The organism is Micromonospora echinofusca (assembly GCF_900091445.1).
GTDB lineage: Bacteria > Actinomycetota > Actinomycetes > Mycobacteriales > Micromonosporaceae > Micromonospora > Micromonospora echinofusca.
On the sequence record NZ_LT607733.1, the window covers coordinates 4,735,350 to 4,965,275 of the forward strand.

The window sequence follows — 229,926 nt, forward strand, 5'->3', positions numbered from 1 at the left end:
CGGCGGGGCTGCGCCGGTCGGGCTGGTCGAGCTGCGGTACGCCGGCCGTCTCGACGGCTGACCCGGCCGGCTCCGCCCAGCGACGGATGGGCAGGAACGCCAGCAGCGCCAGGCTGATCCAGACGTAGGTGTTGCTGCCGAGGAAGCCGTCGAGGCCGGTGAAGTCCTTCTCCCAGGCCCAGACGATCCGGCTGATCAGGAGGCCGTACCCGACGATCGCGGCGCCCAGCAGGACGCGGCGCCGGCGGCTGCCCGTGGGCGCGGCCGTCCCGTTGTCCACCAGCAGGATCAGCGCGGGCAGCAGCCAGACCAGGTGGTGCACCCAGGTGACCGGGCTGACCAGGCACATCACCGCGCCGGTGAGCGCCAGGCCGGTCGCCTCGTCGCCGGCGGCCACGGCGGCGCGGGAGCGCCAGGCCCACAGCGCCAGGGTGGCGAGCACCAGGGCCAACCAGGCCAGGGTGCTCGGGTGTTCCGGGTTCAGCCGGGCGACCACGCCGCGCAGCGACTGGTTGGAGACGAAGGCCAGCTCACCGACCCGGCCGGTGTTCCACAGCGCCTCCGTCCAGAACTCCCGCGAGGCGTCCGGGAAGAGCGCGGCGGCCAGCAGCGTCGTGCCGGCCGCGGCGGCCATCGAGGTGACCGCGGCCCGCCAGCGGCGGGTGACCAGCAGGTAGACGATGAAGATGCCCGGGGTCAGCTTGATCGCGGTGGCCAGGCCGATGCCCACGCCCGCCCACCGGCTGCCGGCCGGCAGCAGCCGGAGCAGGTCGATCGCGACCAGGAAGAGCAGCAGCATGTTGACCTGGCCGAAGTTGACCGTCTCGCGCATCGGCTCGTACGCGGCGGCCAGGCAGAGCGCCACGGCGAGGGCGAACCAGCGGGTCCAGCCGCAGCGGCGGGAGATCGGGTCGACCAGCCACCAGAACAGCACGGCGGTCACCACCACGCTGGCCGCCACGCTGACCGCGATCGCCGCCGTCCACGGCAGGTACGCCATGGGCAGCATCACCAGGGCGGCGAAGGGCGGGTACGTGAAGCCGTACTGGGTGCCGGGCTTGAGGAAGTCGTAGATCTCCCCGCCGTCGTGCACCCACCAGGTCAGCGCGCCGTAGTAGACCTTGAGGTCGAAGAAGCCGTGCCGGACGGCCGCCACGGACAGGAAGGCGGTCACCGCGACGGCGAGCGCGACGACGCCGGTGACCTGCCCGATCGTCCTTCTGGCACCCTGCGCCACCATCGCCTCCCTGGCCCTGCGTAGGCTTCCGTCCCATGGCTCTCGGGTACGTCCGCCCGGCGCGTCCGGAAGACGCCGGCGAGATCGCACGCATCCAACTCGCGACCTGGCGGGTCGCCTATCGCCGGATCCTGCCCCGGCACGTGCTCGACAACCTGGACGAGGCGTGGCTCGCCCGTCGGTGGAGCGCGGCCGTGCAGGAGCCGCCCTCCGGCGCCCATCGGGTGCTGGTCGCCGTCGAACAGGCCGAGCAATCGTATCTGGTGGGCTTCGCCGCCTCCGGTCCGGCCGACGCCGAGGCGCTCGCGCCGGGCGAGCCGGCGGAGGTCCTCGGGCCGGACGTCGCGGCGGTGACGGACCTGCTGGTGGAGCCGCGCTGGGGCCGGCGGGGGCACGGCAGCCGGCTGCTCGCCGCGACCGTCGACCTGTGGCGTGCCGACGGGTTCACCCGCGCGCTGGCGTGGGCCTTCGACGGCGACGCGGCGACCCGGAAGTTCCTCACCAGCACCGGCTGGGAGCTCGACGGGGCGGCCCGCGCGCTGGACGTGGAGGACATGCTCGTCGGGCAGGTACGCCTGCACGTGGCGGTGCCCGGTGACGCGGACCCGGCGGACGCGACGCCCGCCGAGGCGACGCTGCCGGACCTGCGGCCCGACGAGTCGTCGCCCGTGACGCCCGGGGACTGACCGACCGGCGTTCCCGGAGCACGCCACGCGGTGCCCACGTTCCGCCGGAAACCGTCGGGGGCGTCGCCTACGGTGACCCCATGGTCGCGGTGACGGCGTCCACGACAGGGAGGCAACGGGCATGTTCACGGACACGAGGGCGTGGAGCAGTTTCTCGGTGGACGACACCGGGCAGGCCGAGCGGTTCTACACCGACACGCTCGGTCTGCGGGTGTCGCGCGACGACGACATGGGCGGCCTGCTGACGCTGCACCTGGCCGGCGGCCGGGACGTCATGGTCTATCCGAAGGCGGACCACACCCCGGCGGCCTACACGGTCCTCAACTTCCCCGTCGAGGACGTCGGCCGGGCCGTCGACGAGCTGACCGCGCGCGGGGTCCGTTTCGCGCGCTATCCCGCGATGCCCCAGGACGAGCGGGGCATCATGCGCGACAACGGGCCGACCATCGCGTGGTTCACCGACCCGGCCGGCAACATCCTGTCGGTGATCGAGGAGGGCTGACCCGCCGGGGCGAGGAGGGTCGGGTCAGGTGCGCGGTCAGCCCCGCGCGGACGGCAGGAGCTCGACGACCAGCTCGTCGTCCTCCATCGCCCCCGTGGGCACGAAGCCGAGGCTCGTGTAGAGGCGGGCGGCCTGGGCGTTCTCGGGGTGGTAGGAGAGCCGGACGGGGTGTCCGCCGTCCTGGTCGCCCAGCCACGCGGCCAGGGTGCGCACGGCCGCCCGGCCGACGCCCCGGTCCTGCTCGGCCGCGTCGATCACCATGCCGCCGATCCAGCGCGACCCGTCGTCGTCGACGCCCCACATGACGTGCCCGACGACGGTGTCGTCCGCGTACACCGCCAGCGAGTTCCACACGTCGGAACGCATGGTCAGCAGCAGGTAGCGGGCGGCCAGCGCCGCGACCCACGCGCGCTGGTCGTCGCGCGGGGCGACATCGGCCACCGCCCGCCAGTTGTCGTCGTCCACGGGGCGCAGGGTGACCCGGCGCCCGGCCCGGTCGGAGAGTCCAGATTCGATCATCCGGGCAGCCTAGGGACCGCCCGGGTGCTCCGCGAAGGGTTTACCGTCAGTCGAGCAGGGCGTCCAGGCCGACCGTCAGCCCGGGCCGGGTGCGGACCGCGCGGACGGCCAGCAGGACGCCCGGCATGAACGAGACCCGGTCGTACGAGTCGTGCCGGATCGTCAACGTCTCCCCCACGGTGCCGAAGAGCACCTCCTGGTGGGCGACGAGCCCGGTTGCGCGCACGGCGTGCACGCGTACCCCGTCGATGTCGGCGCCCCGGGCGCCCGCGACCTCGTCCTTCGTGGCGTCCGGGACGGGGCCGAGCCCGGCCTCGGCGCGGGCGGCAGCGACCAGCCGCGCGGTGTGCGTGGCGGTGCCGCTGGGGGCGTCCAGCTTGCGGGGATGGTGCTGCTCGACGATCTCGACCGACTCGAAGTGCCGGGCGGCGCGGGCGGCGAACTGCATCATCAGCACCGCGCCGATGCCGAAGTTGGGGGCGATCACCACGCCCACCCCGGGCTTGTGGGCCAGCCAGCCGCGCACCCGCTCCAGCCGCTGCTCGGTGAAGCCGGTGGTGCCGACGACGGCGTTGATGCCCTGGTCGATGCACCAGTGCAGGTGGTCCATCACGACGTCGGGGGTGGTGAAGTCGACGACCACCTCGGCCCCGGCGTCGGACGCGGCGAAGAGGCCGTCGCCCTGGTCGACCATGGCCACCAGTTCCATGTCGGCGGCGGCGTCCACGGCCCGGCACACCTCGACGCCCATGCGCCCCCGGGCGCCCAGCACGCCGACCCGGATCAGCTCGTCCGGGCTCTTCTCCTGCTCGTCACTCACGGGGCACAACCTATCCCAATCGGGACGCGCGCATCCGAGCGGACCGTCAGCGGCCGGGACGCACCCGTCCCGGGCCGACCGTCCCCCGCCGGGCAGCACCCAGCCAGACGGGCCGTCAGCCGCCGGGACGCGCCATCCGGGCGGGCCGGTGCCGGGCAGGAGTGCGGGACGGGTCAGCGGGTGGCGAAGTCGTTCGCGCCGAACGGGCCGACCACGGCCAGCGACATCGGCCGGCTCAGCAGCTCGGCGGCCAGGGTGTTGACGTCGGCCACGGTGACCGCGTCGACCCGGCCGAGCAGCTCGTCGACCGGCATCAGGTGGCCGTAGAGCAGCTCGCCCTTGGCGAGCCGGCTCATCCGCGAGCCCGTGTCCTCCAGGCCCAGCACGAACGAGCCCTTGCTCATCCCCTTGCCCCGGGCCACCTCGGCCTCGGTCAGGCCGTCGGCCGCCACCCGCGCGAGTTCCGCCCGGGTCAGCTCCAGCACCTCGTCGACCTTGCCGGGCGCGCAGCCGGCGTAGACGGCGAAGAGGCCGGTGTCGGCGTACTGGCTGGCGTAGGAGTAGACCGAGTAGGCGAGGCCGCGCCGCTCGCGGATCTCCTGGAACAGCCGGCTCGACATGCCGCCGCCGAGGATGTTGTTGAGCACGCCGAGGGCGAAGCGCCGCTCGTCGAGCCGGTCGATGCCGGGGCAGCCGAGGATGACGTGCGCCTGCTCGGTCTCCTTCGGCTCCACCAGCGTGGTGGCGGGCTTCGTGCGTACGGCCGGGGTGGCCGACCGGTGCGACGCGGGCGCCGCCGGGTCGGTGTCCAGCGGGGTGCCGCGCAGCGCCTGGCGGACCAGCTTGACCACCGTGGCGTGGTCGAGGTTGCCGGCGGCGGCGACGACGATCCGCGACGGCGTGTAGTGGCGGCGGTAGAAGCCCTGGATCTGCCGCCGGGTCATCGGGGTGACGGTCTCCTCGGTGCCGGAGATCAGCCGGCCCAGCGGGTGGTCGCCGTAGGCGGCGCGGGCGAAGAGGTCGTGCACCTCGTCGCCGGGCTCGTCGTCGTGCATGGCGATCTCCTCGAGGATCACGCCCCGCTCGGTCTCCACGTCGGCCGGCTCCAGCAGCGAGTCGGCGACCGCGTCGCACATGACGTCGATGGCCAGCGGCAGGTCCTCGTCCAGCACGCGGGCGTAGTAGCAGGTGTATTCCTTGGTGGTGAAGGCGTTGGTCTCGCCGCCCACCGCCTCGATCTCGGCGGAGATGTCGAGCGCGCTGCGCTTGTTGGTGCCCTTGAACAGCAGGTGCTCCAGGAAGTGCGCCGCGCCGGCCTGCGGGCCGGTCTCGTCGCGCGAGCCGACCGCGACCCAGACGCCGAACGAGACGCTGCGCATCGCCGGGATCGCCTCGGTGAGCACGCGCAGCCCGCTGGGCAGCACGGTACGCCGTACCGTGCCGCCCAGCGGGTCGTCGCTGATCGTGCGGGTCACCGCCCGTGCGGCGCCGCCGGAGCGGGCCGCTCCGGTGCTGCGGCGCAAGGCCCCCGCGGGGCCCGGGACGGACGCCACCCCCCGTCGATCCGGCGGAAACGGCGCGCTGACGGCCCGACTCACGTGTTGCTCCCAGATCGACGAGGGGTGGGTGATGCGATGGTGCGGTGGGTCAGCTGCGTCGGGTGCGGCGGCGCGGACGCTCGCCGCCCTCGCCACCCTCGCCGCCGCCCTCGCCGCGCTCGCCGCCGCCCGGGCCACGACCGCCCCGGTCGCCGCCGCGCTCCCGGTCGCCCCGGTCACGCGGAGCCCGGTCGTCACGGTCCCGGCCGGCCGGACGCTCGCCGCCGGCGGCCTCGCCTGCGGCCGGCGCCTCGGCGCCCTCCGGGCGGACCTTGTCCAGGTAGATCTTGCCGCGGGCGTCGATGTCCGCGATCTCGACCTCGACCCGGTCGCCGACGTTGAGGAAGTCCTCGACCTTCTCGACCCGCTTGCCGTCGCCCACCTTGGAGATGTGCAGCAGGCCGTCGCGGCCCGGCAGCAGCGAGATGAACGCGCCGAACGCGGCGGTCTTGACCACGGTGCCGAGGAACCGCTCCCCGGCCTTCGGCAGGGTCGGGTTGGCGATCCCGTTGATCCGGTCCACCGCCGCCTGGGCCGACGGGCCGTTGGTGGCGCCGACGTAGATGGTGCCGTCGTCCTCGATGGAGATCTCGGCGCCGGTCTCGTCCTGGATCGCGTTGATGGTCTGCCCCTTCGGGCCGATCACCATGCCGATCTTGTCGACCGGGATCTTGACGGTGGTGACCCGCGGGGCGTACTCCGACATCTCGGCCGGGCCCTCGATCGCCGCCTGCATCACACCCAGGATGGTCTGCCGGGCCTCGTACGCCTGCTGAAGCGCGGCGGCCAGCACGTCCGACGGGATGCCGTTGAGCTTGGTGTCGAGCTGGAGCGCGGTGACGAACTCCGGCGTGCCGGCGACCTTGAAGTCCATGTCACCGAACGCGTCCTCGGCGCCGAGAATGTCGGTCAGCGTCACGTACTGGGTCTTGCCGTCCACCTCGTCGGAGATGAGGCCCATGGCGATGCCGGCCACCGGCGCCTTCAGCGGCACACCGGCGGAGAGCAGGCCCAGCGTCGAGGCGCAGACCGAGCCCATCGAGGTGGAGCCGTTGGAGCCGAGCGCCTCGGAGACCTGCCGGATGGCGTACGGGAACTCCTCGCGCGACGGCAGCACCGGGATCAGCGCCCGCTCGGCGAGCGCACCGTGGCCGATCTCGCGCCGCTTCGGCGAGCCGACCCGGCCGGTCTCACCGGTCGAGTACGGCGGGAAGTTGTAGTTGTGCATGTAGCGCTTGCGGTTCTCCGGGGACAGCGTGTCCACCATCTGCTCCATGCGCAGCATGTTGAGGGTGGTGACGCCCAGGATCTGGGTCTCGCCACGCTCGAACAGCGCCGAACCGTGCACCCGGGGCAGCACGCCGACCTCGGCGGTCAGCGGGCGGATGTCGCGCGGGCCGCGGCCGTCGATGCGGACCTGCTCGCGCAGCACCCGGTTGCGCACCTCGGACTTGGTGAGCGACCGGAAGGCGGCGCTGAGCTCCTTCTCCCGGCCCTCGAAGCGACCGCCGAGCTCCTCGGCGACCTTGGCCTTGATCCGGTCCAGGGCCTCCTCGCGGTCGGCCTTGCCGGCGATCTGGAGGGCCTCGGCGACCTCGGCGCGGGCCACGTCGGCCACCGCCTCGTAGACGTCGTCCTGGTAGTCCAGGAAGACCGGGAACTCGGCGACGGGCTTGGCGGCCACCTCGGCCAGCTCGGCCTGCGCGCGGCACAGCTCGCGGATCGCCGGCTTCGCGGCCTCCAGGCCGCTGGCCACGATCTCCTCGGTCGGGGCGGTCGCGCCGCCCGCGATCAGGGTCACGGCGTTCGGCGTCGCCTCGGCCTCGACCATCATGATCGCGACGTCGCCGTCCGGCAGCGAGCGGCCGGCCACGACCATGTCGAAGGTGGCCCGGGCCAGTTCCTCCAGGGTCGGGAAGGCGACCCACTGGCCGTCGATGTGCGCGACCCGGGTCGCCCCGATCGGGCCGGAGAACGGCAGGCCGGAGAGCTTGGTCGACATCGAGGCGGCGTTGATCGCCACGACGTCGTAGGGGTGCTGCGGGTCGAGCGCGAGGATGGTCTCGACGACCTGGACCTCGTTGCGCAGGCCCTTGACGAAGGACGGGCGCAGCGGCCGGTCGATCAGCCGGCAGGTGAGGATCGCGTCCTCGCTGGGGCGGCCCTCGCGGCGGAAGAACGAGCCGGGGATGCGGCCCGCGGCGTACATCCGCTCCTCGACGTCGACGGTCAGCGGGAAGAAGTCGAACTGCTCCTTCGGCTGCTTACCGGCGGTGGTGGCGGAGAGGACGACCGTCTCGCCGAGCTGGGCGACGACGGAGCCGGCGGCCTGACGGGCCAGCCGGCCGGTGGAGAAGGTGATCTCACGGGTGCCGAAGGACCCGTTGTCGATCACGGCGGTGCGGGATTCGGTGCCGAGGTTGGTCTCGGTCATGGTGCTGTCGTGCTCCTTCGCATCGGGGGCCCACGACGCGGGAAGCTGCTCAGACGGCCGGTCTTCGATCGAAGCGCCCGGGTGGCCGGCGCGAGGCCGGGGTGCCCGGGGGCCACTACCGGAGACCGGTACGCTGACCGGCTCCCTTTTCAGGTGGTCGCGCGGCCCGGTTTTCGTGTGGCGGCGAAGCGGGGGAGCGGCCCGGTCGGGCCACTCCCCCGTCACGTCACCGGCGCAGACCGAGCCGCTCGATGAGCGACCGGTAGCGGTTGATGTCCTTCTTCTGGACGTAGTTGAGCAGCCGACGGCGACGGCCGACCAGCAGCAGCAGCCCACGGCGGCTGTGGTGGTCGTGCTTGTGCACCTTCAGGTGCTCGGTGAGCTCGGCGATCCGCTTGGTGAGGACCGCGACCTGCACCTCCGGCGAACCGGTGTCGCCCTCGGCGGTCGCGTACTCCGCGCGGATCTTGGCCTTGGCTTCCTGGTCGAGCGCCATGTTCTCCCTGTTTCGTGGGTGGTTCGATGATGTCCGTCGGCTCGGTCAGTGGACCGGAAACGGACCGGTACCTCGCACCCGCGGCGTCGTGCAGGCACGCGAGGCCCCACGTCGGTCAGCCGACGTCGCAGCCAGACTACCAGCCCGGCCGGGTGGCGGCCTGTCAAGGGCCGCGACGCGGTCAGCCGAGCACGCGCCGGGTCCGCTCGACGTCCTGGTTCATCTGGGCGATCAGGGGCTCGATCGCGTCGTAGCGGATCTGCCCGCGCAGGTGCGCCACGAAGTCCAGCGCCAGCCGCTCGCCGTACAGGTCGCCGGTGAAGTCGAGCACGTACGCCTCCACCCGCCGCTCCCGCCCGGAGAACGTCGGGTTGGTGCCCACCGACACCGCCGCCGCCAGGGGCTCGGGGTGGCCCCGGCGCACCAGCCGGGCGGCGTAGACGCCGTCGGCGGGGATCGCCGCGTACCGGTGGCAGAGCAGGTTGGCGGTGGGGAAGCCCAGCTCGCGGCCCCGCTGGTCGCCGCGGACCACCACGCCCTCCACCCGGTGCGGGCGGCCGAGCGCGGCGGCGGCGGCCGTCACGTCCCCGGCGTCGACGCAGGAGCGGATGTACGTGGAGGAGAAGACGGTGCCCGCCTCGGCGACGAGCGGCGCCCCCTCCACGCCGAAGCCGAAGGTGCGCCCTAGCCGCTCCAGCAGCGCCACGTCGCCGGCGGCCTTGTGCCCGAAGCGGAAGTTGTCGCCCACCACGACCAGGGCGGCGTGCAGGTGCTCGACGAGGATGTCGTGTACGAACGCCTCGGCGGGCAGCCGGGAGAACTCCGGGGTGAACGGCACCACGCAGAGCACGTCCACGCCGAGCGCCTCGATCAGCTCCGCCTTGCGGGCGGTCTCGGTGAGCACCGCCGGGTGCGAGCCGGGGCGCACCACCTCGGCCGGGTGCGGGTCGAAGGTGACCACCACCGACTGCACGCCCAGCTCGCGCGCCCGGGACACGGTGTGCCCGATGGTCGCCTGGTGCCCCTTGTGCACGCCGTCGAAGACGCCGATGGTGACGACGGACCGCCCCCAGCCACCGGGCGCCGCGTCGTACCCCCGCCACCGCTGCATGCCGCTCCTCCCCTGCCTCCGCGGCGGCCCGCGCCGGCCGCCGGTCCTACGCCCCGTGCCCGTCAGGCGGGGGCGAGCACGATCTCCGCGCGGGCCCGGCCGTCCCGCTCGCTGACGATAGCGATCAGCCCGCCGTCGGGGCCGAAGACCGCGTAGGGGCCGGCGATCCCCGCCGGGTCGAGCGGCCCGCCGTGGGAGAGCACCTTCGCCTCGTCGGCGCCGGCGTCGCGGCGCGGGAAGAACCGGTCGGCCGCCGCGGCCAGCGGCAGGTTCACCACCTCGGGGGCGCGCTGCTCCAGCTCGTCGAGGGTGGCGGCCTCCGCGAGGGCGAAGTTCCCCACGGCGGTACGGCGCAGCGCCGTCAGGTGGCCGCCCACCCCGAGCGCCAGGCCCGCGTCGCGGGCGATCGCCCGGATGTACGTCCCCGAGGAGCAGGTCACGTCGATGTCCACGTCCACGACGTCCGGCGCGTCGCGGCGTACCGCCAGCAGCTCCAGCCGGGACACGGTGACCCGGCGGGCGGGCAGCTCGACACTCTCCCCCTCGCGCACCCGCTTGTACGCCCGCTGCCCGTCGATCTTGATGGCGCTGACCGCGCTCGGCACCTGGTCGATCTCCCCCGTCGACGCGGCCAGCGCCGCCCGGATCGCCTCGTCGGTGACCGCGACGGCGGGCGTGGTGGCGATCACGTCGCCCTCGGCGTCGTCGGTGACGGTGGCCTGGCCGAGCCGGACAGTGGCGGTGTAGCTCTTGTGCGCGCCGATCACATAGGTGAGCAGGCGGGTGGCCCGCCCGACCCCGATCACCAGGACGCCGGTCGCCATCGGGTCGAGGGTGCCGCCGTGCCCCACCCGGCGGGTCCGCGCCAACCGGCGGATGCGCGCCACCACGTCGTGCGACGTCATGCCGCCGGGCTTGTCGACCACGATCAGACCGTCTGTGCTCACGACACCCCAGCCTGCCAGACCGGGCCGGACGCCCCGCCGCCGCCGTACGGGGTCGGGCGGACGGCCGTCGCGGCGTCCACGTCCTGGAGCGCCAACGGCGCGGCTCAGCGCACCGCGCCGACCACGACCCAGCCCCCGGAGCGCAGCCGCAGCAGCAGGGCCACCAGCCGGATCACCACGAACAGCGTGAGTCCCGCCCAGATGCCGCCGAGGCCGAGGCCGAGCCCGTACGCCAGCCAGATGGCGGGCAGGAAGCCGCCGAGCGCGGCCACGATGGTGAGGTTGCGCAGGTAGCGGACGTCCCCGGCGCCGATCAGCACGCCGTCGAGGGCGAACACGACACCCGCCAGCGGCTGCATCGCCACGAACCACGGCCAGGCGAGCATGGCCTGCTCGCGTACCTGCGGATCGGAGCTGAACCAGCCGGGGACCACGCCGGCGCCGGCGGCGATGAGCACGGCGAACGCCACGCCGCAGACGCCCCCGAGCAGCCCGATCCGGCGGGCGACGTCCCGGGCCGCGGCGGCGTCGCCCGCCCCGAGGGCCGCGCCGACCAGCGACTGGGCGGCGATGGCGAGCGCGTCGAGCACCAGGGCGGTGAAGAACCACAGTTGCAGGGCGATCTGGTGCGCACCCACGGCGGCGGCCCCGAACCGGGCGGCGACGGCGGTGGCGGAGAGGAAGCTGGCCTGGAACGCGACGCCCCGGATCAGCAGGTCCCGGCTGAGCGCCAGTTGCTGCCCGATGAGCCGGGGCCGGGGCCGCAGCGACACCCGTTCGGCGACCAACGCCCCGGCGAAGAGCACCCCGCAGACGGTCTGCGCGATGACGTTGGCCACGGCGGAGCCGACCAGGCCCAGCCCGACCGGATAGACCAGCAGCGGGCAGAGCACGGCGGAGAGCAGGTTCGGGCCGAGCACGAACACCAGCGGTCGGCGCATGTCCTGCACGCCGCGCAGCCAGCCGTTGCCGGCGGCGGCGAGCAGCAGGCCGGGCGCGCCGAGCGCCGCGACCCGCAGCCACTGCGCGGCGGCGTCGGCCACCTCGCCGGGGCCTCCGGCGAGGGTACGTGCCAACGCCCCACCGCCGATCTGCATGCCGAGGGCGACCAGCACCCCCACCGCCAGGGCGAGCCACGACGCCTGGACGCCCTCGGCGACGGCGGACGCCCGGTCACCCGCCCCGAAGCGTCGGGCCGAGCGCCCCGTGGTGCCGTACGCGACGACGGTGCCGAGCCAGGCGATGAGCGTCAGCACCGTCCCGCCGACGGCGAGGGCGGCCAGCGGCACCCGACCGAGATGCCCGACCACCGCCGTGTCCACGAGCACGTAGATCGGTTCGGCGGCCAGCACCACCAGCGCCGGCAGGGCCAGCGCGGCGATCCGGCGGGGCGCGGCGGCCCGGTCGAGGGCGACGGAGTGGCTCATCGCCGCCGATCCTGACACGGCGCCGGTAAGGATCGCAAGCTAGCCGATCACTTACCGGGAGCCGGTCCGTCCGGAGCTGGCTGGACGCCCCTCGACGGCCCCGAACAGGAACACTCCCCCAACGAGCACCGGCACGGGCGGCGGCTCCCCGACGAGCCGGCCCGCGAGCAGCACGGCGGCGCGCGCCTCCGCCCGGGTGCCCGCTTCTCCGACTCCCCGTCTCGCCGGGCAGCTGCGCCGGGGAGACGGGGAGACGACGCGGCGGCACCGCCGCGACCGGCGACGACCGGCGACGACCGGCGACGAGCAGCGGCGACCAGGGCGGGGCGGGGCCGCCCTGCTCGCCGACGCCGGGGCGTACGCCCTCGCCGTGGCACGGGGCGGACCAGGGCCGACAGGCACGGCCGGGCCGCCGGCACCGTCGGGGTGTCGCGTGACACGAACGGCAACCCGATCAGCGCGACCAGGGCCGCCCTGAGACCCCTCACCCTCACCCTCACCCGACGCGAGCCACCGCCCCGCCTGACACCGCACGAGCGCCCCGGTGATCAGGACGCCATGGACGCTACCCGGCCTCCTTCAGGTCCATGGCGTCCTGATCACCGGGCGTCCCGGCGTTCTTGACTGCGCCGGCGCTCAGCGGGCGGACATTCCACCCGGTCCGCGGCAGGCGGGCGGCATACGGGCAGCGGCGGGCAGGCGGCCAGCGAACGACAGACAGACATGGGACGGGCGGCGGGCGGCGGGCGGCAGGCGGCAGGCGGCGGGCTGCGGGCGGCGGGCGGCAGGCGCAGGCGGCCAGTCGCAGGCGGCGGGCTGCGGGTGGCGGGCGGCGGGCGGCGGGCGCAGGCGGCCAGTCGCAGGCGGCGGGCTGCGGGTGGCGGGCTGCGGGTGGCGGGCTGCGGGCTGCGGGTGGCGGGCTGCGGGTGGCGGGTGGCGGGTGGCGGGTGGGGGGTGGGGGGTGGGGGGTGGCAGAGCGTCAAGCAGGTGGTGACCGTGTTCTACGCCGAGTCCGTCCGACGTCGCAGGCGTGGCTCAGCCTCAGACGTGGCGTGTGGCATAGCGGCAGGGCACCGAGCAGGCGGCAGGCCCTCGGCGCAGCCCCGGTGCCGGGCTACCAGAAGGCGCGGGCTTTCGTGGCGGGCACTCGGGAACAGGGCTACCGGGAAAGGCGCGGCCACCAACGCGGGGCGCGCAGGCGCCAGACCACTCGAAGGCGCGGGCCTCCGTCGCGGGCACGCGGGGAGCGGGGCCACCGGAATGCGCGAGCCTCCTGCGGGCCTGCGGGCGCCGGGCCAATGGGAGAGCGCGGGACGTCCCTGCGGGCACGCGGGCGGCCACCGGATGCGCGCGGGCTGCCGTGGCGGGCACGCGGGCCGGGGCACCAGGAGGCGCGGGCTGCCGTGCTGGGCATTCGGGCGCCGGGACGGGCAGGAAGGGTGAGGGACGAGGTGGGCCCGGAGTGGGGCGGGACGGTGCTCAGGGCCGGTGCGGGGTGACGCTGTCGGCGCGGGAGGCCGGCAGCGTCACCGCCGGTCGGCGTCTGTCACTGACGGGTGTCCATGGACGTCTGCAGTGCGCGGCGCATCTGCTCGCGGGCCTCGTCGGTGGTCTGCGGCTTGGGCTTGCTGGGCATGGTGGTCCCCTTCCAGGGCTTGGGCAGCCGCTGAGCGGCAGCCCTCACGGGCGGTCGTGCTGAGCGCCTGGCAGCGGCCCGGGGTCACCGGAGCGGCTGGTGGGCAGCGTTAGCCCGGGTCGGTTCGACCCTGGAGGGAGGCGCCGCCGGGTGTGGCGACACCGCCCACGGCCAGCGCCGCCACACGACGCCGACCGATTCCCAAGCTATCGTTCAGTTCCACATACTGCCTGTTGTTCCCGCGATCTGGACTCATGTTCGCCCGGAGCGGCCGCGGTACGGCACTCCGAGGGAACGCGGAGGGGGTCAGCAAGCACGGAGGGGGTCAGCAAGCACGGAGCCGAGCCAGCAAGCACGGAGCCGGGTCAGCGGGCCAGGAAGTGCCAGCCCAGCCACCACCAGAAGCCGAACAGGCCGATCCGACCGACCGGCACCGGGCCCACCTCGTAGCGCATCACGTAGGCGCAGACCTCGCCGAGCGTGGGGATCCGGGAACCCTCGCGGCGGGCCGCCCACTCGACGGCGGCGAAGAGTACCAGGGAGACCAGGAAGCCACCGATGGCCAACGTCCGCATCATCGCCGCACCAGTCCCCAGAACGCCGACAGCCAGCCCAGCCAGGCCGCCGAGCGGACCAGGCGGTCCTCCAGCAGGGGATCGGCCAGCCGCGAGAAGGTGGGAAAGTCGTCCCCCGCCGCCAGGACGAACGTGGTCCCCTCGAAGACCCCGAAGACCACCACCGGCAGGGCCCACCAGGCGGCCGGGGCGCCCAACCGGCGCGGCGCGGGCCGCCGGGGCACCCGGTTGCTCAGACCCAACCAGATCAGCACCCCGCCGGTGCCGAGGGTCCATAGATTGGCCTCGGTCGAGAACGACGGGAACCGGCCGCCGACCAACGAGAGGCAGACGAGCACCGGCACGGCGACGGCGGGACGGTCCCAGGCGCGGGGCGCCTCGACGGTGAGGTCGTGGGGCTGTTCCATCCCGCGATTCTCCCCGTACTCGCCGCAACCGGGAAGACGGACACTCCCCGGGCTCGCCCTGATCTTCCCGCCCCGCCTGTCCGGGTCAGTGCCGGCCGGCGCCGGTCAGCGCGCCGTCGAGCTCCGCGCGGATCCGGCCGACGACCTCGTCGAGCGTGCCGGAACCGGTGAAGCCGGCGGCGAAGCGGTGCCCGCCGCCACCCAGCGCGACCGCCACCCGGCTGACGTCCACAGCGCCCTTGCTGCGCATCGACACCGCCCAGTCTCCGGTCGTGGTCTCCTTGACTACACAGCTCACGTCGGCCTCGGCGGTGCACCGGACCGAGTCGATCAACGGCTCCAGCACGTACGGGCGCTGGTCGTGCCGGGCCAGGTCGTCCTGGGTCGCGTACGTCCACACCAGACCGTGCCCCGCGGCCACGGCGGGCTCCAGGCGGGCCCGGCCGAGCACCTCGCCGAAGAGACGGACGGCGCCGAACGGCCGGGTGTCGAAGACCCGGCGGGAGATGTCGCCGGGCCGGATGCCGGTGGCCAGCAGGCGTGCCGCCAGCTCGTGCACCGCCGGGGTGGTCGCCTCGAACCGGAACGAGCCGGTGTCGGTGCTCAGCGCGACGTAGAGGCACTCCGCGATCCCGGCGTCCAGCTCGATGCCGAGGCGGCCGAGCAGCCCCTCGGCCACCACCGAGGTGGCCGCCGCGTGCGGGTCCACGAGGTTGATCCGGCCGAAGTGGGTGTTCGACGCGTGATGGTCGAGCACCAGCGCGGCGCGGGCGGTCTCCAGCCGGTCGACCAGCTCGCCGAGGCGCGACCCGCTGGCCGCGTCGAAACAGATGACCAGGTCCGGGTCCGGGTACGCCTCGGTCGCCGGCACCAGCAGGTCGAGCCCGGGCAGCTCCTGGAACGGCTCCGGCACCTCCGGCGGGCCGGGGAACGTCGCCTGCATCCGCCGCACCCCGAGCCGGCGCAACCCGAGCCCGAAGCCCAGCATGCTGCCCAGCGCGTCCCCGTCCGGGTTGACGTGGCAGATCAGCAGCACCCGCCCGTCCGCCGGCAGGTCCCGCACGGCCGCGACGGCGGCGGTCCAGTCCGCCTCGGTCGGGCCGGCGTCGAGCGGTGGCGCGGCCTCGGCGAAGGCGCCACCAGCCGGTCCGCCGGAGGGCTCGGTCACCGCGCTTCCCCGCTCCGCGAGGGGGCCTCGTCGGCGTCCTCGGCGGGTGCCTCGTCGGCGTCCTCGTCCTCGTCCAGCCGGTACGGCTGGGGCTCGCCCGCGTACTCGGCCCGGGCGGCGATGCGCTGCACCTCGGCGTCGGCGCTGCGGGCCTGGGCGAGCAGGTCGTCGATGTGCTTGACCTGATCCTGCACGTCGTCCAGGACGAAGGTCAGCGTCGGCGAGTGACGCAGACCGAGCGCCTTGCCGACGGTGCTGCGCAGCATCCCCTTGGCGCTCTCCAGCGCCGCCGCCGTGCCCGCCTGGGCCGCCGCGTCGCCGAGCACCGTGTAGAAGACGGTGGCGTCGCGCAGATCGGCGGTGATCCGCGCGTCGGTGATCGTGATCATGCCGAGCCGGGGGTCCTTGATCTGGCTGCGCACCACCGACGCGACCAGCTCACGCACCCGCTCCGCGTGCCGGCGTACCTTGGCCGGATCCGACATCTCGCCACCTCCACGGCGTCCCGCTCCCGGCCGCCGTCCGGCGACGCGGAGCGCCCCGGAGCCGACGGCCCAACAACTCGAACACTACCCGCGCGGCCACCCGCGTCGCGCGGCGCCGGCTCCGTCCCGGCTTCGGCGGACAGCGCCGCTGGTCAGTCCTCTTCGCCGTACAGCCGGTGACGCACCGAGAGCAGCTCGGTCTCCGGCCGGCCGGCCACCAGTCGCTCGCAGGAGTCCAGCACCTCGCGGACGTGCGACGCCTCGGCGGCCACCACGGCCACGGCTATCTCGGCCCGACCGTGCAGGTCGAGCGCTCCCACTTCGGCGGCCGACACCTCGAAGCGGCGCAACGCCGCGACGATCGGCCGTACGTATGATCTCTTGGCCTTGAGCGACCGGGAGTCGCCCGGCAGCAGCAGGTCGAAGACCGCGGTTCCGGTGAACATCGCCCCGGACGATACCCGTACGGACCCCCACATGATCAAGGGGTTTACGCCCTGCGGCGTAAACCCCCCGATCAGTGGTTCACCGGATCAGGCGCGAACCTTCTCCCGCATCTCGAAGGTCTCGATGATGTCGCCGACCTGGACGTTGTTGTAACCACCCAGGGTCAGACCACACTCGAAGCCCTCGCGCACCTCCGTGGCGTCGTCCTTGAACCGCTTGAGCGAGCTGACGGTGAGGTTGTCCGCCACCACCGAGCCGTCGCGCAGCAGGCGCGCCTTGGCGTTGCGCCGGATGATGCCCGACCGGACGATGCAACCGGAGATGTTGCCGATCTTGGACGAGCGGAAGACGTCGCGGATCTCCGCGGTGCCCAGCTCGACCTCCTCGTACTCCGGCTTGAGCAGGCCCTTGAGCGCCGCCTCGATCTCCTCGATGGCCTGGTAGATCACGGTGTAGTACCGGATCTCCACAGCCTCGCGGTCGGCAATCTCGCGGACCTTGTTGGCGGCCCGCACGTTGAAACCGATGATCGTGACCGGCTCGGACGACGCGCTCGCGAGCATGACGTCGCTCTCGGTGATCGCGCCCACGCCCCGGTGGATGATCCTGAGCTGGACCTCCTCCGGGATGTCGAGGTTGAACAGCGCGTCCTCGAGGGCCTCCACGGAACCGGAGACGTCGCCCTTGAGCACCAGGTTGAGCGAGGTCTTCTCGCCCTCCTTGAGCTGCTCCATGAGCGTCTCGAGGGTGGCCCGGCCGCGGGAGTTGGCGAAGGACGCCGCCCGCCGCCGTGCCTGCCGCTGCTCGGCGATCTGGCGCACCGTGCGGTCGTCCTCGGCCGCCAGGAACGTGTCGCCGGCACCGGGCACCGCGGTCAGACCGAGCACCAGGACCGGACGCGCCGGACCGGCCTCGGCGACCTGGTTGCCGTTCTCGTCGAGCATCGCCCGGACCCGGCCGTGCGCCCCACCGGCGACGATGGAGTCGCCCGCCCGCAGGGTGCCCTTCTGCACCAGCACCGTCGCCACCGCACCGCGACCCTTGTCCAGGTGCGCCTCGATGGCCACACCCTGCGCCGGCCCGTCGATCGGAGCGGTCAGCTCCAGCGACGCGTCGGCGGTCAGCAGGACCGCCTCGAGCAGCTCGTCGATGCCGATGCCCGGCTTGGCCGCCACGTTGACGAACATGGTGTCGCCGCCGTACTCCTCGGCGACCAGGCCGTACTCGGTCAGCTGCTGGCGGACCTTGTCCGGGTTCGCCTCCGGCTTGTCGACCTTGTTGACCGCCACCACGATCGGCACGTCGGCCGCCTTGGCGTGGTTCAGCGCCTCGATCGTCTGCGGCATGACGCCGTCGTCGGCCGCGACGACCAGCACCACGATGTCGGTGACCTGGGCACCACGGGCACGCATGGCGGTGAACGCCTCGTGACCCGGGGTGTCGATGAAGGTCACCGCGCGGTCCTCGCCCTCGTGCGGCACGTGGACCTGGTAGGCACCGATGTGCTGGGTGATGCCACCCGCCTCGCCGGCCACGACGTTCGCCTTGCGGATCGCGTCGAGCAGCTTGGTCTTACCGTGGTCGACGTGACCCATGACGGTCACGACCGGCGCACGGCTGACCAGGCGGTCCTCCGCGACCTCGGCGTCGAGGTCGATGTTGAACTGCGCGAGCAGCTCGCGGTCCTCGTCCTCCGGGCTGACGATCTGCACGTTGAAGCCGAGGTGCTCACCCAGCAGCAGCAGGGTGTCGTCGGAGCACGACTGGGTCGCCGTGACCATCTCGCCCAGGTTGAACATCTCCTGGACCAGCGAACCCGGGTTGGCGTTGATCTTGTCGGCGAAGTCCGACAGCGAGGCGCCACGGGAGAGCCGGACGACCTGACCCTGACCCCGGGGAGCACCCGAGCTCATGGTCGGGGCCGACAGGTTGTCGAACTCCTGTCTGCGCTGCTTCTTGGACTTGCGACCGCGCGTCGGCCGGCCACCCGGACGCCCGAAGGCACCCGCGGCGCCGCCGCCACGGCCACGGCCGCCACCGCCGGGGCGACCGCCGCCACCGGCCGGAGCGCCCGGACGGAAACCGCCGCCCGGAGCACCGCCGCCGCCACCGGGACCGCCACGGTAGCCACCGCCACCGCCGCCGCCACCGGGACCGCCGCGGAAGCCACCGCCACCGCCGCCGCCACCGGGACCGCCGCGGAAGCCACCGCCACCGCCGCCACCGGGACGACCCGCGCCGCCGCCGGGACCGCGACCGGCACCACCGGGGCCGGGGCGACCGGTGGCGGGGCGCTGGCTCGGCATGGAGGCCGGGCTCGGACGGGGCGGCATGGAGGCCGGGCTCGGACGCGGCGGCATGCCGGCCGGGCTGGGCCGGGGACCACCCGCACCGGCGGCCGGGGGCCGCTGCTGCTGCTGGCTGCCCTGGATGCCGAACGGGTTGTTACCGGCGCCGCGCGCCGGCGGACGCCCGCCCGGACGGCCACCCGGGCCCGGCGTCGGCGCGCCGGGACGACCGGCGGCCGGGGAACCCGGGCGGGGCGGCATGGCACCCGGACCCGGTCGGGGACCGGGACGGTTGCCACCGTCGGCCGGGGGCTCCCGGCGGACGTTCTCACGCTGCTGCTGCCGAGCGGCCTGGGCGGCCTTGACCGCCGCCTCCTGCTCGGCCTTCAGCGCGGCGGCACGCGCCTCGGCGGCCGCCACCTCGATGTCGTGGGCACTCGCCGGCTTGGCGACCGGGGCCGCGGGCTGCGGCGGACCGGGCACCGGGCCCTTGGGCTTCGGGCCGGGCGTCGGCGCGGCCGGCCGCCGGGGCGGCATCGGCTTGGCCGAGACCCGGGGCCCACCGGGGGCCGGGGAGGGCGTCGGGGTCGGGGTCGGCGCCGGGGCGGCCGCCGGTGGGGCGGCCGGCGCCGGAGAACCGGCGGAGGCGACGAACGCGCTACGCAGCCGTCGGGCGACGGGCGCCTCGACGGTGCTGGACGCGGACTTCACGAACTCGCCCATCTCCTTGAGCTTGGCGAGAACGGTCTTGCTTTCGACCCCGAGCTCTTTTGCAAGCTCGTGTACGCGGGCCTTACCTGCCACTGCACTCCTCACTCCGAGGTCGTGCGGGCAGCACCCGCAGCGACCTCACTCGTGCACTTGAAGCCTGGTCATTTCAGGGACTTCATCGTGTGCTCATGTCGGTCGTCCTACCTTGCTAGCGACCCTCGTCCGATCGGGCTGACCGGACGTAGTGGTTGGCGCATCGACGTGCTCCGCGAGCTCACCGTGGTCGGGGACCCCGGTGATGCGCAGCGCACGCCCGAAGGCGCGTCGCCGCACCGCTTGCGCGAAGCAGGCCGGATCCGGGTGCATGTTCGCTCCCCGACCCGGCAGCCTGCGGGCCGGATCGGGCCGAAGGCTGTGACCAGCCTCGTCGCCGACCGCGACGATCCGCAGCAATTCGCTGGCCGGCGCACGTCGCCGGCAACCCACACAGGTGCGTTCCGGCAGCGCGCGTCGTACCACTGGAGAAAGTCTACCCCTAGGCGCCCGAGATCGCGCCGCCCGGCTCCGGGACGTGATCAGCCCCGGCCCGGCCGGAGCCGCCAGCCTGCTCGGCGTCGGACCGGATGTCGATCCGCCAACCGGTCAACCGGGCCGCAAGTCGGGCGTTCTGCCCCTCCCGGCCGATGGCGAGGGAGAGCTGGAAGTCCGGGACGGTGACCCGGGCGGTACGGCTGGCCAGGTCGACCACCTCGACCCGCAGGGCCTTGGCCGGCGACAGGGCGTTGCCGACAAACGTCGCCGGGTCGTCCGACCAGTCGATGATGTCGATCTTCTCGCCGTGCAGCTCGCTCATCACCGCGCGGACCCGCTGCCCCATCGGCCCGATGCAGGCGCCCTTGGCGTTGACGCCCTGGGTCATGGAGCGGACCGCGATCTTCGTGCGGTGACCTGCCTCACGTGCGATCGCGCCGATCTCGACCGTGCCGTCGGCGATCTCCGGCACCTCGAGCGCGAAGAGCTTCTTCACCAGCGCCGGGTGCGACCGGGAGAGGGTGATCTGCGGGCCGCGCATCCCCTTCGCCACGTGCACCACCACGCAGCGGATCCGCTCGCCGTGCGCGTAGCGCTCGCCGGGGACCTGCTCGGACTGGGGCAGCACGCCCTCCAGCTTGCCGAGGTCGACGCTGACGATGCCCTTCTCGCTGCGCGCCTCGTGCGCCTGCACCACGCCGGTGACCAGGTCACCGTCGCGGCCGACGTACTCGCCGAAGTGCACCTCGTCGGTGGCCTCCCGCAGCCGCTGGAGGATCACCTGCTTGGCGGTCATGGCGGCGATCCGCCCGAAGTCGTGCGGGGTGTCGTCCCACTCCCGCACCACGGTGCCGTCGTCGTCCAGCTCCTGGGCGTAGACCAGGGCCGCGCCGGACTTGCGGTCGATCTCCACCCGGGCGTGCGACTCCGCCCCCTCGGTGTGCCGGTAGGCAGTCAGCAGCGCGGTCTCGATCGCCGCGAGGATCGTGTCGAACGGGATCTCCCGCTCGCGCTCGAGTGCGCGCAGCGCCGCGAGGTCGATGTTCACCTCTCCTCGTCCTCCACATCATCATCTTCGTCGTCGAAGTCGTCGGTGTCGTCCATGTCGTCGGGTTCGTCCGTCTCCTCGATCTCGTCGAGGCGGTGGAACTCGACCTGCACCCGGCCGGGGCCGAGCTCTGCGTACGTCCAGGTGGCGCGGCCGGCGTCGGTCTCCAGCACCACGCGCTCGTCGTCGGCCTCGACCACCCGGCCGGTGACCTGCCGGTCGCCGGTGGCCTGCTCGGCCTGGGCGCCCGCACCGCGCGCGGTCACCTTCACCAGCCGGCCGACGTTGCGCCGCCAGTGCCGGGGCAGGGTGAGCGGCCGGTCCACGCCGGGGGAGCTGACCTCCAGCTGGTACTCCCCGGCGACGATGTCGCCCCCGGCCTCCTCGGCGGCGTCGAGGGCCGCCGAGACGGCCCGGGACACCTCGGCGACGGCGTCCAGCCTGATCCCGCCGTCGGCGTCCACGATCACCCGCACCACGTGCCGTCGGCCGGCCCGGGAGACGGAGAGCTCCTCCAGGTCGTAGCCGGCGGCGGTGACCACCGGCTCGATCACGTCACGCAGCCGGGCCCGCCGGGCGGCGAGGTCGCCGCGCGGGCCGCCGGCACGCTCCCCGCCCCGTGGGGCGTCGGCGCGTCGGGGCCTCCCCGCCGGACCCGTCGACCTCGTGGCACGGCCACGCTGCGTCATCTCCGCACCCTCCTGCTGATCGACGGCACCCGGTCGGCCGCCATGCCGGCACGCCACCGGAGCTGACGCGCCGGTGGCTGCGCAGAGCGTAACGCGCCTACCGGGCGCCGGGCCGGGCGGCGCACCGACGCCGGTGGCCCACGTACGGCCGGTGATGGTGTTGACTTGTCCGGTGGCGACGGGCAGAACGACACGACGCGGCGAGACAACCGGGCATTCCCGGCGCAACGTGCTGCGCGCCGGGGCGCTCCTGGCGCTCGGCGGGGCCGCGGCGCCGCTGACCGGATGCGGTCTGCTCGACCGCGGCGACGAACCCGCCCCCGAGCCCGACCCGCTCACCCCGCTGCTCGACGAGTCGCTCCGGCTCGCCGCCGGGCACCGGGACGCCGCCGCCGCGCACCCCACCCTCGCCGCCCTGCTCACCCCGATCGCCGAGGCGCACCGAGCGCACGCGGCCGAGCTGGCCCGGCTCGTCGGCGTACCGCTGCCCTCGGGATCCGCCCCCGCCACGACCGCCACGCCGGGCGATCCGGCGGCGGCGCGGGCCGCCCTGCGCGAGAGCGAACGGGCCGGCCGGGAGGCGGCGACCAGTGCCTGCGCGGCGGCCCCGGCGGAGCGGGCCGCGCTGCTCGCCTCGATCGTCGCCGCCCGGGCCACGCACGTGGAGGCGTTGAAGTGACCACACCGACACCGACCGGGCCCGCCGGGGCGCTCGCCGCCGCCCTCACCGCCGAGTACGCCGCGATCTGGGCGTACGGGCCCATCGGGGTACGCCTCACCGGCGCCGCCCGGACCGCCGCGAGGGAGGCGGAGGCCGCCCACCGACGCCGCCGCGACGAGCTGATCGTGCAGTTGAGCACCGGCGGCGCGAGCGTCCCGGCGGACCGGGCCGGCTACACGCTGCCGTTCCCGGTCACCGACCGGGCGAGCGCGCTGCGGCTGGCCGTCGAGGTGGAGGAGCGCACGGCCGCGTTCTGGCGGGCCGCGGTGCCGGCCACCATCGGCGCCGACCGGGACCGGGCCCTGGCCGCTCTGGTCGAGTACGCCCTGCGGGCCACCCGGTGGCGACGGATGGCCGGGATCACCCCGCTGACGGTGCCGTTCCCGGGTCGCCCGGCCTGACCGGCCCGACCCCGTCGACCCCGCTCCGGTTGCGGGTCGCATACCAGGTATGCATACTCCGTTGCCATGTCCATCCGTCACGGGCTGCTCGCCCTGCTCGAACGCGGCCAGATGTACGGCTACCAGCTGCGCGCCGCGTTCGAGGAGTCGACCGGCTCGACCTGGCCGCTGAACATCGGGCAGGTCTACACCACCCTGTCCCGCCTGGAGCGGGACGGGCTGGTCCGGTCGCTGCCCGAGAGCGACGCCGGGCAGCGCCCGTACGAGATCACCGACGCCGGGCGGGCGGACCTGGCCCTGTGGTTCGCCACCCCGATCAGCCGCACCGACCGGCCCCGGGACGAGCTGGCGATCAAGCTGGCCCTCGCGCTGACCACCCCCGGCGTCGACGTCCGGTCGGTGGTGCAGACCCAGCGCAGCGCGACCATGCGGGCGTTGCAGGAGTTGACCCGGTTGAAGTACGCCAGCGACCGTCCCGAGGACCTGCCGTGGCGGCTCGTGCTGGACGCCATGGTCTTCCAGGCCGAGGCCGAGGTGCGCTGGCTGGACCACTGCGAGACCAGCCTCGTGCGCTACCGTCCGGCACAGCCCGGGCGCGTCCCGACGACGCCTGCCGAGGCGGTGGACCGGGCCGACGAGGAGGCGCGACGGTGACCACGGGGAACGGGCCAGCGGCCGGAAGCCCGACCACGCCCGTGCTCGACGTGCGTGACGTGCACCGCACGCACGGCGCCGGCGCGGCGGCCGTGCACGCCCTGCGCGGGGTGAGCCTCACCGTGCGCGCGGGGGAACTCGTCGCCGTGATGGGCCCGTCCGGCTCCGGGAAGTCGACCCTGCTCGCCCTGGCCGGCGGGCTGGACGGCCCGACCGCGGGCGAGGTGTACGTCGAGGGCGAGCCGCTCGGCGCCCTGGACCGGCGGCGGCTGGCCCAGGTGCGGCGACGGCGGATCGGCTACGTCTTCCAGGATCTCAACCTGCTCGGCAGCCTGAGCGCCGTGGAGAACGTCGCCCTCCCCCTCGAACTCGACGGCACGGGCGTACGGCGGGCCCGCCGCCTGGCGCTGGACTCGCTGGCCGAGGTGGGCCTGCCCGAGCTGGGCGACCGGTTCCCCGACCAGCTCTCCGGCGGGCAGCAGCAGCGCGTGGCGATCGCCCGCGCGCTCGTCGGCGAACGGCGGCTGGTGCTCGCCGACGAGCCGACCGGCGCGCTGGACTCGCAGACCGGTGAGGCGGTGCTGCACCTGCTGCGCCGACGGGTCGACGCCGGGGCCGCCGCCGTGCTGGTCACCCACGAGGCGCGGCACGCCGCCTGGGCCGACCGGGTGGTCTTCCTGCGCGATGGGGTGCTGGTCGACACGACGGCCCCGCTGGGCAGCGTGGAGCAGCTGCTGAGCGGCAGCGGTCGGTGAGCGCGGGCCGGGGCGGCCGGCTCGCCCGGGCGGCCGGCTCCTGGTGGGTGGCGCTGCGGATCGCCCGGCGGGAGGCCCGGCGGACCCGGGGGCGTACGGCGCTGGTGCTGGCGATGATCACGCTGCCGGTGCTGGTGCTGACCTTCACCGCGGTGAGCTGGCGGATGTCCGAGCTGACGCCGGTCGAGCGGGCCGACCGCCAGCTCGGCGCGGCCGACGCGGAGCTGAGCTGGGTGGTGCGGGTCCCGATCGTGCAGAGCGCCTGGGCCGAAACCTGGCGCTCCGACCCGGAGGACGTTCCCTCGGCCGGGCCCGTCACCGCCGGCCAGGTGACCGCCCTCCTGCCGCCCGGGAGCCGGGTGGTCCCGCTGCGCCGCTGGGTGGCGTTCGACGCCCGGGTCGGCGGGCGGGTCGACGACGGCCTCACGGGGCGCGCCGTGGACCTCGGCGATCCGCTCGGCCGTGGGCTGGTCCGGTTCCACTCGGGGCGGGCGCCGGCCGGGCCGGACGAGATCGCGGTCAGCCCGGCGGCCCTGCACCGCCTCGACGCCCGCCTCGGCGGCACCGTCACCTCCGGCGACGGCGCCCGCTCCTGGCGGGTGGTCGGCGTGGTCGAGTACCCCGACGACCTGGGCCCAATGGTGACGCTGCACCCGTCGGAGGGGCGGATGGAGACCGAGCCGGGCACGAGTTGGCTGGTCGACCTGCCCGGGACCGCCGACGAGGCGCTGTTCCGCCGGCTCAACGCGCACGGCGTCCTGGTGCACGCCCGCGTCCCCGCCCCGGCGTCGGCCACCGTCACGTTCGCGCCGTACGGCCGCTCCGCCATGGACGTGGAGGGGATGAGCGTCTCGGTGCTCGTCGGCGGGCTGGGGCTGCTGGAGGTGGTGCTGCTCGTCGGACCGGCCTTCGCGGTCGGCGTACGGCGGCGGCGCCGGGACCTCGCGCTGGTCGCCGTGGCGGGCGGGGACGACGCCCACCTGCGCCGGATCGTGCTGGCCGACGGCGTGGTGCTGGGTGCCGTCGGCGCCGCCGTCGGGGTCGCGCTGGGCGTCGCCGCCGCGTTCGCCGGCCGCCCCCTGGTGGAGCAGCACCTCTTCGGCGCGCGCTTCGGCGCGTACCGCTGCTGGCCGGAGGCGCTCGCGGCGATCGCCGCCGTCGCGGTGCTGGCCGGGGTGCTGGCCGCGCTGGCCCCGGCCTGGACGGCCGCCCGGCAGGACGTGGTGGCGGGGCTGGCCGGCCGGCGCACCCCGCCGGCCCACCGGCGGCGCTGGCTGACCGTCGGGGCGGCCCTGGCCGTCGGCGGCGCCGCGGTGGCCGCGTTCGGGGCGGCCCGGACGGCCCCGGCGGTCATCCTGGCCGGCCTCGTCCTCGGCGAGCTGGGCCTGGTCTTCGCCACCCCGACGCTGGTCGGCGTGCTCGCCCGCCTCGGGTGGTCGCTGCCGCTGGCGCCCCGGATCGCGCTGCGCGACGCCAGCCGCAACCGGTCGTCGACCGCGCCCGCGATCTCCGCCGTGATGGCGGCGGTCGCCGGCAGCGTCGCCGTCGGGGTGTACCTGGCCAGCGACGACGCCCGGTCGGCGACGATGTACCTGCCGACCCTGCCGTCCGCCACGGTGCTGGTCACCGGGTCGGACCCCGACCGCCCGCCGCCCGACCTGTCCCGGGTCAGCGAGGCCGCACGCGACCACCTGGGGGCCCGCACGGTGGCGCCGCTGGTGGAGCCCCGGTGCGGGTCGGACACCGGGCTGTGCATCGTCTCGCCGGTGCTGCCCGCCGAGCGTGTCTGCCCGTGGACGCCGGGCGACCGGCTCACCCCGGCGCAGCAGCGTCGGGCCCGCGCGGACGCCCGCTGCGCGGAACCCGAGGACCAGTTCGGCGGGACCTTCCACGTGCTGGTGGACGACGGGACGGCCCTGCCGGTGCTCACCGGCGCCGCCCCCGCCGACGTCGCTGCCGCCACCGCCGTGCTGCGGGCCGGCGGCGCGGTGGTGACCGATCCGCGCTACGTGCGCGACGGGCGGGTCGACGTGCGGGTGACCCGCACCGGGCAGGCCCGGCCCGACCCCCCGGCCGTCACCGCCGTCGCCGGGTATCCGCTGCCCACCGGGCTGGGGGCGGACCGGATGTTGCTCTCCCCGGCGGCCGCCCAGCGGCTCGGCCTGAGCGTCCAGCCGTTCGGCTGGGCGATCGCCGCCGACGGCGTGCCCGGCGAGGACCGGCAGGGCCGGTTCGTCGCCGCCGTACGTCCGCTCCGCGCACATGTCGAGATCGACCCGGGTACCCAGGGCGACGCGGGACGGCCGCTGCTGCTCCTGCTGGCCGCCGCCGCCGGGGTCGTCACGGTGGGCGCCGCCGGCATCGCCACCGGGCTGGCCGCAGCCGAGGGTCGGGCGGACCTGTCGACCCTCGCGGCGGTCGGCGCCGGGCCGGGGCTGCGCCGGCTGCTGTCGCTCTGCCAGTCCGGGGTGATCGCCGTGCTGGGCTCCGTGCTCGGCATCGCCGCCGGCCTCGGCTCCGCGTTGATCATCCTGACCGCCCTCAACCGCCGCTACGCCAGCCTGTGGCCCGTCCCGGAGCCGTACCCGGTGGTGGTCCCGTGGGTCACGCTCGGCGTCCTGGTGGTGGTGCCGCTGGTCGCGATGCTCGGCGCGGGACTGTTCACCCGCTCCCGGCTGCCGGTCGAGCGACGTCTCGACTGACGGGCGGACAGGGGGCAAACTGGGGCCGTGCCCGTACTGGGAGCCCTCACCCGCCGGGTCGGCCACCACCGCTGGTTCGGCGCCGCCGTCCGCCTGCTCGTCCCCGCCGACCGGCTGGTCGGGCGGCTCACCCGGGGCCGGGTGGTCGCGCTCGGGCTCATCCCGTCGCTGGTCGTCACGACCACCGGCCGCCGCTCCGGCAGGCCGCGCAGCAACCCGCTGCTCTACGTGCCCGACGGCGACGCGTACGTGGTGGTCGGCTCCAACTTCGGCCAGGCCCACCAGCCGGGCTGGGCGATGAACCTGCGCGCCGATCCCGCCGCCGAGGTGGCCGTCAAGGGCCGCCGCGTGCCGGTGCGCGCGGAGGTCGCCACCGGCGCCGAACGGGACCGCCTCTGGCGTCTGCTGGTCACCGAGTGGCCCGCCTACCGGGCGTACGCGCGGCGGGCCGGCGGTCGGGAGATCCTCGTCTTCCGGCTGGTGCCCACCGGGCGCGGCGTGCCGGGCGGGCCGGGCGCCCCCGCATAGGCTGGCGCGGTGACCGGCGCCGACGGCGAACCCCACCCCGACGATCCACGGTGGGCGGTGGCCGGACGGGTAGCCGACGCCGTGCGCCAGCGGTTCCCGGCCGACGTGCTGGCGGTCGCGGTGCACGGCCCGCTGGCGCACGGCGACGACGACGGCGGCGGAGACGGCGAGGTCGGGCTGCTGGTGGTGACCTACCGGCCCGGCGGCGGCCCCTCGCCCGCGACCCGGCGCGTCGACGGCGTCCTGGTCGACCTGACCGTGGCGGGCGCCGACGACTACCTGTGCCAGGCCCGAGTGATCTCCTCGCTCTGGCCGCTGACCGCCGACCGGTACGTCAGCACCCGCGCCCTGCACGATCCGACCGGCTGGCTGCGCACGCTACGCGACGAGCATCTCGGCCGGCTGGCCCGGGCCCGGCCGGGCGAGTTCAGCACGGCGGCCCGCCGGGCCTGGTACCGGGGCAGCGCGGCGCACGCCCGGGCCGCCCGGCTGGCCGAGTGGTACGAGACCGACCAGGCACTGCTGATGCTCGGTGAGGCACGACTGGCGGCGGCCACGGTCAACGGCCTGCTCAGCCGCACCTACTTCCGTGACCCGGGCGACGCCGTACGCCGCACCGGCCTGGCAGGCGCGGACATGACGGAGGTGGGTGCCGTCCTGGCCCGCCAGGCGGCCGAGCTGACGGCCCGGGGCCGCCCGGTCGACGGCACGGTCGACGACCTGCTCGCCGGCTGACCGGGCGCCACACTCAGCCGAGGCCGCCCTGGACGCCGATGAGGGCGCCGATCAGGTACGTCGCGCCGGCCGCCGCCGCGCCGAGCAGGAGCTGGCGCAGGCCGCCGGACCACCAGGAGCGGGCGGTGAAGCGGGCGACCACCGCACCGGCCAGGAAGAGCCCGAGCCCGCCGACCGCGAGCGCCAGCCACAGGCTGGTCGCGCCGAACAGGTAGGTCAGCAGCGGCACCAGCGCCCCGACCGAGAAGAACAGGAACGACGAGATGGCCGCCGCCCAGGGGCTCGGCTGGTCGTCCGGGTCGACGCCGAGTTCCTCCCGGACGTGCACCCGCAGGGCCTCGTCCGGGTTGCGGCGGACGGCCTCGGCGACCTGCATGGCGAGATCGGGGGCCAGCCCCCGGGCGACCCACGCCGCAGCCAGTTCGCGTGCCTCGGCCTCGGGGTGCCGCTCCAGCTCGCGGCGTTCCTTGGCGACCTCGGCGGCGACCTGTTCGTTGGCCGAGCGGACGCTCGTGTACTCCCCCAGCCCCATCGAGATGGCGCCGGCGACCAGGCCGGCCACGCCGGTGAGCACGACGCTGCGGGGCGACACCCCGCCACCCGCCACGCCGGCGATCAGGGCGATGTTGGTGACCAGACCGTCCATCGCCCCGAAGACGGCCGGGCGCAGCCAGCCGCCGGAGACGTCCGCGTGGTGCGCCTCACGCAGTGCCGCCGGAGTGTCCGTCACGGCAGGGTGAGGATCTCGTGACCGTCCTCGGTCACCACGATGGTGTGCTCGAACTGGGCCGTCCAGCGGCGGTCCTTCGTCACCACGGTCCAGCCGTCGTCCCACATGTCGTACTGGTGGGTGCCGAGGGTGATCATCGGCTCGATGGTGAAGGTCATCCCCGACTCCATCACGTCCGTGGGACGCGGGCTGTCGTAGTGCGGCACGTAGAGCCCGCTGTGGAAGGCCTCGCCGATGCCGTGGCCGGTGAAGTCGCGTACGACGCCGTAGCCGAAGCGCTTCGCGTACGACTCGATGACCCGGCCGATCACGTTGATCTGGCGGCCGGGGGCGACCGCGCGGATGCCGCGCATCATCGCCTCGTGGGTCCGCTCGACCAGCAGCCGGGCCTCCTCGTCGACCTCGCCCACGCAGAAGGTGGCGTCCGTGTCGCCGTGCACGCCGTCGAGGTACGCGGTGACGTCGACGTTGATGATGTCGCCGTCGGCCAGCACGGTGGAGTCGGGGATGCCGTGGCAGATCACCTCGTTGAGGCTGGTGCAGCACGACTTGGGGAAGCCCTTGTAGCCCAGCGTCGACGGGTAGGCGCCGTGGTCGCAGAGGAACTCGTGCACGACCCGGTCGATCTCGTCGGTGGTCACGCCGGGCTTGCAGTGCTCGCCGGCGAGCTGGGTGGCCTGCGCGGCGAGCCGGCCGGCGAGCCGCATCTTCTCGATCGTCTCCGGTGTCTGCACGTGCGAGCCGCGCCATTCCTGGGGACGCTTCTTGCCCACGTACTCCGGGCGGACGATGTGGGCGGGCACGGGCCGCAGCGGGGAGAGCGTGCCTGGGGTCAGCGGCGCACGGACGGTCATGGCCCGAGTTTATCGCCGCGACGATGGTGACCCCCGCCACCGCCCGCCGGAAACGGTTGTTGCCGTGCAAGGTCCGCTGTGCCATTGTGGCTCCGTGGATCAAGGGGGCGGCACGTCTCCCGTCTTCTCCGCCAGCGCGGAGATCGACGGCGCCCACCTTCGTGTCCTGGTGACCGGCGAGGTCGACATGGCCACCGCCGACGTCATGTACCAGGCCGCGCTGCGGGAGCCGGCCGAGCGGGTGACGCTCGACCTGCGGGCGGTCACCTTCTTCGACTCGGCGGCGATCCACGCGGTGGTCCGGTTGGCCCAGCAGTTCCCCGGCACGCTCGCCGTGCTGCCGTCGCGGCAGGTCCACCGGGTGCTGGAGATCTCCGGCCTGGCCGACCAGGCCTGGCTCCGCCCGGCCTGAGCCCTCGTGCCGGGCGGCGCCGTCGGTCGCGCGCTCAGTCCGACAGCCGCCGGCGCAGCGTCACTTCGGTCCCCCCGGCGGTACGGGTCACCGACAGCTCCCCCAGCGCCTCGATGAGGGACAGCCCCCGCCCCCGGAAGCCCGAGCCGGTCGACTCCCGCCACCGGCCGCTGTCGCGTACCGAGGCCACCACGGTGCGGTCGTGGATGGTCACCTCGACGCTGATCGTCGGCTCGGCCGGCTCGACGGGGTGCTCGATGGCGTTGGCCGCCGCCTCGGAGATGGCGACGGTCAGGTCGAACAGGTCCGTCTCGGTGACCTGGTGCGCGACGAGGAAGTCCTCCAACCGCTTGCGCAGCACGCTGAGCCGGGTGGGATCGGCCGGCAGCCGCAGCGCGAACCGGTTGAGTTCCGCCGCCTCCAGGGCGAGCACCGCGACGTCGTCGCGCAGGGGCCGGCCGGCGACCCGCTCCACCACGGCGTCGATCAGGTCGGTCACGTGCTCGCCGGGGGTGGCCGCGTCCTGCCGCAGCAGGTCCAGCGAGGCGTCGATGCCGAGCTGCCGGTCCTCGATGAGCCCGTCGGTGTAGAGCAGCAGCCGACTTCCGGCGGTCAGCTCCCCCTCGACCGTCCGGTAGGTCGTGTCGGGGATCGCCCCGACCGGCGGCCCGAGCGCCCGGCCGTGCAGGAACGCCACGTCGTCTCCTCGGATCAGCAGGGGGGACGGGTGACCGGCGCTGGCGTACCGCATCCGGCCGGTGCGCGGACTGAACCACAGGCAGAAGACGGTCGCGAAGGACCGACCCTCGGTCGTGCCGACGAGCCGGTTGAGCCGGGTCAGCGACTCACCGGGGTCGAAGCCCTCCAGCAGGTACGCCCGCAGCCCGTTGCGTAGCTGGCCCATCGCCGCGGCGGCCGGTACGCCCTTGCCCACCACGTCGCCGATCGCCAGCACCAGCTCGTCGTCGCCGAGCGCGACGACGTCGTACCAGTCTCCGCCGACCTCCACGTCGGCGCTGCCCGGCAGGTAGCGGCTGGCCACCAGGGCGCCCGGCAGCTGCGGCAGCGACCGGGGCAGCAGGCTGTGCTGGAGCGTGGTGGCGATGCGGTGCTCGGCCTCGTAGAGCTGGGCGTTCTCCAGCCGCACCCCGACCAGCCGGGCGAGCTGGGTGAGCGCGGCCTCGTCGGTGTGGGCCCCGTCGCCGTCCGGGCGCCAGACCCGCAGCTCGCCGAGCCGTTCGCCGGTGGTGCCGGTCAGCGGCAGCACGAAGGACGGCTCGATCGAGGCCAGCCCGCCGCCGTCGGCCTCGAAACGCATCCCGGTGGCCGAGACCACCACCCGGGCGGCCTCGGCGAGGCTCAGGGCGTGCCGCGCGGCGACCTGGAGCACGTCGGCGGTGGAGCGGGCGGTGTTGACCGCCACCGCCGCGTCGGCCAGGGCCCGCAACCCCCGGATGATCTGGCCACGGAGCTGGCCCAGCTCGACGTTGGCCCGCACCCGGGCGGTCAGCTCCTGGCCGGAGAAGGGCTTCGTCAGGTAGTCGTCGGCACCCACCGCCAGCCCGGCGACCTCCTCGGCGGAGCCGGCGCGGGCGGAGAGCAGCACGATCGGCACGTGGCGGGTACGCGGATCCGCGCGCAGCGCGGCGACCAGGCCGAACCCGTCCAGCCGGGGCATCATCACGTCGGTCAGCACCAGGTCGAACGAGCCGTCGGCGGCGTGCCGCAGCGCCTCCACTCCGTCGGTGACCGCGACCACCTCCCAGGACGGCGAGAGCAGCCGGGTGACGTGCTCGCGGAGGTCGGCGTTGTCGTCGGCGACCAGGATCCGGCCGGCGGCGCCGGTCCCCCGCGTCCCCCCGGCCCCGTCGGCGGGGCCCGCGGCGCTTGTCCAGAGCGCCGTCTCCGCGACGTAGAGGTCGGCGTGCGCCAGGTCGAGCTGCGCGGTCGGCTCGGCGTGGGCGATCCGCTCGGCCGGCAGGTGCCCGGCGCCGAACGGAACGGTCACCGTGAACGTGCTGCCCTCGTCGACGCGGCTGCGCACGGCCACCTCGCCGCCGTGCATCTCGACCAGCTCGCGGACCAGCGCCAGGCCGATGCCGGTGCCCTCGTGGCTGCGCGAGCGCATCCCGGGCACCCGGTGGAAGCGCTCGAAGATCTGCGGCAGCTCCTCCGGCACGATGCCGACGCCGGTGTCGGCGACCTCCAGCCGCGCGGCCCCGTCGACCGCGCGGATCCGTACCCGGATCTCGCCGTCGAAGGTGAACTTCACCGCGTTCGAGACGAGGTTGAGGACGACCTTTTCCCACATGTCCCGGTCCACGAAGACCGGCGCCGGCAGCGGTGGGCAGTCCACGACCAGGCGCAGCCCGGTGCGCTCGGTGGCCGACCGGAACGTGCTGGCCAGTCGGGCGGTGTAGTCGGCGAGGTCGGTGGGCTGGTAGCGGGCGGTCAGCCGCCCGGACTCCAGCCGGGAGAAGTCGAGCACCGTGTTGACCAGCTTGAGCAGTCGCAGCGCGTTGCGGTGCATGATGGTGAGCCGGTCGGTGTACGCCTCGGGCAGCGCCGGATCGGCCAGCAGGTCCTCCAGCGGGCCGAGCACCAGGGTCAGCGGGGTACGGAACTCGTGGCTGACGTTGGCGAAGAAGTTCGTCTTGGCCCGGTCGAGGGCGGCCAGCTCGGCGGCGCGGGCGCGTTCCTGCTCGTACGCCCGCTGCCGCCCGACGGCCCGGGAGATCTGCGCGGCGACCAGGTCGAAGAAGTCCCGGTACTCGTCGGTGAGCGGCTGCCGGCGGGCCACGCCGACCGCCAGAGTGCCGACGGCCTCGTTCCCGGCGGTGACCGGCAGCACCAGTGCCTCACCGGTCGCGTCGTCCGGGGCCTCGGCGAGCAGGTCGGTCACCGCGACGGTGGCGGCGGTGCCGGAAGCCACGACCTCGGCGACCCGCGCCGGCGCGGACGTGACGACCGTCCCGGGATCGACGCCGCTGCACCCGGCCAGCACCACGTCGCCGGTCCCGCCGGGCAGGTGCACCACCGCGAACGGCACGTCCGACCGGTGCCGGTCCAGCACCGCCGCGGCCGCCCGGCCCAGCGCGGGGCTGCTGTCGACCTCGGCCAGCTCGGTGCCCAGCTCGGCCAGCAGCCGCAGCCGGCGTTCCCCGACCACCCGGCCAGTGGTCTCGTTGACGATGCAGAAGACGCCGTCGACCGTGCCGTCGGTGCCCAGGATCGGGTCGTAGGAGACGTCGAAGTACGTCTCCTCCACGAAGCCGCGGCGGTCGAGCGGGAAGGGGTGGTCCTGCGCACGGTACGACCGGCCGTCGCGCCGGACGCCCTCCAGCAGGGGTCCGAGCACGCTCCAGGTCTCCACCCAGTGCTCACGGGCCGGCCGGCCCAGCACGTCGGGGTGCTTGTCGCCGATCGTGGGGCGGTAGGCGTCGTTGTAGAAGGCGAGTTCGTCCTCGCCCCAGAAGATGACGATCTGCGCGCTCGAGGCGAGCATCAGGCCGATCGCCGAGCAGAGCGTCGCCGGCCAGCGGTCGGGCGTGCCGAGCGGATGGGCCGACCAGTCGACGCGGCGCATCAGCTCGCCCATCTCGCCACCGCCGGCGAAGGCGGCGGCCAGCATCGGGGGGAACTCGGCGTCCTGCCCTCCCGCGGCCGGGCAACCCTCGTCCACGCCCCCCTGGGCCGAGCTCATAGTTCCTCCCGCTCCGGCCATCACCGCCTCGGCCCGGTGATCCAACCGGCCCTGCCCCGCTTGGTACCCCGACGGACGAGCAACGTAACGCATACCGCCCGTCGTGCGCTGGTTACGTCCGCCGCATCGGGCCGTCGACTCCTCGCAGCGGCGTCGCGCGGCCCGATCCACACGCGACGGCGCTCGCCCGAATCCCCACCAGCGCGGCATTTCAGTCCCGTCGACGGGACCACACCGGGCCTACCCCGCACCCCTCGACACGCGGCTGTGATCTGCGACACCTACCTGCTGGTGGCGTCCCGCGCCCGGCCGGGCAGGGACGTCACCGGGAGGGCCGGACCGGCCCGGTGCTCCCGGGCCGACCGGTGCTCCCCGGCCGCCCGGACCAGGGCGGCGATCGGCCGGGGGTCGGGCTCGTTCTCCGGGTGCCACTGCACACCGAGCAGGAAGGGGCGGTGCGGATCCTCGACCGCCTCGACCACCCCGTCGTCGGACCATCCCGTCGCCGTCAGCCGGCCCGGGTCGGCCACCGCCTGGTGGTGGTACGAGTTGACCCGGACCACGCCGGCCAGCACCGTCGCGGCCAGGCTGCCCGGGGCGAACCGCACGCCGTGCCCGCCGTAGACGCCGGGGGCGGGACGGTGCAGGTCGTGCCCCACGACGTCCGGCAGGTGCTGGTACAGCGACCCGCCGGCGGCGACGGCGAGCAGCTGCATCCCCCGGCAGACGCCGAGCACCGGCAGGTCCGTGTCGAGGGCGGCGGTGAGCAGGGCCAACTCGCCCGCGTCGCGCCCGGGGCGGCTCTCGGTGCGGGGCGCCGGCAGCTGGCCGTACCGGGCCGGGTCGACGTCCGCGCCGCCGGCCAGGAGCAGCCCGTCGAGCACCCGCAGCACGTCGGCGTCGCGGTCGTCCGGCGGCAACACCACCGCCCGGCCGCCGGCCGCGGTGACCGCCCGCACGTACGCCTCGGGCAGCAGCACCGCCGGCACGTCCCGCCACACGCCCCAGCCGACCGGCTCGACGTACGCGGTGATCCCGATCAGTGGCCGGCTCACAGCGGCGTGACGTACGCGCCGGTGATGCCGCCGTCCACGACGAACTGCGCGGCGGTCATGAAGGACGAGTCGTCGCTGGCCAGGAACGCCACCGCAGCGGCGATCTCCTCCGGTTTCCCGAACCGCCCCATCGGCACGTGCACCAGCCGGCGGGCGGCGCGCTCCGGGTCGGCGGCGAAGAGTTCCAGCAGCAGCGGGGTGGCGACCGGGCCGGGACAGAGCGCGTTGACGCGGACGCCCTCCCGGGCGAACTGCACGCCCAGCTCCCTGGTCATCGCCAGCACCCCGCCCTTGCTCGCCGTGTACGCGATCTGCGAGGTGGCCGCCCCCATCAGCGCCACGAACGACGCAGTGTTGATGATCGAGCCCCGGCCCTGCCGGCGCATGTGCGGGATGACGTACTTGCAGCAGAGGTAGACGCTCGTGGTGTTAACCCGCAGCACGCGCTCCCAGGCGTCCAGGCCGGTGGTCAGGATCGAGTCGTCCTCGGGCGGGGAGATGCCGGCGTTGTTGAACGCCACGTCGATGCGCCCGTGCCGCTCGGCCACCCCGTCGAACAGGTCCCGCACGGCCGACTCGTCGGCGACGTCCGTGGCGACGAACTCCCCGCCGACCTCCTCGGCGGCCCGGCCGCCCGCCTCCGGGTCGACGTCCACGCAGACCACCCGGGCCCCCTCGGCGGCGAAGCGCCGCACGGTGGCCAGTCCGATCCCGCTGCCCGCTCCGGTGACCACCGCCACCCGGTCCTCAAGTCGACCCCGCACCTGATCACTCCTCCGTCGCGATGAACACGTTCTTGACGTCCGTGAAGGCGTGCAGCGCGTCCGGACCCAGCTCGCGGCCCAGCCCGGAGCGCTTCATCCCGCCGAACGGCGTCCAGTACCGCACCGAGGAGTGCGAGTTGACGCTGAGGTTGCCCGCCTCCACGGCCCGCGCCACCCGCACCGCCCGGCCCACGTCCCGGGTCCAGACGGAGCCCGACAGGCCGTACTCGGTGTCGTTGGCCAGCCGGATCGCGTCGGCCTCGTCGTCGAACGGCAGCACCGAGACGACCGGGCCGAAGATCTCCTCGCGCCAGTGCCGGTCCGCGGGCGAGTCGGCGAGCAGCACCGTCGGGGCGTACCAGAAGCCGGGGCCGTCGGGGCGGGAGCCGGCGAAGGCCACGTTCGCCCCGTCGACGTACCCGGCCACCCGGTCCCGCTGGGCGGCGGAGATCAGCGGCCCCATCTCGGCGGTCTCCCGGGCCGGGTCCTCCACCCGCAGCGCGCGCACCGCCGGTTCGAGCAGCTCCAGGAACCGGTCGTACGCCGGCCGCTGCACCAGGATCCGCGAGCGGGCGCAGCAGTCCTGCCCGGCGTTGTCGAAGACGGCGTACGGGGCGGTGGCCGCCGCCCGCTCCAGGTCGGCGTCGGCGAAGACGAGGTTGGCGCTCTTGCCGCCCAGCTCCAGCGTCAGCCGCTTCACCTGCGCGGCGCAGCCGGCCATGATCCGGGTGCCCACCTCCGTGGAGCCCGTGAAGCAGACCTTGCGTACGGCGGGATGGGTGACGAAGCGCTCCCCCACCACCGACCCGGCGCCCGGCAGCACGGTGAACACGTCGTCGGGCACCCCCGCCTCGCGTGCCAGCTCGGCCAGGCGCAGCGCGGTCAGCGGGGTCAGCTCGGCGGGCTTGAGCACCACGGTGTTGCCGGCCGCGAGCGCCGGCGCGAAGCCCCACGCGGCGATGGGCATCGGAAAGTTCCAGGGCACGATCACGCCGACCACGCCGAGCGGCTCGTGGAAGGTCACGTCCAGCCCGCCGGGCACCGGGATCTGCCGCCCGGTCAGCCGCTCCGGCGCGCCCGCGTAGTAGTCGAGGACGTCGCGGACGTTGCCCGCCTCCCACCGCGCGTTGCCGATGGTGTGCCCGCTGTTGCGTACCTCCAGCCGCGCCAGTTCCTCCAGGTGCGCGTCGACGACCGCCGCGAAGCGCCGCAACACCCGCGCCCGCTCCCCCGGCGCCACCGCGCGCCACCGTACGAAGGCCGCGTCCGCGCGCGCGATGGCCGCGTCGACCTCCTCGGCCGACGTGGCAGCCACGCGCCCCACGGCCTCCCCGGTGGCCGGATCCACCACCTCGCTCACGTACCCACCCCTTCGCGGCGTCGATCATGCAGTTGTGGTGCCTCCACCGCAGGGGCGGGGTCAGAGGCGTTCGAAGCCACGGTGGAGTTCCCAGTCCGTCACGGCGGCGTCGAAGGCCGTCAGTTCGACCCGCGCCTGGTTGGCGTAGTGGGCCGCCACCTCGTCCCCGAACGCCTCGGCGGCCAGCGTCGAGCCCTCCCAGAGGGCCAGGGCGTCGCGCAGCGTGCCGGGGACCCGCTCGGCGGTCGGGTCGTCGTACGCGTTGCCGGTGCACTCCTCTCCCAGCTCCAGCTCCCGCTCGATGCCGTGCACCGCGCCCGCGACCAGCGCGGCGATGGCGAGGTACGGGTTCACGTCCGCGCCCGGCACCCGGTTCTCCACCCGCATGCCCTGCCCGTGCCCGACCAGCCGCAGCGCGCAGGTGCGGTTGTCCGTGCCCCAGCGCAGCGCGGTGGGCGCGAAGGACCCGGGCTGGTAGCGCTTGTACGAGTTGATGTTCGGCGCGAACAGGAGGCTGAACTCGCGCATGGTCGCCAGCAGCCCGGCCAGCACCCGCTGCCCGGTCGTCGACAGGTGTGCCGGACCGTCGCCGAGCATCGCCGAGCGGCCGTCGGCGTCACGCAGCGAGAAGTGGATGTGGCAGGAGTTGCCCTCGCGCTCGTTCGGCTTGGCCATGAAGGTGATCGACATGCCCTCCTGGGCGGCGATCTCCTTCGCCCCGTTCTTGTAGATCACGTGGTGGTCGGCGCAGGCCACCGCCTCGTCGTAGCGGAAGGCGATCTCGTGCTGGCCGAGGTTACACTCCCCCTTGGCGCTCTCCGGGGTGAGCCCCGCCCCGGCCATCTCCCGCCGGATGCGGCGCAGCAGCGGCTCGACCCGGGCGGTGCCGAGCAGGGAGTAGTCCACGTTGTACTGGTTGGCCGGGGTCAGGTCGCGGTAGCCGCACCGCCAGGCCTCCTCGTACGAGTCGCGGAACAGCACGAACTCCAGCTCGGTGCCGGCGTACGCGGTCAGCCCGTGCGCGGCCAGCCGGTCGAGCTGCCGGCGCAGGATCTGCCGGGGTGAGGCGACGACCGGGGAGCCGTCCAGCCAGGCCAGGTCGGCCAGAAGCAGCGCGCTGCCCGGCTGCCAGGGCACCCGGCGCAGCGTGTCGAGGTCCGGCACCATGGCGAAGTCGCCGTAGCCGCGTTCCCAGCTCGACATCGCGTACCCGTCCACGGTGTTCATGTCGACGTCGACAGCCAGCAGGTAGTTGCAGCCCTCACTGCCATGCGCGGCCACCTCGTCGAGGAAGTAGGGCGCGTGGAACCGCTTGCCCTGCAACCGGCCCTGCATGTCGACCAGGGCCAGCACCACGGTGTCGATCTCACCCTCTGCGACGGCGACCCGCAGCTGTTCCAACGTGAGCGGAGCTCTTCTCATCGGCGGGCCTCCATCACCAAGGTCTACTGGCTAACCGGATGCCCGTCAATGCCCCGCCCGGCGTCCCGGCAACCGCCCCCAGGCCGCCGGGTGTGGCCGCCGGACGCCTGTGCCGACGCGGTGCCCGCCGTGCGCCGTCGTCTTGCCCGGCGGCCGCCGCTGCTCCCGGGCGGCGGCCCTGTCGAGCTGCCCCGTTTATGAGACCGACGCCCGTCTGCGACCGAGCCAGGCAAGCCGTGCCGCGCGGCGAGGCGCCTCGCGGGGATGGCAGGTCGGCGATCGGAGCGGGGTGCGAAGCCGCGGTCGGCCCGCTCGGCGCTACCGGCCGGCCCGGCGACCGGCCCGGCGACCGGCCCACCGACCGGCTCGGCAGCGGCCCACCGGCCGGCCCACCGACCGGCCTGGCGACCGGGCAAAATGCGTTGCCGTGGCGGCGCGTGCGCCGCATGCTTGAGCCCGTGACCAGGCCCGATCGCGACGGGCCACCGCCGGGCGCTCGGACCGCCCGGCACGCGGCGGCGCGGGGCACGTCACCTCTCTCTCACCCGTACGGCGCTGCGCCGTACCCGACGCCCGCCCCGCGCCGTCGCCCGCACCGCCCACCGCCCCGCACCGCGCTGCCCCGCACCGCACCGCCCGCACCCGCCTGCCCCGCACCGCGCTGCACCGCCCCACACCGCTGCACCGCCCCACACCGCGCTGCACCGCCCCACACCGCTGCACCGGCTCGCACCGCGCCGCACCCGCACCGCGCAGGCTCAGGTGAGTAGCAGGCCCGCCACCCAGAGCCCGGCGACGAGCAGGCCGGCGAGGAACTCGACCAGCATGGACAGGCCGGCCGCCGTCACCGCCTGCTTCGTGGCGGGCCAGGCCAGCCGGGAGTCGCCCAGGCGCAGCCGCTCCGCCGCCCACACCCCGCCGACGAAGCCGAGCACCAGCCCGACCACCGGGATCACGAAGAAGCCGACCAGCCCCAGCAGCCCCCCGGCGAGCAGCGAGGAGGTGGGCACGCCGGTACGTTTCAGGTTCCGCCCCGGCCAGGCGTACTTGACGACGGTGCCACCGGCCACGACAACGGTCGCGGCGGCGAGCACCGCCCACCGGCCGGGCCCGGCGCCGCCGAAGACCGCCCAGATCAGCACCCCGCCCCAGCACAGCGGCAGCGCAGGCAGGCCGGGCACCACCACGCCGGCGAGCCCGGCGAGGATCGCGATCCCGGCGAGTACGGCGACCGCCGCCTCGCTGTCCGTAAGGCTCATGCCGTCGCTCCCCGGTCCTCGGCGCGCAGCCGCTCGGTGATCTCGCTCGCCGGGGCGGGTGGGCCGAAGAACCGTCCCTGCCCGGTGTCGCAGCGCAGCGCGCGCAGCCGCTCCGCCTGCACCCCGGTCTCCACCGCCTCGGCGGTCACCCACAGCTCCAGCGCGTGCGCCAGCCGGACCAGCGCGTCCACGATCCGCTCGTCGCGGTGGTCGGCCGTCGCGTCGGCGTCCTCGCCCCGGATGCCCTCGACGAACGGCCCCGCCAGCTTCAGGCAGTGGATCGGCAACCGGCGCAGGTACGCCAGGTTGGAGTAGCCGGTGCCGAAGTCGTCGATGGCCATCCGTACGCCCAGGGTGGCCAGCCGGTGCAGCGACCGCAGCGGCTCCCCGGCGGTGCCCATCACCGCGCTCTCGGTCAGCTCCAGTTGCAGCAGGTCCGCCGGCAGACCGGTGGACGTCAGCGCGTCGGCGACGGTGTCGACGATCCCCGGGTCGTCGGCCTGCCGGGCGGCCAGGTTGACGCTGACGACCAGCTGGGCCCGGGGGAACTCGCGCCGCCACGCCTCGGCGTCCCGGCAGGCCTGCCGCAGCACCCACTCGCCGAGCCGGACGATGAGGCCGGTCTCCTCGGCCAGCCCGATGAAGCGGTCCGGCCCGATCAGCCCCAGCTCAGGGTGCTGCCAGCGCACCAGCGCCTCCACGGCCAGCATCGAGCCCTCCAGCAGGGACACGATCGGCTGGTAGTGCACCACGAACTCGCCCCGGTCCAGCGCCGCCGGCAGCCCGGCGGCGAGGGCGGAGCGGGCGATGTCGCGGGCGCCGCGCTCCGGGTCGTAGACCGCCCACCGGCCGCGCCCCTCCGCCTTGGCCCAGTAGAGCGTGGTGTCGGCGGCCTTCATCAGCTCCGAGGCGCTCGTCCCGCCGACCGGGCACTCGACGATGCCGATGCTCGCCGACACCGCGAGCTGGTGCTCGCCGATGCGGACCGGGGCGGACACCGCCGCCAGGGCCACCTCGGCGACCCGCACCGCGTCGTCGATCCCGGCGCCGTCGTCGACCAGGATGACGAACTCGTCCCCGCCCATCCGGGCGACGAGGTGGCCCCGGCCGGCGACGCAGTCGGCCAGCCGCCGGGCGATCACCACGAGCAGCCGGTCGCCCAGGTCGTGGCCGAGGCTGTCGTTGACCGCCTTGAAGCCGTCCAGGTCGAGGAAGCAGACCCCGACACGCCGGCTCGCGTCGGCGACGGCGAAGACCCGGCCCAGGGTCTCGAAGAACAGGGTCCGGTTGGGCAGCCCGGTGAGCGGGTCGTGCAGCGCCTGGAAGCGCAGCCGCTGCTGGAGCTCGTACCGCTCGGTGATGTCCTCGATCATCGCGACGGTGAACCGGGGCCGGCCGTCGTCGTGGCGGATCAACGAGACGGACAGGTCCGTCCAGACCACGCTGCCGTCCTTGCGGTAGTAGCGCTTCTCCACCCGGGCCCTGTCCTGCTTGCCCTCGATCAACTCCTGGTAGAGCTCCCACATCCCGGCCGCGTCGTCGGGGTGGAACAGCGCCGCCACGTCGGTCTGCCTCAGCTCCTCGATGGAGTAGCCGAGCATGTCCGCGAACGCCTGGTTGACGTCGATGATCAGACCGTCGACACCGGCGATGCCGATCCCCGTGGCCGCACCCACGAAGACCGCCCGGAACCGGGCCTCGCTGTCACGCAGGGCCTGCTCCACGTCGTCGCGGGCCTGCCAGGCGGAGCGGGCGATCCGCTCCTGCTGGGCGAAGGTACGGTCGCGCAGGGCCCGGGCGAAGCCGGCGGCGAGCCCGCCCTGCAACGCCGCGACCCGTTCCGCCGTCTCGTCCCGGTGGGCCCGACCCGACAGCACCCGGGCGGCGAACCGGTCGCCGAGGGCCCGCACCGACCAGTCGAGCACCCGGGGCTCGGTCAGGTGCTCCTCGACCAGCGCGCGCCCCACCTCCTCGGCCGGCAGGGCCGAGAACGGCTCGGCCAGCAGGGCCTGGGCGAGCCGGACGGTGTGCAGGTGCAGCAGCCGTTCGGTCTCGGCCGCGCTGAGCGGCACGAAACCGAGCCGGCGCACCGCCCGGGCCCACTCGGCCGCGTACCGCTGGGCGCCCGACCGGCTGAGGTCGTCGCCGCCGGGCTCCGGGACGGCGGCCATCGGATCAGGCGGTGGGCTGATCGTACCGGGCGACGCCGCCGAAGGCGCCGAACCGCTCCGGGTGCTCGTCCACGTCGGAGGGCGAGTCGGGGCGCCACAGCGGCATGTGCACCACGCCCGGCTCCAGCAGCGTCCAGTCGCCGAAGAAGCTCGTCACCTCGGCACGGGAGCGCAGCGTGATCTCGGTGTCGGTACGCGCGGAGAGGCGCTGCGCGTCGAGCATCTCCTGCGGCTGGTCCTCGAACGTGGAGTGCGAGATGACCAGGTGGCTGCCCGGCGCCGCGGCGGCCCGGAGGGTGGCCAGGACGTCGCCGGGGCGGTCGGCGTCCGGGATGAAGTGCACCACCCCGGCGAGCAGGATGCCCAGCGGCCGGTTGAAGTCGAGCAGCCCGAGGTCACGGGCCCCGGCCAGGATCCGCTCCGGCTCGCGCAGGTCGGCGTGGATGACCCCGGTCAGTTCGTCGCCGGCGAGCAGCTCACGGCTGTGCGCCACCGCGACCGGGTCGATGTCGACGTAGACCACGCGCGCCTTGGGGTTGGCCGCCTGCGCGACCTCGTGCACGTTGCCGACGGTGGGGATGCCGGAGCCGACGTCGAGGAACTGGTCGATGCCGGCGTCGAGCAGCGTCCGTACGGCGCGACGCAGGAACTCCCGACCGGCGCGCATGGTCGCCGCCAGGTTCGGGGTCATGCTCGCGATCTGCTCGGCGAGCTGCCGGTCGATCTCGAAGTTGTGCGCCCCGCCGAGGAAGTAGTCGTAGACCCGGGCCGCGCTCGGCCGGGACAGGTCGATCTCGGCGGGAAGTCCGTCCGGCATCTGCACTGCTGCACCTCATGGTCGTCGCCGCGGTGCGGGAGGGGACCGGTGCCGGGGTGCGTGAGCACGCGGGCACCGGCCGACCCGCGGGTCGTGTGGTGCTCACCACTCTAGGCCGCGAACTCCCGGCTCCGGGAGGTCCCACGACCCACTTCGTCGGCCCTTGCGGCCCTCGTCACGGTCCGTACGACCCACCGGACCGACCCGTCACGGTCGGGGCACCCGACGCGCACGCGCGGGCCGGACCCCCGCGGGTGCCCGGGAGCCCGGCCCACGTGGCTCAGGCGGCCTCGAGCAGCAGCGAGATGCCCTGCCCGACGCCGACGCACATGGTGGCCAGCGCCCGCCGGCCGCCCCGGCGGCGCAGCTCCAGCGCGGCCGTCAGCGCCAGCCGGGCGCCGCTCGCACCGAGCGGGTGCCCGAGCGCGATCGCCCCGCCGTTCGGGTTGACGTGCTCGGCGTCGGTCGGCAGGCCCAGCTCGCGCAGCACCGCGACGGACTGCGCGGCGAACGCCTCGTTCAGCTCGATCACGTCGACCGCGTCGAGGCCGAGGCCGTGGCGGTCGAGCAGCTTGCGGGTGGCCGGCACCGGCCCGACGCCCATCACGCGCGGCGGTACGCCGGCCGCGGCGACCCCGGCGACCCGGGCCAGCGGGGTCAGGTGGTAGCGGGCCACGGCCGCCTCCGAGGCGACCAGCAGCGCCACCGCGCCGTCGTTGACGCCCGAGGAGTTGCCGGCGGTCACCGTGCCGCCCTCGCGGAACGGGGTGGGCAGCGCGGCGAGCTTCTCCAGCGAGGTCTCCCGGGGGTGCTCGTCGACCTCGACGAGCTTCGTCTCGCGCCGACCCGCCGGCACGGTCACACCGACGATCTCCTCGGCGAACCGGCCGTCGGCCTGTGCCTTCGCGGCCCGCTGCTGCGAGCGGTACGCGAACTCGTCCTGCTCGGCGCGGCTGACGCCGTACTCGGCGGCGACGTTCTCCGCCGTCTCCGGCATGGAGTCGATGCCCCAGTGCTTCTTCATCAGCGGGTTGACCAGCCGCCAGCCGATGGTGGTGTCGTAGACCTCGGCGGTGCGGGAGAACGGGGTGGTCGCCTTCGGCATCACGAACGGGGCGCGGCTCATGCTCTCCACCCCGCCGGCCACCACGAGGTCGGCCTCGCCGGCGACGACGGAGCGGGCCGCCGTGGCGAGGGCGTCCAGGCCGGAGCCGCAGAGCCGGTTGACGGTGCTGCCGGGCACCTCCTCGGGCAGCCCGCCGAGCAGCGCCGCCATCCGGGCCACGTTGCGGTTGTCCTCGCCGGCCTGGTTGGCGCAGCCCAGGACCACGTCGTCCACCCGCGCCCAGTCCACCGACGGGTGCCGGCCGACCAGCTCGCGGATCACGTGCGCGGCCAGGTCGTCGGGGCGGACGCCGGCGAGGGCGCCGGCGTACCGGCCGATCGGGGTGCGGACACCGGCCACCAGGTATGCCACGGTCATCAGCGCGATCCTTCGGGGGGTGGGAAGGGCGGGGGCGGGGCGGTTCCGGGTCGCGGGGACGCCCGGCAGCCAGGATATCCGCGCGGGCAGCGGATAGGTTGGCGGCATGGCCCGGGCCCAGTTCAGCGCAGAGACCAGCGGCGGCGGCGAGTTCGTCCGCCAGCCCAACCGGTTCACCGGTCGGGTCACCCCGGACTCCGACTCCCCGCCCGGAGGCGGGCCCGACGCGCAGGGCCGCTGGCCGCTGGAGGCGGGACGCTACCGGCTGATCTGGTGCCGGGCCTGCCCGTGGGCGCACCGGGCCCGGATCGTACGCGACCTGCTCGGCCTTCAGGACGCGATCTCCCTCGGCACCGTGGACCCGATCCGCGACGAGCGGGGCTGGCGGTTCGCCCTCGACCCGGACGGGTTCGACCCGGTGCTCGGCATCGGCTTCCTCTCCGAGGCCTACCTCGCCACCGACCCCGACTACACCGGTCGCGTCACCGTGCCGGCGCTGGTCGACACGCGCACCGGCCGGGTGGTCACCAACGACTATCCGCAGCTCACCCTGGACCTGTCCACGCAGTGGCGCGGCCTGCACGGGCCGGGGGCGCCGGACCTCTACCCGCAGGCGCTGCGGCCGGAGCTGGACGCCCTGATGGCGGAGATCCACCGCGACGTCAACAACGGCGTCTACCGGTGCGGCTTCGCCACCTCCCAGGCGGCGTACGAGGAGGCGTTCACGGCCCTCTTCGCACGGCTCGACGCGCTGTCGCAGCGGCTCGCGGGGCGCCGCTACCTGATGGGCGACGCCATCACCGAGGCCGACGTGCGGCTTTTCACCACCCTGGTCCGCTTCGACGTGGCGTACCACGGTCACTTCAAGTGCAACCGGCACAAGCTGACCGAGATGCCGGTGCTCTGGGCGTACGCGCGGGACCTGTTCCAGACGCCGGGCTTCGGCGAGACGGTCGACTTCGACCACGTCAAGCGGCACTACTACGGCACCCACGCGGCGATCAACCCGACGGGGATCGTCCCGCTCGGCCCCGACACCTCCGGCTGGACCACGCCGCACGGGCGTGGCTGAGCCGCGCCGGGCCGGCCCACGCACCGCACCGCCCCGGGCCGCCGCCGCGTCGGCCTCCGCCGCCTGCGTGGTCGGGGGCGCGGTCGCGGTGACCGTCGCCGTGGTCGCCGGTCCGGGGCCGGGCCTGACCGGGTACGTCAGCGAGGCGGGCGTCACCGACAGCACGTACGCCCCGGCGTACCGGATCGGGGTCTTCGCCCTGACGGCCGGGTTGTTGCTGCTCGCGACGGCGCTGCCCCCGGTGCTGCGGGCGGCGGCCGGGCTGCTCGCGGCCGGGAGCGTCTTCGCGCTGGTCTCCGGGGCGGTGACGTGCAGCGCCGGCTGCCCGCTGCCACCGTTCGAACGGGCGACCACGGCGGACCTGGTGCACGGCGCGGCGAGCATCCTCGCGGTGGCCGCGGTGGTCCTCGCGATGCTGGCGGTCACGCTCACCCGGGCCGCGCCGTCGGCGCTGCGCCGGCTGGCCGCGGTGGCCCTGGCGGCGGCCCTGCCGCTGGCGGGCGCGACCGCCGTGGCCCTGGTCTTCGTGGGGCGTGGCGGCCTGATCGCCGTCCTGGAGCGGCTGCTGCTGCTGGTGGCCGTCCTCTGGGGCGCGGCCACCGCGACCGCCGTCGCGCTCCGCCGGTAGGCGGGGGCCACCCCGGTCGACACCCCGCGTCGGGGAGGAGCCCCGCCCCGGGCCGCTGTAAGGAGCGTCACCGCATGGGCTCCTTCCGCTGCATCGACGGCCGGCGTTATCCTCGGCGACGATGACCAACGTCTGGCACCTGACCGTGCGCCTGTATGTCGACCTCCGACTGCAGGCCAGCGGCGTCTGTCCGGCGCAGCCGCTCTCCTGACGCTGCCCGTACCGACCCTCCAGACCTGGGACACACCCTCATGGCTTCCGCCCTGCGCAAGATCCCCTTCTCCGTGCAGATCCTGCTCGGTCTCGTCCTCGGCGTCGCGCTCGGCTTCCTCGCCCGCGCCAACGACCTGAGCTGGCTCACCAGCACCCTCGACACCGTCGGCGGCCTCTTCGTCCAGCTGCTCAAGCTGGCCGTGCCGCCGCTGGTCTTCACCGCCATCGTGGTCAGCGTGGTCAGCCTGCGCGGCGTGACCAACGCCGCCCGGCTGGCGCTCAAGACCCTGCTCTGGTTCGGCGTCACCGCGCTGATCGCGGTGGGCGTCGGCATCGGGCTCGGCGTGCTCACCGACCCGGGCCGGGGCGTCACCCTCGACGCCGCCGGCGCCACCGCCCCCACGAAGACCGGCTCGTGGACCGACTTCCTCACCGGCATCGTGCCGACCAACCCGGTCGGCGCGTTCGTGGACGGCAACGTGCTCCAGATCGTCTTCCTGGCCCTCGTCGTCGGCGCGGCGGCGCTGCTGGTGGGCGAGCCCGCGGAGCCGTTCGTGGCGATCAACCGCGCGCTGCTGGAGATCGTCCAGAAGGCGCTGTGGTGGGTCATCCGGCTCGCCCCGATCGGCACGCTCGGCCTCATCGGCAACGCCGTCGCCTCGTACGGCTGGGACCTGGTGGCCCCGCTCGCCAAGTTCACCACCGCCGTCTACGTCGGCTGCGCGATCGTGCTCTTCGTGGTCTACCCGCTGCTGCTGGTGGGCGCCGGCCGGCTCAACCCCCTGCGCTTCTTCGCGGGCGCCTGGCCCGCGATCGAGCTGGCCTTCGTCTCCCGCTCCTCGGTGGGCACGATGCCGGTGACCCAGCGCTCGGTCGAGCGCCTCGGCGTCCCCCGCGAGTACGCCTCGTTCGCGGTGCCGTTCGGCGCCACCACGAAGATGGACGGCTGCGCGGCGGTCTACCCGGCGCTGGCGGCGATCTTCGTCGCCCAGGTCTTCGGGGTGCAGCTCGGGATCACCGACTACCTGCTGATCGCCTTCGTATCGGTGGTCGGCTCGGCCGCCACCGCCGGCCTGACCGGCGCGATCGTGATGCTCACCCTGACCCTGAGCACGCTGGGCCTGCCGCTGGCCGGCGCCGGCCTGCTGCTGGCGATCGACCCGATCCTGGACATGATCCGCACCGCCACCAACGTCGCCGGTCAGGCGCTGGTCCCGACGATCGTCGCCGCCCGCGAGGGCACCCTGGACCGGGCCGCGTACGACTCCGCCGGCCGGCGCCCGCTGCTCGCCCCGACCGACGCCGACACCGACACCGGGCCGCGCCGGGCCGAGCAACCGGCCCCCGTACCGGCCTGAGCCACCCGCCGCGTCCGAGCGACCCCACGACGCGGGGAGGGCCCCACGGCGGGCCCTCCCCGCCTTCGGAGAGGATGACCACATGAGTGTCCTGTTCACCCCGTTGACCCTGCGCACGGTGACCCTGCCCAACCGGATCGCCATGGCGCCGATGTGCCAGTACACGGCCGGCCCGGACGGCCTGCCCACCGACTGGCACCTGGTGCACCTGGGCGCCCGCGCGGTCGGCGGCGCCGGCCTGGTGATGACCGAGGCCACCGCCGTGCTGCCCGAGGGGCGGATCAGCCCGCAGGACACCGGGCTCTGGTCCGGGGCGCACGTCGACGCCTGGCGGCCGGTGACCGCGTTCGTCGCCGCGCACGGCGCGGTGCCGGTCGTACAGCTCGCGCACGCCGGGTTCAAGGCGTCGACGTACCGGCCGTGGGCGCCCCGGCGGGGCGGGGTGCCCGACGCCGAGGGCGGTTGGACGCCGGTCGGCCCGGGGGCCGCGCCCTTCGTCCCGGACTACCGGGTGCCGACGGCGCTGGACGAGGCCGGGATCGCCGGCGTGGTCGAGGCGTTCGCGGCGGCGGCCGGTCGGGCGGTCGACGCGGGGTTCGCGGCCGTGGAGATCCACGCCGCGCACGGCTACCTGCTGCACGAGTTCCTCTCCCCGCTGACGAACCACCGCGACGACGGCTGGGGCGGGGACCGGGCCGGCCGGATGCGGCTGACCCTGGACGTGGCGCGGGCGGTCCGCGCGGCCGTCGGCGAGGACGTGCCCGTGCTGACCCGTGTCTCGGCCACCGACTGGGAGCCGGCGGGTTGGACGCCCGAGGACAGCGTGGTGCTCGCCGGTGAGCTGGCCGCCGCCGGGGTGGACCTGGTCGACTGCTCCTCGGGCGGCGCCTCGGCCACCGCGAGCATTCCGGTCGGCCCGGGCTACCAGGTGCCGCTGGCCGCCCGGGTACGCCGGGAGGCGGGAATCGCCACCGGCGCGGTCGGCCTCATCGTCGAGCCGGAGCAGGCCGAGCAGATCGTCGCGTCCGGCGACGCCGACCTGGTCCTGCTCGGGCGGGAGCTGCTGCGCGACCCGTACTGGCCGCACCGGGCGGCAGCCAAGCTCGGCGCCACCCCCGCCTGGCCCGCCCAGTACGCCCGCGCCTGACCCCAACCCCGCCCGCCGGGGCGGGCGGGGTTCGGGTGGGTCAGCCGGCCAGGTGGAACCACTGGGGTTCCAGGTCGTGCCACGGCCCCTGGGCGGCGACCGTGCCGGAGCACAGGACCACGACGTGGTCGGCCCGCACCAGGGCGGCCCGCTTCGACGTCGAACCCACCACGGTCACCCCGTGCTCGCGCAGCGCCTGCCACAGCGCCAGCTCCGTGGTGACGTCCAGCGCCGAGGAGACGTCGTCGGCCACCAGCAGCTCCGTACGCGGGGCGAGCGCCCGGGCCAGCGCGAGGCGCTGCAACTGACCGCCCGAGAGCCGGGTGCCCTTGTGCCCGATCAGCAGCCCGAGCCCGCCGCCGGCCGCCGCCAGGTCGTGGTCGAGCTGGGCGGTCGACACCGCCGCCGCGGCGTCCACCTGGTGGCCGAGGGTGATGTTGTCGGCCACCGTACCGGAGAGCACCCGGGGCAGCTGGCCGACGTAGCCCACCTGCTGGGGGCGCAGGAACAGCTCCGGCTCGGTGACAGGGTCGCCGTTCCAGGTCAACCGCCCGGTGTGCGGGGCGATGCCGGCCAGCGCCCGCAGCAGCGACGACTTGCCCGAGCCGACCGGGCCCACGACCAGCACCAGCTGTCCGCGTTCCACCGTCAGGTCGACGTCGCGTACGGCCACCGTCCCGTCGGTGTGCCGGACACCGAAGTCGGTCAACTCCAGCCGGCGCAGCGGGTGCCGGGGCGGCACGACGGGCGCCGGGGCCGTCCCCGCGCCGAGGTCGACCCCCGGCACCGACGCCGAGTACGCCTCCACACCGGTCATCGCCACCGTCCGCCGGGTCCACACCCGCGCCGACGGGATCTGCGAGATCAGCGAGGCCGTCGTCCAGGCGAACCAGCGGGCGGCGGCCAGGGTGGCGACCGCGACCAGGGTGGCGCCGGCCGAGAGGTGCCCCGCCAGGAAGAGCGCCCACGCGCCGATCGGCAGCAGGCCGCTGACCAGCGACGGGGTCGACCGGGACCAGACCTGCACGGAGATCTCCCGGCGCTGCCGGTCGCTGCGCACCACGTCCAGGTCGGCCAGGTGGGCCAGCACCGGACGGGTGGCGCCGGCGAGTTTGACCGTACGGGCGGCCGACAGCGAGGAGACCAGCGCGGTGGCGAACGCGGCCCGCGCCGCGACGGTGGCCCGCGCGGAACGTTCCAGGTGGGGGCCGAACAGCGTCGCGGCCAGCCCGGAGACCAGCATCGTGCCCGCGAAGAAGAGCCCCGGCACCACGCTGCCGGTGACGGCGGTCATCGTGACCAGGAGCAGCAGCGAGAGCCCCTGGTCCATCAGGTTGTCGGCGAGCTGCACCACCCGCTCGGTGTCGCCGCCCTGAGCCACCACCTCCGCCGGCGTGTGCCGGCTGACCCGGCGGGGGCCGGTCTGGCCGTGCACCAGGCGCAGGCTGATCCGCAGCATCTGCCGGACCCACCACTGCGGGAAGCGTAGGCCGTTGAAGTACGGCACCGGCAGGGTCACCAGCAGGCCGACGACGATCCCCAGCGCGGGCTTCCACGGGTCACCGGTGCCGTCGACCACGTCCGCCCAGAGCCACGGCAGCACCGGCCCCTCCAGCCCGAGGAGCACGAGCAGCAGGAACAACGCCAGCGAGGCCAGCCCGTACCGCGCGTCGTTGAGGCACAGCCGCAGGATCTCCCGCAGCTCGCGCAGCCCGCGCGGGGACGTCGGCGCCGGGTCCCCGCAGGCGGCGGACCCGCCCCCGTCCGCCCGGCCGTCGACCGACCCGACCGACGCCGTCGGGGTCGCGGGGGCCGACCCGACCGGCGGGACGGCCGACGCCTCGATCGGCGGCACGGCCGAGGACGTGGCCGACGAGACGGCCGGCGGGCCGGGAAGGGGCGCCTCCGGTGGGAGGGACTCGTCCCGGCCGGTGGTCGGCCACGGGTCCGACGGGCCGGTCAGCAGGTCGACCCCGCCGGAGCGGCCGCCCGGCGCCGCGTGGGCGTACGCGGTGGCGTGGCTGGTGGCGAGCAGCTCGGCGAAGCGTTCCGAGGAGTCCAGCGGCCCGGCCTCGACGACCGCTCCGTCGGCCATCACCACCACCTCGTCGCAGCGGCGTACGGAGGAGAGGCGGTGGGCGATGACGATGCCGATCCGGTCACGCAACAACCGCTCGGTGGCCTGCTGCACCCGCGCCTCGGTGACCGGGTCGAGGCGGGCGGTGGCCTCGTCGAGGATCACCACGTGCGGATCGCGCACCAGGATCCGGGCGAAGGCGACCAGCTGCTCCTGCCCGGCCGAGAGCACGTGCCCGCCGTCGCCCAGCCGGGTCTGCAACCCGGCGGGCAGCTCGGCGATCCAGCCGTCGAGCCCCAGCTCGCGCAGCGCCCGGGCCGCGGCGTCGAGCAACTCCGGATCGAACAGCGCGACGTTCTCGGCCAGGGTGCCGGCGAGGATCTCGGTGCGCTGGGGCACCACGGCGATCCACCGGCGCAGCGCCTCGACGTCGAGGCCGCACACGTCGTCGCCGGCCAGGAAGACCGTGCCCGGCGGCACGTCGACGGCCCGGGTGAGCACCTTCGCCAGGGTGGACTTGCCGGAGCCGGTCCGGCCGACCAGCGCGTACGAGCGGCCCCGGGTGAAGGTCAGGTCGACGTCGCGCAGCGCGGGGCCGCGCCCGTCGTCGGCGCCCCCGTAGCGGAAGGTGAGGCCCCGCACCACCAGGTCGCCCTCGGCCGGGGCGCCCCCGCCCACGGGCTCCTGCCGGGAGCCCGCCAGCAGCTGCACCCGCCCCCAGGCGCCGAGGGCGTACTGGAGTTCGGGGACCATCCGGCTGACGTGCTCGACGGTCATGCCGAAGCCGATGGCCAGCAGCCAGATCGCGGTGAGCCGGGCGCCGTCGACCCGGCCGGTGACCAGCGCCCACGCGCCGCCGAGCACCACGGCCGCGATCCCGGCCCGGATCACGCCGGCGGCCACGGTGGTGACCTGGGCCGACATCCGCCACACGCGCACCCCGCGACTGAGCACCTCGGCGGCCCGCCGGGCGTAGAGGCGCAGCACGTACGGCCGGGCCAGGCTGGTGCGTACGTCGTCCTGGCCGTGGATCGCCTCCTCCATCACCGCGGCGAGGTCGGACCAGGCCTCCTCCTCGGCCATCCGGGCCGGACCGATCCGCGCCGTGGGCTTGCGCAGGCCGAGGGCCAGCAGCACGGTCAGCACCAGCATCCCGACGCCGGCCGGCCACCACACCGCGAGGGCGACGACGGTCGACAGCACACCCGCGGCGAGGCCCTGCGCGATCCGTACGCCCTGGTTGCGCACCGCGGCGGCGACCTGGTAGACGTCGCCGTCGATGCGGTCGAGCAGTTCGCCGACCGGGGTGGTCTCCAGGGTCGGCAGGTCCTGCCCGAGCGCGACCCGGCACAGCCGGCGGCGCACGTCGGCGGACCAGTCGGCGGTCAGCCCGGCCATCAGCAGGCTCACCGCGAGGTCGGTAAGGACGGCGGCGACCAGCGCGACGGCGAGCAGCGCGAAGAACCCGGCGGCGCGGTGCACGAGGACGGGGCCCGCCAGCGCGGCGGCGGCGGCCTGACCGCCGGCGCCGAGCACGATCAGACAGGTCACGATCGCCATTCGGCGGGGCGAGGTGGCCCACATGTCCCGGAGCAGACGCATGACGGAGTCCCTTCGGGCAGATCGGGCGGAGCATCCAGCCTGCTCGGTGGAGCCGGCCGGCTCAACGCATTTACCGGCCGTTCACCTGCCCGGACACCGGTGGCGAGGGCCTGCGCCGGACGGAGGGTCGGGGCCGCGCCGGTCGCGACAGCGGGGCCCGACCTGCGGGCGGACGCCGTGCGCGCCCGCGTCCGCAGCGCGTCCAGGTCGCCGCCGTGGCCGGTGGCTCAGAAGAGCACGGTGGCGAGCGTGCCGACCGGGCGGAAACCGCAGCGCTCGTAGACCCGGCGCGCCGGGAGGTTGAAGTCGTTGACGTAGAGGCTGACGGTCGGGGCGACCCGCAGCAGCGCGTCGCGCACCACCGCCGCCATGGCCGCCGACGCGATGCCCCGGCCCCGCCACTCGGGGGCCACCCAGACGCCCTGCACCTGGGCGGTCCGGCGGGTCACCACCGCCAGCTCGGCCTTGAACACCACCTGGCCGTCGACGAACCGGGCGTACGCCCGGCCCGTCCGGACCAGGTCGGTGACCCGCCGCCGGTAGCCGCGCCCGCCGTCGTCGGCGAGCGGCGACACGCCGACCTCCTCGGTGTACATCGCCACCGCCGCCGGGAAGAGCCGGTCGATCTCGCCGGCGCGCACCAGCCGCACCTGCGGGTCCGCCCGCAGCGCGGGCAGCGACTCGGTCGCCAGCAACGGCTGGTTGGGGCGTACGTCCCGGGCCGGCCCCCAGACGGCGGAGAGCCGGTCCCAGAGGCCGAGCACCGCGTCGGCCCGGCCCACGATCGACGAGCAGAGCCGCTCCTCGCCGGCCAGCAGATCGGCGTAGGCGGCGACGGCCGGCTCGGTGGCGAGCACGGGGGTGAGGTTGCCACCCAGCCAGCAGATCGACTCCAGGTTACGGCGGCTGCCGTAGCCCAGCACCCGTCCCTCGGCACGCCACCAGGCCAGGCCACGCGCGGTGATCCGCTCGGCGACCTGCGCGCCCGCGAACGGGTCGAGGTCGAGCAGCCGCTCGACCGCGCGGCGCTCCGACTCCCCCAGTTGCCGTACCGGCACCGTCAGCACGGCTACCAGCCTGCCAGATCCGCCCGGTGCCGCGCGGGCCGTGTGACGAGTGGGACCACGGCACCGGCACCGGACGGGCCGGCTGCGGGACGGGTCAGTGCACGCTGACGGTGGCGCCGGGGAGCAGGCCGCGCAGCTCCTCGGGCAGCTCGGCGCCCATCTCGTCGGCGATGCGCAGCGCCTCCTCGATGAGGGTCTCGACGATCTGCGCCTCCGGCACGGTCTTGACGACCTTGCCCTTGACGAAGATCTGGCCCTTGCCGTTGCCGGAGGCGACCCCGAGGTCGGCCTCGCGGGCCTCGCCCGGGCCGTTCACGACGCAGCCCATCACGGCGACCCGAAGCGGCACCGGCAGCCCCTCCAGGCCGGCCGTGACCTCCTCGGCGAGCTTGTAGACGTCGACCTGGGCCCGGCCGCAGGACGGGCAGGAGACGATCTCCAGGCCCCGCTCGCGCAGGCCGAGCGACTCCAGGATCTGGTTGCCGACCTTGATCTCCTCCACCGGCGGCGCCGACAGCGAGACCCGGATCGTGTCGCCGATCCCCTCGGCCAGCAGCGCGCCGAAGGCGACCGCCGACTTGATGGTGCCCTGGAAGGCCGGGCCGGCCTCGGTGACGCCCAGGTGCAGCGGGTAGTCGCACTTCTCGGCCAGCTGGCGGTACGCCCGGATCATGACCACCGGGTCGTTGTGCTTGACCGAGATCTTGATGTCGCGGAAGCCGTGCTCCTCGAACAGCGAGCACTCCCACAGCGCCGACTCGACCAGCGCCTCGGCAGTGGCCTTGCCGTACTTGGCGAGCAGCCGCTTGTCCAGCGAGCCGGCGTTGACGCCGATCCGGATCGGCACGCCCGCGTCGCCGGCCGCCTTGGCGATCTCCTTGACCTTGTCGTCGAACTGGCGGATGTTGCCCGGGTTGACCCGGACCGCCGCGCAGCCGGCGTCGATCGCGGCGAAGACGTACTTCGGCTGGAAGTGGATGTCGGCGATCACCGGGATCTGCGACTTCCTCGCGATCGCCGGCAGCGCCTCCACGTCGTCCTGGCTGGGCACGGCGACCCGGACGATCTGGCAGCCGGACGCGGTCAGCTCGGCGATCTGCTGGAGCGTGGCGTTGACGTCGGAGGTGAGGGTGGTGGTCATCGACTGCACCGACACCGGCGCGCCCCCACCGACCGGCACCGGGCCGACCATGATCTGGCGGCTGACCCGACGCGGGGCGAGCGGCGGGGGCGGTACGGCGGGGATACCGAGACTGACAGCGGTCACTTCAGGCACTCACCTTGAGAAGAGCGTGATCGGGTTGACGACGTCCGCGGTGATGGTCAGCAGCGTGAACACGCCACCGATCAGGATCACCACGTACGTCAGGGGCATGAGCTTGAGGTAGTCGACGCGCCCCGGGTCGGCGCGGCCGATGCGGGCGTAGAGCCAGGAGCGGGCCCGCTCGAACCAGGCGATGGCGATGTGCCCGCCGTCGAGCGGCAGCAGCGGCAGCAGGTTGAACACGCCGATGAAGAAGTTCAGCGAGACGAAGAGCATGAAGAACAGCAGCCAGGCGTCGTTCTCGACGGCCTCGCCACCGAGCCGGCTGGCGCCGACCACGCTGATCGGGGTGTCGATGTCCCGCTCCTCGCCGGTGATCGCCGCCCACAGGGCGGGGACCTTCTGCGGGATGCGCTTCATCGCCTCGTACGTGTTGACCGCCATGTCGCCCGTGAAGTCGGCGGTCGCGCCGACCGCGCCGACCGGTCCGTACGTGATCCGGGTCGGCGTGCTGGGCACGAGGCCGACGCCGAGCGCGGCGACCGGGGCGACCTGGCCCTTCGGGTCGTCGAGCGGGGGCCGCTGGGTCTGCGCGAGCACCGTGCTGGTCGTGGCCGGCTGCCCGTCGCGCACGTACGCGATCTGCGCCGTGTCGCCCGGCTTGAGGGCGCGCAGCGTGGTGAGCAGCTGCCCGTAGTCGTCGATCGGCGTGCCGTTGATGGCGGTGATCCGGTCGCCGTCGCGCAGTTGCGCCTGGGCGGCGGGGCTGGCCGGGTCGGCGGTGGTGCACTCGCGCAGGGTGTTCTCCGGGACCACGCACTTCGACAGCGCGATGACCGCCGGCTCCTTGCGGATCTCCGCCTCGGTGCTCGGGAACTGCGGGTTGGGCAGGCCGGCGCTGATCGCGATGATCCAGAGGGCGATCACGGCCAGGGCGAAGTGGGTGATCGAGCCCGCGGACATCACGATCGTCCGCTTCCAGACCGGGAACCGCCACATCGCGCGCGGCTCGTCGGCCGGGTCGACGTCGTCGTCCTGGGGGGTCATCCCGACGATCTTGCAGAAGCCGCCGAGGGGGATGCCCTTGACGCCGTACTCGGTCTCGCCCCGCTTGAACGACCAGAGCGTGGGGCCGAAGCCGACGAAGTAGCGGGTGACCTTCATGCCGAAGGCCTTTGCCGTGAGCATGTGCCCCGCCTCGTGCAGGCTCACCGAGACGAGGATCGCGAGGGCGAAGAGCACCACCCCGAGCAGGTACGCCATCAAGCTCCTTCCACCGAACCCGCGATGATGATCTCCTGCGCGTGCGCGCGCGCCCACGACTCCGCCGCGAGCACGTCCTCGACGGTACCCGGTTCGTCGAAATCGGGAGCGTCCTCCACCACCCGCCGGAGGGTGTCGACGATGCCGAGGAAGGGCAGCCGGCCGGCCACGAACGCGGCCACGCACTCCTCGTTCGCCGCGTTGTAGATCGCCGGCCGGCAGCGCCCGGCCTCGCCGGCGGCCTTGGCCAGCGCCACCGCCGGGAACGCCTCGTCGTCCAGCGGCGCGAACTCCCAGGTGTGGGCCGTCGTCCAGTCGACGGCGGCGGCGGCGTCGGGCACCCGGTCGGGCCAGCCGAGGCCGAGCGCGATCGGCAGCCGCATGTCCGGCGGGCTCGCCTGGGCGAGGGTGGACCCGTCCACGAACTCGACCATCGAGTGGATCACCGACTGCGGGTGCACCATCACGGCGATGTCGGCGTACGGCACGTCGAACAGCTCGTGCGCCTCGATCACCTCCAACGCCTTGTTGACCATCGTGGCGGAGTTGATCGTGACGACCGGCCCCATGTTCCAGGTCGGGTGGGCGAGCGCCTGTTCGGGCGTGACCCGCGTCAACTCGTCGCGCCGTTTGCCCCGGAACGGCCCGCCGCTGGCGGTGACGACCAGCCGCCGCACCTCGCCCCGGGCACCGCCGCGCAGGCACTGGGCCAGCGCCGAGTGCTCCGAGTCGACCGGCACGATCTGCTCCGGCCGGGTCACCGCGGCCTTCACGAGCGAGCCGCCGGCGACGAGGGACTCCTTGTTGGCGAGCGCGAGCGTACGCCCGGCGCGCAGCGCGGCCAGGGTCGGCGCGAGCCCGAGCGAGCCGACCACGCCATTGAGCACCACGTCGCAGGGCCACTGCGCCAGCTCGGCCATCGCGTCCGGGCCGGCCACGATCTTGGGCAGCTTGAAGTCGCCGGTGGCCCAGCCGCGCCGGCTCGCCTCGGCGTAGAAGGCGAGCTGGAGGTCCTGCGCGGCGGACGCCTTGGCCACGCCGACCGCGTCGACGCGCAGTTCGAGGGCCTGGGCGGCGAGCAGCTCGACGTTGCCGCCACCGGCGCCGAGCGCCACCACCCGGAACCGGTCCGGGTTGCGCCGGACGATGTCGACGGCCTGTGTGCCGACCGAGCCGGTGGAGCCGAGCAGGACGAGTTCCCGGGGCGAAGTCACCGGGCCATTCTTCCCCAGCGTCGCCGGCCGCCCGCCGGGAGCCTCAGTCCTCGGCCCCGGCCTGCCCCGCCGACACTTCCACACCGTCCTCGGCTGCTTCCTCGTCGAGGAGGTCGGCCGGGTCGACGGCGAACGCGAACGGCTCACTCATGGTGAAGGTGCTGCCGGCCGCCGCCGCGCTGAGCGGTGCGTACTCGCCCTCGGTCAGCTTGAACAGGGCCATGGTCGGCACCCGGTTGCGCAGGTCGACCCGGAGGAAGAAGGGGACACCGGCGGCGGCGTACTCGCGCGGGCGGTCGATCACGTCCTTACGCCGATTACCTGGTGACACGATTTCGCCCAGCAGGACGGCCTGGCCGATCTCGACGGCTGACCGACCACCACCGGAGGACCGGAGCACGGCGACGTCGGGGATGAAGAGGTCCTCACCCGAGACCACGTTGATCTCGGGGTAGGCCCACAGGCCCGCCCGGCGGGCGGCACGGTGCAGGAGATAGGGGAGTTCACGTTCCACCGACTGGTGGTCGACTCCAGCGTGTGGGGTCACGATCACGCTTCCGCTCAGGACCTCAACCTTGGGGCCGTTGGTCTCCGGCAACAGGTCGAGGGCGAGCTGCGCGGTCCACGGCTCGTCGCGCCACCGCAGCACGTCGAACGACGGCTCGGTGGGCTGCGGCGCCGGCTCGGGCGCAAAAGCGGCCTGGGCCATCCGGGCTCACCCCCTCAGCGGGACATTCTGCACAGGTCAGCCTAGCCGCCGCAGCCCTCGCCGCACGCCATCGCACACCTGGTCCGACTTTCTAGCAAGAGCAGGCGCTGGACACGTAGATGTGGCGGGTCTCGTCCTGCGCGTCCCACTGCTGTGCGGGGGCGGCGCCGTCGCACGCCGGTTCGCGGCGGACGGGATGATGCGGATCTACCACCCCTCGAAGACCGACACCGGAGGGCCGGTGAAGGTCGTCCTGGGCGACGACTGGCGGGGCGTGAGGCCCTTCGGCTGAGGTCAGGGCACCGCTGACAGCACGCGACGGGCCCGGAGAGACCACTCTTCAGGCCCGTCGTCGTCTGCGACGCCCGGTTCGCATGCTTCTTTCACCACATAGATGACTGTGGTTGAATCGGGCATGCGAAGAGGTCTCGTCTGGCTGGCGGCCCTGCTGGTCGCCGCTCCCCTGCTCGTCAGCCCGGGCGTGGCCCAGGCCGCCACCACCACACCCTCACTGGTCATCGCCAGCGACTTCCCCGATCCCGACGTCGTCAAGTTCGGCGGCACCTACTACGCGTACTCGACGAACAACGGGCACGGCAACGTCCCCGTCGCCACGGCCAGCTCGCTGACCGGGGCGTGGACCAGGCGAGGAGACGCGATGCCGACCCTCGGCGCCTGGGCCAACGGGGGCCTCACCTGGGCACCCGACGTGTCGCAGCGGGCCGACGGGCGCTACCTGCTCTACTACACCGCCCGCAGCCGGGCCACCGGCCGGCAGTGCATCGGCGCCGCGCTGGCCACGTCACCGCTCGGGCCGTTCGCCTCCGTCGGCACCCAGCCGCTGGTCTGCAACGCCGGCGAGGGCGGCGACATCGACGCGGCGAGCTTCACCGACAGCACCGGGCTGCGTCACCTGCTCTACAAGGACGACGGCAACGCCATCGGCCAGCCGACGAGCCTCTGGCTGCAACGGGTCGCCGCCGACGGCGTGACCCTCCAGGGCGCCCGCGTCGAGCTGCTGCGCAGCGGTCGCGCCGAGGAGGGCGGCATCATCGAGGCGCCGGTGCTGACCAAGGTCGGCGCGCAGTACGTGCTCTTCTACTCGCTCGGCGGTTACGGCGGCGACGGCTACCAGACCAGCTACGCCACGTCGACCTCGCTGACCGGCCCGTACACCAAGGCGTACCGCTCGCTGATGACCACGGCGTCGCTGGACTCGGCCGTGCGGGGGCCGGGCGGCGCGGACGTGGTCCGCGAGGCCGGCGGCGACCACATCGTGTTCCACGGCTGGATCAACAACTACTCCGCCCGCGGCATGTACGTGGCGGCGCTGGGCTGGGCCGGCGGCAACCCCGTGGTGCGGGGGAGCCGGGTGCGGTACGAGGCCGAACGCGGCACGCTCAGCAACTGCGCGGTACGCGCCGCGCCCAACACCTCGCAGGGGCAGGTGGTGGCCTACATCGACCACGCGGACAGCTGGGTCGACGTCACCGTCTTCGCGCCCCGGGCCGGCGGGTACCGCGTCCACGTCGCCTACGCCGCCGGCTACGGCGACGCCCAGCACACGCTGACGGTCAACGGCGCGAACCCGAAGGTCGTCACCTATCCCGACACGGGTTGGGACGTCTGGCGGCAGGTGGGGGTGGACGTCACGCTGAACGCGGGCTTCAACACGCTCCGGTTCACCCACCTGAGCCGCTGGGCGGAACTCGACTTCGTCGAGGTGGCCTAGCGCGCCCCGCCGCGCTCCGCCGGAGGCGCGTGGAGATCTTGGCGGGAAAGTGCCCCTGCGGGGGCCGATTCCTACCAAGATCTCGACGCGGAGCGGGACCGGGGCCGGGCCGCCCCGTCGTACGGACAGCCGCCGCGGGGCCGGGCGTCGAACGGCTCAGTCCCCGGCAGCGGTCAGCACGAAGGTCTCCAGGGACTCGCCGCCGTACCAGTCCGTGCGGCGGCCCACGTGGGTCATGCCGAGCCGGCGGGCCACCGCCATCGACGCGGTGTTGCCCGGCGCCACCACCGCGTAGACCTCGCGGGTGCCGGCGGCCAGTTCCCGCGCCGCCGCCGCCCGGGCGGCCTCGGTGGCGTACCCGTGGCCCCACGAGTCGGGGTGCAGGTGCCAGCCCACCTCGATGTCCCCGGTCGGCACGTTCTCGTCCCGTCCGGGCAGCGGCTTGAGCAGCACCGTGCCGACCACCACGCCGGTGTCGCGCACCTCGATCGCCCACGTGCCGTACCGGTCGCCGTGGTCGGCGTGCCGCGCGCCACGTCGCCAGCCGGTCGGCGGCCTGCGCCGGCGCGGTCAGCGGCAGGCCGGGCGCGCCCAGCCAGCGGGTGACCTCGGGGCGGGAGTAGATGTCGAAGATCCGGTTCAGGTCGGCCGGGTCGGCGGTCCAGTTCCGGACGACCAGGCGTTGCGTGGCGAAGATCCCCATTCCGGCGATCCTAGTGAGCGGTGTCGCCCCGGGAGCGACGAGCGCTCCCACTCAGACGCGACGGGGACCGGTCGGCCGTCCGGGGGCGACGTGCCGTACGGCACCCACGCGGGCGGCGATCTCGTGCGTGACGCGGGGCGGTACGGGGAAAGAAGCCGCGATGGGCGACGGATGGCGATGGGCGAAGCGGATCACCAGTGCGGCGTTCCGCCCGCTGCGGGGGCGGGACCTGTCCCTGCACGCCGCCGCCATCACCTTCTACGGGGCGATCGCCGTGGTGCCGGTGGCCCTGCTGGCGATCTGGCTGACGTCGCTGCTGGCGGGAGCCGAGCGGGTGCGCCGGCTCACCTCGTACGCCGTGGACACGCTGCCGGACGCGATCGGCGCGCCCCACGCGGTGCAGGCGCTGGTCGGGGCCGGGGTGGGGTTGACCCCGTTGCTGGCCCTGGCGTCGTTGCTGCCGGCGTCGCTCTACGGCGAGGGGCTGCGCCGCGCCTTCGTCTCGGTCGCCGTGCCGCGCAGCGAGGAGTCGCTGGTCGGCTGGCGGGGCCGGCTGCTGCTGCTGCCCCTGCTGGCGCCGGCCCCGGCCCTGCTGCTGTCGATCCTGCTCGCGCTGCCCACCACCACCGGGCTGGTACGGCAGGGCGGCTGGACCGGCGCGCTGGGGGTGGTGCTGTCCTTCCTGGCGGTCTGGCTGGTGCTCACCCCGGTGCTGCTCTGGGTGTTCCGGGTGGTCGGCCCCGCGTCGCCGGACTGGCTCTCCGCGCTGGGCGTCGGGTCGTTCACCGCGGCCAACCTGTCGGGCTTCCTGCACGGCTTCGTGCTCTTCGCCTCGCTCCCGATCGACCTGGGGGTGCCGTTCGGGGGCTTCGACGAGATCGGCGCGGGGGTGGCGGTCCTGCTCTGGCTCTACCTCTTCCACGTGATCGTGCTGGCGGGCTACTCCGCCACCCTCGCCCTCTCCCGCTGGCGCGACCGCCGCGCCGGTTGAGCGTGTCGACGGTCAGGGCCGGAACGGGCCGGTGACCTCGTAGGTGATCCCGTCGCTGCCGATGGAACTGCCGGAGGCGCCGCGCTGCGACGAGAAGTAGAGGCGTGACCCGTCCGGGGAGAACGCCGGGCCGGTGATCTCCGAGCCGGACTGGCCGAGGACGCGCAGGAACGGGGCGACCACGCCGGCCCGGGTGATGACGTTGATCTCCATGTCGCCGCCGTCCTCGGCGACGTAGAGATCGCCGCCGGCGGTGCCGGTGATGTTGTCGACGCCGGTCAGCGGCGCCGCCCCGGCCGGCACCAGCGAGTCGTCGTACGCCAGGTCGAGACGCTGGTTGACCGCGTCGTACGCCCACACCCGGTTGTCGCCCTTGGTGGTGAACCAGCAGGTGCCCCGGTCGTACCAGCACCCCTCGCCGCCGTCGAAGTGTCGGGCCGCGCCGACCTGCCGGCGGGTCGGCACCGGGAAGCCGTCCCGGTCCGGCAGGTCGCGCCAGGTCACCGGCCCGGCCACCTGGTCGGCCGGGGCGCAGAGCACCTGCACCTTCCCCGTGCGCAGGTCGCCCCAGGTGTCGGGGACGAAACGGTAGAAGCAGCCGTCGTCCTCGTCCTCGGTCAGGTAGACGACCCGTCGATCCGGGTCGCAGGCGGCCGCCTCGTGGGTGAACCGGCCCATCCGGGTCCGCTCCTCGGCCGCCCGGCTGCCGTCCGGCCAGGTCTCGAACACCCGACCCAACGGGACCTCCTCGCAGGACAGCCAGGTGCCCCAGGGGGTTGCCCCGCCGGCGCAGTTGACGTTGGTCCCGCCGAGGATCCGGTACGCCGCCGCGATCGAGCCGTCGGCCCGGAAGCGCACCGCGGAGGCGCCGCCGACCAGCGGCACCTCGGAGTTGGAGACGTAGATCCAGCCGTCCCCGGCCGGGAAGCAGGCGCCGCCGTCCGGAGCCAGGTGCCACAGGTACGAGGTGCCGGGCACCCGCTGCCCGGATCGGGCGACGACCCGGCTGGTGAAGCCGGCCGGCAACTGGAGGCCGTTGCCGTCGGCGCCGAGCAGGTCGCCGTACGGGCCGGGTCCGGGTTGGGCGGGGGCGGCGAGCGCGGCGCCGGCCCACAGGCTGCCGGCGAAGGCAGCGCCGCCGGCGACGGTGACGCGCAGCAGGGTACGACGGTCCATCGGAGGCTCCCGGAGGGTGCGGGGACGATGCCCCGTCGACGCTAGGGCCGACGGGGCATCGATGGAAGCCTCTATTTGGTGAACGCGGGGCGACGGGCCTCCGGAGCCGCCGGCCCGGGCTCGTCGTCGGACTCCTTGATGCCGAAGCGGCGGTAGACGCGGGCCAGCGGGCCGGGGGCCCACCAGTTCCAGCGGCCCAGCAGCCGCATCGTGGCCGGGACCAGCAGCGCCCGCACCAGCGTCGCGTCCACCACGATCGCCACGATCATGCCGATGCCGATGAGCTTGATGTACGCCATCTCGCCCGTGGCGAAGCCGGCCACCACGATGATCAGCAGCAGCGCCGCTGCCGTGATGATCCGCCCGGTGCGCTGGAGCGCGGTGGCCACCGACGCGGTGTTGTCGCCGGTGCGGTCCCACTCCTCGCGTACCCGGGAGAGCAGGAACACCTCGTAGTCGGTCGCCAGCCCGAAGAGCACGGCGAGCATGAGGATCGGGTTGCTCGGTTCGATGAACCCGGTCGGGGTGAAGCCGAGCAGGTCGGCGAAGTGCCCGTCCTGGAAGATCCAGACGACCACGCCGAACGACGCGCCGATCGACACCAGGTTCATCAGCACCGCCTTGATCGGCAGCACCACCGAGCCGAAGGCGAGGAAGAGCAGGACCAGGATCGCGGCGGCCATCAGCAGGGCCATCCAGGGCAGCCGGTCGGCGAGGCTGTCGATCAGGTCGAGGTCGACGCCGGGCCGGCCGCCGACCAGCACCTCGGCGCCGCCCGGCGCGGGCAGGGCGCGCAGCGCCCGGACCACGTCGTGCGCGGCGTCACCCGTCGGCTCGCCCGGGTAGGTCACCGTCAGCAGCGTCGACGTGCCCCGGTTGGCCGCCACCTGCACCCCGGTCACGCCCGGCACCGCGGCCACCCGGTCGGCGAAGGGCTGCACCTGCTCCGGGGACACCCCGGAGACCAGCACGTCGATCGGCGCGATCGTGCCGCCGGGGAACTCCGCGGCGATCCGCTCGGAGACCACCCGCGGCTCGGCGCTCGCGGGCAGCACCCGGTCGTCGAACCCGCCGAACTCCATCCGCAGGATCGGCGTGGCCAGCAGCAGGAGCAGCACGGACACCCCGACCAGGTAGCGCACCGGGCGGCGCATCACGCTGTGCGCGATCCGGGCCCAGGCGCCGCCCGTCTCCCCCGCCGCCGGCCGCCCACCGCGCGCCCCACGCCGCCACGGCAGCGGTACGCGCAGCGCGTCGATCCGGTGGCCGAGCACCGCGAGCAGGGCCGGCAGCACGGTCAGCGCGGCCAGCATGGCGACCAGCACGGCGGCCATCCCGCCGAGCGCCATCGAGCGCAGGAACGCCTGCGGGAAGATCAACAGGCTGGCCATGGCGGTCGCGATGGTCAGCCCGGAGACCAGCACCGTCCGCCCGGCCGTGGCCATCGTCCGCCGGATCGCGGCCGGGGTGTCCCGGCCGGCGGCCAACTCCTCGCGGAACCGGCTCACCACGAACAGGGCGTAGTCGACCGCCATGCCCAGGCCGATCAGGGTGATGACGTTGATCGCGAACACCGACACGTCGGTGACCATGTTGACCAGCCGGACGGCGACGAACGCGCCGAGGATGGCGAGCCCGCCGATCAGCAGGGGCGTGGAGGCCGCCACCAGCCCGCCGAAGATCAGCACGAGCAGCACCAGCAGCACCGGCATGGAGAGCAGTTCCGCGCGGGTGATGTCCTCGGTGGTCTGCGCGTTCGACTCCTGAAGGGCCGCCGTGGCGCCGCCGACCTCGGTCCGTACGCCGGGCGCCGTCAGGGCGGGCCGCAGTTCCTCGTACGCGGCGGCCTTGTCGTCCTTGTCGGCGGCCCGGAGCTGGATCAGCGCGTAGGTGGCCCGGCGGTCGGTGGAGAGCAGCGCGGGAGCCTGGGTGTCGTACCAGGTGGTGACGCTGGTGATCTCCGATCGCTGGCGCAGCCCGGCGACGGTGGCCGCGACCGGGTCCCGGAAGGCGGGCTCATCGACGGTCGGCCCGTCGCTGGACCAGAGCACGACGAGGTCGGCGCCCTGCGGCCCGAGCTCGCGGGTGATCCGCTCGGCGGCCCGGCTGGACTCGCTCGCCGGGTCGTCGAAGCCGCCACCGGTGAGCTGCCCGAAGACCCCGACCCCCCAGGTGGAGCCGACCGCGACGAGCACCAGGGCGGCGGCCAGCACCGACCAGCGCAGCCGTACGACCATCTGTCCCCACCAGGCGAACATTCGCCTCCCCCTCCGACGACGGCTAGGCTGTGACCATCGCTCATTTGAGTGAACGCCGTTAACTATGGCAACGGCGGTCGATTCGGTCAAGGGAGTCAGCCGGATGGACGCACCGAGCCGACGGGAACGCCTACGCTCGGCGACGGTCGCCGAGATCAAGGACGGGGCTCGGCGGCTGTTGGTGACGGGCGGGGTCGACGCCGTCTCGCTGCGGGCCATCGCCCGCGACATGGGCATGACCGCGCCGGCCATCTACCGCTACTTCCCCAGCCTGGAGGCCCTCGTCGCGGCGCTGGCCGGCGACCTCTACGACGAGCTGCGGCTGCTGCTGGAGGCGGCCCGGGACGACGCCGGCCCCGACCCGGTCGGCCAGCTGCTCACCATGTCCCGGACGTTCCGCGCCTGGTCGGTGGCGCACCCGGCCGAGTTCGGGCTGATCTTCGGTGCCCCCACCCCCGGCCGCAACGCGCTCGACGGCGGCGACGACCAGGGCCACCCCGGTTCCCGCTTCGGCGCGGTCTTCATCCAGCCGATCCTCGACCTGTGGCACCGCTCCCCGTTCCGCACCCCGCCGCCCGAGCTGCTCCGGCAGCGCCTGGGTGGGCGGCGACTGGAGCCGCTGCGGATCAGCCACGGCGAGGTGCCGGTCGAGGTCGCGTACGCCTTCCTCTCCGGCTGGACCCGGCTCTACGGCCTGGTCGCCATGGAGGTCTTCCACCAGTTCGACTGGGCGGTCACCGACGCCGAGGCGCTCTTCGAGCTGGAGCTGGAGACGTTCACCGCCCAGCTGCTGGCCGCCCCACCGACGGACGACCACCCTTCGACGGCCGCCCCGGCGGTGAAGGGCTGACCGGCGGTGGAGGGCCGACCGGGTGGTGAAGGGCTGACCGGCGGCGCCTGCGGGCAGTAGGCTCCCCCGGCATGGGTGACGAGCTACCGACCCGGGCCGACGTGGTGATCGTCGGCGCCGGGCACAACGGTCTGGTGTCCGCGATCCTGCTCGCCCGCGCCGGGCTCGACGTGCTGGTGCTGGAGGCGGCCGACGTCATCGGCGGGGCCACCCGCACCGAGGCGCCGTTCCCCCGGGTGCCGGGGCTACGCCACTCCACCGGGTCGTATCTGCTCGGGCTGATGCCGCCGGAGCTGCTCGCCACGCTGGACGTGCGCATCCCCGTGCTGCGCCGCGACCCGCACTACTTCCTGCCCACCCCCGGTGGCCCCGGCTCGCCCTACCTGCTCTTCGGCAGCGACACGGCGGCCACCCGGGCGCAGCTCGCCGAGTTCTTCTCCCCCGCCGACGTGGCCGCCGACGACGCCCTCCAGGCCGAGCTGGCCGCGCTGCGCGACGACCTCGCCCCCGCCTGGCTGGCCGAGCCGCTGCCCGTCGAGGAGACCGCCGAGCGGTACGTCCGGCCGGCGCTGCGGCAGGTCTTCGTCGACCTCGTCCGCGGCTCGGTCGCCGCGCACCTGGCCCGCTTCGACTTCCGCTCCGAGCTGCTCGTCAGCATGTACGCGGTCACCGACGGCCTCTCCGGGCTCAACGCCGGCCCCGACGACCCGGGCACGGGGCACAACTTCCTCGTCCACAACATGTGCCGGCTGCCCGGCTCCGACGGCACGTGGATGATCGCCGAGGGCGGGATGGGCACCGTGTCGCGTACCTTCGCCGACGCCGCCCGCGCCGCCGGCGCGACGATCCGCACCGGCACGCCGGTCAGCGCGATCGCCCTGGACGGCGGCGCGGCCAGTGGGGTCGTCCTCGCCGACGGGCGGGAGGTCGCCGCGCGGGTGGTGCTCGGCGCCTGCGACCCGTACCGGCTGATGGACCTGCTGCCCGACGGCGCGCTCCCGGCGCCGCTGGCCGAGCGGATGACGGCGGTCCGCCGCCCCGGCACCACCCTCAAGCTCAACCTGGCGCTGACCGGCCTGCCCCGGTTCTCCTGCCTGCCCGAGGGCGCGCCCAGCCCGTTCGGCTCGACGATCCACCTGCTGCCCGGCTCGGACTCGCTGACCGGCGGGGGCGGGGAGTCGCCGATGACGGCGCTGCGCGCCATGTGGGCGGACGTGCAGGCGGGGCGGCTGCCCGACGAGCCGACCATCGAGTGGTACCTGCACACCACCGTCGACGAGTCGCTGTCCGACGGCCGGGGGCACCACTCGTCGGCGCTCTTCGTGCAGTCGGTGCCGTACGCGCTGGCCGACACCACCTGGGACGAGGCGCTGCCCGGCTACGTCGACCGGCTGGTCGGCATCTGCGAGCGGTACGCCCCCGGCACGGGTGACCTGATCGCCGACGCGGTGCCGCTGCCGCCGCCCGGCATCGAGGCGCACTTCGGCATCACCGGCGGGCACATCCACCACGTCGACAACACCGTCTCGTTCACCGACCGGATGCCGTACGCCACCGGCGTCGACGGCGTCTACGCGGGCAGCGCCGGCTGCCACCCGGCCGGCAGCGTCATCGGCGCCGCCGGCCACAACGCCGCCCGCCGCATCCTCACCGACCTGGCCCGCTGACCCGCTTCGGAGCTAGCTGAGGACCTCGCCGGCGGGGGCGGGGGTTTCGGCGTCGACGCGGTGGGCGCGGACCTTGTGCCCGACGCTGGTCAGGCAGCGGCCGCTGGGCAGGTCGAACCGCCAGCCGTGCAGCTGGCAGGTGAGCTGGTCGCCGTCGACGATGCCGAACCGGGTCAGGTCGGCCTTCAGGTGCGGGCAGCGCCGCTGCACCACCCAGTCGCCGAGGGTGATGTCCTCGGCGTCGCTGGAGCGCTCGTGCTCGTCGTACCAGCCCTCGGCGTACTGGAGGCGCTCGGTGGAGAGGCACTTGAAGAACGCGTAGACGAACTCGTTGTACTGGCCGATCCGGGCCGCCGAGAAGCGGCAGGAGAGGAAGAGCGAGTTGACCCAGTCCACCTCGCCGATGTGCAGCAGGTGCTCGATCAGCGCCCGCTCCGTACGGAACCGGTAGCGGACCTTCTCGTCGGCGTACGGGCGGACCTGCTTGCCGGGGAAGTCCACCACGATGGATTCGACGGTCTCCCCGCCCGAGCTGTCGGTGCCCACCAGGTCGAAGCGGACCGGGCCGCCGACCCCCTTGGCCAGGTAGATCGACTCGTCCAGCAGCGGCTCGATCCGGCGCTGCATCTCCTTGAGCACGTCCACCTCGGGGTGGCGCCAGGACGCCTTCTCCGCCTCGATGACCGGCCGCTTGCGCTCGCGCATCTCCTCCAGGTGGGCGACCTTGTTCGCGAAGAACTCCTCCACCGGCACCGGGTGACTGGTCTCGCAGCTCTCGGTGGTGATCTCCGCGACGCTGCCCGGGAGCAGCACGACGCCGTTGGTGCCGCCGACCTTGGCGTACTCGCTCAGGAAGACCGACTGGTCGGGGAAGATGTTGCCCTCGTCGCCGTGGATGTCGTTGAACTGCCACAGCTCGTCGTCGAGGAAGCACGGCGGGCCGGCGATCGGGAAGACGTGGTCGGCCTTCAGGTCGTCGATGTAGCGCCAGGTGCGGTCGAACTGCCGGTCCCGCTTCTGCTTGCCGAACGCCGTCTTCGCCGCCTGCGGCAGCTCGTAGACCATCGGGTACCAGATCGCGCCGGAGAACTGGAGCATGTGCGCGTGCACGTGCCCCAGCTCGGCGAAGACACCCAGGTCGGTGGGGCGGGCGTCGTTCTGGTTGAGCAGCCGGACGCCGTCGTACTCCACCCAGAGCGAGGAGTCGCCGATCGGGCCGTCGGTCGGGCTGGTCAGCGCCTGAATCATGATCTTCAGGCCGCCGTCCAGCTCCACGACCTGCTCGTTCGGCGCCTTGAGGAACTTGGTGAAGCCCAACTCCCGCAGCTCGTCCTCCATCTCGGAGGTGGGGAACGCGGGCAGCAGCACGGTGGCGTCCTTCGACACGAAGCGCTTCAGGTGCGCCGCGTCGAAGTGGTCCCGGTGCAGGTGGGAGACGTAGAGGTAGTCGACGTCGCCGAGGGCCTCCCAGTCGAGCAGCGAGTTGTCCGGAAACGGAAACCAGGAGGCGAAGTAGGCCGGATTGACCCACGGGTCGCACAGGATGCTGCCCGCGGCCGTGTCGATCCGCATGCTGGCGTGTCCCGTACCGGTCACTCGCACCGCAGTTCCCCCTCAAAACGACAAACAAGGTGTACGCCAGAAACGCTACCGGAGGGAGTCTGGCCACCCACCCGCGACGCCGGTAGTGCCGATGCGCCCGGGTGACGTCGGGACCTTGGTCCCCCGCCCGCCACCCTCGTACGCCCTCCGGCTGACGCCCGTCTCGACCGGGCGGATCGTGCGGTCCGCCCCATCGGTCGGACCCAGCGCCGGGCCCGGCACGGGGCGTGCCAGACTAACCGGAGATCCGATCGCGAGGGAAGGACCGACAGTGGCAGGAAGCGAGCCGGTAACGTCGCCAGACCAGCACAAGCCCGGGCACCGCAAGTCCGGGCGGATCGGTGCGGTGGTCTCCGCGCTGGCCCTGTTGGCGATGCTCTGCGGCAACCACGAGGGCATGGTCGAGAACATCTGGCTGATCGGCCTGGCCGTGCTGCTGCTGGTCATCGTCATCGGCGACGCCGTGCTGCGGCGCAACGGCCTGCGGTCCTGACGCACCCGCGCCAGCCGGCGTCGCACCGGTCCGCGCGCCGGAGACCACACGCACGAGGGCCCGCCCCCGATCGGGGAGCGGGCCCTCGCCGTACGCGGATCAGCGCCCGAACAGGATGTCCTGCACGTCCTTGAGCGCGGCGTCGACCTCGGCCTCGAAGTAGCCGCCCGGCACCAGCGGGAAGCGCAGCGTGTCCAGCTCCTTCGGGTTCACGGGCATCGCGTTGCGGCCCTGCATGCCCCCCAGCAACGTGTCGAAGAACCGGTCGACCTGGTCCGGGTCGTAGCCGCTGCCGAACCGGCGCACCTGGAAGCTGCGACGGATCTGGTCGACGCGGTAGAGGTCGCTGCCGGGCGGGCCAGCCATCGGCGGACCGACCATCGGCGGCGGGCCACCGACCGGGGGGCCGCCGACCGGAGGGCCACCCACGGGCGGGCCGGCGTTCGGCGGGCCACCGAAGCCCGGCTGCGGGGGCGGGCCGGCCGGGCCGCGGTCCCGCAGGTCGCGCAGGTCGCGTTCCGGCATACGGATCTCGGCGGTCATGTCGGCGCGAGCGCGCCGGCCGGCCTCGAACCCGTCGAAACGCGGCTCGTCGCCGTAGCCACCGGGACCATCGCCGTAGTTGCCGGGACGGTCGCCGTAGCCGCCACCCGGACCGTCGCCGTAACCACCACCCGGACGGTCGCCGTAGCCGCCGCCGGGGCCGTCGCCGTAGCCGCCACCCGGACGGTCGCCGTAGCCGCCACCCGGGCCGTCGCCGTAGCCGGTGGGGCCGGCGGGAAGGCCGCGCGGCGGCGGGCCGCCCTGGCCCATCGGGCCGCCCGGTCCCATCGGGCCGGGGCCGCCCGGGCCGCGCGGCGGCTCGTAGCCGCCGCGGGGCCCGTCGTATCCGCCGGCGAAGGCGCCGGTGGGCTCGTCGTAGCGGCCGTAGCGGTCGGCGGGCGGCCCGGCCTGCGCGGGCATCGCCCGGGGCGGCATCGGCTGCGGGACCGGCGACATGCCGCGATCGTCACGCGCCGGCGGCCCCATCCGGTCCGGCGGGCCCAGGCGGTCGGGCGGGCCCAGGCGGTCTGCGTCCCGGGGGTCGCCGCCGCGTCCGCCGACGCCGCCGCGCTCCTCCAGCTCGGCCAACTGCCGCTCGACCCGGTCGAGGTGCAGGTCGACCTGCCACTCGTCGTAGCCGTTGAAGCGGACCCGGAAGACGACGTCGTGGACCTCTTGGGAGGCGACGGGCGCACCCACGGGCCGGCCGTCGAGCGTCGCCTCGACCCGGTCCAGGAAGGCATCGACCTCGTCGACCTTGTATCCCCGGCGGAGCGCCTTACGCCGGAAACGCTGACCCTGACTCGCCACTATGTCTCCTGGTCTCGTTCGCTACGCCCGGTCACGCCTTCTCCCCGGCCCGGTCGGTGTCCATGTCCTCGGCGGCGGCGAGCTGCCCACACGCTCCGTCGATCTCGCGACCCCGGGTGTCCCGTACCGTCGTCGACACCCCGGCCTCCCGCAACCGCCGGACGAACTCGCGCTCGACCGGCTTCGGGCTGGCGTCCCAACGGCTGCCCGGAGTCGGGTTCAGGGGGATGAGGTTCACGTGGGTCAGCTTCCCGGCCAGCAGCCGCCCGAGCAGATCGGCTCTCCACGGCTGGTCGTTCACGTCTCTGATCATCGCGTACTCGATCGACACGCGACGCCCCGTGCGGTCCGCGTAGTCCCAGGCCGCATCCAGCACCTCGGACACCTTCCAGCGCTGGTTGACCGGCACGAGTTCGTCGCGCAGCTCATCATCGGGGGCGTGCAGCGACAGCGCAAGGGTCACCGAGAGGTCTTCGCTGGCCAGTCGGCGGATGGCCGGGACCAGCCCGACCGTGGAGACCGTGATGTGGCGCTGCGACAGCCCGAGCCCCTCGGGCGCCGGGGCGACCAGCCGACGGATCGCCGCGACCACCCGGGAGTAGTTGGCCAGCGGCTCGCCCATGCCCATGAAGACCACGTGCGACAGGCGCGGCGGCGAACCTGCCACCGCTCCGGAGGCGGCCACCCCAGCCAGGTAGACCGCCTGGTCGACGATCTCGGCGGTGGAGAGGTTGCGGGTGAGCCCCGCCTGGCCCGTCGCGCAGAACGGACAAGCCATGCCGCAGCCGGCCTGGCTGGAGATGCAGACGGTGACGCGGTCCGGGTAGCCCATCAGCACGCTCTCCACCAGCGAGCCGTCGTGCAGCCGCCAGAGCGCCTTGCGGGTCGCGCCGTCGTCGCACGCCAGCTCCCGGACCGGGGTGAGCAGCCGGGGCAGCAGCTGGTCGGCGAGCTTCTCGCGGGTGGCGGCCGGCAGGTCGGTCATCTGCCCCGGATCGCGCACCAGGCGACCGAAGTAGTGGGTGGAGACCTGCTTGGCGCGGAACGCCGGCTCCCCCAGCTCGGCGACCAGGGCCCGGCGGCCGGCGAGGTCGAGATCGGCGAGGTGACGGGGAGGCATCGCGGGCCGCCGCCCGGGGGCGTCGGGGTCTGCGGGGATCAGGGGCAGGCTCGTCATGGCCCGTCCAGTCTGTCACGCCGGACTGTCGACACACCTGTCCGGAGGTGGCGAATCGCCCTCCGCCGCCCGGGCGGGACCGCTGACGACGGGTGATTCACGCCTCACTCCAGCACCGGGACGAAGACTGCCAGGAGCAGGTACGCGGTCGGCAACGCGAAGAGGATCGAGTCCAACCGGTCCATCAGGCCGCCGTGGCCCGGGAGCAGGTTGCTCATGTCCTTGACCCCGAGATCACGCTTGATCATGGATTCGGCGAGGTCGCCGAGGACGGCGGCGCCGGAGACCGCCAGCCCGAAGAGCGCGCCCCACCACGGGGCCACGTCGAGCAGCAGCCAGAGCAGCAGGGCGCTGCCCAGCGCCGCGGCGGTGACCGAGCCGGCGAAGCCCTCCCAGGACTTCTTCGGGCTCACCGAGGGGGCCATCGGATGCTTGCCGAAGTTGACGCCGGCCGCGTACCCGCCGGTGTCGGAGAGGACCACCGCGGCCAGCGTCACCAGCACCCGCAGATGCCCGTCCTCGGGCGCCGCCGCCAGCAGCGCGGCGAACCCGCCGAGGAACGGCACGTACACGGCGATGAGGGTGGCGGCGGTCAGGTCCCGCTGGAAGCCGCCCGGCCCGTCGCCGAGTCGCCAGACCATGGTGCCCAGCACGGTCACCAGCAGGCCGAGGCTCAGCGCGTCGGGACCGGAGAACCAGGCCAGCCCGACGGTGAGCACCCCGCCGGCGATCAGCGGCACCAGCGGCGGGTGCGCGCCGCTGCGGCGTACCGCCCGGGCCATCTCCCAGATGCCGACGCCGACCGCCGCGGCCACCACCACCAGGAAGACGGGCGGATAGAAGAAGAGCGGCACCACGACCAGGGCAGCGAGGGCCACGCCGACGGCGATGGCCGCCGGCAGGTTGCGTCCGGCCCGGCTCGGGGCGGACTGCTGGGTCGGTGGCCGGTCGAGACCGGCCCGGCGCCGGCCGCGCTGCCGGCGGCCCGGGGGCGGCGCGGGGATCGGCTCCGGCTCGACGTCGCGGACCGGCTCTAGCTGGGTGGTCGGGTAGTCGGAGTCGTCGGGGTCGCGATGGCCGTTCGACGTGGCCGCGTCACCGCCCGCCGGCATCCCGGCCTGCGGGCGGGGGCGGGCCGGCGCCTCGGCGTACGCGTCGGGGAGGACGGCGGGACCGCGGTGCCACTGGCCCGGCTCGATCTCGGGCTCCGGCCAGGGAAGGGCGGGCGCCGGTGCGGGGGTGTCGGGACGGTCCCAGCCGCGGGGCTCGGCGCTACCGTGGGGCTCGAGGTGGGACATCACGCACCGAGCGGGACCGGTACGAGATCCACCGACTGACGCACAACCACAACCATTCCCCTACCCGCGCGACTGTTCCGTCCGGTTGACCCGCCCGACGGCCGGCCGATCCCCACCGTTCACCGCAGGGTGGCCGGGAATCCTGCCGAGCCTACTGCACCCACCGATTCCTCACGTCGGACCGGGCCCGTGACGGCCCTCGGACGTCGGTGGCACCGGGCCCCGCCGCCCGAGCGGACGGCGGAGCGCCGGTGCCACGATGCCGTCGTCGGCGGCGGAGGCCGGCGTACGACTCACACCTCGAGGAGTTCGTTCTCCTTGTGCTTGACCAGGTCGTCGACGGCGGCGACGAAGCGCTGGGTCAGGTCGTCGAGTTCCTTCTCGGCGCGGCGGCCGTCGTCCTCGCCGACCTCGCCGTCCTTGACGAGCCGGTCCAGCTCCTCCTTGCCCTTGCGGCGGATGTTGCGGATGGCCACCTTGGCCTCCTCACCCTTGTGCCGGGCGACCTTGATCATTTCTCGGCGGCGCTCCTCGGTCATCTGCGGGAGCAGGATGCGGAGCTGGTTGCCCTCGTTGTTCGGGTTGGCGCCGAGGTCGGAGTCGCGGATCGCCTTCTCCATGGCGTTGATCTGCGAGTTGTCGTACGGCTTGATGATCACCATGCGCGGCTCGGGGACCCCGATGGACGCCATCTGGGGCAGCGGCGTAGGGCTGCCGTAGTAGTCGATGATGATCTTGGAGAACATGGCGGCGTTGGCGCGACCGGTACGGATCGCGCCGAACTCCTCCTTGGCGTGCTCGATGGCACGCTCCATCTTCTCCTCGGCCTCGAGGAGGGTGTCGTCGATCACCGGTCTCCTCGCCTCCTTCTGTGCTCGTCGTGGGCTTGTCGTGTCGGAGGGACCGCTGAGGTCGGGGTCACGCGACCGCTCAGGCGGTGATCAGGGTGCCGATCTTGTCGCCACCCACGGCCCGGATGATGGTGTCGTCGCCCTGCGCGCCGAAGACCAGCATCGGCAGGCCGTTCTCCATGCACAGGCTGAACGCGGCGGCGTCGGCCACCCGCAGGTTACGCCGCAGCACCTCGGAGAAGGTGATCGAGTCGAACTTGCTGGCGGTCGGGTCGATCCGCGGGTCGGCGGTGTAGACGCCGTCCACGCCGTTCTTGCTCATCAGCACCACGTCGGCGCGGATCTCCAGCGCCCGCTGGGCGGCCACCGTGTCGGTGGAGAAGTACGGCATGCCGGCGCCCGCGCCGAAGATCACCACGCGGCCCTTCTCCAGGTGCCGGATGGCGCGCAGCGGGATGTACGGCTCGGCGACCTGGGCCATCGTGATCGCGCTCTGCACGCGCGTCTCGATGCCCTCCTTCTCGAGGAAGTCCTGCAGGGCGAGGCAGTTCATCACGGTGCCGAGCATGCCCATGTAGTCGGCCCGGGCCCGGTCCATGCCGCGCTTCTGCAGCTCGGCACCCCGGAAGAAGTTGCCGCCGCCGACCACCACCGACACCTGCACGCCGCGGCGGACCACGGTGGCGATCTGCCGGGCGATGGCCTGCACGACGTCCGGGTCCACCCCGATCGCGCCCCCGCCGAACACCTCACCGGAGAGCTTCAGCACCACCCGGCGGGCCCGGCCGGGAGGTGGCGCCGTCGGATCGTCCGCCGCCAGACTCCGGTCACTCACAACCTGCGTCATCCGCCCGCCCTTCCCCATGCGCACGTCCCGTACGCCCCGTAACCGCGAAACTGCCGTAGCCGACCCTATGTGACGAGGAGGCCGCGGTGCCTGTCACGTACACCGGCGGCCTCCTCGTCGACGTTCCCCTGCCCGCGGCGCGCGAAGCGCCCGGGGCGGCTCAGGCCTGGCCGACCTCGAACCGCACGAAGCGGGTGACGTCGATGCCGGCCTCGGCCAGCAGCTGCTTCACCGTCTTCTTGTTGTCGGCGACGGACGCCTGCTCGAGCAGGACGTAGTCCTTGAAGAACGCGTTCACCCGACCCTCGACGATCTTCGGCAGGGCCGCCTCGGGCTTGTTCTCCTCGCGGGCGGTCTGCTCGGCGATGCGCCGCTCGGACTCGACGACGTCGGCCGGCACCTCGTCGCGGGTGAGGTACTTCGGGCGCATGGCCGCGATCTGCATCGCGACGCCACGGGCGTCCGAGTCGGAGGCCTCGTCGCCGGCGGTGCTGGTGTACTGCACCAGCACGCCGACCGCCGGGGGCAGGTCCTGGCTCTTGCGGTGCAGGTAGACGGCGGTGGTGCCGTCGAGCTTGGCGAACCGGTTGAGAACGAGCTTCTCGCCGATCTTGGCGGACTGCTCCTGCACCAGGTCGGCGACGGTCTTGCCGTCCAGCTCGGTCGCGAGCAGCTCCTCGGCGGTGCCGACGCCGCTGCGCTCGCCGTGCTCCACCAGCTGCTGGGCCAGCTCGATGAAGGCGTCGGTCTTGGCGACGAAGTCGGTCTCGCAGTTGAGCTCGAGCAGCGCCTTGCCGGAGTGGGCGATCAGACCGTTGGCGGCCGTACGGCCGGCCCGCTTGCCGACGTCCTTGGCGCCCTTGACGCGCAGGATCTCGACGGCCTTGTCGAAGTCGCCCTCGGCCTCGGTCAGCGCCTTCTTGCAGTCCATCATGCCGGCGCCGGTGAGGTCGCGGAGCTTCTTGACGTCCGCGGCGGTGAAGTTGGACATGGCTCTCTCTTCGGTGTTGAGACTGCGGGTGGGTTGGTCCTGGTGCCGGTTACCCGGATCCGGGCGCGACGTGCCCGGCGTACCTGCCGCTTCCCCGCCGCCCGGGAGAACGGGCGGCGGGGAAGCGGCGGTGCGGTCACTCCGCGGCGGCGGTCGCCGGCTGCTCGGCCTGTGCCTGCGGGGCCTGCTCGGCCTGTGCCTGCGGGGCCTGCTCGGCCTGCGCCTGCGGTGCCTGCTCGTCGGCCTTCTTCGGCTCCTCGAGCAGCTCGCGCTCCCACTCGGCCAGCGGCTCGTCGGTGGCGACGCCCGGCTCCGGCTTCTCGTCACTGCCGCGACGACGGCCGGAACGGGCGATCAGGCCGTCGGCGACGGCGGCGGCCACGACCTTGGTCAGCAGCTCGGCCGAGCGGATCGCGTCGTCGTTGCCCGGGATCGGGAAGTCGACCTCGTCCGGGTCGCAGTTGGTGTCGAGGACCGCGATCACCGGGATGCCCAGCTTGCGGGCCTCGTCGACGGCGATGTGCTCCTTCTTGGTGTCGACCACCCAGATCGCGGCCGGAAGCTTCTGCATGTCCCGCAGACCGCCGAGGGTGCGGGTCAGCTTGATCTTCTCGCGGGAGAGCTGCAGGGTCTCCTTCTTGGTGTACCCGGCGGCGGTGCCGCTCAGGTCACCGAGGGCCTCCAGCTCCTTCATCCGCTGGAGCCGCTTGTAGACCGTCTGGAAGTTGGTCAGCATGCCGCCGAGCCAGCGGTGGTTGACGTAGGGCTGACCGACCCGGGTCGCCTGCTCGGCGATGGCCTCCTGGGCCTGCTTCTTGGTGCCGACGAAGAGGATGCTGCCACCCTCGGCGACGGTCCCGCGCACGAACTCGTAGGCCTTCTCGATGTAGTCGAGGGTCTGGCGCAGGTCGATGATGTAGATACCGTTGCGCTCGGTGAAGATGAAGCGCTTCATCTTCGGGTTCCAGCGCCGGGTCTGGTGCCCGAAGTGGACACCGCTCTCCAGCAGCTGACGCATGGTCACGACGGCCATGGTGGGGTACTCCTCGTGGTCCCTGGTTGTTCCGCCCGGCCAGGCGGCCGGGCGTCCTGGCGCCCGGTCGGCGGCCATGGCGGGCCCGACCAAGATCGGGACCAGGGAGGCCGTCGCCCCACGACGGCTCGTGGAGAGGGCGCGCGAGGTCGACCGCGCGAGGCGGTCGCCAGTCGACCAGTGTACGCCCCTTCCCCGCCCCCGATGCCTCGGGTGCGGGGAAGGGGTCGGATCGCCCATTTCCGGCACTCGGCGCGCCCGCCCCGACCGGTGCTCGCCGTCGGCGGAGCGGTCCCGCGGGCGTCGCGCCAGCCGCGTTGCCGGGCGGCCGGTCCGCGCTCGGCGGCCTGCTGATCGCCGTCGGCGGCGAGGCGGATGAAGCGGTCCGCGGGCACCGCGCGGTGCCGCCCCGCGGGCCCGGGTAGCCGCCCCGGCGGTCGAGGGTCAGCCGACCGCGAGGGCGGCGGCGACGAAGAGCACCAGGCCGACGGTCAGGTACGCCGTCGGCGGGCGCAGCCAGCCCCGGCTCCCCTCCGCCAGCGACAGCCCGCCGGTGCGCAGCCCGTACAGGCCGATCGCGAAGATCGGCAGGCCGCAGACCAGGAAGATCCCCACCACGACGTCGGCGGCCGAGACCGGGTCGCCGGTCACGCCGCTGAGCAGCACCCGCAACGCGGGCACCTCGAACACCAGGACCAGCAGCGTGAAGAGCGCGGCCAGCGCCGGCCGTCGGGTCCGGTAGACGCCGTCGCCCGCCGGGGCTCCCGGGTGCGGGGCGACCACCGGGGGGTACGCCGCCAACTCTCCCGGCGCGAGCTCGGTGCGGGGCGCGATCGGCGTCATCGGCCCGGTCGGCATCTCCAGCGGGTTCGGGGGCTCGACCGGCCGGGCGGGCTCGTCGACCGGCGTCTCCACCGGGCTCGGGGCTTCGGCCGCCCGGGCGGGCGCGACGATCGGATAGCCGCCCAGCGGCGCCGGGCGGGTCGGGTCCACGGCCCGCTCGACGGGCCCCGCCCCGGCCAGTGCGTCGACGCCGGAGGTCGACAGCGCGTCGCGGGCGTCCCTCGACTCCCGGGCGGCGCGTCGCCCCGGGCGGTCGGCGGGCAGTTCCCCCGAGACGTCCGGGTCGGCCCCGGCCCGACGCGAGCGGCTCGCCCGGTATCCCTCGGTCTCCGACCGGGCGTCCCCGAGCGGCGGCACCGCCGCGAAGCGTCCCGAATCGCCGTCGCCGAACCTCCCGGACTCCGTCCCCGTGACGGCGAACCGACCGGAGTCCTCGGGGCCGGTCACCGCGAACCGGCCGGAGTCCTCCGCTCCGCCGACGGCGAACCGACCCGAGTCCTCCGGCCCCGTGACCGCGAACCGACCCGAGTCCTCCGGCCCGCCGAAGCGGCCCCGGTCGGCGTCGACGGCGCCGAAACGGCCGGAGTCGGGCTCGACGGCGCCGAAGCGGCCCGAGTCGGGCTCTGTCGACGCGCCGAAACGTCCTGCTTCGCCACGCCGGGTGCCCACGGCCTCGCCGAAGCGGGCGTCCTCGGCGGCCCGGCGCGGTTCGGGGGCGCTCAGGTCGTCGTCCCGGTACCGCGTCTCGGCCGGGCCACGCCAGTCCGCCTCCCCGAAGCCGCTCTCACGGTCACGGTCGCGATCGGCCGGATACCAGCGCGACTCCTGATCTTCGACAAAGTTCCGTCGTCCGTCCACGTCCGGCACCGTATGCGACCGGCTCCACGGGCGCCATTCGCCCCCTGGGCACCCGCGTCCCCCCGCGCACCGGGTCACCGCCCGGCGACGCTCAGGGACGGCGGTCCGGCCGCATAGCACGGCGAGGGCATGATCGTCCGTTCGTCCACAGCTCGTCCACCGTCCACAGATCACGGGACGCGGGGCGGCGCCGCCGCGCCCGCCGGGGGCACCGTGCCGGACATGACGAAGCGGAACCAGGCGGTCGGCGCGTACGGGGAGCGGTGTGCCGTCCGGCACCTGATCGGGGCGGGACTGCGCCCGGTGGCCCGGAACTGGCGATGCGCCGCCGGGGAGATCGACATCATCGCCTGGGACGGGCCGGTGCTCGCCTTCTGCGAGGTCAAGACCCGCCGGACCGACCAGTTCGGGCCGCCGGCCGAGGCGGTCGTACCGGCCAAGGCGCGGCGGCTGCGCGGGCTCGCCGCCCGGTGGCTCGCCGACACCGGCACCACCGCCGACGAGGTGCGCTTCGACGTCGTCTCGGTACGCCTCACCGGCGCCGGCGCGGCCAGGATCGAGCACCTCAAGGGGGCGTTCTGATGGGCGGGCGCGACCGGACGGGATCGTGCGGCGGGCGCCGGCGGGCGGCGTCGTGAGCTACGCGAAGGTGCTCTGCGTGGGCCTGGTCGGCGTCACCGGGCATCTGGTGGAGGTCGAGGCCGACCTGGCGGCCGGGCTGCCGGCCGTGGTGATCTCGGGGCTGCCGGACACCGCCCTGCACGAGGCCCGGGACCGGGTCCGCGCGGCCGTGGTCAACTCGGGTCAGCGGTGGCCCAACCGGCGGATCACGCTCAACCTGCTCCCCGCCGACCTGCCGAAGTTCGGTTCCGCGTTCGATCTGGCGATAGCGGCGGCCCTGCTCGGTGGCTCCGGCGAGCTGCCGCTGCTGCCGCTGGAACACGTGGTGGTCCTCGGCGAGCTGGGGCTCGACGGCGCGGTCCGCCCGGTGCGCGGCGTGCTGCCGATGGTCGCCGCCGCCGCCCGGGCCGGCGTCGGGAAGGTGATCGTCCCGGCCGGCAACGCCGCCGAGGCGGCGGTCGTCCCCGGGGTCCGGGTCCGGGCGGTCGACACGCTGCACCGGCTGGTCAGCTTCATCCGCGACGGCTCGCCCCTGATCGAACCGGGGTCGGACGGCCCGCCACCGACCCGCGGTGGGCCAGACCTGGCCGAGGTCGCGGGGCAGGGTCTGGGCCGCAGGGCCCTGGAGGTGGCCGCAGCGGGCGGGCACCACCTGGCACTGGTCGGGCCGCCGGGAGCGGGCAAGACCATGCTCGCCGAGCGCCTCCCGTCGATCCTGCCGGAACTGGACGACGAGGCCGCGCTGGAGGTCACCGCGCTGCACTCGATCGCCGGGCTGCTGCCGCCGGGCGGCCGGTTGCTGCGCCGCCCGCCGTTCCAGGCGCCACACCACACGGCGACGGTGCCGTCGCTGGTCGGCGGCGGGTCCGGGCTGGCGCGCCCCGGCGCGATCTCACTCGCCCACCGGGGCGTGCTCTTCCTCGACGAGGCGCCCGAGTTCAGCAGGGGCGCGCTGGAGGCACTGCGCCAACCGCTGGAGCACGGCCGGGTCCGGCTGGCCCGCAGCCGGGGCGGCGCCGAGTACCCGGCCCGTACCCAGCTGGTGCTGGCGGCCAACCCGTGCCCGTGCGCCAGGCCGGCCGGGGACGCGTACTGCGAGTGCCCGCCGCAGGCCCGGCGGCGCTACCTCAGCCGGCTCTCCGGGCCCCTGCTGGACCGGATCGACGTGCAGGTGCGGCTGCCGCCCGTCCGGGCGGCCGAGCTGATGGAGGCCACCGTCGAGAGCGAGGCCTCCGCCACCGTCGCCGAACGGGTGGCGGTGGCCCGGCAGGCGGCGGCCGCGCGCTGGGCGGTGCTCGGCCACCGCGTCAACGCCGAGATACCCGGCCCGTACCTGCGCCGCCCGCCCTGGCGGTTGCCCGCGCCGGACACCGCCGAGCTGCGGGCCCGGCTCGACTCCGGGTCGCTGTCGGCCCGGGGCTTCGACCGGATCATCCGCCTGGCCTGGACCATCGCGGACCTGGACGGTCGGGACCGTCCCGACCGGGAGGACGTACGGGAGGCCATTCAACTGAGGACGGGGGACGCGACGTGAGCATCGACGAGGAGACGCTGGCCCGGGTGGCGCTCACCTGGCTCGCCGAACCGGGCACCCGGTCGGTGCACCGGCTGGTGGACCGGCTGGGTCCGGTGGCGGCGCTCGACCTGCTGCTCGACGGGGGCGCGCCGGACGAGACGTTGCGCAACAGCGTGGCGGCCCGTTGCGCGGCCGGCGACGCCAGGGCCGTCGCGGCCGAGGCGCTGGCCCGTACGGACCGGCTCGGCGCCCGGCTCGTCGTCCCCGGCGACGAGGAGTGGCCCGTCCGGGTCGACGAGCTGCGCCGGCTCCGGCTGCCCGAGGCCTACCGGCGGGTGGACGTCGAGACCGCTCCCCCGCTCTGCTTCTGGGTACGCGGCTCGTGGCCGCTCGGGGAGGCCTTCGACCGCTCCGTTGCGGTGGTCGGTGCCCGCGCCGCCAGCGGCTACGGCACGCACGTCGCCACGGAACTCGGCTACGGGCTGGCCGAGCGGGACTGGACCGTGGTCTCGGGCGGCGCCTTCGGCATCGACGCCGCAGCCCACCGGGGCGCCCTCAACGCCGGTGGGCGCACGGTGGCGGTGCTCGCCTGCGGCGTGGACCGCCCGTACCCGATGGGCAACGCGGCGCTGTTCGACCGGATCGCCGACACCGGGCTGCTGGTCAGCGAGTGGATGCCGGGAGCCGACCCGCTCCGGCCCCGGTTCCTCATCCGCAACCGGGTCATCGCGGCGGGCACCCTCGGCACGGTGCTGGTGGAGGCGGCCGCCCGCAGCGGCGCCACGCAGACCACGCACCGGGCGCTCGCCCTGGGCAAGCCCAGCATGGTGGTGCCCGGCCCGGTCACGTCGGCGATGTCCGTCGGCGCCCACGAGACGCTGCGGGAGCATCCGAAGGCCCGGCTGGTGACCGGCGTCGCGCAGGTGCTGGAGGAGGTCGGGCGGATCGGTGACCTGGCACCCGTACCGCGTGGCCCTCAGCGGCCGGCCGACCTGCTCGACGACGACGCGCGGGCCGTCGTGGAGGCGTTGCCCCGCCGGGGCGCGGTGGGCGTGGACGTCCTCGCCGCGCGGGCGGGAGTGCCCGTCCGTACCGCGCTGCGGAAGCTGTCGATGCTCGAGGAGCTGGCGTTGGTGCTCCGCCGCGACGACGGGTACGCCCTCGCGCCACCGCCCAGGGAGCAGACCGCGAGGCGAGCGGCGACGCCGGACGGAGCGTGAGGTGCCGGACGGAGCACGAACCGCCGTCAGTCGCCCTCGAAGCGGATCTCCGTCGCGCGCTCCTGCCGGCAGCGCCGCACCAACCGGTCGAGTAGGCGCACGTGCGTCATCTCCGGCGTCGACCGGGCCACCTCGGCGAGGCAGCGCACCTCGGCGAGGAGCTGCGGCACCTGTCCGGCCGCGCAACCCGGCCGAGATCGTCAACCCGACGGCGCGCCCCGGGGCGAGGTCGGCACCGACCTGGTCCTCCCCGGTACGCCGGCCCGGTGTCCTGCCGGTTCCGCCGGCCGTCCGTAGGCTGGGCCCGTGCCGCCCGAGGATCCGCCGTCCACCGCCGTCACGGCCTCGACCCGCACCGCCGCGCCCGCTCGACCGGGCGGGACGCCGCCGCGAGGTGCGCCGGCCGGCCGGCGGGTGCCCGGCAGGGAGCCGCGGTGAGCCGGGAGACGAAGGGCACCCGGGCGACCCACGAGGCTCTCCCGCCGGGCATGCGGGAGGCGGTGGACGACTTCGCCGCGCACCTGGCCGGGGTGCGCAACCGTTCCGCCCACACCGTGCGGGCGTACGTCGGTGACGTGGTGTCGATGCTGGACCACGCCCACCGGATGGGGTGCGCCGACTTGCCGGAGCTGGACCTCTCCGTGCTGCGCAGTTGGCTGGCGAAGCAGCGGACGACGGGGGCGGCCCGGACGTCGCTCGCCCGCCGGGCGGCCTCGGCGCGGACGTTCAGCGCGTGGGCGCACCGCTGCGGGCTGCTCCCCGCCGACGTGGCCGGCGCCCTGGCCAGCCCACGGGCCCACCGGGACCTGCCGACCGTGCTGCGCGCCGACCAGGCTGCCGCCCTGGTCGAGGCGCCGGGCCGGCTCGCCGCTCCCGGGCCGACGCCGCCCACCCGGGACGAACCCCGGTCGGCGTCACCCGCCGAGGACGACTCCGGGTCCGCGTCGCCGGCATCGCCGGAGCCGTCCCGTACGCCGGACGGGGCGGCCGAGGCGGTGCTGCTGCGCGATCGGGCGCTGCTGGAGCTGCTCTACGGCACGGGGGTGCGGATCAGCGAGGCGTGCGGCCTCGACGTCGCCGACGTCGACCACGCGCGCCGGGTCGTGCGGGTGTTCGGCAAGGGCGGCCGGGAGCGCGCGGTCCCGTACGGGGTGCCGGCGCAGCGGGCGCTCGACGAGTGGCTGCGCCACGGCCGGCCGGCACTGACCGCACCGCGCTCCCGCGACGCGCTGCTGCTCGGCGCCCGCGGCGGACGGCTCAACCCGACTACGGCACGGCGGATCGTCGGCGGGTACGCGCAGGCCGCCGGCCTGCCTCCGGTCAGCCCGCACGGGCTGCGGCACTCGGCGGCCACCCACCTGCTCGAGGGCGGCGCCGACCTGCGGGCGGTGCAGGAGCTGCTGGGGCACTCCTCCCTGGCGAGCACCCAGATCTACACGCACGTGTCGGTGGAGCGGCTCCGCGCCGCCTACCGCCAGGCCCACCCCCGCGCGTAGCTGTTTCAGAAGGGTCAACACCCCGACCAGCCGGCCGGGCAGCATCCGCTCCGCTGATACCTGTGGGGCATAAAAATACCTGTGTGGTATCGGGCGAGCGGGCTGCACCGCCGTCGTCGCGATCCGGCGCAGCCAGTCACGGTTGAAACGGACCGTAGCGGCGATGGTGCCGTCGTGGCGCGGGAACGGGCGGCCTGCCCGTGTTCGAGGAGGCTGGGCCCGGATCAGCCGCGGAACGGCGGCGGGACATCGACGGGTCGCTACGATCATCGGGTGAGCCTGCCGCAGCCGCCCGAGCCGATCGTGGCAGCCCGCCTGCTCTTCTCGCTCGACCCGGCGGTCAGCCACCTGAACCACGGCTCCTTCGGCGCGGTGCCGCTCGTCGTGCAGCGGGCCCAGCAGCGGCTGCGCGACGAGATGGAGGCCAACCCGCTGCGCTTCTTCACCCAGGGCCTGGTCGACCGGATCGCCCACGCCCGCCGGCACCTGGCCGGTTTCCTGGGCGCCGACCCCGACGGCACCGCCCTGGTCCCGAACGCGACCACCGGCGTGGCGGTGGTGCTCCAGTCGCTCGGCCTGCGCCCCGGCGACGAGGTGCTCGCCACGGACCACGGCTACGGCGCGGTCGGCCTCTCCGTCGCGCGGGAGTGCCGGCGTACAGGGGCCGTCGCCCGGGTGCTGCCCGTGCCGTTGACCGCCTCGGACGAGGAGATCGTCCAGCTCGTCCGCGCCGGGCTGCGCCCCGGCCGGACCCGACTGCTCGTCGTGGACCAGCTCGCCTCGGCGACCGCCCGGTTCTTCCCCGTCGCCGCGCTCGTCGGCGTGGCCCGGGAGCACGGGATTCCGGTCCTCGTCGACGCCGCCCACGCCCCGGGCATGCTGCCGACGCCGGTCAGCGACGTCGGCGCCGACTTCTGGGTGGGCAACCTGCACAAGTGGGCGTACGCGCCGCGCGGCACCGCCGTGCTGGTGGTCGCCCCGTCGTGGCGGGAACGGATCGAGCCGCTGGCCGTCTCGTGGGAGCAGGAGTCAGGGTTTCCCCGCCGGGTCGAGTGGGCGGCGACGCAGGACTACACGGGCTGGCTGGCCGCGCCGGTGGGCCTGTTCACGCTGCGCAGCCTCGGCCCCGACCGGGTACGCGGGCACAACGCCGCGCTGGCGGCGTACGGCCAGCGGGTGCTGGGGGACGCGCTCGGGGTGGCCCCCGCCGACCTGCCGGACCCCGGCGGGCCGGGGGTCGCCATGCGCATCGTGCCGCTGCCGGCGGGCCTCGGCACCACGTTCGAGGCGGCGCGGGCGCTGCGGGAACGGATCGCCGACCGGCTCGCCACCGAGGTCGCCGTCATGGCCTGGAACGGACGGGGCTGGCTGCGGCTCTGCGCGCAGGTCTACAACACCCCGGACGAGTACGAACGGCTCTCGGTGCGGCTGCCCCCGCTGCTCGCCCAGCGCTGAGGGCCGGGTCTGCGCCGTCGAGCGGCAGCAGCCGCACGGGTCCCAGGCCGAGCAGGGCCAGCGGATCGAGGTATTCGGCGCCGCGCCGCAGCCCCCAGTGCAGGCAGGCGGGGGCGGGGCAGCCCGGGTGGCCGGCGAGGAGGACGCCCAGCGGCGCCCCGACCGCCAGTGTCTCGCCGGCGCGGACCGCCGGCGACACCGGCTCGTGGGTGGTCCGCAGGCCGTCGGTGTGCCCGACGGTGACGACGGGACGGCCGGCGACCAGGCCGGCGAAGAGCACCGTGCCGGCGCCGGCGGCCCGCACGGTCGCGCCGGGCGCGGCGGCCAGGTCGACTCCCCGGTGCCCGGGCAGCCACGGTCGCGGCGGCGGGTCGAACCGGCGCACCGGGCGCGGAACGCCGTCGAGCGGCCACCGGAACCGCGCCACCCCGGGCGACACCGCACCGGCCGGCACGACCGCACCGAACGGCCGTGCCGCCGGGACCGGCCGGACCACCGGCGTGGACGGCCAGGAACCGGGCGCGGACGGCCGGACGCCAGACGCGGCCGGCCGGGGGACGGGTGCGGCGGGCCCGAGGGACAGCAGGGCGGCGCAGAGCGCGACGGCGGTACGGGCGGCAGGTCGCATGGGCGCAGCCTGCCCGGCGCCTGCCCGCACCCGCCACCGGCGACACCGTCACCTGTGGACGACTGTCGTCCTGTGGACGGCCCCCCACGGGGCCGGGCAGTCTGCTAGGCACGCCGTCTGGTCCAGCGTTTCCTCGGCGTACCCCGCGCCCTGCCGCCCGGCGCGACGATGTTCACGTTCGTCGGCTGACGGCCGGCACGCGTCCCCGGCGATCTCGCCGCGGGTGGCCGCCTGCGGCGACGCGTCGGGGCGGTGCGGGTTAGCCCCTCGTCCGGCGGGTATGCCGCCGCCTGCACCTGGCCAGAGGGGGCTGGAGGTCGAATTCCGGTGACCGAAGCGTTCTTCGAGCAGTTGGCGAGCACGGAGTTTGAGCCGCGGCTGTGCCGGCTGTCCGGCAGCGTCCGGTTCGACATCCGCGACGGTGATCGGGTGCGGAGGTGGCTGCTGACCATCGACCAGGGCAGGCTGCGGCTGTCCCAGGACGATGGTCCCGCCGACGCCGTGTTCACCATGTCCTCCGAGGTCGCGGACACCATGGCGCGGGGTGAGCTGAACGGGCTGGCCGCGATCCTGCGCGGCGAGATCATGGTCGACGGCGACTTCGGCCTGGCGCTGCGGATGGGTCTGCTGTTCCCCGCGCCGGCCGTGCCGCGCGAGGCCGGTGCGCCCTGGACGCGGGGGGCGGCCAGGTGAGGGACATCGCGGGCACCGTGTCGTGCATCGACGGCAACTCGTTCATCGTGTCCGACTCCAGCGGTGACGTGGACGCCGCGCCCGACACGCCGACCGGGTTGTTCGCCGCCGACACCCGCTTCCTCTCCCGCTGGATCCTCACGATCGGCGGCGAGCGGCTGACCGCGCTGTCGGTGGACGACAGCCAGTACTTCGAGGCGGCGTTCTTCCTGGTTCCGGGCGGGCAGACCGACTACGTGCAGGCCGACGTGTCGGCGATCCGGCGGCGGCGGATCGGGCCGGACCTGACCGAGTCGGTGACGGTGTTCAACTACGGCGAGCACGACGTCGACCTCGACGTGCGGCTGGAGGTGGCCGCCGACTTCGCCGACATCTTCGACATCAAGTTCGACGTCCGCGAGAAGGCCGGCACCTACTACTCCGAGGTCGGTGACAGCGAACTGGTGCTGGGCTACCGACGCGGCACGTTCCGGCGGGAGGTGCGCGTCTCGGCGAGTGAGCCGGCCAGCGTCGATGCGCGCGGCGTCCGGTTCCGGCCCCGGCTGCGGCCCGGGCAGCAGTGGTCCACGCAGCTACGGGTGACGATGCGGGTGCTGCGTCCCGACGGCCACGACTGGCGCGCGGCGGTGCGCGCGCTGCGCCCGGACGACTCGACCCTGCCGGACGCCGTACGCGCGTGGGTCACGCAGGCACCCCGGCTGGACACCGACAACAGCGCTCTGCGGCAGGTGTACCAGCGCAGCATCGTGGACCTGGCGGCGCTGCGCTTCGCACCGCTGTCCCTCGGCGGCGCCACCGTGCCAGCGGCGGGGCTGCCCTGGTTCATGACCCTGTTCGGCCGCGACAGCCTGCTGACCTGTCTGCAGACCCTGCACGTCACACCGTCGCTGGCCCCGCCGACGCTGCGCATCCTCGCGTTCCTCCAAGGCGGTCGCCGGGACGACATCCTCGACGAGGACCCCGGGCGGATCCTGCACGAGCTGCGCTACGGCGAATCGGCCGCCTTCGAGGAGCAGCCCCACTCGCCGTACTACGGCACCGTGGACGCCTCGCCGCTGTTCGTGGTGCTGCTCGACGAGTACGAGCGGTGGACCGGTGACGGGGCGCTGGTCAAGGAGTTGGAGAAGGAGGCCCGGGCGGCCCTGGAGTGGATCGACCGGTACGCGGACCTGACCTCCACCGGCTACGTCTGGTACGAGCGGCGCAACCGCGCCACCGGCCTGGAGAACCAGTGCTGGAAGGACTCCTGGGACGGCGTCTCCTACGCCGACGGCAGGCTGCCGGGCTTTCCCCGGGCCACCTGCGAGGTGCAGGGCTACGCCTACGACGCCAAGGTCCGCGCGGCCCGCCTCGCGCGCGCGTTCTGGGACGACCCCGCGTACGCCGACCGGCTGGAGCGGGAGGCGGCGGCGCTGAAGGACCGGTTCAACCGGGACTTCTGGATCGACGAGCGCGGCTACTACGCGCTCGCCCTCGACCACGACGGCACCCCCGTGGACGCCCTGTCCTCCAACATCGGGCACCTGCTGTGGAGCGGCATCGTGCCCCCGGACCGGGCCCCGCGCATCGTCGAGCACCTGATGGGCCCCGCGCTCTTCTCCGGCTGGGGGGTACGCACCCTCGCCGAGGGTCAGGGCCGCTACAACCCGCTCGGCTACCACAACGGGACCGTCTGGCCCTTCGACAACTCGTTCATCGCCTGGGGCCTGCGCCGCTACGGGTTCGCCGCCGAGGCCGGTCGCATCGCCGAAGGCATCATCGCCGCCGCGACCTACTTCCACGGCCGCCTGCCGGAGGCCTTCGGCGGCTTCGACCGCCAGACGACCCGGTACCCCGTCCGCTACCCCACCGCCGGCAGCCCCCAGGCGTGGTCCAGCGGCGCGTCCCTGCTCCTCATCCGGGCCATGCTCGGCATCGACCCGCACGAGGGGCACCTCGCCGTCGACGCGGCGCTCCCACCGAGCTTCCAGCGGATCGCGCTGCTGGACATTCCCGGCCGCTGGGGCAGGGTCGACGCCTTCGCCCGTCACCGCCCCGACCAGCCGCCGACCGACGCCACCGGCGGCTACCCCTCCCCCCTGCTCGGCTAGCGACCGGCGGCGCCCACCGGGGACGACGGTCGGAGCCGCACAGCACGACGGTCGGAGCCGATGGGCGCAGCGGTCGGAGCCCGTGGAGCGTGACGCCCGGAGCCGGAGGGCGCGGTGGGTGACGGCGTGGGGAATCACCCGGCGTCCCCGGCGCGGCGGCGTCGGCCCTAGGCTGGGACGGGCGCACGGCGGAGCCGCCGCCGTCGGCCGGGGGAGGCCTCGATGACCACAGTGGACGACGCCAGCGGGGCGTCACGCGTGGCGGAGCCCGGCGAGGGGATCACCGCCGAGGAGTTGCAGCTCGCCGCCCGCAACCACGGCATCCCGCTGGAGGCGCTGCGCTACGACGTGACCCCGGCCGGCCTGCACTACCTGCTCATCCACTACGACATCCCGGACCTCGACCCGGCCACGCACGCGCTGACCGTGGCCGGCGCGGTGGACCGGCCGCTGACGCTCGACCTGGCCGCGCTGCGCGAGCGACCCCGGGTCACCCGACGGGTGACGCTGGAGTGCGCGGGCAACGGGCGCGCCCTGCTGCACCCGCGGCCGGTCAGTCAGCCGTGGCTGGTCGAGGCGGTCGGCAACGCCGAGTGGACGGGCACGCCGCTGGCGCCGCTGCTGCGCGAGGCCGGCATCGCCGCCGACGCCGTGGACGTGGTCTTCACCGGCGCCGACCACGGGGTGGAACGCGGTGTCGAGCAGGACTACCAGCGGGCGCTGCCGGCGGCCGACGCGCTGCGCGAGGAGGTGCTGCTGGCGTACGAGATGAACGGGGCCCCGCTGCTGCCGCAGCACGGCGCCCCGCTGCGGCTGATCGTGCCCGGCTGGTACGGCATGGCGCACGTCAAGTGGCTGCGCGCGATCGACGTACGCACCGAGGCGTTCGACGGCTACCAGAACGCGGTCGCGTACCGGCTGCGTGAGGACGCCGACGACCCCGGGGTGCCGGTGACCCGCATCGAGCCGCGGGCGCTGGTCCGTCCGCCCGGCTTCCCCGACTTCATGTCCCGCACCCGCGTGCTGCGTGCCGGTCCGTGCACCCTGGACGGTCGCGCCTGGTCGGGCCACGCACCCGTCGCCTCGGTGGAGGTCACCACCGACGGCGGGGTCAGCTGGCGACCGGCCACTCTGGACGAGCAGGTCGGCGGGGAGTTCGCCTGGCGCCGGTGGCGGTACGAGTGGACGGCCACGCCGGGCAGGCACGTCCTCGGGGCCCGTGCCACCGACGCCTCCGGCCGCAGTCAGCCGGTCGGGCAGCGGTGGAACCGGGGCGGCTTCGCCAACAACCTCGTCCAGCGCGTCGAGGTCGTGGTGCCGTCGGACTGAGGCCGGCCGCCGGGGCGGAAGGCAACGACGGCCGCGCGGCGGTGGGGACGCCGACGGGGCCGTACGCCCGGCGGCGGGACCGTCGGGCGGGACCGGCGGTGGGTCAGCCGCCGAAACCGGAGTCGGCGGGCAGCGAGATGTCGGGCTTCTCCAGCTCCTCGACGTTGACGTCCTTGAAGGTCATCACCCGGACGTTCTTCACGAACCGGGCGGGACGGTACATGTCCCACACCCAGGCGTCGTGCATCTCGACCTCGAAGTAGACCTCGCCGTCGGAGTTGCGCACGTGCAGGTCGACCTGGTTGGCCAGGTAGAACCGGCGCTCGGTCTCCACCACGTAGGAGAACTGGCGGACAATGTCGCGGTACTCCCGGTAGAGCTGGAGCTCCATCTCGGTCTCGTACTTCTCGAGGTCTTCCGCGCTCATCGCACTCCGCCTTCCATGACCACATCTTCCCCCACCGACGCCGGAGGCCGAGGCTGCTCGCCCAACGCCACGCCGACGGTACCCCCTGGCGGGCAGGAGCGCTCCATCGGCTCGTCCCGCCTCGCATCCGCCGGCCGACGCGCGCGGGGCGGGGCGCCGTCGCGACCGGACACCGCCGCCACGTTGACGTACGAGAACCGGTGCTCCCGGCACGGCCCCCGCTCCCGCAGCGCCGCGGTGTGCTCCGCGGTGATGTAACCCTTGTGCTCGGCGAACCCGTAGCCCGGGAACGCCCCGTCCAACTCGACCATCATCCGGTCCCGGGTCACCTTGGCCAGCACGCTCGCCGCCGCCACGCAGGCCGCCACCCGGTCGCCCTTCCACACGGCCAGCCCCGGCACGTCGAGGCCGTCCACCCCGAAGCCGTCGGTCAGCACGTAGTCGGGCCGGGTCGTCAGCGACGCCAGCGCGCGGCGCATCGCGGCCAGGTTGCACACGTGCAGGCCCCGCTCGTCGACCTCCTCGGCGGGAACGACCACCACGGCGTACGCGAGCGCGCGGGACACGACCTCGTCGTGGATGCGCTCCCGGCTCGCGGGGGTGAGCAGCTTGGAGTCGGCCAGCCCGTCGATCTCGCCGCGCCGCCCTTCGGGCAGGATCGCGGCGGCGGCGACCAGCGGCCCGGCGCAGGCGCCGCGACCCGCCTCGTCGGCCCCGGCGACGTGCCGGAAACCGCGCCGCTGCAGCGCGCGCTCCAGCGCGTAGAGCCCGCCCTCGCGGCGCACCACGGTGCGCGGGGGCGTCAGCACGGCGCGTCCTCGTGGCCGTCGACGCCTTCCTGGCGCCCGCCCACCCCGACCGTCGGCGCCGCCGGAGCGGCCAGCGCCCGGGCCAGCACCGCCGGCAGGTCCGGCGGGTAGTACCGCTCCCCGCTGGCGACCAACTCGTCCGGGAGCCACCACCGGTGCGCGGCGACGCTGGCCCGCTCGACGTCGCTGAAGCCCGCGGTGTCGACCTCGTGACCCGTCACCCGCACCAGGAAGAACTCCTGTTCCTGCCGGTACCACACGCCGTCGAAGGGGAACTCCGTCACGTCGCGGTGCACGGGCGCCCCGAACGCCGTCGCCGGCAGCCGCAGCCCGGTCTCCTCGGCCAGCTCCCGCGCCGCGCACTCGGGGTAGGTCTCCCCCTCGTCCAGGCCGCCGCCGGGGGTGAACCACCAGCGCCCGTGCTCGGGGCGGGCCGGGTCGGAGCCGCAGAAGAGCAGCACCCGACCCGTCGCGTCGACGAGCAGGACGCGCGCCGCGCGCCGAGGGGTGTAGACGGTCACCGCACCAGCCTGCCAGACGCCGCCGACAACGCCCACGCCCGGCGGCCCCTATGGTTCGGGGATGGCCTCGTACGACTCGGGCACGCTCAGCCAGGTGGCCCGGCCGACGGGCCAGAAGACGGTGAAGGCCCGCCCCACGACCTCGCCCTCGGGAATCGTGGCGACGGTGATGTCCTGACCGGACTGCTGCCAGTGCTCCAGCGAGTCGCCCGACGCCTCGCGGTGGTCGCCCATCACCCAGAGCCGGCCCTTCGGGACGGTGATGTCGAACTCCTCGGCGGTCTTGTCGCCAGGGTAGATGTAGGGCTCGTCCAGCGGCTTGCCGTTGATCACCAGCCGGTCCTGCGCGTCGCAGCAGACCACGTGGTCGCCGCCGACGCCGATGACGCGCTTGATGAAGTCCTCGCCGTCGGGGTTGGCGCTCCACTCCATGGGGGCCTTGAAGACGATCACCTCACCCCGGCGCGGGGACCGGAAGTCGTAGACCAGCTTGTTGACCAGCACCCGATCGTCGATCTGGAGGGTGTTCTCCATCGACGGGGAGGGGATGAAGAAGGTCTGCAGCACGAAGGCACGCACCAGCACCGCGACCAGGATCGCCACACCCAGGAGGATGGGCAGCTCCTTCCAGAAGGAACTGCGCGGCTTGTCGGTCTGCTCGTCAATCACGGCACGAGCCTACGTTGCCCGGCCGGACGCCACCGTCCGGAACGCGCGAGAACGGCGAGCGCGGCAGCGGTCGGGGCCAACAGCACCAGATTGCCGTCCGGCGTGGGGCGGACCGGGGGCGGCGCGCCGGTGGAGGCGGCCGGTGGGTCGGCGACGTCGTCGAAGGTCGCGGGCACCGACAGCCCGCTCCACCGCGACGACGGCCAGACCACCGTGAACGCCCGGCCCACCACGTTCTCGATCGGCACCGGCCCCTGGCAGCGGGCGTCCTGGGAGACCATCCGGTGGTCGCCCATCACGAAGATCTGCCCGGGCGGGACCACGACCTCCTCGAAGCGCCGGGAGCGGCACTCGCGGGGGTTGGGCGGGATGTCGAGCGGCGAGTCCCGCAGGACGTACGACGACTCGTCGAGCGGGGTGCCGTTGACCAGCACCCGCCCCTCGGCGTCGCAGCACTTCACCCGGTCGCCGGGCAGGCCGATGACCCGCTTGATGAAGTCCTTCTCGCCAGGGCGGCTGACGCCGACCAGGTCGCCGACGGTCCGGCTGAGCTTGGCCGCGAACCCGGGCTCGGGCTCCTCGTCGACCTGCGGGGCCCAGCGCTCGGTGCCCCGGAAGACGACGACCTCGCCCCGCACCGGGTCGCGTACGTCGTAGACGACCTTGTTGACCAGGACCCGGTCGCCGACGAGGAGGGTGTCCTCCATCGAGCCGGAGGGGATGAAGAACGCCTGGAGCAGGAAGGTGCGGATCAGCACCGCCAGGCAGAACGCGACGACGAGCAGCAGCGGCAGCTCCTGCCAGAGGGGCATCTGTCGGCGGGGCCGGCGGGCCCGACGTCGCCACGGGTCGACGGCGCCGTCCTCGTCAAGCGTCTGCACCACGCCACTCTCCGGTCAGCAGAAATGACACTACCGCCCGGGAACCCCGTCGGGGCTCCCCGTGCGGTAGTGGCCGTCGCTCCGCCGTGGTGGCGGGACGTCGCCCGGCTGCGCCCGTAGCGACCAGGGTAGTGCGGTCCGGTCGGTACGACATACGCGCAGCTCGGGCGGCGTGGCGAGCGCGAGGGTCAGCTGGGCTGCTTCTCGCGCTTCTCCTTGATCTTGGCCTTCTTGCCGCGCAGCTCGCGCAGGTAGTAGAGCTTGGCCCGGCGCACGTCACCGCGGGTCACGACCTCGATCCGGTCGATCGCCGGGCTGTTGATCGGGTAGGTGCGCTCGACACCGACACCGAAGCTGATCTTGCGAACCGAGAAGGTCTCGCGCAGACCGTCACCCTGGCGGCGGATGACGACGCCCTGGAAGATCTGGACACGGGACCGGTTGCCCTCGACGACCCGGGCGTGCACCTTCACGGTGTCACCGGCACGGAAGTCGGGGAGGTCGGTGCGCTTCGACTGGGCGTCAAGGGCGTCCAGGATGTTCATCGCTGCGTCCTCGTGAGGCTCACGGCGCACCGTCAATCGGTGCGCGGGTGGGTGATTCTGATCCCCGGATGGTGGTCGGTGACCCGACCCCGGTCGAGGATCCTCGCAGCCGGCCGCGGCGCGGCCGGTTGCGGCAACCCCCCTACTTTGCCACATCCCCCGACGGCACCTGAAATCCGGCCCGGTCCAGCGCGGCGACGTCCCGCTTGTCGAGCCGGCCCGGGTCCAGCGCCGCGAGCATGTCGGGCCGGCGGTCCGCGGTGCGGGTCAGCGCCTCGTCGCGCCGCCAGCGGGCGATCCTGCCGTGGTCACCGGAGCGGAGCACCTCCGGCACCTCCAGCCCGCGCCAGGCCGCCGGCTTCGTGTACATGGGGGCCTCCAGCAGCCCGTGCGCGTGCGACTCCTCGGCCAGCGAGCCCGCGTTGCCGAGCACGCCGGGCAGCAGCCGGGTGACCGCCTCCAGGATCACCAGCACGGCCACCTCCCCGCCGAAGAGGACGTAGTCGCCGAGGGAGACCTCGGTCACCGGCATCCGGGTGGCGGCGTGGTCGAGCACCCGCTGGTCGATGCCCTCGTACCGGCCGCAGGCGAAGAGCAGGTGCGGCTCGGCGGCCAGCTCGTGCGCCATCGCCTGGGTGAAGGGGGCGCCGGTCGGCGCCGGCACCACCAGCCGGGGCGCGGTCACCTCCGCCGGGGCGAGGGCGTCGAGCGCCTCGCCCCACGGCTCCGGCCGCATCACCATGCCGGGCCCGCCGCCGTAGGGCGTGTCGTCGACCGTGCGGTGCACGTCGTGGGTCCAGATCCGCAGATCGTGTACGGCCAGCCGCAGCGTGCCGTTCGCCCGTGCCCTCCCGATCAGCGACAGGTCGAGCGGGGCGAAGTACTCCGGGAAGATCGACACGATGTCGACGCGCATGCGGGGGTGCTCCAGCGGTTCTACAGATCGAGCAGACCGGCCGGCGGGTCGACGACGACGCGACCGCCGGCGAGGTCAACCTCGGGGACGATCGCCTTGACGAACGGGATGAGCGCCGTGCCGCCCTCGGGTCGGCGCAGCACCAGCAGGTCGGACGAGGGGGCGTGCTCGATCCGGGCCACCTCGCCCAGCCGGTCGCCGTCGGGGTTGACCACGGCCAGCCCGACGAGCTGGTGGTCGTGGAACTCCTCCGGGTCCTCCGGCGCGCCGACCTCGCCGCTGTCGACCCCGATCAGCGTGCCGCGCAGCGCCTCGGCGACGTCCCGGTCGAGAATGCCCTCGAACGCGACCAGCATCCGCCCCTGGTGCCAGCGGGCGGACTCCACGACAAGTTCGGCGGGCACCCGGAAGGCCTCCCCGCGCTCGGACGCGGCCGGCGGCGGGGCCGCCCCGGGCTCGGTGCGCAGCACCTTCCCCGGGGCGAACCGCGCTTCGGGCTCGTCGGTCCGCACCTCCACGGTGACCTCACCGCGGATGCCGTGCGGCTTGCCGATCCTGCCGACGATGAGCAGCATCAGTACGAGTCGACGATGTCGACGCGCACACCGCGCCCGCCGATGGAGCCGATCACCTGGCGCAGCGCCTTGGCGGTCCGCCCGGACCGCCCGATCACCGTGCCGAGGTCCTCCGGGTGCACGCGGACTTCCAGCCGCTTGCCCCGACGGGAGTCGACCATCCGGACGCGTACGTCATCGGGGTGGTCGACGATGCCCTTGACCAGGTGCTCCAAGGCCGGACGCAGAGGCATGTCAGGCCTGCTCACCGGCGTCGGCAGCGGCAGCCGGGGCCTCGGCCGCAGCCTCGGTCTTCGGCGCCTCGGCCAGAGCCTCCGCCTTGGCGGCCTTCTTGGCCGGCTTGGCCGGCGTCTCGGCCAGCCCGGCGGCGGCCTTCGCCTCGGCCTCGTACGCCGCGGTGCGGTCGACCCGCTCCGGGGCGACCTTCAGCGGCGGCGGGGCCGGCAGGCCCTTGAACTTCTGCCAGTCACCGGTCAGCTCCAGCAGCCGCTGCACCGCCTCGCTCGGCTGGGCGCCGACGGACAGCCAGTACTGGACCCGCTCCGACTTGACCTCGATCACCGAAGGGTCTTCCTTCGGCTGGTAGACCCCGACGAACTCGATCGCCCGGCCGTCGCGCTTGGTGCGCGAGTCGGCGATGACGATGCGGTACTGCGGGTTGCGGATCTTGCCCATCCGCAGGAGCCGGATCTTTACGGCCACAGTTGTTTCGCTCCTGTTGCGATCTCACCTGCCCGAACGGGCGGTGCACGGGTGAGTGTCGACCGGCACAGTGGGGTTGGGCCGGAGACTGCTCGGTGGACTGGCGACGTGCCCGGGTTAGAGGGCGCCGGACGCGCGCCGGATACCAGCCAGCCATTCTGCCAGATCCGGCCCGGATCTCTCACACCGGACCGCCCCCGGTCACCCGCGCGGCGGCGGAAGTGACCGAAAGCACAGTCGCCGGCCGACTGCGGCGGGCGCGGGATCAGCGCACCGGGGGGCGGTCCCAGCCCGGCGGCAGCTCGTCGGGGACCAGCCAGTCGGACGGCGGGGTGAAGTCGCACCAGGTGCCGTCGAACGGGAACTCCCCCGCCTCGGCCAGCGCGATCACCCGCTTCCCCTCGGCCCGCACCGCGTCCGGGTCGGGCACCCAGTAGTGGTCGGGGAAGGCCAGCCGCTCGGCGAACTCCTCCTCGTCCTTCCACTCCCAGCTGCGGTCGGGGCGCACCAGCACGTCGAGGTCCTGGTCCACCATGTCGACGCCGGCGAGCGTGCCGTCGTCCCAGCGCACCCCGGGCTCCTCCAGGTTGACGTACCAGGTGGCGAAGCGGTCGTGCGCGTCGCGGAACCACCACACCGAGTGGGCGGCCCCGGCGGGCAGGAACTTCAGCACGGACGGGCCGTCCCACCGGCCGGTGGCCAGCCCGTACGACGAGGAGATCCACTCGGTGAACGGCACCGCCCGCATGCCCAGCCCGGCCTCGGTGACCTCGCTCGCGACCGGCGCGTCGCGGGGCACCCAGAGCAGCAGGCCCCGGTCGTCGTCGCTGACCACGCGCGCGGTGCGGGCCCAGCCGATCCGCCCCCGCCGCACGTTGCGGTGCACGATCAGCCGCCCAGGTTCGAATCTCACGCCCCGACCCTACCGGCGCCCGGCGGGCTCCCGCCCCGTCGACCCGCGGGCGCCGGGACGCGCACGGCCGGCCCCGCGAGGCGGGACCGGCCGTGCGGCGTACGGGTCGGTCAGTAGGCGCGGGCCAGGATGGCGACCAGGTCGGGCTCGTCCTCGGAGTCGGGCACCGAGCCGTCGGCGCGCAGCAGGCAGCGCACGGTGACGCCCTGGCCGTTCGCCTCCGCCTCGCCCTGCACGCCGACCGCCGACCACGGCACCCGGGCCCAGCCGGTGGCCGCCGCCTCGATGGCCTCGGCCAGCGTCGAGACCTCGACGGTGCGGGACTGCCGGTGGGCCAGCGCCTGGTCGTGCAGGGCCCGCTGGTCGGCGTCGAGGGCGGCCAGCACGGCGGTGACCACGTCGGCCACCGGCGTCGGGGACTTCGAGCCGTCGGTGCGCCGGACCACGACCGCGTTGCCGGCGGCCAGGTCGCGGGGGCCGACCTCGACGCGTACGGGATAGCCGCGCAGCTCGGCGTCGACGGCCCGGCGGCCGAACGGGGTGTCGGTGCGGTCGTCGAGCGCGACCCGGACCCCGGCGTCGCGCAGGGCGTCGCGCAGCTTGGCCGCCGCTTCTCCGACGCCCTCGCCGTCCTTGACCACCATGACGTACGCCTGCACGGGCGCCAGCTTCGGCGGCACCCGCAGGCCGTTGTCGTCGCCGTGGCACATGATCAGGCCGCCGAGCATGCGGGTGGAGGTGCCCCAGGAGGTCGTCCAGGCGTGCTCCCGGCCGCCCTCGGCGGAGGAGTAGCTGATGTCGAACGCCTTGGCGAAGTTCTGCCCCAACTCGTGGCTCGTGCCGAGCTGGAGGGCCTTGCCGTCACCCATCATGCCTTCGCAGGTGTAGGTGGCGGTGGCCCCGGCGAAGCGCTCCCGGGCCGTCTTCAGGCCGACGACCACCGGGATGCCGAGCACGCTGACCATCAGGTCCTCGTACGCCTCGTGCAGGATCCGGCGCGCGTAGGCGCGGGCGTCGGACCGGGTGGCGTGCGCGGTGTGCCCCTCCTGCCAGAGGAACTCGCTGGTGCGCAGGAAGATCCGGGGGCGCAGCTCCCAGCGGACCACGTTGGCCCACTGGTTGAGCAGCAGCGGCAGGTCCCGGTAGGAGTCGATCCACTTGGCCATGAACTCGCCGATGACGGTCTCGCTGGTGGGGCGCACCACCACCGGCTCGGCGAGCTGCTTGCCGCCGCCGTGGGTGACGACCGCGAGTTCCGGCGAGAAGCCCTCGACGTGCTCCGCCTCACGCTTGAGGTAGCTCTCGGGGATGAAGAGCGGGAAGTACGCGTTCTCCGCGCCCGCCGCCTTGATCCGGGCGTCCATCTCGGCCTGCATCCGCTCCCAGATGGCGTAGCCGGCCGGTCGGATGACCATGGTCCCCCGGACCGGGCCGTTGTCGGCCAGCTTCGCCTTGGCGATCAGGTCCTGGTACCAGCGGGGAAAGTCCTCCGCACGGGGAGTGAGCACGCGTGCCATGACCGCACATCCTATGCGTCGGCCGAAGGGACGACGCCATCGGGCGCGACGTCGCCGGTGTCCGCCGTGCCGGCCGGTGTGGCGGGTCGTAGGATTCGACCACCATGGGTGACGTGAGGGAGGGCATCCGTTCGCGGGAGGCGATCGTCGAGGCCGCCCGGGCGTTGACCATCGCGACTGGCTGGGACGGCGTCCGGATGGGTGCCGTCGCGCGCGCGGCGGGAGTGAGCCGGCAGACGGTCTACAACGAGTTCGGCACCAAGGCGGGGCTGGCCGAGGCGCTCGCCCGGTGGGAGGTCGACCGGTTCGTGGGCGCGGTTCGCGCCCTGCTGAACGCCCATGGCGACGACGTCCGGGCCGCCGCGCACGCCACCATCTCGCACACCCTCGTGGAGGCGGCCAACGACCCGCTGATCAAGGCCGTCCTGACCAGCACCCGGGGCGGCTCGGACGAGCTGCTGCCCTACCTCACCACCCGGTCGGAGCTGGTCCTGACCGAGGCCACCGAGGTGCTGCTGGAGTGGGCCGACCGCGTGTTGCCGGGCGCCGACCGGGACGCGGTCGCCTTCGCCACGGACTCGGTCGTCCGGTTGGTGATCAGCCACATCGTCCTCCCGGGCGCCCCCGTCGCGCAGACCGCCGCCGCCCTCGCAGACCTGGCGGTGTTCCTGCTCGCGCACGCGGTCACCCGGGGCGACGGGACCGGCTGACCGGCCGCCGGGGTCAGCGCACGACGCGGCCGCGCAGCACGATGCGGGCGGGGTCGCGTACGGCGCGCAGGTCGGCGCGCGGATCCTCGGCGTAGACCACGAGGTCCGCCAGGCCGCCCTCGACCAGCCCGGGGAAGCCGAGCCACTCGCGGGCCCGCCAGGACGCGGCGGCGAGCACCTCCGTGGTGGACATGCCGGCCTGCTCGTGCAGCAGCAGCATCTCCTCTGCGGCGAGGCCGTGGTCGATGCCGCCGCCGGCGTCGGTGCCCACGAAGATCGGCACGCCGGCCTCGTGCGCCGAACGGACCACCTCGGGGAAGCGGTCGCGCAGGGCGAGCATGTGCTCGGCGTAGCCGGGGAACTTCTCCCGGGCCTGCTCGGCGATCCCGCCGAAGGTCCGGATGTTGATCATCGTGGGGACGAGGGCGGTGCCCCGGCGGGCCATCTCGTCGATCAGGTCCAGGCTCAGGCCGGTGCCGTGCTCCACCGAGTCCACCCCGGCGCGCACCATGATCTCCACGGCCGACTCGGAGAAGGTGTGCACGGCGGCGCGTACGCCGGCGGCGTGCGCGGCTTGGACGGCGGCCGTCATGGTGTCGGCGTCCCACGCGGGGGCCAGGTCGCCGACCCCCCGGTCGATCCAGTCGCCGACCAGCTTCACCCAGCCGTTGCCGGCGCGCGCCTGCGCTGCCACCGTCGCCGCCACCTCCGCCGCCCCCACCTCGACGCCGATGTCGCGCAGGTAGCGCTTCGGCGGCGCGACGTGCCGGCCGGCGCGGGCCAGCCGCGGCAGGTCGGGCTCGTCGTCGAGTTCGGGGTACGGGTACGGCGACCCGGCGTCGCGGATGGCGAGGACCCCGGCGTCCCGATCGACGCGGGCCAGCTCGCGGGCCTGGTCGAGCGAGGTGACCGGGGCGCCGCCGCGGGCGATGCCGATGTGGCAGTGCGCGTCGATCAGACCGGGCAGCACGAACCCGCCGTCGGCGATAGTCTCCGCGCCGGGCACCGGGGTGAAGGTGACCCGGTCGCCGACCAGCCACAGGTCACGGACCTCGTCGTCGGGCAGCACCACGCCGCGTACGTGCCAGGCCATGCGTCCTCCGTCTGCGCGCAAATGGGCGGTCCGTCCGCCATTCTTCCCGGTCGGCACGGGCCGGGGACGCCCGGGTGCAGCGGGTCCGCCGGTCCGCCGGCCGCGCCCGGCCCCACTCGGCGCGGCCGGCCTCGACTGCACTGCGTAGCCCTACCGCCACCGGGCGACACGAACGGTCGATTGACAGATTTCTTTATTTACGCATGTCTTGATGAAGAGATCCTTCGTCACCAGGATGCTCCCAGGCGTCCGGACACGGGCGTCCACAGTGTCGCCTCACCCCAAAGGAGCGTCGGGACAGTGTCACCACGACGATGGCGAATGGCCGCGGTCGGCCTGGCGGTCGGCCTCACCCTGCCGATCGGCACCGCGGCGCCGGCCGCCGCCGCACCGGACTCCGCCGACACGAAGGGCAGGGCGGTGGCCGCGAAGGTCGACGGGAAGGTCACCACCCGGCTCGCCCGCGAGGGCAGGGCCAGCTACTGGGTCTTCCTGGACAGCAAGGCCGACCTGTCCGGCGCGGCCAGCCTGCGCGGTAAGACGGAGAAGGCCGCCCACGTCCACCGCACCAAGACCGCCCACGCCGAGCGCAGCCAGGCCGGCCTGCGCGCCATGCTGGCCCGCAAGGGCGCGGAGTTCACCCCGTTCTGGCTGGTCAACGCGATCAGGGTGACCGGCGACGCCGGGTTGCTCGGTGACCTCGCCGTGCGCACCGACGTCGCCGAGATCCTCGCCGACGACCCGGTCGAGATCCCGAAGCCGCTGCCCGGCGAGACCGTCCCCACCACCAACGCCACCGAGTGGAACATCGACCGGATCAACGCGCCGCGGGTCTGGAACGAGCTGAACGTACGCGGCGAGGGCATCGTGGTCGCCAACATCGACAGCGGCGTCGACGTCACCCACCCCGCCGTGGCGGCCAGCTACCGGGGGCGCAACGGTGACGGCACCCTCGACCACAACTACAACTGGTTCGACCCGGCCGACGTCTGCCCCACCGACGCCCCGTGCGACAACAACAACCACGGCACGCACACCATGGGCACGATGGTCGGCTCGGACGGCGCCAACGTGATCGGCGTGGCCCCGGGCGCCCGTTGGATCGCCGCCAAGGGCTGCGAGACCAGCGGCTGCTCGCGAGCGTCGCTGCTCGCCTCCGGCCAGTGGATCGTCGCCCCCACCGACCTCAACGGCGCCAACCCGCGCCCGGACCTCGCCCCGGACGTCGTGAACAACTCCTGGGGCTCCAGCGCGTACGACCCGTGGTACACCGAGATCGTCTCGTCGTGGGTGGCCGCGGGCATCTTCCCGGCCTTCTCCAACGGCAACAGCGGCCCGAGCTGCAACACCTCGGGCAGCCCCGGGTCGTACACGATCAGCTACAGCTCCGGCGCGTTCGACGTGAACAACGCGATCGCCAGCTTCTCCAGCCGGGGCACCGGCGAGAACGGCGACATCAAGCCGAACATCGCCGCGCCGGGCGCCAACGTCCGCTCCTCGGTGCCGGGCGGCTACTCGGCGCTCAGCGGCACGTCGATGGCCTCCCCGCACACCGCGGCGACCGTGGCCCTGATGTGGTCGGCCTCGCCGGCCCTGCAGGGTGACGTCGCCGAGACCAAGCGCATCCTCGACGACACCGCGATCGACGTCGACGCGCTCACCTGCGGCGGCACCGTCGACGACAACAACGTCTTCGGCGAGGGCCGGCTCGACGCGTACGCGGCGGTCGACGCCACCCCCCGGGGCGCCCTCGGCGCGCTGGGCGGTCGGGTCACCTCCGGCGGCAACCCGCTGGCCGGGGCGGACGTGACGGTCACCGGCCCGATGACCCGCGTCACCAGCACCGGCGCCGACGGCTCGTACGCGCTCGACCGGCTGATGGTGGGCAGCTACACGGTCTCGGTGAGCAAGTTCGGCTACACCACGGCAACGACCTCGGTGGCGATCACCGAGAACCAGACGGTCGACGCGGACGTCGCCCTCGAGGCGGCCCCCTCGGCCACGCTCAGCGGCACGGTGCGCACCTCGAACGGCACGGCCGGCGGCGCCACCGTCGCCGTCCTCGGCACCCCGCTCACCGCCACCGCCGACGCCGACGGCCGCTACTCCGTGACCGTGCCGCACGGCACGTACGACGTCCGCTTCGCGCACACGTACCGCTGCTCGGACGAGGTGACCAGGTCGGCGCAGGTCGGCGCGGACACCGTCCTGGACGTCACCCTGCCCGACCGGGTCGACTCCTTCGGGTACGCCTGCGGCCCGGCCGGTGGCTCGTTCGTCGCCGGCACCCAGCTGCTGGAGACGCTGACCGGTGACAACAGGTCCGTCCCCGTCACGCTGCCCTTCCGGGTCCCGCTCTACGGCAACTCCTACCGGCAGGCATGGGTGAGCACCAACGGCGTGCTCGGCTTCGGCACCTCGTCGACCAGCCGCCTCAACACCGCCCTGCCGAACACCACCAACCCCGACCTCGCGCTCTTCCCGTTCTGGGACGACCTCTACGTGGAGGAGGACTCGGGGGTCTACACGGCCGTCACGGGTGCCGCGCCGCGCCGCACCTTCGTGGTGGAGTGGCGCAACGTGTCGATCTTCGCCGACCGGTCGATGCGGCTGACCTTCAGCGCCGCCATCGGTGAGGACGGCTCGATCACCTACCGGTACGCCGACATCGACGGCGACGGCGCGGAGACCGGCACCGGCGCGACGATCGGCCTGGAGAACGTCGACGGCACCGTCGGCTTCGAGTACTCGTACAACGCCCAGGCGGTCGCCGACGGCACGGCGATCACGTTCCGCGCCACCCGCAGCGGAGTGCTCTCCGGTGTGGTCACCGACGCCAACGACGGGCGCCCGGTCGCCGGGGCCACCGTGACCGCCCGGGTGGGCGACGCGACGGCCACCCAGACCACGGAGGCCGACGGCACGTACCTGATCCAGGCCCCCGCCGGCACGGTCGAGTTCGCCATCGACAAGCAGCACTACGAGGCGGCGTCGGGCTCGGTGGCGGTGCAGGCCGGCGCGGCCGAGGTCCGTTCGGCGGCGCTGCGTACCGCACGCGTCGGCACCCCGACGAGCGAGCTGACCGTCGTCTCGGGGGCCGAGCAGACCCGGAGCCGACAGATCACCCTCAGCAACACGGGGGTGCTCGACACCGACGTCACGGTCTCCGAACTGAACTCCGACGGCACGCCGCAGGACGTCAGCTGGCTCGGCCTGTCGGGTGCCACCGTCACCCTGGGCAGCGGCGGCCGGCACACCGTCGGCGTGGCGACCAGCACCGCCGGCCTGGCCCCCGGCAGCTTCCACCAGGCCAAGCTGCGGATCTCCTCGGCCAGCGGACGCCAGCCCGTCCTGGACGTCCCGGTCACCCTGGTGGTGCCGCGCACCACCCTGGCGATCGACGCCGGTGCGACGTCGGCCCGCGCCGACGTCGAGGGCCAGACCTGGTCGCCGGACCGGGCCTGGGCCGCCGGCGGCGCCGGCTACCTCGGCACTTCCAGCCGCCGGACGACCAGCACCCCGATCACCGGCACCAACGACCCGGCCCGCTTCGCCAGCCAGCGGGAGGGGATGTACGAGTACCGCGTCGACGGTCTCGCGGACGGCCACTACACGGTGGAGCTGGACTTCGCCGAGGTGAAGCGGCAGTACCCGGACCGGCGGGTCTTCGACGTGCTGATCGAGGGCCAGGAGGTGCTGCCGTCGCTGGACGTGGCCGGTGAGGTGGGCAGCTACGCCGCGCTGAGCCGGACGTACACGGTGCGGGTGATCGACGGCCAGCTCAACGTGCGGTTCGTGACGCACAAGGGCTACAGCGTGCCGATCGTGAACGCGCTGCGCGTCACCGACCGGCCGGACCTGCTGTCCTGACGGTCGTACGAGAAACGGGGCCCGGCCGGTGACGGCCGGGCCCCGTCCGTGTGGACCGCAGGGCGCTCAGCCCTCGTCACGCGCCAGTAGCCCGGCCCGCCGCGTCGTCAGTGCGGGCAGGTCGACGGAGACCTTCCAGGGCCGCTCGGTGACGAAGAGGTCCTCGGTGTGGGTCAGCACCTCGTACTCGCCGGTGGGGCCGAGCGTGTACTCCGTCAGGGTCATCCGCTCGTGCAGCGGGTCGACCACCCAGTACGTCCGCACCCCGGCGTGCGCGTAGACCTTCGCCTTGTCGTAGAGGTCGCGGAACGTGGAGGTCGGCGAGAGGACCTCGACGGCCAGCAGCGCGTCCTCGACGGGGACGGGCGAGCGGTCGGCGTGCTCGCGGCGGATGGCGACCACGTCGGGGCGCGGCTCGTTGCGGCGGTCGATGCGCATCGACAGGTCGATGCTGACCAGGTATTCGGCGGGGCAGTTGACCCGGAGCGCGAGCAGCAGCTCGACGCACAGGTCCTGGTGCACGGCGGTGGGGTACGGCACGATCAACCTTCCGTTGACCAACTCGTACGGAAGGTCCTTCGGCAGGTCACCGAGGTCGTCGACCGTCCACTCCGACCGCTCGGGCAGGATGGGTGCCACGGTCATGACTCCTCCTTCCAGGGGCGACATCACCCTAGGCAAGGATCATGTCACCCGCGGTCAGCGACACGCCTCAGCGGGGCCGGCCGTCGCCGCCCTTGCCGAGCTTGTTGAAATCGATCTTCGGCAGCTTGAAGCCCGGCGGGAGGCCCTGGCCGGCGGCCAGGTCGTTCGGGTCCATGCCCGGCGGGAGCTGCGGCATGCCGCCCGGGAAACCGCCCGGCATCCCGGCGCCCGCCCCGGCGCGCGGCCGGTTGCCGCCCTTGGTGCCCTTGCGCTTGTTCTTCGGCGACTTGGTCGCCTTGCGCCGGCCGCCGCCCGGCAGGCCCATCATGCCGCCCATCTGCTTCATCATCTTCTGCGCGTCGGCGAAGCGGTTGAGCAGCTGGTTGACGTCCATCACCGTGACGCCGGAGCCGTTGGCGATGCGGGCCCGGCGCGAGCCGTTGATGATCTTCGGGTTGGTGCGCTCGGCGGGGGTCATCGACCGGATGATCGCGGTGACCCGGTCGAAGTGCTTGTCGTCGACCTCGGCGAGCTGGTCCTTCATCTGCCCCATGCCGGGCATCATGGCCAGCACGTTGGCGATGGGGCCCATCCGCCGGACCGCGATGAGCTGGTCGAGGAAGTCCTCCAGGGTGAACTGCTCGCCGCCCATCAGCTTGGCGGTCATCTTCTCCTTCTGATCGGTGTCGAAGGCCTGCTCGGCCTGCTCGATCAGAGTGAGGACGTCGCCCATGCCGAGGATCCGGCTGGCCATCCGGTCGGGGTGGAAGACGTCGAAGTCCTCCAGCTTCTCGCCGGTGGAGGCGAAGAGGATCGGCTGCCCGGTGACCTCCCGGACCGACAGCGCGGCGCCACCGCGGGCGTCGCCGTCGAGCTTGGAGAGGACCACGCCGGTGATGCCCACGCCGTCGCGGAACGCCTCGGCGGTGCGCACCGCGTCCTGGCCGACCATCGCGTCGATGACGAAGATGACCTCGTCCGGGTCGACCGCGTCGCGGATGTCGGCGGCCTGCTGCATCATCTCGGCGTCGATGCCGAGCCGGCCGGCGGTGTCGACGATGACGATGTCCCGGGCGGCCCGCTTCGCGTGCTCGATCGAGGCGCGGGCCACCTGCACCGGGTCGCCGGTGCCGTTGCCGGGCTCGGGGGCGTACACCTCGACGCCGGCGCGGCCACCGAGCACCTGGAGCTGCCCGACGGCGTTGGGGCGCTGGAGGTCGGCGGCGACCAGCAGCGGCTGGTGGCCCTGGGCCTTGAGCCAGCGGGCCAGCTTGCCGGCGAGGGTGGTCTTGCCGGAACCCTGGAGGCCGGCGAGCATGATCACCGTCGGCGGCTGCTTGGCGAACTGGAGCCGCCGCCCCTCGCCGCCGAGGACGTTGACGAGCTCCTCGTTGACGATCTTGATGATCTGCTGCGCCGGGTTGAGCGCCTGGGAGACCTCGGAGCCGCGCGCCCGCTCCTTGACGTTGGCGATGAAGCCCTTGACCACCGGCAGCGCGACGTCCGCCTCCAGCAGCGCGAGGCGGATCTCGCGCGCGGTGGCGTCGATGTCGGCGTCGGTGAGCCGACCCTTGCCGCGGAGCTTGGTGAAGATCCCGGACAGGCGGTCACTCAAGGTGTCAAACACGCGAACATCCCGTTTGTCAGTGTTCCGGCAGGCACATCGGCGACCGGGCGAGGTGTCCGGCCACCGCTAGGGTAGCCGGCCGGCCGCACGGCCGCTCCGGGCCGGGCACAGCCGGGGCGACCGACGCGGGCCACGGCGCGCCCGGGCCAAGGCGCTGGGCGGACTCCCCCGGGGCCGGCCGTGGCCCCCTTCTCACACCGCCGCCAGCACCGCGGCCTCCAGCCGGGCCCGGTCCGCCTCGGCCGGCCAGCCGCCGACGAGGTAGAAGGCGTCGACGACGTCCCCGCCGAGGGTGGAGATGCGGGCCGCCCGCACCTGGGCGCCGGCCTCGTCGAGGGCGCAGGTCACCCGGTAGAGCAGGCCGGCCGCGTCGGCGGCCCGCAGCTCCAGCAGTACGGCGTCGGTGGCCGCCTCCCGGTGCCACACCACCCGTGGCGCGGCCCCGCCGGCCCGCGCCGCCAGGGCCCGGCCGCGCAGCCGCTGGGTGACCGAGACGTCGCCGTTCACCGCGCGGCGCAGGTCGGCGCCGAGGGCGATCGGGTCGGGCGCGAGCCCGTAGCGGGGCTGCACCCGGCACTCGACCAGGGCCCGGCCGTCGACGGTCGAGGCGTCGGCGGAGAGCACCTCCAGCCGGTGCAGCGCCAGGCAGCCGGCCACCGTCGCGAGCAGGCCGCGCCGGTCCGCCGCGGCCACCGCCACCCGGTCGGCCGACAGGTGTACGACCGGCAGGGGCCCCGCCAGCAGCGCCGGGTCGGGGGCGGGCGGGGCGGGCGGCACGCCGGTGTCCAGCGCGGTCCGCACCCGGGCGACCAGCTCGGCCACCAGCCGGCCCTTCCACTGCGACCAGGCGGCCGGCCCCGTGGCGGCGGCGTCGGCACGCACCAGACCGTGCAGCAGGTCCAGCGTGGCCGGGTCGCCGACCCGTTCGGCCACGCCCGCGATGGTGACCGGGTCGGCGAGGTCCCGCCGGGTGGCCACGTCGGGCAGGAGCAGGTGCAGCCGGACCAGCGTGCCGATCAGCGCCACCTCCGGGGCGGGCAGGCCGATCCGGGCGGCCACCGCCTCGGCCAGCGGCGCCCCGACGGTGCTGTGGTCGCCCGGGAGCCCCTTGCCGACGTCGTGCAGGAGGGCGCCGAGCAGCAGCAGGTCGGGGCGGTCCACCTCGCGGGTGTGCCGGCTGGCCTCGTACGCGGTCTGCACGAGGTGCCGGTCGAGGGTGAACCGGTGCACGGGGTTGTGCTGCGGGAGGCTGCGCAGCCGCGTCCACTCGGGCAGCCAGCCCTCGATCAGCCCGTACCGGTCGCAGGTCTCCCAGGCCGGCACCAGGCCGGGGCCGGCGCCGAGCAGGGTGATCAGCGCGGCCCGGGCCTCGGCCAGCCACGGCGCCGGCAGCGGCGGGCAGTACGCGGCCAGCCACTCGCAGGTGGCCCGCGCGATCGGCAGCCGGGTGACGGCCGCAGCGGCGGCGACCCGCAGCGACAGGCTCGGGTCGGGGCGTGCCCCGATCGCCGTGCGGGCCAGCACCAGCTCGCCGTCGTGCTCGACGACGTCCCGGGCGACCGGTCGGCGCAGCGGCCGCCCGTCGGCGCCCCGGCGGCGACCCGAGCGCAGCCGGTCGGCGGCGCGGAAGGCGTCGTCGAGGGCGTGGCCGACGGTCCGGGCGTCCCCGGCGACCCGGCGCAGCAGCGCGTCGCCGTCGCCGACGACCCGGGCCCCCCACGGGGCGTCGGGCGGGTCCGGCCGCGCGGGTTCGGACGGCGGAAGGTGCCGCAGGCCGAGCAGCGCGGCCACCCCGTCGCGCTCCTGGGCGACCAGGCGGTCGACCCGGCGGCCGACCTGCCGGTGCAGCGCGTCGCGGGTGTCCAGCAGCCGCAGGTGCGCGGCGCGGACGGCGGGGCGCAGCGCGTCGGTGATCCCGGCGGTGGCGACCGCCCGCAGGATGCCCACGTCACGCAGCCCGCCGGCCGCCTCCTTCAGGTCGCCCTCCAGCAGGAACGCCAGCTCGCCGTGGGCCGCCCAGCGGGCGGCGGTGATCTCGCGCAGCGCCGGGAGCTGCCGCACGGCGGTCCGCCGCCAGTGGTCGACGGCGGTACGCACGAGCGTGTCCGCCAGCGCGGCGTCCCCGGCGACCAGCCGCGCGTCGAGCAGCCCGAGGGCCACCTTCACGTCGTCCTGGGCGACGGAGAGCGCCTCGGCGACGGTCCGGACGGAGTGGTCCAGCCGCAGTCCGGCGTCCCACACCGGATACCAGACGGAGGCGGCCAGCTCGTCCACGCCGGGCACCCCGGCGTGCAGCAGGACCAGGTCGAGGTCGCCGTGCGGCGCGCACTGCCGGCGGCCCAGCCCGCCGACGGCGATCAGCGCCACCCCGGGCCGCCGGGGCAGCAGCCCGCGCAACCACCGGTCGTACGCGTCGGCCCGCGCCGCCCGCGCCGCCTCCCCGACGCCGACGACCTCGTCGACCAGGAGTCCGGCGCCGCCGGTGTGTTCCGACGCGTCCTTCCTGGTCGACGAGGTCATGTCGGTCGGCGCCCGGTCAGAGCGCGTCGAGGCCGCGCTCGCCGGTACGGACCCGGACGACCTCCTCGACGGCGGTCACCCAGACCTTCCCGTCGCCGATCTTGCCGGTCCGTGCGGCGCCGACGACGGCGTCCACGATCTTGTCGACGTCCATCTCGTCGGTGAGCACCTCCACCCGGATCTTGGGCAGGAACTCGACCGTGTACTCGGCACCCCGGTAGACCTCGGTGTGCCCCTTCTGCCGCCCGTACCCCTGGACCTCGCTGACGGTCAGGCCGGCCACGCCGAGGGCGTGCAGGGCCTCCTTCACCGCGTCCAGCTGGTACGGCTTGATGACCGCGGTCACCAGCTTCATGTCCAACCCCTCCATCCCAGGAACGTTAACCGGCGACCTTCTCGTCGACCGGCGCGGCGGGTGCGGCCGGCTCGGTCGACTCCGCGGGCGCGGGTGCCGTCGGCGGCTTGGCGCCGGTCAGCCCGGCCATGGCGAACGCGCTGCCCCCGCCGCTGCCGGCGGCCGGCGACAGGTCGTAGCCGCTCTCGGCGTGCTCGGCGATGTCGATCCCGTCGACCTCGTCCTCGGCGCGCAGGCGGAAGCCGATCGTCTTCTCGATCGCGAAGGCCAGCACCCAGGCCACCGCGAAGGACCAGGCGGTGACGATCAGGCCGGCCAGTGCCTGCCGGCCGAGCTGGGTGACCCCGCCGCCGTAGAAGAGCCCGTCGGAGGCGCCGATCACGTCGCCGATCGCGCCGTTGACGGAGTTGGTGGCGAAGAGGCCGAGCCAGAGCGAGCCGATCCAGCCGCCGACGAAGTGCACGCCGACCACGTCGAGCGAGTCGTCGTAGCCGAGCTTGTACTTGAGGCTGATCGCCAGCGCGCAGACCGCGCCGGCCACCAGGCCGAGCAGCACCGCCGCCCACGGCGCGATGAAGCCGCAGGCCGGGGTGATGGCGACCAGACCGGCGACGGCGCCGGACGAGGCGCCTACCAGGGTCGGCTTCCTGTCCTTGATCCATTCGACGACGATCCAGCCGAGCACCGCGGCGGCCGTGGCGAGCTGCGTGTTGACGAAGGCCAGGCCGGCGACCGAGTCGACGGTGAGCTCGGAACCGGCGTTGAAGCCGAACCAGCCGAACCAGAGCAGCCCGGCGCCGAGCGCGACGAGCGGGATGTTGTGCGGCTTCATGCCCTCCCGGGGCCAACCGAGCCGCTTGCCCAGCACCAGCGCCAGGGCCAGGGCCGCCGCGCCGGCGTTGATGTGCACCGCGGTGCCGCCGGCGAAGTCGAGCGCGTGCAGGTCGCCGCCGATGATGCCGCCGCCCCACACCCAGTGCGCGACCGGGAAGTAGACCAGCGTCGCCCAGCCGAACGCGAACAGCAGCCAGCCGGCGAACTTCGCCCGGTCGGAGACCGCGCCGCTGATCAGCGCGACGGTGATCACGGCGAACATCATCTGGAAGGCCATGAACACGTAGAGCGGGACGCCGATGCCGCTCGGGTTGTCGGCCGTGGCGCCCCAGAGGTCGGTCTCGGCGAGGAAGGTCTTGGTGCCGAGGTAGGCACCCGGGTCGCCCCAGAGCCCGTTGACATCGCTGCCGAAGGCGATGCTGAAGCCGTAGAACCACCACAGAACGGAGATGAGCCCGATAGCGGAGAAGCTCATCATCATCATGTTCAGTACACCCTTGGCCCGGTTCAGGCCGCCGTAGAACAGCGCCAGTCCGGGCGTCATGAGCAGCACGAGCGCCGTCGACACCAGCAACCAGACGGTGTTGCCGGAATCGATCGTGGGTGCCTCAGGCACGCTGGCCTCCTAAAAGGTGAAGTTCCCTCCTTCACGGCTTCCGGGGCAGCGTCGCCCGTACGCCGGATGCGCGGAAGCCTGCTCGCCTCCTGTTTCCCCCAGCGTCACCCGTCGATTTCCGAACTGTGACGGGTTGTTTCGGACGTGTGAAGAGGACCTCACCGCCGGCCGGCGCGGCCGACGGCACGACCGCTCAGCGCAGCGCGTACTCCAGGGCGTTGCGCTCGTAGTCGAGCAGCCGCAGGTCGCGCATCGGCCGGCGCAGGTGCCCCTTGTGCACGATCCGGACGAAGGCCGGCTCGCCGGCGGCGGCCATCCGGCGGATGCCCTCCACGTGGTCCACGATGCGCTTGCGGATGGTCCGGATCAGCCGGTGCCGGTCCCGGGGGATCAGCCCGTACGCGTCGGCGAAGAGGCGCAGCCGGCGGGGCCGGTCGGGGTGCTTCCAGCCGAGCGTGATCGAGTCCCGGTCGGAGAAGATCGGCACCCAGGTCCAGGCCGCGTACGCCACGTCGTAGATCCGGGCGCCGGGCGAGGCGAGGTCGAAGTCGATCAGCCCGAGGGTGCCGTCCGGCCGCCAGATCACGTTGTGCGGGGCGGCGTCGTGATGGCAGATCACCTCGGTGTCCGGCGGCGGCGGGCCGAACGAGCGCCACACCGCCCCGGGCGGCGGGACGAAGCCGTACTGGGCGTCGTGGAACATGCGGAGCATGGTGGCGACGGTCACCAGCGCCTCGTCGGTGACCCAGTGCGGGGCCAGCGGATATTCCCCGCACTCCCCCTCCAGGTATGACAGGACCTCCCGGTTGCGCTCGTCCATGCCCAGCGCGCGGGGAGCGCCGGTGAACCCGACGTACTCAAGGTGGCGCAGCAGGGCGTGCACGGACGGCGTCCACGGCCCGGCGTTGCGCCGGACCGTGTCGCCCACCCGGACCACGGTGCTGACGTTCCCGCCGTGCAGCGGGATCTCCTGCGAAGTCACGTACGGTCTCCCGAGGCGCGGCGACGGGTGGCTGGGGTCGCGCCACCCGGCGTAGGCGCGATCGTCGGTCGTCACTGCGAGGTTACGCGTCCCGGGCGAGCGGCTCGGTACCGAGCAGCGCGTCGACGAACTGGGCGGGGTCGAACGGGGCCAGGTCGTCCTTGCCCTCGCCGAGCCCCACCAGCTTGACCGGGATGCCCAGCTTGCGCTGCACGGCGATGACGATGCCGCCCTTGGCGGTGCCGTCGAGCTTGCTGAGCACGACGCCGGTCACGTTGACCACCTCGGTGAAGACCCGGGCCTGCTCCAGCCCGTTCTGCCCGGTGGTGGCGTCGAGGATCAGCAGCGTCTCGTCGATCGGGCCGTGCTTCTCGACCACCCGCTTGACCTTGCCCAGCTCGTCCATCAGGCCGATCTTGTTCTGAAGGCGGCCGGCGGTGTCGATCAGCACGGTGTCGACGCCGGTGTCGATGCCCCGCTTGACGGCGTCGAAGGCCACGCTGGCCGGGTCGGCCGCCTCGGGCCCACGGACGGTCTCCGCGCCGACGCGCCCGCCCCAGGTCTCCAGCTGGTCCGCGGCGGCGGCCCGGAAGGTGTCGGCGGCGCCGAGCAGCACGGTGCGCCCGTCGGCGACGAGCACCCGGGCGATCTTGCCGCAGGTGGTGGTCTTGCCCGCGCCGTTGACGCCGACGACCAGCACCACCGCCGGCACGCCGTCCTTGGGCGCGGTCCGCAGCGACCGGTCCAGGGTCGGGTCGAGCGCGTTGACCAGCTCGGCGGCGAGCAGGGCGCGCAGCTCGCCCGCGGAGCGGGTGCCGAGGACCCGGGTCCGCTCGCGCAACCGGTCGACGATCTCCCGGGTGGCGTCGATGCCGACGTCGGCGGTGATCAGGCTGTCCTCGATCTCCTCCCAGGCGTCCTCGTCGAGGTGGTCGCGGCTGAGCAGGCCGAGCAGGCCCTTGCCGAAGGCGTTCTGCGAACGGGACAGCCGCGAGCGCAGCCGGACCAGCCGCCCGGCGGTCGGCTCGGGGACCTCCAGCACCGGGGCCGGGGCCTCCACGACCGGCGGCTCCACCAGGATCCCGGTGGACAACTCGGCCTCCGGCGCCTCCACCGGCGGGCCGGCGAGATCCTCCTCGGCCCGGGTCTCGACCTCCGTCTCGGGCAGCGGCGGCTCCGGTCGCCGGCGCAGCCGCGGCACGACCAGCCCGATGCCGCCAAGGATCAGCACGCCGAGCAGGGCGAGCGCGATGAGGAGGTATTCGGTCATGCCGGAATCCTGTCAGATGCCGGCGAAGCTGTCCCAGCCACCGCTCCCGGCCGCCTGCGGGAAGCCGGCGGTAGGCTCGGTCACAGCCAGCAGTGGTGCGACCGCCGGCCGGGTAGTAAAGATGAAGTCCGCTCATCTGGAGGTCGACCATGCCCGCGGCACACCTGCTCATCGGCCCGCTGCTCCGCAGGGTGGTGGGCACGCGGGCCACCGTCTGGGTCGAGACCAGCGCGCCCGCGGTGGTCACCGTCCGCACCGCCGACGGCGCCGGCGGCACCGCGCCCACCTTCTCGGCGTACGAGCACCACTACGCGCTCGTCGTGGTGGAGGGGCTCACCCCCGACAGCGCCACCACCTACGAGGTGCTGATCGACGACGAGGTCGCCTGGCCGGTGCCGAAGAGCAAGTTCCCGCCCAGCGTGATCCGTACCCGGGCGGCCGACGACCTCGACCAGCCGGTCCGGTTGGTCTTCGGCTCCTGCCGGGAGACCACCCAGCACGCCACCACCCGGCGGCTGCCCCCGGACGCGCTCGACGCGTACGCCCGGCGGCTGATGGCCGACCCGGACGCGACCGACCTGCCCGACCTGCTCGTGCTCCTCGGCGACCAGGTCTACGCGGACGTGACGTCGCCCACTGTCCGGCGGCTGCTGAAGCGGCGCCGCCGGCGGCCCAAGGGCGCGCCGGGCGACCAGGTGGTCAGCTTCGACGAGTACACGAAGCTCTACCTGGAATCCTGGCGGGACCCGGAGATCCGCTGGCTGTTCTCCACCGTGCCGAGCGTCATGATCTTCGACGACCACGAGGTCATCGACGACTGGAACACCTCGGCCTCCTGGCGCTCCGACATGCGCGAGCAGCCGTGGTGGGCGGAGCGGATCACCAGCGGCCTCGCCTCGTACTGGGTCTACCAGCACCTGGGCAACCTCTCCCCCGACGAGATCGCCGCCGACCCGGTCTACGCCAAGGTCGTCGCGGCGGAGGACGCCACCGGCGTGCTGCGCGAGTTCGGGCAGCGGGTCGACACCGAGGCCGACCTCGCCCACGACACCGAGCGGTGGCGCGCCGTGCAGTACCAGTGGAGCTACGCGCTGGACCTGGGCCGGACCCGGCTGGTCATGCTCGACAACCGGTGCAGCCGGGTGCTGGAGCCGGGCCAGCGGGCGATGCTGCCCCCGGGCGAGTGGTCGTGGTTCCTCGACCGGGCCCACGGCGTCTACGACCACCTGGTGGTCGGCGCGTCCCTGCCCTGGCTGCTGCCGCCGGGCATCCACCACGTGGAGGCGTGGAACGAGAAGCTGGCCGACTCGCGGCGGCCCTGGGTGGCCCGGCTGGCCGAGAACCTGCGCCGGGGGCTGGACCTGGAGCACTGGGCCGCGTTCCGCCGCTCGTTCGACGCGCTCGGCGCCCTCTTCGCCCGCCTCGGCAGCGGCACCCCCGGCGAGCCCGGCGAGCGCGTCGGGGCCGGCCCCGCGTACGCGCCACCGGCGTCGATCAGCGTGCTCTCCGGCGACGTGCACCACTCGTACGTGGCGCGGGCCCGGTTCGACGACCGGAGCGTGGTCACCCCGGTGCACCAGCTCACCTGCTCGCCCATCCACAACCAGGTCCCGGCCGGGATGCGCCCGCTGATGAAGCTCGGCTGGTCGTCCGGGCCGTCCGGGGCCACCCGGGCCCTCGCCCGCACCGCCGGGGTACGCCGCCCACCGTTGCGATGGAAGCGGCTCGCCGGGCCGTACTTCGGCAACGCCGTCGCCACGCTGGTGCACGCCGGCCGGACGGCCGAGGTGACCATCGAGGGCACCACCAGCGAGGGCCACCTGCGCGAGGTGATGCGCCAGCGCCTCACCCCCGGCGGGTGAGCGGGCGGTCTGGCGCCTGGATAAGCGGTCGCGGACTGTCGGGGGTGCCCGCCAGGATGATCGGCATGACCTGGAGAGCACCGGAGATCACCCGGACCCCCGAGCCCTACGTCGGCGACGAGCGCACCATGCTGGAGGGCTGGCTGGATTACCACCGGCAGACCCTGCTGCTCAAGTGCGCCGGGCTGACCGCCGAGCAACTGCGCACGCCGAGCGTCGAGCCCTCCGGGCTCACCCTGCTCGGCCTGGTCCGGCACCTGGCCGAGGTGGAGGCCTGGTGGTTCCGGGAGAACTTCGCCGGCCAGCAGGTCGACTACCCCTACTTCACGCCCGACAACCCGGACGCCGACCACGACGTCAGCACCGCCGACGCCGAGGCCGACCTCGCCACCTTCCACCGGGAGGTCGCGCTGGCCCGCGCCGCCACCGCCGGCCGGTCGCTGGACGAGACCTTCACCGAGGTCGGCCCGAAGCGCCGCACGTTCAACCTGCGCTGGGCCTACGTGCACATGATCGAGGAGTACGCCCGGCACAACGGCCACGCCGACCTGATCCGCGAACGCATCGACGGCGTCACAGGCGAGTAGCCCGCGCCGGGGTGGACGGCTCAGCCGGTCAGTACGCCAGTGCCGCCCGCGCGTACCGCAGGTCGGCCGGGCCGCTCCAGCGCAGCGCCGACAGGCCGGCGACGCGCGCGCCCCGAATCGCCCAGTCCTCGTCGTCGAGGAAGAGGACCCGGCCCGCCTGGGTCTCCAGGGCCGCGCAGGCCGCCTGGAAGTACTCCTTCGCCGGCTTGTTGACCCCGATCCTGGACGAGTTGACCACCGCGTCGAACTCGTCGGTCAGGTCGAGCGCGGCGAGGTCGGCGTCGAGCAGGTCGGTGGCGTTCGTGCCGAGCCCGATCCGGATGCCGCCGGACCGCGCCTCGCGGACGAAGGCGAGCACCTCCGGGTCGACCTCGCCCCGGTAGCGCTGCCACTGCTCCACGCCGGCCCGGGCGCGCTCGGGGCCGCCCACGGAGTCGGCCAGCGCGTCGGCCACGCTGCTCATCCAGTCGGCGTGGCTGACCCGCCCGGTCAGCACCGGCTGGAGCCGCCCCCACTGCATGGCGATCTCGGTGAGCACGCCCTCGGAGAGGCCGTACTCCCGCTCCACCCCGGCGGCCACCGCCGGGTCCCACCGGCGCAGTACGCCGTCGAAGTCCACCAGGAGCGCCGTCGCCCGTTCCCGACCCACTACTCGTTCTCCTCGCCGCGGTCACGCCGCTCGTCTCCGTCGGCCCGGTTGAGCCGCTGGCTGATCACCTGGGTCACCCCGTTGCGCATGGTCACGCCGTACAGGGCGTCGGCGACCTCCATCGTCCGCTTCTGGTGCGTGATGACGATGAGCTGGCTCTTCTCCCGCAACTGTGCCAGCAGCGTGATCAACCGGCCCAGGTTGACGTCGTCGAGCGCCGCCTCCACCTCGTCCATGATGTAGAACGGGCTGGGCCGGGCCCGGAAGATGGCCACCAGCATCGCCACCGCGGTCAGCGAACGCTCGCCGCCGGAGAGCAGCGACAGCCGCTTGATCTTCTTGCCCGGCGGGCGGGCCTCGACCTCGACGCCGGTGGTGAGCAGGTCGTCGGGGTCGGTGAGCACGAGCCGCCCCTCGCCGCCGGGGAAGAGCACCGTGAAGACCTGCTGGAACTCCCGGGCGGTGTCCTCGAACGCGCTGGCGAAGACCTCCAGGATCCGGTCGTCGACGTCCTTGACCACGGTGAGCAGGTCGCGGCGGGTGGCCTTGAGGTCCTCCAGCTGCTCGGAGAGGAACTTGTAGCGCTCCTCCAGCGCGGCGAACTCCTCCAGGGCCAGCGGGTTCACCTTGCCGAGCAGGGCCAGTTCCCGTTCCGCCTTGGCCGCCCGCTTCTCCTGCACCGGCCGCTCGTAGCGGACCGGCTCGGGCACCGGCAGGCCGTCGCGTTCGGCCGCCGCCACGTCGGCCTGGGTGGGCGGGACGGGCTGGGTCGGGCCGTACTCGGCGACGAGGGTCTCCACGTCCAGCCCGAAGTCCTCGGCGGCCTTCGCCTCCAGCTGCTCGATGCGCAGCCGCTGCTCGGCGCGGGCCACCTCGTCGCGGTGCACCTGGCTGGTCAGCCGCTCCAGCTCCGCGCCGAGCCGCTTGGCCGCGCCGCGTACCTCCTGGAGCTCGGCCTCGCGGGCGGCGCGTTCGCGCGCCACGGCGTCGCGGTGCTCCTCGGCCGTCGCGATGGAGGTGGCCAGCCGGGTGAGGGCCTCCCGGGCCCCGCCCGCCACGGCCCGGGCGATCCCCGCGCCCCGGGTGCGGGCCGCGCGCCGGGCCGCCGCGCGTTCCCGCGCGGCCCGCTCGGCCGTGGCCTGCCGGCGCAGCGAGTCCGCGCGGCCGGCGATCGAGGAGACCCGCTCCTCGGCGGTACGCACCGCGAGCCGGACCTCCATCTCGTTCTGCCGTGCCTGCGGCACCATCGCGGCGAGCTGGTCGCGTTCCTCGGTCGACGGTTCCGCGTCGACCGGCGTCTCCTCGGCCAGCCGCAGCCGCTCCTCCAGCTCCGCCAGGGTGAGCAGGTCCCGCTCCCGGGCGGCCTCGGCGCGGGCCCGGGACTCGCCGAGCCGGTCGGTCTCCGCCTTCGCGGAGCGGGCCGCCGCGCCCAGCTCGGCCAGCCGGCGGGCGGCAGCGTTGCGGTGGCTCTCCGCCTCCCGCTTGGCGGCGGCGGCGTGCTGCACGGTCTCCTTGGCGGCGGCCACCTCGGCGCGGGCGTCGACGAGCTGTTCGCGCAGCTCCGCGCCGGTCTGCTCGGCGGCGAGCCGGTTCGATCGGGCCTCCTCGACGGCGGCCTGCACCTCGATGAAGCTGGGTGCCTTGGCCGATCCGCCGGCCGCCGCGTACGCCCCCACCACGTCGCCGTCCGGGGTGACCGCGCGCAGCTCCGGGTTGCCGGCGACCACCTCGGCCGCCGCCGCGAGGTCGTCGACCAGCACCACGTCGCGCAGCGCCCGGTGTACCGCCGGGCGGATCTGCGGGGAGCACTCCACCAGGTCGGGCGCCCAGCGGGCGCCGTCGGGCAGCTTCGGCCGCAGCGCGTCGACCGGGGCGTCCATGCCCGGCCCGGCGGGGCTGCCGACCAGCAGGCCGGCGCGGCCGGCGTCGGAGATCTTCAGCAGCCGCATGGCCTCGACCGCCTCGTCGACGCCGCTGACCGCGACCGCGTCGGCGAGCCCGCCAAGGGCGGCGGCGAGCGCGGCCTCCTGCCCGGGGGCGACGGTGAGCAGCCCGGCCAGGCTGCCCAGCAGGCCGGGGACCTCGTCGGCGCGGGCCAGTAGCGCCCCGGCGCCGTCCTTGCGGCGCAGGCCGAGGGCGAGCGCCTCCTCCCGGGCCTTCCAGGTGGCGGCGTCCTTCTCCGCCGCGCGCTCCGCGTCGGTCAGCGACCGTACGGTGGCCTGCGCCCGCTCCTGGGCGGCGACCGCCTCGGCGTGCCGGGCGTCGAGGTCGGCGTTGTCCCGGTCCGCCTCGGTGGACTGCTCGGCGACCGCGTCGAGTTCGGCCTGGGCCTGGTCGGCCCGGGCGAGCGCGTCGGCGTGCGCGGTGGCGAGCCGCTCGATCTCCTCGCCGGCGCTGGTGGTGCGGGCGCGGGCGGAGTTGACCTGGCCGGTCAGCCGGGCCAGGCCCTCCCTGCGGTCGGCGATCGCCTTGGCCGCGGCGACCAGCTCGCGCTCGGCGGCGGCGAGCTGCCGTTCCAGCTCCTGGCGGTGCTCGACGGCCTCGGCCAGCCGGATCTGGTCGTCGGTGAGCGCGCCGCGCAGCTCCTCCTCCTGCTCGCGGATCCGCTCGGCCTCGGCCTCCAGCTGGTCGGGGTCGCGCCCGGGGCGCTCGTCGTCGGGCGTGGCGCTGAGGTGCCGCAGCCGCTCCCGGGCGAGCTGCTCGACGGAGCGGAACCGCTCGGAGAGGGCGGAGAGCTTGTACCAGGTGTCCTGGGCGGCGGCCAGCAGCGGCGCGTCCTCGGCGAGGGCCGCCTCCAGCTCGGCCAGCCGCGCCTGCACCTCGGTGTGCTCGGCCTCGACCTGCTCGCGCCGCTCACGCACCGCGGTCTCGTCGGCGATCTCCCGGTCCAGGGTGGCCCGCAGGGTGGCCAGGTCGTCGGCGAGCAGCCGCAGCCGGGCGTCGCGCAGGTTGGCCTGGATGGCGGCGGCGCGGCGGGCCACCTCCGCCTGCCGGCCCAGCGGCTTGAGCTGACGGCGCAGCTCGGCGGTGAGGTCGGTGAGCCGGTTCAGGTTCGTCTGCATCGCGTCGAGCTTCCGCAGCGCCTTCTCCTTGCGCTTGCGGTGCTTGAGGACGCCGGCCGCCTCCTCGATGAACGAGCGCCGGTCCTCCGGCTTGGCGTGCAGCATCCCGTCGAGGCGGCCCTGGCCGACGATGATGTGCATCTCCCGGCCGATGCCGGAGTCCGACAACAGCTCCTGGATGTCGAGCAGCCGGCAGGTGTCGCCGTTGATCTCGTACTCGCTCTCGCCGGAGCGGAACATCCGACGGGTGATCGACACCTCGGTGTACTCGATCGGCAGCGCGCCGTCGGTGTTGTCGATCGTGAGGGTCACCTCGGCGCGGCCCAGCGGTGCCCGGCCGGCGGTGCCGGCGAAGATGACGTCCTCCATCTTGCCGCCGCGCAGCGCCTTGGCGCCCTGCTCGCCGAGCACCCAGGCAATGGCGTCGACGACGTTGGACTTGCCGGAGCCGTTGGGGCCGACCACGCAGGTGATCCCCGGCTCCAGCTTCAGCGTCGTCGCGGAGGCGAAGGACTTGAAGCCCTTCACCGTCAGGCTCTTGAGATGCACCTTCTCGATCCTCGTCCGGTGGCCGCCGTACCGTCGCCGGCTGCGCGGACCTGGGTGAACCCGCAGACTAACCCGGGACGGGGAACCGCCGGGCACGCGACCCGCCTGGCGACCACGGGGCGCTCATCCGGCTGACGCGGGCCGGGGTGGCGGAAGAGAGGCGCGGACAGAGCTGCGCGCCGGCACGGAAGTGTCGGCGCGCTCTTTTTGCGTGGTGCGATTCAGTTGTGCGATCCGGAGATCAGGTCAGTGCGGGCTCGGCCAGACGGAGCAGGTCGTCCGTCTCCGCCGCAGCCGCCGCGAGCCGATCGTTCTCGGCACGCAGCCGCGTGATCTCGAACTCCAGAGACCGAACCGTGGCACGCAGTCGGGTGACCTCGTCGAGCAGGCGCCGATCGGACGCCGCACCTACGTGGCCGTACAGGGCCTTAGCCATGTTGACTCCTTGATATGCGCTGCCGGAAGGGCCGGCCAACGCGCGCCCAAATGTGTACGCGGCTGTCATCCCAGACGATTCTGGGCATGACCGGGCGCGACTGGCGACACCTACATATTGAGCCGACACCCCCTCTTTCGTCAAGTTCTCGCAGGCCGTAGATCATTTCCACGTCGACCTGACCACTTGCCGGGGGGCTGCCACAAGGCGCGGACACACTCTGTCCGGACACCCTGACTCTACGCCCCGGATCCCGGGAAGTCCCCACCCTGGCGTCCGGCTTCCCCTTAACTCTTCCTTAGCCACATTGCCGCTGTTCGCGCCCGCCACGTAGCGTCACCCCGGCCCGCAAGCGACCCCTTGGAGGCACAGGCGTGTACGGCTGGACCGATCCGAACGACCCGGCCGGCGCCCCCCGGCGCCACGAGCAGCCGCTGGGCGACGAGCCGCCGGCCTGGCTCACCGACCGTCCGGAGCCGAGGTCGGCCTACCTGTTCGGGGACGACCCGCAGCAGCCCGCCGACGAGTGGCACCGCGACCAGCCGGCCGCACGCTGGCAGCCGGAGCACACCGACGCCCGCCCCGGGCACTGGCAGGCCGGACCCGCCGACGCCCCCACCGCGCGCTGGCAGGCCGCGCCCGCCGGCGCCCCGACCGCTCCCGTCGACCTCGCCGCGCTGCGGGCCGCCCCGGCTGAGGCGACGCCGGCCGCCGCCGAGGGCCGCCACCGCCCGCGTCGGCGGATCTCCCGCCCGCTGCTGATCGGTGGCGCCGCCGCGGCCGCCACGCTGGTGGTGAGCCTCGGTGTGGGCGCGGTCGCGCTGACCGGCGACGGCCCGGCGACCGATCCGGCCGCCGCCGACGACCCGATCGCCGCCGCCCCGGTGCTGCCCGACACGGAGCCGACCCCCGGCGACGCGCTGGCCCCGCCCAAGCCGAGCACCGCGCCGACCACCGCCAGGCCCACCCCGTCGGCCACGAAGACCGCCAGGCCGACGCCGGCGCCGTCGCGTACCACCGCGCCCTCGCGGCGCACCGCCGAGCGGAGCACGGCGCCGGCCGGCGGCGGTACGAGGACCCCCACCGGCAGCACCGCGGCCGGCAGCCAGGCCAGCCAGGTGGTCGCCCTGGTCAACGCCGAGCGCGCCAAGGCCGGCTGCGGCGCGGTAGGCGTCGACGACAAGCTGATGACCGCGGCCCAGCGGCACAGCCAGGACCAGGCCGACCACCGGAACATGTCGCACACGGGCAGCGACGGCAGCAACGTCGGGACCCGGCTGGACCGGGTCGGCTACTCCTGGCGCACCTACGGCGAGAACGTCGCCTGGAACCAGAAGACGCCCGCCGCCGTCATGGACGCCTGGATGAACAGCCCCGGGCACCGGGCCAACATCCTGAACTGCGCCTTCACCGAGATCGGCGTCGGCGTCGCCAGCAGCAACGGGCCGTACTGGACGCAGGTCTTCGCCGCACCGCGTTGAACGCGAGTCGTGGCCGGGTCCGCGCTCGTTTGACCGGGTGAGGTACGCCGACACGGCGTACCCGCCCGGGGCGGTGTGCCGCCGCCCGCGACCTGCGGAGCTGCCGATGCGGATCCGGCCACGTACGCGCGCCGTGGGGCGGGCCCTGCCAGCCTGTGTCGCGCTCGCGCTGCTGAGCGTGGTCGCCGCCTGCCGGGTGGGCCTCACCGCGCCGGGCGCCCCGACCACCTGGCCGGCCTCGTCGGCGGGCCGGTGGCAGTGGCAGTGGCAGCTCAGCGGCGTGCTGGACCCGACCGTCGACGCCGACGTCTTCCTGCTCGACCCCGTCGCCACCACCGCCGCGCAGACCGCCGAGCTGCGCTCCCGCGACCGCCGGCTGGTCTGCCAGGTGCACGTCGGCTCGTTCCTGCCGAGCGACCCGGACGCGGACCGCTTCCCGGCAGCCGTACGGGGTGCCGCGTCCCGCCGGCCACAGAGCCGCTGGCTCGACGTACGGCAGTGGGACGCGCTACGCCCGGTGCTGGCCGACCGGTTCCGGCTCTGCCGGGGCAAGGGCTTCGGGGCGGTCGCGCTGGCCGACGCCGACGGGTACGCGAACCGGTCCGGCTTCCCGCTCGGCTTCGACGACCAACTGCTGTTCAACCGCCGGTTGGCCGGACTGGCCCGCTCGCTGAGCCTCTCCCCCGGCCTGATCAACGACCTGGGGCAGGTGGCCGCGCTGGCCCCGGACTTCGACTTCGCCGTCAACGAGGAGTGCGTACGGCGCGACCAGTGCGCCCGGCTGCTGCCGTTCGTCGAGGCGGGCAAACCGGTGTTCCACGTGGAGTACGCCGGCTCGACGACGGACTTCTGCGTCACCACGGTCGGCTACGGTCTCTCCTCGATCCGCAAGGAACGCGAGCTCGACGCGTGGCGGATCCCCTGCCCGGCGCCCTGAGCGGCGGCGGGGTCAACCCCGAAGCGCCGCCCGGGGGCGGGGCTGACAGCGCGGGCAGCTGTACGACGAGCGGTTCATGAACGCCTCGCGCCGCACGGGCGCGCCGCAGCGGGGGCACGGTAGCCCCTCCCGCCCGTAGACGTTCAGCGCCCGGTCGAAGTAGCCGCTCTCCCCGTTGACGTTGACGTAGAGGGCGTCGAAGCTCGTGCCGCCGGACTTGATCGCCTCGGCGAGGACGTCCCGGACGTGGCCCAGCAGCCGCAGCGCGGCCGGGCCGGTCAGCGCGTCGGTGGGGCGGGCGCCGTGCAGCCTCGCCCGCCACAGCGCCTCGTCGGCGTAGATGTTGCCGACGCCGGAGATCAGCGTCTGGTCCAGCAGCGCCCGCTTGACCTCGGTACGCCGCCGGCGCAGCGCGGCGGCGAACGCCGCGTCGGAGAACTGCGGGTCCATCGGGTCCCGGGCGATGTGCGCGATCTCCGCCGGCAGCTCCGCGCCCCCGGCCGAGACCGACAGGCCGCCGAAGGTGCGCTGGTCGACGAAGCGCAGCTCGGGACCGTCGTCGGTGAACCGGAACCGGACCCGCAGGTGCGTCTCGTCGGGCGCCTCGGCCGGCTGCACCAGCAGCTGGCCGGACATGCCCAGGTGCCCGATCACGGCGTCGCCGCTGTCCAGCGGCAGCCACAGGTACTTGCCGCGGCGGCGCACGTCCAGCACCGTCCGGCCGGCCAGCACGTCGGCGAAGTGCCCACCGCCGGGGGTGTGCCGGCGTACCGCGCGGGGGTGGCGCACCTCGACGGAGGAGATCCGCCGGCCGGTGACCCAGCGGGCCAGCCCCTGCCGGACGGTCTCGACCTCCGGCAGCTCAGGCACGGCCCAGGCCCGCCTCGGCGGCCTGCGCCGTCCCGTCCCCGGCCACCGGGTCGACCGCCCCCGCCGGCTCCCGCTCCGCCTGCTCGTTCAGCGTCCGCCAGGCCGCCTCGGCGGCCCGCTGCTCGGCCTCCTTCTTGCTGCGCCCGTCGGCCCCGCCATAGCGGTTGCCGGCGACCACCACCCAGGCGGTGAACGTCTTGAGGTGGTCCGGGCCGGCGCCCTCGATGCGGTACTCGGGCACGCCGAGCCCGAGCGCGGCCGTCAGCTCCTGGAGGCTGGTCTTCCAGTCCAGGGCCGCGCCCCGGCCGGCCGACTCGGCCATCAGCGGGTCGAACAGCCGGTGGATCACGATGGCCGCGGTGTCCAGCCCGTACTGGAGGTAGATCGCGCCGAGCAGCGCCTCCAGGGTGTCGGCGAGGATGCTCGCCTTGTCCCGGCCGCCGGTGGTCTCCTCGCCCTTGCCGAGCAGCAGGTAGGCGCCGAGCCCGTCCGGGCCGAGGCCCCGGGCCACGTCGGCGAGGGCGCGCATGTTGACCACGCTGGCCCGCAGCTTGGCCAGCTGCCCCTCGGGCAGGTCGGGGTGGTTGTGGAACAGCGCGGTGGTGATCACCACGCCGAGCACCGAGTCGCCCAGGAACTCCAGCCGCTCGTTGGTGGGCAGGCCGCCGTTCTCGTACGCGTACGAACGGTGGGTCAGGGCGCGCTGGAGCAGCTCCGGATCCAGGCTGACGCCGAACGCGGCTTCCAGGTGACCGACGGACGCCCGCCGCCGCTTGTCGTTGCTCATGATGTGGGTACCTCGGTGTCGGTGGTGCGGTCGGTGCGTTCCTCGCGGTCGCCCGCCTCGGTGCCGTCGAGCAGGGCGCGTACCTGGTCGGTGGCGCGACGCCGCCAGAGATGGGCGGCCAGCCCGATGCCGGCGGCGACGTCCTCGGGCCGGGCGGCGCCGTGACAGACGACCACCGTCCCGGCGACCCCGAGCAGGGCCGCCGCGCGGGGGGCGCCGCCGCCCGTCGGGGGCCCGCCGGCCATCGCGTACGCGCCCTCGATCGCCTTGAGCAGCACGTTACCGGTGAACCCGTCGGTGACCACCACATCGGCGCGCGCGCCGAGGGAGACGTCGTACCCCTCGACGAGGCCGACGTAGCGCCCGTCGCAGGGCAGCGACGTGGCGGCGAGGATGGGATCGGCGAGGCGGCGGGCGCGGTCGCCCTTGCCCGCCTCGGTGCCCACCGACAGCAGCCCCACCCGGGGCGCGGCGACGGCGTGCGCGACCGCCGCGTAGGCGGTGCCGAGCGCGGCGTGGCGGGCCAGGGTGGCCGGGCGCGGCTCCAGCGAACCGCCCACGTCCAGCAGGACCACCGGGCCGGCGACAGCCGGCAGGGTGGCGATCAGCGCCGGACGGCGCACGTCCGGCCAGCGGCCGAGGCCGAGCGCCACGGCGGTGACGGTGGCGCCGGTGGAACCGGCGGAGACGAGCGCGTCGGCGGCGCCGTCGCGGACGGCGTGCACCGCGCCGCGGACCGTGCTGTCGGCACGGGCGGCCACGGGATGGTCGGCCATGCCGACCACGGTGCGGACCGGCCGTACCGTGACCCGGGCGCGCTGCGCCGGGTCGAGGGCACGGATCACCTCGCCGGCGGCCTCGGCCGGGCCGACGAGCAGCAGGTGCAGGTCCGGGTCGGCGCGCACGGCCCGCAGAGCGCCGTCAACCACGACGGCGGGAGCGTCGTCCCCGCCGAGGAGGTCAACGGCGATCCGCGCGGTGCCCGACTCCATCGGAACGCCGGCCGGAACGGGCCGGCCGGCGTCGGAGGGAGCCGGGACACCGGGCGAGTGCCAGGGTGCGCGTGCCGCCCGACCAGGGGTCGGGGGCGTCACTCGGCGTCCAGGTCAGACCTCGAGGACCTGGCGGCCGTTGTAGGTGCCGCAGACGGAGCAGGCGGCGTGCGGCAGCTTCGCCGACTTGCACTGGGGGCAGGCCACGGTCGCGACCACGGTCGCCTTCCAGTTCGCCCGGCGGGCGCGGGTGTTGCTGCGCGACATCTTGCGCTTGGGGACGGCCACGGTTCCTACTCCTCTTTACGGTTCAGTTGCGACAGGCCCGCCCAACGCGGGTCGATCTGCTCGTGACTGTGGTCGGCCGGCAGATCGTCCCAGTGCACCCCGCATTCGGGGCACAGTCCTGGGCAGTCCTCCCGGCAGAGCGGGTTGGTCGGCAGCGTGAGCACCACCGCGTCCCGCAGCGCCGGCTCCAGGTCGATCAGATCGCCCTGCATCCGGCCCACCTCGTCCTCGTCGGTCGTGGAGTCCGTGGTGCTGTTCTCGTACGCGTACAGCTCCTGGACCCGCACAGCCAGCGAGTCGTCGATCTCGCGTAGGCAGCGACCGCACTCGCCCCGGACGCGACCGCTGACGGTCCCGGAGACGAGCACGCCCTCGGACACCGACTCCAACCTCAGGTCGAGGTCGAGGTCCGCGCCCTGCGGCACGGCGATCATCTCGCCGCCGAGGTCCGCCGGTGCCGGCACCACCCGCTTGACCGTACGCAAGGCTCCAGGCCGGCGCGGCAGCTCCCTCGTGTCGAGGACCAGCGGCGACCTGGGGTCGAGTGTCGAAGGCGTGTGTTTGGGCATAGTCAGACTCCGGCCGGTGAGAGGCCGACAAAAGAGGTTACCTGGGCGACCGCCGGACCGTCGAACCGGGGGCGACGCCCGCCCCGTCTGCCGGCTGGTGAGGTGCCGCTCAGAAGGGTAGCGGGCGTTCCGACTCCTCCCCACCGAAGGTGCCGATCTCGCGCAGCGCGTGCATCTTGTCCCGGCCGCGCTCGATCGAGGCCAGCGCCCGGGTGAGGAACTGCTCGAAGTTGGCCAGCGCGGTGTCGACGTAGTCGTCGACCTCCTCCCGCAGGCGCTGCGCCTCGGCGCGGGCCTCGGCGATGATCCGCGCACCCTCGTGCTCGGCGGAGACAGTGATCTCGTTCACCGAGACCAGCCGGGCGTGTTCCGCCTCACCCTCGCTGATGATCCGGTCGGCCTCGCGCTTGCCGGCCTCCATGATCTTGTCCCGCTCCTCCAGCAGCGCGGCGGCCCGGCGCAGGTCGGCGGGGAGTTCGGCGCGCAGCTCGTCGAGGACCGCGATGAACTCGCCCCGGTCGACCATGCAGTTGTTGCGCGACATCGGGACGGAGCGGGCCTGCTCCACCATGGCGATCAGTTCGTCGATGCGATCGAGCGGGTCCACCGGTACCTCACTCCTGTCGTTCGTCGGGCCGACCTACATGATGCGGGCTACGGCCGGTTTCCCGCTCCACACATCATGTCGCGCCCCGACCACAGCGCGCCGCTCACCCCGGCCCGGCGCGTCGCGGTGCGCCACGGCGCCATCCCCGCCGGGCACGGCGCCGGCGGGGTGGTGGCGGGGCGGTCGCCCCGGACGCTCAGTCGCGCGGCGGCCGGACGAGCCGGGCGCTCAGCTCCTCGCGGACCCGGTCGGGCACGTGGGCGGAGATGTCGCCGCCCCACTTCGCCACGTCCTTGACCAGGCTGGAGGAGAGGAACGAGTAGAGCGGATTGGTCGGCATGAACAGGGTCTCGACGCCGGCCAGGCCGATGTTCATCTGCGCCATCTGCAACTCGTAGTCGAAGTCGCTGACCGCCCGCAGGCCCTTGATCAGCACGCTCGCCTGCTGCGCCCGACAGAAGTCGACCAGCAGGCCGCGGAACGACTCGACCCGGACGTTGTCGTAGGAGGCGGTCACCTCGCGGAGCATGTCGATCCGCTCCTCGACGGTGAACAGGCCGCTCTTCGACTGGTTGACCAGCACGCCCACGATCACCTCGTCGAACAGCCGGCTCGCCCGGCCGACGATGTCGAGGTGCCCGTTGGTGACCGGATCGAACGAGCCGGGACACACCGCACGTCTCATGATCGGCGACCGTACCAAAGGGTCGTCTCGCCGTAGCGCCGGCTGCGCTCGCCGGTGATTCCCTGCACCCACCCGACCGGGCCCGTACGGCTCGACCGTTCCACCACCACCAGGGCGTCCGGGGCCAGCCAGCCGCCGTCGACCAGCGCGACGAGCATCGCCGTGATCTCCGCGTCCGGCACCGCGTAGGGCGGGTCGGCGAAGACCACGTCGTACGGGTCGACGTCCGGGCCGGCCGCCAGCACCGTGGCGACCCTGCCGGTGACCAGCCGGGCGGCCGGGGCGGCGCGCAACGTCGCCACGTTCTCCCGGACCACCCGGGCCGCCCGGGGGTCGGACTCCACCAGCAGCACGTGCGCGGCCCCCCGGGAGAGGGCCTCCAGGCCGACCGCGCCGGAGCCGGCGTACAGGTCGGCGAAGCGGGCGCCGGCCAGGTCGACCTCCGCCTGCACGGCGCTGAACAGCGCCTCGCGCACCCGGTCCGACGTGGGCCGGGTGCCCGCGCCGGGCGGCGCGGCGATCCGCCGCCCGCCGAGGGTTCCGGCCACGATCCGGGTCACCGTCGCTCCCTGCGCATGCCCCGACGCTACGCGACGGCCCGGCCGGTGGACGAGGCACCCGAGGCGACGACCGGACCCTCCACGACCTGTCGGTCTCCCTGGCCCGCACCGAGGGCGCGTCCGCCACCCGGTCGGCGTCCGTACACGATCAACGCACCTCGGCGGGACCGAGCACCGACGTGATCGTGACCGGTTCGACCTCGGCCTGGTTGGTCAGCAGCACGAGCCGCTGGTCCGAGTCGGGCAGCCAGGCGGCGAACGCCTTGTAACCGCCGTTGTCCCCCGAGTGGTGCAGCGCCCGCCTCCCGGCCAGCGGGCCGACGAAGAACCCGTAGCCGTACGCCTCCCCGGGCCGGCCGGTGGGCGCGTGTGGGGCGGTCATCGCCGTCACCGAGGCCTGGGCGAGCAGCCGGCCCCGGCGCGGCACGTCGAGCCAGGTGAGCAGGTCCGTACCGGTGCACCAGACGTCACCCGCGCCCATGCTCACGGTCGCCAGGTCCCAGGACGGCACCGGACGGCCGCCCTCGTGTCCGACCGCCACGTCCGGCCGTCCGTCGCCCGCACCGGCGAAGCTGCCCGTCATGCCCAGCGGCGCGAAGACCTCCTCGGCGAGGAACTCGGCGTACGGCCGGTCGGCCGCGCGCTCGACGGTCCGGGCCAACAGCACGTAGCCGGGGCTGCTGTAGTGCCAACCGGCTCCGGGCCGGAACAGCGGCGGCACCGCGGCGAACAAGCCGAGCAGTTCGTCCGGCTCGGCCGGGTCGACGAGATCGACCGCCGGGTACTCCTCCCAGTGGCCCAGGCCCGAGGTGTGGGTGAGCAGGTGGTGCAGCGTGATGCCGGACCATTGCGGCGGTGGGCTGGGCAGCCAGCGCACGACCGGATCGGACAGGCTCAGCACACCCCGCTCGGCGAGCGACAACACCGCCGCGGCGGCCATCTGCTTGCTGATCGAGGCGATCTGGAACCGGGTCTCGGGAGCGCAGTGGACACCGGTGCTCCGATCAGCCACCCCGGCGACCTGTTCCGTCAGGATCTCGTCGCCCCGGGCCAGCAGGAGCACGCCACTGTCCAATGAGGATACGGACATCCGTCGAAGCCTAGATCAGCCCTTCTCCAGGTATTCGGCGCGCTCCTCGTCGACCAGGGCGGCCACCGACGCGGCCAACGCCGGGTGCCGGGCCAGCTCCGGATCCTCCTCGACCAGGGCGATCGCCTCGGCACGGGCGTCGCGGATCAGGTCGGCGTCGCGCAGCAGCGAGAGCAGCCGCAGGTGCGAGCGGCGCCCCGACTGGGTGGCGCCCAGGACGTCGCCCTCCCGGCGCTGCTCCAGATCCAGCTCGGCGAGCTTGAACCCGTCGGTCGTGGAGGCCACCGCGTCCAGCCGCTCCCGCGCGGGCGTGCCCTCCAGCGCCTCGCTGACCAGCAGGCAGAGCCCCGGGGCGGACCCCCGACCGACCCGGCCGCGCAGCTGGTGCAGCTGGGAGACGCCGAACCGGTCGGCGTCGAGCACGATCATCACGGTCGCGTTCGGCACGTTGACGCCGACCTCGACCACGGTCGTGGCGACCAGCACGTCGAGGTCGCCGTCGGCGAAGGAGCGCATCACCGCGTCCTTCTCGTCGGGCGGCAGCCGCCCGTGCAGCACGCCGATGCGCAGGCCGTGCAGCGGCCCCTCGGCGAGCAACGGCGCCACCTCGGTGACCGCCATCGGCGGCCGGCGCCCGTTGTCGTCCTCCGCCGGCGGCTCCTCCTCGCTCGCCGGCCCCTCGCCGATGCGGGGGCAGACGACGTACGCCTGGTGGCCGGCGGACACCTCCTCGCGCACCCGGCGCCAGGCCCGGTCCAGGAAGGCCGGCTTCTCGGCGGCCGGGACCACGTGCGAGGCGATCGGCGAGCGGCCCTGCGGCAGCTGGGACAGCGTGGAGGTCTCCAGGTCGCCGTAGACGGTCATCGCCACCGTGCGCGGGATCGGGGTGGCCGTCATCACCAGCACGTGCGGCGGCTGCTCGGCCTTGGCGCGCAGCGCGTCGCGCTGCTCCACGCCGAAGCGGTGCTGCTCGTCGACCACCACCAGGCCGAGGTCGGCGAAGTCGACGCCCTCGTAGAGCAGGGCGTGGGTGCCGAGCACGATGCCGGCGGCGCCGCTGGCGACCTCGGCCAGCGCCCGCCGACGGGCCACCGCGCCCAGCGAGCCGGTGACCAGCTCGACCCGGGTGGCGTCGTCGGCCGCGCCCAGCTCGCCGGCCCGCCCGAGCGGCCCGAGCAGGTCGAGGATGCCCCGGTGGTGCTGCGCGGCGAGCACCTCGGTCGGGGCCAGCAGCGCGGCCTGCCCGCCCGCGTCGACCACCTGGAGCATCGCGCGCAGCGCGACCACCGTCTTGCCGGAACCGACCTCACCCTGGAGCAGCCGGTGCATCGGGTGGGCCGTGGCCAGGTCCGCCGCGATCTCCACCCCGACGTCGCGCTGGCCGGGCGTCAGCTCGTAGGGCAGCCGGGCGTCGAAGGCGTCGAGCAGGCCGCCGGGCCGCGCCGGGCGGGGCCGGGCCGGCGAGGCGGCGGCGCGGTGCTTGCGCTGCACCAGGGTGAGCTGCACGGCGAACGCCTCGTCCCACTTGAGCCGGTGCCGGGCCCGGTAGAGCGCCTCCTTGCTGGTCGGCCGGTGGATCTCGCGCAGCGCCGTGCCGATGCCGCCCAGGTTGCGGCTCGCCCGCAGGGTCGCGGGCAGCGGGTCGTCCGGCGCGGTGAACGTGTCCAGCACCACCCGGACGCAGCGGGCGACCACCCAGGTGGGCACGGCCGCGGCGGCCGGGTAGACCGGGATCAGCGCGCCCGCGAACTCCTCGATCTCCTCGTTGGCCGCCGCCTCGCCGTCGCCGCCCTCGCCGAGCAGGACGTATTCCGGGCCGTTGAGCTGCCGCTTGCCCCGGAACTCGGTGACCTTGCCGGCGAAGAGCCCCCACCGGCCGGGGCGCAGCTCGCGCTCGCGCCAGGCCTGGTTGCCGAAGAAGGTCAGGGCGAGGGTGCCGCCGGCGCCGTCGCCGACCGTCACCTCCAGCAGGTTGCCCCGGCGCTGGCGCATCGGGCGTACGGCGGTGCGCTGCACCTGGGCCAGCACGGTGGCCTGCTCACCGACGTCGAGTGAGCGGATGTCGGTGTGCTCGCCGCGCTCGTCGTAGCGGCGCGGGAAGTGGTAGATCAGGTCGCCGGCGGTGTGCAGGTCGAGGTGCCCGGCGAGGGCCTTCGCGGTCTTCTCGCCGACCAGCTTCTTCAGCGGCGTGTCCATCGTGGACGGCTCGGACGTCATTCGACCCCCACCAGGAGCGGATAGTGCGGCTGCCCGCCCGGGTAGGCCTGCACCTCGACGAACGGCCAGCGCTGCCCGACGTGCTCGCGGACCGCGTCGGCCAGCCCGGCGGGGGCGTCCGCCCCGGAGAGCAGCGTCACCAGCTCACCACCGCCGCCGAGCATCCGGTCGACCACGGCCGCGCAGGTGTCGGCCAGGTCGGAGCCGATCAGGTGCACCTCCCCCTCGACCAGCGCCAGCACGTCGCCGGGGCGGCACGGGCCGGCGACGGTCAGCGCCTCGCGGCGGGCGTAGCAGACCTCGGCGTAGCGGCAGGCCCCGGCCGCCTCGGCCATCGCGATCACGTCGTCGGAGAAGCGTCGCCCCGGGTCGCGCACCGCGAGGGCGGCCAGCGCCTGCACGGGCGAGCGGGTCGGTACCACGCTGACCTTGATGCCGAGCGCGTGCGCCTCCCGGGCGGCGGCGCTCGCCACCGCCTGCGTGTCGGGGTCGTTGGGCAGCACCACCACGCGGGCCGCCCCGGTGACGCGGATCGCGTCCACCAGCTCGCCGATCGACGGGTTGCCGGGCACCACCGTCGCGCCCTCGCCGGCGAAGAGCCCGGCGATGCCCGCGCCGGTGGCCACCACCACGGCGGCCCGCCCGTCCGCCGCCACGGCAGGCGGCACCGGTGCGAGCTGGTCGGCGAAGCGGGTCACCGAGATCCGGTGCGGCCGGCCGGCCACCACGCCCGCCTCGATCGCCGCGCCCACGTCGTTGACGTGCACGTGCACGTTCCAGGTGCCCGTGCCGGCGCTGCCGTCGCCGACGACCACCAACGAGTCGCCCAGCGCGGCCAGCTCGGCGCGCAGCCGGGCCACCTCCTGCGGCCCGGCGTCGAGCAGGTACTGCACCTCGTACGCGTACTCCTCGGAACCGGTCTCGCGCACGGCGTCGGCCGGCGGACGGACGGGGCGCGGCGCGGGCACGGGCCGCTCGGGGCTCTCGCCGGTCACGACCTCGACCAGGGCGTCGAGCAGCAGGCACAGGCCCCGGCCGCCGGCGTCCACCACGCCGGCCCGGGCCAGCGCCGGGAGCTGCTCGGGGGTGCGCGTCAAGGCGTGCGCCGCCCCGCCCGCCGCCGCCCGGGCCACCGCGCGCAGGTCGTCGCTGTCGGCGCGCTCGGCGGCGTGCGCCGCGGCGGCGACGACGCTGAGCAGCGTGCCCTCGACGGGGCGGGCGACCGCGGCGTAGGCGGCGGCCGTGCCGTCGCGCAGGGCGGCGGCCAGCTCGCGCCCCCGCACGGCCGGCACGGCGGCCACGGCGTCGGCGAAGCCACGCAGGATCTGCGACAGGATCACCCCCGAGTTGCCCCGCGCGCCCAGCAGCGCGCCCCGGGCCATCAGCCGCAGCGCGTGCCCGTGCGCGGTGGGCCCGTCCTCCGGCAGGGTGCCGAGGTCCATCGCGAGCGCCTGCTGGGCGGAGGTGAGGGTGAGCACCATGTTGGTGCCGGTGTCGCCGTCGGGCACCGGATAGACGTTGAGGTCGTCGATCTCGCCCTGGTGGCGTTTGAGTGCCACCAGCCCGCCCGCGCACCAACGGCGGACCGCGGCGGCATCGAGGGTGTCCAGCACGGCGAGAAGCCTACTGGCGCGCACCGACACGCGCCGGTGTCGCCGGCACTCGCGCGGCGTGTCCGGCCGTCCGCGCGTACCCGCCGTCCGCGTGGCCCGTCCCAGCGCGCGGCGACGGCGCAGGGGGCGGTACGGTCCGACCTGTGCCGCACCCGTGTCGGGGCGCGACGCGTCGGGCCGGTGGACGAGGGAGCGCGGCGAGGGCGCCGGCTCGGGCCGCCGTCCGGGGCCGGTTGGTCGGCACCCGGACCATCGGGTAACCTGGCCAGGTTGCCCGGGCTGCGCCTGGCGGCGACCTCATGAACGTTTCAATCCCAGGAGTATCCCGTGGCTAGCGTGTGCGACGTCTGTGGCAAGGGACCGGGCTTCGGCCACAACGTGTCCCACTCGCACCGGCGGACCAACCGCCGCTGGAACCCGAACATCCAGTCGGTGCGTACCCCGGCCGGTGGCGGCAACACCAAGAAGTTGAAGGTCTGCACCTCCTGCATCAAGGCGGGCAAGGTCACCCGCGCCTGACGCGGTAGGCCCCACCCTCGTCACTCGTCATTGCCGGCGGGCCGTCACGGCCCGCCGGCTCTGTCGCGTCCGCCGACCGACGCCTCTGCGGCGCACGGCGGGCGTGCAGCGCGACGGGTCGCGGCGCGCGCGTCCCGGCGATCGGGTTACGGCGACGGGTCGGAGCGGCCCGCGACGGGGCCAGCGCGTCCGGGGGACGGGGTCAGAGCGTCCGGGCGAAGGAGATGCAGCCCGGGGCGTCGCGGTAGAAGCCGAAGTTCGGGATCCGCTCGTAGCCGGCCGCCGTGTACATGGCGATGGCCTCGGGCTGCTTGTCGCCGCACTCCAGGACGATCCGCTTGCGCCCGTGCTCCCGCGCGGAGCGCTCCACCGCCGCCAGCACCGCCCGGGCCACGCCCCGGCCCCGGGCCGCCGGCGCGGTGTACATCCGCTTCAGCTCGGCGGTGTCGCCCTCGTCACCGTGGCTGCGCCAGCCGCCACAGCCGACCGGCTCGCCGCCGAGGTGGGCCACGAGGAAGGCCCCGGCGGGCGGCTCGAACTCGCCCGGATCGACCGGGGTCTCGTCGCCGCTGCCGCCGTACCGGGCACCAAGGTCGGCCAGGGCGGCCCGGATCAGCCGCCGCGCCACCGGCGAGTCGAAACGCTCGGCCCGAATCTCGATCTCACTCACGCAGTAAAGGGTACGACGCTGATCGGCCCTTACCGGAAGTGGTCCCAGCCAGCGGGTCCGTCGTACGGGCGCCCGTCGACCGTCACGCCCGAGCCCTCCGCGACCCGCCCGATCGGCCGCCAGTCCGGCGGCAGCGCCACCGCCGACGGGAAGGTCGCGGCCAGCGCGTGGTCGTCGCCCCCGGCGAGGAGCCAGGAGTACGGGTCGACGCCGAGCGCCTGGGCGGCGTCGCGCATCTGCCGGGGCACCTCGAAGGCGTCCCGGCGCACGTCCACCGCGACCCCGCTCGCCTTCGCGACGTGCCCGACGTCGGCGAGCAGCCCGTCCGACACGTCGATCATGGAGGTGGCGCCGAGCCGGGCGGCGTGCGGCCCCGCCGCGTAGGGCACCTCGGGCCGCCGGCAGGCCTCCACCAGCAACCGGGGCGTACGGAAGCCCCGGGTGAGCACGGTCAGCCCGGCCGCCGCGTACCCGATCCGGCCGGCCAGGGCCAGCACGTCACCGGGCCGCGCGCCGGAGCGCGTCACCGGCGGCCGGCCGCCCAGGTCGCCGAGGGCCGTGACCGCGATGGTCAGCGTGGGGCTGGCCGACATGTCCCCGCCCACCACGCTCGCTCCGACCTTCGCCGCCTCGGCGGCCAGCCCGTCGGCGAGTTCCTCGGCCCAGCCGGTCTCCAACTCCGGCGGCATGCAGAGCGCCACCAGCAACGCGGTCGGCTGCGCCCCCATCGCGGCGATGTCCGCCAGGTTCGCCGCCGCCGCCCGGTGGCCGACGTCACGCGCGCCGGACCAGTCCCGCCGGAAGTGCCGGCCCTCCACCAGCACGTCGGTCGAGGCCACGACCCGGGCGTCCGGGGCGGCCACCACCGCCGCGTCGTCCCCGGGACCGAGCAGAACGGTCGATCCGTACGACAACCGGGCGGTCACCCGATCGATCAGGCCGAACTCGCCGACTCCCGCGACACTCATACCGGCCCTCCGCCGCGCTCGCTCACCGCTTCTCCTCGACCACCGATAGGGATCAGACCTGGTCCGTAAGGTACTTTCTCCCTTCGGGCCGCCCCGCAGGCGGCGACGGACGGAGGTCGAGTCGTGGTACAGGCGTACATCCTCATCCAGACGGAGGTCGGCCGCGCGCGCGACGTGGCCGGTCTCATCTCTGACCTTGCCGGCGTGGTGCGCGTCGACGCCGTCACCGGGCCGTACGACGTGGTCGTGCTCACCGAGGCGAACACCGTCGACGAACTCGGCAAACTCATCGTCAGCAAGGTGCAGATGGTGCCCGGCATCACCCGCACCCTCACGTGTTCGGTGGTGCGCCTGTAAGTGGACAAGATCACTGACTCTCCCGTGACCGATTCCGACCAGCCGGACGAGGTGGCCCCCGACCGGCCGGCCCGCGACCGGACGACCCGGGGCGCCGCGCTGATCGCGACGCTGATCGCGCTGCCGGTCACCGTGCTGGTGGGCGCGCTCGCGTTCACCCAACTCTCCCCCGACGAGCGGGCCGATCCGGCCGCCACGCCGAGCGCGACCGCCACGAGTGTCGGCCCGCGCTCCACCGCCCCGGTCGAGATGGCCGCGCCGGCGCTGGCCGAGCGCCCCGCCACGGTCTGCCGGGCCCTGCTCTCCCAGCTGCCGGCCACGGTCAACGACCTCCCGCAGCGCCCGGTCACCGCCGGCCCGGAGCAGAACGCCGCGTACGGCGACCCGGCGGTCACTGTCGCCTGCGGCGGGGCCAAGCCGGCCGTCGACGACACCGACCACGTCTGGACGGTCAACCGGGTCTGCTGGTACGCCAGCGAGGAACGCGACGCCACCGTGCTCACCACCATGGACCGGGAGACCGCCGTCACCGTCCGCGTGCCGCACTTCTACGGACAGGGGTTGCAGTGGGTGGCCCCCGTCTCGGACACGATCGTGGCCTCGGTGCCCTCCGTCGCCGACCCCCCGAGCGGCTGCCGCGCCTGACACCCTCCCGCCCCTGCCTTGCCCCGCGTGCGCGGGCAGGGGCCGGGAAGGGCGTCTTCCTGTGCATCGGTCGCCGGGAAGGTGCCCTTCCCCGCGCGAGCGGCTCAGTGCAGGCCGACGCCGCGGTGCAGGGCGGTGCGGATGAGGCGGTTGACCAGCTTCGGGTACTCCAGGCCGGAGGCCGCCCACATCCGGGGGAACATCGACGTCGGCGTGAAGCCCGGCATCGTGTTGATCTCGTTGAGGTAGACGTCCAGGTCGGGGGTGACGAAGAAGTCGACCCGGGCCAGCCCGGCGCAGTCGAGCGCGGTGAAGGCGCGGACGGCGTACTCGCGGACCTGGCGGGTCACCCGCTCCGGCAGGCCGGCGGGGATGTCGTACTCGCAGGCGGACTCGGAGTCGATGTACTTCGCCTCGAAGTCGTAGAAGTCGTAGTCCCCGACCACCCGGACCTCGGCGAGCACGGACGCCTCCGGCGCCCCACCGGCCTCGCCCTCCAGCACGCCGCACTCGATCTCGCGGCCGACGATCGCCCCCTCGATGAGCACCTTCGGGTCGATCTGCCGGGCGGGGGCGACCGCCGCGTCGAGGTCGGCCCAGTCGTCGACCTTGCTGATGCCGAACGACGAGCCGGCCCGCGACGGCTTCACGAAGACCGGCAGGCCGAGCCGCTCCTTGTCCGCCTCGCTCAGCGTCATGCCGTTGCGCAGCACGGCGTACGGGCCGACAGGGATGCCCTCGGCGGCGCAGAGCTTCTTGGTGAACTCCTTGTCCATGGCGGCGGCGGAGGCGAAGACGTTCGCCCCGACGTACGGGATGCCGGCCATCTCCAGCATGCCCTGGATGGTGCCGTCCTCGCCGTACGCGCCGTGCAGCACCGGGAAGACCACGTCGACGTCGGCGAGCGCCCGGGGCCCCTCGGTGGGGTCGAGCACCATGAGCCCGTTGCCGGTCGGGTCGGCGCGCAGCACGATGTCGGTGCCGGACTCGGCGGTGATCTCCGGCAGCCGGCGCGCGTCGATCGCCAACTGGCCCGGGTCGCCGCTGGTCAGCACCCACTGGCCGGCCCGGGTGATGCCCACCGGCACCACCTCGAACTCGTCCGGGTCGAGGGCGCCGAGGACGCTGCCGGCGCTGACGCAGGAGATGCCGTGCTCCGGGCTGCGGCCACCGAACACGATCGCCACGCGGGTCCTGCCTGGGGTGGTCACTGCGTCACCTCTTCGTACGCGACTGCTCCGGTCGTGGCGCTCACCCGGTTGACCTTACTGTGCGTGGCGGGCGCCGGATGCCGATACCCGGGGACAGCCGAAGCGTCGCGGCATTCGGTCAACAAAGGATATACGTAGCGTTACCACGCACCCGGCGATGCGGGACGGTGACGGCGCCGGACGCCCACTACGCTGCACGTCCTATGAGCGCAGATCCCCTCATCGAGTCCCTGTCGGCGGCCCTGGACGCCCGCCCGGACGACCTGCCGCTGCGGCTGCACCTCGCCGCGCTGCTGCTCGACGCCGGCCGGGCCGGGGAGGCGATCGCGCAGGTCGGGCAGGCGCTCGCCCGGGATCCGGGCAGCGCCGAGGCGCAGGCGTTGATGCAGCGGGCGCTGGCGGGCCCCGTACCGCCGCCGCCCCCGGCGGATCCGCGACCGCCGGCGCGGCGCGCGGCGCCGGACGGGCCCAGCGGCGCCGCGACCGCCGACCACGATCCCCTCGCGGCCTACGAGCAGGAGTTGGCCGACGTGGTGCCGCCGCGCTTCGCCCGCGCCGGCGACGAGCCGGAGCCGGTGGCCGGCGACGCCGACCGGGTGTACGACGTGGAGGCCTCCGGCATCCGGCTGGCCGACGTGGGCGGCATGTCGGCGGTCAAGGAGCGCCTGGAGCTGGCCTTCCTCGGCCCGCTACGCAACCCGGAGCTGCGCAGGATGTACGGCAAGAGCCTGCGTGGCGGCCTGATGCTCTACGGTCCGCCCGGCTGCGGCAAGACGTTCCTGGCCCGGGCGGTCGCCGGGGAGATGGGCGCGAAGTTCATCTCCCTGTCCATCGTGGACGTGCTGGACATGTGGATGGGCAACTCGGAGCGCAACCTGCACGAGCTGTTCCAGGCGGCCCGCCGCAACGCGCCGTGCGTGCTCTTCCTCGACGAGGTCGACGCGCTGGGGCACAAGCGTTCGCAGGTCGGCTCCAGCTCGATGCGGACGCTGGGCAACCAGCTGCTGGCGGAGCTGGACGGGATGGAGGGCAGCAACGAGGGGGTCTTCGTGCTGGCCGCCACCAACACCCCGTGGGACGTCGATCCGGCGCTGCGCCGGCCCGGGCGGCTCGACCGGGTGGTCCTGGTGCTGCCGCCCGACGCCGAGGCACGCCGGTCCATCCTGGAGTACCACCTGCGGGAGCGGCCGATCGCGGGAATCGACCTGCGGAAGATCGTCGCCGCCACGGAGGACTACTCGGGCGCCGACCTGGCCCACCTCTGCGAGACGGCCGCCGAGTTCGCGATGGCCGACTCGGTACGCACCGGCGAGGTGCGGATGATCGAGCACCGGGACCTGGAGCGGGCGGTCAAGGAGGTCCGGCCGTCGACGAAGCCGTGGATGGCCACCGCCCGCAACGTGGCGATGTTCGCCAACGAGGGGGGCGTCTACGACGATCTGGTGGCCTACCTGAAGCGGCGCAGGATGCTGTGACGCTCCCTGCGGCCCCCGGACGGGACGGCCGCCGGACGGACCTTCACCGGAGGGCTGACGCCGGACGGCCCGGCGGGGCGCCGGGCCGCGCCTCCCGCCGGGCCGGGCCGCCTGCCGGACGGTGTTGCGCCCGGCGGGGCCGTCTCCGTCGACCGCACCGCGGGCGGCGTCAGCCGCGCGCGTGCCGCCGGCCGATGGCGATCACCTTGACCCGCTGCCGGCCGGCCCGCACCATGCCCAGCGCCATGAACGCGCCCGCGATCCGGTCGGCCGCCTCCCGGCTGCTCGCCCCGACGACCTGACGGCGCCGCTCGGGGCAGTTGCGTTCGTCGCGGCCGGCGGCCCCGGTCGGCCGCACGTCGGTGAGCACCACCAGGAACCGCGTCATCGGAGCCCGCCGGCGCGGTCGGCGCGGGCCTGTCGAGCAGTACGCACGTCGAATCCCTTCCGGCGAGCGGACCACGGGGCGTGGCACGCGGCGATCGGGTACGGGGGAGAAACCCGATCGCCGCGCGCCCCATCCCCTCCGGTCACTCACCACCACCGTCGCCACGACAACCGGCGGTGAGGACGCGATGACAGACTGACATGTATACAGTCATGAATGCAACTCTCATCGACGCTCTCTCATCTACACCTTCCCGGAAAGATGTGCGACGATCGATGCATGGCTCCCAAGACCGCCCGTGCCCGGCGACTGGGCATCGCGCTGCGTACCCACCGGGAAGCCGCCGGCCTCACGCTGGAGGCGGCGGCGGACGAGATCAGCAGCACCCGCAGCACCCTGTCCCGCTACGAGAACGCGCAGACGCTGGTCAGCCCGGCCACCGTGCGCGCCCTGCTCACCCTCTACGGCGTCGGCGCGGACGAGGTCGCCGCCGCCGTGCAGCTCGCCAAGGACGCGCGCAAGCCCGGCTGGTGGGTGTCGTACTCGTACCTGCTGGACCGGCGCACCATCGACTTCATCGCGCTCGAGGCCGAGGCGACCGGGATCGCCAACTTCGAGCCGTCGGTGGTGCCGGGGCTGTTGCAGACCGCCGACTACATCCGGGGCGTGATGCGGGGCGGCCCGCACACCCTCGGCGACGACGAGGTGGAGCAGCGGGTCCAGTTCCGGCTGGACCGGCAGCAGCGGCTGACCAGCGACCAGCCGCCGATCCTGGACGCGATCATCGACGAGGGGGCGCTGCTGCGACCCGTCGGCGACCGGTCGGTGATGGAGGCGCAGCTGCACCACCTGGTCAAGATGGGCGAGCTGCCCAACATCACCGTCCAGGTGATCCCGCTGGCCGCCGGCTACCACCGGGGCACCCGGGGCTCGCTGCACATCCTGGAGTTCGCGGACCCGGAGGACCCGATCATCGCCTCGGTGGAGACGGTGGCCGGGCAGATGGTCCTCGACCGGCCGGGCGACCTGCGTACCTGCACCAAGATCATGGAGCATCTGCGGACCGTCGCGCTCAGCCCGGCGGCCAGCCGCGACCAACTCCTCCAACTGTTGAAGGGACGGTAGGACCATGACACCGACGATCAGCGCGGCGCTGGCCGTGGCGCGGTGGCGCAAGAGCAGCCACAGCGGCGACGAGGGGGCGTGCGTGGAGATGGCGGTGCTCCCGGGAACGGTCGCCGTCCGCGACTCCAAGGACCCCGACGGCCCCGCCCTGCTCTTCCCGCCGGCCGCGTGGGCCGCCTTCGCCGGGGCGCCGCCCCGGCACTGACCCCTCCTCCGGGGGCGCCGGCGCGCCCGTTGACCACGTCGCGCCGGTGCCTCGCCGGCGACGGTCCCACCGATGGGAGCCGGTGGGGCCGTCGTCCGGCGGGGTTCGGCCCCATGCGACGACCGGCCCTACCGTCCCGCCACCGGGGGGGGCGGCGGAGCGCCCTCGCCCGACGGGGAGGCGGGCGGGTCAGCCCGCGACGACCGGGCGGGGCGCGGGACCCGCCCGCAGCGCCTCCAGCGCCGCGATGGCCACACCCCGGGCGCCGGCCATGTCCCGCTCGGGCACCAGGGCGAAGGTCGCCGACGCGGCCTGCTCCACCCGGAGCACCGTGTGCTCCCGCACCGTCGCGAGGAACCAGTCCCGGAAGTCGGGGGCGGCCTCCACCACCCCGCCACCGACGAAGTACGCGTGCGGATCGGTGAAGTTGGCCGCCACGGTGAAGAGCCGACCCAGCGCCATCGCCTGCTGGGTGAACACCTCCCGGGCCAGCGCGTCGCCGCGCTCGGCGTAGCCACGGACCAGCTTGGCCGCCCGCTCCGGCGCCTCGCCGGCCAGTGGGTGGTCGGGAAAGCGACCCAGCCAGTACGGCAGCAGGTTCCGCCCGATCGCGGTCAGCGACGCCACGCTCTCCACGTCCCCCGCGAAGCCGCAGGCGCACGTGGGCACCGGCTGGTCCGGCGCGAGCAGCCCGGTCAGCGGGATGTGCACGTGCCCCAGTTCGCCGGCCATCCCCGCCGCGCCGGCGACCACCCGGCCCGCCTCGACGACGCCCCCGCCCAGCCCCGTGCCGACGATGGCCGACACCGACGAGCGGCGCATCGCCTCCGCGCCGAAGTGCGTGTGGTGGGCGTAGAGCGCGGCGGCGTTGCCGTCGTTGTGGTAGAGCACCGGCAGGCCGAGCCGCAGCTCCAACGCGGTCCGCACGTCGTAGCCGCGCCAGGCGGGCTGGGAGAAGTTGGTCGACCCCCGGGAGGAGATCACCCCGGTGGCGCTCGCCGGCCCGGGCGTGTCCAGCCCGACCGCGCGCACCGCCGCGCGGGGCACCCCGGTCAGCGCCAGCACCCCGTCGAACGCGCGGGCCAGCGCCTCGATCGCCGCCGCCGGGCCGGCGCGTACCTCGCTCGGGTTCTCCACCAGGCCGTCCACCAGGAAGCGGCCGTCCAGGGTGAGCACGGTGGCGTTGTTGCTGGTGCCCCCGTTGTCCAGCCCGACGACCACCGGCACGTCCGTACCGCCCACGACAACCCGCCTCCCGCCGCCCACGCCTGCCGTGAGGCTAGTGCCCCGCCCCCGGCCCCGCCAGGCAGCGCCCGCCGGCGGTCCCATCGACGGGGCAGCTCGACAGCGCCACGACGCCAGCACCCCGACCGGTCGGGCGCCCTCCCGAGACGGACCGCGGGTCAGCCCGGGCGGCGGGCCGTCACGGCCAGGGCGTCACGGTCGTCGTCCCGGACGACTGCGGGGTGCAGGCCCACGGCGGTCAGCGCCGCGCGCAGCGCGTCCACCTGGGTCTCCCCCGCCTCCACCACCAGGTGCCCGCCCGGGGCCAGCCAGCGCGCCGCGCCCTCGGCCACGCGGCGCAGCACCGCCAGCCCGTCCGGCCCGCCGTCGAGGGCCACCGGCGCCTCGTGCAGCCGCGCCTCCGCCGGCATCAGCGCCACCGCCGCCGTCGGCACGTACGGGCCGTTGGCCAGCACCAGGTCCAGCCGTCCCCGCCAGCGCACCGGCAGCGGGTCGTACAGGTCGCCCTCGAAGACCGGGACGGCCAGCGGGGCGAGGTTGCGCCGGGCGCACGCCACGGCGGCGGGATCCACGTCGGCGGCGGCCAGCCAGCGCGGCGCGAGCCGGCGGGCCAGGGCCACGGTGGTGGCGCCGGAACCGCAGCACAGATCCACCACGGCCGCCGCCGGCCCGGTCACCGCGACGGCGGCGTCGACCAGCAGGGCGGTACGCGCACGCGGCACGAACACGCCGGGGTCGACGGCGATCCGTTCGCCGCAGAACTCGGCCCAGCCGAGCACGTGCTCCAGCGGCAGCCCGGCGACCCGGCGCTCGACCAGGTCGGCCAGCGCCTCGGCCGAGTCGGCGGCGGCGATCAGCAGCTCCGCCTCGTCCTCGGCGTAGACGCAGCCCGCGGCGCGCAGCCGGTGCACGAGAGCGGGCCGGTCGGGGCGGAAGGAGAAGACGGTCATGGGAACCTCCGGGCCCGGCGCGCGGGGTGTCAGCGGCTGGCGTCCAGCGCGGCGGCCACGTCGGCGACCAGGTCCACGGGATCCTCGACCCCGCAGGAGAGCCGGACGAAGCCGGGCGCGGTGTCGTCGCCCCACTGGGCCCGCCGGTCCGCCGTGGTGTGCAGGCCGCCGAAGGAGGTGGCGGCGGCCACGAGCCGGGCCGCGTCGAGGAACCGCGCCACCCGCCCGGCGTCGCCGAGGTCGAAGCAGAGCACCCCCGGGATCCGTCGCATCTGGACCGACGCCACGGGGTGGGCCGGGTCGCCGGGCAGCCCCGGCCAGCGCACGCCGGTCACGTCGTCGCGCCCCGCGAGCAGTTCGGCGAGGGCCCGCGCGTTGGCGGTCTGCCGGGCCAGCCGCAGATCCAGGGTGGCCAGCGACCGGTGGGCGAGCCAGGCGTCGAACGCGCCGGGCACCGCCCCGGTGACGTTCCGCCAGGCGGTGACCGCGTCGCGCAGCTCGGCCGAGCGCGTCGCCACGTAGCCGATCAGCAGGTCGGAGTGCCCGGTCAGGGCCTTCGTCCCGGAGGCCACCACGACGTCGGCGCCCAGGTCCAGGGGACGCTGCCCGAGCGGCGTGGCCGTGGTGTTGTCGACCGCGACCAGGGCGCCGGCGGCGCGCGCCCGGGCGGCCAGCGCCGCCACGTCCGCGACGTCCAGGCCCGGGTTGGCCGGGGTCTCCAGCAGCACCAGGCGTACGCCGTCGAACGCCGGGTGCGGGCCGGCGGTCGGGGCGAGGAGCACCCGTACGCCGATGCCCTCCAGCGTGTCGGCGGCGAAGGCCCGGACGGAGAAGTAGCCGTCCGACGGCAGCACCACGGTGTCCCCCGGCCGCAGCACCGTCAACAGCAGCCCGGTGATCGCGGCCTGCCCGCTGGCGAAGACCCGGCAGTCGCCGCCCTCCAGCTCCCCGACCGCCGCCTCCAGCAGCCGCCGGGTGGGGTTGTCCGGCCGGCCGTAGCCGTCGGGCGCCGCCGCCGGCCCCGCCCACGGGTCCAGGTGGTACGGCGCGGCGAACACCGGCCCGGGCAGGAACGGCTGGCCGGGGGCCGGCTCGGGCAGGCCGGCGCGGACGCAGCGGGTGCCGTCCCGGTCTTCGGTCATGTCCCTCACTCCGGCTTGGTGGTGCGGCTCATCAGGGCCTCGACGGCGAGTCGCGGGTCCATGCCCTCGTGGCAGACCAGCTCGACCTGCTCGGTGATCGGCATCTCCACCGCGTGCGCGCGGGCCAGGTCGCGCAGGGCCAGCGCGCTCTTGACGCCCTCGGCGGTCTGCCGGGTCGCGATGCGGGCCTCCTCCAGGGTCGCGCCCCGGCCGAGGTGCTCGCCGAAGGTGCGGTTGCGGGCCAGCGGCGACGAGCAGGAGGCGACGAGGTCTCCCATCCCGGCCAGGCCGGCGAAGGTGAGCGGGTCGGCGCCCAGGGCGACGCCGAGCCGGGCCGTCTCGGCCAGTCCCCGGGTGACCAGCATGGCCCGGGTGTTGTCGCCGAAGCCCATCGCCACGGCGATGCCGTACGCCAGGGCGATCACGTTCTTCACCGCGCCGCCCAGTTCGCAGCCGATGACGTCGTCGTTGGTGTACGGGCGGAAGTAGGGCGTGGTGATCGAGCGCTGCACCAGCGTGGCCCGGTCGGCGTCGGTGCAGGCGACCACGGTGGCGGCGGGCTGCTCGGCGGCGATCTCCGGGGCCAGGTTGGGGCCGGAGACCACCACCACGCGGTCGGCGTCGACACCGGCGGTCTCCACGATCACCTCGCTCATCCGCCTGGTGGTGCCCAGCTCGATGCCCTTCATCAGCGACACCAGGGTGGCGTCCGGGTGCAGGTGCGCGGTCCACTCGGCCAGGTTGCCGCGCAGCGTCTGCGACGGCACCGCCAGCACCACCTGCTCGGCCCCGGTGATCGCCTCGGCGGCGTCGCCCGTCGCTGTGACCCGCGACGGCAGCAGCACGTCCGGCAGGTACTCCGGGTTGCGCCGCTCGGCCCGGATCGTGTCGGCGACCGCCTGGCGGCGGGCCCAGACGGTGACGTCCCGGCCGGCGTCGGCCAGGATCTTGGCGAACGCGGTGCCCCAGGAGCCGGCCCCCAGGACCGCGACGTGCCCGCTCACGCCGCCGCCCCCGGCCGCCGCTCGCCGGCGGGACGGGCCGGGCGTTCCCACAGTGGGGGCGGGGTGCCGCCCCGGATCTCGGTGAGCATGTCACGAAGGCGCAGCATGATGGTGTCGGTCATCTCCTCGAGGACGGCCTTCGTCGGAGTCGACCCGGCCCACCGGGCCAGGTCGACGGGGGGCCCGGCGACCACGGTCACCGGGATCCGGGGGCGCGGGTCCAGTCGGGACCGGCGCGGGTCGAACATCCGCTCCGGGCCCCACATGACGAGCGGGACCACCGGCGCCCCGGTGGCGAGCGCGAGCCGGGCGGCACCGGTCTTGCCCTTCATCGGCCACAGCTCCGGTTCGCGGGTGATGGTGCCCTCCGGGTAGATCACCACCGCGCCGCCCTGGTCGAGGGCGGCGACGAGGTGGTCCAGCGACCGCACCGCCTCCACGGTGTTGCGCTCGACCGGGATCTGCCGGCACCGGTGCAGGATCCAGCCCATCACCGGGACCCGGAACACACTGGCCTTGCCGAGGAACTGCGGCCAACGGCCGGAGTCGTAGACGAAGTGGGCCGCGACGAGCGGGTCGGCGTGCGAGATGTGGTTCGGCACGATGATCACGCCGCCGTCGCCACGCAGGTGCTCCATGCCGCGCCAGGTGCGCCGGGTCCAGACGGTCAGCACCGGTTTGACCAGCACCACGGCGAACCATTGCCAGAACCCCAGCCTCGGCCGTGCCACCCGCGCCTCCTCGTGCCGCCCCGCCCCGCACCGGGTCCGGACCCGGTGACGCCCCGCAGCGGAAATCATGCCTGCTCGACCCGGGTCCGGCCAGAGAGGGTACCGCCGTACGGCTGGCAGGATGGCGGTGTGAGTCAGCCGAGGTGGACCGTGGTGGTCCCGGTGAAGCGCCTCGCCGCCGCGAAGAGCCGGCTGCGCGGGGCGCTGCCGGCCGTACCGCACGAGGAGCTGGCGCTGGCCCTGGCCGCTGACACGGTCGCCGCGGTGCGGGCCTGTCCGGCGGTCGCCGGGGTCCTCGTCGTCACCGACGACGCCCGCGTGGCCGAGGCCGCCCGCCGGGCGGGCGCCCGGGCACTGCCCGACGCCCCCGGCGCCGGGCTGAACGCCGCCTTCCGGCACGGCGCGGCGGCTGCGGGCGGCGGCTGGGTGGCCGGGCTGACCGCCGACCTGCCCGCGCTACGCCCGGCCGAGTTGGCGGCGGCGCTGCGGGCGGCGCAGGCGGCGCCCCGGGGCGTACGCCGGTTCGTGGCCGACGCCCCCAGCCGGGGCACCGTGCTGCTGGCCGCGCCGCCGGGCGTGGGCCTGGATCCCCGCTTCGGGGTCGGTTCGGCCGCCGCGCACGCCGCGAGCGGGGCGCTCGCCCTCACCGGGGACTGGCCGAGCCTGCGCCGGGACGTGGACACCGCCGACGACCTGGCCGCGGCGGCCCGGCTCGGGCTGGGGCCCCGCACGGCCGCGCTGGCCGCCGCCGGCTGCGCGGCCTGAGGGCGTGTAGCGTGCGGGGCATGCAGGGCACGGTGGCCACCTACGACGCGGCGACCCGCAGCGGGACGCTGCTCCTCGACGACGGCACCGAGTTGGCCTTCCCGGCCCGGGCGTTCGACGCCTCCGGGCTGCGGCTGCTCCGCCTCGGTCAGCGGTTGCGCGTCGACACCGACGCCGCCGGCGAGGTGGTCCGGGTGACATTGCCGACGATGGCCTGAGCGGCTGGCCGAAGTTCATTTTGCGTTAACCGCATCCGGGTGATTATGGGCGGGTGAGCACCCCTCGCAAGCCCTCCGCCAACCGCCCGCACACCGACCCCGCCGCACCCCGCAACGGCGCCCGGTCCCGCGGCGCCGACGGCCGGTTCCACGCCGACCCGGCCGCCGCGACCCCGGAGGAGGCGCCCGCCGCGCCTCCTGGGAAGGCGACCGCCGCGACCCCGGGCGACACGCCCGCCGCGACCCCCGGGGCAGCGCCCGCCGCGACCGGCACGGCCGACGTCGCCGGTACCGGCGGTGCGGCCGCCTCCGCCGGGCTGGAGGAGGTGCTGGACGCGGCGCCGCCCGCCGAGGCGCCGGCGCCCGACCTCGTCGACGGGCCGCCCCCGCCGGAGCCGCTGCCGGAGGACCGCTTCCTCAACCGGGAGCTCTCCTGGCTCGACTTCAACGCCCGGGTGCTGGCGCTCGCCGAGGACCCGCGCACGCCGCTGCTGGAGCGGGCCAAGTTCCTGGCGATCTTCGCCAGCAACCTCGACGAGTTCTACATGGTGCGGGTCGCGGGGCTCAAGCGCCGGCTCCAGGCCGGCCTGCCGGTACGCGGCGGCGACCGGATGCCGCTGCGTACCCAGTTGGAGCTGGTCGCCGGCAAGGCCGCGACGCTGGTGGCCCGGCACTCGGCCTGCTTCACCGACGACGTGCTGCCGAAGCTGGCCGCCGAGGACATCCGGATCCTGCGCTGGGCCGAACTGGACGACCCCGAGCGGGAGCGGCTGCGCACGTACTTCCGGGAGCAGATCTTCCCGGTGCTGACCCCGCTGGCGGTGGACCCGGCGCACCCCTTCCCGTACATCTCGGGGCGGTCGCTCAACCTCGCGGTGGCGGTCCGCGACCCCGACGGCGGCTCGGAGTTCTTCGCCCGGGTCAAGGTGCCGAACAACGTGCCCCGCTTCGTCCGGGTGCACCGTGGCCTGCCGGGCCTGCGGATGCTGCCGGTGGAGGACCTGATCTCGGTGCACCTGGGGCAGCTCTTCTCCGGCATGCAGGTGGTCGAGTGCCACCTGTTCCGGGTCACCCGCAACGCCGAGGTGGAGGTCGACGAGGACCGCGACGAGGACCTGCTCCAGGCGCTGGAGCGGGAGCTGGCCCGGCGCCGGTTCGGCCCGCCCGTGCGGCTGGAGGTGGCCGCCTCGGTCTCCGAGCACGTGCTCGAGCTGCTCGTCCGCGAGCTGGACATGCACGACCAGGAGGTGCTGCGGGTGCCCGGCCTGCTCGACCTCTCCGCGCTCTGGCAGCTCTACAACGAGGCCGACCGGCCGGACCTGAAGGATCCGCCGTTCGTGCCGGCCACCCACCCCCGGCTCACCGAGGGCGAGGTGCCGCGCAGCGTCTTCGCGACCCTGCGCGACGGGGACATCCTGGTCCACCACCCGTACCACTCGTTCGCCACCAGCGTGCAGCGCTTCATCGAGCAGGCCGCCGCGGACCCGGACGTGCTGGCCATCAAGCAGACCCTCTACCGCACCAGCGGCGACTCCCCCATCGTGGACGCGCTCGTCGACGCGGCGGCCGCCGGCAAGCAGGTGGTGGTGCTCGTCGAGCTGAAGGCGCGCTTCGACGAGGTGGCCAACATCGGCTGGGCGCGCACGCTGGAGCGCGCCGGCTGCCACGTCGTCTACGGCCTGGTCGGGCTCAAGACGCACTGCAAGACCGCCCTGGTCGTACGCCAGGAGGGCAACCAGATCCGCCGCTACTGCCACATCGGCACCGGCAACTACCACCCGAAGACCGCCCGGCTCTACGAGGACTTCGGCATGCTCACGGCCGACCCGGAGATCGGCGCCGACCTGACCGACCTGTTCAACGTGCTGACCGGCTACAGCCGGCAGACCGCGTACCGGCGGCTGCTGGTGGCGCCGCAGGGCATCCGCAGCGGGCTGATCGAGCGCATCGAGCGGGAGATCGCGCACGTCCGGCTGGGCATGCCCGGGCTCGTGCAGATCAAGGTGAACTCGCTGGTCGACGAGGAGATCACCGACGCGCTCTACCGGGCCTCCCGCGCCGGCGTCCACGTCGACCTGGTGATCCGGGGCATGTGCACGCTGCGCCCGGGGGTGCCCGGCCTGTCGGAGAACATCCGGGTCCGCTCGATCCTGGGCCGGTTCCTGGAGCACTCCCGGATCTTCCGGTTCGGCAACGACGGCGACGCCGAGTTCTGGATGGGCTCGGCCGACCTGATGCACCGCAACCTGGACCGCCGGGTCGAGGCGCTGGTGCGGGTGAGCGATCCCGTCGCCCGCGCCGAGCTGGACCACGTGCTGACCGCCGCGATGAGCCCGGACGTGGACGCCTTCGAGCTGGCACCGGACGGCACCTGGAGCCGGCGTACCGGCACGGCCGACGAGCCGCGGGTCCACCTCCAGGAGTTGTTGCTGCGTCGCGTCGGTGGCACGGCGGGCTGACCCGTACGCGCATAGGCTGACCAGATGCTGGATGAGCGGGACGCGGCCGGCCCCGGTCGGAGCTGGCCGACCGCAGGCGGCGACGCGAGGCCGCCGGTCCGGGCGGCGGGCGGTGTCGTGTGGCGTCCCGCCGGCGACCCCGGGCCGGCCGACGGGCACGCGCGCGGCGGGGTGCTGGTCTGCCTGGTGCACCGGCCCCGCTACGGCGACTGGTCGCTGCCCAAGGGCAAGCTGGAACGCGGCGAGCATCCGCTGCTCGCCGCCGTCCGGGAGGTGGCCGAGGAGGCCGACGTCCGGGCGGTGCCGCAGGTACGGCTGCCGACCGTGCGCTACCGCAGCGAGGGCCGCCCGAAGGTGGTCGACTACTGGTCGATGCGGGCGGTGGCCACCGGCGGCTTCCAGCCGGCCACCGAGGTCGACGACGTGCGCTGGCTGGGCGTCGACGAGGCGGTCCGGCTGGTCAGCTACCCGCACGACGCCGAGGTGCTGGCCGCGTTCGCGGCCCTGCCGACGGTCACCGGGACGGTGACGCTGGTCCGGCACGCCCACGCCGGCAAGCGGGCCACCTGGTCCGGCCCCGACACCGCCCGGCCGCTCGACGCGCAGGGCTGGGCGCAGGCCCACGCGCTCGCCCCGCTGGTGGCGCTGTCCCGCCCGGGACGCCTGCTGTCGGCGTCGGCCCGCCGCTGCGTACAGACCCTCGATCCGGCGGCGGCGCTGCTCGACCTGCCGATCGAGGTCGACGGCGACCTGGACGAGCCGCGCCCCGGCCAGCACCCCGACGAGTGCACGCTGGCCGCCGCCGCCCGCCTGGCCGCGCTGGCGGCCACCGGGGAGCCCGCCGCGGTGTGCAGCCAGGGCAAGGTGATCCCGGGCGCCCTGGCCAAGCTCAGCGGGCGGCCGGACGACCTCACCACGCCGAAGGGCGGCGGCTGGCTGCTCGCCTTCGCGGGCGACCGGCTGCTCGCCCTCGACCGCCTCTGACACGGATCAGGCCGCCCTCGACCGCCTCCGACGGGGACGACGCGGAAGCGGGTCACCGGCCGGGCCGCCCCGGGACGGCACGGACGCGGGCGCGTGCGGGCGGGTCAGCCCCGGGGCAGGGTCAGGGTCACCGCGACCGGCAGGTGGTCGCTGGCCGTCCCGGGCGGGGCCGCCGCCTCGCCGGCCGTCAGGTCGGGCGTGACGAAGACGTGGTCGATCTGCTGGCGCGGGGCGTCGGCCGGGCTGGTCGGCAGGGGACGGGCGGCGGCCAGCGCGTCGACCAGACCCGCCCGGGTGAACTCCGCGAACGCCGGGTCGCCCGGCTCGGTGTTCAGGTCGCCGGCGACCACCAGGGGCCGGCCGGCCGCGTACCGCACGGCGAAGTCGGCGACCGCGCGGGCCTGGACCACCGGATCCTCGCCGGGCGGCGGTTGCAGGTGGGTGGCGACCACCGCGAGGCGGACGTCCTCGCTGAAGTCGACCGTGATCCCGAGCGCCTGCGCCCCGGTGGGCGCGCCGACCGCCGGCAGCGGCCGGGTCCGCGCCGCGTCCAGGGGCCACCGGCTCAGCACGGCGTCGCCCCAGAGCGGATCGGCGGCCGGCGCGAAGACGTACGGCATGTCCAGCCGCTCGGCCAGCAGGTCGAGCGTGTCGTGCCCGCCGTTGAGCAGCCAGCCCCGGTCCACCTCGCTGAGTGCCACGACGTCGGCCCCCGCGGCGGCGCGCGCCAGCGCGTCCGGGTCGAAGCGGCCGTGGATCCCGAACCCCATCCGGACGTTGTACGCCACCACCCGCACCGTCTCCGGCGGTCCGTCCCGGTTGCTGGCGGACAGCAGCTCGTCGCTGGCCACCGCCGCCAGCAGCGTCAGTACGGCGGCCGAGGCGGCCGTCCACACCGGCGGCAGCGACGGGCGGAGCGGACCCGGGGCCGGACGACCGGCCGCGCCACCCGCCCGGGCGGGGCCGCGCGGAGGGGCGGGCCGGGTCGCCAGCGCGACGGCGGCGACCAGCACCGCCACCGCCACCGGCACCCCCGCGTTGGGGTGGCCGAGGTCGTACGCGGCGTAGTAGGCCACCGCCGCGACGGCGAAGACGAGCATCCCGGCGGTGGCGGCGTACCCGCGCCGCCCGGCCGCCCGTGCCGGGTCCTGCCCGCCGCCGTCCTGGGCCCGGCCCTGCCCGCCGCCATCGCCCTGGGCCGGGTCCTGTCCGCCGTGGTCGGGACCCGGGGCGCCGGTGGCGTCGGTGCCGCCCCGGGTCCCGCCGTCGGCCGCGCCGGCCGACGCCAGGCACGCGCCGAGGCCGACGGCACTGAGCAGGACGGCCGGCAGCAGCAGCTCCCCGCGTTCGAGGGCGACGAGGACGGCCCCGACGACCAGCGCCACCGGCCCGAGCCACCGCCAGGCACCCCGGCGGGGCGACGCCAGCGCGGCGAGCAGGAACCCGCCGACGGCCACGGCGAGCGGGGCGGCGCCGAACAGCGGCACCGTGGCCACCCCCACCGCGTCGGCGGGGTCCGAGCGCAGCAGCCCGAACTGGTACGACGTCGCCGTCCGGGCGACCGCCGGGGAGAGCGCCACCATGCCGGCCAGCAGCAGCGCGGGCCCGGCCAGCAGCCAGCTCCGTACGCCGCCCGGGCCGGCCGCCGACGCGGGCCGCGCCTGCCCGGCCAGGAAGAGGCCCGAGACCGCGACGGCGGCGAGCCACGCCGGCCAGTCCCCGAAGAACGCCGAGCGGTACGTGTCCAGCGCCGTATGCAGCAGGGCGCCGACCGCCAGCCCGAGGGCCAGCCCGGGTACGGGGCGGTCGGTGGTGGCGGCGGCGCCGGCGAGCCAGACCAGCCCGGCGAGCAGCCCGGCCGTGGCGAGCCAGAGCTGGAGGGGCCCGCCCGGCTGGCCGTTGACGGCGAGGCGGGCCACGACCAGCAGCACCGCGGCGGTGAGCGTGACGGGGCGGGCGCCGACCCGGCGGATCAGCGCGGGCGCGGCCAGGGCGAGCAGGAACCAGCCGAACGCGAAGGCCCCCAGCAGTTCGGCGGGGGTCGAGGCGGCCTGCCCGAAGATGGTGATGACCGCCGGCAGGAAGACGCGCAGGACGTCGACCAGGAGCACGACGCCGAGGGCGAGGGTGACGGTGGGGAAATGGCGGTAGCGCACCGGGGGGCTGCCTTTCGCCGACCGGAAGGGGTGCGGCGATTCTGCGGGCGGGGCACCGTCCCGGTCAACGGTCGGGGGCGGACACGACGAAGGGCGTCCACCGGCCGGTGGACGCCCTTCGTCGTACCGCTGGGCTCAGCGCTTGGCCGCGGCCTTCTTGGCCGGGGCCTTCTTCGCGGTGGTCTTCTTGGCCGCCGCGCTCTTGCTCGCCGTCGTGGCGGTCTTCTTCGCCGCCGTGGCCTTCGTCGCCGCGGTGGTCTTCTTCGCCGGGGCGGCCTTGGTGGTCGCGGTCTTCTTCGCCGCGGTGGTCTTGGTCGCCTTCGCCGCGGGGGCCTTCTTGGCCGCCGTGGTCGCCTTGGCCCCGGTCGCCTTCGCGCCCGCCGCCTTGGCTCCGGTGGCCTTGGCTCCAGTGGCCTTCGCCCCGGTCGCCTTGGTCCCGGTGGCCTTGGCCCCGGTGGCCTTCGCCCCGGTCGCCTTGGCCCCCGTCGTCTTGGCCGCCGCCGTGGTCTTGGCGGCGGACGTGGTCTTGGCGGCGGCCGCCGTGCTCTTCTTCGCCGCCGCCGTGGCCTTCGGCACCTTGCCGCTGGCCACCATCTCCTTGAACCCGGCGCCGGGACGGAAGGTCGGGACGGATGTCTTCTTGACCTTCACCGCCTCGCCGGTCCGCGGGTTGCGCGCTGTTCGGGCGCCCCGGACGCGCTTTTCGAACGCTCCGAATCCGGTGATCGCCACCTTCTCGCCCTTGGTGACCGCCGCCTGGACCTCAGCGAGGACCGCGTCGAGCGCGGCCGTCGCCGTCTTCCGGTCCCCCAGGCGAACGGCGAGCGCCTCGATGAGCTCGGCCTTGTTCACGACTTCCTCCCGATTGTGCAACTGACTCGACGCGAGCCATTCTGCGCGCACCGTATGCCCTGTGCTGCCGGGACACAAACATTCGGTCGAAAAAAGCCCTTGTGTCGTAACGGATTCGCCCCCACCGGTGAGACCGGTGGGGGCGGAAACCGCTGTGCGATCGGGCGTACGGCTATGCGACCGAGGGCAGGAACGGCGGCCGACCGGCCTCGAAGGCACTGATCTGCGCCTCGTGGCGGAGGGTGAGTCCAATGTCGTCCAAGCCCTCCAGCAACCGCCAGCGGCTGAAGTCGTCCAACGGGAACGACCAGGTGGCCTCCCCGAGACGCACCTCGCGGGCGGTCAGGTCGACCGTGACCGGAGTGCGCGGGTCGGCCTCCACCCGGTCCCAGATCTCCTCGACCGCCTTCAATTCCAGCTCGACCGGGAGCAGACCCTCCTTGAGGGCGTTGCCGCGGAAGATGTCGCCGAAGCGGGGCGAGATCACGGCGCGGAAGCCCCAGTCGCGCAGCGCCCAGACGGCGTGCTCCCGGGAGGAGCCCGTGCCGAACTCCGGACCGGCCACAAGAATCGACGCACCCGAATGGGCGTGATCGTTGAGGACGAATTCCGGGTCCTCGCGCCAGGCGCTGAACAAGCCGTCCGCGAAACCGGTCCGGGTCACCCGCTTGAGGTACACGGCGGGGATGATCTGATCGGTGTCCACGTTGGACCGCCGCAGCGGCACGGCGGTGCCCGTGTGGGTGGTGAACCTCTCCATCTGGGTGCCCTTCTACAGGTCGGCGGGAGCGGCCAGCCGGCCCGCCACGGCGGTGGCGGCGGCGACCGGCGGGGAGACCAGGTGGGTGCGTCCGCCCCGGCCCTGGCGGCCCTCGAAGTTGCGGTTGGAGGTGGAGGCGGAGCGCTGCCCCGGCGAGAGCGTGTCGGGGTTCATGCCGAGGCACATGGAGCAGCCGGCGAAGCGCCACTCGGCGCCGGCGTCGGTGAAGACCTTGTCCAGCCCTTCCGCCTCCGCCGCCTCGCGCACGGCGGCGGAACCGGGCACGACCAGCATGCGTACCCCGTCGGCGACCCGGTTGCCGCGCAGCACGTCGGCGGCGGCCCGCAGGTCCTCCAGCCGGCCGTTGGTGCAGGAGCCGACGAAGACCACGTCGACCGCGAGGTCCCGCAGCGGGGTGCCGGGGCGCAGGTCCATGTACTCCAGCGCCCGCCGGGCGGCCGTCCGCTCGGCCTCGGTGCCGAACTCCTCCGGCGTGGGCACCACCGCGCCCAGCGGCGCGCCCTGACCGGGGTTGGTGCCCCAGGTGACGAACGGGGTGACGGCGCCGGCGTCCAGGGTCACCTCGGCGTCGAAGGTCGCGCCCTCGTCCGTGGGCAGGGTCCGCCACCACTCGACCGCCGCGTCCCAGTCGGCGCCCTTCGGCGCGTTGGGCCGCCCCTTCAGGTACGCGAAGGTGGTCTCGTCCGGCGCGATCATGCCGGCCTTGGCGCCCCACTCGATGGACATGTTGGCGATCGTCATCCGCCCCTCCATGGACAGCGACCGGATCGCCTCGCCGCGGTACTCGACGATGTGCCCGCGCCCGCCGCCCGTGCCGACCTGGGCGATCAGCGCGAGGATCAGGTCCTTGGCGGTGACCCCCGGGGCGAGCCGCCCCGTCACGTTCACCGCCATCGTCCTCGGCCGGGCCTGCGGCAGCGTCTGGGTGGCCAGCACGTGCTCGACCTCACTCGTGCCGATGCCGAACGCGAGCGCGCCGAACGCGCCGTGGGTGGCCGTGTGCGAGTCGCCACAGACGATGGTCATGCCGGGCTGGGTGACGCCGAGCTGCGGGCCGATGACGTGCACGATGCCCTGGTTCTCGTCGCCCAGCGGGTGCAGTCGCACGCCGAACTCGGCGCAGTTGCGCCGCAGCGTCTCGATCTGCGTACGCGAGGTGGGGTCGGCGATGGTGAGCAGGTCGCCGCGCCGCTGCCGGAACGACGGGTCGGCGTACCCCGTCGGGGTGTTGTGGTCCTCCGTCGCGAGCGTGAGGTCGGTGCGGCGCACGCGGCGCCCGGCGAGGCGCAGCCCGTCGAAGGCCTGCGGGCTCGTCACCTCGTGCAGCAGGTGCAGGTCGATGAAGAGCAGATCGGGCTCGCCCTCGGCGGACCGTACGACGTGCGCGTCCCAGACCTTCTCGGCCAGGGTCCTCGGCTCGGCAGTAGTGACTCCCACCATCTGGACATCCTAAATTCTGGGAGGTAAGTTTCGGCTTGTGGGACACAGTATGAGCGGTGTCGGCGTTCTCGACAAGGCGGTGGTCATCCTGGCCGCCTGCGTCGACGGCGCCAGCCTGGCCGAACTCGTTGAACGCACCAAGCTGCCCCGGGCCACCGCGCACCGGCTGGCGCAGGCGCTGGAGATCCACCGGATGCTGGTCCGGGACACCCAGGGTCGCTGGCGTCCCGGCCCGCGCCTGGGTGAGCTCGCCAACGCGGCGCCCGACGTGCTCCTGACGGCGGCGGAGCCGCTGCTCGCGGCGCTGCGGGACGCGACGGGCGAAAGCGCCCAGCTCTACCTGCGCCGCGCCGACGAGCGCATCTGCGTGGCCGCCGCCGAGCGGGCCAGCGGCCTGCGCGACACCGTGCCGGTCGGCTCGGTGCTGCCGATGACGGCCGGCTCGGCGGCGCAGATCCTGCTCGCCTGGGAGCCGCCCGAGGCGGTGATGCCGCTGCTGCCCCGGTCGAAGTTCACCGGCCGCACCCTCGCCGAGGTACGCCGTCGCGGCTGGGCGCAGAGCGTCGCCGAACGCGAGGCCGGTGTGGCGAGCGTCTCGGCGCCGATCCGCGACCGCACCGGTCGGGTCATCGCCGCGATCAGCATCTCCGGCCCCATCGAGCGCCTCGGACGCCGCCCCGGCGAACGCCACGCGATGGCCGTGGTCCGGGCCGGCCAACGCCTCTCCGGCCTCTGACCACGGCTCCCCCCACCCCAAGCCGCCCCCGCCACCCCACCGCCCATCGGCCCCGCGTCGATCAAGGAGTTCGCGTCCGGATTCGACGCCGGATCGAACGGGAACTTCTTGATCGACGCGACCGACAGCGGCACGGTGCGGTGCGATCGGGGGGTGCAGCCCGGGTGGGAGGGATGGAGAGCCGAACGGCCCGCTCCACCGGAGTGGAACGGGCCGTTCGAGTTGTAGCCCCGACCGGATTCGAACCGGCGCTACCGCCTTGAGAGGGCGGCGTCCTGGGCCGCTAGACGACGGGGCCAAGACTTCACTTGCTTCCACCACCCTTGCGAGCGGTGCCGCTGTAGTCTAGCGGCGTCCCCTCCGGAGACGGAAATCGGGGCGACCGCACGGTCGACACGGCACACCACCGCCCCGTCGGGCCGGCCGTGGAGGCGCCGGAGCGGGAGAATATGAAACGGCCCGCCCCACCGGAGTGGAACGGGCCGTTCGAAATGTAGCCCCGACCGGATTCGAACCGGCGCTACCGCCTTGAGAGGGCGGCGTCCTGGGCCGCTAGACGACGGGGCCAGAACCTGCTCGCGGCACCACTCTGTCGAGCGGTGCCGCTGGACTCTATCAGAGAGAACCCCGATCCCCTGACGGGAACCGGAGCCGTCTCCTACGAGATCCAGCGCCCGAGACTCTTGCGAACCTCGGCTGCGCTGGGGTACCAGGACTCGAACCTAGACTAACTGAACCAGAATCAGTCGGGCTGCCAATTACCCCATACCCCATTGGCCCCTTGCGGTGCCGGGATCAAACTTTACCCTCCCGGCGCCAGCGGGCCAAATCGAGCCCCCCCAAACCGCCCCTGAACTGCGGAAACAGGGCCTCGACGCGGATCAGGCGACGGGCACCACCGGGTTGGTCAGGTCCCCGATCCCCTCGATCCGCACGGTGACCGTATCCCCGTCCAGGAGCGGGCTAACCCCGGCGGGCGTGCCGGTGAGCACCACGTCGCCGGGGAGCAGCGTCATCACGTGCGAGACGTACGACACGAGTGCCGGCACGTCGAAGACCATGTCGCGGGTCCGGCCGAGCTGGCGGACCTCCATCTCCTCCGGGTTGCGACCCACCTCACAGCGGATCTCCACGTCGCGGACGTCGAGCCCGGTGGTGATCCACGGCCCGATCGGGCAGAACGAGTCGAAGCCCTTGGCCCGGGTCCACTGGCCGTCGGAGCGCTGAAGGTCCCGGGCGGTGACGTCGTTGGCGCAGGTGTAGCCGAAGATGGCCCGCTCGGCGGCGGCCCGGTCGGCCCGGCGGGCGCCCGGCGCGCCGATCACCACGGCCAGCTCGGCCTCGTGCTCGACCTGCTTGGAGAAGATCGGCAGCCGGATGGCGTCCCGGGGGCCGATCACGGAGGTGGACGGCTTGAGGAAGAGCAGCGGCTCCTTGGGCACCTCGCTGCCGTGCTCGGCGGCGTGCTCGGCGTAGTTGCGGCCGACGCAGACGACCTTGCTGGGCAGGATCGGCGAGAGCAGGCGGACGTCCGACAGCGCCCAACGGGCACCGCTGAAGGTGATCTGGCCGAACGGGTGGCCCTCGATCTCGGCGACGGTCAGGCCCTGCGGGCCCGCCTCCGGCTCGCCCTCGACGACCCCGAACGACATTCCCTTGGCATGAGCAAAACGAGCGATACGCACCAGGCCAATCTAGCCCCGGCGAACCGCGCCCCGGCCGAGGCCGCGACGAGGCGCGCGGACCGACCACCGGCGCACCCTGGAGGTCCGGCCGTGCACCATACGTCTCCGCCCGCCCGGCCGGGCCGAGTTCGCGACTTCGTACCCGCCCGGCGTCGCCGCGCCCCTAGCGTCGGCTCCGGAGGTTCGTTCGTATGCCTGCATCGACACGACACCACAGGGCCCTCGCAGTGTTCGTACACTGCCTCGGCATTCTCGCCGCCGTGCCGGCACTGCCCGCGGCGGCCCCACCAGCGGCGGCCGCGCCGGCACCACCGGTGGTCGCACCGACGCCGGAGCCGGCGATGCCGTCGGCGCCGCCGGCGGTGCCCAGCCCGACCCGGGCCGCCCCGCCGGTGGCGAAACCGCCCGTCACGGTCGCGGTGGTGCCGGAGAGCACGCCGGCGCCGCGCTACCGCATCCAGGTCCGCAACAGCGGCGGTACGCCGGTTGACACCACGGTCCGGCAGGAGCTGCCGCCCGGCGCCTCGGCGACCGCCATCACCGACGGGGGCCGGGCCACCCGGGGCACCGGGCAGTCGGCCACCGAGGTGACCTGGCAGCTGAAGCTGCCCGCCCGCAGCACCACCACCCTGGGCACGGCGCTCACCACCACCGCCCCGGCCCGGCCGCTGACCGCGCCGGCCTGCGCGTTCGCCCGCGACGGCAGCCGACCGTACGACTGCGCGACCGCGACCTGGAGCGCGACCGCGCCGGCCGCGGCGCCCGAGCGGACCGAGGCACCGCCGTGGCGCCGGACGCCGGTGCTGCTGGCGGGGCTCGCCACGGTGGCGGTGCTCGCGGTGGGCGGGGCCTGGACGTGGCGCCGACGCCGCCGACCGGTCGCGGCGGCCCTGACCGGCGATGGGCCGGGGACGGTCTACCCGCGCCCGGCCGCACCGCGCCCGGAGCAGCTGCGCCGAAAGCCGTCCGTCTGGTTGATCGTCCCGGTGGCCGCCGTGGTGCTCGCCGGCACGCTGGGCACCGCCGCCTGGACGGCCACCCGCAAGGTCGCCTCCGTCGACCCCGACAGCCAGCCGACCAGCGGCGCGTGGGTCGGCCGTGGGGTCAACGGCGCGGTGGGCGAGCCGCTGCGCGAGTCGGCGTTCGAGTTCACCGTGTACCGGGTGGCGTGCGAGCCCGGCACGGCGGCCCGGCAGTGCCAGGCCACGGTCGGGGTGCGCAACCTCACCCCCGAGCAGCAGAGCTGGCACGGCCGGCTGCAACGGGCGTACCTGCCCGACGGCAACTTCGTCAGCACCGACGAGCAGGCGACCCGGGCGGCCAACCAGGGCCGGGACGTCTTCGCCCAGCCGATGGCCGCCGGCAGCCGGACGGTGCTGCCGCTGGTCTTCACCGTCGACGGGAAGGCGCCACCGCAGCAGTTGGAGCTGCGCAGCGGGGTGTTCTCCGCCGGGGTCCGGGTGGACGTGCCCTGACCGGGCGCGGGGCGGCGGTCGTACCCTGGGGTCCGTGACCGTCGCCCTCGCCCCGACCGCCGTGCTCGACGCGGCGCGCTGGCAGGCCCGGCGCCGGGCGCACGAGCGGGACGACGAAGGTCCGGACCGTTGACCAGCATCCCCGCCGCAAGCTGGCTTCCCCTCCTCGAAGCTCACGAGAAGCGCGCCGACTCACTTACCGCAGGCCACCGCGCCCGCAAGGCCACGAGGGAGCGCCACGCGATCGATGACTTCTTGTACGACTACTACGGCACCCGGCCCTCCGTGCTCCGACGGTGGCACCCCGGCGTGGGCATCTCCTTGGAACCGGGACCGCACGGATCTGCCCCACACCGGCAGTGGCGTTGGTATGCCACGGACGCGGACGGGATCGTGAGCTTCGACGTCGCAGCGTTCCTCGCCGACCGGGCCGAGTCGGTGCGCTTCATCCATCGACTGTTGTCCGCCATCTCGTCACGACCAGCCTTCACTGGCTGCTTCGGCCTGCACGAGTGGGCGATGGTGTACCGCCAACGTGAGCATCGGCATCCACTCCCCTTGCGACTTGGGCAGGAGGGAACCGACGCGGTGGTCGAGTCCCACCAGATCCGCTGCACGCACTTCGACGCGTTCCGGTTCTTCACCCCTGAGGCGATTGGCCTCAACCGGCTCCAACCAACGAGGGAGAGCCAGGTAGAGCTTGACCAGCCGGGCTGCCTGCATGCCTCGATGGACTGCCACAAGTGGGCAACCAAGCTGGGCCCTGCGGTTCCGGGAGATCTGGCGCTCGACTGCTTCGAGTTGGCGAGGGACATCCGGCTGCTCGACATGCAGGCGTCCCCGTACGACTTCTCCTCCTACGGGGAACCGGCGGTAGCCATCGAGACTCCTGAGGGCAAGGCCGAGTACGTCGCACGGCAGCGCGAGTTCGCGCAGCGTGCCGCGCCGCTGCGGGCGCGACTGGTCGCCGAGTGCGACCGGCTGCTGTCGACGACCGACGGGTGAGCGGGCCCGCCCGGCTACCGGCTGCTTCATGAGCCGTGACTGGCTGCGCCGAATCTCGACGACGGCGGCACAGTGCGCTCGCCTGATACCACACAGGTATTTTTATGCCCCGCAGGTATCAACGTTCCGGCGGCAGTGGTCCATCGGCCTGCGTGCCTTCCAGGCCCGCCGCCTGCCTACCACTTCTGAAACACGCCTAGTCGCCGTCGACGCGGCGGTCGCGCTTGCGCTGTGACCGGCGCTTCTTCTCGGCCAGGCGGCGCTCCTTCGCGCCGCGCGAGGGGCGGGTGGGCCGGCGGGGCGGGGGCGGCGGGGCCGCGGCCTCGCGCAGCAGCGCGGCGAGTCGTTCCCGGGCGGCCTCCCGGTTGGCCAGCTGCGCCCGGTGCTCGCTGGCGGTGACGGTCAGCACACCGTCGACCAGCCGGCCGGCGAGGCGTTGCAGGGCGCGCGCCCGCAGCGGCTCGGGCACGCCGGGCGAGGCGGCCAGGTCGTAGCTCAGCTCCACCCGCGAGTCGGTGGTGTTGACGCCCTGCCCGCCGGGCCCGGACGACCGGGAGAAGCGTTCCCGCAGCTCGGCGGCGGGCACGGTCCATCGGTCGGTCACCCGCAGTCCGTCGTCCACTCCCCGAGGCTAACGCCCCTGCCGCTCGCTCGGAGTGGCGGACGGGCCGGGGGTCCGCCCCGGTGCGGCGGGGTCGTCGCCGGGGCCGGCGGCGGCGTACGCGACCGCGCCCACCAGCAGCAGGGCGATGATCCCGATCTTCGTGGTGGCCACCTTGATCAGCAGCCACGCGGCGCGCCGGGCGCCGGGCACGGTCTTCCTCACCGTCTGGTAGTCGGCCCACCCGCGTCGTGCCCGGGCGTACGCCGACCCCACACCGGTTCCGATCAGCAGGCCCACCAGCAGGAGGGCCACGATTTCAGGACGCTCCACCCACGCCAGTATCCATACTCAGCGTAATATTTCCATTGGCCGATCCTTACGGGCCGGGTATCCGACAGTTTTCACATTCCCGGGCCGCCCCGCGCGGCCCGTACGCAGCTCAGCCGCCCTTGCCGATGATCGTGTCGGCGGTCTGCTGCACCTGCTCGATGGGAATGGCGAAGCCGATGCCGATCGAGCCGTTGCCGTCGATCGTGGCGATGGCCGTGTTCACCCCGACCACCTCGCCGCGGGCGTTCACGAGCGGGCCGCCCGAGTTGCCCGGGTTGATCGAGGCGTCGGTCTGCACGGCGGTGTGCCGGTTGTCGCCGAGGCGCACCTGGCGGTCCAGGGCGCTGACGATGCCGGCGGTGACGGTGCCGGGCAGCCCCAGAGGCGAGCCGACCGCCAGCACCGGCTCCCCCACCCGCGTGGCGCCCGGCTTGGCCAGCGGCAGCGCCGCCAGGCCGGCCGACGGCGGCACCCGGAGCACGGCGAGGTCGCTGCGCGGCTCCCGCCCGACCACCTCGGCGGCGAACCGCCGCCCGTCGGGCAGTTCCACGGTCACCGATCCGCCGCGCCCCTTGGCCAGGATGTGGTCGTTGGTGATGATGTGCTGCTGGTCGTCGACGGCGAAGCCGGAGCCGGTGGCCGAGGCGCCGCCCGCCCCGCCCACCAGCACCGACACCACGCCCGGCACGGTCTTGCCGGCCGCGGTCACCAGCTCCGCCGGGACGGGGGCCGCCGAGGCCGCCGCCGGGCCGGGTGCGGCGTCGCGTCCGGCCACGACGCCGCCGGCCACCGCGCCGGAGACGGTCGAGAGGGCCACCACCGCCAGCGCCGCCAGCACCAGCCCGCCCGGACGCCGTCGGGCCGGGCCACCGTCCGGTCCGGCCCCGTCCCACCGGGGCCGCCCGTGGAGATCCAGCTCCGGCGAGATGAACCAGGGGCCGCGCGGTTCGCCCAGCCCGGTCTGCACTGCCATGCGTACGCTCCTCACGTGTCCTTCTCGACGGTGGTCGTACGGGATCAGGGCAGCCGGGCGAACCAGCGCATCGAGCCGGCCGCGGCGCCCATGGCGAACACCAGCCCGAGGCCGATGAACCGGGCCGAGACGTCCTGCCGTTCGGTGCGGTAGCCGACCGAGGTGCCGATGTCGTCGTAGACGGCGCGCAGCTCGTCGCTGGTGCTGGCCTCGTGGAACCCGCCCCCGGTCTCCTCGGCGACCGCGCGCAGGGTCTGCCCGTCGACGGGCACCTGGATCGGCCGGCCGCCCCGGTCCACGGTGCCGCTCGGGGTGCCGAACGAGATGGTGTGCACCGGCACCTTCATGTCGATCGCCTCGGACGCGGCCTCCATCGGGTCCATCCCGGAGGTGTTCGCCCCGTCGGAGAGCAGGATGATCCGGGCCGGCGGCGGGTCCTTCGCCGCCTGGCTGTCGAAGCCCTTCACCGCGCCGAGCGAGGTGCTGATGGCCTCCCCGATGGCGGTGCCCTGCACCCCGGTGGCCCCCTCGACCAGCCGCTCGATGCCCTCGTGCAGCGCCTCCCGGTCCGTGCCCGGCGGCACCAGCACCGCCGCGCTGCCGGCGAACGCGACCAGCCCGACGTTGAACTCGTCCGGCAGGCCCTCGACGAAGCGCCGGGCGGACTCCTTGGCGGCGCTGAGCCGGTCCGGTTCCACGTCGCCGGCGAGCATCGAGGTGGAGACGTCCACGGCGACCATCACCGTGGCCCGTTCGCGGGGCACCCGTACCTCCGCCGTGGGCCGGGCGAAACCCACCACCAGCAGCGCCAGCATGGCCAGGAAGAGCCCGGCCGGCACGTGCCGCCGCCAGGCGGGGCGGTGCGGCGCGACCCGGTCGAGCAGCCGCAGGTTGGTGAAGCGGACGGCGTACCGGCTGCGTCGGCGCTGCATCAGCAGGTAGCCCACGGCCAGGGCGAGCACCCCGAGCAGCAGCCAGAGCCGGACGGGCGACTGCCAGATCACGCCGCACCTCCCCGGGCCGCCCGGGCCGGGGCCGCCGCGAGCCGCCGCTGGGCGTGCACGTGCCGCACGATGTCGGCGCCCCAGTCCCGGTCGGTACGCAGCGGCAGGTGCGTGGCCCCGCTGCGGCGCAGCGCCTGGCGTACCTGCTCGCGCTGGGCGCTCGCCGCGGCGGCGTAGCGCTCGCGCAGCGCGCGGTCGCCGGTCCAGACCTCGCGCCGCCGCCCGGTCTCCGGGTCGACCAGGGTGACCAGGCCGACGTCGGGCAGCTCCAGCTCCCGGGGATCGGTCACCTCGACGGCGAGCACCTGGTGCCGCACGGCGAGGCGACGCAGGGGCGCCTCCCAGGACGGTGCCCGCCCGGGGTCGTCGGGCAGCGCGTCGAGGAAGTCCGAGACCACCACGACGAGGCCACGGCACAGCGCCACCCGGTGCACGGCGGCCAGCCCGTCGGCCAGGTCGCCACCCGCCGGCGGCGGGTCGTCGCCGTCGTGGCCGCCGACGCGTGGGGCGGTCAGCAGGGCCCGGAGCAGCCCGAGCAGGTGGGTGCGCCCGCTGCGGGGCGGGAACCGGCGCAGCCCGTCCGGGCCGAGCACCTGCGCGCCGAGGCGGTTGCCCACGCCGGCGGTCAGGAAGCCGATCGCCGCCACGGCCACCACGGCCAGCTCGCGCTTGTCCAGTTCGGCGGTGCCGTACTCCATGCTGGCGCTCGCGTCGACCAGCAGCCAGGTGGTCAGCTCCCGGTCGGCGTCGACCTCACGTACGTGCGGGACCGTGGTGCGGGCGGTCACCGCCCAGTCCATCCGGCGCACCTCGTCCTCACCGGGCCGGTACTCCCGGCTGCCGGCGGTCTCGCTGCCCGGCCCGGGCAGCAGGCCACGGTAGCGGCCGTGCAGCAGCCCGTCGAGCCGGCGGGTGACGGTCAGTTCCAGCCGGCGCAGGCGCCGGTCGGAGGTGAGGTCGGCCAGTCCCGGTGCGGTCGCCGCGCCGGCCGGCGCGTTCCCGCGCCACCTCATGCCGCCGCCAGGTCTGCCGCGTGTTCCGGGTGGCCGGCCGCGACGCGGGGCGGCGGTACGGCCTCCACGAGCCGCCGGACCACCGCCTCGGCGGCCACCCCGTCGGCGACCGCGTCGAAGGAGAGCACCAGCCGGTGGGCGAGCACGTCCACGGCCAGTTCCCGCACGTCCTCGGGGAGCACGTACTCGCGGCCACGCAGCAGCGCCTGGGCCCGCGCGGCGCGGACGAGGCCGAGGGTGGCCCGGGGGCTGGCCCCGTACGCGAGCAGCGGGGCGAGTTCGGGCAGGCCGAACCGGCCGGGGTCACGGGTGGCGAAGATCAGCCGGACGACGTACTCGGCGATCGCGTGGTGCACGAAGACGTGGGCGGCGCGAGCCTGGAGTTCGCGCAGCCGCTGTGGGTCGAGCACCCGCCGGGCGACGGGCCGGTCGGCGCTCATCCGGTAGAGGATGGCGAGTTCGTCGGCGTCGCTCGGGTAGTCGACGACGATCTTCATCAGGAAGCGGTCGCGTTGCGCCTCCGGCAGCTGGTAGACCCCCTCCGACTCGATCGGGTTCTGGGTGGCCAGCACTAGGAACGGGTCCGGTACGGCGTAGCTGTGCCCACCGATCGAGACCTGACGCTCGGCCATCGCCTCCAGCAGGGCGGACTGCACCTTTGCCGGGGCCCGGTTGATCTCGTCGGCGAGCACCAGGTTCGCCATGACCGGGCCCAGTTCGATGTCGAAGTCCTCGCGCGACGCCCGGTAGATCCTGGTGCCGACGATGTCGGAGGGGACCAGGTCCGGAGTGAACTGGATCCGGGAGAAGGTGCCGCCCACCACGGTGGCCAGGGTCTGCGCGGCCAGCGTCTTGGCCACCCCGGGCACGCCCTCCAGCAGGCAGTGCCCGTTCGCGACGAGGGCGGTGAGCAGGCGCTCGACGAGCCGATCCTGCCCGACGATCACGCGTTTGACCTCGAAGAGCGTCTGTTCCAGGTCGGCCGGGGTCGCATCGGGATCGGCCGGGCTGGGCACGCTGGCCAGGGTGTCCGAGATGTCCGTCACGGTGCTTGCTTCCCGTGCCGACGGCCGGACAAACGTCGGATTATCAGCGCCGGGCCGGCCCTTACACACCCGAACCGGGACGACCCTCCCGACCGTACGCCGACGCGCCGGGCACTGCCCGCCGCGGGCGTCGATCAGGCAGTTGGGGCGCCCCGCACAAGGCGCGATTCAGGGCACGACTCCCACCACAACTGCATGCTCGACCGATCTGAAGGGCAGGGCGGAGGGTGGGGTGGGGCGGGGCGGGGGGTGAGTGTGGCGGCGCCGGCCCCCACAGGTGAGGGGGCCGGCGTCGTCAGCGGGTGCTCAGTTGGCGATGACCAGGTGGAACGGCCGGTCGGCGTAGCTTCCCGACGAGTTGCGGGTCTGGACGAAGACCGCGTTCGGCGTCTGGAGCCGAGGCGCGACGGAGATCTCGCCGCCCGGGGGCACGTTGTACGGGTCGGTGGTGCCGATGGTCGCCACGAACGTCTCCAGCGAGACGTTGTAGTTGAACAGCACCTGGTACTGACCAGGGCCGTACCGCGTGGCGGAGACCGCCTCGGGCGAGCCGCGGAGCAGGGTGCCGCCGCTGGAGACGACGGCGGAGGCGACGGTGCCCGGCGCGGTCGCCTGGGCGGACGGGCCCTGCGCCAGGGCGGCCTTGGCCTTGCGTGCCTCGGCGGGGGTCACGGCGGGCTGGCTGCCGGAGCCGGGCTGCCGGACTGCCGGCTGGGCGACCTCGGCGGGCGCCTTGGCCGCCGGCTGGGCGACGGCGATCCCGCCCCCGGCCAGGGTGAGCGCCAGCGCGGCGAACGCCACCGCCACCGCCTTGCGTCGGAAGAGTGTGGTCATGACAGGTCTCCCTTTTGTTGACCGTGCGGATTCGGCCTGCCCCACTGATCGAGGGACGGCTGATTTCCATTTCTTGGGCCCGGGGAAAATGAGCGACAACCGCCTGGAGCCCGCACCTCAGGCCGCACCCTAGATGTTGTCATCTCAACAATTTTCACCGGCTCTGAGCTGGCATTACTACTCAGAGTTTCGACGTCTCAACCCACTGGAAGGTAGCACCACAAAAAGCGGGGCGTCAATAGTTGATCACGTTCTGATAATGGCCGGAAAATTGTGAGAAGCGAACGCTCAGCCATTCACGAATGTGTCGGGACGGCGCGTCCGTACGCCTGGTGTCGCCCCGTCCGGGGCCGCCACGGGGGGTGCGCGGCGCTACCCTCCAGCGGTGATCATCGAGGCTCCACGGCGGGCGCCGGGCGGCCGGGCGGCACGGTTGCGCACCGCGCTCTGCTGGGCCGCCGTCGCGCCCGGGGCCGCCTGGGCGGCCGTACGACTCGGCGGGCTCGACCGGGGACCGCTGGTGCAGTTGCTCGCCTTCACCCCGTACGCCGCCGCCGCGAGCGTGCTGCCGCTGCTGCTCGCGCTCGCCCTGCGGCGCCGCTGGCCCGCGGCGGTCGCGGCGCTGGCCACGGCGGCCCTGGTGGCCGTGGTGGCGCCCCGGGCCCTGCCGTCCGGGCAGCCCCCGGTGACCGGCCCGACGGTGCGGCTGTTGACCGCCAACCTGCTGGCCGGGGCCGGCGACGCGCGGGCGCTGGTCGACCTGGTCCGGCGGCACCGCGTCGACGTGCTCGCCGTGCAGGAGTTCACCCCGCAGGCCGGGGCGGAGCTGGACCGGCTCGGCCTGGACCGGCTGCTCCCCCACCGGCAGCTCGACCCGCAGGTCGGCACCGTCGGCTCCGGGCTCTACGCGCGGTTCCCGATCGGCGAGGGCGGCGTCCGGCACAACCGGGGCGGCTGGGGCTTCGACCAGTCCCACGGCACGGTGGCGGTCCCCGGGGCGCCGGCGGTACGGGTCGAGTCGGCGCACCCGTCGGCCCCGTACGCGCTGGACCAGGTCGCCCACTGGCGCGCCGACCTGGCGGCGCAGCCGCCCGCCACCCCGGACGGGCCGCTGCGGATCCTCGCCGGCGACTTCAACGCCACCCTCGACCACGCCCCGCTGCGCGCCCTGCTGGACACCGGCTACGTCGACGCCGCCGACCAGGCCGGCGCGGGCCTGGTCGGCACGTGGGGCCCGTACGACGGGGACCCGATCCCGCCGGTGACCATCGACCACGTGCTGGTCGACCGGCGCATCGCCGTACGGGCCGTCACGGTGCACCGGGTCCCGGGCAGCGACCACCGCGCCGTCCTGGCCGAGCTGCGCCTCCCGGCGCGGTGACGCCCGGGGTCGCCCCGCGGCTTCCGGCGGCGCGGGCGGCCGGGGCGGCTCAGACCCGGGCCCGGTCGAGGCCGTAGGTGAGCGCGTCGACGAGGGCGTGCCAGGACGCCTCGACCACGTTGGGGTGCACGCCGACGGTGGTCCAGTCGCGGCCGGCCCCGTCGACCGTCTCCAGCAGCACCCGGGTCACGGCACCGGTGCCGTGGGTGCCCTCCAGGATCCGCACCTTGTAGTCGGCCAGCACGAAGTCGCGCAGCTCCGGGTAGTGCCGGGCCAACCCCACCCGCAGCGCCTCGTCCAGGGCGTTGACCGGACCGTTGCCCTCGGCGGTGGCGATGACCCGCTCCCCGCGTACGCGGATCTTGACGGTCGCCTCGGAGACCACCGACCCGTCCTCCCGGTGCTCGACCAGCACCCGGTACGACTCCAGCGCGAACGGTCGGGCGGGCGCGGTGTCCAGCTCCGAGCGGACCAGCAGCTCGAACGACGCGTCGGCGGCCTCGAACGACCAGCCGCCGGCCTCCAGCTCCTTGACCCGCCGGGTGACCCGCGACAGCGCCTCCGGATGGCCGGCCAGGTCCAGGCCGAGCTCGCGGCTCTTGAGCTCGACGCTGGCCCGGCCGGCCATCTCGGTGACGAGGATCCGCATGTCGTTGCCCACCACCTGTGGGTCCACGTGGTTGTAGAGCAGCGGATCCACCTTGATCGCGCTCGCGTGCAGCCCCGCCTTGTGGGCGAAGGCCGCGGCCCCGACGTACGCCTGGTGGGTGTCGGGGGCGATGTTGGCGATCTCGGCGATGGCGTGGGAGACCCGCACCATCTGCCCCAGGCAGCCGTCCGGTAGGACGGGCAGCCCGAGCTTGAGCTGGAGGTTGGCGACCACGGCGAAGATGTCCGCGTTGCCGGGGCGCTCGCCGTAGCCGTTGGCGGTGCCCTGGAAGTGGCGTACGCCTGCCTCGACGGCGGCGACGGTGTTGGCGACCGCGCAGGACGTGTCGTTCTGGCAGTGGATGCCGAGCAACTCCGGGCCGACGCCGAGCCGCGCGGTCACCTCGGCGATGGCGGCGGTCACCTGGGACGGAAGCATCCCGCCGTTGGTGTCGCAGAGCACCACCCGTTCGGCACCGGCGGCGAGCGCCGTCTCCACCACGGCGGCGGTGTAGGCCGGGTCGGACCGGTAGCCGTCGAAGAAGTGCTCCCCGTCGACGAAGACGCGCCGCCCCTCGGCGACCAGGTGCGCGACCGTGTCGCGGATCATCGCCAGGTTCTCCGCCGCGGTGGTGCGCAGCGCCCGCTCGACGTGCCGCAGGTCCGCCTTGGCGACCAGGGCGACCGCCGGCGTCTGCGCGTCGAGCAGCCCCCGTACCTGCGGGTCGTCGGCGACCGGCACCCCGGCCCGCCGGGTGGCCCCGAACGCGACCAGCAGCGCGTGCTTCAGGTCGAGTTCGGTGCGCGCCCGCCGGAAGAACTCGGTGTCCTTCGGCACGGCGCCGGGCCAGCCTCCCTCGATGAAGCCGACCCCGAACTCGTCGAGCAGCCGGGCCACCGCGAGCTTGTCGACCACCGAGTAGCTCAACCCCTCGCGCTGGGCGCCGTCGCGCAGCGTCGTGTCGTAGACCTGGAACGTCATCAGGGAGTCCTTTCTCAGAGCAACAAAAAGACCCCCCGCGGATGCGGGAGGTCTGCGCGCTCGGCGGAGGGGAGGCCGGCGCGCTAGGTGCGAATAATCAGGTGGGTGCTGGTCACGGTCGCCACTCTGCCACCCGCCCCCTGGTTTTGGGAGGCACAATCCACATGGCGGGACGGTGACGGAGGGTCGCGATACCGCATCGACGGGCCGTGCGCCGGCACAACCCGCCGCCGGTGATCGACTTCACAAGTCACCTGGCCGCCATCCGGCGGAAACGGGGCTACGGCAGTATCTGGAATTGATCCAGTTACCGGCCTTCGTGCCGCTGTCAAGGAGGACCTGTGCTCACTGTCGGTGACCGCTTCCCCGAGTACGAACTCACCGCCTGCGTGTCGCTGGACGCCGACAAGGCGTTCGAGTCGATCGACCACAAGTCCCACCAGGGGAAGTGGCGCGTCGTCTTCTTCTGGCCGAAGGACTTCACCTTCGTCTGCCCGACCGAGATCGCGGAGTTCGGCCGGCTGAACGAGGAGTTCGCCGACCGCGACGCCCAGGTCCTCGGCGTGTCGGTGGACAACGAGTTCGTCCACTACGCGTGGCGCAAGGACCACCCGGACCTGCGCGAGCTGCCGTTCCCGATGCTCAGCGACGTCAAGCGCGAGCTGACCGCCGCCTGCGGGGTGCTCGGCGAGGACGGCGTGGCCCAGCGGGCCACCTTCATCGTCGACCCGGACAACGAGATCCAGTTCGTCATGGTGACCGCCGGCTCCGTCGGCCGCAACGTCTCCGAGGTGCTGCGGGTGCTCGACGCCCTCCAGACCGACGAGCTGTGCCCGTGCAACTGGAACAAGGGCGGCGAGACCCTGGACGCCACCAAGCTCCTCGCCGGCGCCGGGGCCTGACCATGGGTCTGGACGCGATCAAGGCGGCTCTGCCGGAGTACGCCAAGGACATCAAGCTCAACCTCGGCTCCACCATCGCCACCAGCACGCTGACCCCGACCCAGGCCTGGGGCACCGCCCTGGCCTGTGCGGTGGCTGGGCGCAACCCGGAGGTGCTGCGGGAGATCGCCGCCGAGGCGGCCGACCACCTGAAGCCGGAGGCCGTCGAGGCGGCCAAGGGCGCCGCCACGATCATGGCGATGAACAACGTCTACTACCGGGCCAAGCACCTGATCGGCGACGAGCAGTACCAGTCGATCCCGGCCCGGCTGCGGATGCAGATCATCGCCAAGCCGGGCGTGGACAAGGCCGACTTCGAGCTGTGGTGCCTGGCGGTCTCGGCGATCACCGGCTGCGGGGTGTGCCTGGAGTCGCACGAGAAGACCCTGCGCAACGCGGGCTTCAGCCGCGAGCAGGTGCACGAGGGGCTGCGCATCGCCGCCGTCGTGCACGCCGCCGCGGTCACCCTGGACGCCAAGGCCGCGCTCGCCTGACGCGTACGCCCGGTGGGCCGGTGCCGCAATCGCGGCGCCGGCCCACCGTCGTCTCCGGCCCCGGCGAGCGCCGTTTCCGGTGCCGACCGCCCGGGTAGCTCCCGGAGGAGGCAGAGGACACCGGACCGGCGAGACGACTGGCGACAGTCGGGGCAGGAGTTGTCAGATGGACAGGCTCGACCCGCACAGCACCCACGGCAGCCCGGACCCGCTGCGCGGCGGCGGCCAGGGCGAGTTCGCCGGTGGCGCCCCCGCCGGCACGTTCGACCCGTGGCGGTACCGGGACACCGCGAGGGTGGCCGACGCCGACCTGGTCGGCTACAAGGTCGAGGCCACCGACGGTGGCATCGGCAAGATCGACAGCGCCAGCCACGAGGTCAACGACAGCTACCTGGTGGTGGACACCGGCCCGTGGGTCTTCGGCCGGAAGGTCATGATCCCGGCCGGCACCGTCAACCACGTCGACCACGACGAGCGCAAGGTGCACGTCGACCGCAGCAAGGACCAGATCAAGGCCGCCCCGGAGTACGACGAGACCGCTGACACCGACCCGACCTACCGGGACCGGCTCGGCGGCTACTACGACGAGACGTACTCGGCCATCCCGCCCGGCACCGCCCGCTAGCCCGGCAGCACCGGCGCACCACGGCCCCCCGCGGATCGCGGGGGGCCGTTACCGTGTCGGGGTGGACGCTGTCGAGGTCGGTCGCCGGATTCCCTTCACGACGATGTTCAACTTCCGTGACGTGGGCGGCCATGCCGGCCACGACGGCCGCCGGGTACGCACCGGGCGGCTCTACCGCTCCGACTCGCTGCACCGCATCGACGACACCGACCGGGAGGCGTTCGCCGCCCTCGGCGTCCGCACGGTCATCGACCTGCGCCGCCCCTACGAGGTGGAGCGCGACGGCCGCGTCCCCCACTTCGACGGTCTGACCTGGCACAACATCCACCCCGAGCACGCCGAGTGGGGCGAGCGGCCCTACCGCCCCGGCACCGACCTGGCCCGCTACCTGGCCGACCGGTACGCCGACCTGGCCGGGACGGGCACCGCCGGGCTCGCCGAGGCGATCGGGCTGATCGCCGAGGACGCCAGCGCCCCCGTGGTGGTGCACTGCGTCGCCGGCAAGGACCGCACGGGCATCGTCTGCGGGCTCACCCTCGCGGTGCTCGGCGTCGCCGACGACGAGATCGCCGCCGACTACGCCCTGAGCACCGAGGCCGGCGAGCGCTACCGCGCCTGGTTCGAGGCCACCGGGCGGCAGAGCGGGCACACCCTGCCGGTGCTGACCTGCCCCGCCGACGCCATGACGTTATTCCTCGCCGAGCTGCGCGAGGCCCACGGCTCGATCGAGGGCTACCTGCGCCACGCCGGCGTCACCGACGCCCAGCTCGCCGCCCTCCGCGAGCACCTGCTGGGTTGACCCCGCCGCGCCCTGGCCGTCACCCGGGACGGGCGACGGCTTCGGGCACGGTCAGGACGTGACGTCGCGGCGGGTCAGGGCGATCCCGGCCGCGCAGGCGGCGGCCAGGCAGTAGCCGGCCAGGGTGACCAGGGCGCGGGCGGTGCCCGGGCCGCCCGGCTCCGGGTCGAGCAGGCTCTCCAGCAGCAGGCCCGGAAACCACTCGGCGGCCGGCCCCCACGCCTCGCCGAGCACCTGCTCCACCGGCCCCGCCCAACCCACGCCGATGCCGACGGCGACCGGCACCGAGGGCACCAGCACCCCCAGGGCCGTGCCGAGCAGCGCCCAGCCGGTGACGGCGAGCAGCGCACTGCCGTAGTCGCCGGCCATCGCCCGCCACCCCGCGGCGGTGAACCACTCGGCCGTGGAGATGTCCTTCGCGGCGGCGAAGAGCACGGCGGCGACCACGCTGACCGCCTGGGTGACGGCGACCGTGACGGCGGCGAACAGCAACAACGCGGCGAGCTTGCCGGCGACCAGGCGCAGGCGGCCCGGCTGCTGCATGAGCAGCGTCCGCAGGGTGCCACGGGAGAACTCCACGCCCACGGCGCCGGCGAAGACGGCCAACAGGAAGGCGCCGGCGAACGACGCCGCGACGGTGAACGACAGGGTGCCGCCGCCCGCCCGGGCGAGGTCCTCCGGTGCCGGGCCGCCGACGGCGGCCGGCTCGGCGTTGAGGATCCCCGCCGCAGCCGAACCTACCGCGAACGCCACCGCCACGACCGCGGTGATCCACAGCATCCGGAAACGGGCGATTTTGATCAATTCGGCGCGGAACGCACGCGTCACCGCTTACCTCCCGTGCGCGCCAGGACCTGGTCCTCCAGGCTCGGACGGTGCCGGTGCAGGACGCTCAGGACGACGCCGCCGGCGTGGGCGATCCGGTTGACGTGCGCCGCCGCCGTCCGCCCGTCACGGTCACCGAGCTGCACGACCAGCTCGTCGCCGCGCCGCCGCACGGGGTACCCCGCGGCGACCAGCAGTTCGGCCAGACGCCCGGTGTCCGCGCTGCCCTCGGCCGCCACGCTGAGCTCGACGCCGACGGCGAACGCCTCGGTCGCACCCTGGTAGACCAGCTCGCCGTGGTCGAGGATCAGCAACCAGTCGCAGACCTGTTCCAGCTCCCCGAGCAGGTGGGAGGAGACCAGGACCGTACGCCCCTGCCCGGCGAGGCCGGCGATGAGCTCGCGCATCTCGGACATCCCCAACGGGTCGAGGCCGTTCGTCGGCTCGTCGAGGATCACCAGCTCGGGGTCGCCCAGCAGCGCGCCGGCGATGCCGAGGCGCTGCTTCATGCCCAACGAGTACTGGCCGAACCGGCTGCGTCCGCGGCCGGCGAGGCCTACCTGTTCGAGCACGCGCGGGATCCGGGCGACATCGTGGCCGCCCATGGCCGCGAGCACCCGCAGGTTTTCCAGCCCGGTCAGCGCCGGGTAGAACCCGGGGGTCTCGATCAGCGCGCCGACCCGACCGAGATAGCGCGCGGGGTGTGAGATCGGGTGGCCGAGCACCGTAGCGGTGCCGGCGGACGGACGGACCAGGCCGAGCAGCATGGCCATGGCGGTGGTCTTGCCGGCGCCGTTGGGACCCACGAACCCGGCGACGGATCCTCGCGGGATGTGCATGGTGAGCTGGTCGACCGCCGTGCGGGCACCGTAGCGCTTGGTCAAGCCGTCGAGGGTGACCGCCGCGTCCGGCGGCACCGGCGGGGATGTGATCGTCATGGCGTACAGCCTCGGCGACCGGCCGCCGCACGTCGTCCGCGTGCCGTGGGGATCGCCCTACGTCAGATGTGCAGACGCACTCAGCGTCGTGGCACCCGGACCAGGCCACTGTGGTACGCGAACACCACCAGCTGGGCCCGGTCCCGGGCGTGCAGCTTCATCATCGCCCGGCTCACGTGGGTCCGCACGGTCGCGGGCGTGACGAAGAGCCGCGCGGCGATCTCGTCGTTGGACAGGCCCTCAGCGACCCGCGTCACGACCTCTCGCTCCCGGTCGGTCAGCACCGCCATCGACGACGGGACGGCGGCGGGCGCCGGCCGCGCGGCGTACTCGGCGATCAACCGTCGGGTCACCCCCGGCGACAGCAGGGCGTCACCGTCCGCCACCACCCGCACCGCACGCACCAGCTCCGCCGGGTGGGTGTGCTTGACGAGGAAGCCGCTCGCCCCGGCGCGTAGTGCCTCGAACACGTACTCGTCGAGGTCGAACGTGGTCAGGATCAACACACGGACGCCGGACAGGCGGTCGTCGGCCACGATCCGCCGGGTCGCGGCGATGCCGTCCGTCCCGGGCATCCGCACGTCCATCAGGACCACGTCCGGGACCGTGGCGACGACCGTGGCGAGGGCGGACGCACCGTCGTCGGCCTCACCGACCACGGTGATGTCAGGCTCCACCGCCAGCAGCGCCCGGAAGCCGGCCCGGACCAGCAGCTGATCGTCGGCGAGCACCACCCGGATCACCGGTCCGCTCCCTCTACGGCACGTGCCGCGGCGGCGGGCCAGTGGGCCGTGACGGCGAACCCGCCATCCGGCCGGGGGCCGACCACCAGGCAGCCGCCGGTCGAGGCAGCCCGCTCACGCATCCCGATCAGGCCGACCCGCCCGCCGGGTCGCCCGGCGCCGCCCCCGTCGTCCATGACCGCGACCCGCAGCCCGTCCGCGTCGTCGTAGGTCACGGTCACCCGGGCCCGCGCCCCTACGGCGTGGCGGGTCACGTTCGTCATCGACTCCTGCACGATGCGGTACGCGGCAAGCGCCACCGGTCGTGCCACCCGACCGGGTGGCACGGTGACCCGCAGCTCGACCGGCGTGCCGGCCAGCTCGGTGGAGCGTGCCAGCGCGGCCAGGTCCGTCAGCCCCGGCACCGGGCACAACGGCGACCGCTCGTCACCGGCGCGCAGCACCCGCACCATGGCGTTCAACTCGTCGAGGACCGCGCCGCTGACGCCACGGACCACCTCGAGCGCCTCCCTGGCGAGGTCCGGCCGGCTGTCGATCACCTGCCCGGCCATGCCGGCCTGCACGTTGATCGTCGCCATCGCGTGGGCCACGGTGTCGTGCAGGTCCCGGGCGATCCGCAGCCGCTCCTCCGCCAGGAGGCGCTCCTCGTCCCGCTGCCGGGCCTGCGTCCGCAGCCGGGTCCGCTCCTCCTGCGCGAGCCGTCGCTCCCGAACTCCGCGCACGGCGTCGGCGGCGAACACGGCCGCCGCCGCCCACCCGACGAACGCCAGGTCCACCACGCCCGGCCCGCCGTCGACCAGGGCGCCGGCCGCCACCACCACGACGGCGGTGCCGGCCGCGAACCCGTAGGCCAGCCGCCTGGACCGCACCGAGCCGAGCCCGTACAGCACCACCAGGCCCGCCAACAGCACCGGCCCGTCCGGATAGTGCCGCCCGTTGTACAGCAGCAGGGTCACCGTCACCGCGCCCGCCGCCTGGACCGGCCAGCGCCACGACACGGCGACAGCCGCACAGGCGCCGGCCACCGCGAGGTGGGCCGGGGCGTCGACCGCCCGCTCTCCGTCGTCCGGACGGACCTTCGTCGTGCCGACGACGACCAAGACGGTTCCGCACAGCCACAGTCCGACCCGCCAGAGCCGGACCAGGGCACACCGTTGCGGCGACAGCATCACCGGCACATTGTGTCCGCCAGACACCGTGCGGTCGTCAGCGCCGTGTGGAGATCGCGGTCGTGCTGCCAGCCGTTGTCGTGACGACACCCGAGGCCGGTCGGCGGGCGGCCTGCCGGCCCCACCGTCAGAGGATGCGGCGCACCCAGCCGTGCGGGTCGTCGGCCTTGCCGCGCTGGAGGTCGACGAGCTGCTGGCGCAGGGCCATCGTGACCCGGCCGGGCTCACCGCCGCCGATGAGGAACTCGCCGTCGGGGAAGCGCACCTCGCCGATCGGGGTGACGACCGCGGCGGTGCCGCAGGCGAACACCTCGCGCAGCCGGCCGCTCGCGGCGTCGGCCTGCCAGTCGGCGAAGCTCACCGGCCGCTCCTCGATGCGGTGCCCGGCGTTGGCCGCCAGGGTGAGCACCGACTCCCGGGTGATGCCGGGCAGGATCGTGCCCGTCAGCGGCGGGGTGACCACCGTGCCGTCGTCGTAGACGAAGAACACGTTCATGCCGCCCAGCTCGTCGACGAAGCGGCGCTCCACCGCGTCCAGGAAGACCACCTGGTCGCAGCCGTGCTCGATCGCCTCGGCCTGCGCCACCAGCGAGGCGGCGTAGTTGCCGCCGCACTTCGCCGCGCCGGTGCCGCCCGGGGCGGCCCGGGTGTAGTCCGGGGAGACCCAGACCGTCACCGGCTTCACCCCGCCCGAGAAGTACGCGCCGACCGGCGAGGCGATCACCACGTAGAGGTATTCGTTGGCCGGCCGGACGCCGAGGAACACCTCGCTGGCGAACATGAACGGCCGCAGGTAGAGGCTGCCGTCCTCGCCCTCGGGGATCCAATCCCGGTCGATCTGGACGAGCTGGCGCAGCGAGTCGACGAACGCCTCCTCGGGCAGCGGCGGCATCGCCATGCGTCGGGCGGACGCGGCGAAGCGGGCGGCGTTGGCCTCCGGGCGGAACATGGTGACCCCGCCGTCGGCCGTCCGGTAGGCCTTCAGCCCTTCGAAGATCTCCTGCGCGTAGTGCAGCACCGCGGCGGCCGGGTCCATCGGGATCGGCGCCCGCGCCTCGACCCGGGCGTCGTACCAGCCCTTGCCGTCGGCGTAGCGGATGGTGACCATGTGGTCGGTGAAGACCCGGCCGAAGCCCGGGTTGGCCAGCAGGGCGGCCCGGTCGGCGACGGATACCGGCGCGGGATTCGGACGGATCTCGAAGTCGAGCTTGTCACCACCGCTCATCGCGCTGACCTCCCTGCGGGACAACGGCACGCGGGTCCGCATGCCGAGAAACCTGGTGCGAGAAACTTACCCCGAACGGTCGTTCAGGGGGTAGCGCCGCCCGGGCGTACCGGCAGCGCCGGACGGGTGGACGCCGCCGGGCCACGGTGCGGCCGGGCGGCGTCGCGGGAACTGCGGGTGGGTGGCCGGCGGCCTCAGGCGGTGGCGTACCCGGCCAGCCGGTCGCCGACCTCCTCGGTGCGCAGTGCCGCACCCGGGGTCCGGCCGGCCAGCTCCACGCCCACGGCGGCGGTGACCCGGGCGGCGGCGTCGGCGTGCCCGAGCTGGTCGAGCAGCAGCGCCGCCGAGAGTACGGCCGCCACCGGGTCGGCCACGCCGCGCCCGGCGATGTCCGGCGCCGAGCCGTGTACCGGCTCGAACATCGACGGGTACGCCCCCTCGGGGTTGATGCTGCCGCTGGCGGCGAGCCCGATCCCGCCGGTGACGGCGGCGGCGATGTCGGTGAGGATGTCGCCGAACAGGTTGTCGGTGACCACCACGTCGTAACGCTGCGGCTGGGTGACCAGGAACATCGCGGCGGCGTCGACGTGCTGGTACTCCGTGGCCACGTCGGGGTGCTCGGCGGCGACGGCCTCGAACGCCCGCGCCCACAGCGAACCGGCGTGGGTCAGCACGTTGGTCTTGTGCACGAGGGTGACCTTGCGCCGCTCCCGGCGCGTGGCGCGGGCGAAGGCGTCGCGGATCACCCGCTCCACGCCGTGCCGCGTGTTCAGGCTCTCCTCGGTGGCGACCTCCGCCGGGGTGCCCCGGTGCAGCGCGCCGCCGGCGCCCGCGTACAGGCCCTCGGTGCCCTCGCGGACCACCACCAGGTCGACCTCGCCGGGCTTGACGCTCGCCAGCGGCCCGGGCACGCCGGGCCAGAGCCGCGACGGGCGCAGGTTGACGTACTGGTCGAAGGCGAAGCGCAGCTTGAGCAGCAGCCCCCGCTCCAGCACGCCCGGCGGGACGGTCGGGTCGCCGACGGCGCCGAGCAGGATCGCGTCGTGCCCGGCCAGCTCGGTCAGCACCGAGTCGGGCAGCACCTCGCCGGTGCGGTGCCAACGGGCGGCGCCCAGGTCGTACTCGGTGGCGTCCACCCCCGGGAGCACGGCGTCGATGACCTTGCGGGCCTGCGCGACCACCTCGGGTCCGATCCCGTCCCCGGCCACCACCGCGATCCGTGCCACGTCCCTGTGCTCCCTCGCCTAGCCGTTTCGTCGACCGTACGCCGCCGTCCCGTCCCCCGGTACGAACCTTCCAGAATGCGGGAAAGGCGGATGCACAGGATCCTCCCAGGTGGCATTCATGGGGAGGTCATCTCCGCTGCCTAGCGTGATGGCGTGCGGGTCGACGGGGGCCCGTGACGGAGGCCACGACGACGCGGCCGGCGTCAGCGAGGGAGCAGCGTCATGCGGATCGACCAGCAGCCACGGACCCGCTGGGTGGACCAGTCCGCCTTCCAGCCGCGCCGGCCCGACCTGCGGCTGGGCGCCCGCAGCCACCGCGTCGACCGGCCCGGCACCGTCGGCGGGGACCGGATCGCCGTCCGGCACACCGTACGCACCTCGACGGCCGAATACACGCTGCTGCTCAACGCCCCCGAGTGGCTGGGCCGGCGCGGCATCGGGGAGGCGCTGCGCGACGCGGTCGCGGAGCTGCGCGCCATCGACCTCACCTACGGCCCGACCCGGCCGGAGAGCCTGGTCTCCCGGCTACGCCGGGGCGAGATCAGCCCCGACTCGTACCCGCCGCTGGCCGACCTGGTGGACCGCTGCGCGGCGATGCGGGCCGCCACCGACGGCTGGTTCGACGCCTGGGCGGTGCCCGGCGGCTTCGACCCCGGAGGGCTGCTCGGCGGGTGGGCGGTGGAGCGGGCCGCCGCCCGGCTGCGCGCCGCCGGGGTGCACGACTACGCCGTGCTCACCGGCGCCGACCTGGTCGTACGCGGGCACGCGGCGCACGGCGGCCCGTGGCGGGTGGCGGTGCACCACCCGACGGACCGGCAACGGGCGCCGCTCGTGCTGGAGATGACGGCGGGCGCGGTCGGCACCTCGGGGGTGAGCGGCCGGCAGGGGCACGTGGTCGACCCGCACACGGGGGAGCCTGCCGACCAACTCGTCGCCGCGACGGTCGTCGGGCCGGACCTCGCCGTCGCCGACGCCTACGCCACCGCGCTCTACGCCGCCGGGCCGGCCGGGCTGGCCTGGTTCCGCAACGGGTCGGACTACCGCGCGCTCTTCGCCCACCGCCGCTGAACCCCCACCCGCCCTGCCGCGCCACCAGCGAGGTGTTGCGCGGGGGTGGGTGCGGCGTTTGGCGGGTGCGGTGCCGGCGGGAGGAATGCGCGATCGGCCCCCACGGTCTCGGCAACGACCGTGAGGGCCGGTCAGCGACGAGTGCGCGTGGCTCGCGCAATCGAGGGGTGCGGGCCGGTCGGCCGGACGTCGACCTCGCCACCCGAAGACGGGCCCACGTCGCGAGCTCGGCCAGTGACCGCACCGGTACGCTAGCGAATCGACGCAACTCAACGCAAGGGTCTCCACTGCGGACCGTCGCCACAGGAGCGTGCCGAGCCGGCGGCGGGGCGATTTCGACGCGGTGAACGGGGAATGGCACGCTGTCCGCCGTGAGTTTCGATCTGAGCGTGTGGGCCCTGGCGGACGGGGCGACACCCGAGGACGTGCGGGCGGCGGTGCTGCGGTGCCGGCAGGGGCAGCATGTCGACCGGCACCCGGACCCGCGGGTGGTGGCCTTCTACCGGGCCATCACCGGCAGCTACCCCGACCGCCCGGCCGGCCCCGGCAGCCCGTGGGCCGTGACGCCGCTGCACGCGGCCGCCGACCACGTCGAGCTGAACCTGCACCCGACCTGCGAGGACCAGGTGCTGCTCGACATCGAGCGGCTGGCCGGCGCGTACGACCTGATGCTCTTCGACGCCCAGGACGGCTCGGTCTACCCGCCGCCGGCCCGGCTGCCCGGCTGACCACTCCCCGGGTACGACGAAGGGCCCGGCGACATCCGCCGGGCCCCCGCTGTCGTGCGCTCAGGTCACTCGTCGCGCAGGTCCGCCGCGCTGGCCGCGACCGCGCCGATCGAGTCCGCCGCCGAGGTGAGCAGGTCCGCGCCGAGCGCCTGGTCGACGGTGAGGGTCATCAGGGTCTCGCCGCCGGCCTCGCGGCGGGCCACCTGCATCGCCGCGATGTTGACGCCGGCCTCGCCGAGCAGCGTCCCGACCGTGCCGACCACGCCGGGGCGGTCGGCGTAGCGCAGGAACACCAGGATCCCCTCCGCGCCGATCTCCACGTCGAAGCCGTCGACCTCGGTGAGCTTGAGCACGTCACGGGCGCCGGCGGTGGCCACCGTGCCGGAGACGCTGACCGTACGGCCGTCGGGCAGCGCGCCGCGGACGGTGACCAGGTTGGGGTGCTCGACGGTGTCGGTCTGGGCGACCAGGGTGACCTCGACGCCACGCTCGGCGGCCAGGTGCGGGGCGTTGACGTAGGTGACCTGCTCCTCGACCACCGAGCTGAACAGCCCCTTGGTGGCGGCGAGCTTCAGCACCGACACGTCGTGGTTGGCGATCTCGCCGCGCACCTCGACGGTGACGCTGGCGGCGACCCCGCCCGCGACGGCGGTGAAGGCGCGGCCGAGCTTCTCGGCCAGCGGCAGCAGCGGGCGCACGTCCTCGGCGACGACGCCGCCGGCCTGCACGTTCACGGCGTCCGGCACGAACTCGCCCTGCAACGCCAGCTTCACGCTCTTGGCCACGGCCAGGCCGGCCTTGTCCTGCGCCTCGCCGGTGGAGGCGCCCAGGTGCGGGGTGGCGACCACGTTGTCGAAGGCGAACAGCGGCGAGGAGGTGCAGGGCTCCTTGGCGTAGACGTCCACGCCCGCGCCGGCGACCCGGCCCTCGGCGATCGCGTCGGCCAGGGCCTGCTCGTCGACCAGCCCGCCCCGGGCGGCGTTGATGATCCGGACGCCCGGCTTGACGACGGCCAGCTCCTTCTCACCGATCAGGCCGACGGTCTCCGGGGTCTTCGGCAGGTGGATCGAGATGAAGTCGCTCTCCCGCAGCAGCTCCTCCAGGCCCACCAGGCGGACGCCGAGCTGGGCCGCGCGAGCCGGCTGGATGTAGGGGTCGTACGCGATCAGCCGGGTGCCGAAGGCGGCGATGCGCTGGGCGAAGAGCACGCCGATGCGGCCGAGGCCGACCACGCCGACGGTCTTGCCCTGGATCTCGACGCCGGTGTACTTCGACCGCTTCCACTCCCCCGCCTTCAGCGCGGCGCTGGCGCTGGCGGTGTTGCGGGCCACAGCGAGCAGCAGCGCGAGGGCCTGCTCGGCGGCGGAGACGATGTTCGAGGTGGGGGCGTTGACGACCATGACGCCCCGCGCGGTGGCGGCCGGCACCTCGACGTTGTCCAGACCCACGCCCGCCCGGGCGACGACCTTCAGCCGGGGCGCGGCGGCGATCGCCTCGGCGTCGATCTGGGTGGCGCTGCGCACGATGACGGCGTCGGCCTCGGAGAGCGCCGAGAGCAGGGCCGGACGGTCGGTGCCGTCGACGTGGCGGACGTCGAAGTCGTGGGCGAGCACCTCGATGGCGGCGGGGGCGAGTTCTTCGGCGATCAGTACGACAGGAGTCATTGGTCCTCGTAGTTGTCGTCAGAGCGGTGGGCCGGGCTGCGGGACGCCGCGCTGCGCCCTGCGCTGATCCGGGCCATGGCCGTCAGGTGCCGGCTACGCACCTACCCGCGATCGTAGGTGGCCGGCCGGCCGGCAGGTCCCGGACCGTGGGGTGAGTGCCCTCACAACGGGTGACGACGCGCCGGTGAACGGCGCGCGACGGGTCGCCCGGATCACCTCAGGCGGCGGGCCGGCGCGGCGGGCGGTGGTGCGGCGGACAGAGGGCGGCCCGGTCCGGGCGCCGGGGAGAGCGCCCGGGCCGGGCCACGGGGGTGACGCGTCAGGCGGTCTCGGTGATCGGGCGGTCGACCCAGCTCATCATGCCGCGCAGCTTGCGGCCGGTCTCCTCGATCGGGTGCGCCGCGCCCTCGGCCTGCCACTTGCTGAAGTTGGGCCGGCCGGCCTCGTCCTCGGCCACCCACTCCCGGGCGAACTCGCCGGACTGGACCTCGCTGAGGATCTTGCGCATCTCCTCCTTGACCCGGGCGTCGATGACGCGCGGCCCACGGGAGAGGTCGCCGTACTCGGCCGTGTCGGAGATGCTGTAGCGCATCTTGGCGATGCCGCCCTCGTACATGAGGTCGACGATCAGCTTCAGCTCGTGCAGGCACTCGAAGTAGGCCACCTCGGGGGCGTAGCCCGCCTCGGTGAGCACCTCGAAGCCGGTCTGCACGAGCGCCGCCGCGCCGCCGCAGAGCACCGCCTGCTCGCCGAAGAGGTCGGTCTCGGTCTCCTCGGTGAAGGTGGTCCGGATCGCGCCGGCCCGCGTGCCGCCGATGCCCTTGGCGTACGACAGGGCCAGCGCGAGGGCGCCGCCGCTGGCGTCCTGCTCGACGGCGACCAGGCAGGGCACGCCCTTGCCGTCGGCGTACTGGCGGCGGACCAGGTGACCCGGGCCCTTCGGCGCGACCATCGCGACGTCGACGTCCGCCGGCGGCTTGATCAGGCCGTAGCGGATGTTGAAGCCGTGGCCGAAGAAGAGCGCCTTGCCCGCGGCCAGGTTCGGCGCGATCGACTCGGCGTAGATGCGGCGCTGGGCGGTGTCCGGGGCGAGGATCATGATGACGTCGGCCTCGGCCGACGCCTCGGCCGGCGTGAGCACCCGCAGGCCCTGCTCCTCGGCCTTGGCCCGGCTCTTGGAGCCCTCGGGCAGGCCGACCACCACGTCGACTCCGGAGTCGCGCAGCGACAGCGCGTGGGCGTGGCCCTGGCTGCCGTACCCGATCACCGCGACCTTGCGGCCCTGGATGAGGCCCAGGTCGGCATCGTCGTCGTAGTACACCTCAACGCTCATGGTCTCCCTTTCGTACGGCGGCCCGGGCGGCCCGTCGTGGATCTGTGCGGTGTCGGTCCCGGGCGGCGCGCGCCGGCCGGGTCGGGCGGTCCCGGCCGGCGCGCGGGGCGCCGGCCGGGTCGGGTCAGGCGGCCCGGAGCGAGGGCCCGGCGGTGATGGAACGCGAGCCGCGCCCGATCGCCACCAGCCCGGACTGGACCATCTCCTTGATCCCGAAGGGTTCGAGGTCGCGCAGGAGCGCGTCGAGCTTGTCCGGTGTGCCGGTCGCCTCGATGGTCAGCGTGTCCGGGGCCACGTCGACCACCCGGGCCCGGAACAGGCCGACGGTCTCCAGCACCTGGGCGCGGGCCGCGCGGTCGGCGCGCACCTTGACCAGGAGGAGTTCGCGGGCGACCGAGACCTGCGGGTCCAGTTCGACGATCTTGAGCACGTTGACCAGCTTGTTGAGCTGCTTGGTGACCTGCTCCAGCGGGGACGACTCGGCGTTGACCACGATGGTGATCCGCGAGACGTCCGGGTTCTCGGTCTCGCCGACGGCGAGGCTGTCGATGTTGAAGCCCCGCCGGGAGAACAGGCCGGAGACCCGGGCCAGGACGCCCGGCTTGTTCTCCACCAGGACGCTCAGGGTGTGCATGGTCATGTCAGATGTCATCCTCGTCGAAGGCCGGGCGGACGCCCCGGGCGAACATGATCTCGTCGTTGCTGGTGCCGGCGGCGACCATCGGCCACACCATGGCGTCCTTGCCGACGACGAAGTCGATGACCACCGGCGCGTCGTCGATCGCCATCGCGGCGGCGATGGTCCTGTCGACGTCCTCGGCGTTCTCACAGCGCAGCCCCACGCAGCCCAGGGCCTCGGCCAGCTTCACGAAGTCGGGGATGCGGTGCTTGTGGGTGCCGAGGTCGGTGTTGGAGTAGCGCTCCCCGTAGAACAGGGTCTGCCACTGCCGCACCATGCCGAGGTTGCCGTTGTTGATCACGGCGATCTTGACCGGGATGCCCTCCAGTGCGCAGGTGGCCAGCTCCTGGTTGGTCATCTGGAAGCAGCCGTCGCCGTCGACCGCCCACACCACCGTGTCGGGCTTGCCGACCTTGGCGCCCATCGCCGCCGGCACCGCGTAGCCCATGGTGCCGAGGCCGCCGGAGTTCAGCCAGGTGTACGGCTTCTCGTAGGAGATGAACTGCGAGGCCCACATCTGGTGCTGGCCGACCCCCGCCACGTAGATCGCGTCCGGGCCGACCAGCTCGCCGAGCCGCTTGATGACGTGCTGCGGGGAGAGGGTGCCGTCGGCCGGCTCCTCGTAGCCCAGCGGGTACCGGTTGCGCAGGTCGTCGAGCTGGGTCCACCAGTCGGCGAGGTCGGCCCGCCGGCCGGCCGCCTGCTCGCTGTCCACCGCCGCGATCAGCTCGTCGATCACGTGCCGGGCGTCGCCGACGATCGGCACGTCGGCGTGCCGGTTCTTGCCGATCTCGGCCGGGTCGATGTCGGCGTGCACCACCGCCGCGTCCGGGGCGAACGAGTCCAGCTTGCCGGTGACCCGGTCGTCGAAGCGGGCGCCCAGGGCCACGATCAGGTCGGCCTTCTGCAGGCCGTAGACCGCGGCGACCGTGCCGTGCATGCCGGGCATGCCCAGGTGCTGCGGGTGCGAGTCGGGGAACGCGCCGAGCGCCATCAGCGTCGTGACGACCGGGATGCCGGTCAGCTCGGCCAGCCGCCGCAGCCCCTCCGTGGCACCGGCCTTCAGCACGCCGCCGCCGACGTAGAGCACCGGGCGGCGGGCGCTGGCCATCAGCCGGGCCGCCTCGCGGATCTGCTTGCCGTGCGGGTGCAGGGTGGGCCGGTAGCCGGGCAGGTCCAGCGTCGGCGGCCAGGTGAAGGTGGTGGGCGCCTGGAGGACGTCCTTGGGGATGTCGACCAGGACCGGCCCGGGACGGCCGGTGGCCGCCAGGTGGAACGCCTCGGCCAGCACCCGGGGGATCTCCTCGGCCTCCTGCACCAGGAAGTTGTGCTTGGTGATCGGCAGGGTGATGCCCTGGATGTCGGCCTCCTGGAAGGCGTCCGTGCCGATCGAGGGCCGCGCGACCTGGCCGGTGATCGCCACGATCGGCACCGAGTCCATGTACGCGTCGGCGATCGGGGTGACCAGGTTCGTCGCCCCGGGGCCGGAGGTGGCCATGCAGACCCCCACCCGGCCGGTCGCCTGGGCGTAGCCCGTCGCCGCGTGCCCGGCGCCCTGCTCGTGGCGGACCAGGATGTGCCGCACGGTGGAGTCGTAGAGCGGGTCGTACGCCGGCAGGATGGCGCCGCCCGGGATGCCGAAGACGACGTCGACGCCGAGCGCCTCCAGCGACCGCACGAGCGAGCCGGCACCGCTGACCTGGGCCGGGGCGGGTGTGCGTACCCCCGGGACGGCCGGGGTGGCCGCGGCGCGGACGGCGCCGGCGTGCTCGGCGTCGCTCGCGGGCTCGGCGGCCGTGCGGGCCCGCCGGGCGGAGTGGGCGAGTGTCTCTGGCGTGGGTCTCGTCATGGCGGTTCAGGCCTTCGGCTGGAGTGGGTGCGGCTGTTCGAGCGGGTGACGCGGGCGACGCCCGGCGTCGATGGGTCCGACGGCAACAAAAAAGCCCTCGTGCAGGATGCACGGGGCCAGCGCACTCTCGACGGGGAGAGTGCGCTCAGGTAAGTACTCGCAGCGACCGGTACGACGACATGCGGTCAAGCCTGACGCATCTCACGCGATGAGTCAACTGATCCCACATGTTGGTTCACGGGTCGCCGGCTTTCACCCGTCCGGGGCGCCTAGGGACCCCACTCCACCTGCGCGGACCCCTGCTCCGAGGGGCGCTGGGCGGGCAGCCTCGGCAGCCGCCGGGGCGACGCCGCGGGCGGGCCGGCCGGGGCGGGCGCGGCGGGGGCCGGGGCGGGGCGGGCGCCCGGGGACGTGGCCGCCTCCAGCATCGCCTCCAGGTGCTCGGCCGGTACGCCCCAGCCGAAGAGCGCTCCCTGACCGAACCGGCAGCCGGCGGCGACCACGGCGGCCAGCTCGGTCGGCGTGGTCACCCCCTCGGCGATGACCTCCAGACCGAGCTGGTGGCCGAGGCGCATGACGATGTCGACCATCGGCGCGAACGCGGGGCCGTCCCTGCCCACCGGCCGTACCGGCTCGTGCTCCGCGACCAGCCCGTGGTCGATCTTGAGGATGTCGATCGGCAGCCGGCGCAACTGCCCGAGCGAGGAGTAGCCGGCGCCGAAGTCGTCCAGGGCGATCCGGACACCGGTGGCCCGCAGCGCCGTCAGCCGCCTGATCAGCTCGTCCAGGTCCGTCGCGACGGCGTGCTCGGTGACCTCCAGCACCAGCCGCTGCGGCGGCACGTGGTGGGCCCGCAGCGCCTCGGCGACCTGGACCACGTACTCCGGGGCGTGCAGCTCCCGGGGCGAGACGTTGACCGAGACCCACACGTCGTGCCCGTCGGCCAGCCAGCGGGAGAGCTGGTGGCACGCCTGGTGCAGCACCCAGGCGCCCAGCTTGGCGATCATCCCGCACTCCTCCGCCAGCGGGATGAACTCGTCCGGGCCGACGTTGCCGAGCACGGGGTGGCGCCAGCGCAGCAGCGCCTCCGCGCCGACCGGGCGTACCGAGGGCAGCGAGGCCACCGGCTGGAACGCCAGTCGCAGCTCGTCGCGCTCGATGGCGCCGCGCAGCTCGTGCTCCACCGTGGTGCGCCGGCGCAGCAGCTGGTCGTACGCGGCGTCGTAGCGCTCGATCCGGTTCTTGCCGCGCTGCTTGGCGTAGCGCAGCGCCAGGTCGGCGTGGCGCTGCAGCAGCTCCACGTCGGGCTCCCCGGCCCAGCCGGCCACCCCGATGCTCACCGACAGGAAGACGGGCCCCTCCGGCTGCTCGTAGGCGCACCCGAGCACCCCGAGCAGTCGCTCGGCGACCCGGTCCGCTTCGGCGGGCTGGCCGTGCATCAGCACCGCGAACTCGTCGCCGCCGAGCCGGGCCGCCACGTCACCGGGGCGCAGGTTGGCGCGCAGCCGCTCGCCCACCTCGGCCAGCACCGCGTCGCCCACGTCGTGGCCCCGCATGTCGTTGACGTGCTTGAAGCCGTCGAGGTCGAGCCCGAGCAGCACGCAGGGGGTGCCGGCACCGGCGCAGCGGTGCAGCGCCTGCAACAGCCCCCGCCGGTTGGCCAGCCCGGTCAGCTGGTCGGTGTGCGCCAGCTCGCGGAAGTGCGCCTCGCGCTCGGCCAGCCGCCGGGCGTAGCCGCGCACGTCGTGCAGCGTCAGGTACTGCCGGGTGACCAGGGCGAAGCCCTCCACGCTGCCGGCGACGATGCCGAGGGCGTCGAACCGGCCGTCCTGGAGCAGGTGGTACATCGCCGAGGCGGCCATGGCGAACATCGGGACGAACGCGTACGCGCCGTCGCGACGGATCAGGTCGTGGGCCGGCTGGACCGCCGCGTCCAGCCGACGGGCGGCCCACGCGACGGCGACCAGGCCGGCGGCGAGCACCCCCGCCCCGGCCAGCGCCACGGTCGGCCCGGCCTGGCAGAGCCCGGTGGCGACGCCGAGCCCGCCGCAGGTCACGGCGGTGGCCCCGGCGCCCAGCCAGGCGGCGCGACCGCGCGGCGGCGGGGCGCGGAAGGCCACGATCAGGGCGAGCCCGGCGGTCAGGGCCGCGCTGATCGTGGCGAGCAGGATCGGCACGCAGGCCGCCGGGGTGGCGTCGCCGAGCAGCCGGGTGGGCTCGGAGAAGAGCACCCAGCCGACGAACCAGAGCGCCGCGGCCATCACCAGGCCGTCGAGCGCCAGCCGGGCGGTGGCCGCCGCCGGGGCGGCCACGCCGGGCAGCCGGAGCAGCCCGGCGGAGAGGAGCAGCCCGCCCACCGCCGTGCCGATCGACACGACGCCGGCCCAGCCGGTGCTACGGCCCGGGGCGTGCCCGTCGTGCCCGGCCGTGGTGAGCGCCACGCCCACCCCGAGCAGCAGGGTCACCAGCGCCACCCCGGACGCGCCGGCGAGCAAGGCGTACGGCTGCCGGTGCGGCCCCGAGTGGCGGCGGGCCTCGACGGCCGACAGCGCGGCGGCCGCCGTGGCCACCAGCCCGCACAGCACCGCGACCGCGACCATGCCCGGGGGGAACTGCACGTGCCAACTGTGCCGGATGCGCGCCCGGCGCGGGAGCCCGGGTGTGCAACCTTTGGGACACGGCGCGCACGCCCGCCGGCCGCCGGGGCGGCGATGTCACACTGGTGGGCATGCCTGAGCTGCGGTCGAAGACCTCCACGCACGGTCGGACGATGGCCGGCGCCCGGGCCCTGTGGCGGGCCACCGGGATGACCGACGACGACTTCGGCAAGCCGATCGTCGCCATCGCGAACAGCTTCACCCAGTTCGTACCCGGTCACGTGCATCTCAAGGACATGGGCGCCCTGGTCGCCGAGGCGGTGGCCGAGGCCGGCGGGGTGGGCCGCGAGTTCAACACGATCGCGGTCGACGACGGCATCGCCATGGGCCACGGCGGCATGCTCTACTCCCTGCCGAGCCGGGAGCTGATCGCCGACGCGGTGGAGTACATGGTCAACGCGCACTGCGCCGACGCCCTGGTCTGCATCTCGAACTGCGACAAGATCACCCCGGGCATGCTGCTGGCCGCGCTGCGGCTGAACATCCCCACCGTCTTCGTCTCGGGCGGGCCGATGGAGGCCGGCAAGACCGTGGCGATCGAGGGCGTCGTGCACTCCAAGATCGACCTGATCGACGCGATGATCGCCTCCTCGAACGAGTCCGTCACCGACGACCAGCTCGGCGAGATCGAGCGGTCGGCCTGCCCGACCTGCGGCTCCTGCTCCGGCATGTTCACCGCCAACTCGATGAACTGCCTCACCGAGGCGATCGGCCTGGCGCTGCCCGGCAACGGCTCGACGCTGGCGACCCACGCCGCGCGCCGGTCGCTCTTCGTCGAGGCCGGCCGCACCGCCGTGGAGATCGCCAAGCGGTGGTACGACGGCGACGACGCCGCCGTGCTGCCCCGCGCGATCGCCGGCCGGGCCGCGTTCGAGAACGCGGTGGCCCTGGACGTGGCGATGGGCGGCTCGACCAACACGATCCTGCACCTGCTCGCCGCCGCCCGCGAGGCCGAGCTGGACTTCGGCGTCGCCGACATCGACGCCGTCTCCCGCCGGGTGCCCTGCCTGGCCAAGGTCGCCCCGAACTCCCCGCAGTACCACATGGAGGACGTGCACCGCGCCGGCGGCATCCCGGCCATCCTCGGCGAACTGGACCGGGCCGGCCTGCTGCACCGCGACGTCCGCGCGGTGCACTCCCCCAGCCTTGAGCGCTGGCTCGCCGACTGGGACGTCCGGGGCGGGTCGGCGACGGCGCAGGCGGTCGAGCTGTTCCACGCCGCCCCGGGCGGGGTGCGTACCGTCGAGCCGTTCTCCACCACCAACCGCTGGTCGTCGCTGGACACCGACGCGGCCACCGGCTGCGTACGCGACCTCGCGCACGCCTACAGCGCGGACGGCGGGCTGGCCATCCTGCACGGCAACCTGGCGCCGGAGGGCTGCGTCGTGAAGACCGCCGGGGTGCCCGAGGAGTGCCTCACCTTCCGCGGCCCGGCGAAGGTCTACGAGTCCCAGGACGACGCCGTCGAGGCGATCCTCAACAAGCGGATCGTCGCCGGCGACGTGGTGGTGATCCGCTACGAGGGGCCGAAGGGCGGCCCCGGCATGCAGGAGATGCTCTACCCCACGTCGTTCCTCAAGGGCCGGGGGCTGGGCCGCTCGTGCGCGCTGCTCACCGACGGGCGCTTCTCCGGCGGCACCTCCGGGCTCTCCATCGGGCACGTCTCACCGGAGGCGGCCTCCGGCGGGCTGATCGCCCTCGTCGAGCCCGGTGACGAGATCGTCATCGACATCCCGGCCCGGTCGATCGAGCTGAACGTGGCCCCCGACGTGCTGGAGGCCCGGCGGATCGCGCAGGAGAAGCGCGACAGGCCGTACACGCCGGTCGACCGGCAGCGGCCGGTGTCGGCGGCGCTGCGCGCGTACGCCTCGATGGCCACCTCGGCCAGCGACGGCGCCTACCGCCGCGTCCCGGAGTAGCCGCCGCGGCGCGTTCGCCAGTGCCTCGTCCCGCAGCCTTGACCGGGTGATCCGTGCTCCCTGGGGTGGTGGTCGCCGCGTCCGGGCCGCGCTGTGCCACCAAGCCGTGGGAAGCCCATTGGATACGTAGTACGCGGGTGCGGCGGCACCTGGGGGTCGCCGCACCCGCGAGGCCAGAAGGATTACCCGGCGAACAGCGTCCCGAGATCCTTGTACGCCTGGTCGAAGCGGGCCATCGCCGACGCGATGTTGGGCTCCGGCTGCGGATCACCGAGCGCCTTCTGCATCAGCCCGAGCCCGCCGGCCAGGTTCTCCCCGCTCGCCACCAGCGACGGCTGCGGGTCCGGGTCGCCGTGGAACTTCTCGTTCTTCAGGTCCGCCCAGCCGACCTGGCCGAGCTTCACCTCCGAACCGTCCATCAGCTTCGCCGACGACCGGAAGCTCTCCGTCGCCAACTCCCGCAGATGCTTCGCCTTGACCGGGTCCACGGCCTGCGCCGCCTCCCCCAGCAGCGACAGGCCCCGACCCAGCCGGTTCAGATACTCGAATCGCTTCTCCGGGTCGATCCGGTCCCACAGATCGAAGACGGGCGGACAACTCAGACACTCGATCGGCCCGATCGGCTTCGGCTCGAAGTCCGGCAAGACAATCGTGTGACAGTCGAAGATCGGCCGGCCGCCGAACTCGCCGACCTTGAAACAGACCGTCACCGGCCGACCCGCGGCACTGGCCGGATTGGCTGGCACCAGCAGCGTCGCGGTGACGACGAGCGCCACCGCGAGCAGTATTCGACCAACTCTGACCATGCGATGCCTCCTGCGAAGAACGTCAATGCCTTCATTCTGGCCCGCTGGCGCGTCGAGGCATAGGCCGAACATAAGTCTGAATCCGCAGGCTCGGGCCGCCGAGATATTTCCGTTCATTGACTCCGCAATCAGGCAATTCCAACGCCATGGCGCGCCTGTCCCACATCCCGAAACTCGATCATGGCTGTCGTCGTCCCCTGCTGAGGACCCCGCTCAGCGCGACGCCACGGGGTCGGGCAGCACGACGGTGCGGGCGTACCGGATGGCGGCCGGGGTGTCGGGGAAGACCAGGCCCTCGCGGCGCAGCCGGTCGGCGACGCCGAGGGTGGCCAGCACCTGGTCGTGGCCGGGGTCGATGCCGGAGAGCAGCACGGTGATGCCGCGTTCGGAAAGCCGGAGGATGGCGTCGCCGAGCACCTGCGCGCCGGTGGCGTCGAGGGTGGTCACCCGGGACATCCGCAGGATCACCACGCGCACGTCGGCCACGTCGGAGAGTTGGAGCAGGAAGTTGTGCGCGGCGGCGAAGAAGAGCGGGCCGTCCAGCCGGTAGGCCACGATGTGGTCGGCGAGCAGGGCACGCTCCTCGGCGCTGTGCTCGCCGGGGTCGAGGGCGACCTGTTCCACGCGGGCCGTACGGGCCACCGCGCGGAGGGCGATCACGATCGCCACGCCCACCCCGACCGCCACGGCGGTCACCAGGTCCAGCGCCACCGTGACCGCGAAGGTGAGCACCAGCACGAGGGCGTCGCCCCGGGTGGCGCGGGCCAGCGCCCAGAGCGACCCGGCCTCGACCATCCGGACGGTGGTGGCCAGCAGGACGCCGGCCAGGGCGGCGAGGGGGATCCGGCCGACCAGCGGGGCGGCGGCCAGCACGATCCCGGCGAGGGCGACGGCGTGGGTGAGCGCGGCCAGCTTCGAGCCGGCGCCGGCACGCACGTTCACCGCCGTACGGGCGATGGCGGCGGTGGCCGGGATCCCGCCGAACGCCGGGGCGGCGAGGTTGGCCAGCCCCTGGCCGAACAGCTCGCGGTCGGGGTCGTGGCGCTGGCCGACCGTCATCCCGTCCGCCACGGTGGCGGAGAGCAGGCTCTCCAGGGCGGCCAGCGCGGCGACCGCGAGGGCGGAGGGCAGCAGGACCCCGACGGCGTCGAGGTCGAGGAAGGACAGCGAGGGCGCGGGCAGGCCGGCGGGCAGGGCACCGATGCGGGCCAGCTCGACCGGGGCGGTCTCGGCCACGACCGTCGCGGCGGCCACCCCGAGCAGGGAGAACGGCCAGCCGGGACGCCAGCGGGCGCCGAGCAGCATCACCGCCGCGACGCCGAGGGCCATCGCGATCGGGACCGGCCGCGGGTCCGCGACGAACCGGGCGACCGCGTCGGCGGCCACGGCCCAGACGCGGTCGCCGTGCGCGTCGGTCACCCCGAGCGCCGCCGGCACCTGTTGCAGGGCGATGACCACCGCGATGCCGGCGGTGAATCCCTCGATCACGGGGACGGGGAGGTAGTGGACGTACCGGCCGAGGCGGGCGAGGGCCAGCGCGATCAGCACCAGCCCGGCCAGCGCCCCGACCATCAGCACACCGGTGGGGCCGAACTGCTGGACCACCGGCACCAGCACCACGGTCATCGCCCCGGTCGGCCCGGAGACCTGGAGGTGGGAGCCGCCGAAGACGGCAGCGACGGCGCCGGCCACCACCGCCGTCACCAGCCCGGCCTGCGCCCCGAGCCCGGAGGTGACGCCGAAGGCCAGGGCCAGCGGCAGCGCCACCACCGCCACGGTCAGCCCGGCGAGCAGGTCACGCCGGGGCGAGCGGCGGACGGCCTGCCAGTCGGCGCGCGGCGGCAGCAGCCCGAGGAAGCGCTCGCGCAGCCCGAGTGCCTGGCTCACCGCTGCGTCCCGGAGGACCGCAGCTCGTCCAGCAGCGCGTCCCGGTCGGTGAGGACCGCGCCCAGGATGCGCCGTCCGGCGGCGAGCAGGTCGGCCACGTCGGGGGTGCTGAGCGCGTACATCACCAGGGCGCCCTCGCGACTGGAGGTGACCATGCCGGCCCGGCGCAGCACCGCGAGCTGCTGCGACAGGTTGGACGCCTCGACGTCGATGGCCGCCAGCAGGTCGCGGACCGGCTTCGGCCCGTCCTGGAGCAGCTCCAGGACCCGGATCCGAACCGGGTGGCCAAGGGTGCGGAAGAGCTCCGCCTTGGCCTGGTAGAGCGGTACCGACACGTCAGCCTCCGTCATGGGACCCACATCCGGTTGCCAACTTTAGCACTTGCGAAAACCTTCAACTTACATTGCAAGCGGCGCCCACCCTGGCTGGATCACGAACAGGGGCGATGACCAGCGAAATCACGACAGTAGCGAGCAGCACCACCCAGCGCCGAGGTCGACCACCGCGTTGACCGCGACGGCCCGGGCCCGACGATCCCGAAGTACGGCTGGTACGGCGTCGAAGGCCGCGGGGCCGGCCCAGTGTTGCCAGGTCAGGATGCCGCGGGCGCTCCCCCGTGAACTGCCGGGGATGGTCGGGCCGCTCCGTTCGGGCCCATGAGGTGACCGAGCCCGCCGCCCATCGCATGACGACAGCACCTGGAGCAGTCACCTGGCTGACATCCGGCACGGATTACTTCCATAAGGTCCATACTGCCGAGGGTTGATCAACCGTCAGACGAAGACGCATAGCCAACAGGTGAAAGGACCTCCTGCACGGTCGGATCTTCGTGTGCGGAAGGGCAGCCGGTCCGACTGGTATCCGAACGAATAGCAGGTAGTTTCTCGTACACCACCGCGACGAGGAGTTTGTGCATGTCTGAGGAGACCTGGCTTGCCGCTCGCTTGATCCCTACGTCAGGCATCAATGGGGCTGAGGAGCAGGAACGCCGAGCAACTTCCGCCTTGCTTGCGGTCATGAGCGCGGTACGCGAATTCGGCCGGGTGATCACACAGTCGGTCGGCGCTCCAGCCGGGACGGTGCAGACCTTCATCGAGGTGCCCTTCAAGCTCGGCACTCAGCAACTGTTCCCGGATGGGTTGATTCGTGTCAGTCGGGGCCAACGGCAATGGACCGCACTGGTCGAGGTGAAGACCGGCAACAACGCGCTGAAGACCGAACAGCTTGAGGCGTACCTGGATGTGGCTCGCGAGCAAGGCTTCGATGCCTTGATCACCATTTCTAATGAGATAGCACCTGTAGCTGGCCAACATCCGACCCCGGTCGACCGACGTAAGTTGAAGAAGGTCGCACTCCATCATCTGCCGTGGACCGAGATCCTCACACACGCCGTTATCCAGAAGGAATACCGTGGTGTCGCCGACCCGGATCAGGCGTGGGTCCTCGGGGAGCTGATCCGGTACCTGGAGCATCCGCGCTCAGGCGCGATGGAGTTCAGTGACATGGGGCCCACCTGGGTTCAGGTCCGCGAGGGCGTCTCCACCGGCACCCTCCGCGCCACCGACAGCGGCGCAGCCGAGATCGCGGGCCGGTTCGATGCTCTGATCCGATACGCCTGCCTGCGGCTGGGCAGACGCCTCGGCACCGAGGTGACGCCCGCCCTGAGCCGGCGGGACGTTGCGGACCCGAGCGCTCGGACGCAATCGCTTGTCAACCAGTTGGCCTCAACCGGGACGCTGACCGGAGGCATCAAGATTCCTGGCTCGGTGGGCTCGCTCCACGTGTCAGCAGACCTTCGCGCAGGGCAGATCATCTGCCACGTGGACGTCGATGCCCCACGTGCGGGTCGGCCAACGACTCGGGTCAACTGGCTTGTACGCCAGTTGAAGGACGCACCCGATACGACACGCATCGAGGCCTTCGTCATGCACTCGCGCGGAGGAGGCGCCACCGAACTGCTCCGTGAGGTGCGTACTGACCCGACCGTTCTGATCATGGATCCCACCCGCGAGCTCCGCACCTTCCGCGTCGCTCGCTCCACGGCATCCGGCACCAAGCGCGGTACTGGCCGAGGCGCATTCATCGACTCGGTGCTGAACGCCATCGACGACTTCTACGAACAGGTCATCCAAAATCTCAAGCCTTGGATGCCGACGCCACCGCGCCTGCGCGCCCCAGAAGAGGTGGAGCAGGCAGAGCCCGTAGCCGCCAGTTTGATTTCTACCGCGATCTCGTCCCAGGACACCCCCGACTTCGGCCCGGACCCGCAATCGGAAAACCAGCAAGGGTGACGAGCCGTCACCAGGACAGCACGACGGAGATCTTGGTACGGAGCGGCCCCTCCGGGGGCCGTAACTTGCCAAGATCTCCGTCGCGGCTCCCCCGGCCACGCCGTCACCTCAGTCGGCGACGGTGTCGTTGACGCAGCGCAGGACGGGGCGGGTGGTCAGGGCCGCCGGGTCCAATGGGACGCCGGTGCTCACCGTGAAGGTCGCCGTCTCCCCCGGTAGCAGGGTGACCAGCGCGTCGTCGACCTCGGTCGCCGGGTCGAGGCGGTCCGGGAAGAGCGTCACGTCGCGCAGGACCGTGCGGGCGGTGACCCGGACCCGCTGGCCGCCGTCGACCGGCTCGACCGACGCGTCGTACCCGGCCGCCGGCCAGTGCGCGTCGCGGTCCTCGGCGAAGAACCACAACGCCCGCCCGGCCGTATCGCCCGCCTCGGCCACCAGCAGCTCGCGCCGGGCCTCCTCCGGCCGCGCCAGCTCCGCCGGCAGCGCCAGCTCGATCCTGGCGTACGCGGCGACGTCCAGCTCCAGCGTCGTCTTCGCCCGTGGCTCCCCGGCCAGGGTCAGCCGGGTCACCGACGCGCCCGCCCGCCACGGCACCGGCCCGTCGTTGACGGCGACCAGGGCCAGGCCGCCCGCGCGGGGCTGGACGGTCAGCAGCCGGTCGGCGTACGCCCGGCGCAGCGCGTACCACAGGGGCTTGCGGCGGCCGTCGCCGTCGACGGCCGACCACGAGGTCACCGGCCAGCAGTCGTTGAGCTGCCAGACGATCGTGCCGGCGCAGACGTCCCGGTGGGAGCGGAAGTGCTCGACGGCAAGCTGGATCGCCCGCGCCTGGTTGAGCTGGGTCAGCCAGTGCCAGTCGTCGAAGTCCGCCGGCGCGGGCAGGTGCGCGTCGAGCCCCCGCCGGAGCTTGGCGTCGCCGTCGATCGCCTTCTGGTGGTGCGCCATGCCGGGCGAGTCGGGTGCGAGGGGATCGTCCGACAGCGCCCGGCGCAGCGTCGCGTACGCGGGCGGGGCCTGGTAGCCGAACTCGGCGACGAAGCGCGGCACGTACTCGCGGTACTTCGTGTAGTCGTCGGTGTTCCAGACGTCCCAGATGTGCGTGGTGCCGTGCGCCGGGTCGTTGGGGTGGATCTGCTCGCTGCCCGACCACGGGCTGCCCGGCCAGTACGGCCGCGTCGGGTCCAGCTCGCCGACGATCCGGGGCAGCAGGTCGAGGTAGTAGCCGCGCCCCCAGCTGCGCCCGGCGAGGGGCTCCTGCCAGTCCCAGTCGTGCCAGCCCCAGATGTTCTCGTTGTTGCCGGTCCAGAGCACCAGCGACGCGTGCGACGCGAGCCGCACCACCTGCTCGGCGGCCTCGGCGGCCACCTCGGCGCCCAACGGCTCCTCCTCCGGGTAGGCGGCGCAGGCGAAGAGGAAGTCCTGCTGCACGAGCAGTCCCGCCTCGTCGGCGAGGTCGTAGAAGTCGTCCGACTCGTACCGGCCGCCGCCCCAGACGCGCAGCAGGTTGACGTTCGCGTCGGCGGCCTGCCGGAACCGGTGCGCCAGCCGGTCCCGGGTGATCCGGGTGGGGAACGCGTCGTCGGGGATCCAGTTGACCCCCCGGACGAAGACCGGGGTGTCGTTGACGTGCAGGGCGAACGGGGTGCCGTGCGCGTCGGGGGTGGTGTCGAGGCGTACGGAGCGGAACCCGATCCGGCGCGTCCACGTGTCGAGCGGGAACGCGTCGGCGTCGTGCAGCGTCACCTCCAGCGGGTGCAGCGGCTGCTCGCCGTACCCCCTGGGCCACCACAGCGCCGGGTCGCGGACGGTGAGGGTCAGCACGGCCGTGCGTTCGCCGGCCGGGATGCTGGCCTCGGCCGTGACGCCGGCGACGGTGGCCCGCACGGCGAGCGGCGCGTCCCCAACCCGCTCGACCTCGACGTGCAGCTCCACCCGGCCGTCGCCGGCCTCGACGGTCACCAGGGGACGTACGACGGCCAGCCGCGCCGTCGACCAGGCGTGCAGCCCGATCTCCTGCCAGATGCCGGCGGTGACCAGGGTCGGCCCCCAGTCCCAGCCGAAGTTGCAGGCCATCTTGCGGATGAACGGGAACGGCTCCGGGTAGGCGTTCGGCCGGTCCCCGAGCCGGTCCCGCTGCGCCTCGGCGTAGCGGTAGGCGGAGTCGAAGCGTACGGCGAGGGTGTTGGACCCGACGACCAGCCGCGACCGGACGTCGAAGCGGTGGCCACGGTGCATGTTCTCGGCGCGGCCGACCTCGGCGCCGTTGAGGGTGAGCGTGGCGACGGTGTCGAGGCCGGCGCAGACCAGGTCGACCCGCTCGTCACCGCCCGGCTGATGGTCGAAGGTGGTCTCGTAGACCCAGTCGGTCCGGCCGATCCAGGCCAGGCCCTTCTCGTTGTCGTCCAGGTACGGGTCGGGGATCAGGCCGGCGGCGAGCAGGTCGGTGTGCACGCAGCCGGGTACGGTCGCCGGCACCGCGCGCCCCGCGATCGCGGCCGGCACCTGCGGCCCCGGTACCGCCCGCAGGGTCCAGCCCTCGTGCAACGCTTGCCGGGTCACGACTTCACCGCACCTTCCATGATTCCGCGGACGATCTGACGGCCGCCGATGAAGAGCATCACCAGCAGCGGGAGGGTGGCGACCAGGGCGCCGGCCAGCACCCGCCGGTACAGCACGTAGTTGCCGCTGGCCAGGTCGGACAGCGCGACCATCGAGGTCGGGTAGTCGGTGCCGCCGAGGGTGATCAGCGGCCACTGGAACTCGTTCCAGGTGGCGACGAACGTCAGCAGGCCGAGCACCGCCATGGCGGGCCGCACCGCCGGCACCACCACGCTCCAGAAGATCCGCATGGTGCTCGCGCCGTCCATCCGCGCGGCCTCGACCAGCTCGTCGGGCACCGCGTCGAGGATGAACTGCCGCATGTAGAAGACCCCGAACGCGCTGACCAGACCGGGCACGATCACCGCGAGGAGGGTGCCGTTCCAGCCGCCCTCGCCGGGCATCCGGCCCATCAGGATGTAGAGCGCGACGACGCCGAGCTGGTTCGGCACCGTCATGGTCAGGACGACCATGACCATGAGCGCGTTGCGCCCCTTGAACCGCAGCTTGGCGAAGGCGAAGCCGGCCAGCGAGCAGAAGAAGAGCACGGACGCCGTCACCACGGACGACACGATCACGCTGTTGCCGAGGGACTGGAGGAAGAACACGTCCTGCATGGAGAAGACCTCCCGCAGGTTGGTGGCCAACTGCCCGCCGGGCAGCACCTGCGGCGGGATCTTCGCCAGCGCCTCGTCGGTGTTCGTGGCGATCACGAACATCCAGTAGAGCGGGAACGCCGAGAACGCGATCACGACGCTCAGGAACAGGTAGGTCCAGACGGTGCCGGGCAGGTGCTGCGGCGCCCGGCCCGTCAGCGCCCCCCGCCGGGGATTCGAGGCGCTCACCAGTGCCACCTTTCGTTGGCGACTGCGGGGCTCGCGAGCTCACTCCTCGCGCTCACCGATTCCCTCCGCCCAGGCGGTTGGTGAGCAGGGCGTTGAGCGCCGCGACGAGCAGGATGACCAGGAACAGCGCCCAGGACATGGCGGCGGCGTAGCCGAGGTTGAGGTCCCGCCAGCCGACCTTGTAGATGAGCTGGGCGACGGTCTGCCACTGCCCGTCGTCGCCGCCGAGCCCCAGCGCCGGGTTGGCGTCGAAGAGCATCGGCTCGGTGAACAGTTGCAGGCCGCCGATGGTGGAGAGCACGACGGTGAAGATGACCACGGGCCGGATCATCGGCACGGTGATCCGCCACAGTTGACGCCACGGCCCGGCCCCGTCGACGGCGGCGGCCTCGTAGACGTCGCGCGGGATGGACTGCATGGCGGCCAGGTAGAGCAGCGCGTTGTAGCCGATCCACTTCCAGTTGACCATCGTGGCGATGGCGACCCAGGAGGACCACTTGGCGGAGCGCCAGTCGATCGGCTCGGTCCCGCCGATGCCGAGCAGCGACAGGGCCCAGTTGGCGATGCCGGTGTCGCGGGCGAAGACCACCGAGAAGATCAGCGTCGACGCGGTCACCGGGGTGATGTACGGCAGCAGCACCCCGACCCGGAACCAGGTCTGGGCCCGCAGCTTGCGGTTCAGCAGCGACGCGACGATCAGCGCCAGCAGCAGTTGCGGCACGGTGGAGAGCAGGAAGATGCCGAAGGTGTTGGAGAGGGCGTTGAAGAAGTCGTCGTCGGTGAAGAGGCGGCGGAAGTTCTCCAGCCCGGCCCAGCCGGTGAGTGTCGGGTCGTCGAGCCGCCAGTGGCGCAGGGCGACGACGCCGTTGAAGACGATCGGGAAGAGCCCGAAGGCCGCGAAGAGCAGGAAGAACGGGGCGATCAGCAGGTACGGCACGTAGCGCACGTCGAAGCGGTGCAGCCGCGTACGCCAGGGGCCGGGCTCGTGCGGGCGGTCGCGGCGGCTGGCCGTCGCGCCGGGGTCCCGGCCGGGCCGGGGCGTCGCGGGATCGGCACGGGGGGTGGACATCGGGGACCTCCAGGGACCGAAGGGGTACGGCCGGCCGGCCGGGGCGGGTCGTGGGGCGGCCCGCCCCGGCCGGGGTCGGCGTGCGGTCAGGACTTGGCGGCCTTCTCGGCCTCCTTGACCGCCTCGGTCCACGCCTGGTCGGGCTTGCCCTTCAGGTTTCCGGTGGCCAGCCGGTTGAGGACGTTCTCCACCGCCACCCGGGTGGGGCCGTTGCGCCGGCCGAGGTACTGCGGGGTCAGGTTCTCGGCCGTCTTCGAGAAGATCTGCCCCACCGGGGCGTCGTTGAAGAAGGGGTTGGTGAAGTCCCTGATCGCCGGGTCCTGGTAGAGCGCCGGCTGGGAGGGCAGGTTGCCGACCTTCTTGAAGATCTCGACCTGCTGCTCGGGCTGGATCAGCCACTCGACGAACTTGTACGCCTCGTCGACGTTCCTGCCCTGCTTGGGGATGGTCAGGAAGGAGCCGCCCCAGTTGCCGCCCCCGCCGGGGATGGCGGCCACGTCCCACTTGCCGCTGGTGCCGGGGGCGGTGTTCTTGATGTGCCCCTGCATCCAGGCCGGGCAGGCGAGCACGGCGAAGTTGCCCTTGACGAAGCCGCTGTTCCACTCGGGGGAGAACGCGGTGAGGTTGGCCGAGAGGTCGGCGGCGATGGTCCGGGCCGCGACGTCGAAGGCGACCTTCGGGCCGCCGTCCATCTTCAGGGTCTCGCTCTCGTCGTAGAAGCCGACGGGCTGCTGGCCGAGGACGGGGTTGAAGACGTTGGTGCCGGAGTCGATGAACTTCTTGCCGCTGCGGGCCGTGTACTGCTGACCGACCTCGATGAACCTCTCCCAGGTGGGCCAGAGCGCGGAGACCTGGTCGCGTGCGGTGGGCAGGCCGGCTGCGGCGAACAGGTCGGTGCGGTAGCACATGGCCAGGCCGCCGACGTCGGTGCCGAGGCCGATCTGGGCCTTGCCGTCGGGTGTCAGGGTCTGCTTCCACTTCCACGGCAGGTACTTCTGCTCGTACGTGCCGGCGCCCTTGTCGAGCAGGTTGACGAACTTGTCGGCCTGGCCACGGAACTGAACGACGAAGCCCTCGTCGACGGCGGCGATGTCCGGCGCGCCGGAGCCGGCGACGAGCTTCTTCTGCAGGTCCTCGTGCTGGGCGTTGTACTCGCCGGTGTTCAGGCTGATCTTGACGTTCGGGTTCGCGTCCTCGTACTTCGCCTTGAGCTCGTCGAGCCCGAAGTCGCCCCAGAAGTTGATTTTGAGGGTGACGGGCCCGCCCGCCCGGGAGTCGCCGCCACCCCCGCTGTTGCCGCTGCACGCCGCGACCATGACCAGGCTGACCGCGCCGACGGCGGCCACCCTGGCCCAGTGCGTCAGGGACCGTCTCATGTCATCCTCCGCGCCAGATGGGATCGCTCCCGGACATCGAGAGCCGTTGACTTAACCGGATAAGTGACGTCACCGTACGGGCCGGTCCCGGTAGTGTCAACGGGCCGTGAACGCCGCCGCCTCGCGGTAACCTGCCTGCATCATGGGAGCGAGATCATGGGAGGTGAGGCCGCACCACGAGGCGGCGGAAGCTCGCGCCGGGAGGGCGGATGGCGCCGCCGGCGCATCGCGACAGATCGACTTAACCGGGAAAGGCGTCGGCCGGGCCGGCGCCGCCTGCCGGTCGGACCGGCCCGGCCGCCGGTCGGTGCAGTAGCGTGGACCGCCGCCGGTCGTCCCGGCCTCGCGGTGACACCCGCCCGGGCGGGAGAAGTGGAGGTGTACGCCGGTGAAGCGACCCACGATCGCCGACGTCGCCCGACGCGCCGGGGTGTCCAAGGGGGCGGTGTCCTACGCGCTGAACGGGCAGCCCGGGGTCTCCGAGGCCACCCGGCAACGGATCCTCGCCATCGCCGCCGAGATCGGCTTCAGCCCGAGCCGCGCCGCCCGCTCCCTCTCCGGCGCCACCGCCGACGCGGTCGGCCTCACCCTCTGCCGCCCGGCCCGCACGCTCGGCATCGAGCCGTTCTTCATGGAGCTGATCAGCGGCGTGGAGGCCGAACTCTCCGCCCGGTCGTACGCCCTCACCCTCCAGGTGGTGGCCGACCAGGAGGCGGAGGTCGCGGTCCACCGGCGGTGGTGGGGCGAGCGGCGGGTCGACGGCGTGCTCGTCTGCGACCTGCGCGCCGACGACCGCCGGGTGCCGGTGCTGGAGGAACTGGGCCTGCCCGCGGTGGTGATCGGCGGCCCGGGTGGCACCGGCGGGCTGGCCAGCGTCTGGTCCGACGACGCGGCGGCGCTGGTCGAGACCGTGGAATACCTGTTCGCCCTCGGCCACCGCCGGATCGCCCGCGTCGGCGGCCTGCCCGCCCTGCTGCACACCGAGATCCGCACCGAGGCGTTCACCGGGGTGTGCCGGCGGCTCGGCCTGGCCGACGCGGTCACCGTGCCCGCCGACTACACCGGCGAGGAGGGGGCGCGCGCGACCCGGCGCCTGCTCAGCTCGGCCGGCCGCCCCACCGCCGTGATCTACGACAACGACGTGATGGCGATAGCGGGACTGTCGGTGGCCCAGGAGATGGGCCTCGCCGTGCCGGGCGACCTGTCCATCGTGGCCTGGGACGACTCGCCGCTCTGCCAACTGGTGCATCCGCCGCTGACGGCGCTCGGCCGGGACATCCCGGCGTACGGCGCGCACGCCGCCCGGCAACTGCTCGCGGTGATCGGGGGCGCGCCGGCCGAGCGGGTCCAGGACGAGACGGCCCACCTGACGCCCCGGGGCAGTACGGCCCCGCCGCGCGCGAGCTGAGGCGGAGCGCGCCGACCTGGGCGCCCCGCCCTCCGATCAGTGTGGACGTCTGGTGTCGAGACGTTGATGGTGGTAACTTTCTCGCCACTTGCAAGACCTTGCAGAAACATTCGTCATCTCGTGACGCGACCCGTCACGTCACTGTCCGGTCCGGACAATCCCCCGCTGCCGACGGCTGTCACGCAAGGCACCCCGTCCCCCTCGGCCCCGCCGACACCACCCCCGAGGAGCTCCGATGCACCCCCGCACCGGACGACGACGGCTGATCGCGGCGGCGCTGGCCGCCGGGCTCGCCGTCGGACTGGCCCCACTGGGCACGGCCTCCGCCGCGAACACCGTGACCGTCTACTACCGACCCACCGCCACCTGGACCGGCCAGGTCAACATCCACTACGCGCCCGACGGCGGCGCGTGGACGGCCGTACCCGGGGTGGCGATGGAGGCGGCGTGCGCCGGCTGGCGCAGACGCACCGTCGACGCCGGCACCGCCACCGGCCTCCAGGTGGTGTTCAACCACAACGGCACGACCTGGGACAACAACCGGGGCGCGAACTACCGCACCGGCACCGGGACGGTGACCGTCGCGGACGGCGTGGTCGGCACGGCCGACCCCTGCGCCGGCTCCCCCGCGCCCACCCCGTCGGACCCGTCGACCGGCCGGACGGCCGACGTCTGGTACCACCTCGGGACGCGGGGCTGGGCCACCGCCAACATCCACCACCAGGTCGCCGGCGGCGCCTGGACCACCGTTCCCGGCGTACCGATGGACGCGGGCTGCGCCGGGTGGGCCCGCCGGATCGTCGACCTCGGCACCGCCGGCACGCTGCGGGCGGCGTTCAACGACGGCGCCGGCGCCTGGGACAACAACAACGGCGCGGACTACACCCTGGGCGCCGGTTTGAGCACCGTCAAGGCGGGGGTGGTGACCCCCGGCGCGACGTCGCCGTGCGCGCCCGGCACGCCGGACACCACGGCGCCGTCCGTACCCACCGGCCTTGGCGCGACCGCGAACGGGCTGCGGGTCGCGGTGACCTGGGCGGCGTCCACCGACGACCGGGCGGTGACCGGCTACCGGCTCACCCGCACCGGCGGGCCGCAGGGCACCACCACGGTGAGCACCGCCGCCACCGGTCACGTCGACGCCGCCCTGAGCCCGCACACCCGCTACGAGTACACCGTCCGGGCGTACGACGCGGCCGGCAACACCTCACCGGCCAGCGCCCCCGTAGCGGTCACCACCGGGGCCACCGCGCCCCCGCCGGCCGCCGGCACCCCGCTCGGCGGCGACCCCCGCGAGGACAGCATCTACTTCGTCATGACCGCCCGGTTCGCCGACGGCGACGCCACCAACAACCGGGGCGGCAGCCAGCACGTGAAGTCGGGCAACGCGGCCAACGACGACCCGATGTTCCGCGGCGACTTCAAGGGCCTCATCGACAAGCTGGACTACGTCAAGGGCCTCGGCTTCTCCGCTCTCTGGATCACCCCGGTCGTGCTGAACCGCTCCGACTACGACTTCCACGGCTACCACGGCTGGGACTTCCAGCGGGTCGACCCCCGGCTGGAGAGCCCCGGCGCGAGCTACCAGGACCTGATCAACGCCGCGCACGCCAAGGGCATCAAGGTCTTCCAGGACGTGGTCTACAACCACAGCTCCCGCTGGGGCGCCAAGGGGCTGTTCACCCCGACCGTCCACGGCACCCGCGACGAGCAGTGGAAGTGGATGTACAGCCGGCAGGAGGCGGGCCGCGAGTACGACCCGACGGTCGAGCACCCCGGCACCGACCCGGAACTGACCCCGGCGCAGAACGCCCTCGCCAAGGGCCGGCCCTACAACGGGGACGTCTGGTCGGGCGCCGCCCCGGCCGGCAACCAGTGCCCGCGCTGGGGCGCCCCGGCCGGTACCAGCCCCGAGGGCTTCCGCCTCTACGAGTGCCAGTGGCCCACCCCGACCAGCAAACTGTTCCCCGCCGACCTCTACCACCAGTGCTGGATCGGCAACTGGGAGGGCGAGGACGCGCGCAGCTGCTGGCTGCACGAGGACCTGGCCGACCTCAACACCGAGAACGCCACCGTGCAGAAGTACCTGATCGACGCGTACAACAAGTTCATCGACATGGGCGTGGACGGCTTCCGCATCGACACCGCCGTACACATCCCCCGGGTCACCTGGAACCGGCGGTTCCTGCCGGCCATCCAGCAGCACGCGCTCGCCACGCACGGCGAGTCCGGCCGCGACTTCTACGTCTTCGGCGAGGTCGCCGCGTTCGTCAACGACAAGTGGAACCGGGGCTCGGTCAACCACTCGGCGCAGTTCTTCACCTGGAAGGAACGCAAGGAGTACGGCCCCGACGACGTGCGCGCCGCGATCGAGCAGTACGACCACGAGCAGCTGCTCGGCCCGAATGGCCAGCCCACCAGCGACAACGCGTTCCTGCGCGGCAACACGTACCACGCGCCGGACCACTCGAAGTTCTCCGGCATGAACGTCATCGACATGCGGATGCACATGAACTTCGGCGACGCGAACAACGCCTTCGGCAACGGCAAGGACTCCGACGACAGCTACAACGACGCGACCTACAACGTCGTGTACGTCGACAGCCACGACTACGGCCCGAACAAGTCGAACACCCGCTACACCGGCGGTACCGACGCCTGGGCGGAGAACATGAGCCTGATGTGGACGTTCCGGGGGATCCCGACGCTCTACTACGGCTCGGAGATCGAGTTCCAGAAGGGCGCGAAGATCGACTGTGGGCCGACGTGCCCGCTGGCCACCACCGGACGCGCCTACTACGGCGACCACCTGGCGGGCACGGTCACCGCGACGGACTTCGGCCGGGTCGGATCCGCCACCGGGCCCGTGGCCAGCACCCTCGACAAGCCGCTGGTCAAGCACGTGCAGCGGCTCAACCAGATCCGCCGGGCGGTGCCGGCCCTACAGAAGGGGCAGTACTCCACCGAGGGGATCAGCGGCAGCTCGATGGCGTACAAACGGCGCTTCACGGCCGGCGGGGTGGACAGCTTCGCGCTGGTCACGGTCTCCGGCAGCGCGACCTTCACCGGCGTGCCCAACGGCCGGTACACCGACGCGGTGACCGGTGACGTCCGTACGGTCACCAACGGGACGCTGACGGCGACCGTCAGCGGCAAGGGCAACCTGCGCGTGTACGTGCTGGACCTGCCCGGCAACCCGGCGCCGGGCAAGGTCGGCGACACCGGCCCCTACCTGCGGTGACGCTGGCGTCGGGGGACCTGGCCGGTCCCCCGACACCGCCGGTGGCCCGACCCGCGCCTGCGGGTCGGGCCACCGGCGGGTCTCCCGTCAGCGCGAGGCCGTCGGGAACTCCTCGAAGTACGCCTCGACCCGCTCCGCGGTGGCCGGGCGGGCCAACGCGAAGCCCTGCCCGTACCGGCAGCCGGCCCGCCGCGCGCCGTCGACCAGGCCGGCCGACTCGAGCTCCTCGGCGACGATGTCGAGCCCCAGCCGGTCCCCCACGTTCACCACCACGTCGATGAGCGGGCGCTGCGGGTCCGCCGGGTCCACCAGCTGTGGGCCGACCTTGAGCAGGTCGATCGGCAACCGGCGGAGCTGGGCCAGCGAGGCGTGCTCGGCCCGGAAGTCGTCCAGCGCGGTGCGCACGCCCAGCGAGCGCAGCCCGGCCAGCCGGGCCACCACCGTCGGCAGTTCGGCGCCCACCCGGGGCTCCGCCACCTCGACCACCAGCTGCTCCGGCGTCAGCCCGAACGCGTCCAGCACGGCGGCCGTGCGCGGCACGAAGTCGGGGGCGGTCAGCTCCCGGACGGTCACGTTCACCGCCATCCAGAGCTGCCGGCTCCCGGCCGACCAGGCGGCGAGCTGCCGGCACGCCCGGTCCAGCACCCAGCAGCCCAGCTCCCCCACGATGTCGAGGTCCTCGGCCACGGGCAGGAACTCGGCGGGCAGCACCGTGCCGAGCACCGGATTGCGCCATCGCAGCAGCGCCTCCGCGCCGACCGGCTGCCCGTCGGCCAGGTCGAGCACCGGCTGGTAGACGAGGTCCAGCTCGCCCCGGGCCACCGCACCGGGCAGCTCCCGTTCCAGGTCGAGCCGGCGGACGAGCTGCTCCTCCAGGTAGGCGTCGTACCACTCGACCCGGTCCCGGCCGAGCTGCACGGCCCGGCGCCGGGCCAGGTCCGCCTGGCGCAGCACGTCCTCCGGGCCGCCGTTGCCGATCTCGGCCAGCCCGACACCGGCCCGCAGCCGCAGCACCGCACCGGCCACCTCGTAGGGCTGGGTGAGCGCGCCGAGCAGCCGGGTGCCCAGCGCGTACGCCAGCACCGGGCCGGCCTCGGTGACCACGGTGAAGCCGGTGACGGTGACGTCCGCGAACAGGTCCCGGGGGCCGACGACGGCGCGGGCGCGGCGCAGGGCCTCGGCCAGCACGGCCTCGCCGACCTGGTGCCCGTCGGAGGCGGGTCCGGCGTTGTGCAGGTCGACGACGAGCAGCGCGCCGGGGGCCGGCGCGTCCCGGAGGGCGGCGAGGGCCCGCAGCAGCGCCGGGCGGTCCAGGGGCGCGCCGGGCCGGCTCCGGTCGGTCGATCCGGACCGCTCCGGCGCGGCGTCGGCACGGGCCGGCGGCGGCTCGTCCGAGCGCAGCAGGTCGCGCAGCACCAGCGGCGGGGCCAGGGCCAGGGCGAGCAGGATCGCCGTCAGGTCCGGCGGACCCCCGTCGCGCAGCTGCCAGCCGATGGCCGCCACGGCCGCGACGGCCGGGACCACCGCCCGGGGCCACACCGTGGTCGGCACCTCGGGCGGGGCCGGCTCCGGGCGGGTCGCCCGCCGCGCCCCGGCCGCCGTCAACAGCACCCCACCCACCAGCGGAGGTACGGACAGCAGCGCCGCCCGCTCCGGTGCCGCCCCGGCCGGGAGCGCGGCCAGCAGCACCAGCCCGGACAGGGTGAGTGCCGCCCCGGCCCGGCAGCGGGCCGCACCTGTGCGCCGGTGCGGCCCGGTCAGCACGACGAGTACGGCGAGCGCGAGCCCGCCCAGGGCCACGGCCACGGCGAGCCGGACCGACGGATCGAGGGGGTCGCGGGGCAGCAGCAGCCAGCCGGCCAGGACCAGCCCCAGGCCGGCGGCGCTCGCGTCGACGGCCCCGCGCAGGCGGGCCCGGGCGGACGGGTGGGAGGAGCGCGGCACCGCGGGCAGCCCCGCCACGAACAGCGCGGCGGCAGCGGCGAGCCCCGCCACGGCGACGGCGGACCGGTGGCCCGGCCCGGCGAGCGGCAGCACGGCGGCGGTGAGCCCCGCCGTCACCACCGCGGCGTCGAGCAGCACGGCGACGCGGCGGGACGCGGCCGGGCGCCGGCGGGCGGCGCGGGACCGGGCCGGAACCTGCGCGGGGGCGGGGAGCGGGGGCGCGGCGGCGAGGCGGGAGAGCCGCGTACCCGCCAGTGCACAGCTGGCGGCGGCGGCCAGCGCCACCACGGCCAGGGCGGGCATCCGACCGAGAGCGCCAGCGAGCAGGAGCAGCGTGACGGCGGCGAGGACGAGGACGTCCAGCCGGGAGGGACGAGGGATGGACGCGTGTTGCGGGTACGCGAGGGGCACGGCGGTCGCCTTCGTGAGGGGGCACGGGCGGTGCGACGGTGCAGGGCATCGGACCCGGGGTGAGTCCGCTGCCCATCAGTCGGGAACGATCGGCCGCGAAGGCGGTGACGCCCGCCAGCCAGTGATCTCCGTCACCGACGTCGGCGGTCCGCCCGGCTCGGCCCGCCGCGTACCGGCGCCGGCCGGAGTGGGATCATCGGAGAGTGACCAGCCCAGACACCGTCCACTTCCGGCACAACCAGGCGATCCTGGCCGCCGCGATCGTCGCCTTCTTCGGCGCCCTGCCGGTGGCCGGCGCCCGGTGGTACCTGCTGCCGGTGCTGCTCGTCCCGCTCGCCGTCGCGGTCTGGGCGTGGCGGGCCGGCACCGACGCGGACTCCCGCGAGCTGCGCCTGCGGGCCCTGGTCGGGCAGCGCCGGATCGGCTGGGAGCGGATCGTCGAGCTGGCCGCCGACCCGCGCGGTCGGGCGGTCGCCCGGCTCGACGACGGTCAGCAGGTCACCCTGCCGGCCGTACGCGCCGCCGACCTGCCCCGGCTCGTCTCGGCCACCGGTCAGAGCCTGCCCGGCGCGGCCGGCTGAGCACCCCCGGGCCGCTCAGTAGCCGTCCACCACCGTGTTGATCAGCGGCTCGCCGGCCGCGAACCGGCGGACCTGCTCGGCGACCAGCCGGTACGCGCGCGGCAGCAGGCCGCGTACCGAGCCGGCGACGTGCGGGGTGAGCAGCACGTTCGGCATCGTCCACAGCTCGTGGTCGGCCGGCAGCGGCTCCGGATCGGTGACGTCCAGCGCGGCCGAGATCCGGCCGGTACGCAGCTCGGCGACCAGCGCCTCGGTCCGGGCCACCGGCCCACGGGCGGCGTTGACCAGCAGCGCGCCGTCCCGCATCGCGGCGAGGAAGCTCTCGTCGACCAGCCCCCAGGTCTGCTCGGTCAACGGCACCAGCAGCACCACCACGTCGGCCTCGGGAAGCAGCCCCGGCAGCTCCCCGACGCCGTGCACGCCCTGCTCCGGGCGGGCGGTCCGGGCCACCAGCGTGAAGCTCACCTCGAACGGCGCCAGCCGGTCGCGTACCGCCGTGCCGATGGAGCCCGCCCCGACGATCAGCACCCGCTTGCCGGCCAGCTGATCGGTGGGGGCCACCTCGCCGTACGCCCACTCGCGCCGGGCCTGCGCGCGGGCCAGGGCGGGGAAGGCGCGCAGCTGGGACAGGATCGCCGCGACCACCCACTCGGCGGTGGACGGATCGTGCACCCCCCTGGCGTCGCAGAGCGTCACCCCGGACGGGACCCGGCCGGCCCACGCGTCCGCCCCGGCGGAGAGGAGCTGCACCACCGCCAGGTCGGGCAGCTCGCGCAGCAGCGCGGTGGCGTCCCCGCCGGACAGGAAGGGCGGCACCCAGAACCGGACACCGGACGTCTCCGAGGGCAGCCGGGAGACGTCCTCGGCCACCTCGACCGTGACCTCCGGCGGCAGCTCGCCGAGGAGCGCCTGACCGTCCTGGTGCGGGATCCATACCTTCACGCCCGCCGACGATAGGCTCCCGGTGCCTCCGCCCGTCGGGCGGGGCGGCTGCGGCACCCGGACGGGTGGACCACCGGCGCAGTGATCAGGGCGACCCCACAGCGACCGAGGCGATTGCGGCCCGGAGGGGGTATAAGGGAGGACCGGAGTGCCGGTCGGCCTCCATCCGCACGGACAGGTGGTCAATGACGGACGGCTCCCGCGACGACGCCCCCGAGCGGGCCGGGTCCATCTCTGCGCTCCGCGACCCGGATCGGCTGCGCTCCCTCGCGGAGACCCGGCTGACGGCCGCCCCCGACGAGGCGTTCGACCGGTTCGCCCGGCTGGTCGCGGACCTGCTCGACGTGCCGGTCGCCCTGGTGTCCCTGGTCGACGCCGAGCGCCAGTTCTTTCCCGGCGAGGTGGGCCTGGCCCGGCCGTGGGCCGCGCGGCGGCAGACGCCCCTGAGCCACTCGTTCTGCCAGCACGTCGTCGACCTCGGGACCCCGATGGTGCTGCCCGACGCCCGGCTGCACCCCGCACTGCGGGACAACCTCGCCGTGCCCGAGCTGGGCGTCGTCGCGTACGCCGGGATGCCGCTGACGGACCTGGAGGGTCGCGTCCTCGGTTCGCTCTGCGCGATCGACGACAAGCCCCGCGAGTGGACCGCCGAGCAGTTGCGGACGCTCGACGACCTGGCCGCCGCCTGCTCCTCCGAGCTGCGGTTGCGGATCGCCCTCGACGGCGCCGAGCAGGCGCGGCGGCGCGCCGAGGAGGCCAACGGCCGGCTGGAGCTGCTGGCCGGGCTGGCGGGGACGCTGGCGGGCACGCTCGACGTGGCCACCGCGCTGCGCCACCTGCGCGACACGATGGTGCCGCTGCTGGCCGACTGGTCCCTGGTGACCCTGGTCGGGCCCGACGGGGCGCCCCGCGACGTGACCTCCGCACACCGCGACCCGGCCCGGGCCCCGGACGTCGCCCGCTTCGCCGAGCTGATGCGCACGGGGCTGAGCGCCCGCTCGATCACCCGGGCGGTGCTGCGCACCGGCCGGCCCGTACTGGGCGCCGCGGCGACCCTCGACGACGTGCGCCGGGGCACGGTCGGGCCGGAGATGCCGGAACTCGCCGCCCGCCTCGGTTTCTCCTCGCACCTCAGCGTGCCGATCATCGACGCCGGGCGGGTGCTCGGCTGCGTCACCCTGATCAACGGCCCGCAGCGGCGCGACTTCGACGAGAGCGACCTGCTCATCGCCGAGGACATCGGCCGCCGGGCCGGTCAGGCGATCGGCAACAGCCGGATGTACGGCGAACAGCGGCACGTCGCGCACGTGCTGCAACACAGCATGCTGCCGGAACTGCCGGTCACCCGGGACCTCGAACTGGCCGCCCGCTACCAGCCGGCGGCGGACCGGGTCGAGGTCGGCGGCGACTGGTACGACGCCTTCCGCCAGCCGGGCGGGGAGCTCATCGCGGCGATCGGCGACGTGGCCGGGCACGACATCGAGGCCGCCGCGACCATGGGGCAGCTGCGCAACCTGGTCCGGGGCAACGCGTACGGCCGGCCCGACGCGGTCGACGAGCTGATGAGCCGCCTGGACGAGACGATCCGCGGGCTGCACCTGCGGACGGCGGCCACGGCGGCCCTGGTGCGGCTGCACGCCGACGACGCCGGCGGCCAGCGGATCACCTGGTGCAACGCGGGGCACCCCCCGCCCCTCGCGGTCCGGGTCGGGGGCGCGGTGGAGGTGCTCGCGGGGGCGCCGGAACCCCTGCTCGGGCTGAACCGGCCGGTACGGCGCACCACCCGGCACACCCACCTGGCCACCGGCGACACCCTGCTGCTCTACACCGACGGGCTCATCGAACGGCGGGACCGGCCCATCGACGAGGGGATGACGGAGCTGCTCGCCCGGCTGGCCGGCACCGACCGGCTGCCGCTGGGCGATCTCTGCGACCTGCTGCTGACCACCGCTCCCCGGCGGGAGGACGACGTCGCGCTACTCGCCGTCCGGGCGATCTGACCGCACCACGGAGCCGGTCCGATCCGACGGCCCCGGTCCGTCGCCCTGGCCGGCTACCCTGGGCCGGGTGAGCGCCCGTCCCCCGTACCCTCGCACCCGCCGTCTGCGGACGGCCCTGGCGGCCTCGTGCGCGGCGCTGCTGCTGGCGACCGCCGGTTGCAGCTTCGGCGAGCCGGAGCCCGATCCGGCCGGTGAGCCGCCCACCTTCCCGACGCCGTCGGCGACGGCGAGCCCTGGCGGCGCCGGCCAGGAGGTGGTCACCACGGTGCTGGCCAAGGGGCTGCGGGTGCCGTGGGCGATCGCCTTCCTGCCCGACGGCGCGGCGCTGGTCACCGAGCGGGACAGCGGCCGGATCCTGCGGGTCGGCCCCGAGTCGGGGCCCGACGGGCTGAAGGTCACCCCGGTGCAGACCATCTCCGACGTGGCGGCCTCGGGTGAGGGCGGGCTGATGGGCATCGCCGTCTCGCCCGACTACCAGCGGGACAAGGCGATCTTCGTCTACTACACGACCGAACGGGACAACCGGATCGTCCGGCTGGAGTTGGGCGGCACGCCCACCCCGATCCTCACCGGCATCCCCAAGGCCGGCATCCACAACGGCGGCGGCCTCGCCTTCGGCCCGGACGGCCTGCTCTACGCGAGCACCGGCGACGCCGGCGACCGGCCGCAGGCGCAGGACGTCAAGCGCCTCGGCGGCAAGATCCTGCGGATCACCAAAGACGGCAAGCCGGCACCCGGCAACCCGTTCCCGAACTCCCCGGTGTGGTCCCTGGGCCACCGCAACGTCCAGGGCATCGCCTGGGACGCCGGCAAGCGGATGTACGCCGTGGAGTTCGGCCAGAACACCTGGGACGAGATCAACCAGATCACCAAGGGGCGCAACTACGGTTGGCCGACGGTCGAGGGACGTGACGACGACAAGCGCTTCGTCAACCCGATCGCCCAGTGGCCGACGTCCGACGCGTCCTGCTCCGGGCTGACCGCCGCCGACCGGCTGCTCGTCACCGCGTGCCTGCGCGGCAAGCGCCTCTGGCTGGTCGAGCTGACCGCCACCGGCACCGTGCTCGGCCAGCCACGCGAGCTGCTGACCGACCGGTTCGGGCGGCTGCGGGCCGTGGCCGCCGCGCCGGACGGCTCGATCTGGGTCAGCACCTCCAACCACGACGGGCGGGGCCAGCCGGCGCCCGAGGACGACCGGCTGCTGCGGTTGGTCTTCGCCGGTGGCGGGGCCGGCCGGAGCTGACGCACCGGCTGGTCCGGGTTTCCCAAGATCCTTCAGTGGGCAGGTCAGAATCTCACCATGGACGGCCAGGAGAACGAAGAGCACGCGAACCGGGGCGAGGACGTCCCGGCGACCGATCGCGCCCCCCGTCCGGCGCCCCGGCGCGACGGCGCCGGGAGGACCGGCCGGCGAGCGCTGCGCAGGACCGGGGTGATCCTGGCGGTCCTCGCCGTCGCCCTGGTCGGCGTGGTGCTCGGCGTGCTCGCCGGCGGCCGGGTGAGCACCGACATCGGCCCGTTCCAGGCCGACCTCTCGGTCGCGCCGGCCTTCGGCGGCGGCACCAAGGTCGACATCCCGCCGCTGGGGGCGCTGCTGCTCGACAGCCACGACGGGCCGACCCACCTGACCGTGGAGTTGGGCGCGCTGGACCAGAGCCGCACCGAGGCGCTGCTCGACGATCCGGCGAGCATCAACCGGGCGAGCCAGTCGGCCGTCGACGACGTCCGCGAGGGTGTGCTGCGGCTCGGGCTGCGGACGCTCGCCTCGGCGGTGCTGGTCACCCTGCTGCTGGCCCTGCTGGTCTTCCGCGACACCCGCCGGGCGGCCTGGGCGGGCGCTCTGGCGCTGGTGGTCACCGCCGGCAGCCTCGGCACCGCCGCCGCCACCATCCGGCCGGAGGCCATCGAGGAGCCGCGCTACGAGGGGCTGCTGGTCAACGCGCCCGCGATCGTCGGTGACGCCCGGCGGATCGCGAACGACTACACCCGCTACGCCGAGCAGCTCCAGCGCATCGTCGGCAACGTCAGCCAGCTCTACACCACGGTGTCGTCGCTGCCGGTCTACGAGCCCGCCCCCGGCACGACCCGCGTACTGCACGTCTCGGACATGCACCTCAACCCGACCGGCTGGCAGCTCATCCGCACCGTCGTCGAGCAGTTCGGCATCGACGTGGTGATCGACACCGGGGACATCACCGACTGGGGCTCCGAGCCGGAGGCCTCCTACGTCGGCTCGATCGGCCTGCTCAAGAAGCCGTACGTCTACATCCGGGGCAACCACGACTCGGGCCGGACCGCGGCGGCCGTGGCCCGCCAGCCGAACGCGATCGTGCTGAGCAACACGACCACGACGGTCGCGGGGCTGACCATCGCCGGCATCGGCGACCCGCGCTTCACCCCCGACAAGAACACGTCGCCGGCCGGCAGCGGGCTCACCCAGCAGACCGCGGACCAGCTCATCGGCGTCGGCGACCAGCTCGCGACCACGGTACGCAGCTCGCCGCGCCCCGTGAACATCGCGCTGGTGCACGACCCGGCCTCCGCCGGCCCGCTCTCGGGCACCTGCCCGCTGGTCCTCGCCGGGCACACCCACGACCGGCAGGTCTCGAAGCTGCCGGAGGTACCCGGGAAGGGCCCCACCCAGCTGATGGTGCAGGGCTCCACGGGCGGCGCCGGCCTGCGCGGCCTGGAGGGCGAGAAGCCCACCCCGCTGACGATGACCGTGCTCTACTTCGACAAGGACAAACTGCTCCAGGCGTACGACGACATCACCGTCGGCGGCACGGGGCAGGCGCAGGTGAACCTGGAGCGGCACGTCGTGGAGGACCCGCAGGCCGGCGTGCCCGCCCCGGTCACCCCCACCCCGACCCGCTGACCCTCATCCGCGCTGAGCGCCGGGTGCCGAGCGGGCCGCGCCAGTAGCCAGCCTGTCGGTGTCCGGGTGGCTCACCGCCCGCTGCAGGTCGCCCTGACCAGTTGCCGCAGCGCAACTCCGATCGCGGTCGTTACGCTGCGTGGTCCACTTGCGTCCGCAGCCACCCAGGCCCTCGGACGCTTTGCTCTGCAGCCACGGACGCACCAGTAACTCCAGGTAGCGATCTGCGGCCAGCCGCCGGTCGGTCGAATTGACATCTCCCCTGCTCAGGAGAGCGGTGCGTCGGTGGCTGCAGAGCAAAGGGCGCGAACGTGCACCGTCGCACCCCGCACCGCCCGCCACGCTCCGTGACGCCAAACAGCAATTACTATCCGTTACAGCACGTTGATCGCCGTCAGCTCCGCGCCGCAGTCCGCACGACCCTGATCGAAGCGGCCCCTCCGCGCCCGCGACAGGCACGACCTACCGGCGTAGCCGTCCACGACCGAGGTCCGCAGCCGCCCACGCCCCGAGCTCGCGGCCGTCCGCACCAAGAGCCGACGGTGGGGGGTCAGCGCAGGGACAGGGCCGCGAGGGCGGCGTTGACGATGCTGCCGGGGAGCAGGTCGTGCAGGTCGTACAGCTCGTGGACGCTGCCGGACTGGCCGAACTCGTCCACGCCCAGCGGCACCGCCGGGGCGGCGAGCGCCGAGCCGAGCCACGCCATGGCGTGCGAGGCGGCGTCGTGCACCGTCACCACCGGCACCCGGTCGGCGAACGCCGCCCGGAGCGCGCCCGGCACGCTCGGCACCGTGGCCGTGCGTACGCCCTGGCGGAGGGTGCGCTGCCAGGCCCGGTAGAGCCGGTCCAGCGAGGTGACGTCGACGACGTGCGCGGCGATGCCCTCCTCGGCCAGTTCCGCCGCCGCCGCGAGCACCTCGGGCAGCACCGCGCCGGAGGCGGCCAGCTGCACCACCGGGGCGTCGGCCAGGTGCGGGTACGCCTCGTGCGCGTCGACCAGGCGGTACGCCCCGGCGACCGCCTGCCGGCGCAGCACCGCGTCGCCGAGGCGGGCCCGCGCCGCCTCGAAGGGCGCCTGATCGATCGGGCGGGTGCTGAGCCGGAAGTAGTACGCGCCGTCCTCGGCGGGAGCGGCCGTCGCCGACGGGGCCGCCCCGCCGGCGATCTGGCCCAGCGCGTCGCAGAGCAGCCAGTCCAGGGTGGCCGCGTACGCGGGTTCCAGGAACGTCACCCCGGGCAGCTCCAGCCCCACCGAGGCGGTGATGGTCGACTGGTGGGCGCCACCCTCCGGGGCGAGCGTGATGCCCGACGGGGTGCCGGCGACCACGAACCGGGAGCCGGAGTACGTGCCGTAGAGGAACGCGTCCAGCCCGCGCAGCACGAACGGGTCGTAGACCGTGCCGACCGGCAGCAGCGGCTGCGCCGACAGGTCCCACGACAGGCCGAGCTGCCCCAGCAGCAGGAACAGGTTCATCTCCGAGATGCCCAGCTCGATGTGCTGCCCCGCGGGGCTCTCCGTCCAGCGCAGCATCCGGTCCTCGGTCCAGGAGCGCTGCTCCGTCGGGGCGAAGACGCCGGTCTTGTTGATGAACCCGGCCAGGTTGGTGGAGGTCGCCACGTCCGGCGCGGTGGTGACCAGGTAGCGGCCCACCTCGGGGTTGCGGGCCAGCTCGACCAGCACCCGCCCGAAGACCTCCTGCGTCGAGATCGGCTTGTTCGCGCGTACCCGTGTCGTGTCGGGGACCGTGACGCCCAGCGCCCGCTCGCGGGGCGCGCGGGACAGCGCCTCCCGGCGCTCGTTGGCCCGGATGCCGGCCGGAGACGCCGGGTCCAGCCGGTCCCACTCGGTCTCGCGCGTCAGCCCCCGCGCGGCCCGCAGCGCGTCGACCTGCTCCGTGCTCAGCAGCGCCGAGTGGTTGCGCGGGTTGCCAGCGATCGGCAACCCCCACCCCTTCACGGTGTACGCGAAGATCACGCTGGGCCGGTCCGTGACCGCGTCGCACTGGGCGTACGCGTCGAGCATCGCCGCCATGTCGTGCCCGCCCAGGTCGGTCACGAGCGGCCCCAGCTCCTCGTCGCCCACGTCGGCGATGAACGCCCCGATCCCGTCGGGCGCACCGTCGAGGAACTGCTTGCGCAGCGCCGCGCCGGTCAGCCCGAACAGCGACTGGTACTGCTCGTTGGGCATCGCGTCGATCCAGTCGCGCAGTGCCTCGCCGCCCGGCCGGGCGTACGCCTCGGCGAGCCGGCGGCCGTACTTGACCTCGACCACGTGCCAGCCGGCGGCCTCGAACTGGCCCCGCCACTGGTTGATCCGCACCCCGGGCACCACCCGGTCCAGCGACTGGCGGTTGAAGTCGACCAGCCACGTCACGTTGCCCAGCCCGGTGGTGGCCGGGTCGGCGACCGCCTCCCAGATGTTGCCCTCGTCCAGCTCGGCGTCGCCGATCAACGCGACGAACCGGGAGTGCGGGCGGGCGCCGAAGTGCGCGTCGACGTAGCGGCGGGTCGCGGCGGCGAACAGCGGCGCCGCCGCGCCGAGCCCGACGGAGCCGGTGGAGAAGTCGACCTCGTCGGGGTCCTTCGTGCGCGACGGGTACGACTGGAGCCCGCCCCGGGCGCGCAGCTTCGTCAGGTAGGAGCGGTCGAGGTTGCCCAGCAGGTACTGGATGGCGTGGAAGACCGGCGAGGCGTGCGGCTTGACCGCCACCCGGTCCTCGGCCTCGAGGTGCGCGAACCACAGCGCCGTCATGGCGGTGACCAGCGAGGCGCTGGACGCCTGGTGCCCGCCCACCTTCACCCCGTCGCCCGTGTCCCGGTCGTGGTTGGCAGCGTCCACGATCCGGGTCGCGAGCCAGAGCACCCGCTGCTGGATCTCTTCGAGGACGTCGAGGTCGGTACGGTTCACGGTCGACTCCAGGGGTCCGGCAGTCACCGTTGACAGCCGGTCGGGGGCGGGTGGGTCGCGAGAGGTGGGCGTCTGCGGGTGCGCAGCCGCCGCGTGCGACGGGCGCACGCGGCGGCTCGATGCGGTGGAAGGGGCCCTCCCGTGCGGAGGGCGTCAGGAAGGTCCCCTCCCCTGCCGGGTCAGGCGCCGAGGCGCTCCAGGATCAGCTCCCGGACCGTCTTGGCGTCGGCCTGGCCACGGGTGGTCTTCATGACCGCCCCGACCAGGGCGCCGGCCGCGGCGACCTTGCCGCTGCGGATCTTGTCGGCGATGTCGGGGTTGGCGGCGATCGCCTCGTCGACGGCGGCGGTGAGCGCGCCCGTGTCGGAGACGACCTCCAGGCCCCGGTTGGTCATGATCTCGGTCGGCGAGCCCTCGCCGGCCACCACGCCCTCCAAAACGGTACGGGCCAGCTTGTCGTTGAGCTTGCCGGCGTCGACCAGGCCCTGGAGTTCGGCGACCTGCGACGGGGTGGCCCCGATGTCGGCCAACTCCACGCCGGTCTCGTTGGCGCGCCGGGACAGCTCGCCCAGCCACCACTTGCGGGCCGCCGCCGGGGAGGCGCCGGCGGCCACGGTCTGCTCGATCAGCTCGACCGCGCCGGCGTTCAGCACCGACTGCATGTCCAGGTCCGACAGGCCCCACTGCTCCTGGAGCCGGCGCCGGTGCAGCCGGGGCAGCTCCGGCAGCGCGGCCTTCAGCTCGGCGACCCAGGCGGCGTCCGGCGCCAGCGGCACCAGGTCGGGCTCCGGGAAGTACCGGTAGTCGGTCGCGGTCTCCTTGGACCGGCCCGGCGTGGTGTCGCCGGTGTCCTCGTGGAAGTGCCGGGTCTCCTGGGTGATCCGGCCACCCGCGTCGAGTACGGACGCCTGCCGGATGATCTCCGACCGGACGGCCCGCTCGACCGAGCGCAGCGAGTTGACGTTCTTGGTCTCGGTGCGGGTGCCCCACTCCTCGCCGGGCAGGTTGAGGGAGGTGTTGACGTCGCAGCGCAGCGAGCCCTCCTCCATCCGCACGTCGGAGACGCCCAGCGAGCGGATCACGTCGCGCAGCTCGGTGACGTACGCGCGGGCCACCTCGGGGGCGAGCGTGCCGGTGCCGGGGACCGGCTTGGTGACGATCTCCACCAGCGGGATGCCGGCCCGGTTGTAGTCGACCAGCGACTCGGTGGCGCCGTGGATGCGCCCGGTGGCGCCGCCGACGTGCAGCGTCTTGCCGGTGTCCTCCTCCAGGTGCACCCGCTCGATGCCGATGCGCACCAACTCGCCGTTGACCTCGACGTCCAGGTAGCCCTCGAAGCACAGCGGCTCGTCGTACTGGCTGATCTGGAAGTCCTTCGGCATGTCCGGGTAGAAGTAGTTCTTCCGCGCGAACCGGCACCACTCGGCGATCGAGCAGTTCAGCGCCAGGCCGATCCGGATGGTCGCCTCGATGGCGGCCTTGTTGGCGACCGGCAGCGAACCGGGCAGGCCCAGGCAGACCGGGCAGACCCGGGTGTTCGGCTCGCCGCCGAAGTCCGTCGGGCAGCCGCAGAACATCTTGGTGTTCGTGCCCAGCTCGACGTGGGTCTCCAGGCCGATCACCGGTTCGTAGCGCGCCACGACCTCGTCGTACGCGGGCAGCGTCGTCGTCATCTGAGCTCCTGCCTCACAGTGCCGGTGGGGTGAACGTGCCGACGGCGCTCTCCAGCGCGGCGGCGACCCGGTACATGCGGTCGTCGGCCATCGTCGGGGCCATGATCTGGAAGCCGACCGGCAGCCCGTCGGAGAGCCCGCACGGCACCGAGATGCCCGGCCCGCCGTACAGGTTCGTCGGGATGGTGAACAGGTCGGCCAGGTACATCTGGTAGGGGTCGGCGGTGCGCGCGCCAATCGGGAACGCCACGAACGGGGTGGTCGGCGAGATCAGCGCGTCGACCTGCTCGAACGCGGCGGTGAAGTCCCGCGTGATCAGCGTACGGACCTTCTGCGCCTGCCCGTAGTAGGCGTCGTAGTAGCCCGACGAGAGCGCGTACGTGCCGATCATGATGCGGCGCTTGACCTCGGCGCCGAAGCCGGCCTCCCGGGTCAGGGACATGACCTCCTCCAGCGACCGGTTGCCGTCGTCGCCGACCCGCAGGCCGAACCGGACGCCGTCGAACCGGGCCAGGTTGGAGGAGGCCTCGCTCGGGGCGATCAGGTAGTACGCCGGCAGCGCGTACCGGAAGTGGGGGCAGGACACCTCCACGATCTCGGCGCCCAGCTTGGTCAGCGCGTCGACCGACTCGCGGAACGCCGCCATCACGCCCGGCTCGGCGCCCTCGCCGACGAACTCGCTGACGATGCCGAGCTTCACGCCGGTCAGGTCGCCGGTCGCGCCGAGCCTGGCGGCGGCCACCACGTCCGGCACGGGCTGCGGGATCGAGGTGGAGTCGCGCGGGTCGTGCCCGCCGATCACCTCGTGCAGCAGCGCCGCGTCCAGCACGTTGCGGGCGCACGGGCCGGGGGTGTCCAGCGACGACGAGAACGCCACCAGGCCGTAACGGGAGGTGCCGCCGTAGGTGGGCTTCGCGCCGACCGTGCCGGTGACGGCACCCGGCTGGCGGATCGAGCCGCCGGTGTCGGAGCCGATCGCCAGCGGCGCCTCGTACGCGGCCAGCGCCGCGGAGCTGCCGCCGCCCGAGCCGCCCGGGATGCGGCTGAGGTCCCACGGGTTGTGCGTCGGCCCGTACGCCGAGTATTCCGTGGAGGAGCCCATCGCGAACTCGTCCATGTTGGTCTTGCCGAGCATCACCGTGCCGGCGGCGCGCAGGCGCTGCACGATCGTCGAGTCGTACGGCGGGCGCCAGCCCTCCAGGATCTTCGACCCGACGGTGGTCGGCACGCCCTTGGTAGTCAGCACGTCCTTCACGGCGACCGGCACGCCGGCCAGCGGGCCCAGCTCCTCGCCGGCGGCGCGACGGGCGTCGACGTCGGCGGCGGCGGCGAGCGCGCCCTCGGTGTCGACGTACAGGAACGCGTTCACCCGGTCGTCGACGGCGCCGATGCGGTCCAGGTGCGCCCGGGTGACCTCGACGGCGGAGGTCTCACCGCTGGCGACGAGCCCCGCGATCTGCGTCGCGGTCAGTCTGGTCAGATCGGTCATGACGCCACATCCTCGTCCAGGATCCGCGGTACGCGGAACCGCTGCTGCTCGGCGTCGGGCGCGCCCGACAGCGCCTCCTGCGGGGTCAGCCCGGGCACCACGACGTCCTCGCGCAGGACGTTGGTCAGCGGCACCGAGTGCGACGTCGGCGGGATGTCCGCCGCGGCGACCTCGCCGACCTGCGCGACCGCCTGGAGGATCACGTCGAGCTGGCCGGCGAAGGTGTCCAGCTCCTCCTCCGTTACGGCGAGCCGCGACAGTCGCGCCAGGTGCGCGACCTCCTCGCGGGAGATGGCGGCCATCGGTGCCCCCTTCGTGACGGTGCTTGCGGGTCGGACCGGGTGTCGGCCGCGCGGCCGAGGTGCGTGACGCGCGGTGACCGGAGCGAGTCTATTGTTCCGTCCCGGCGGCGCGTCCCCGACTCCCCCTCCGGCGCGGCGGGAGGGGGCGTCGTCCGCCGCCGCGCCGCGCGGGCGGTCGCCCTGGTGCCTCGACCGACGCGCCGTGCCACCGGTGTCCCGGGTGCGCCGGGTGGGCAGCTCAGCGGGCGTGTCGGCGGGGAATCTCGGTGTCGGGGCTGGGCGTCGGGCGGACGGGCCGGTAGCGGGCCAGCCAGCCGACGAGTTCCTCGGCCGGCATCGGCCGGGCGTAGAACCAGCCCTGCGCCGCGTCGCAGCCCGCCGCGTGGAGCATGCGCCAGGTGCGCTCGTCCTCGACGCCCTCGGCGACCACCCGCAGCCCGAGCGCCTTCGCCAGCTCGATGGTCGACTTGACGATCGCCGCGTCGTCGGCGTCGTCGGCCATCCCCAGCACGAAGGAGCGGTCCACCTTCACCTCGGACAGCGGCAGCCGCCGCAGGTGTTGGAGGGAGGAGTAGCCGGTGCCGAAGTCGTCCAGGGCGATGCCCACGCCGATGCGGTGCAGCCGGGTGATGGTGGCCAGCACGCGACGCGGGTCGGCCATCAGGGCGCCCTCGGTGATCTCCAGTTGCAGCCGCTGCGGCGGCACCCCGTAGCGGGCGAGCCGGTCGGCGATCTGGTCGGCGATCTCGCCGGTGTGCAGGTCGCGCACGCTGACGTTGAGCGCCGCCGGCAGGTGCGTCCCGGCGGCCGACCACTTGGCGAGCTGTTCCACCACGTCGTCCACCACCCGGCGGGTGAGCAGCCGCATCACCGCACTCTGCTCGGCGACGCGGATCAGCTCCTCCGGGTCCACCATGCCCCGACGGGGGTGCCGCCAGCGCAGCAGCGCCTCCACGCCGACCACCTCGCCGGTCGCGATGGCGACCTGCGGCTGGTAGTACATGGTGATCTCGCCCGCGTCGGCGGCCGCAGCGGCGTCGGGGTCCCGCCGGCCGGTCGCGTCGTGGCGGGGACCCCGCCGGCCCGTCGGGGCGCGGCCGCCGCCGGGCGCCCCCGCGCCGTCGTCGACGGGCGGGCCCTGCCGGCGTACGACCCCGGCGCCCTGCCCGCCGGGGTGCCCGGCGCCGTTGCGGCGGCCCGGGCCGTCGCCTCGGTCGGGGCCGTCCGTCGCGGCGGTCGCCGCCCGACGGCGGATCGGGTCGGCGGCGGTGACGATCCGGTTGATCAGCTCGTCTCCGGGCGGCGGCCCGGGCCGCTGCCGACGGCGACGTAGCCGCCAGCGACCGGCTCCGGGGGTGAGGTCCCCGACGTCGGCGGAAAGCGTGGCCCCGTCGCCGCCCCGGGTGGCGCCGGCCCGCCCGGCACCCGGCAGGCGGCCGGCCGGCGTCGCCCCGGCCGCGACGGCCACCGCCCCGTCGCCCGGGGCGCCGTCGGCGCCGACGTCGGCCAGTTCGGCCGCGACCTGTCCGGCGGGCGGGGCGGCCGCCGGACGGCCCGCCTCCAGCACCCGGCGCAGGTCGGCGAGCAGGCCGAGCCGCTCGGCGGAGTTGTGGTCGGACTCGGCCGCGTAGACCGCCACGGTGTCGTTGCGGTGCTTGGCGTCGTACATCGCCACGTCGGCGTGGCGCATCAGGGTCGCGAAGTCCTCGCCGTGCTCGGGGAAGAGCGCGATGCCGATCGAGCCGCCCACGTCGAGCGGCAACCCGTCCAGCGACACCGGTTCGGCCAGCGCCCGGACCACCCGGCCGGCCAGCTCACGGGCCTCGTCGGCGTCGGTCAGGCCGGTCATCACGATGGCGAACTCGTCCCCGCCCAGCCGGGCGACCATGCCTTCACCGACCACGCCGGTCAGCCGGGCGCTCACCTCGACCAGCAGCCGGTCGCCCACCGCGTGCCCGAGCGCGTCGTTGACGTTCTTGAACCGGTCGAGGTCGATCAGGAGCAGCGCCAGCCGCGCGCCGGGCTCGCCCCGGGCCGCGCGCTCGGCGTGCACGTGCACCTGCTCGCCGACCTCGGCCAGCAGCGCCTTGCGGTTGGGCAGGCCGGTGAGCGGGTCCAGGGACGCGAGCTGCTGCTGCTCGACGCTGAGCCGGGCCATCCGGTAGACGGCGAACAGCGGCACCAGCACCAGCGGGATCAGCGCGGCGCTGGCCCGTGCCGCCGCGACCAGCACCGGGGCGAGCAGCAGCAACGAGCCGGTGGAGAGCAGCTCGAAGCCCAGCCCCTGCCGCAGGCTGGGCCACCAGCGGTCACCGAAACGCAGCCGGACAGCCGCGCTGACCAGCGTGTAGTTGACGGCGAACCAGGCCACCGTCGCGCCGCCCACCGCCAGCACGTCCGTGCCGCGCAGCCGGCCGCCGTCGAAGATGCTGCCGGGCCCCAGCCACGTGACCACGTAGGCGGCGCCCAGGGCGGCCGCGTACTGGGCGGCGTTGAACGCCGTGCGCCACGGGGCGTGGCCCATCCGCCAGCCGGAGACGACGACGGCCACGGCCTGCACCAGCAGCGCCGGGCCGAAGCCCCAGCCGAGCAGGATGGCGAAGGTGAAGCAGGTGGACGGGAAGACCGCGGAGGTCTGCCTGCGCCCGGGGGGCACGAACGGGCGCGCGTCGCAGCCGACAGCCAGGGCCGCCATCACCCAGAACGCCACCGGCAGCCGCGGCAGCTCGGCCGGAAGGTCGAGCAGCGGGCGTACGCAGAGCACCGCGGCCAGCGCGACGACCGACCAGACGAAGGCGAAGAACGGGCGCGCCCGGCCAGGCGGAACGGAGTTGCGCGAGTCGGCGGACTCCATCACACCTCCGAGGGCTCGGTCCACGGGGCGTGACCGGGTCGCACGCCGTGCCACCAATGAAACGCCCTCCGTGTCGCAATGCCCGGCACGACAGTCGCGAATCGGTCGTAGTCGTAATTAAGTTGGTATCTCGACCTGCCCCGTCGGGTCCACGCGCGACGTGCCGCGCCCGCCGTCACTCCTCGACGCGGGCGACCTCCCGGGCGGCCTCCGGGCCGGCGTCGAGCAGCACCCGGAAACCATCCTCGTCCAGGACCGGCACCTTGAGGCTGGCCGCCTTGTCGGCCTTCGAGCCGGGGTTCTCCCCTACCACCACGAAGGACGTCTTCTTGGAGACCGACCCGCTGACCTTGCCGCCCCGGCTCTGGATCGCCTCGGACGCCTGGTCACGGCTGAACCCGGGCAGGGTGCCGGTCACCACGACGGTGAGGCCCTCCAGGGGGCGCGGCCCCTCGTCGACCGCCTCCTCGGCCATTCGTACGCCGGCCTCGCGCCACTTGCGGACCACCTCGCGGTGCCAGTCGACGGCGAACCACTCCCGGATGCTCGCCGCGATCGTCGGCCCCACGCCGTCGACCGAGGAGAGCTCCTCCTCGCTCGCCCGGTCGATCGCCTCGATGGAGCGGAAGTGCCGGGCGAGCGCCTGCGCGGCGGTGGGGCCCACGTGCCGGATGGACAGGCCCACCAGCACCCGCCACAGGTCGCGCTCGCGGGCCACGGCCAGGTTGTCGAGCAGCTTGGCGGCGTTGCTGCCGAGCGTGCCGTCCTTGTTGACGAAGAAGGGCGACCGGGCGAGCTGCTTCTCGTCCAACGAGAACAGGTCGCCCTCGTCGGTGATGACCTGCGCGTCGAGCAGCGCCGCCGCGCCCTTGTAGCCGAGCGCCTCGATGTCGAACACCTTGCGGCCGGCCAGGTGGAAGACCCGCTCCCGCAGCTGACCGGGGCAGGTGCGGGAGTTGGGGCAGCGGATGTCGACGTCGCCCTCCTTCGCCGGCGCGAGCGGCGTGCCGCAGGCCGGGCAGGTGGTGGGCATGACGAACGGCCGGGCGTCGGCGGGACGCAGGTCGACCACCGGGCCGAGCACCTCGGGGATCACGTCGCCGGCCTTGCGCAGCACCACGGTGTCGCCGATCAGGACGCCCTTGCGTTCGACCTCCCGGGCGTTGTGCAGGGTGGCGTACGCGACGGTGGAGCCGGCCACCTTGACCGGCTGGAGAACGGCGCGCGGCGTGACCCGGCCGGTGCGGCCGACCTCGACGTCGATGTCGAGCAGCTTCGTGTTCACCTCCTCCGGCGGGTACTTGAAGGCGATGGCCCAGCGCGGCGCCCGGCTGGTCGAGCCGAGCCGGCCCTGGATGGGGACCGGGTCGACCTTGACGACCACGCCGTCGATCTCGTGCTCGACGTCGTGGCGGTGCTCGGCGTAGTGGGCGATGTATTCGGCGACACCGGCCAGGTCGGGCACCACCCGCCAGCGGTCGCTGGTCGGCAGCCCCCACGCCCGCAGGGCCGCGTAGGACTCGGACTGCGCCACCGGCTGGAAGCCGCGGCGGGCGCCGATGCCGTGCACCACCAGCCGCAGCGGCCGGGAGGCGGTGACCCGCGGGTCCTTCTGGCGCAGGCTGCCGGCGGCGGCGTTGCGCGGGTTGGCGAACGGCGGCTTGCCCTGCTCGACCAGCCCGGCGTTGAGGTCGGCGAAGGCGGCCACCGGGAAGTAGATCTCGCCCCGGACCTCGACGAACTCGGGCACGTCGCCGAACTCGGCCGACGTGGCGAGCTGGCCCGGCACGTCACGGATGCTGCGCACGTTGGCGGTGACGTCCTCGCCGGTGCGCCCGTCGCCCCGGGTCGCCGCCCGCACCAGCCGGCCGCGCTCGTAGGTCAGGTTGATGGCGAGCCCGTCGACCTTCAGCTCGCAGAGGTAGGGCACCGGGCCACCCGCGTCGCGCTCGACCCGCTCGGCCCAGGCCGCCAGTTCCTCGTCGGCGAAGGCGTTGTCGAGGGAGAGCATCCGCTCGGCGTGGGCGACGGGGGTGAAGTCGGTGGAGAAGGTGCCGCCGACCCGCTGCGTCGGCGACTCGGGGGTGCGCAGCGCCGGGTACTGCTCCTCCAGCGCCTCCAGCTCGCGCAACTGCCGGTCGAACTCGGCGTCGGGGATGGTCGGCGCGTCCAGCACGTAGTAGCGGTACTGGTGTTCCGTCAGCTCCTGACTGAGCGTCGCGTGCCGTTCCCGGGCATCGGGGGTCGGCTCGGCGCCGGCGGCCGCCTCCTGTGCCGGAGTGACCTGCTGGGCGATGGCTTCCTCGGACACCGTGCGACCTCCCGTGATTCCGCTACCTCGGCACCGTATCGGTCCGGTGGGACAATCCGGCGGCCACCCGTCGCGCCCGGGCGGCGTCGGGGCCCCGGCCGTGCGAGGATCGCCGGACGGCGGTGCCGCGCGGGCGGGTCCGCGCACCGTCGACGCCGCGGCCCGCGCGCCGCACCCACTGACCAGGCGGGGGTACGGATGCCGGAATGGCTGCTCTGGGCGGCGGGGATCGTGCTGGCCGTGGCCGCCGGCTGGGCGTGGAACGACCGGCGGCGGGGCGACCGCGACGACGCCGGGCGACCGCCGAGGCGTCCGGGTGCCCGCCCCGGCCGCAGGACGCCACCGGGCGGGCCCGGCCGGTCGAGCGCGCCGCCCCGGCCGCGCACCGCCGAGCGGGCCCCCGACGGGGCGCCGCGCCCGGGCGAGATCTGGTGGGCCGACGTCCCGTACGCCGACGGCACCGGCTCGAAGGTGCGGCCCTGCCTGGTGCTGCGCGCCGACGGCGGGGGCGCCGACGTCCTGAAGATCACCAGTCAGGACAAGAGCGCCCGGGACGACCACGTGTCCATCCCCACCCGTCGGTGGGATCCCGACGCCGACCACGACAGCTTCGTCGACCTGGCCGAGCCGGTGCACGTCGCGCTGGCCGACTTCGCCCGCCGCGCCGGCGACTGCGATCCCGCCCTGTGGCGTCGCATCCGCCGCCTCCCCCACCTGCCGGGCGCCTGACCCTCAGCCCGGCCTGCCGGGTGCCTGACCCGCCCCGCCCGTCGGTCACCCCAGCGGCGACGGCGCAGGCTCAGTCCCAGGCCCGGGAGAGGGCGGTGAGCTGGTCGGCGTACTCGATGCGGGCGGCCCAGGGCGCGGGCCAGGCCGCCATGCCCCGGGCCGTGCCGACGAAGGCGCCGGCCAGCGCGGCGATCGAGTCGGAGTCGCCGGCGGTGGTGGCGCCCCGGGCCAGCGCGGCCACCGGGTCGTCGGCGTGCCGGATCGCGCAGAACAGGGCCGTGGCCAGCGCCTCCTCGGCGATCCACCCCTCGCCGGTGTGCCGGCACGGGTCGCCGCCGTCGTCCGGGGCGGCGAGCGCGGCGTCGAGGCGGCCGAGGACGGCGAGGCACTCGTCCCAGCCCCGGGCGACGAAGTCCTCCGGGGTGTCCACCCCGGGGCGCTGCCAGAGGTCGCCGAGCCAGTCGGCGCGGTAGACCCGCCGCTGGTCGCGGGCCCGGTCGGCGAGCAGCCGGGGCAGCTCCGCCAGCGCCGCGCCGTCGCGCAGCAGCCGCACCGCGTACGCGGTCAGTTCGCTGGCTGCGAGGCCGGTCGGGTGGCCGTGGGTCAGCCCCGCCTGGAGCTGGGCCAGCCCGGCGAGGGTGTCGAGGTCGACGTCGACCAGGCCGACCGGGGTGACCCGCATGTTGGCCCCGCAGCCCTTCGAGCCGGCCACCGTCGCCTCCTGCCAGCGCACCCCGCGCTCCAGTTCGGCGCAGGCCCGCAGGCAGGTCATGCCCGGCGCCCGGTTGTTCTCCGGGCTGGCCGCCCAGTCCAGGAAACGCTTGCGCAGCAGCGGCTCGACCGCCTCCGGGGTCAGCGCCGGCGCGTCGTGCAGCGCCCAGCCGACCGCCAGCGCCATCTGCGTGTCGTCGGTCACCAGCGCCGGCTCACCGGCGAGCTCGCGGGGGCCGGCCGGCCCGTACCGGCGAACGATCTCGGCGACGGTCAGGAACTCGGTCGGCTTGCCCAACGCGTCACCGTAGGCGAGGCCGAAGAGCGAACCCGCGGCCCGCCGGAGCGAGGTGTCGATCATTCCGCGATCATGCCCGCCGCACGCAACCCGCACCACCGGGGCGGATGTCGGCGCAGGAACAGGTCGCGTGCCGGCGGACGTGGGGGAAACGCATCCGTCGGGGCCCTCGCGGTCCGGCGGCGGCGCAGGGATCGGCCGGGCCCGGCCTTGGTGCCCGGCGGGGTCGCTCAGGCGGAGAAGACCAGGCAGAAGGGGTGACCGGCCGGGTCGGCGTAGACCCGGAAGTCGTCGCCCTCGCCGGGCAGCCGCCGGGCGCCGAGCGCCAGCACCCGCTGCTCGGCCGCCTCCACGTCCGCCACCTGCACGTCCAGGTGGAACTGCTGCGGCCGCTCCGGGTCGGGCCACGCCGGCGGGCGCAGGTCGGGCGCCGTCTGGAAGGCGAGACGGTGACCCGAGCCGGCGATCACGACCCAGCCGTCGTCGCTGGCGTCGGCGTCGACGGGCAGGCCCAGCAGCTCCGAGTAGAACCCGGCCAAGGCCCGGGGATCGGGGCAGTCGATGACCACGGTGCGCAGTTGTCCCATCATGCCGGCCATCCTGCCCCGCTCGTACGACGGGAAACCTCAGTCCTCGGCGAGCCGCCGTCCCGCGTCCCGGCAGGCGGCGAGCACGGCGCGCGCGTGCTGCCCGGAGGCGCTGGCGAGGCCGCAGGCGGGGGTCACCACGACCTGCTCGGCGAGCTGCCGGCGGGGGAACCCGAGGCGGTCCCAGAGCTGGCGTACGCGATCGGCGACCTGCGCCGAGGTCGGCGCGCGACCGGCGGACGACGGCGTGGTGGAGACGGCGCCGGCCAGCAGCCCGAGCCCCGCGTCGATCGCCTCGCCCAGCGGATCCAGGTCGGTGACCAGGCCGAGGTCGAGGGCGACGCCGATGGCTCCCGTCGAGCGGATCAGCTCCAGCGGCACGTCCGGCGCGCAGCAGTGCACCACGGTCGGCACCCCGGCCGCCTCGACGACCGTGCGCAGCAGCGACGCGGCGGCGCTCGGATCGACGGCCCGGTACGCGCCGAGCCCGCTCTCGGTGGGCACCCGCCCGGCGAGCACCGTCGGCAGCGACGGCTCGTCGAGCTGGAGCAGCACGGTGGCGCGCGGCAGCCGGCGGGCGACCGCCGCGACGTGCCCGCGCAGCCCCTCCGCGAGCGAGTTCGTGAGATCCCGGACGGCGCCGGGGTCGCGCAGCATCCGGCCGCCGATCGGCAGCTCCAGGGACGCGGCCAGGGTCAGCGGGCCACCTGTCTGGATCTTGACCGGCCCCGCGTACTCCTCCGCCTGCTCGGCGAGCTGGTCGAGGTCGCGTTCCATCAGGTCGCGGGCGCGGCGCACGTCCCGCCCCGGGCGCGGCGCGATCCGCCAGCGGGCGGCGTACAGCTCCACCGGCAGCTCGACCAGCAGGCCGGCGGTCCGGCCGATCAGGTCGGCGCCGGGGCCCCGCGCCGGCAGCTCCGGCAGGTGGGGCAGGGCGGGAAGCTCACCGAGGACGATCCGCTGTGCCTCGGCGATGTCGGTGCCGGGAAGCGAACCGATGCCGGTCGCCGCGCCGGCCGGCCAGGGCCACGCCTGATCTGTCACGGCCGAAGACTATCCGGTGCGCGGACGCCCGCCACTCGGCCGCCCGGGACCGGACCGGGGTGCCCTGCCGGACGCACGCTCCCGATCGGGCGTCAGCCGGCGATGGTGGCGGAGCCGAGCACGACGTCGCCGGCCGGGTCCGGCCGGTACGCCACGATCGCCTGGCCGGCGGCGACCCCCCGCACGGGGCGGCGCAGCTCGGCGCGCAGACCGTCGGCGGTCAGCTCGACCGTCGCCGGCACCACGTCCCCGTGCGCCCGCAACTGCACCTCGCACTCCAGCGGCGCGTCGGGGCGCGGGCCGCCCGTCCACACGGGGCGCTCCGCGCGCACCCGGGAGACCTCCAGCGCCTCGGCCGGGCCCACCGTCACGGTGTTGGTCTTCGGCGTGATGGACAGCACGTAGCGCGGCCGGCCGTCCGGCGCCGGCCGGTCCAGGTGCAGCCCGCGCCGCTGCCCGACCGTGTACGCGTACGCGCCGCTGTGGCTGCCCACCACGGCGCCGGTGGCGGCGTCCACCACCTCGCCGGGCGCCTCACCGAGACGCTCGGCGAGGAAGCCGCGGGTGTCCCCGTCGGCGATGAAGCAGATGTCGTGGGAGTCCGGCTTGTCGGCCACCGCCAGCCCGCGCCGGGCCGCCTCCTCGCGCACCTGCGCCTTCGTCGAGTCGCCGAGCGGGAACACCGACCGGTCCAACTGCTCGCGGGTGAGCACCGCCAGCACGTACGACTGGTCCTTGGGCAGGTCGACGCTGCGACGCAGCAGGCCGTCGGCGCCGAGCCGGGCGTGGTGGCCGGTGACCACGGCGTCGAAGCCCAGGGCCACGGCCCGGTCCAGCACCGCAGCGAACTTGATCTTCTCGTTGCAGCGCAGGCAGGGGTTCGGTGTACGGCCGGCCGCGTACTCGGCGACGAAGTCGTCCACCACGTCGGAGTGGAAGCGGTCGGCCATGTCCCAGACGTAGAACGGGATGCCGATGACGTCGGCGGCCCGCCGGGCGTCCCGGGAGTCCTCCAGGGTGCAGCAGCCGCGCGCACCGGTGCGGTAGGTCTGCGGGTTGCGGGCCAGCGCCAGGTGCACGCCGGTCACGTCGTGCCCCGCCTCGACGGCCCGCGCCGCCGCGACCGCCGAGTCCACCCCGCCCGACATCGCCGCCAAGACCCTCACCGGCTCACTCCCTTCACCCCACCGACCCTATCCCCATCCCCGACCCGCCCAGCCACCGGCGATCATGCAGTCGTGGCGGGGCACGAATGCCGCAGGAGACCACGCTCCGGGCACCACGACTGCATGATCGACCGCCTCGCGGCGAGGTCAGCGGGGCGTGCGGAGGGCGGCGGCGCGGCGG

Annotated in this window: 199 protein-coding genes, 3 tRNA genes and 1 pseudogene (3 of these 203 only partly in view); 64 read left to right on the plus strand and 139 right to left on the minus strand. The window is 74.1% G+C overall.

The genetic code is table 11. From position 1 onward, the window contains the following. Nucleotides 1–61, plus strand: partial view of a GNAT family N-acetyltransferase gene (locus tag GA0070610_RS20120; protein ID WP_089003625.1) — the 3' end only. The gene continues 491 nt to the left of window position 1, outside the view; only the last 61 of its 552 coding nucleotides appear in the window; its start codon lies off the left edge, out of view; the stop codon is at nt 59–61. Here the strand turns inward: GA0070610_RS20120 and GA0070610_RS20125 are convergent. Further along, nucleotides 1–1,237, minus strand: partial view of a glycosyltransferase 87 family protein gene (locus GA0070610_RS20125; RefSeq protein WP_089003626.1) — the 5' portion only. It extends 41 nt beyond the left edge of the window; only the first 1,237 of its 1,278 coding nucleotides appear in the window; the start codon lies at nt 1,235–1,237; its stop codon lies beyond the left edge, outside the window. The two genes, GA0070610_RS20120 and GA0070610_RS20125, sit on opposite strands and share 102 nt — an antisense overlap. A gap of 35 nt (nt 1,238–1,272) precedes the next feature. Here GA0070610_RS20125 and GA0070610_RS20130 point away from each other — a divergent pair, with 35 nt between their 5' ends. Beyond that, entirely contained in the window at nt 1,273–1,923 is a 651-nt protein-coding gene (locus GA0070610_RS20130) for a GNAT family N-acetyltransferase (RefSeq protein ID WP_231925749.1), read from the plus strand. 121 nt (nt 1,924–2,044) lie between these two features. After that, the gene (locus tag GA0070610_RS20135; RefSeq protein ID WP_089001477.1) at nt 2,045–2,425 is read left to right on the plus strand and encodes a VOC family protein; all 381 of its coding nucleotides are present in this window, start codon (nt 2,045–2,047) and stop codon (nt 2,423–2,425) included. A gap of 36 nt (nt 2,426–2,461) precedes the next feature. Here the strand turns inward: GA0070610_RS20135 and GA0070610_RS20140 are convergent, their stop codons facing one another. The 17 genes from GA0070610_RS20140 to rimP all read right to left on the minus strand — a co-directional run bounded on the left by GA0070610_RS20140 (nt 2,462) and on the right by rimP (nt 21,762). Further along, on the minus strand, nt 2,462–2,944 hold the full coding sequence (locus GA0070610_RS20140) for a GNAT family N-acetyltransferase (RefSeq protein ID WP_089001478.1): 483 nt from the start codon (nt 2,942–2,944) through the stop codon (nt 2,462–2,464). A 46-nt stretch (nt 2,945–2,990) separates the two neighbouring features. Continuing rightward, entirely contained in the window at nt 2,991–3,764 is a 774-nt protein-coding gene (gene dapB / locus GA0070610_RS20145; RefSeq protein WP_089001479.1) for a 4-hydroxy-tetrahydrodipicolinate reductase, read from the minus strand. Between the two features lie 173 nt (nt 3,765–3,937). Then, entirely contained in the window at nt 3,938–5,362 is a 1,425-nt protein-coding gene (locus GA0070610_RS20150) for a M16 family metallopeptidase (RefSeq protein ID WP_089003627.1), read from the minus strand. Between the two features lie 49 nt (nt 5,363–5,411). Further along, on the minus strand, nt 5,412–7,796 hold the full coding sequence (locus GA0070610_RS20155) for a polyribonucleotide nucleotidyltransferase (protein ID WP_089001480.1): 2,385 nt from the start codon (nt 7,794–7,796) through the stop codon (nt 5,412–5,414). A 226-nt stretch (nt 7,797–8,022) separates the two neighbouring features. Further along, a complete protein-coding gene (gene rpsO / locus GA0070610_RS20160) occupies nt 8,023–8,292 on the minus strand; it encodes a 30S ribosomal protein S15 (RefSeq protein ID WP_043962418.1) in 270 nt (89 codons plus the stop codon). 181 nt (nt 8,293–8,473) lie between these two features. Further along, the gene (locus GA0070610_RS20165) at nt 8,474–9,403 is read right to left on the minus strand and encodes a bifunctional riboflavin kinase/FAD synthetase (protein WP_089001481.1); all 930 of its coding nucleotides are present in this window, start codon (nt 9,401–9,403) and stop codon (nt 8,474–8,476) included. Nucleotides 9,404–9,465: 62 nt separating this feature from the next. After that, complete coding sequence (gene truB / locus GA0070610_RS20170; RefSeq protein ID WP_231926218.1) at nt 9,466–10,308, minus strand: tRNA pseudouridine(55) synthase TruB; 843 nt, start codon at nt 10,306–10,308, stop codon at nt 9,466–9,468. 146 nt (nt 10,309–10,454) lie between these two features. Continuing rightward, nucleotides 10,455–11,777: an MATE family efflux transporter gene (locus tag GA0070610_RS20175; protein WP_089001483.1), complete on the minus strand. Its 1,323-nt coding sequence runs from the start codon at nt 11,775–11,777 to the stop codon at nt 10,455–10,457. 2,001 nt (nt 11,778–13,778) lie between these two features. After that, nucleotides 13,779–13,988, minus strand: coding sequence for a DUF6186 family protein (locus tag GA0070610_RS20185; protein WP_172896697.1), 210 nt, complete (start codon nt 13,986–13,988; stop codon nt 13,779–13,781). Continuing rightward, nucleotides 13,988–14,395: a hypothetical protein gene (locus GA0070610_RS20190; protein WP_089001486.1), complete on the minus strand. Its 408-nt coding sequence runs from the start codon at nt 14,393–14,395 to the stop codon at nt 13,988–13,990. The genes GA0070610_RS20185 and GA0070610_RS20190 overlap by 1 nt, the downstream gene beginning before the upstream one ends. An 85-nt stretch (nt 14,396–14,480) precedes the next feature. Further along, nucleotides 14,481–15,458 carry a DHH family phosphoesterase gene (locus GA0070610_RS20195; RefSeq protein ID WP_231926219.1) on the minus strand — a complete coding sequence of 326 codons (978 nt, stop codon included), beginning with the start codon at nt 15,456–15,458 and terminating at the stop codon, nt 14,481–14,483. A gap of 101 nt (nt 15,459–15,559) precedes the next feature. Beyond that, nucleotides 15,560–16,048 (minus strand): 30S ribosome-binding factor RbfA, encoded by a 489-nt coding sequence (rbfA, locus tag GA0070610_RS20200; RefSeq protein WP_089001488.1) that lies wholly within the window; start codon nt 16,046–16,048, stop codon nt 15,560–15,562. A 152-nt stretch (nt 16,049–16,200) separates the two neighbouring features. Next, nucleotides 16,201–16,494 (minus strand): DUF503 domain-containing protein, encoded by a 294-nt coding sequence (locus GA0070610_RS20205; protein WP_089001489.1) that lies wholly within the window; start codon nt 16,492–16,494, stop codon nt 16,201–16,203. Between the two features lie 87 nt (nt 16,495–16,581). Next, on the minus strand, nt 16,582–19,587 hold the full coding sequence (gene infB / locus GA0070610_RS20210; protein WP_089001490.1) for a translation initiation factor IF-2: 3,006 nt from the start codon (nt 19,585–19,587) through the stop codon (nt 16,582–16,584). Between the two features lie 93 nt (nt 19,588–19,680). Continuing rightward, nucleotides 19,681–20,013 carry a YlxR family protein gene (locus GA0070610_RS20215; protein ID WP_089001491.1) on the minus strand — a complete coding sequence of 111 codons (333 nt, stop codon included), beginning with the start codon at nt 20,011–20,013 and terminating at the stop codon, nt 19,681–19,683. 16 nt (nt 20,014–20,029) lie between these two features. Continuing rightward, nucleotides 20,030–21,073, minus strand: a complete 1,044-nt coding sequence (gene nusA, locus GA0070610_RS20220) for a transcription termination factor NusA (RefSeq protein WP_089001492.1) — start codon at nt 21,071–21,073, stop codon at nt 20,030–20,032. Further along, nucleotides 21,070–21,762, minus strand: coding sequence for a ribosome maturation factor RimP (gene rimP / locus GA0070610_RS20225; protein WP_089001493.1), 693 nt, complete (start codon nt 21,760–21,762; stop codon nt 21,070–21,072). The genes nusA and rimP overlap by 4 nt, the downstream gene beginning before the upstream one ends. A gap of 229 nt (nt 21,763–21,991) precedes the next feature. On the opposite strand from rimP, the gene GA0070610_RS20230 reads away from it, so the two are divergent. The 7 genes from GA0070610_RS20230 to GA0070610_RS20260 all read left to right on the plus strand — a co-directional run bounded on the left by GA0070610_RS20230 (nt 21,992) and on the right by GA0070610_RS20260 (nt 28,258). Next, on the plus strand, nt 21,992–22,441 hold the full coding sequence (locus tag GA0070610_RS20230) for a hypothetical protein (protein ID WP_089001494.1): 450 nt from the start codon (nt 21,992–21,994) through the stop codon (nt 22,439–22,441). Continuing rightward, the gene (locus tag GA0070610_RS20235; protein ID WP_089001495.1) at nt 22,438–22,884 is read left to right on the plus strand and encodes a ferritin-like domain-containing protein; all 447 of its coding nucleotides are present in this window, start codon (nt 22,438–22,440) and stop codon (nt 22,882–22,884) included. Before GA0070610_RS20230 ends, GA0070610_RS20235 begins: the two co-directional genes overlap by 4 nt. A gap of 66 nt (nt 22,885–22,950) precedes the next feature. Next, a complete protein-coding gene (locus tag GA0070610_RS20240; protein WP_089001496.1) occupies nt 22,951–23,538 on the plus strand; it encodes a PadR family transcriptional regulator in 588 nt (195 codons plus the stop codon). Next, entirely contained in the window at nt 23,535–24,293 is a 759-nt protein-coding gene (locus GA0070610_RS20245; RefSeq protein ID WP_172896561.1) for an ABC transporter ATP-binding protein, read from the plus strand. Before GA0070610_RS20240 ends, GA0070610_RS20245 begins: the two co-directional genes overlap by 4 nt. Next, nucleotides 24,290–26,995 carry an FtsX-like permease family protein gene (locus GA0070610_RS20250; protein WP_089001498.1) on the plus strand — a complete coding sequence of 902 codons (2,706 nt, stop codon included), beginning with the start codon at nt 24,290–24,292 and terminating at the stop codon, nt 26,993–26,995. Before GA0070610_RS20245 ends, GA0070610_RS20250 begins: the two co-directional genes overlap by 4 nt. 27 nt (nt 26,996–27,022) lie before the next feature. Continuing rightward, nucleotides 27,023–27,523, plus strand: a complete 501-nt coding sequence (locus tag GA0070610_RS20255) for a nitroreductase/quinone reductase family protein (RefSeq protein ID WP_089001499.1) — start codon at nt 27,023–27,025, stop codon at nt 27,521–27,523. Nucleotides 27,524–27,532: 9 nt separating this feature from the next. After that, a complete protein-coding gene (locus GA0070610_RS20260) occupies nt 27,533–28,258 on the plus strand; it encodes a hypothetical protein (protein WP_089001500.1) in 726 nt (241 codons plus the stop codon). A gap of 13 nt (nt 28,259–28,271) precedes the next feature. Here the strand turns inward: GA0070610_RS20260 and GA0070610_RS20265 are convergent, their stop codons facing one another. Together GA0070610_RS20265 and map are read right to left on the minus strand one after the other, a co-directional pair. Next, the gene (locus tag GA0070610_RS20265; protein WP_089001501.1) at nt 28,272–28,988 is read right to left on the minus strand and encodes a VIT1/CCC1 transporter family protein; all 717 of its coding nucleotides are present in this window, start codon (nt 28,986–28,988) and stop codon (nt 28,272–28,274) included. Further along, nucleotides 28,985–29,842 carry a type I methionyl aminopeptidase gene (map, locus tag GA0070610_RS20270; protein WP_089001502.1) on the minus strand — a complete coding sequence of 286 codons (858 nt, stop codon included), beginning with the start codon at nt 29,840–29,842 and terminating at the stop codon, nt 28,985–28,987. Before map ends, GA0070610_RS20265 begins: the two co-directional genes overlap by 4 nt. 94 nt (nt 29,843–29,936) lie before the next feature. Between map and GA0070610_RS20275 the strand changes: the two genes are divergently transcribed. Further along, on the plus strand, nt 29,937–30,254 hold the full coding sequence (locus GA0070610_RS20275) for an STAS domain-containing protein (RefSeq protein WP_231925750.1): 318 nt from the start codon (nt 29,937–29,939) through the stop codon (nt 30,252–30,254). Nucleotides 30,255–30,288: 34 nt separating this feature from the next. On the opposite strand, the gene GA0070610_RS20280 is transcribed toward GA0070610_RS20275, so the two are convergent. The 9 genes from GA0070610_RS20280 to pcaF all read right to left on the minus strand — a co-directional run bounded on the left by GA0070610_RS20280 (nt 30,289) and on the right by pcaF (nt 44,288). Then, nucleotides 30,289–33,957 carry a SpoIIE family protein phosphatase gene (locus tag GA0070610_RS20280; protein WP_089001504.1) on the minus strand — a complete coding sequence of 1,223 codons (3,669 nt, stop codon included), beginning with the start codon at nt 33,955–33,957 and terminating at the stop codon, nt 30,289–30,291. 281 nt (nt 33,958–34,238) lie between these two features. Next, nucleotides 34,239–35,012, minus strand: coding sequence for a gamma-glutamyl-gamma-aminobutyrate hydrolase family protein (locus GA0070610_RS20285; protein WP_089001505.1), 774 nt, complete (start codon nt 35,010–35,012; stop codon nt 34,239–34,241). Next, on the minus strand, nt 35,009–35,776 hold the full coding sequence (locus GA0070610_RS20290) for a 3-oxoacyl-ACP reductase (RefSeq protein WP_089001506.1): 768 nt from the start codon (nt 35,774–35,776) through the stop codon (nt 35,009–35,011). Before GA0070610_RS20290 ends, GA0070610_RS20285 begins: the two co-directional genes overlap by 4 nt. Nucleotides 35,777–35,780: 4 nt before the next feature. Further along, a complete protein-coding gene (locus GA0070610_RS20295; protein ID WP_089001507.1) occupies nt 35,781–37,136 on the minus strand; it encodes an aldehyde dehydrogenase family protein in 1,356 nt (451 codons plus the stop codon). Nucleotides 37,137–37,196: 60 nt separating this feature from the next. Beyond that, complete coding sequence (locus tag GA0070610_RS20300) at nt 37,197–38,558, minus strand: glutamine synthetase family protein (protein WP_089001508.1); 1,362 nt, start codon at nt 38,556–38,558, stop codon at nt 37,197–37,199. 758 nt (nt 38,559–39,316) lie between these two features. Continuing rightward, nucleotides 39,317–39,817, minus strand: a complete 501-nt coding sequence (locus GA0070610_RS20305) for a DUF456 domain-containing protein (protein ID WP_089001509.1) — start codon at nt 39,815–39,817, stop codon at nt 39,317–39,319. Then, complete coding sequence (locus tag GA0070610_RS20310; protein WP_089001510.1) at nt 39,814–41,988, minus strand: putative bifunctional diguanylate cyclase/phosphodiesterase; 2,175 nt, start codon at nt 41,986–41,988, stop codon at nt 39,814–39,816. Before GA0070610_RS20310 ends, GA0070610_RS20305 begins: the two co-directional genes overlap by 4 nt. 4 nt (nt 41,989–41,992) lie before the next feature. Continuing rightward, entirely contained in the window at nt 41,993–42,811 is an 819-nt protein-coding gene (locus tag GA0070610_RS20315) for an SAM-dependent methyltransferase (RefSeq protein ID WP_089001511.1), read from the minus strand. 274 nt (nt 42,812–43,085) lie between these two features. Then, nucleotides 43,086–44,288: a 3-oxoadipyl-CoA thiolase gene (gene pcaF / locus GA0070610_RS20320; RefSeq protein ID WP_089001512.1), complete on the minus strand. Its 1,203-nt coding sequence runs from the start codon at nt 44,286–44,288 to the stop codon at nt 43,086–43,088. Nucleotides 44,289–44,394: 106 nt separating this feature from the next. On the opposite strand from pcaF, the gene GA0070610_RS20325 reads away from it, so the two are divergent. The 4 genes from GA0070610_RS20325 (at nt 44,395) to GA0070610_RS20340 (ending at nt 48,706) form a co-directional block, all read left to right on the plus strand. Next, complete coding sequence (locus GA0070610_RS20325) at nt 44,395–45,360, plus strand: glutathione S-transferase family protein (protein ID WP_089001513.1); 966 nt, start codon at nt 44,395–44,397, stop codon at nt 45,358–45,360. After that, a complete protein-coding gene (locus GA0070610_RS20330; RefSeq protein ID WP_089001514.1) occupies nt 45,353–45,988 on the plus strand; it encodes a DUF998 domain-containing protein in 636 nt (211 codons plus the stop codon). The genes GA0070610_RS20325 and GA0070610_RS20330 overlap by 8 nt, the downstream gene beginning before the upstream one ends. 263 nt (nt 45,989–46,251) lie before the next feature. Beyond that, on the plus strand, nt 46,252–47,559 hold the full coding sequence (locus GA0070610_RS20335; RefSeq protein ID WP_172896698.1) for a dicarboxylate/amino acid:cation symporter: 1,308 nt from the start codon (nt 46,252–46,254) through the stop codon (nt 47,557–47,559). A gap of 82 nt (nt 47,560–47,641) precedes the next feature. Next, entirely contained in the window at nt 47,642–48,706 is a 1,065-nt protein-coding gene (locus GA0070610_RS20340; protein WP_089001516.1) for an NADH:flavin oxidoreductase/NADH oxidase, read from the plus strand. Nucleotides 48,707–48,746: 40 nt separating this feature from the next. On the opposite strand, the gene GA0070610_RS20345 is transcribed toward GA0070610_RS20340, so the two are convergent. The 6 genes from GA0070610_RS20345 to GA0070610_RS20370 all read right to left on the minus strand — a co-directional run bounded on the left by GA0070610_RS20345 (nt 48,747) and on the right by GA0070610_RS20370 (nt 57,902). Next, nucleotides 48,747–52,385, minus strand: coding sequence for an ATP-binding cassette domain-containing protein (locus tag GA0070610_RS20345; protein WP_089001517.1), 3,639 nt, complete (start codon nt 52,383–52,385; stop codon nt 48,747–48,749). Nucleotides 52,386–52,612: 227 nt separating this feature from the next. After that, nucleotides 52,613–53,452 carry a GNAT family N-acetyltransferase gene (locus GA0070610_RS20350; RefSeq protein WP_089001518.1) on the minus strand — a complete coding sequence of 280 codons (840 nt, stop codon included), beginning with the start codon at nt 53,450–53,452 and terminating at the stop codon, nt 52,613–52,615. A gap of 94 nt (nt 53,453–53,546) precedes the next feature. After that, nucleotides 53,547–54,719: a flavodoxin-dependent (E)-4-hydroxy-3-methylbut-2-enyl-diphosphate synthase gene (gene ispG / locus GA0070610_RS20355; protein WP_089001519.1), complete on the minus strand. Its 1,173-nt coding sequence runs from the start codon at nt 54,717–54,719 to the stop codon at nt 53,547–53,549. A 9-nt stretch (nt 54,720–54,728) separates the two neighbouring features. Then, nucleotides 54,729–55,979, minus strand: a complete 1,251-nt coding sequence (locus GA0070610_RS20360; RefSeq protein ID WP_089001520.1) for a M50 family metallopeptidase — start codon at nt 55,977–55,979, stop codon at nt 54,729–54,731. After that, complete coding sequence (dxr, locus tag GA0070610_RS20365; protein WP_089001521.1) at nt 55,979–57,193, minus strand: 1-deoxy-D-xylulose-5-phosphate reductoisomerase; 1,215 nt, start codon at nt 57,191–57,193, stop codon at nt 55,979–55,981. Before dxr ends, GA0070610_RS20360 begins: the two co-directional genes overlap by 1 nt. A gap of 43 nt (nt 57,194–57,236) precedes the next feature. Beyond that, nucleotides 57,237–57,902 (minus strand): Uma2 family endonuclease, encoded by a 666-nt coding sequence (locus GA0070610_RS20370; RefSeq protein ID WP_089001522.1) that lies wholly within the window; start codon nt 57,900–57,902, stop codon nt 57,237–57,239. 121 nt (nt 57,903–58,023) lie between these two features. Between GA0070610_RS20370 and GA0070610_RS30600 the strand changes: the two genes are divergently transcribed. Both GA0070610_RS30600 and GA0070610_RS20375 read left to right on the plus strand, forming a co-directional pair. Continuing rightward, nucleotides 58,024–58,194, plus strand: coding sequence for a hypothetical protein (locus GA0070610_RS30600; RefSeq protein WP_157747191.1), 171 nt, complete (start codon nt 58,024–58,026; stop codon nt 58,192–58,194). Between the two features lie 123 nt (nt 58,195–58,317). After that, nucleotides 58,318–59,634 (plus strand): family 43 glycosylhydrolase, encoded by a 1,317-nt coding sequence (locus tag GA0070610_RS20375; protein WP_089001523.1) that lies wholly within the window; start codon nt 58,318–58,320, stop codon nt 59,632–59,634. Nucleotides 59,635–59,790: 156 nt separating this feature from the next. Here GA0070610_RS20375 and GA0070610_RS31805 read toward each other — a convergent pair whose 3' ends face one another. Beyond that, the gene (locus GA0070610_RS31805; protein WP_331716471.1) at nt 59,791–60,117 is read right to left on the minus strand and encodes a GNAT family N-acetyltransferase; all 327 of its coding nucleotides are present in this window, start codon (nt 60,115–60,117) and stop codon (nt 59,791–59,793) included. A gap of 380 nt (nt 60,118–60,497) precedes the next feature. On the opposite strand from GA0070610_RS31805, the gene GA0070610_RS20385 reads away from it, so the two are divergent. Further along, entirely contained in the window at nt 60,498–61,328 is an 831-nt protein-coding gene (locus GA0070610_RS20385) for a YhjD/YihY/BrkB family envelope integrity protein (RefSeq protein ID WP_089001524.1), read from the plus strand. 12 nt (nt 61,329–61,340) lie between these two features. On the opposite strand, the gene GA0070610_RS20390 is transcribed toward GA0070610_RS20385, so the two are convergent. Then, a complete protein-coding gene (locus tag GA0070610_RS20390) occupies nt 61,341–62,504 on the minus strand; it encodes an alkaline phosphatase PhoX (protein WP_089001525.1) in 1,164 nt (387 codons plus the stop codon). 71 nt (nt 62,505–62,575) lie between these two features. Then, nucleotides 62,576–64,762, minus strand: a complete 2,187-nt coding sequence (locus GA0070610_RS20395) for an MMPL family transporter (protein WP_089001526.1) — start codon at nt 64,760–64,762, stop codon at nt 62,576–62,578. A gap of 103 nt (nt 64,763–64,865) precedes the next feature. Between GA0070610_RS20395 and GA0070610_RS20400 the strand changes: the two genes are divergently transcribed. Continuing rightward, the gene (locus tag GA0070610_RS20400) at nt 64,866–65,612 is read left to right on the plus strand and encodes a TetR/AcrR family transcriptional regulator (protein ID WP_172896563.1); all 747 of its coding nucleotides are present in this window, start codon (nt 64,866–64,868) and stop codon (nt 65,610–65,612) included. Nucleotides 65,613–65,683: 71 nt separating this feature from the next. Next, on the plus strand, nt 65,684–67,279 hold the full coding sequence (locus GA0070610_RS20405) for a phytoene desaturase family protein (protein WP_089001528.1): 1,596 nt from the start codon (nt 65,684–65,686) through the stop codon (nt 67,277–67,279). 12 nt (nt 67,280–67,291) lie between these two features. Here GA0070610_RS20405 and GA0070610_RS20410 read toward each other — a convergent pair whose 3' ends face one another. After that, complete coding sequence (locus GA0070610_RS20410; RefSeq protein ID WP_089001529.1) at nt 67,292–68,881, minus strand: Rieske 2Fe-2S domain-containing protein; 1,590 nt, start codon at nt 68,879–68,881, stop codon at nt 67,292–67,294. A gap of 271 nt (nt 68,882–69,152) precedes the next feature. On the opposite strand from GA0070610_RS20410, the gene GA0070610_RS20415 reads away from it, so the two are divergent. Continuing rightward, entirely contained in the window at nt 69,153–69,374 is a 222-nt protein-coding gene (locus GA0070610_RS20415; RefSeq protein ID WP_089001530.1) for a DUF2631 domain-containing protein, read from the plus strand. Between the two features lie 99 nt (nt 69,375–69,473). Here the strand turns inward: GA0070610_RS20415 and GA0070610_RS20420 are convergent, their stop codons facing one another. From GA0070610_RS20420 to GA0070610_RS20455, 8 genes are all read right to left on the minus strand, one after another. Continuing rightward, entirely contained in the window at nt 69,474–70,727 is a 1,254-nt protein-coding gene (locus GA0070610_RS20420) for a DivIVA domain-containing protein (RefSeq protein ID WP_089001531.1), read from the minus strand. Between the two features lie 31 nt (nt 70,728–70,758). After that, nucleotides 70,759–71,904, minus strand: a complete 1,146-nt coding sequence (gene rlmN, locus GA0070610_RS20425) for a 23S rRNA (adenine(2503)-C(2))-methyltransferase RlmN (protein ID WP_089001532.1) — start codon at nt 71,902–71,904, stop codon at nt 70,759–70,761. A gap of 104 nt (nt 71,905–72,008) precedes the next feature. Beyond that, nucleotides 72,009–73,202, minus strand: a complete 1,194-nt coding sequence (locus GA0070610_RS20430) for a phosphatidate cytidylyltransferase (protein WP_089001533.1) — start codon at nt 73,200–73,202, stop codon at nt 72,009–72,011. Nucleotides 73,203–73,495: 293 nt separating this feature from the next. Continuing rightward, a complete protein-coding gene (frr, locus tag GA0070610_RS20435) occupies nt 73,496–74,053 on the minus strand; it encodes a ribosome recycling factor (protein ID WP_089001534.1) in 558 nt (185 codons plus the stop codon). Between the two features lie 79 nt (nt 74,054–74,132). Continuing rightward, nucleotides 74,133–74,900 (minus strand): UMP kinase, encoded by a 768-nt coding sequence (gene pyrH, locus GA0070610_RS20440; RefSeq protein WP_089001535.1) that lies wholly within the window; start codon nt 74,898–74,900, stop codon nt 74,133–74,135. A gap of 160 nt (nt 74,901–75,060) precedes the next feature. After that, nucleotides 75,061–75,891 carry a translation elongation factor Ts gene (gene tsf / locus GA0070610_RS20445; protein WP_089001536.1) on the minus strand — a complete coding sequence of 277 codons (831 nt, stop codon included), beginning with the start codon at nt 75,889–75,891 and terminating at the stop codon, nt 75,061–75,063. Nucleotides 75,892–76,027: 136 nt separating this feature from the next. Then, nucleotides 76,028–76,924: a 30S ribosomal protein S2 gene (gene rpsB / locus GA0070610_RS20450; protein ID WP_089001537.1), complete on the minus strand. Its 897-nt coding sequence runs from the start codon at nt 76,922–76,924 to the stop codon at nt 76,028–76,030. A 444-nt stretch (nt 76,925–77,368) separates the two neighbouring features. Beyond that, a complete protein-coding gene (locus tag GA0070610_RS20455; protein ID WP_392567262.1) occupies nt 77,369–78,625 on the minus strand; it encodes a hypothetical protein in 1,257 nt (418 codons plus the stop codon). Between the two features lie 222 nt (nt 78,626–78,847). Here GA0070610_RS20455 and GA0070610_RS20460 point away from each other — a divergent pair, with 222 nt between their 5' ends. Genes GA0070610_RS20460 through GA0070610_RS20470 form a run of 3 tightly spaced genes read left to right on the plus strand, consistent with a single transcriptional unit; the run spans nt 78,848 to nt 81,982 of the window. Further along, nucleotides 78,848–79,207 carry a YraN family protein gene (locus GA0070610_RS20460; protein WP_089001538.1) on the plus strand — a complete coding sequence of 120 codons (360 nt, stop codon included), beginning with the start codon at nt 78,848–78,850 and terminating at the stop codon, nt 79,205–79,207. A gap of 52 nt (nt 79,208–79,259) precedes the next feature. Further along, the gene (locus tag GA0070610_RS20465; protein WP_089003628.1) at nt 79,260–80,780 is read left to right on the plus strand and encodes a YifB family Mg chelatase-like AAA ATPase; all 1,521 of its coding nucleotides are present in this window, start codon (nt 79,260–79,262) and stop codon (nt 80,778–80,780) included. Next, nucleotides 80,690–81,982: a DNA-processing protein DprA gene (locus GA0070610_RS20470; protein ID WP_392567335.1), complete on the plus strand. Its 1,293-nt coding sequence runs from the start codon at nt 80,690–80,692 to the stop codon at nt 81,980–81,982. Before GA0070610_RS20465 ends, GA0070610_RS20470 begins: the two co-directional genes overlap by 91 nt. Before the next feature lie 26 nt (nt 81,983–82,008). Here the strand turns inward: GA0070610_RS20470 and GA0070610_RS30605 are convergent, their stop codons facing one another. Continuing rightward, on the minus strand, nt 82,009–82,152 hold the full coding sequence (locus GA0070610_RS30605) for a hypothetical protein (protein WP_157747193.1): 144 nt from the start codon (nt 82,150–82,152) through the stop codon (nt 82,009–82,011). Between the two features lie 318 nt (nt 82,153–82,470). On the opposite strand from GA0070610_RS30605, the gene GA0070610_RS20475 reads away from it, so the two are divergent. Beyond that, nucleotides 82,471–83,478 (plus strand): tyrosine recombinase XerC, encoded by a 1,008-nt coding sequence (locus GA0070610_RS20475; protein ID WP_089001540.1) that lies wholly within the window; start codon nt 82,471–82,473, stop codon nt 83,476–83,478. Between the two features lie 273 nt (nt 83,479–83,751). Further along, complete coding sequence (locus GA0070610_RS20480) at nt 83,752–84,933, plus strand: aminotransferase class V-fold PLP-dependent enzyme (protein WP_089001541.1); 1,182 nt, start codon at nt 83,752–83,754, stop codon at nt 84,931–84,933. On the opposite strand, the gene GA0070610_RS20485 is transcribed toward GA0070610_RS20480, so the two are convergent. Continuing rightward, nucleotides 84,821–85,561, minus strand: coding sequence for a murein hydrolase activator EnvC family protein (locus GA0070610_RS20485; protein ID WP_089001542.1), 741 nt, complete (start codon nt 85,559–85,561; stop codon nt 84,821–84,823). The genes GA0070610_RS20480 and GA0070610_RS20485 overlap by 113 nt on opposite strands. A gap of 327 nt (nt 85,562–85,888) precedes the next feature. Between GA0070610_RS20485 and GA0070610_RS20490 the strand changes: the two genes are divergently transcribed. From GA0070610_RS20490 to GA0070610_RS20500, 3 genes are all read left to right on the plus strand, one after another. Then, entirely contained in the window at nt 85,889–86,254 is a 366-nt protein-coding gene (locus GA0070610_RS20490) for an SCP2 sterol-binding domain-containing protein (RefSeq protein WP_157747194.1), read from the plus strand. Further along, complete coding sequence (locus GA0070610_RS20495; RefSeq protein WP_392567263.1) at nt 86,251–88,344, plus strand: amylo-alpha-1,6-glucosidase; 2,094 nt, start codon at nt 86,251–86,253, stop codon at nt 88,342–88,344. Before GA0070610_RS20490 ends, GA0070610_RS20495 begins: the two co-directional genes overlap by 4 nt. Nucleotides 88,345–88,566: 222 nt before the next feature. Then, the gene (locus tag GA0070610_RS20500) at nt 88,567–89,673 is read left to right on the plus strand and encodes a sulfite oxidase (protein ID WP_089001544.1); all 1,107 of its coding nucleotides are present in this window, start codon (nt 88,567–88,569) and stop codon (nt 89,671–89,673) included. A 103-nt stretch (nt 89,674–89,776) separates the two neighbouring features. Here the strand turns inward: GA0070610_RS20500 and GA0070610_RS20505 are convergent, their stop codons facing one another. The 12 genes and pseudogenes from GA0070610_RS20505 to proS all read right to left on the minus strand — a co-directional run bounded on the left by GA0070610_RS20505 (nt 89,777) and on the right by proS (nt 98,148). Then, nucleotides 89,777–90,100 (minus strand): DUF2469 domain-containing protein, encoded by a 324-nt coding sequence (locus GA0070610_RS20505; protein WP_007075222.1) that lies wholly within the window; start codon nt 90,098–90,100, stop codon nt 89,777–89,779. Then, nucleotides 90,097–90,909, minus strand: a complete 813-nt coding sequence (locus tag GA0070610_RS20510; RefSeq protein WP_089001545.1) for a ribonuclease HII — start codon at nt 90,907–90,909, stop codon at nt 90,097–90,099. Before GA0070610_RS20510 ends, GA0070610_RS20505 begins: the two co-directional genes overlap by 4 nt. Further along, nucleotides 90,903–91,430, minus strand: a complete 528-nt coding sequence (locus GA0070610_RS20515) for an NUDIX hydrolase (protein ID WP_089003630.1) — start codon at nt 91,428–91,430, stop codon at nt 90,903–90,905. Before GA0070610_RS20515 ends, GA0070610_RS20510 begins: the two co-directional genes overlap by 7 nt. A 48-nt stretch (nt 91,431–91,478) precedes the next feature. Next, nucleotides 91,479–92,099: a signal peptidase I gene (lepB, locus tag GA0070610_RS20520; RefSeq protein WP_089001546.1), complete on the minus strand. Its 621-nt coding sequence runs from the start codon at nt 92,097–92,099 to the stop codon at nt 91,479–91,481. Nucleotides 92,100–92,108: 9 nt separating this feature from the next. Next, nucleotides 92,109–92,983, minus strand: a pseudogene (gene lepB / locus GA0070610_RS20525) (signal peptidase I). A 185-nt stretch (nt 92,984–93,168) separates the two neighbouring features. Beyond that, entirely contained in the window at nt 93,169–93,525 is a 357-nt protein-coding gene (gene rplS / locus GA0070610_RS20530; protein WP_089001547.1) for a 50S ribosomal protein L19, read from the minus strand. A 142-nt stretch (nt 93,526–93,667) separates the two neighbouring features. Beyond that, entirely contained in the window at nt 93,668–94,441 is a 774-nt protein-coding gene (gene trmD / locus GA0070610_RS20535; RefSeq protein WP_089001548.1) for a tRNA (guanosine(37)-N1)-methyltransferase TrmD, read from the minus strand. Between the two features lie 20 nt (nt 94,442–94,461). Next, nucleotides 94,462–95,013: a ribosome maturation factor RimM gene (gene rimM, locus GA0070610_RS20540; RefSeq protein WP_172896700.1), complete on the minus strand. Its 552-nt coding sequence runs from the start codon at nt 95,011–95,013 to the stop codon at nt 94,462–94,464. 2 nt (nt 95,014–95,015) lie between these two features. Then, complete coding sequence (locus tag GA0070610_RS20545) at nt 95,016–95,276, minus strand: RNA-binding protein (protein ID WP_172862164.1); 261 nt, start codon at nt 95,274–95,276, stop codon at nt 95,016–95,018. Further along, complete coding sequence (gene rpsP / locus GA0070610_RS20550) at nt 95,251–95,718, minus strand: 30S ribosomal protein S16 (RefSeq protein ID WP_089001550.1); 468 nt, start codon at nt 95,716–95,718, stop codon at nt 95,251–95,253. The genes GA0070610_RS20545 and rpsP overlap by 26 nt, the downstream gene beginning before the upstream one ends. Before the next feature lie 265 nt (nt 95,719–95,983). Continuing rightward, complete coding sequence (locus GA0070610_RS20555) at nt 95,984–96,631, minus strand: DUF402 domain-containing protein (RefSeq protein WP_089001551.1); 648 nt, start codon at nt 96,629–96,631, stop codon at nt 95,984–95,986. 110 nt (nt 96,632–96,741) lie between these two features. Beyond that, a complete protein-coding gene (proS, locus tag GA0070610_RS20560; protein ID WP_089001552.1) occupies nt 96,742–98,148 on the minus strand; it encodes a proline--tRNA ligase in 1,407 nt (468 codons plus the stop codon). A gap of 104 nt (nt 98,149–98,252) precedes the next feature. Here proS and GA0070610_RS20565 point away from each other — a divergent pair, with 104 nt between their 5' ends. Further along, nucleotides 98,253–98,858, plus strand: a complete 606-nt coding sequence (locus GA0070610_RS20565; RefSeq protein WP_089001553.1) for a TetR family transcriptional regulator — start codon at nt 98,253–98,255, stop codon at nt 98,856–98,858. A gap of 13 nt (nt 98,859–98,871) precedes the next feature. Here the strand turns inward: GA0070610_RS20565 and GA0070610_RS20570 are convergent, their stop codons facing one another. Further along, complete coding sequence (locus GA0070610_RS20570; RefSeq protein ID WP_089001554.1) at nt 98,872–99,951, minus strand: amidohydrolase family protein; 1,080 nt, start codon at nt 99,949–99,951, stop codon at nt 98,872–98,874. A gap of 321 nt (nt 99,952–100,272) precedes the next feature. Between GA0070610_RS20570 and GA0070610_RS20575 the strand changes: the two genes are divergently transcribed. Continuing rightward, nucleotides 100,273–103,821 (plus strand): S8 family serine peptidase, encoded by a 3,549-nt coding sequence (locus GA0070610_RS20575; RefSeq protein WP_089001555.1) that lies wholly within the window; start codon nt 100,273–100,275, stop codon nt 103,819–103,821. A gap of 66 nt (nt 103,822–103,887) precedes the next feature. On the opposite strand, the gene GA0070610_RS20580 is transcribed toward GA0070610_RS20575, so the two are convergent. The 7 genes from GA0070610_RS20580 to ftsY form a co-directional block, all read right to left on the minus strand. After that, on the minus strand, nt 103,888–104,466 hold the full coding sequence (locus tag GA0070610_RS20580) for a Uma2 family endonuclease (RefSeq protein ID WP_089001556.1): 579 nt from the start codon (nt 104,464–104,466) through the stop codon (nt 103,888–103,890). Between the two features lie 67 nt (nt 104,467–104,533). Next, entirely contained in the window at nt 104,534–106,093 is a 1,560-nt protein-coding gene (gene ffh, locus GA0070610_RS20585; RefSeq protein WP_089001557.1) for a signal recognition particle protein, read from the minus strand. Between the two features lie 192 nt (nt 106,094–106,285). Further along, a complete protein-coding gene (locus GA0070610_RS20590; protein WP_089001558.1) occupies nt 106,286–108,613 on the minus strand; it encodes a [protein-PII] uridylyltransferase in 2,328 nt (775 codons plus the stop codon). A gap of 16 nt (nt 108,614–108,629) precedes the next feature. Further along, nucleotides 108,630–108,968: a P-II family nitrogen regulator gene (locus GA0070610_RS20595; protein ID WP_172896701.1), complete on the minus strand. Its 339-nt coding sequence runs from the start codon at nt 108,966–108,968 to the stop codon at nt 108,630–108,632. A 25-nt stretch (nt 108,969–108,993) separates the two neighbouring features. After that, the gene (locus GA0070610_RS20600) at nt 108,994–110,418 is read right to left on the minus strand and encodes an ammonium transporter (protein WP_089001560.1); all 1,425 of its coding nucleotides are present in this window, start codon (nt 110,416–110,418) and stop codon (nt 108,994–108,996) included. 193 nt (nt 110,419–110,611) lie between these two features. Then, complete coding sequence (locus GA0070610_RS20605) at nt 110,612–111,475, minus strand: aminoglycoside phosphotransferase family protein (RefSeq protein ID WP_172896564.1); 864 nt, start codon at nt 111,473–111,475, stop codon at nt 110,612–110,614. A 7-nt stretch (nt 111,476–111,482) separates the two neighbouring features. Continuing rightward, nucleotides 111,483–112,670 (minus strand): signal recognition particle-docking protein FtsY, encoded by a 1,188-nt coding sequence (ftsY, locus tag GA0070610_RS20610; protein ID WP_089001561.1) that lies wholly within the window; start codon nt 112,668–112,670, stop codon nt 111,483–111,485. Between the two features lie 149 nt (nt 112,671–112,819). Between ftsY and GA0070610_RS20615 the strand changes: the two genes are divergently transcribed. Together GA0070610_RS20615 and GA0070610_RS20620 are read left to right on the plus strand one after the other, a co-directional pair. Beyond that, the gene (locus GA0070610_RS20615; RefSeq protein WP_089001562.1) at nt 112,820–114,532 is read left to right on the plus strand and encodes an alkaline phosphatase D family protein; all 1,713 of its coding nucleotides are present in this window, start codon (nt 112,820–112,822) and stop codon (nt 114,530–114,532) included. A 65-nt stretch (nt 114,533–114,597) separates the two neighbouring features. Further along, nucleotides 114,598–115,119, plus strand: a complete 522-nt coding sequence (locus tag GA0070610_RS20620) for a DinB family protein (RefSeq protein ID WP_089003632.1) — start codon at nt 114,598–114,600, stop codon at nt 115,117–115,119. A gap of 28 nt (nt 115,120–115,147) precedes the next feature. Here GA0070610_RS20620 and GA0070610_RS20625 read toward each other — a convergent pair whose 3' ends face one another. From GA0070610_RS20625 to GA0070610_RS20635, 3 genes are all read right to left on the minus strand, one after another. Further along, nucleotides 115,148–115,768 carry an HAD-IA family hydrolase gene (locus GA0070610_RS20625; protein ID WP_089001563.1) on the minus strand — a complete coding sequence of 207 codons (621 nt, stop codon included), beginning with the start codon at nt 115,766–115,768 and terminating at the stop codon, nt 115,148–115,150. Beyond that, the gene (smc, locus tag GA0070610_RS20630; protein ID WP_089001564.1) at nt 115,768–119,379 is read right to left on the minus strand and encodes a chromosome segregation protein SMC; all 3,612 of its coding nucleotides are present in this window, start codon (nt 119,377–119,379) and stop codon (nt 115,768–115,770) included. Before smc ends, GA0070610_RS20625 begins: the two co-directional genes overlap by 1 nt. 241 nt (nt 119,380–119,620) lie before the next feature. After that, a complete protein-coding gene (locus GA0070610_RS20635) occupies nt 119,621–119,815 on the minus strand; it encodes a hypothetical protein (protein ID WP_089001565.1) in 195 nt (64 codons plus the stop codon). 374 nt (nt 119,816–120,189) lie between these two features. On the opposite strand from GA0070610_RS20635, the gene GA0070610_RS20640 reads away from it, so the two are divergent. Together GA0070610_RS20640 and GA0070610_RS20645 are read left to right on the plus strand one after the other, a co-directional pair. Next, nucleotides 120,190–121,296, plus strand: coding sequence for a CAP domain-containing protein (locus GA0070610_RS20640; protein ID WP_089001566.1), 1,107 nt, complete (start codon nt 120,190–120,192; stop codon nt 121,294–121,296). A gap of 106 nt (nt 121,297–121,402) precedes the next feature. After that, nucleotides 121,403–122,233, plus strand: a complete 831-nt coding sequence (locus tag GA0070610_RS20645; protein ID WP_089001567.1) for an endo alpha-1,4 polygalactosaminidase — start codon at nt 121,403–121,405, stop codon at nt 122,231–122,233. Between the two features lie 12 nt (nt 122,234–122,245). On the opposite strand, the gene mutM is transcribed toward GA0070610_RS20645, so the two are convergent. The 11 genes from mutM to GA0070610_RS20700 form a co-directional block, all read right to left on the minus strand. After that, entirely contained in the window at nt 122,246–123,103 is an 858-nt protein-coding gene (mutM, locus tag GA0070610_RS20650; protein ID WP_089001568.1) for a bifunctional DNA-formamidopyrimidine glycosylase/DNA-(apurinic or apyrimidinic site) lyase, read from the minus strand. Then, the gene (gene rnc, locus GA0070610_RS20655) at nt 123,096–123,890 is read right to left on the minus strand and encodes a ribonuclease III (RefSeq protein WP_231925751.1); all 795 of its coding nucleotides are present in this window, start codon (nt 123,888–123,890) and stop codon (nt 123,096–123,098) included. The genes mutM and rnc overlap by 8 nt, the downstream gene beginning before the upstream one ends. After that, nucleotides 123,887–124,882 carry a phosphate acyltransferase PlsX gene (locus GA0070610_RS20660; RefSeq protein ID WP_089001569.1) on the minus strand — a complete coding sequence of 332 codons (996 nt, stop codon included), beginning with the start codon at nt 124,880–124,882 and terminating at the stop codon, nt 123,887–123,889. Before GA0070610_RS20660 ends, rnc begins: the two co-directional genes overlap by 4 nt. Before the next feature lie 114 nt (nt 124,883–124,996). Beyond that, the gene (gene rpmF, locus GA0070610_RS20665) at nt 124,997–125,170 is read right to left on the minus strand and encodes a 50S ribosomal protein L32 (RefSeq protein WP_018786309.1); all 174 of its coding nucleotides are present in this window, start codon (nt 125,168–125,170) and stop codon (nt 124,997–124,999) included. 5 nt (nt 125,171–125,175) lie between these two features. Beyond that, nucleotides 125,176–125,739 (minus strand): YceD family protein, encoded by a 564-nt coding sequence (locus GA0070610_RS20670; protein WP_089001570.1) that lies wholly within the window; start codon nt 125,737–125,739, stop codon nt 125,176–125,178. Nucleotides 125,740–125,848: 109 nt separating this feature from the next. Then, on the minus strand, nt 125,849–126,346 hold the full coding sequence (locus tag GA0070610_RS20675; RefSeq protein ID WP_089001571.1) for an SPFH domain-containing protein: 498 nt from the start codon (nt 126,344–126,346) through the stop codon (nt 125,849–125,851). 196 nt (nt 126,347–126,542) lie between these two features. Beyond that, complete coding sequence (gene coaD / locus GA0070610_RS20680; protein ID WP_089001572.1) at nt 126,543–127,031, minus strand: pantetheine-phosphate adenylyltransferase; 489 nt, start codon at nt 127,029–127,031, stop codon at nt 126,543–126,545. After that, nucleotides 127,028–127,591 carry a 16S rRNA (guanine(966)-N(2))-methyltransferase RsmD gene (gene rsmD, locus GA0070610_RS20685; protein ID WP_089001573.1) on the minus strand — a complete coding sequence of 188 codons (564 nt, stop codon included), beginning with the start codon at nt 127,589–127,591 and terminating at the stop codon, nt 127,028–127,030. Before rsmD ends, coaD begins: the two co-directional genes overlap by 4 nt. A 148-nt stretch (nt 127,592–127,739) precedes the next feature. Continuing rightward, nucleotides 127,740–128,681: a serine hydrolase domain-containing protein gene (locus tag GA0070610_RS20690; protein ID WP_089001574.1), complete on the minus strand. Its 942-nt coding sequence runs from the start codon at nt 128,679–128,681 to the stop codon at nt 127,740–127,742. Nucleotides 128,682–128,696: 15 nt separating this feature from the next. Continuing rightward, nucleotides 128,697–130,898, minus strand: coding sequence for an ATP-dependent DNA helicase RecG (gene recG / locus GA0070610_RS20695; RefSeq protein WP_089001575.1), 2,202 nt, complete (start codon nt 130,896–130,898; stop codon nt 128,697–128,699). After that, complete coding sequence (locus GA0070610_RS20700; RefSeq protein WP_089001576.1) at nt 130,895–132,511, minus strand: DAK2 domain-containing protein; 1,617 nt, start codon at nt 132,509–132,511, stop codon at nt 130,895–130,897. The genes recG and GA0070610_RS20700 overlap by 4 nt, the downstream gene beginning before the upstream one ends. A gap of 327 nt (nt 132,512–132,838) precedes the next feature. On the opposite strand from GA0070610_RS20700, the gene rpmB reads away from it, so the two are divergent. Further along, the gene (gene rpmB / locus GA0070610_RS20705; RefSeq protein WP_011905179.1) at nt 132,839–133,030 is read left to right on the plus strand and encodes a 50S ribosomal protein L28; all 192 of its coding nucleotides are present in this window, start codon (nt 132,839–132,841) and stop codon (nt 133,028–133,030) included. 202 nt (nt 133,031–133,232) lie between these two features. On the opposite strand, the gene GA0070610_RS20710 is transcribed toward rpmB, so the two are convergent. Together GA0070610_RS20710 and GA0070610_RS20715 are read right to left on the minus strand one after the other, a co-directional pair. Then, on the minus strand, nt 133,233–133,700 hold the full coding sequence (locus GA0070610_RS20710) for a GNAT family N-acetyltransferase (RefSeq protein WP_089001577.1): 468 nt from the start codon (nt 133,698–133,700) through the stop codon (nt 133,233–133,235). 29 nt (nt 133,701–133,729) lie between these two features. Beyond that, nucleotides 133,730–134,668 (minus strand): thiamine-phosphate kinase, encoded by a 939-nt coding sequence (locus tag GA0070610_RS20715; protein ID WP_089001578.1) that lies wholly within the window; start codon nt 134,666–134,668, stop codon nt 133,730–133,732. 123 nt (nt 134,669–134,791) lie between these two features. Here GA0070610_RS20715 and GA0070610_RS20720 point away from each other — a divergent pair, with 123 nt between their 5' ends. Both GA0070610_RS20720 and GA0070610_RS20725 read left to right on the plus strand, forming a co-directional pair. Continuing rightward, on the plus strand, nt 134,792–135,025 hold the full coding sequence (locus tag GA0070610_RS20720; protein WP_089001579.1) for an Lrp/AsnC ligand binding domain-containing protein: 234 nt from the start codon (nt 134,792–134,794) through the stop codon (nt 135,023–135,025). Next, nucleotides 135,026–135,670, plus strand: coding sequence for a DUF3515 family protein (locus GA0070610_RS20725; RefSeq protein WP_089001580.1), 645 nt, complete (start codon nt 135,026–135,028; stop codon nt 135,668–135,670). Nucleotides 135,671–135,774: 104 nt separating this feature from the next. Here the strand turns inward: GA0070610_RS20725 and GA0070610_RS20730 are convergent, their stop codons facing one another. Continuing rightward, on the minus strand, nt 135,775–136,881 hold the full coding sequence (locus tag GA0070610_RS20730; protein ID WP_089001581.1) for a D-alanine--D-alanine ligase family protein: 1,107 nt from the start codon (nt 136,879–136,881) through the stop codon (nt 135,775–135,777). A gap of 203 nt (nt 136,882–137,084) precedes the next feature. On the opposite strand from GA0070610_RS20730, the gene GA0070610_RS20735 reads away from it, so the two are divergent. Beyond that, nucleotides 137,085–138,356 carry an ATP-binding protein gene (locus GA0070610_RS20735; RefSeq protein WP_089001582.1) on the plus strand — a complete coding sequence of 424 codons (1,272 nt, stop codon included), beginning with the start codon at nt 137,085–137,087 and terminating at the stop codon, nt 138,354–138,356. 169 nt (nt 138,357–138,525) lie between these two features. Here the strand turns inward: GA0070610_RS20735 and GA0070610_RS20740 are convergent, their stop codons facing one another. After that, entirely contained in the window at nt 138,526–138,744 is a 219-nt protein-coding gene (locus GA0070610_RS20740; protein ID WP_089001583.1) for a hypothetical protein, read from the minus strand. 279 nt (nt 138,745–139,023) lie between these two features. On the opposite strand from GA0070610_RS20740, the gene GA0070610_RS20745 reads away from it, so the two are divergent. Then, nucleotides 139,024–139,869 carry a helix-turn-helix domain-containing protein gene (locus tag GA0070610_RS20745; protein WP_089001584.1) on the plus strand — a complete coding sequence of 282 codons (846 nt, stop codon included), beginning with the start codon at nt 139,024–139,026 and terminating at the stop codon, nt 139,867–139,869. A gap of 4 nt (nt 139,870–139,873) precedes the next feature. Beyond that, a complete protein-coding gene (locus GA0070610_RS20750) occupies nt 139,874–140,074 on the plus strand; it encodes a DUF397 domain-containing protein (protein WP_089001585.1) in 201 nt (66 codons plus the stop codon). Nucleotides 140,075–140,263: 189 nt separating this feature from the next. Here GA0070610_RS20750 and GA0070610_RS20755 read toward each other — a convergent pair whose 3' ends face one another. The 5 genes from GA0070610_RS20755 to GA0070610_RS20775 all read right to left on the minus strand — a co-directional run bounded on the left by GA0070610_RS20755 (nt 140,264) and on the right by GA0070610_RS20775 (nt 145,146). Beyond that, entirely contained in the window at nt 140,264–141,316 is a 1,053-nt protein-coding gene (locus GA0070610_RS20755) for an ROK family protein (protein ID WP_089001586.1), read from the minus strand. Between the two features lie 161 nt (nt 141,317–141,477). Next, nucleotides 141,478–142,269 (minus strand): putative protein N(5)-glutamine methyltransferase, encoded by a 792-nt coding sequence (locus GA0070610_RS20760; protein ID WP_089001587.1) that lies wholly within the window; start codon nt 142,267–142,269, stop codon nt 141,478–141,480. Between the two features lie 29 nt (nt 142,270–142,298). After that, nucleotides 142,299–143,411 (minus strand): cystathionine gamma-lyase, encoded by a 1,113-nt coding sequence (locus tag GA0070610_RS20765; protein ID WP_089001588.1) that lies wholly within the window; start codon nt 143,409–143,411, stop codon nt 142,299–142,301. Between the two features lie 5 nt (nt 143,412–143,416). After that, complete coding sequence (locus tag GA0070610_RS20770) at nt 143,417–144,415, minus strand: NAD(P)H-dependent glycerol-3-phosphate dehydrogenase (RefSeq protein WP_089003633.1); 999 nt, start codon at nt 144,413–144,415, stop codon at nt 143,417–143,419. Beyond that, on the minus strand, nt 144,412–145,146 hold the full coding sequence (locus GA0070610_RS20775; protein ID WP_089001589.1) for a lysophospholipid acyltransferase family protein: 735 nt from the start codon (nt 145,144–145,146) through the stop codon (nt 144,412–144,414). The genes GA0070610_RS20770 and GA0070610_RS20775 overlap by 4 nt, the downstream gene beginning before the upstream one ends. Before the next feature lie 129 nt (nt 145,147–145,275). Between GA0070610_RS20775 and cofC the strand changes: the two genes are divergently transcribed. The 4 genes from cofC to GA0070610_RS20795 are packed head-to-tail and all read left to right on the plus strand — an operon-like array spanning nt 145,276 to nt 149,572. Continuing rightward, entirely contained in the window at nt 145,276–145,911 is a 636-nt protein-coding gene (gene cofC / locus GA0070610_RS20780; protein ID WP_089001590.1) for a 2-phospho-L-lactate guanylyltransferase, read from the plus strand. A 20-nt stretch (nt 145,912–145,931) separates the two neighbouring features. After that, entirely contained in the window at nt 145,932–146,129 is a 198-nt protein-coding gene (locus GA0070610_RS20785; protein WP_172896566.1) for a cold-shock protein, read from the plus strand. Nucleotides 146,130–146,182: 53 nt separating this feature from the next. Beyond that, nucleotides 146,183–148,588, plus strand: coding sequence for an RNA degradosome polyphosphate kinase (locus GA0070610_RS20790; protein ID WP_089001592.1), 2,406 nt, complete (start codon nt 146,183–146,185; stop codon nt 148,586–148,588). A 24-nt stretch (nt 148,589–148,612) separates the two neighbouring features. Then, nucleotides 148,613–149,572: an NUDIX hydrolase gene (locus GA0070610_RS20795; RefSeq protein WP_089001593.1), complete on the plus strand. Its 960-nt coding sequence runs from the start codon at nt 148,613–148,615 to the stop codon at nt 149,570–149,572. 104 nt (nt 149,573–149,676) lie between these two features. Here GA0070610_RS20795 and GA0070610_RS31720 read toward each other — a convergent pair whose 3' ends face one another. The 4 genes from GA0070610_RS31720 to leuC all read right to left on the minus strand — a co-directional run bounded on the left by GA0070610_RS31720 (nt 149,677) and on the right by leuC (nt 154,801). Further along, entirely contained in the window at nt 149,677–151,728 is a 2,052-nt protein-coding gene (locus GA0070610_RS31720) for an endonuclease/exonuclease/phosphatase family protein (protein WP_089001594.1), read from the minus strand. Between the two features lie 135 nt (nt 151,729–151,863). Then, the gene (locus GA0070610_RS20805; RefSeq protein WP_172896567.1) at nt 151,864–152,580 is read right to left on the minus strand and encodes an HU family DNA-binding protein; all 717 of its coding nucleotides are present in this window, start codon (nt 152,578–152,580) and stop codon (nt 151,864–151,866) included. Nucleotides 152,581–152,752: 172 nt separating this feature from the next. Next, nucleotides 152,753–153,340 (minus strand): 3-isopropylmalate dehydratase small subunit, encoded by a 588-nt coding sequence (gene leuD / locus GA0070610_RS20810; protein ID WP_089001596.1) that lies wholly within the window; start codon nt 153,338–153,340, stop codon nt 152,753–152,755. A gap of 12 nt (nt 153,341–153,352) precedes the next feature. Next, nucleotides 153,353–154,801, minus strand: a complete 1,449-nt coding sequence (gene leuC, locus GA0070610_RS20815; protein WP_089001597.1) for a 3-isopropylmalate dehydratase large subunit — start codon at nt 154,799–154,801, stop codon at nt 153,353–153,355. Between the two features lie 49 nt (nt 154,802–154,850). Between leuC and GA0070610_RS20820 the strand changes: the two genes are divergently transcribed. Beyond that, a complete protein-coding gene (locus GA0070610_RS20820; protein ID WP_013284529.1) occupies nt 154,851–155,537 on the plus strand; it encodes an IclR family transcriptional regulator in 687 nt (228 codons plus the stop codon). 225 nt (nt 155,538–155,762) lie between these two features. On the opposite strand, the gene GA0070610_RS20825 is transcribed toward GA0070610_RS20820, so the two are convergent. The 4 genes from GA0070610_RS20825 to GA0070610_RS20840 form a co-directional block, all read right to left on the minus strand. Next, a tRNA-Glu gene (locus tag GA0070610_RS20825) sits at nt 155,763–155,835 on the minus strand. A gap of 196 nt (nt 155,836–156,031) precedes the next feature. Beyond that, nucleotides 156,032–156,104: transfer RNA gene (locus GA0070610_RS20830), tRNA-Glu, on the minus strand. Between the two features lie 134 nt (nt 156,105–156,238). After that, a tRNA-Gln gene (locus GA0070610_RS20835) sits at nt 156,239–156,310 on the minus strand. 108 nt (nt 156,311–156,418) lie between these two features. Beyond that, a complete protein-coding gene (locus tag GA0070610_RS20840; RefSeq protein WP_089001598.1) occupies nt 156,419–157,222 on the minus strand; it encodes a fumarylacetoacetate hydrolase family protein in 804 nt (267 codons plus the stop codon). 191 nt (nt 157,223–157,413) lie between these two features. Between GA0070610_RS20840 and GA0070610_RS20845 the strand changes: the two genes are divergently transcribed. Together GA0070610_RS20845 and GA0070610_RS20850 are read left to right on the plus strand one after the other, a co-directional pair. After that, nucleotides 157,414–158,697 (plus strand): hypothetical protein, encoded by a 1,284-nt coding sequence (locus GA0070610_RS20845; RefSeq protein ID WP_089001599.1) that lies wholly within the window; start codon nt 157,414–157,416, stop codon nt 158,695–158,697. A gap of 129 nt (nt 158,698–158,826) precedes the next feature. Beyond that, nucleotides 158,827–159,702 carry a 3-methyladenine DNA glycosylase gene (locus GA0070610_RS20850; protein ID WP_089001600.1) on the plus strand — a complete coding sequence of 292 codons (876 nt, stop codon included), beginning with the start codon at nt 158,827–158,829 and terminating at the stop codon, nt 159,700–159,702. 196 nt (nt 159,703–159,898) lie between these two features. Here the strand turns inward: GA0070610_RS20850 and arfB are convergent, their stop codons facing one another. The 7 genes from arfB to GA0070610_RS20885 form a co-directional block, all read right to left on the minus strand. Beyond that, on the minus strand, nt 159,899–160,324 hold the full coding sequence (arfB, locus tag GA0070610_RS20855) for an alternative ribosome rescue aminoacyl-tRNA hydrolase ArfB (protein ID WP_089001601.1): 426 nt from the start codon (nt 160,322–160,324) through the stop codon (nt 159,899–159,901). A gap of 9 nt (nt 160,325–160,333) precedes the next feature. Then, nucleotides 160,334–160,636, minus strand: a complete 303-nt coding sequence (locus GA0070610_RS20860; RefSeq protein ID WP_089001602.1) for a hypothetical protein — start codon at nt 160,634–160,636, stop codon at nt 160,334–160,336. A 109-nt stretch (nt 160,637–160,745) separates the two neighbouring features. Further along, the gene (locus tag GA0070610_RS20865) at nt 160,746–161,609 is read right to left on the minus strand and encodes a S1C family serine protease (protein ID WP_089001603.1); all 864 of its coding nucleotides are present in this window, start codon (nt 161,607–161,609) and stop codon (nt 160,746–160,748) included. 44 nt (nt 161,610–161,653) lie between these two features. Beyond that, entirely contained in the window at nt 161,654–162,613 is a 960-nt protein-coding gene (locus GA0070610_RS20870) for a VWA domain-containing protein (RefSeq protein WP_089001604.1), read from the minus strand. Then, nucleotides 162,610–163,626, minus strand: a complete 1,017-nt coding sequence (locus tag GA0070610_RS20875) for a DUF58 domain-containing protein (protein WP_089001605.1) — start codon at nt 163,624–163,626, stop codon at nt 162,610–162,612. Before GA0070610_RS20875 ends, GA0070610_RS20870 begins: the two co-directional genes overlap by 4 nt. Next, a complete protein-coding gene (locus GA0070610_RS20880) occupies nt 163,623–164,672 on the minus strand; it encodes an AAA family ATPase (protein WP_089001606.1) in 1,050 nt (349 codons plus the stop codon). The genes GA0070610_RS20875 and GA0070610_RS20880 overlap by 4 nt, the downstream gene beginning before the upstream one ends. A 306-nt stretch (nt 164,673–164,978) precedes the next feature. Further along, complete coding sequence (locus tag GA0070610_RS20885) at nt 164,979–165,506, minus strand: hypothetical protein (protein ID WP_089001607.1); 528 nt, start codon at nt 165,504–165,506, stop codon at nt 164,979–164,981. A 391-nt stretch (nt 165,507–165,897) separates the two neighbouring features. Between GA0070610_RS20885 and GA0070610_RS20890 the strand changes: the two genes are divergently transcribed. Beyond that, nucleotides 165,898–166,887, plus strand: coding sequence for an endonuclease/exonuclease/phosphatase family protein (locus GA0070610_RS20890; protein ID WP_392567336.1), 990 nt, complete (start codon nt 165,898–165,900; stop codon nt 166,885–166,887). A 49-nt stretch (nt 166,888–166,936) separates the two neighbouring features. On the opposite strand, the gene cimA is transcribed toward GA0070610_RS20890, so the two are convergent. Then, entirely contained in the window at nt 166,937–168,517 is a 1,581-nt protein-coding gene (cimA, locus tag GA0070610_RS20895; protein ID WP_089001609.1) for a citramalate synthase, read from the minus strand. Between the two features lie 341 nt (nt 168,518–168,858). Between cimA and GA0070610_RS20900 the strand changes: the two genes are divergently transcribed. From GA0070610_RS20900 to GA0070610_RS20915, 4 genes are all read left to right on the plus strand, one after another. Continuing rightward, complete coding sequence (locus GA0070610_RS20900; RefSeq protein ID WP_089001610.1) at nt 168,859–169,419, plus strand: peroxiredoxin; 561 nt, start codon at nt 168,859–168,861, stop codon at nt 169,417–169,419. A gap of 2 nt (nt 169,420–169,421) precedes the next feature. Next, the gene (locus GA0070610_RS20905; RefSeq protein WP_089001611.1) at nt 169,422–169,952 is read left to right on the plus strand and encodes a carboxymuconolactone decarboxylase family protein; all 531 of its coding nucleotides are present in this window, start codon (nt 169,422–169,424) and stop codon (nt 169,950–169,952) included. Nucleotides 169,953–170,118: 166 nt separating this feature from the next. Continuing rightward, entirely contained in the window at nt 170,119–170,577 is a 459-nt protein-coding gene (locus GA0070610_RS20910) for a PRC-barrel domain-containing protein (protein ID WP_089001612.1), read from the plus strand. Nucleotides 170,578–170,611: 34 nt separating this feature from the next. Further along, a complete protein-coding gene (locus GA0070610_RS20915) occupies nt 170,612–171,376 on the plus strand; it encodes a tyrosine-protein phosphatase (protein WP_392567337.1) in 765 nt (254 codons plus the stop codon). Between the two features lie 51 nt (nt 171,377–171,427). On the opposite strand, the gene GA0070610_RS20920 is transcribed toward GA0070610_RS20915, so the two are convergent. The 6 genes from GA0070610_RS20920 to GA0070610_RS20945 form a co-directional block, all read right to left on the minus strand. After that, a complete protein-coding gene (locus tag GA0070610_RS20920) occupies nt 171,428–172,204 on the minus strand; it encodes an ABC transporter permease (RefSeq protein ID WP_269458855.1) in 777 nt (258 codons plus the stop codon). Further along, complete coding sequence (locus tag GA0070610_RS20925) at nt 172,201–173,139, minus strand: ABC transporter ATP-binding protein (protein ID WP_089001614.1); 939 nt, start codon at nt 173,137–173,139, stop codon at nt 172,201–172,203. Before GA0070610_RS20925 ends, GA0070610_RS20920 begins: the two co-directional genes overlap by 4 nt. A gap of 80 nt (nt 173,140–173,219) precedes the next feature. Then, nucleotides 173,220–173,882 carry a response regulator transcription factor gene (locus GA0070610_RS20930; RefSeq protein WP_089001615.1) on the minus strand — a complete coding sequence of 221 codons (663 nt, stop codon included), beginning with the start codon at nt 173,880–173,882 and terminating at the stop codon, nt 173,220–173,222. Beyond that, nucleotides 173,879–175,051 carry a sensor histidine kinase gene (locus GA0070610_RS20935; RefSeq protein ID WP_231926222.1) on the minus strand — a complete coding sequence of 391 codons (1,173 nt, stop codon included), beginning with the start codon at nt 175,049–175,051 and terminating at the stop codon, nt 173,879–173,881. Before GA0070610_RS20935 ends, GA0070610_RS20930 begins: the two co-directional genes overlap by 4 nt. A 127-nt stretch (nt 175,052–175,178) precedes the next feature. Next, entirely contained in the window at nt 175,179–176,276 is a 1,098-nt protein-coding gene (locus GA0070610_RS20940) for a branched-chain amino acid aminotransferase (protein ID WP_089001617.1), read from the minus strand. 194 nt (nt 176,277–176,470) lie between these two features. Next, complete coding sequence (locus tag GA0070610_RS20945; RefSeq protein WP_089001618.1) at nt 176,471–177,502, minus strand: 3-isopropylmalate dehydrogenase; 1,032 nt, start codon at nt 177,500–177,502, stop codon at nt 176,471–176,473. A gap of 222 nt (nt 177,503–177,724) precedes the next feature. Here GA0070610_RS20945 and GA0070610_RS20950 point away from each other — a divergent pair, with 222 nt between their 5' ends. Together GA0070610_RS20950 and GA0070610_RS20955 are read left to right on the plus strand one after the other, a co-directional pair. Further along, complete coding sequence (locus tag GA0070610_RS20950) at nt 177,725–178,570, plus strand: FAD:protein FMN transferase (protein WP_089001619.1); 846 nt, start codon at nt 177,725–177,727, stop codon at nt 178,568–178,570. 371 nt (nt 178,571–178,941) lie between these two features. Next, nucleotides 178,942–179,298, plus strand: a complete 357-nt coding sequence (locus GA0070610_RS20955) for a hypothetical protein (RefSeq protein ID WP_089001620.1) — start codon at nt 178,942–178,944, stop codon at nt 179,296–179,298. A gap of 65 nt (nt 179,299–179,363) precedes the next feature. Here the strand turns inward: GA0070610_RS20955 and serA are convergent, their stop codons facing one another. The 5 genes from serA to GA0070610_RS20980 form a co-directional block, all read right to left on the minus strand. Then, the gene (gene serA, locus GA0070610_RS20960) at nt 179,364–180,962 is read right to left on the minus strand and encodes a phosphoglycerate dehydrogenase (RefSeq protein ID WP_089001621.1); all 1,599 of its coding nucleotides are present in this window, start codon (nt 180,960–180,962) and stop codon (nt 179,364–179,366) included. A 319-nt stretch (nt 180,963–181,281) separates the two neighbouring features. Beyond that, the gene (gene ilvC, locus GA0070610_RS20965) at nt 181,282–182,295 is read right to left on the minus strand and encodes a ketol-acid reductoisomerase (RefSeq protein ID WP_089001622.1); all 1,014 of its coding nucleotides are present in this window, start codon (nt 182,293–182,295) and stop codon (nt 181,282–181,284) included. A 124-nt stretch (nt 182,296–182,419) separates the two neighbouring features. After that, a complete protein-coding gene (gene ilvN / locus GA0070610_RS20970) occupies nt 182,420–182,935 on the minus strand; it encodes an acetolactate synthase small subunit (RefSeq protein WP_089001623.1) in 516 nt (171 codons plus the stop codon). A 1-nt stretch (nt 182,936) separates the two neighbouring features. Further along, entirely contained in the window at nt 182,937–184,823 is a 1,887-nt protein-coding gene (locus GA0070610_RS20975; RefSeq protein WP_089001624.1) for an acetolactate synthase large subunit, read from the minus strand. 269 nt (nt 184,824–185,092) lie between these two features. After that, a complete protein-coding gene (locus tag GA0070610_RS20980) occupies nt 185,093–187,423 on the minus strand; it encodes a putative bifunctional diguanylate cyclase/phosphodiesterase (RefSeq protein ID WP_392567338.1) in 2,331 nt (776 codons plus the stop codon). A gap of 128 nt (nt 187,424–187,551) precedes the next feature. On the opposite strand from GA0070610_RS20980, the gene ilvD reads away from it, so the two are divergent. Next, complete coding sequence (gene ilvD, locus GA0070610_RS20985; protein WP_089003635.1) at nt 187,552–189,399, plus strand: dihydroxy-acid dehydratase; 1,848 nt, start codon at nt 187,552–187,554, stop codon at nt 189,397–189,399. A gap of 182 nt (nt 189,400–189,581) precedes the next feature. Here the strand turns inward: ilvD and GA0070610_RS20990 are convergent, their stop codons facing one another. The 3 genes from GA0070610_RS20990 to GA0070610_RS21000 form a co-directional block, all read right to left on the minus strand. Then, nucleotides 189,582–190,175, minus strand: a complete 594-nt coding sequence (locus tag GA0070610_RS20990) for a hypothetical protein (protein WP_089001626.1) — start codon at nt 190,173–190,175, stop codon at nt 189,582–189,584. Between the two features lie 243 nt (nt 190,176–190,418). Further along, nucleotides 190,419–192,092: a SulP family inorganic anion transporter gene (locus GA0070610_RS20995; protein WP_089001627.1), complete on the minus strand. Its 1,674-nt coding sequence runs from the start codon at nt 192,090–192,092 to the stop codon at nt 190,419–190,421. Further along, nucleotides 192,089–192,427 carry an ArsR/SmtB family transcription factor gene (locus tag GA0070610_RS21000; RefSeq protein WP_089003636.1) on the minus strand — a complete coding sequence of 113 codons (339 nt, stop codon included), beginning with the start codon at nt 192,425–192,427 and terminating at the stop codon, nt 192,089–192,091. Before GA0070610_RS21000 ends, GA0070610_RS20995 begins: the two co-directional genes overlap by 4 nt. A 579-nt stretch (nt 192,428–193,006) precedes the next feature. On the opposite strand from GA0070610_RS21000, the gene GA0070610_RS21005 reads away from it, so the two are divergent. After that, a complete protein-coding gene (locus GA0070610_RS21005) occupies nt 193,007–194,383 on the plus strand; it encodes a stress response protein (protein WP_089001628.1) in 1,377 nt (458 codons plus the stop codon). 108 nt (nt 194,384–194,491) lie between these two features. Here the strand turns inward: GA0070610_RS21005 and GA0070610_RS21010 are convergent, their stop codons facing one another. From GA0070610_RS21010 to GA0070610_RS21025, 4 genes are all read right to left on the minus strand, one after another. Next, complete coding sequence (locus GA0070610_RS21010; RefSeq protein ID WP_089001629.1) at nt 194,492–196,942, minus strand: glycoside hydrolase family 2 protein; 2,451 nt, start codon at nt 196,940–196,942, stop codon at nt 194,492–194,494. Then, nucleotides 196,939–197,796 carry a carbohydrate ABC transporter permease gene (locus GA0070610_RS21015; RefSeq protein WP_392567339.1) on the minus strand — a complete coding sequence of 286 codons (858 nt, stop codon included), beginning with the start codon at nt 197,794–197,796 and terminating at the stop codon, nt 196,939–196,941. Before GA0070610_RS21015 ends, GA0070610_RS21010 begins: the two co-directional genes overlap by 4 nt. Before the next feature lie 82 nt (nt 197,797–197,878). After that, nucleotides 197,879–198,895 carry a carbohydrate ABC transporter permease gene (locus GA0070610_RS21020; protein ID WP_089001630.1) on the minus strand — a complete coding sequence of 339 codons (1,017 nt, stop codon included), beginning with the start codon at nt 198,893–198,895 and terminating at the stop codon, nt 197,879–197,881. A gap of 86 nt (nt 198,896–198,981) precedes the next feature. Next, nucleotides 198,982–200,271, minus strand: a complete 1,290-nt coding sequence (locus GA0070610_RS21025; protein ID WP_089001631.1) for an ABC transporter substrate-binding protein — start codon at nt 200,269–200,271, stop codon at nt 198,982–198,984. Between the two features lie 388 nt (nt 200,272–200,659). Here GA0070610_RS21025 and GA0070610_RS21030 point away from each other — a divergent pair, with 388 nt between their 5' ends. Continuing rightward, nucleotides 200,660–201,679, plus strand: coding sequence for a LacI family DNA-binding transcriptional regulator (locus GA0070610_RS21030; protein ID WP_089001632.1), 1,020 nt, complete (start codon nt 200,660–200,662; stop codon nt 201,677–201,679). Between the two features lie 235 nt (nt 201,680–201,914). Further along, complete coding sequence (locus GA0070610_RS21035) at nt 201,915–204,920, plus strand: carbohydrate binding domain-containing protein (RefSeq protein ID WP_089001633.1); 3,006 nt, start codon at nt 201,915–201,917, stop codon at nt 204,918–204,920. A gap of 87 nt (nt 204,921–205,007) precedes the next feature. On the opposite strand, the gene GA0070610_RS21040 is transcribed toward GA0070610_RS21035, so the two are convergent. Continuing rightward, nucleotides 205,008–207,275 carry a bifunctional diguanylate cyclase/phosphodiesterase gene (locus GA0070610_RS21040; RefSeq protein WP_331716473.1) on the minus strand — a complete coding sequence of 756 codons (2,268 nt, stop codon included), beginning with the start codon at nt 207,273–207,275 and terminating at the stop codon, nt 205,008–205,010. A gap of 203 nt (nt 207,276–207,478) precedes the next feature. Between GA0070610_RS21040 and GA0070610_RS21045 the strand changes: the two genes are divergently transcribed. Beyond that, nucleotides 207,479–207,856, plus strand: coding sequence for a PH domain-containing protein (locus GA0070610_RS21045; protein ID WP_089001634.1), 378 nt, complete (start codon nt 207,479–207,481; stop codon nt 207,854–207,856). Nucleotides 207,857–207,871: 15 nt separating this feature from the next. Here GA0070610_RS21045 and GA0070610_RS21050 read toward each other — a convergent pair whose 3' ends face one another. Then, entirely contained in the window at nt 207,872–208,798 is a 927-nt protein-coding gene (locus GA0070610_RS21050; RefSeq protein WP_089001635.1) for a 2-hydroxyacid dehydrogenase, read from the minus strand. Between the two features lie 185 nt (nt 208,799–208,983). On the opposite strand from GA0070610_RS21050, the gene GA0070610_RS21055 reads away from it, so the two are divergent. The 3 genes from GA0070610_RS21055 (at nt 208,984) to GA0070610_RS21065 (ending at nt 213,673) form a co-directional block, all read left to right on the plus strand. Further along, nucleotides 208,984–210,798, plus strand: coding sequence for a SpoIIE family protein phosphatase (locus GA0070610_RS21055; protein WP_089001636.1), 1,815 nt, complete (start codon nt 208,984–208,986; stop codon nt 210,796–210,798). A 67-nt stretch (nt 210,799–210,865) separates the two neighbouring features. Further along, nucleotides 210,866–212,041, plus strand: coding sequence for a PQQ-dependent sugar dehydrogenase (locus GA0070610_RS21060; RefSeq protein WP_089001637.1), 1,176 nt, complete (start codon nt 210,866–210,868; stop codon nt 212,039–212,041). Nucleotides 212,042–212,098: 57 nt separating this feature from the next. Further along, the gene (locus GA0070610_RS21065) at nt 212,099–213,673 is read left to right on the plus strand and encodes a metallophosphoesterase (RefSeq protein WP_089001638.1); all 1,575 of its coding nucleotides are present in this window, start codon (nt 212,099–212,101) and stop codon (nt 213,671–213,673) included. Nucleotides 213,674–214,223: 550 nt separating this feature from the next. Here the strand turns inward: GA0070610_RS21065 and GA0070610_RS21070 are convergent. The 6 genes from GA0070610_RS21070 to ligA all read right to left on the minus strand — a co-directional run bounded on the left by GA0070610_RS21070 (nt 214,224) and on the right by ligA (nt 225,210). Next, on the minus strand, nt 214,224–216,581 hold the full coding sequence (locus GA0070610_RS21070) for a transketolase-like TK C-terminal-containing protein (protein WP_089001639.1): 2,358 nt from the start codon (nt 216,579–216,581) through the stop codon (nt 214,224–214,226). Nucleotides 216,582–216,760: 179 nt separating this feature from the next. Next, nucleotides 216,761–218,254 (minus strand): Asp-tRNA(Asn)/Glu-tRNA(Gln) amidotransferase subunit GatB, encoded by a 1,494-nt coding sequence (gatB, locus tag GA0070610_RS21075; protein WP_089001640.1) that lies wholly within the window; start codon nt 218,252–218,254, stop codon nt 216,761–216,763. A 13-nt stretch (nt 218,255–218,267) separates the two neighbouring features. After that, nucleotides 218,268–219,743, minus strand: a complete 1,476-nt coding sequence (gene gatA, locus GA0070610_RS21080; RefSeq protein WP_089001641.1) for an Asp-tRNA(Asn)/Glu-tRNA(Gln) amidotransferase subunit GatA — start codon at nt 219,741–219,743, stop codon at nt 218,268–218,270. After that, nucleotides 219,740–220,045 (minus strand): Asp-tRNA(Asn)/Glu-tRNA(Gln) amidotransferase subunit GatC, encoded by a 306-nt coding sequence (gene gatC / locus GA0070610_RS21085; RefSeq protein WP_089001642.1) that lies wholly within the window; start codon nt 220,043–220,045, stop codon nt 219,740–219,742. The genes gatA and gatC overlap by 4 nt, the downstream gene beginning before the upstream one ends. A 238-nt stretch (nt 220,046–220,283) precedes the next feature. Then, entirely contained in the window at nt 220,284–222,899 is a 2,616-nt protein-coding gene (locus GA0070610_RS21090; protein WP_089001643.1) for a putative bifunctional diguanylate cyclase/phosphodiesterase, read from the minus strand. Between the two features lie 175 nt (nt 222,900–223,074). After that, nucleotides 223,075–225,210 (minus strand): NAD-dependent DNA ligase LigA, encoded by a 2,136-nt coding sequence (ligA, locus tag GA0070610_RS21095; protein WP_089001644.1) that lies wholly within the window; start codon nt 225,208–225,210, stop codon nt 223,075–223,077. Between the two features lie 198 nt (nt 225,211–225,408). On the opposite strand from ligA, the gene GA0070610_RS21100 reads away from it, so the two are divergent. Then, nucleotides 225,409–225,939, plus strand: a complete 531-nt coding sequence (locus tag GA0070610_RS21100) for a type II toxin-antitoxin system PemK/MazF family toxin (RefSeq protein ID WP_089001645.1) — start codon at nt 225,409–225,411, stop codon at nt 225,937–225,939. Nucleotides 225,940–226,009: 70 nt separating this feature from the next. Here GA0070610_RS21100 and GA0070610_RS21105 read toward each other — a convergent pair whose 3' ends face one another. The 5 genes from GA0070610_RS21105 to GA0070610_RS21125 all read right to left on the minus strand — a co-directional run. Continuing rightward, nucleotides 226,010–227,011: an ADP-ribosylglycohydrolase family protein gene (locus GA0070610_RS21105; RefSeq protein ID WP_089001646.1), complete on the minus strand. Its 1,002-nt coding sequence runs from the start codon at nt 227,009–227,011 to the stop codon at nt 226,010–226,012. Nucleotides 227,012–227,178: 167 nt separating this feature from the next. Further along, the gene (locus GA0070610_RS21110; RefSeq protein WP_172896568.1) at nt 227,179–227,538 is read right to left on the minus strand and encodes a VOC family protein; all 360 of its coding nucleotides are present in this window, start codon (nt 227,536–227,538) and stop codon (nt 227,179–227,181) included. 36 nt (nt 227,539–227,574) lie between these two features. Next, the gene (locus tag GA0070610_RS21115; protein ID WP_089001648.1) at nt 227,575–228,579 is read right to left on the minus strand and encodes a methionine synthase; all 1,005 of its coding nucleotides are present in this window, start codon (nt 228,577–228,579) and stop codon (nt 227,575–227,577) included. A gap of 92 nt (nt 228,580–228,671) precedes the next feature. Then, entirely contained in the window at nt 228,672–229,745 is a 1,074-nt protein-coding gene (mnmA, locus tag GA0070610_RS21120; protein ID WP_089001649.1) for a tRNA 2-thiouridine(34) synthase MnmA, read from the minus strand. Between the two features lie 147 nt (nt 229,746–229,892). Then, nucleotides 229,893–229,926, minus strand: the end of a protein-coding gene (locus tag GA0070610_RS21125; protein WP_089001650.1) for a cysteine desulfurase family protein. It continues 1,142 nt past the right edge of the window; the window shows 34 of its 1,176 coding nt (coding positions 1,143–1,176); its start codon lies off the right edge, out of view — the gene reads right to left on this strand; its stop codon occupies nt 229,893–229,895.

What these genes read in the sequence shown, in the direction of transcription:
- GA0070610_RS20130 (WP_231925749.1), top strand. Translation starts at nt 1,273, where the DNA reads ATGGCTCTCGGGTACGTCCGCCCGGCGCGTCCGGAAGACGCCGGCGAG.
- GA0070610_RS20135 (WP_089001477.1), top strand. Translation starts at nt 2,045, where the DNA reads ATGTTCACGGACACGAGGGCGTGGAGCAGTTTCTCGGTGGACGACACC.
- GA0070610_RS20140 (WP_089001478.1), bottom strand. Translation starts at nt 2,944, where the DNA reads ATGATCGAATCTGGACTCTCCGACCGGGCCGGGCGCCGGGTCACCCTG.
- GA0070610_RS20155 (WP_089001480.1), bottom strand. Translation starts at nt 7,796, where the DNA reads ATGACCGAGACCAACCTCGGCACCGAATCCCGCACCGCCGTGATCGAC.
- rpsO (WP_043962418.1), bottom strand. Translation starts at nt 8,292, where the DNA reads ATGGCGCTCGACCAGGAAGCCAAGGCCAAGATCCGCGCGGAGTACGCG.
- GA0070610_RS20165 (WP_089001481.1), bottom strand. Translation starts at nt 9,403, where the DNA reads ATGCAGCGGTGGCGGGGGTACGACGCGGCGCCCGGTGGCTGGGGGCGG.
- truB (WP_231926218.1), bottom strand. Translation starts at nt 10,308, where the DNA reads ATGACGTCGCACGACGTGGTGGCGCGCATCCGCCGGTTGGCGCGGACC.
- GA0070610_RS20175 (WP_089001483.1), bottom strand. Translation starts at nt 11,777, where the DNA reads ATGAGCCACTCCGTCGCCCTCGACCGGGCCGCCGCGCCCCGCCGGATC.
- GA0070610_RS20185 (WP_172896697.1), bottom strand. Translation starts at nt 13,988, where the DNA reads ATGCGGACGTTGGCCATCGGTGGCTTCCTGGTCTCCCTGGTACTCTTC.
- GA0070610_RS20190 (WP_089001486.1), bottom strand. Translation starts at nt 14,395, where the DNA reads ATGGAACAGCCCCACGACCTCACCGTCGAGGCGCCCCGCGCCTGGGAC.
- rbfA (WP_089001488.1), bottom strand. Translation starts at nt 16,048, where the DNA reads ATGTCGGATCCGGCCAAGGTACGCCGGCACGCGGAGCGGGTGCGTGAG.
- GA0070610_RS20205 (WP_089001489.1), bottom strand. Translation starts at nt 16,494, where the DNA reads ATGTTCACCGGAACCGCGGTCTTCGACCTGCTGCTGCCGGGCGACTCC.
- rimP (WP_089001493.1), bottom strand. Translation starts at nt 21,762, where the DNA reads ATGACGCAGCGTGGCCGTGCCACGAGGTCGACGGGTCCGGCGGGGAGG.
- GA0070610_RS20240 (WP_089001496.1), top strand. Translation starts at nt 22,951, where the DNA reads ATGTCCATCCGTCACGGGCTGCTCGCCCTGCTCGAACGCGGCCAGATG.
- map (WP_089001502.1), bottom strand. Translation starts at nt 29,842, where the DNA reads ATGACCGTCCGTGCGCCGCTGACCCCAGGCACGCTCTCCCCGCTGCGG.
- GA0070610_RS20280 (WP_089001504.1), bottom strand. Translation starts at nt 33,957, where the DNA reads ATGAGCTCGGCCCAGGGGGGCGTGGACGAGGGTTGCCCGGCCGCGGGA.
- GA0070610_RS20300 (WP_089001508.1), bottom strand. Translation starts at nt 38,558, where the DNA reads ATGAGAAGAGCTCCGCTCACGTTGGAACAGCTGCGGGTCGCCGTCGCA.
- GA0070610_RS20305 (WP_089001509.1), bottom strand. Translation starts at nt 39,817, where the DNA reads ATGAGCCTTACGGACAGCGAGGCGGCGGTCGCCGTACTCGCCGGGATC.
- GA0070610_RS20310 (WP_089001510.1), bottom strand. Translation starts at nt 41,988, where the DNA reads ATGGCCGCCGTCCCGGAGCCCGGCGGCGACGACCTCAGCCGGTCGGGC.
- pcaF (WP_089001512.1), bottom strand. Translation starts at nt 44,288, where the DNA reads ATGACCGTGGCATACCTGGTGGCCGGTGTCCGCACCCCGATCGGCCGG.
- GA0070610_RS20325 (WP_089001513.1), top strand. Translation starts at nt 44,395, where the DNA reads ATGGCCCGGGCCCAGTTCAGCGCAGAGACCAGCGGCGGCGGCGAGTTC.
- GA0070610_RS20340 (WP_089001516.1), top strand. Translation starts at nt 47,642, where the DNA reads ATGAGTGTCCTGTTCACCCCGTTGACCCTGCGCACGGTGACCCTGCCC.
- GA0070610_RS20345 (WP_089001517.1), bottom strand. Translation starts at nt 52,385, where the DNA reads ATGCGTCTGCTCCGGGACATGTGGGCCACCTCGCCCCGCCGAATGGCG.
- GA0070610_RS20360 (WP_089001520.1), bottom strand. Translation starts at nt 55,979, where the DNA reads ATGGCGTACCTGCTCGGGGTGGTGCTCTTCGCCCTCGCGATCCTCGTC.
- GA0070610_RS20370 (WP_089001522.1), bottom strand. Translation starts at nt 57,902, where the DNA reads ATGGCCCAGGCCGCTTTTGCGCCCGAGCCGGCGCCGCAGCCCACCGAG.
- GA0070610_RS20375 (WP_089001523.1), top strand. Translation starts at nt 58,318, where the DNA reads ATGCGAAGAGGTCTCGTCTGGCTGGCGGCCCTGCTGGTCGCCGCTCCC.
- GA0070610_RS20385 (WP_089001524.1), top strand. Translation starts at nt 60,498, where the DNA reads ATGGGCGACGGATGGCGATGGGCGAAGCGGATCACCAGTGCGGCGTTC.
- GA0070610_RS20390 (WP_089001525.1), bottom strand. Translation starts at nt 62,504, where the DNA reads ATGGACCGTCGTACCCTGCTGCGCGTCACCGTCGCCGGCGGCGCTGCC.
- GA0070610_RS20395 (WP_089001526.1), bottom strand. Translation starts at nt 64,762, where the DNA reads ATGTTCGCCTGGTGGGGACAGATGGTCGTACGGCTGCGCTGGTCGGTG.
- GA0070610_RS20400 (WP_172896563.1), top strand. Translation starts at nt 64,866, where the DNA reads ATGGACGCACCGAGCCGACGGGAACGCCTACGCTCGGCGACGGTCGCC.
- GA0070610_RS20405 (WP_089001528.1), top strand. Translation starts at nt 65,684, where the DNA reads ATGGGTGACGAGCTACCGACCCGGGCCGACGTGGTGATCGTCGGCGCC.
- rlmN (WP_089001532.1), bottom strand. Translation starts at nt 71,904, where the DNA reads ATGACGAGCCTGCCCCTGATCCCCGCAGACCCCGACGCCCCCGGGCGG.
- GA0070610_RS20430 (WP_089001533.1), bottom strand. Translation starts at nt 73,202, where the DNA reads ATGTCCCACCTCGAGCCCCACGGTAGCGCCGAGCCCCGCGGCTGGGAC.
- pyrH (WP_089001535.1), bottom strand. Translation starts at nt 74,900, where the DNA reads ATGACGCAGGTTGTGAGTGACCGGAGTCTGGCGGCGGACGATCCGACG.
- tsf (WP_089001536.1), bottom strand. Translation starts at nt 75,891, where the DNA reads ATGTCCAACTTCACCGCCGCGGACGTCAAGAAGCTCCGCGACCTCACC.
- rpsB (WP_089001537.1), bottom strand. Translation starts at nt 76,924, where the DNA reads ATGGCCGTCGTGACCATGCGTCAGCTGCTGGAGAGCGGTGTCCACTTC.
- GA0070610_RS20460 (WP_089001538.1), top strand. Translation starts at nt 78,848, where the DNA reads ATGACGAAGCGGAACCAGGCGGTCGGCGCGTACGGGGAGCGGTGTGCC.
- GA0070610_RS20475 (WP_089001540.1), top strand. Translation starts at nt 82,471, where the DNA reads ATGCGGGAGGCGGTGGACGACTTCGCCGCGCACCTGGCCGGGGTGCGC.
- GA0070610_RS20485 (WP_089001542.1), bottom strand. Translation starts at nt 85,561, where the DNA reads ATGCGACCTGCCGCCCGTACCGCCGTCGCGCTCTGCGCCGCCCTGCTG.
- GA0070610_RS20500 (WP_089001544.1), top strand. Translation starts at nt 88,567, where the DNA reads ATGACCACAGTGGACGACGCCAGCGGGGCGTCACGCGTGGCGGAGCCC.
- GA0070610_RS20505 (WP_007075222.1), bottom strand. Translation starts at nt 90,100, where the DNA reads ATGAGCGCGGAAGACCTCGAGAAGTACGAGACCGAGATGGAGCTCCAG.
- rplS (WP_089001547.1), bottom strand. Translation starts at nt 93,525, where the DNA reads ATGAACATCCTGGACGCCCTTGACGCCCAGTCGAAGCGCACCGACCTC.
- trmD (WP_089001548.1), bottom strand. Translation starts at nt 94,441, where the DNA reads ATGCGCGTCGACATCGTGTCGATCTTCCCGGAGTACTTCGCCCCGCTC.
- proS (WP_089001552.1), bottom strand. Translation starts at nt 98,148, where the DNA reads ATGGCACGCGTGCTCACTCCCCGTGCGGAGGACTTTCCCCGCTGGTAC.
- GA0070610_RS20565 (WP_089001553.1), top strand. Translation starts at nt 98,253, where the DNA reads ATGGGTGACGTGAGGGAGGGCATCCGTTCGCGGGAGGCGATCGTCGAG.
- GA0070610_RS20570 (WP_089001554.1), bottom strand. Translation starts at nt 99,951, where the DNA reads ATGGCCTGGCACGTACGCGGCGTGGTGCTGCCCGACGACGAGGTCCGT.
- GA0070610_RS20575 (WP_089001555.1), top strand. Translation starts at nt 100,273, where the DNA reads ATGGCCGCGGTCGGCCTGGCGGTCGGCCTCACCCTGCCGATCGGCACC.
- GA0070610_RS20580 (WP_089001556.1), bottom strand. Translation starts at nt 104,466, where the DNA reads ATGACCGTGGCACCCATCCTGCCCGAGCGGTCGGAGTGGACGGTCGAC.
- GA0070610_RS20590 (WP_089001558.1), bottom strand. Translation starts at nt 108,613, where the DNA reads ATGACCTCGTCGACCAGGAAGGACGCGTCGGAACACACCGGCGGCGCC.
- GA0070610_RS20595 (WP_172896701.1), bottom strand. Translation starts at nt 108,968, where the DNA reads ATGAAGCTGGTGACCGCGGTCATCAAGCCGTACCAGCTGGACGCGGTG.
- ftsY (WP_089001561.1), bottom strand. Translation starts at nt 112,670, where the DNA reads ATGACCGAATACCTCCTCATCGCGCTCGCCCTGCTCGGCGTGCTGATC.
- GA0070610_RS20615 (WP_089001562.1), top strand. Translation starts at nt 112,820, where the DNA reads ATGCCCGCGGCACACCTGCTCATCGGCCCGCTGCTCCGCAGGGTGGTG.
- GA0070610_RS20620 (WP_089003632.1), top strand. Translation starts at nt 114,598, where the DNA reads ATGACCTGGAGAGCACCGGAGATCACCCGGACCCCCGAGCCCTACGTC.
- GA0070610_RS20635 (WP_089001565.1), bottom strand. Translation starts at nt 119,815, where the DNA reads ATGGCTAAGGCCCTGTACGGCCACGTAGGTGCGGCGTCCGATCGGCGC.
- GA0070610_RS20645 (WP_089001567.1), top strand. Translation starts at nt 121,403, where the DNA reads ATGCGGATCCGGCCACGTACGCGCGCCGTGGGGCGGGCCCTGCCAGCC.
- rnc (WP_231925751.1), bottom strand. Translation starts at nt 123,890, where the DNA reads ATGAGCAACGACAAGCGGCGGCGGGCGTCCGTCGGTCACCTGGAAGCC.
- GA0070610_RS20660 (WP_089001569.1), bottom strand. Translation starts at nt 124,882, where the DNA reads ATGGAGTCGGGCACCGCGCGGATCGCCGTTGACCTCCTCGGCGGGGAC.
- GA0070610_RS20670 (WP_089001570.1), bottom strand. Translation starts at nt 125,739, where the DNA reads ATGCCCAAACACACGCCTTCGACACTCGACCCCAGGTCGCCGCTGGTC.
- coaD (WP_089001572.1), bottom strand. Translation starts at nt 127,031, where the DNA reads ATGAGACGTGCGGTGTGTCCCGGCTCGTTCGATCCGGTCACCAACGGG.
- GA0070610_RS20690 (WP_089001574.1), bottom strand. Translation starts at nt 128,681, where the DNA reads ATGTCCGTATCCTCATTGGACAGTGGCGTGCTCCTGCTGGCCCGGGGC.
- recG (WP_089001575.1), bottom strand. Translation starts at nt 130,898, where the DNA reads ATGACGTCCGAGCCGTCCACGATGGACACGCCGCTGAAGAAGCTGGTC.
- GA0070610_RS20715 (WP_089001578.1), bottom strand. Translation starts at nt 134,668, where the DNA reads ATGAGTGTCGCGGGAGTCGGCGAGTTCGGCCTGATCGATCGGGTGACC.
- GA0070610_RS20735 (WP_089001582.1), top strand. Translation starts at nt 137,085, where the DNA reads ATGAGCGCAGATCCCCTCATCGAGTCCCTGTCGGCGGCCCTGGACGCC.
- GA0070610_RS20740 (WP_089001583.1), bottom strand. Translation starts at nt 138,744, where the DNA reads ATGACGCGGTTCCTGGTGGTGCTCACCGACGTGCGGCCGACCGGGGCC.
- GA0070610_RS20745 (WP_089001584.1), top strand. Translation starts at nt 139,024, where the DNA reads ATGGCTCCCAAGACCGCCCGTGCCCGGCGACTGGGCATCGCGCTGCGT.
- GA0070610_RS20750 (WP_089001585.1), top strand. Translation starts at nt 139,874, where the DNA reads ATGACACCGACGATCAGCGCGGCGCTGGCCGTGGCGCGGTGGCGCAAG.
- GA0070610_RS20760 (WP_089001587.1), bottom strand. Translation starts at nt 142,269, where the DNA reads ATGACCGTCTTCTCCTTCCGCCCCGACCGGCCCGCTCTCGTGCACCGG.
- GA0070610_RS20765 (WP_089001588.1), bottom strand. Translation starts at nt 143,411, where the DNA reads ATGACCGAAGACCGGGACGGCACCCGCTGCGTCCGCGCCGGCCTGCCC.
- GA0070610_RS20785 (WP_172896566.1), top strand. Translation starts at nt 145,932, where the DNA reads ATGCAGGGCACGGTGGCCACCTACGACGCGGCGACCCGCAGCGGGACG.
- GA0070610_RS20795 (WP_089001593.1), top strand. Translation starts at nt 148,613, where the DNA reads ATGCTGGATGAGCGGGACGCGGCCGGCCCCGGTCGGAGCTGGCCGACC.
- leuD (WP_089001596.1), bottom strand. Translation starts at nt 153,340, where the DNA reads ATGGAGAGGTTCACCACCCACACGGGCACCGCCGTGCCGCTGCGGCGG.
- leuC (WP_089001597.1), bottom strand. Translation starts at nt 154,801, where the DNA reads ATGGTGGGAGTCACTACTGCCGAGCCGAGGACCCTGGCCGAGAAGGTC.
- GA0070610_RS20820 (WP_013284529.1), top strand. Translation starts at nt 154,851, where the DNA reads ATGAGCGGTGTCGGCGTTCTCGACAAGGCGGTGGTCATCCTGGCCGCC.
- GA0070610_RS20845 (WP_089001599.1), top strand. Translation starts at nt 157,414, where the DNA reads ATGCCTGCATCGACACGACACCACAGGGCCCTCGCAGTGTTCGTACAC.
- GA0070610_RS20865 (WP_089001603.1), bottom strand. Translation starts at nt 161,609, where the DNA reads ATGGCAGTGCAGACCGGGCTGGGCGAACCGCGCGGCCCCTGGTTCATC.
- GA0070610_RS20875 (WP_089001605.1), bottom strand. Translation starts at nt 163,626, where the DNA reads ATGAGGTGGCGCGGGAACGCGCCGGCCGGCGCGGCGACCGCACCGGGA.
- GA0070610_RS20885 (WP_089001607.1), bottom strand. Translation starts at nt 165,506, where the DNA reads ATGACCACACTCTTCCGACGCAAGGCGGTGGCGGTGGCGTTCGCCGCG.
- cimA (WP_089001609.1), bottom strand. Translation starts at nt 168,517, where the DNA reads ATGACGTTCCAGGTCTACGACACGACGCTGCGCGACGGCGCCCAGCGC.
- GA0070610_RS20905 (WP_089001611.1), top strand. Translation starts at nt 169,422, where the DNA reads ATGGGTCTGGACGCGATCAAGGCGGCTCTGCCGGAGTACGCCAAGGAC.
- GA0070610_RS20910 (WP_089001612.1), top strand. Translation starts at nt 170,119, where the DNA reads ATGGACAGGCTCGACCCGCACAGCACCCACGGCAGCCCGGACCCGCTG.
- GA0070610_RS20925 (WP_089001614.1), bottom strand. Translation starts at nt 173,139, where the DNA reads ATGACGATCACATCCCCGCCGGTGCCGCCGGACGCGGCGGTCACCCTC.
- GA0070610_RS20935 (WP_231926222.1), bottom strand. Translation starts at nt 175,051, where the DNA reads ATGCTGTCGCCGCAACGGTGTGCCCTGGTCCGGCTCTGGCGGGTCGGA.
- GA0070610_RS20940 (WP_089001617.1), bottom strand. Translation starts at nt 176,276, where the DNA reads ATGAGCGGTGGTGACAAGCTCGACTTCGAGATCCGTCCGAATCCCGCG.
- GA0070610_RS20950 (WP_089001619.1), top strand. Translation starts at nt 177,725, where the DNA reads ATGCGGATCGACCAGCAGCCACGGACCCGCTGGGTGGACCAGTCCGCC.
- serA (WP_089001621.1), bottom strand. Translation starts at nt 180,962, where the DNA reads ATGACTCCTGTCGTACTGATCGCCGAAGAACTCGCCCCCGCCGCCATC.
- ilvC (WP_089001622.1), bottom strand. Translation starts at nt 182,295, where the DNA reads ATGAGCGTTGAGGTGTACTACGACGACGATGCCGACCTGGGCCTCATC.
- ilvN (WP_089001623.1), bottom strand. Translation starts at nt 182,935, where the DNA reads ATGACCATGCACACCCTGAGCGTCCTGGTGGAGAACAAGCCGGGCGTC.
- GA0070610_RS20975 (WP_089001624.1), bottom strand. Translation starts at nt 184,823, where the DNA reads ATGACGAGACCCACGCCAGAGACACTCGCCCACTCCGCCCGGCGGGCC.
- GA0070610_RS20980 (WP_392567338.1), bottom strand. Translation starts at nt 187,423, where the DNA reads ATGGTCGCGGTCGCGGTGCTGTGCGGGCTGGTGGCCACGGCGGCCGCC.
- ilvD (WP_089003635.1), top strand. Translation starts at nt 187,552, where the DNA reads ATGCCTGAGCTGCGGTCGAAGACCTCCACGCACGGTCGGACGATGGCC.
- GA0070610_RS21005 (WP_089001628.1), top strand. Translation starts at nt 193,007, where the DNA reads ATGTCTGAGGAGACCTGGCTTGCCGCTCGCTTGATCCCTACGTCAGGC.
- GA0070610_RS21020 (WP_089001630.1), bottom strand. Translation starts at nt 198,895, where the DNA reads ATGTCCACCCCCCGTGCCGATCCCGCGACGCCCCGGCCCGGCCGGGAC.
- GA0070610_RS21025 (WP_089001631.1), bottom strand. Translation starts at nt 200,271, where the DNA reads ATGAGACGGTCCCTGACGCACTGGGCCAGGGTGGCCGCCGTCGGCGCG.
- GA0070610_RS21035 (WP_089001633.1), top strand. Translation starts at nt 201,915, where the DNA reads ATGCACCCCCGCACCGGACGACGACGGCTGATCGCGGCGGCGCTGGCC.
- GA0070610_RS21055 (WP_089001636.1), top strand. Translation starts at nt 208,984, where the DNA reads ATGACGGACGGCTCCCGCGACGACGCCCCCGAGCGGGCCGGGTCCATC.
- GA0070610_RS21065 (WP_089001638.1), top strand. Translation starts at nt 212,099, where the DNA reads ATGGACGGCCAGGAGAACGAAGAGCACGCGAACCGGGGCGAGGACGTC.
- gatB (WP_089001640.1), bottom strand. Translation starts at nt 218,254, where the DNA reads ATGACGACGACGCTGCCCGCGTACGACGAGGTCGTGGCGCGCTACGAA.
- gatA (WP_089001641.1), bottom strand. Translation starts at nt 219,743, where the DNA reads ATGACCGATCTGACCAGACTGACCGCGACGCAGATCGCGGGGCTCGTC.
- gatC (WP_089001642.1), bottom strand. Translation starts at nt 220,045, where the DNA reads ATGGCCGCCATCTCCCGCGAGGAGGTCGCGCACCTGGCGCGACTGTCG.
- GA0070610_RS21090 (WP_089001643.1), bottom strand. Translation starts at nt 222,899, where the DNA reads ATGGAGTCCGCCGACTCGCGCAACTCCGTTCCGCCTGGCCGGGCGCGC.
- GA0070610_RS21100 (WP_089001645.1), top strand. Translation starts at nt 225,409, where the DNA reads ATGCCGGAATGGCTGCTCTGGGCGGCGGGGATCGTGCTGGCCGTGGCC.
- GA0070610_RS21105 (WP_089001646.1), bottom strand. Translation starts at nt 227,011, where the DNA reads ATGATCGACACCTCGCTCCGGCGGGCCGCGGGTTCGCTCTTCGGCCTC.
- GA0070610_RS21110 (WP_172896568.1), bottom strand. Translation starts at nt 227,538, where the DNA reads ATGATGGGACAACTGCGCACCGTGGTCATCGACTGCCCCGATCCCCGG.